This window comes from Microbacterium sp. EG9 (genome assembly GCF_059759475.1).
Map to the genome: position 1 here is coordinate 170,180 of NZ_CM186217.1, position 229,737 is coordinate 399,916.

Genomic DNA, 229,737 nt, shown 5'->3' on the forward strand with positions numbered 1-229,737 from the left:
CGAAGCTCCGATGGCTGCGCGACGCCGAACCCGACAACGCCGCGGCCGTCGCCGCCGTGGCGCTCCCGCACGACTGGCTGACGTGGCGGCTGCGCGGCTACGGCCCCGTCGCCGACGGCGCCCCGGCGTTCGACGAGCTGATCACCGATCGCTCCGACGCGTCGGGCACCGGCTACTGGGATCCGGCGACCGACGGCTACGACCGCGAGCTGCTCGTCGCCGCCCTCGGCCACGACGCCGCGCTGCCGCGGGTGCTCGGCCCGCTCGAGTCGGTCGCGGATGCCGACGGGCGCCGCGTCGGCGCGGGCGCGGGCGACAACGCGGCGGCTGCCTTCGGGGTCGGAGCCGGTGTCGGCGATGTCGTCGTGTCGATCGGGACCAGCGGCACGGTGTTCGCGGTCAGCGCGGAGCGGACGATCGACCCGACCGGCACCGTCGCGGGCTTCGCCGATGCCGACGGCCACTTCCTCCCGCTGGTGGCGACGCTCAACGCCGCGCGCGTGCTGGACGTGACCGCCCGGCTGCTCGCCGTCGACCACGACGGCCTCAGCGCGCTCGCGCTGGCCGCGGCATCCGGGGCCGGCGGGCTGCGGCTGCTGCCCTACTTCGAAGGCGAGCGCACACCGAACCTGCCCGACGCGACCGCGGAGCTGACCGGGATGACGCTCGCCTCCACGACGCGCGAGAACCTCGCCCGCGCCGCCGTCGAGGGGATGCTGCGCGGGCTCGCCGCCGGCCTCGACGCGATCCGCGGGCTCGGCGTGCCGATCGAGCGCGCGCTGCTCGTCGGCGGCGGGGCGCAGTCGGCGGCCGTCCGCCGCATCGCGCCCGACGTGCTGGGCGTGCCGGTCGAGGTGCCCGCACCGGGGGAGTACGTCGCGCTCGGCGCCGCCCGCCAAGCCGCCCGCCTCCTCCCCGCCTGACGGCATCCCCCTCGCCCGAGCCGGCATCCGGCAGCCGTCGAGAAACCATCCCCGACGCGAGACATCTCCTCTGCACGTCTCTCTCGCGCCGGGGCTGGTTTCTCGCGGGGATGCCGAGGGTGCATAGCAACTCCGCGCGCCCCCGTCCAGACCCACCGCCCGACACCCCGGTGCGAGGATCCGCCCCCTAGGCTGATCTCGTCACGGGGCGGTCTCGTCACGGTGTGGCAGCGATGTCACCGAGCGATGTCATCGAACAGGGAGTCGCACATGCAGTCATGGCCAGGATCCGCGTACCCGCTCGGGGCGACCTTCGACGGCAGCGGAACCAACTTCGCTCTCTTCAGCGAGGGCGCGGAGCGGGTCGAGCTCTGCCTGTTCGGTGACCGGGGCAAGGAGACGCGCATCGAGATGCGCGACGTCGACGCGTTCGTCTGGCACGTCTACCTGCCGACCGTGCAGCCGGGCCAGCGCTACGGCTACCGCGTCCACGGGCCGAACGACCCGGCGAACGGCCAGCGCTTCAACCCGAACAAGCTGCTGCTCGACCCCTACGCGAAGGCCGTCGAGGGTCAGGTGCAGTGGGGCCAGGAGGTGTTCGGCTACGACTTCGGCGACCCCGACTCCCGCAACGACGAGGATTCGGCGCACGCGATGATGAAGGGCGTCGTCGTCAACCCGTTCTTCGACTGGGCCGGCGACCGGCAGCCGAAGACGCCGTATGCCGAGACCGTCATCTACGAGGCCCACGTGAAGGGCCTCACCGAGCTGCACCCGGAGATCCCCGAGGAGATCCGCGGCACCTACAGCGCGATCGCGCACCCGGCGATCATCGAGCACCTCAAGCACATCGGCGTCACGGCCATCGAGCTCATGCCGGTGCACCAGTTCGTCAACGACTCCACGCTGCAGGAGAAGGGTCTCAGCAACTACTGGGGCTACAACACGATCGCCTTCCTCGCCCCGCAGAACACCTACGCCTCGACCGGCCAGCGCGGCCAGCAGGTGCAGGAGTTCAAGAGCATGGTGAAGGCGCTGCACGCCGCCGGCATCGAGGTCATCCTCGACGTGGTCTACAACCACACCGCGGAGGGCAACCACCTGGGCCCGACCCTCTCCATGCGCGGCATCGACAACGAGGCGTATTACCGCCTCGAGGCCGACGACAAGCGGTACTACACCGACTACACCGGCACCGGCAACAGCATGAACGTGGGCAACCCGCACACGCTGCAGCTGATCATGGACTCGCTGCGCTACTGGGTGCTCGAGATGCACGTCGACGGCTTCCGGTTCGACCTCGCCGCGACCCTCGCCCGCGAGTTCTACGAGGTCGACCGGCTCGCGGCCTTCTTCGAGATCGTGCAGCAGGATCCGGTGATCTCGCAGGTCAAGCTCATCGCCGAGCCGTGGGACATCGGCCCCGGCGGCTACCAGGTGGGCAACTTCCCGCCGCAGTGGACGGAGTGGAACGGCAAGTACCGCGACACCGTCCGCGACCTGTGGCGCGGCGAGCCGGCCACCCTCGGCGAGTTCGCGTCGCGCCTGACCGGCTCGGCGGACCTCTACGAGAACTCGGGGCGGCGACCCGTGGCATCCATCAACTTCGTCACCGCCCACGACGGCTTCACGCTCCGCGACCTCGTGTCGTACAACGAGAAGCACAACGAGGCCAACGGCGAGGACAACAACGACGGCGAATCGCACAACCGGTCCTGGAACTGCGGCGTCGAGGGCCCCACCGACGACCAGGGCGTTCTCACGCTGCGCGCCCGCCAGCAGCGCAACTTCCTCGCGACCCTGCTGCTGAGCCAGGGCGTGCCGATGATCTCGCACGGCGACGAGCTCGGACGCACGCAGGGCGGCAACAACAACGGCTACGCGCAGGACAACGAGATCACGTGGATCGACTGGAGCCACGTCGATCAGCCGCTGGTCGAGTTCACGGCGGCGCTCGCGCGCCTGCGCCGCGAGCACCCGACCTTCCGGCGCAGCCGCTTCTTCGACGGGCGCCCCGTCCGCCGCGAAGAGGGGGCTCCGCTGCCGGACATCGCGTGGCTGCGTCCCGACGGCACCGAGATGCAGCCGGAGGACTGGGAGTCGGGCTTCGGGCGCGCCGTCGGCGTGTTCCTCAACGGCGCCGGCATCCGTGAGCGCGACCGTCGCGGCGAGCAGATCGAGGACCGCCACTTCTTCATCCTGTTCAACGCGGGTGACGAAGGGCTCGAGTTCACGATCCCGCGCGCCGAGTTCAGCCCGAAGTGGGAGATCGTGGTCGACACGACCGGCCAGCTCACCGACACGTACCCGCGCAACGGCGGAGAGGCCATCGAGCTGGCGGGGCGCTCGCTGATCGTCCTGCGCGACTATCAGGAGGAGAAGCCCGACGTCGACCATTCGGTCGCCGCGTCGCTCGCGGCCCTCACGGTGCCGATCGACATCGTCCGCTCTCCCGCGCCGCAGGCCGAGCTGCCGCACTGATCATGTCGGATGCCACGGCGCCCCGCCCCGCCTCGACCTACCGCCTCCAGGTGCGGGCGTCGTTCGACCTGGATGCCGCGGCCACCGTCACCGGCTATCTGCGCGACCTTGGCGTCGAGTGGGCCTACCTGTCACCGATCCTGCAGGCGGCGGCCGGCTCCGACCACGGCTACGACGTCGTCGACCCCACGCGCGTGGACGCCGACCGCGGCGGTCCGGGCGGGCTGTCGCGTTTCGTCGCGGCGGCACGTGACGCCGGTCTCGGCATCCTCGTGGACATCGTGCCGAACCATCAGGGCGTCGCCGACCCGACCGAGAACCCGTGGTGGTGGGACGTGCTCACCCACGGGCGCCGCTCGGCGCACGCGGCCGCGTTCGACATCGACTGGGAGCACGGCGCCGAGCGCGTCGTGCTGCCGGTGCTCGGCGGGACGCTCGACGAGGTGCTGGGTCGCGGCGAGATCGAGGTGGCACCCCCGGCGGCCGACGACGACGGTTTCGGCACGGCGCGCTACTACGACCTCGTGCTGCCGCTGGCCCCCGGCACCGCGCCGCTGCACGCGACGACCGACCGCCTCGCGGTGCGCGACGTGCTGGAGCGGCAGCACTGGCGGGTGACGTCGTGGCGGCGGGATGCCGAGGAGCTGAACTACCGGCGCTTCTTCACCGTCACCTCGCTCGCGGGCGTGCGGGTGGAGCTGCCCGAGGTCTTCGCCGCGTCGCACGGGGAGATCCTGCGGTGGGTGCGCGAGGGGCTCGTCGACGGGCTGCGCATCGACCACCCCGACGGCCTCGCCGATCCGGGCGGCTACCTCGACGCGCTCGCCGCGGCGGTCGCGGACGCGCGGGAGGCGCGTTCCGATGCGCTGCGCGCGCTCGACGACCGGCACGTGGGCGCTTCCCGCTCGGCGGGGGAGGAGGATGCTTCCCGGTCGTTGAGCGAGGCGCGCAGCGCCGCGTCGAAACGAGCCTTCCCCGTCTACGTCGAGAAGATCCTCGAGCCGGGGGAGGAGCTGCCCGGCTGGTGGGCCACCGACGGCACCACCGGCTACGACGCCCTCGGCGAGATCGACCGGGTGCTCGTCGACCCCGCCGGTGCGCCGGCGCTGACCGCGCTCGACGAGCGCTTGCGCGGCGGGCCGGGGGACTGGCACGACATGATCGGCGGCACCAAACGCGAGATCGCCGACACGTCGCAGGCCGCCGAGGTCGGTCGCCTCATCCGCTGCCTGCCGGACGCCGTGCGCGCCGACCTCGGCGACGACCGTGCGCGTGACGCGTTCGCGGAGCTGCTCGCCGCCTTCCCCGTCTACCGCGCGTACCTCCCGGCCGGCCGCGAGCTGCTGGCGGATGCCGTGGCCACGGCATCCGCGCGCCGGCCCGACCTCGCCGATGCCCTCGTCGCGCTGGCGGAGGTCGTCGCCGATGCGGACGCCGAGCTGTCGCGGCGCTTCATGCAGACCACCGGCCCGGTGACCGCCAAGGGCGTGGAGGACCGCGCGTTCTACCGGTACACGCGGCTGACGTCGCTCACCGAGGTCGGCGGCGATCCGTCGCGGTTCGCGCTCGACGTCGCCGGACTCCACGCCGCGTTCGCGCGTCGCCAGGCCTCGTGGCCCCACACCCTGACGGCCCTGACGACGCACGACACGAAGCGCTCCGAGGACGTGCGGGCGCGTCTCTCGGTGCTCGCGGAGATCCCCGGTCGCTGGGCCGAGGCGCTGGACGCGCTCCGTGCGGCGGCGTCCACCGGCGACGGCCCCCTCGATGCGCTCCTGTGGCAGGCGGTGGTCGGCGCGTGGTCAGATGACCCCGCCCTGCCCGAGCGCCTGCACGGCTACGCCGAGAAGGCGGCCCGCGAGGGCGGCGTGGGTACGAGCTGGACAGACCCCGACGAGGCCTTCGAGGCGCGGGTCCACGGGCTCGTGGAGGCCGCGTTCGCGTCCGCGCGGCCGACGGTCGAGGCGCTCGTCGGCGAGGTGGTGGAGGCGGGCCGATCGAACTCCCTGTCGGCGAAGCTGCTGCAGCTGGCCGGACCCGGCGTGCCCGACGTCTACCAGGGCACGGAGCTGTGGGACCTCTCGCTCGTCGACCCCGACAACCGCCGCCCCGTCGACTTCGCCGGCCGCCGCGCGCTGCTCGCACGGCTCGACGACGGGTGGATGCCGCCGCTCGACGGCACCGGCGGCGCCAAGCTCCTCGTCGTGTCGCGGACCCTGCGGCTGCGCCGCGACCGGCCCGACCTGTTCACGCGGTACACGCCGCTGCCCGTCGTCGGCGCGGCATCCGCGCACGCCGTCGCGTTCGACCGGGGCGGTGCGATCGCGGTGGCGACGCGTCTGCCCGTCGGGCTCGCGGCGCGCGGCGGCTGGGGCGACGCCGCGGTGCTGCTGCCCGCGGGGCGCTGGCGCGATGCGTTCACGGGCCGCGAGCTCGCCGGCGGGGCCGCGCCCCTGGCCGCCGTGCTCGCCGACCTGCCGGTCGCGCTGCTGGTCGCGGCCGACTGACCGCTCGGCGCGGACGGGGCCGGGGCGTTTCGACTCGCGGCTGCGCCGCTCGCTCAACGACCGGGGGCTGAGGCGGGGCGCCGGTCGTCGAGCGAGCGCGGGGGGTCGCTCCCGCCGGTCGTCGAGCGAGCGCGGGGGGTTGCTCCCGTCGGTCGTCGAGCGAGCGCGGAGGGTCGCTCCCGCCGGTCGTCGAGCGAGCGCGGGGGGTCGCTCCCCGCCGGTCGTTGAGCGAGCGCAGCGAGTCGAAACGCAGCGCTCCCCGCCGGTCGTTGAGCGAGCGCAGCGAGTCGAAACGCAGCGCGTATGACGTTTCGTGACGAACGCTTACGCCCCGTGACCGGCGACTGGCTCCGCCCTCGGGTCGCATGGTGGGCTGGATCATCCCGAACACCGCAGCGCCATCCGGCGCATCCCAGGAGACCACCATGTCCCGATTCACCCGCACGGCCCTCGCGGCGGCATCCACCGTCGCCGTGGTCGCCCTCCTCGCCGGCTGCGCCTCCGGCGCCTCCGCTCCGTCCGCCTCGGACGGCAGCGGCGAGCCGAAGACCGGCGGCACCCTGACCTACCTCGAGCCGCAGACCTGGACGACGCTGTATCCGCCGTCCGCGGGCTTCTACCCCAACGGCGGCATCGTCAACAACATCACCGACCGTCTGCTCTACCAGAACCCCGAGACGCTCGAGCTCGAGCCGTGGATCGCGACCGACTACAAGGTCAACGACGACGCGACCGAGTACACGTTCGATCTGCGCACCGACGTCACCTACTCCGACGGCACGCCGCTGACCGCGGCCAACGTCGTCAAGAACATCGACCTCTACGGCAAGGGCGACAAGGGTCGCGCCCTGACCGTGTCCGAGGCGATCAACAACTACGACCACGGTGAGGTCACCGGCGAGCACACGGTCGTCTTCCACTTCACGGCACCGTCGCCCGGCTTCGCCCAGGCCGTCTCGACCATCAACTCGGGGCTGCTCTCCGACGCGACGCTCGACCGCACGAGCGAGCAGTTCGGCCCCGGCAACGCCACCAAGATCATCGGCAGCGGCCCGTTCGTCATCTCCGACGAGCAGATCGGCACGCAGACCAGCGTGACCGCGCGCAAGGACTACAACTGGGCGCCGCCGTCGCTGAAGCACCAGGGCGCCGCCTACCTCGACGGCATCGACTACGTCGTCGCCGCCGAGAACAGCGTCCGCGTCGGCACGGTCGTCGCCGGCCAGGCCGACATCGCCCGCAACATCCCCGCACCCGACGAGGCCCAGTTCGCGGCCGGCGGCCTGTCGCTGCACGCCGCCGCGACCAACGGCGTCAACAACGGCCTGAGCTTCCGCTTCCGCGAGCCGCGTCTGGCCGACGTGCGGGTGCGCCAGGCGATCATCGCCGGCATCGACCGTCAGAAGATCGTCGACACCCTGTTCACGAAGAACTACCCCCTCGCCACCGGTGCGCTCGCCACGACCGCCCTCGGCTACGTCGACACCTCGTCGTACTACACGTACGACCCGGAGAAGGCGGCCGCCCTGCTCGACGAGGCCGGCTGGACGCTGGGCTCCGACGGCATCCGCGCGAAGGACGGCGAGAAGCTGACGCTCTCCTTCAACGAGGCGCTGCCGCAGCCGCGCTCCAAGGAGGTCGTGACCCTCATCCAGGAGCAGCTGGGCAAGCTCGGCATCCAGGTGTCGCTGTTCGCGGGCGACATGGCCGCGCAGACCAAGGCGTCGACCGATCAGAGCACGATCCAGGTGTACCACTCGATGGTCGGCCGCGCGGACTTCGATGTGCTGAAGTCCCAGTACTTCTCCAAGAACCGCAACACGCTGCTCAACCTCAACCCGGCCGACGGCACCGTCGGCGACCCGGAGCTCGACACGCTGCTGCAGGCGATCGCGTCCGAGCCCACGACGGCCGAGCGTCAGGCGGCGTCCGAGGCGGCGCAGAAGTACCTCGCCGAGAACGCGTACATCCTGCCGATCTTCGAGGAGCCGCAGGTGTTCGGCCTGACCGCCAAGGTGCAGGGCTTCGAGACGGAGTCGGTCGGTCGCCCGACGTTCTACTCGACCTGGCTCGCAGGCTGAGAACCCGGTTCCCGGACCGGTTCACGGAGAATCCATGTCGTACGTCCTTCGTCGTGTGGGCCAGGCGGTGCTCGTCCTCGCTCTGGCCTACACGGCGGCCTATCTGCTGCTGGCGGCCCTCCCGGGCGATGCCGTCATCGCCCGGTACGGGAGCCCCGAGCTGGGGCTCACCCCCGAGCAGATCGAGGCGATCCGCCAGTCGCTGGGTGCCGATCAGCCGCTCATCGTCCAGTACTTCCGCTCGATCGCGGGCTTCCTGACGGGAGACTTCGGCTATTCGGTGGCCAGCGGCGCCGCCGTCTCCGACCTGATCGCGACCGCGTTGCCGCCGACGCTCACGCTGGCCGTGCTCGGCCTCGCGCTCGCGGTCTTCCTGGCGGTGACGATCGCGTTCACCGCGACGTACGGCGCCGGGCGGGCGCTGCGGCGCGTCTTCCGCAGCATCCCCCCGCTGTTCGTCTCGCTGCCGGTCTTCTGGATCGGCATCATCCTGATCCAGGTCTTCTCGTTCCGCCTCGGGCTCGTCCCGGTGATCGGGGCCGACCCGGTGCAGGCGCTCATCCTGCCCGTGATCACGCTCGCGATCCCGATCGCCGCTCCGCTGGCGCAGGTGCTCATGCGCTCGATCGACGAGGTGCGCGAGCAGCCGTTCGTCGCGGTCGTCCGCGCCCGCGGCGCGAGCACGCCGTGGTTGCTGTGGCGCAACGTCGCCCGCAACGCCCTCCTGCCGACGCTCACGATGGCGGGTCTGCTGTTCGGCGAGCTCGTCGGCGGCGCCGTCGTCACCGAGACGGTGTTCGCGCGGGCCGGCATCGGCCAGCTCACCGCCCAGGCCGTCGCGAACCGCGACACCCCGGTGCTGCTGGCCGTGGTCGTGATCTCCACCGTCGCCTTCGTCGTCATCAACCTGATCGTCGATCTGCTCTACCCCGTGCTCGACGCGCGGCTGCGCACCGCCGGCCGCACCCGCGGCGGCGCGAGCGCGGCCGATGAGACGGATGCCGCGGAGCGCGCCGTCGACGAGCGCCTGGATGCCGAGGTCGGCGACCCCGTCGGCGCCGCAACCCGAGGAGAGACCCGATGACCGCGCTCGCCACCACCGCCGGCCTCGCCGGCGACACGGCACCCGGCGGCTCCGGCCCCGGCGCTCCCGCCGCCGATCGCCGCCTCCGCTGGCGGAGCCTCCTCTCGCGCGCCGGCTTCGTCGTCCCGGCCCTCGTGATCGTCGTGGCCCTGCTGTGGGCGCTGTTCCCGAGCCTGTTCACGAGCCAGAACCCGACGGAGACCGTCGCGCCCGCGCTGCAGGCGCCGAGCGCCGAGCACTGGTTCGGCACCGACGCCACGGGCCGCGACCTCTACGCCCGCGTCGTCTACGGCGCGTCGCAGTCGATCATCGGCGCGCTCGTCGCCGTGCTCGTCGGACTCATTGTGGGAACGGCCATCGGACTGGCGGCCGGCGCCCTCGGCGGGCCCGTCGACGAGGTGCTCATGCGCGTGGTCGACGTGCTCCTCGCGATCCCGGCCCTGCTGCTGTCGCTGAGCGTGGTCATCCTGCTCGGCTTCGGCACCACCAGCGCCGCGGTGGCGGTCGGTGTGACGTCGATCGCCGTGTTCGCGCGTCTCGCGCGCTCCCGCGTGGTCAGCGTGCGCGTCACCGATTTCGTCGAGGCCGCCTACGGCTCCGGCGGCACCTTCTTCGGCGTGCTCTGGCGGCACATCCTCCCCAACTCGCTGACCCCGGTGATCGCCCTGGCCGCTCTGCAGTTCGGCTCGGCGATCCTGCAGATCTCCACCCTCGGCTTCCTCGGCTACGGCGCTCCGCCGCCCACGCCCGAGTGGGGTCTGCTCATCGCCGAGGGGCGCAACTACGTCGCGACGGCCTGGTGGCTGACCGTGCTTCCCGGTCTCATCGTCGTGTTCGTCGTGCTGGCCACCAACCGCCTCAGCCAGGCCCTCAGAGGAGGCGATGCCGCGTGAGCGCGCAGCCGCTGCTGTCCATCCGCGACCTGGCCGTGCAGTACCGCACCCGCCGGGGCCCCGTCGACGCCGTGCGCGGCGTCTCGTTCGATGTCGAGGCGGGGTCGGTCACGGCGCTCGTCGGCGAGTCGGGCTCGGGCAAGACCACCGTGGCGCAGGCGGTCATCGGCCTCCTGGCCGGCAACGGCCGCGTGGCCGGCGGCAGCATCCGCCTGTCCGAGCGCACGGACGGACCCACCGAGCTCGTGGGACTGTCGGAGCGGCGCTGGCGGCACCTGCGCGGACGCTGCATCGCGCTCATCCCGCAGGACCCGGGCAACTCGCTGAACCCGGCCGCGACGATCGGATGGAGCGTCGCGGAGGCGCTGCGCATCCACGGCTGGAAGGACCGCGCCAAGATCCAGACGCGCGTCATCGACCTGCTCGAGCGCGTCGGCATCGACGACCCCGAGACCCGCGCGCGCCAGTACCCGCACGAGCTGTCGGGCGGGATGCGCCAGCGCGTCCTCATCGCGGCGGCTCTCGCGCTGCAGCCCGAGCTGATCATCGCCGACGAGCCCACCAGTGCGCTCGACGTGACGGTGCAGCGGACGGTCCTCGACCTGCTCGATGAGCTCCGGGCCGAGACGGGCACCGGCATCCTCTTCATCACGCACGACCTCGCCGTCGCGGCCGATCGTTCGGATGCGCTCGTGGTGATGCGCGCCGGTCAGGTGCAGGAGGCCGGAGCGACGGCCGCGGTCCTCGCGGCGCCCGCATCCGCGTACACCCGCACCCTCCTCGCCGATGCGCCGTCGCTCGCGCGCGTCGTCGACCGGGTCGCCCCGGATGCCGCGGCCGGCGCGGACACGCTCGTGGAGGTCTCCGCGCTCACGCAGGAGTTCCGCCGCGCGGGACGCTCGCCGCTGCGGGCGGTCGACGACGTGTCGTTCACCGTCGCCCGCGGCACGACCCACGCGCTCGTCGGGGAGTCGGGCTCGGGCAAAACCACCACGGGGCGCTCGATCGCGGGCTTCAACAGCCCGACGCGCGGGACCATCCGCGTCGGCGGCACGGAGGTCACGGCGCTGTCGGGCGGGCGCGCGCGGCGCGCGTTCCACCGCACCACCCAGCTCGTGTACCAGAACCCGTACGCGTCGCTCGATCCGCGCCAGAGCATCGCCGACATCCTCGCCGAGCCCCTGCGCAACTTCGGCATCGGCTCCCGCGCCGACCGCGCCGACCGCGTGGCGCACCACCTCGAGCTGGTCGCGCTCGCGCCCGAGATCGGGGCGCGGCATCCGCGGGAGCTCTCCGGAGGGCAGCGCCAGCGCGTCGCGATCGCCCGGGCGCTGATCGTCGAACCCGAGCTGGTCGTGCTCGACGAGGCGGTCTCGGCGCTCGACGTGACGGTGCAGGCGCAGATCCTGCGGCTGCTCGCGCGGCTGCAGAGCGAGCTCGGCCTCACCTACGTGTTCATCTCGCACGACCTCGCCGTCGTCCGCCAGATCGCCGACACCGTCTCGGTGCTGCGCCGCGGCCGCCAGGTCGAGCACGGCGCCGCCGCGACCGTCTTCGACCGTCCGCAGCACGAGTACACCCGCGAGCTGCTCGCCGCGATCCCGGGCGCATCGCTGCGCGAGGAGACGGCGACGCCCCCCGACCCGACCGCCCCCCGCAAGGAAGAGGTACCCGCATGAGCGGCCCCCGTCTCGGCTTCTTCAGCCGCGTGCTCGAAGAGGCGTCCGCCGCCGACCGCTACCGGTTCGCGATCGAGCAGATCGCCCAGGCCGAGCGCAGCGGCTTCGCGTCGGCCTGGGTCGCGCAGCACCACTTCGGCGAGCACGAGGGCGGGCTGCCCTCGCCGTTCGTGCTGCTGGCCGCCGCGGCGGAGCGCACGAGCCGCATCGCGCTGGCGACCGGTGTCGTCACGCTGCCCCTCGACGACCCGCTGCGGGTCGCGGAGGACGCCACCGTGCTCGATCAGCTGAGCGGCGGGCGCGTGCAGCTGGGTCTGGCCACCGGCGGCACGCCGTCGTCGTTCGCGGCGTTCGGGCGGGAGTCCGACCGGCGGCGGGAGATCTTCGCCGACCACCTCGACGTGCTCCTCGACGCACTCGAGGGCCGCGGCGTCCGCGGCACCGACTCGCACATCTACCCCGCCGCGGGCGACCTGTCGGCGCGCATCTGGCAGGCGACCTTCTCGGTCGACGGCGGACGCCGCGCGGGCGAGCGGGGCGACGGCCTGCTGCTGTCGCGCACGCAGCCGCGCACGCCGGAAGCTCCCGACGCGCCGCTGCACGAGCTGCAGCTGCCGATCATCGAGGCGTACCGCGCCGCCCTGCCCGAGGGTGCGCCCGTGCGCATCCTCGCGTCGCGGACCGCGCTCGTCGTCGATCCCGAGGACCGCACGCGCGCCCTCGAACTGGCCGGCGACGGCCTGCGCCACCTCGCCCGCACGATGTTCGGCATCGACACCGAGGGGGTCTCGCTCGACGAGCTCGTCCGGATCACCGACACCCATGTGGGCACGGTCGACGAGGTCGTGGCGTCGCTGTCGGCCGACCAGACGCTGCCGGCGGCCAGCGACGTGTCGTTCCAGGTGCACTCGATCGCGGCGACCCACGAGCTCACGCTCCGCTCGCTGCAGCTGCTCGCCGACGAGGTCGCTCCGCGCCTCGGCTTCACCGTCGGCCCCGACGCCGCCGCCGACCTCCATCGCGCGCACCGGCCGCTCGCCTTCGCCGGCACCCCCACGGAAGGAATCGCATGAGCACGCCCACCGCCGACATCATCGACCTGCTGGCCGGCATCGCGCCGGGCGACGCGCTCGCCGCCGTGCGCGATCAGCGCGCGCAGGCGCGGGAGAACGCGCAGCGCAGCTTCGAGGCGCTCCTCGAGCCCACCGACCCGGGCACCTTCCCGCTCGCCGAGCGGTACGCGGTGGCCTCCTTCGTCTCGCAGCTGCACGGGTTCGCCGAGGCGACGGCGTTCTACGGCGACCTCCTCGGCGACGAGGCCCCCGCGCTGACCTCCGTCGTCGCGGCGGCCGCGGCCTCCGCCGCCGCGACCGGGCCGTTCGGCGCCTACCGCGAGCCGCGTCTGCAGGGGGAGTCCACCGACGGCGCGCGCTGGACACCCGACGCGGCGACCGCGGAGGCGCTCCAGACGCGACTGGCGGCCGCCTTCACGCACACGCACCTGCTCGTCTTTCGTCCGCGCGAGGCCCGCGCCGAGGCGATCCAGGCCCTTGTGGATGCCGGATGGAGCCCCGACGACATCGTGTCGCTGTCGCAGCTCGTCGCGTTCCTCACGTTCCAGTTGCGGGTCGCGTGGGGGCTGCGCACGCTCGCCGCGGCCTCCGTCGCCGTTCCCGCCGCCGCCGTGTCCGAAGGAGCCTGACATGACCGACACCGTCACCACGTACACCGACCTCGCCCGCCCCGACGCCTTCACGCAGCAGGGGCTCGGCTGGGTGCCGTGGCTGCTGCCGGTGGCCGAGGACGAGCTGACCGACGTGCAGCGCGACGCGCTCATCGAGCCCGCGCGCGCGAAGATGCCGTACTTCCGACTGCTCGCACGCGACCCCGAGGCGCTGCGCGCCCGCACGCTCACCGACCTCGACATCTTCTACAACGTCTCGGGCGGCATCGGGCGCGCCGAGCGGGAGCTGGCCGCCGCGGCCACCTCCCGTCACAACGGCTGCGTCTTCTGCGCCTCCGTGCACGCCGCCTCCGCCACCCGCGAGTCCGGTCGCGAGGCCGACGTGCAGCGCCTGCTCGACGAGGGCGTGGAGGCCGACCTCGGCGACGAGACGTGGAACGCGGTGGTCGCGGCATCCGTGGCGCTCGCCGACACCCCGCTCGCGTTCGGCGAGGCCGACATCGCGCGCCTGCGGGATGCGGGCCTCGACGACGCCGAGATCGTCGACGTCATCGGCGGCGCCGCGTTCTTCAACTGGGCGAACCGCCTCATGCTGTCGCTCGGCGAGCCCGAAGTGCCCGCGCGACGCGCCGCGACCCGATAGACGTTCCACCCCGATAGCGAGGACATCCATGAGCATCCCCACCCTTCTCGACCACGTCGTGATCGCCGGCCCCGACCTGGCCGCCCTGGTCGACTGGTTCGCCGAGCGCACCGGTGTCGTCGCCGCGCCCGGCGGCGCGCACCCGACCGGCACCGCCAACGCGCTCGTCGCGCTCACCGTCGACGGCAGCCGCGGCCCGCAGTACATCGAGCTGATCGGCCCGAACCCGGCGCGTCCCGAGCCGGAACTGCCGGAGACCTTCGGCATCGCCACCCTCGCCGCGCCCCGCGTGCAGGCCTACGCGGTGCACCCGTCCGACATCGAGGCGACGGTCGCCACCGCCCGCGCCGGTGGCTACGACCCGGGTGACGTCAGCGACCTCTCGCGGCGCACGCCCGACGGAACGCTGCTGGAGTGGCGGCTCACCCGCGGGGAGAACCGTCGCATCGACGTGCCGTTCCTCATCGACTGGGGCACGACCCCGCAGCCGGGCCTCAGCGACATCCCCACCATCGAGCTGGTCTCGCTCGTGCGCACCGAGCCCGACCCGGCGCCGCTGCAGGCGATCCTGGGCGCGTACGGCCTGGGCGACGGCGTCGCGGAGGTCGTGGCGGGTGAGGAGTCGGGATTCCGGCTCACGTTGCGCCGCGCCGACGGCGAGCTCGTCGAGCTGTGAGCGCCGACGCGGAGATCGCGGACGCCGTCGAGCGGCTCCGCCCCGAGCTCGAGCGGCTCGCGCGCGAGCTCTACGACGAGCCCGAGATCGGCTTCGAGGAGCACGCGTCGGTCGCCCGCATCGCGTCGCTGCTGGCGGCACACGGTGTGGATGTCGAGGTCGGCGCCTTCGGCCTCGACACCGCCCTGCGCGCGAGCACGGCCGCGGCGGGCGCGGCATCCGGCCCGCACTTCGCGATCATCGCCGAGTACGACGCCCTGCCGGGCATCGGCCACGCCTGCGGGCACAACGTGATCGCGGCCGTCGCCGTGGGCGCGTACCTCGCGGCGGCGCCGGTGGTCGCCGGCCTCGGCGGGCGGTTGTCGCTCATCGGCACCCCCGCCGAGGAGAACGGCGGCGGCAAGGAGCTCATCATCCGCGCCGGCGGCTTCGACGACGTCGATGCCGCGGGCATGGTGCACCCCTCGAGCGGATCGGGCACCAGCTCGGTGCTCGGCCAGCGCACCACCGGGGTGCGGCGAGTCGCCGTGACCTATCACGGCCGCGCCGCGCACGCCGCGGGGGCACCGTGGCTCGGCCGCAACGCGCTCGACGGCGTCGTGACGGCGTACCAGAGCATCGCGCAACTGCGCCAGCACATCCTGCCGACCGACCGCCTCCACGGCATCATCACCGACGGCGGCGCCGCGCCCAACATCGTGCCCGAACGCGCCTCGGCGCTGTTCTACGTGCGGTCGGCCGACGTCGCCGCGCTCCGCGAGCTGACCGACCGCGTCGTCGCGGTGCTGGAGGGTGCTGCGCTCGCCACGGGAACGCGCGCCGAGATCGACGTCGACCCGGTCCCGCCGTACCTGCCGCTGCAGACGAACACCGCCCTCACCTCGCGCTGGGTGGATGCGTTCGCCGCACGCGGGCACGAGGTCCCGCCGCCGGCCGAGCCGCCGCAGGGCGGACCGTCGACCGACATGGGAAACGTCAGCCGGCTCGTGCCGTCGATCCACCCGTCGCTCGGCCTCGGCGGACCCGACGACGTCTTCCCGCACAACGCGGCCTTCGCCGATCTCACGGTGCTGCCGGCCGCGACCGACGCGCTCGTGGATGCCGCGGCCGCCCTCGCCGCGACGGCCGTCGCCTACGCGGCCGACCCCGAGCTGCGCGCCGCGGCGGCGGCGGAGTTCGCGGCATCCGGCGGCCCCTCCCGCTGGGCGGACTGAGCGCGCTGCGCGGACGCGGACAGGCGAAGCGACGACACCGGACCCCGCGGTGCGGGGCCCGGTGTCGGAGTCAGGAGGTCGCGGAGCTGGTCCGGAACGGCGCGAGCAGGGCGCTCCAGCCCGCGGTCAGCTGGGCGTACTCCTCCGGACACCCGGCGGCGCGGTCGCCGTCGAGGACGCCGTCGGTGACGAGGTAGTCGTAGCGGTCCGGGGCGGCCCCGTAGACGTAGCAGAGGAAGTTCGCCGACCTCTGCGCGTCGAGTCCGTGCGTGTCGGAGAACGGGAGCTCGTCGATGGTCGTGACCGCCTGCGCCCGCAGGTAGTAGAGCTTCGCCACCGTGATCAGCGAGTCGGTGTCGGCCTCGGTGCCGGTGAGCGCGTAGACGGAGAACTGGTCGGCCACGTCCTCCTCCCGGCCCGTGAATGCGAGGTCCAGCTCGGCCAGCAGGGCGTGGCCGCCCTCGTGGAAGAGGACCTCGCGAGCGCTCTCGAGCAGCTGCGTGTCGATGTCCGCGTCGGCGGTGCCGTCGGCGCGCAGTGAGACGCGCTCGCTCGCGGGTAGTTCGTAGCACACGGTGATCGTCGAGTCCTGCGCCGTGTAGAACGCGTTGGCGTCCTGGCACTCCTTCGCGACGAGGGTGATGTCCTTCGGCAGGCGCACCGTCTCCTCCATCCACGCGGCGAAGGCTTCGAGGAGCCCGGCGTCCTGCAAGAGGCGTCGTTCGGTCTCGTTCTCCGGTGTCGTCGTCGCCGCGTAGTCGACGACGACGTGGCCGGCGGACGATGCCCCGCTCGCCGCGGCGTCGGGGTCCGGCGCCGTGCATCCGGCCAGCAGGGCCGTCGCGGCGGCGAGGACACTCACGATGCGGGCGCGGCGGGAGAGGAGGCGAGGGCGCATGGGGAGCATCCTCGCAGAGGACCGCTCGTGGGGCGAGGTCAAGGGGTCACGGCGATCTCGTCGCGACCGGCAGGATGGTCGCATGACGATCGAGGTGTGGGCGCCGCGCGCGGCGCGGGTGCGACTGCGGCGACCGGGGCTCGACGACGTCGAGCTGACCGCGGGGGAGGCCGGCTGGTGGACGGCTCCGCTGACGCTGGCGTCCGGCGACGAGTACGGTTTCGTGCTCGACGACGGCGCCGTGCGCCCCGACCCGCGCTCGCGGCGTCAGCCGCGGGGCGTGCACGAGCTCTCGGCCTGGGACGACCCGGCATCCTTCGCCTGGACCGATGCGGCCTGGACCGGGCGTCAGCTCGCCGGGGGACTCGTCTACGAGCTGCACGTCGGCACCTTCACGCACGAGGGCACGCTGGATGCCGCGATCGGGCGCCTGCCGCACCTCGTCGACCTGGGCGTCACGCACGTCGAGCTGCTGCCGGTGAACGGCTTCAACGGCACGCACAACTGGGGCTACGACGGCGTGCTCTGGTACACGGTGCAGGAGGACTACGGCGGGCCGGAGGCGTACCGCCGCTTCGTCGACGCGGCGCACGCGGCGGGCCTCGCGGTCGTGCAGGACGTCGTCTACAACCACCTCGGCCCCTCGGGAAACTACCTGCCCGAGTTCGGGCCGTACCTGCGTGACGGGCAGAGCACGACGTGGGGATCGAGCGTCGATCTCGATCAGCGCGCGGTGCGCGACCACATCATCGACAACGCGCTGATGTGGCTCGGGGACATGCACGTCGACGGTCTGCGCCTGGACGCCGTGCACGCCCTGCACGAGTCGGCCGCAAGCCCCGTGCACATCCTGCGGGAGATCGCCGAGCGGGTCGACGCGCTGTCGGCCCACCTCGGCCGGCCGCTGACGCTCATCGCAGAGAGCGACCTCAACGACCCGGTGATGATCCTTCCGCGCGAGGCCGGCGGCTACGGGCTCACCGCGCAGTGGGTCGATGACTGGCATCACGCGGTGCACGTCGCCCTCACCGGGGAGACGGAGGGGTACTACGCCGACTTCGCCGACCCGCAGGCGCTGCCGAAGACGTGGACCGGCGGCTTCTACCACGACGGCACGTTCTCCTCGTTCCGGGATCGCGACTGGGGGGCGCCGATCCCCGCCGCGGTGCCGTCATGGCGCCTGGTGACCTTCGCGCAGGATCACGACCAGATCGGCAACCGCGCCGCCGGCGACCGGCTCAGCCAGTCGCTGTCGGCGGAGCGCCTCGAGGTGGCGGCGGTGCTGACGATGACCGCCCCCGGCACGCCGATGCTGTTCATGGGGGAGGAGTGGGGGGCCTCGACGCCCTGGCAGTTCTTCACCTCGCATCCCGAGCCCGAGCTCGCCGCCGCGACCCGCGAGGGCCGCACGGCGGAGTTCGCGCGGATGGGCTGGGACGAGGCGCTCGTGCCCGACCCGAACGATCCCGCGACGTTCGAGCGGTCGAAGCTGGACTGGGCGGAGCCCGGCGCCGGCGTGCACGCGCGACTGCTGGAGCTGTACCGGGCGCTGTCGCGGCTGCGGCGAGCCCGCCCCGAGCTGACCGACCCGGATCGCCGCGGGCACGAGGCCGAGAGCGCCGGTCCCGGACGGTGGGTGCTCCGCCGCGACGCCGCGGCCGTCTACGTCAACCTCTCGCCCGAGCCGTGGAGCATCGACCTCGACGGGCGCGAGGTGTGGCTCGCCACGTCCGGCGCCCCCGCGGGCGCTGCGGACGCCGGCGCCCTCGCGCTCCCGGCGGACACCGCCGCGATCGTCGGCCCTGTGTCTCGCTGACCACCGGTGTCTCGCTGACCGCCGGTGCGCCGGGAGCCGTCGCGGTGCCTGTCAAGGGCCTGGCGCACGGCGGCATCCCTGCATACCGTGAGAGGCATGGACACTTCTCGCGGCACGCAGAGCCCCACGGGCGCGGACCTCGCGCGTCAGATCGTCGTCATCTCCGCGGTGGTCTTCATGATCATCGCCGCGATGGTGGGGACCGGACTGTTCGGCGGCACGAACGTCCGCGACCTGCAGGGCGGCGCACTGGATGCCGATGCGACCGTGCTCGCGCCGGCGACGCCGGCGTTCTCGATCTGGTCCGTCGTCTACGTCCTCATGGTCGCCTACGCCGTCTGGCAGGCCCTGCCCGCACAGCGTGGGCGGGAGCGCCAGCGGCGCGCGGGGTGGTGGATCGCGATCACCGCCGTCCTCAACGGCGGCTGGCTCCTCGCGGCGCAGTTCCTCACGCTGCCGGCCACGGTGATCGCGATCATCGTGCTCTTGGTCGCCCTGGGCGCGACGCTGCGGGCTCTCGTGCGGACGCCTCCGGAGACGTGGGCCGATCGACTGCTCATGGACGGCACCGTCGGCATCCACCTCGGCTGGGTGAGCCTCGCGACGGTCGCCAACATCACGGCCTGGCTGGCCGCGGACGTCGTGCCCGCGATGGATGCCGACAGTCAGCAGCTGTGGGGCGTGATCGTCCTGGTGGTCGTCGCCCTCGTCGGTGTCGCGGTCGCGTTCGGATCGGGCGGACGCATCGCCCCGGCGCTCGCGATGTCGTGGGGCCTCGTGTGGATCGGGATCGCGCGCACGAGCGGCGAGCCGCACGCCCCCGCCGTCGCGACCGCGGCCTTCGTCGTGGCCGTCGTCGTGCTGGTCTCGGCGATCGCGGCGGCAGGTCGCCGACGCGCGGTCGCCGCGACCATCGGGGACTGACGAGGGTCGCGCGTCAGAACGTCTGCGAGAAGGCGCGGAGGATGCGCATCGGCTCGGTGAGCGTGGCGGCGAGCACCAGCCCGGCGATGCGGTCGTAGTCGTGGGCCGCGAAGTAGCCGTCGTCGCGGTAGACCGCCATGCGCTCCGTGAAGGCGCGACCGGTGGGCTCGGGGTGGAACTGGGTCGCGTAGAGCGTGTCGCCCAGGCGATAGGCCTGCACGGGGCAGGCCTCGTTGGTCGCGAGCAGCACCGCACCCTCCGGCATCCGCCCCGTTCCCTCCTTGTGCGCGGTGAGCGCCGAGAAGGTGGGCGCGAGGGCGCCGAACAGGCCGTCGCGGCGGGCCTCGTCCGTCAGGTTCACGACCGTCGGTCCGGTGTCTTCGGGGTAGGCGCGCGTGACCTCCCCGCCGAGCGTGCGGGTCGCGACGCCGATGCCGTAACACGTGAAGAGGGCCGCGGTCTCCCCGGCCGCCGCCGCCTCCGCCAGGCGCGCCAGGTCGGCTTCGAGACGTCGCTGCGCCGCGGTCTTCGCCGACTCGGGGTCGGTCACGTTGAACGGGCTTCCCCCGACGACGGCGCCGCGCCACCGGACGGCGGCATCGGCCGGCCACGGGTCGCGGACGAGGTCCCACCGTTGCAGATCGCCTTCGTCGAGGTGCATGGCGAGACGGAACGATTCGTACTCGGCGGCCGCCGCGCCCTGCTGGGGGCGCGCGCACACGTAGACGAGCGGAGCCATGCGGAGAGTCTAGGCGGCGATGCCGCGACGCGGCCGCGTGTGACGTCAGCGCGACGAGTTGGCGGTGCGCCCGCGCACGATCCCGATGAACGCGTCGACGAGCGGTCCGTTGTCGCCGTCGGCCGACACGGGCCACGCGAGGGCCACGGTCGACACCGGTCCGCCGACGAGGGGGCGGAAGGTGGCGTCCTTGCGGTGGTGTAGCCGCGCGAGCGACATCGGCACGATCACGACGCCGACCCCCGACGCGGCGATCGCGATCGCCTCGCCGACGCTCTCGGGTGCCGCGAACCGGGGAACGAGCGCTCCGGGCACCGCGATCTCGACGGGCGGATGCTGCGGCGCGATGACGACCTCGCCGTCGAGGTCGTCGAGCGTGAGCTCGTCGGCCGCCGTCAGATGCGAGTCGGCGGCGCAGACCACCACCGGCACCTCGTCGTACAGCTCGATGACGTGCAGCCCCGCGCGATCCAGCGGGAGGCGGACGAGGGCAGCGTCGACGGATGCCGAGGCGACTGCCTCACGCTGATCGGCAATGCCCAGGGGTACCAGGTCGACCGCGACACGCGGCATCCGCTCACGCCAGCGGTCGATCCAGGTGCCCGGCGTCGCGCCCTCGATCGCGCCGAGTCGGAACGTGCCGTGCGGCTCGACGGGCGGCGGTGCGGGCCTCTTCTGCGGCGGCTTCTTGGCCGCGCCCGCGGGCGCTCCGGACGTGCGCCCCGAACCCGGGCGGGCGGGTCTGCCCCCGCGCCGGTTCGCGCGTCCCGCACCACTGCCTGCCATGCAGGCCAGCGTAGCCGGGTGGGCCGGCGGACGACGCGGGACGGGCGGGCGTCAGGCGGCCAGGCGCAATCCGCGGCGGTCGGTCGCGACGCGCTCGCCGTCGGCGATCTGCTCGTCGTCGCCGATGAGCGATCCGCCCGCGACGCGCGCGTGCGCGCCGACGACGGTGCGGACACCGATCTTCGCGCGCGGGCCGATGGCCGCGCCGGATCCGATGTGCGCGTGCGGGGCGATCTCCGCGTCGGGGCCGATGACCGCGTCGGGCTCGATCCAGACGCCGCGGCCGATGTGGGCGCCCGCGGCGATCTGCGCGCCCGGTTCGACATACGCGCCCGCTTCGACGAGCGCGGAGGCGTGCACCTTCGCGCCGTTCGCGACCAGCCCGCGGCCGTTGACGTGCTTTCGATAGCGGAGCGTCTGCCCGCGATCGTCTTCGATGTCGATGTAGTTCTTACCCACGAATCCCTCCTGGTGATCGCAACCGCGTCGGGGCGGGAATCATTCCCGGCCGGGCGTCGGGGCGAACACGACCGTCCGCTGCACGCCGTAGCTGACCACGAAGAGGGTCGTCTCGGTCGCGATCTTCGCCAGCAGGACGGGGATGCCGGCGTCCGTCAGGGCGCTGAGGATGCCGTAGTTCGCCGCCAGCAGCAACCCCGCGAGCGAGAAGTAGCGCAGCGCCGTCGTGCGCGTGGGAAGCGACCGGGCGCGACCGAACACGAACGAGCGGTTGACGGCGAAATTCACGCTGGCGCTCAACAGACGTGCGAAGACCACCGAGAAGAGCAGCCACCCGGTCAACGCGTCCAGCACGAGCAGCGCGGCGGTGTCGATGGCGAAGGCGAGCAGCGCCGAGGCCGTGAACCTCAGCAGCGGGCCGTACACGCGCACCGAGTCCGCCACCGGCCGGAAGTGGCTGGAGCGGTTGCCGTCGAGGTAGACGGTCTCGATCGGCACCTCCGCGAGCGCGATCCCGGCGCCGCGGGCGCGCAGCAGCATCGCCAGCTCGTACTCGAACCGGTCGCCGGGAACCTGTTGCAGCCACGGCAGCGTCGCGGCCGGATACCCCCGCAGTCCCGTCTGGGTGTCGCGCAGCCGCTGCCCGGTCGCCAGGCGGAAGGCCCAGCGGGTGGTGCCGTTGCCGACGCGGCTGCGCAGCGGCACCTCCCCGGAGAAGGCGCGGGCCCCGAGCACGATCGTGCGTGCGCGGGCCGCGTCGTCCGCCGTCGGTGTCGTCGCCGTCGGCGTCGCTGCGGGGGTGCCGGCCCGCGGGCCGGAGGCGGAGCCGGCGGACTGGCCGACGAGTTCCCGCGGACGCCGCGCGCCGTCGGGATCGACCGCCTCGGCGACGCGGCGGATGTCCGCCGGGGTGTGCTGGCCGTCGGCATCCGCCGTCACCACCGCCGCGCCCGGCCATGCCCGCGCGGCGTGAGCGAACCCGGTGCGCAGCGCCGCGCCCTTTCCGCGGTTGCGTCCGTGCCGGAGCACGACGGCGCCCGCCGCCGCGGCGGCCGCGAACACCGGGGCGAACCGCTCACCCGAGCCGTCGTCGACGACCAGGACGGGCGTCTCGGGCGCCGCGGCGGTGAGGGCGGCGATCACGTCGACGAGACGGCCGTCGGGCTCGTACGCGGGGATCAGGACGATGTGCATCGCGATCACCCCGCCGCGATGTAGAGGATGTCGCTCGTCGCTCGCTCGCCCCCGTTGGAGGGCTTGTTGACGACCGTGCCGTTGAACCACATCTCGCTCGACCCGCCCCCGTCGAGGTTGTACGCCGTGGTGGCGCCCAGCGAGACCATGATGTCGGCGAGTCCGCTCATCGTGACGCCCGCGCTGTAGCCCGGACTGCGCCCGTCGACCACCACAATCACGATGTGGTTCTCGTCGATGACGCCGATCGCCGTGCGGGGCTGCTCGCCCTGGATCGAATGGTTGCCGATGTTGGTGTCGATCTCGACGTCGTCGATGCCGGAGACGACCGCGCCGTCCTCCACCAGCGCGGGACCGAAGCTCAACGTGTTCCACGCCCCGTCGGCGAGCAGCTCCGCGGCCGAGGTCTGCGTCTCGTCGTACACCGCCGCCGTGCCGTCCTTGTAGAAGACGAGGCCCTCGCGTGCGCCGTCGTCGCGGAAGACGACGCCGTTGCGGATGACGATCCCCGAGTCGCGGAAGCCGTAGTAGTCGCCGTTGACGGCGAACACCGCCCCGTTGGCGGTCGCCGTGTCGCTCACGAGGGCCGTGATGTTCTCGCCGAACTGGTTGTTCGCGAAGGCGCTGCGCAGCGCGGTCGCGTCGCTCAGCGTGATGTCGGCGACGTAGTACGTGACCGTGGCGTCCCCGGTGCCCTGGGTGTGCGTGCTGATCGAGATCGCCGCGTCGTCGGAGGTGTAGGTGGTGGCGGTGACGACGGGCGTCGAGGCCGTGCTCGTCGCGTCGGCGGACGCCGATGCCGTGGGGGATGCCGAGGCCGTGCCGTTCTGCGCCGCCTCGTAGGCGGCGACGTCCGAGACGACGACGTGGGGGACGACGAACCGGTCGAGTGCCCAGGCCGTCCCGCCCCCCGCGGCGAGCAGGACCGCGACCCCACCGGCGATGAGGGAGTGCTTGACACGCTTTTTCATGAGGACCACCCTCGGCGGTCGCGGTAGGCGCCCCCTTGGCGGCGGCTACGCGGCGGCTATGAACGTCGCGCCCCGCGGATGTTGCGAAGATGGATGCCGTGACCGCTCCCGCAGATGACGACCCGACCACCGGTCCGACGCTCGTCTTCGACACCAAGGCGCAGGATCACTCGGTCGGCGAAGACATCCTCGGCCTGCTCACCGGGACCTTCCTCGTCTCCTCGGGACTGCACCTGCTGCACGCCACACAGGCGGTGACCGGCGGCACGGCCGGCCTCTCGCTGCTCCTCGGTTACGCGACCGGCTGGCCGTTCTGGGTGCTCTTCGCCGCGGTCAACCTGCCCTTCGCCCTGCTGGCGGTCTGGCGTCGGGGCTGGGACTTCACGATCCGCACGGTGATCTCCATCGCGCTCGTGTCGGCGTTCGCGCCGCTGCACGACGCCCTCTTCCCCATCGAGGGGTTGCAGCCGCTCTACGGCACCCTCGCCGGCAACCTGCTGGCGGGCGTGGGGGTGCTCATCCTCTTCCGCCATCGCGCGAGCGTCGGCGGCATCAACATCATCGGGCTGGAGATCCAGGACCGCACGGGCTTCCGGGCGGGCTGGACGATGATGATCTTCGACGTGCTGATCGTCGCGCTCGCGCTGCTGGTCGTCCCCTGGCAGAACGTGCTGATGAGCGCCGCCGGCGCGGTGCTCCTCAACCTGGTGCTGGCCCTGAACCACCGTCCCGGCCGCTACCTCGGTCGCTGACCCGCGCGCCGGCGTTTTGCTGTCGCCGCGTGGCTGCAGCAGATGCGGAGAGTGGTCGCGGATGCGGAGGGTGGGGGCCGTGGCATCCGATTCTGTGACCGTGGTCCGATTCTGGTGGTGGCGCGGGGTGCGCTCGCGCGCGGCTGCAGTAGATGCGGAGGGTGGTCGCGGATGCGGAGGGTGGGGGCCGTGGCATCCGATTCTGTGGCCGTGGTCCGATTCTGGTGGTGGCGCGGGGCGTGCTGGCGCGTGGCTGCAGTAGATGCGGAGGGTGGTCGCGGATGCGGAGGGTGGGGGCCGTGGCATCCGATTCTGTGATCGTGGTCCGATTCTGGTGGTGGCGCGGGGCGTGCTCGCGCGCGGCCGCAGCGGATGCGGAGGGTGATCACGGATGCGGTCGGGGGATGCCGCGGCATCCGAATGCGGTGCGACGCTCCGATTCTGCGGCGTCCTCGGTGGACGCCGCGGTCACGTCTGGCAGACGGGGCACCAGAAGACGATGCGCTCGCTCGTCTCGGTCGCGCCCAGCTCGGTGCGGCGGATGGGCGTGCCGCACCGCCGGCAGGGCTTGCGCTCGCGCCGATAGACCCAGTTCTGCCGACCCGGTCGGGTGTCACCGGTGAAGGTCCGCGATGGTCGGTCCCGGTTGGCGGTGATCATCCGCGCGGCGGTGTCCACCAGACCCGCGACATCCACGTCGGCGGCCGGCGTCGTCGGCAGGATGCCGCGGACGAACAGCAGCTCGTTGGCGTACTCGTTGCCGAGCCCGGCGAGATTTCGCTGATCGAGGACCGCCACGTGCACGGGCCTCCCATCGGCGGAGAGGCGGCGCGCCGCTTCGGCCGGGTCCCAGTCGGGGCCGAGCAGGTCGGGACCGAGGTGGCCGACGAGGGCGTCCTCCTCGCTGGTGGGGACGAGGTCGACCATCGCGATCTCGAAGCCCACGGCATCCACCTGCGCGGTGCCGACGATGGCGCGCGCCTGGAAGGCGGGGGAGCGCCACCGCTCGCCGCGGCGGAACACGAGCCAGCGGCCCTCCATCTTGAGGTGCGAGTGCAGGGTGAAGCCGCCGATGCGCATCAGCAGGTGCTTGCCCCGCGGCACGACCTCGTGCACGAGCTCACCCGTCAAGTCGGCCGTGGCGTACCGCGGCACGCGCAGGTCGAAGCGGGTCACCTCGGCGCCCGAGAGCGCCTCGTGCAGCCGTCGGGCGGTGCGGAACACGGTGTCGCCCTCAGGCATGCGCCCCTCCGTAGATCGCGCGGCCGCCTCCGGCGCCCCCGCGGGTCACCGCTGCCGCCGCAGGGTCAGCCCACGGCTGGACTCGACGAAGCCCGCCGTCTGCAGCGCCCGTCCGGCGGGCGTGCCGTAGACGAATGCGCCCGACACCTGCTCGACGGTCAGGGTGTCGAGGTGCCGGCGTCGCGCCGTGTCGACGAGGCTGGCGGCAGCGGCGGCGAGCACGTCGTCGTCATCGCTGAACACGAGCGCAGAACGTCCGCCGCGTTCGAGATAGAGCACGAGGGCGCCGTCGACGAGCGTCACGAGTCCTCCCGCCTTGCGTCCCGGCCGGTGCGCGACCGCCTCCAGCGCCGGCCACGCGAGCGCGGCGCCGTAGGGGTTGGCGGGATCGGTCGCGGCGAGCGTCACCGCCCGCAGCGGCGCGGGATCGGGCAGCGCGGCGTACTCGCGTAGGCGGTCGACGGTGGCGGATGCCGCGAACTGAGCCGCCCCGAGCTTCTCGATGAAGTATCCGCGACGGCAGTGGCCCGCATCCTCGAAACCCGCCAGCACACGGTAGGTCTGCGCGAAGCCGCCGGGCACCCCCTCCGCCTGCACCGCCCCGCGCGTGACCACGCCGTAGCGCTCCAGCAGCAGGCTCGCGGATGCCGCAGCGCGAAGCGCGGCGTCGGCGGACTGCTGCGGCAGCAGCGACCACCGGCCGCCCACGAGGGGAGGGCGCGGGGGTGCCGCCCGCGGTGCCGTGACGGTCGCTGCGATCGAGGTGCCCCGGAACATCCGCGCCCGCGGCGTGCGCCGCGTCGTGCGATGCGCCTGCGATCCGCCGGCGAGCAGGCCGCGCACCGGCGCGAAGGTGTCGTTCGTCACCCGTCCGGTCCAGGTCAGGTTCCACAGCGCCTCGACGACCGCCTGCTCGCTGAGGGCGGACGTCATACCGGCGAGCTGGCCGGCGAAGAAGGCGCCGCCCGCGCCGAGCGCGTCGAGGATCCGCTGCTCCAGTTCCGTGGGCGGCTCGGGGTCGTCGGGCAGGGCGAGGGTGAGCGGCACGGCGTCGATCGGGTGCAACGCGATCCACCCGTCGCGCCCCGGCAGCGAGCCGTGCCCCGACCAGACGACCTCGCCCGTCGAGGTGAGCTCGTCGAGCATCGCGGGCGTGTAGTCGCTGACCCGCGCGGGCAGCACGAGCGACTCCCACGCGCTCGCCGGGAGGGGGACGCCCGCGAGCTGCTCGATCGCGGCGAGCACTCCGTCGACGCCCTCCATCGGACGGCCGCCGGCCGACCCGGCCACGTGCTGCCAGGCGGGCAGGAACCGTGCGTACGACTCCGGGGCGACGGGCTCGACCGTGCCGCGGATGGCCGCCAAGGACCGCAGCCGCAGGCGCCTCAGCACCTCGCTGTCGCACCACTCCAGGTCGTCCACGGGGGTGCGTCCGTCGGTGGTGGCGGCGTCGGGCAGGAAGAAGCCCGCCGACACGCGCCCCTGCGACTCCAGGCGTTGCAGCGTCTGCCGTGCGACCGCCGTGCCGACGCCGAGGCGCGTGGCGACGTCCGCCGTCCGGAACGGGCCATGGGTGCGGGCGTGGCGGGCGACGAGGTCGGCGAGCGGGTCGGCGACGGGCTCGAGGAAGGCGAGGGGGATGCCGACGGGAAGCGCCGCTCCGAGAGCGTCGCGGAGCCGGCCCGCATCCTCGATGGCGGCGACGCGCTCGACGCCGCCGACCGTGACGCGGATCGCGCGACGCGCGTCGATCAGCTCCCCGAGCAGGGACGCCGCCACGGCCTGTGCCGCAGCCGGATCCGCGGCCGTCGCAGCAGCGTCCGCGGCCGGATCCGTCTCGTCCCCGGCGGGGGCCGGCGTGACGTCGGGGGCCTCGAGGCGGGCCGCGACCTCCGCGGCATCCAGGGGCCCGAGCAGGCGCAGCAGGTCGGCCACCCCTTCCACGCCGCGCACGCGGCGCGACGGATCGAGCCGCTGCGCCTCGCGCTCGAACTGCGCGATCACGGCGGGGTCGAGGAGCTCCCGCATCTCGACCTTGCCGAGCAGTTCGCCGAGCAGTGCGGGATCCACCGAGAGCGCGGCGGCCCGGCGCTCGGCCAGCGGCGAGTCGCCCTCGTACATGAACGCGCCGACATATCCGAAGAGCAGATCGCGTGCGAACGGCGACGGCTGGCTGGTCGTGGTCTCCACGAGGCGGATGCGCCGGTCGCCGATCGACCGCGCGATGCGCAGCAGGGCGGGCAGGTCATAGACGTCCTGGAGCACCTCGCGCAGCGTCTCCAGGATGATCGGGAAGGTGGGGTGGTTCTTGGCGACCTCCAGCAGCTGCGCGGACTTCTGCCGCTGCTGCCACAGTGGCGAGCGCTTGTTGGGGTTGAGGCGGGGCAGCAGCAGGGCGCGGGCGGCGCACTCGCGGAAGCGCGAGGCGAACAGCGCCGAGCCGCCCACCTCGTCGGTCACGAGCCGTTCCAGCTCGTCGGGTTCGAAGACGAACAGGTCGGCTCCCGGCGGCTCGCTCTCGGCATCCGGCACGCGCGCGATGATGCCGTCGTCGCTCGCGACCGCCGACCCCTCCACGCCGAGCCGCTCGCGGATGCGCGCGTTGACGGCGAGAGCCCAGGGCGCGTGGACGTGCATGCCGTACGGGGAATGCAGGATGATGCGCCAGTCGCCGACCTCGTCGCGGGAACGCTCGACCGTCAGGGTGCGGTCGGTGGGGAGGCTGCCCGTCGCCTCCTTCTGCTCGTCGAGATAGGCCAGCAGGTTGCCGATGGCGTTGTCGTCGAGCCCCGAGTCGCGAAGACGCGCGGTGGCCTTCTCGGAGCCCGCGGCGGCGACCTCGCGGGAGAAACGCCCCAGCGCCTCGCCCAGCTCGGCGGGCCGTCCGAGGCCGTCGCCGTGCCAGAACGGCAGCTTGCCCGGCTGGCCGAACGCGGGCAGCACGTTGACGCGATCATGGGTGATCTCGACGATCCGCCAGCTCGTGGTGCCGAGGGTGAACACGTCGCCCACCCGCGACTCGTAGACCATCTCCTCGTCGAGCTCGCCGACGCGTGCGTTGCGGGTCTCGCCGGCGACGAACACCCCGAACAGGCCCCGGTCGGGGATGGTGCCACCGCTCGTCACGGCGACGCGTTGCGCACCGGGGCGCGCCGTCAGGGTGCCGTGATCGCGGTCCCAGACGACGCGCGGGCGCAGCTCCGCGAACTCGTCGGAGGGGTACTTGCCCGCGAGCAGGTCGAGTGTCGCCTCGTACGCCGAGCGCGGGAGGGTCCGAAACGGTGCCGAGCGGCGCACGGTCTCGAACCAGCCCTCGACGTCGACCACGCCGACGGCGCAGGCCGCGATCGTCTGCTGGGCGAGGATGTCGAGCGGGTTCTGCGGCACGGCGATGGCCTCGATCTGCCCCGCCAGCATCCGCTCGGTGACCACCGCGGTGTGGAGGACGTCGCCGCGGTGCTTCGGGAACAGCGCGGCGCGGCTCACCTCGCCCACCTGGTGTCCGGCGCGGCCGACGCGCTGCAGTCCGGACGCCGCCGACGGCGGTGCCTCCACCTGGATGACGAGGTCGACCTCGCCCATGTCGATGCCGAGCTCGAGCGAGCTCGTCGCGACCACGCAGCGCAGGATGCCGCGCTTCAGCTCGTCTTCGACCTGCGCGCGCTGCTCCTTCGACACCGAGCCGTGGTGGGCCTTCGCGAGCTCCGGAGGGGCGCCGGCGCTCGCGCCCGCCTGCGCCATCGTTTGAGCGGGGACCGTCGCATCGGGCAGCTCGAGGCCGAGGCGTTCCGCGTAGATCTCGTTGAGGCGCCCGGTCAGTCGTTCCGCGAGCCGCCGCGAGTTCGCGAACACGATCGTCGAGCGGTGCGCGAGCACCCGGTCGACGATCGCCTCCTCCACATGGGGCCACACCGATCCGGTGATCTCCGTGGGCGGCGACGGCGCGAACCAGTCGCCGTCACCCTCGGCATCCGCCGTCTCGCCCTCGGCGGCGGCATCCGGGCGGTGCTCCGGCGGGGGCGGGGGGTTGAGCATGTCCGACATCGGCACGACGACGCGCAGATCGAACGCCTTCGTGGCGCGCGGAGCGACGATCTCGACCGGGACGGAGCCGCCCAGGAAGCGCGCCACCTCGTCGATCGGGCGCACCGTCGCCGACAGTCCCACCCGCTGCGCGGCAGGACGATCCGGATCGTCGCCGCGGCGCAGGGCGTCGAGCCGTTCGAGGCTCACCGCCAGGTGGGCGCCCCGCTTGGTGGCCGCGACGGCGTGCACCTCGTCGACGATCACGGTGTGCACGTCGCGCAGGGTCTCGGCCGCCTGGGAGGTGAGCATCAGATAGAGCGACTCGGGTGTCGTGATGAGGATGTCGGGCGGGTCGGTGACGAGCTTGCGGCGGTCGGCGGCGGGTGTGTCGCCCGAGCGCACGCCGACGGTCACCTCCGGCAACGGGATGCCGAGACGGCGCGCGGCCTGGCCGATGCCCACCAGCGGCGAGCGGAGATTGCGCTCCACATCGACGCCGAGGGCCTTCAGCGGCGAGATGTAGAGGATGCGCGTGCCCGCGGCATCCTTCTTCGGCGGCCTCTTTCTGGCCGCCCCGGCGGGCGCGGCGTCGACGGGGACCGCGCCGTCGGCCGGGGCAGTGGCCTTCTCCCGGAACACCCGGTCGATGGCCCACAGGAACGCCGACAGGGTCTTGCCCGAGCCGGTGGGGGCGACCACGAGGGCGTGCTTGCCGGCCGAGATCGCCTCCCATGCCCCGGTCTGCGCGGTCGTCGGCTGGGCGAAGGCGCCACGGAACCAGTCCTGGGTCGCAGGACCGAACCGCTCCAGCACATCGGCCATCGATCCATCATCCCGCGGACCGCCGACACGCGGGGTGCGGCGCGTGTTCCGTATTCAGTCTCCGCGGCGTCATCGGGCGGTGGCGGGCCCGGAATCATGCGGTCCGGCGCCGCTGCGGCACCCGGGGAGACTGAATACGGACGGCCGGGCCGGCTCGGCCGGTCGGCCGGGCCGGCCCGACCAGCCGTGCCACCCGGGCGGCCCCAGCTCACCCGCTCAGCCCACCACAGACTCGGCGAGCCGGCCGTCGCGCAGTTCGAGGACGAGGTCGGGCTCGATGCGGCGCAGGAAGCCGTCGTCGTGGCTGACGACCAGCACGGCGCCGCGGAACGCTGCCAGTGCCGCGACGAGCTGATCGACGGTGTCGAGGTCGAGGTTGTTCGTCGGTTCGTCGAGCACCAGCAGCTGGGGCGGCGGGTCGGCCATCACCAGGCAGGCCAGCGCCAGCCGGAACCGTTCGCCGCCCGACAGCGCCGACACGGGCCGCAGCACCGTGTCGCCGCGCAGGAGGAACCGTGCGAGGCGGTTGCGCAGCTCGACGTCGCCGACCCCGGGCGCCGCGCGCCGCAGGTTCACCAGCGGCGACGCCTCGTCGTCCAGGCCGTCGACGCGCTGCGAGAGGTAGCCGATCCGGTCGGTGTGGGCCACGGCATCCACATCGGTCGGGGTGCCACGACCGTCGCCGACGAGGCGCTCCAGCAGCGTCGTCTTGCCGGCGCCGTTCGGACCGACCAGGGCCACCCGCTCCGGCCCCTGCACCGTCCACGACCGCTCCGCATCGCGGATCGTCGCGATGCGGCGGCCGGCGGCCACCCGCGGGTCGGGCAGGTCGATGTGCACGGACTCGTCGTCGCGGACGCGACGTTCCGCGACGTCGAGCGCGGCGCGGGCCTCCTCCTCCTTCCCCCGCGCCTCCACGCGGAGGCGGCCGGCCGAGACCTGGGCGGCACGCTTCTTCCCACCCATGACGATCTTCGGCGCGCGCTTGTCCATCGACGCCTTCCTGCCGACCGCGGCCCGCGTCGCGAGCACCTGTTCCTGATGGATGCGGTCGCGCTTCTCGCGCCGCACGTGCTGACGCGCCGCCGCCTCGGCCTCCCGCGCCGCCGCCTGCTCCGCCTCGTGCGCATCGCGCCAGTGCGAGTAGGGTCCACCGAACGTCGTCAGCTCGCTGTCGTAGAGCTCCGCCGTGTCGTCCATGAGATCCAGCAGCGCGGTGTCGTGGCTGACCACGATGAGTGTCCCGCGCCAGCCCCGCACCAGCTCGTGGACGCGGGCGCGGGCGTCGCGGTCGAGGTTGTTGGTGGGCTCGTCGAGCAGGGCGATCGGGGCGCCGCGCAGTCGGATGCCGACGATCGCCGCGAGCATCGCCTCGCCGCCGGAGAGCTCTCCCACGCGACGATCCAGCGCGTCGGGCGGCAGGCCGGCCTCGGCGAGGGCGGCCACGGCGCGCGCCTCGACATCCCAGTCGTCGCCGACCGTGTCGAAGTGACGCTGATCGACGTCGCCGGCGCCGATCGCGCGGACGGCGTCGAGGGCGCCGGCCACGCCGAGCACGTCCGCGACGCGCGTCCGGGGGTCGAGCCGCTGGGCCAGCATCTCGACGGCGCCGGTGCGGACGACGGCGCCGGATGCCGGGACGAGCCGTCCCGCGATGAGTGCGAGCAGGGTGGACTTGCCGGTGCCGTTTCGCCCGATGAGCCCGGTGCGGCCGGTGCCGAACGCGCCGGAGACGTCGTCCACGGCGATCGTGCCGTCGGGCCAGGCGAAGGTGAGGCGGTCGAGGACGACCGCGGGTGAGGGGTGGGGCATGGGAGCCTCCTGTCGATGTCGTGAACGATGTCGGGGCGCAGGCGCGCACGACACCGTTCCCGGGACGACGGGAGGGTCGACGGCCGGCGCGGAAGGATGCGCCGACGCGTCGGAGAACCCGGTGTCCGAGGAGGGACGGAGGGTCGACGGCTCAGCGCGGGATCACAGCGCGGCGTCGAAACCCTTCAACGGTCTTCCTCACACTCGGGACAGGAACCCGGACAGCCTACCTCAGCCCGCGGCGCCCTCGCCAGGGCGGCCGGCGGCGACGTCGTCGAGGCGCTTCTGCAGGAACACGCGGACGTCGTCGAGCTCCTCCTGCGACACGCTGTGGGTGAGTCCCGCGTAGACCCGACCGCTGAGCTCGACGTGCTCGGGGAGCCACTGGACGGTGTGGGCGACGGCGGCGGGCGGGATCACCTCATCGCGGGCGCCGCGTCCCCAGAAGACCGGGGGGCGCCGCTCGGCCAGCCGTGCGTCGGCGGGCAGCGGCGACGGGTCGACGTATCCCGCGAGATTGACGGCGAACGCGAACCGCTCGGGCCGCAGCCGGAGGGCTTGCAGGGCGACGGCCGCACCCTGCGAGAAGCCGAGGATGCCGATGGTCTCGGCATCCGTCGCCGCCTCCACCCACGCGATCAGCGCCTCGGCGGCGTCGGTCACCGCCCCGCTCGAGCGGCCGTCGAGACCTTCGATGGGGTACCAGGACCAGCCCGGCGCGGGAAACGGCGGAGACAGCGGTGCGCGCACGGCCGCGAACACATACGCAGCGGGCAGGAACGGGACCAGGCCGAACAGGTCGCGCTCGTCGGAGCCGTACCCGTGCAGGAGCAGCAGCAGCGGTCGGCCCGCGCGCTCGGCGGCGGGCGCCGACCACAGGACGGCGTCGTCGTCGATCGCGATCGCGCTCATACCGACATCCTCTCAGCCTCCGCCGACACCGCGGCCGTGCTCGCGGGGGCACCCGACCGCCGGCGTCGACGGGCGTCGCGGACACGGGGCGACCGGAGGTGCGGGTATACATGAGGCATGGCCGTTCGAACCCCCGACCCCGATCCGAACGAACGCGACGACGACGGGACCCCCCGCGATCCGCTCCGCGGCTTCGGCGGCGGGCGTCCGGGCCACCCGATGGGCGACGGCTCGTTCGGCTCGCCCACGCCGGGCAGCGCCGCCAACCCGGGGTGGCTGACCGACATCGAGCTGGCCGAGGCGCGTCGGCGACTGCCGATCCTGTACGTGGAGGCCGTTCCGGTGCGCACCGACGGCGTCGGTGCGGTCACGCAGGTGGGCGTGCTGCTGCGCGCGACGCCGCTGGGGGAGATCACCCGCTCGATCGTCTCGGGGCGCGTCCGCTACGGCGAGACGGTGCGCGACGCCCTGTTCCGCCACCTCGAGAACGACCTCGGCCCCATGGCGTTCCCGCAGCTTCCGCCGCAGCCCGTGCCGTTCACGGTGGCGGAGTACTTCCCGCTGCCGGGCGTCAGCGCCTTCCACGACGATCGCCAGCATGCGGTCTCCCTCGCCTTCGTCATCCCCGTGACGGGCACCTGCGAGCCGCGTCAGGACGCGCTGGAGGTCACCTGGATGACCCCGGAAGAGGCGTCGTCGGAGTCGTTGGCGGCCGAGATGGAGGGCGGCCGCTCGACCCTCATCCGTCTGGCGCTGGCGAGCGTCGGCGCTCTGCGCTGACGCACCGCCCGTCTCACCCTCACCCCGCCCCCGCCCCGATTCAGAGGTGATCACCGTGCCCCGCAGCGAGATGCTGGTCGACTTCGCCGGCGCCCTCCCGCTCGCGCTGCTGCTCTCCTTCGTCATCGCGTGGGTGCTCCGCCGCATCTTCGGCGCCCGCCTCTCCCTGCCGCTGTCGGTCATGACGATCGTCTCCCTGCTCGGGGTGAGCCTGGGGCTGTTCCTCGCGGGCTGGTTCTTCTTCGGGCTGCGACTGTGGATGCCGACGTCGCTGCTGCTGGCCGCGGGAACGAGCCTGGGACTGTCCTTCGTCGTCGCCGGCATCGCCGCGATCGTGCGCCGCGACGGTGCCATCGACGTCGCCGCGCTGCTCGAGAAGGGCGAGAGCGAGCAGGTCGAGTTCAAGGAGACGGCGCGCTGGAACGTCCGTGACGACAAGAAGGACGCCCGCATGGAACAGGTCGTGGCCAAGACCGTCGCCGCGTTCCTGAACAGTGCCGGCGGCACCCTCGTGATCGGCGTCGACGACGACGGCCGCGTCCACGGCCTCGACCGCGACTTCGCGACGCTGCGCACCCCCGACGCCGACCGCTTCGAGCTGTGGTTGCGCGACATGCTGGCGGCGAGCCTCGGCAAGAACGCCGCCGCCATGCCCCGCATCCGCTTCGCCGAGGTCGAGGGGCGCACGGTCTGCGCCGTGCGGTGTCCGCGCGCCGCCGAGCCCGTCTTCGTGACCCAGGGCGCCGCGAAGGAGCTCTGGGTGCGGGTCGGCAACTCGACGCGCGCCTTCGGTGTGGACGAGGCGCTCACCTACGTCGCCCGGCATTTCCGCCCGACCGTGGCCGACACCCTGTTCGGGCGCCGCTGAACCGACCGTCGTAGCCGTCGAGCCCTCGGTGCGCCAACGGCGCGCCGTCGTAGGCTCGGAGCATGACCGCGATCGAGCCCCTCGCCTTCCCGACCGACGCCCCGGGCTGGAGCGCCTTCGCGTCCGCCCGCCCGGCCGCCGCCGTCGCCCTCGTCGCCGACCTCGACGCACGCCTCGCCGCGGCGGACGACGACCTCGACGCCGCGACACGCCTGGAGCTGTGGAACGACGCCGACCTCGCCCTGCGGCAGGCCACGAGCGAGGCGTATCTGCTCAGCGAGGCGCATCCGGATGCCGCGGTGCGCGCCGCCGCGGAGGAGCAGGTGCAGGCGCTGGAGGCCCTGTCGGCCGCGCGACTGCTCGACGACCGCCTCTTCGCCGCGTTCGCGGACCTGCCGGACGACGGTCTCGACGCCGATCAGCGCCGGCTGCTCGACCACCTGCGACGCGACTTCCGGCGCGGCGGCGTCGCCCTTCCCGACGCGGAGCGGGAGCGCGTGCGGGAGCTCACCGACCGCGACACGCAGCTCAGCCTGGAGTTCTCGCGCAACGTGCGCGACGGACGGCGCGAGATCCGGGTGCCGCCCGCGGGGCTCGCCGGCCTGCCGCAGGACTTCATCGACGACCACCCCGTCGGCGACGACGGCCTCGTCGTGCTCACCACCGAGTACACCGACCTCATGCCCGTACGGGAATACGCGACGGACCGGGCCACGCGCACCGCGCTCGTCGAGGCCTACAACGACCTCGCCTGGCCCGAGAACGACGCCGTCCTCGCGGAGCTGCTCGCCGTGCGGGCGGAGCGGGCGCAGCTGCTCGGGTATGGCGACTGGGCGGACTTCGAGACCGAGACGCGGATGATCGGCGCCGGTCGCCCGGACGGCGGCAGCGCGGCCATCGCGGAGTTCCTCGCGCGCCTCGACGAGGCCTCGGCGGCGGCCGCCGCGGCGGAGTATCCCGTGCTCCTCGCGCGGCTCCAGCGCGACGACCCCGCCGCCACCGAGGTGACCATCGCCGACTTCTTCTACCTGCTGAGTGCCCTGCGCCGCGAGCGGCACGACGTCGATGCGCAGCTCGTGCGCTCGTACTTCTCGTTCGACCGCGTGCTGCCGGGCGTCCTGGCGACCACGTCGCGGCTGCTCGACGTCGAGTACGTGCCGGTCGACGTGCCCACCTGGCACCCCGACGTCCGCTCCTACGACGTCGTGCGTGCCGGGGCGCGGCTCGGCCGCATCCACCTCGACCTGCATCCGCGCGACGGCAAGTACAACCACGCCGCGTGCTTCCCGCTCGCCCCGGGGGTGACCGGACGGGTGCTCCCCGAGGCCGTGCTGCTGTGCAACTTCTCGCGCGGGCTGATGACGCACGACGAGGTCGTCACCTTCTTCCACGAGTTCGGCCACCTCGTGCACGACATCCTCGGCGGCGATCAGCGTTTCGTCCGCTTCTCCGGCGTCGCGACCGAGTGGGACTTCGTCGAGGCACCCAGCCAGCTCCTCGAGGAATGGGCCTGGGATGCCGAGGTCCTCGCCTCTTTCACCGCCGACGCCCACGGGCAGCCCATTCCGGCCGATCTGGTCGCCAAGATGCGCGTCGCCGACGGCTTCGGCCGTGCGCTGGAGGTGCGGCGCCAGCTCGGTCACGCCAACGTGTCGTACCACCTGCACGTCGATCGACCGGCCGATCTGCAGGCCGCGACGGAGCACTGGTACGCCTCGACGAGTCCCGTCCAGCCGCTGCGGGGCCGGCATCCGTACGCCGGTTTCGGCCATCTGACGGGATACGGCGCCTGCTACTACACGTACCAGTGGAGCCTCGTGATCGCCCGCGACCTGCTCTCGGGGTTCGGGGGCGATCTGATGGATGCCGAGGCCGCGACCCGCTATCGGCGCGAGATCCTCGAGCCCGGGGGACGCCGCGACGCGACCGCGCTCGTCGAGGCCTTCCTCGGGCGCCCGTACGCGTTCGATGCGTACCGGGAGTGGCTCGCCGGGGCGTGACCGCTCCGCGGATGCGGCGGTGAGAGCCCGGCCGCGCCGGGATCAGGTGAGGCGCGCGAGCTCCGCGACGAACGCGTCGACGTCGTCCTCCGACGTGTCGAACGAGCACATCCAGCGGACCTCGTTCTTCGCGGCATCCTCCCCACCGGCACTCGACGGATCGCCGTCGCGCTCCGTCGAGCCTCCGCCGGCGGGGCCCCAGTCGTAGAAGCGGAAGCTCTCGCGCAGCGCATCGGCGATGCCGTTGGGCAGGGTCGCGAAGACCCCGTTGGCCTGCGTCGGCTGGCTGAAGCCCACCCCGGTGATCGACCCGTCCGCGATGCCCGCCTCGACGCCGGCGCGCAGGCGCTGGGCCATCGCGTTGGCGTGCCGGGCGTTGCGCAGGTACAGGTCGCCCTCCAGCAGCGCGAGCAGCTGCGCGGAGATGAAGCGCATCTTCGAGGCGAGCTGCATGTTGAGCTTGCGCAGGAAGAGCAGGCCCTCCGCGGCATCCGGGTTCAGGACGACGACCGCCTCGCCGCCGAGCGCGCCGTTCTTCGTGCCGCCGAAGCTCAGCACGTCCACGCCGGCGTCGGTCGTGAAGGCGCGCAGCGGGACGTCGAGGGCGGCGGCGGCGTTGGAGATCCGGGCGCCGTCGAGGTGCAGGCGCATGCCGTGGGCGTGGGCGTGGTCGGCGAGGGCGCGGATCTCGTCGGGGGTGTAGAGCGTGCCGAGCTCGGTCGACTGGGTGATGGAGACCACCAGCGGCTGGGCGCGGTGCTCGTCGCCCCACCCCCAGGCCTCGCGGTCGACGAGCTCGGGGGTGAGCTTGCCGTCGCGGGTGGGGACGTTCAGGATCTTGATCCCGGCCACCCGCTCGGGCGCGCCGCCCTCGTCGACGTTGATGTGTGCGGTGGATGCCGCGATCACGGCGCCCCAGCGGGGGAGCATGGACTGCAGGCCCACCACGTTGGCCCCGGTGCCGTTGAAGACGGGGAACGCCTCGGCGGATTCGCCGAAGTGGCGGCGGAAGACCTCCTGCAGACGGATCGTGTAGGCGTCTTCGCCGTAGGCGATCTGGTGGCCGTGGTTCGCGGCGGCGATCGCCTCGAGGATCTCGGGGTGGACGCCGGAGTAGTTGTCGCTGGCGAAGCCGCGGGCGGTCGTGTCATGCAGAGTGGTCACGGGTATCCAATCTAGTTCGGGGGCGCGAGTCCGCGGCGTCGCAGACCGCGGCCCGCCGCCCCCTGGCCCGAACTCCTCCATCGAGGCGGGCGTATGGGGCGACGGGGCCGCGTCCGGCGGCCAGGGGCGTGCGATGGAGGAGTTCAGCCCGGGCCGAGGGTGATGACGGCGTCGTTGACCTCGTCCGCTCCCCGGTCCCAGAGGCCGAGGAACGCCGCCGCGAGCTCCTCCTCCAGACCCTCGAGCGCGCGCACCCGGAAGATCGTGGATGCCGCCGCCGGCGCGCGGTGCGCGCCGCGGGCATCCGCGGCGAACCCCTGGGCCATCGCCCGCGCCCACGCCTCCTCCGCCGCCTTGACGGCGGCGTAGTTGGCGCCCCCCGCCAGCGGGCGCGCGACCGCGGTCGAGGAGACGATCGCAACCCGCGCGGCATCCGAGGCGATCAGGTCGCCCCAGAAGGCGCGGGTGACGTGCCGCTGGGCGGTCAGTCCGGCCTCGAGCGCGCGGTAATCGGCGTCGCTCTGGCCCGGCAGCCCGCCGCCGCCGCGCCATCCGCCGACGAGGTGCAGGATGCCGTCCACCGGCGTCCCGTCGGCGCGGAGCGCCGCCGCGAACGCGCCCACCTCGGCCTCGTCGGTCAGATCGCACACCGCGGTCCGCGCGCCGAGATCGCGCAGCCCGCCGAGCTTCGCGTCGTCGCGGCCCACGGCGATCGCGACCGCCCCGGCGCCCCGGAGCGCGCGCACCGCCGCGCGCCCGCTCGCACTCGTGGCACCCGCGATCACGACCGTGCGCCCGCGGACCCCGTCACCCATCGCGACCCGTGATGCCCGCCGTCGAGGCGATGACGCCCTGCATCTTCTTGTCGAGCGCCTCGAAGAACATCGAGAGCGGGAACTCGTCGTCGAGCACCGCGTCGGTGTACCCCTTCGGCGCGCCGGCGAGCACGTCGTCGGGCAGGCCGCGCGCCCAGGCCGAGGCCGGATGCGGGGTCACGACGCTGCGCACGAGGTCGTAGGCCGCGAGCCAGTGGGCGACCTTGGGGCGGTCGATCGACTCCCAGTACAGGCGGTCGATCGCGTCGCTGAGGGCGATGACGGCGTCCGGCACCCCGTCGCAGTCGAAGGCGAGCGCGGTGTCGGTCCAGTGCAGCACCCCGCGCCGGTGCAGCCACGCGAACAGCAGCTGGCCGCCGAGGCCGTCGTAGTTGCGCACGCGCGAGCCGGTGATCGCGAACCGGAAGATCCGATCGAAGATCACGGCGTACTGCACCAGGCGCGCGTGGTCGAGCATGGCCGTCTCGGCATCCGTCAGCGGGTGACCGTCCGCCGCGCGTGCCGACAGTCGCGCGGCGATGCCCACGCATTCCCGGTACGCCGTGAGGTCGCAGCGCAGCTCCTCGAGCGTGTAGAGGAAGTAGGGCATGCGCTGCTTGATCATGAACGGGTCGAACGGCAGGTCGCCGCGCATGTGGCTGCGGTCGTGGATGAGGTCCCACATGACGAACGTCCGCTCGGTGAGGCCCTGATCGGCGAGCATCCGGGCGACGCCGTCCGGCACGTCGAGCTTGGTGATCTCGGATGCCGCGGCCACCACCCGCCGGAAGCGTGCGGCCTCGCGGTCCTGGAAGATCGCCCCCCACGTGAACGAGGGGATCTCGCGCATCGCCACCGTCTCGGGGAAGAGCACGGCGGAGTTGGTGTCGTAGCCCGAGGTGAAGTCGATCAGCCGCAGCGAGACGAACAGGCCGTTGGTGTAGGTCTGCTCCAGCTCGCCGATGAACTCCGGCCAGATCACCTCGCAGAGCACGGCCTCGAGGTGCCGGTCGCGCGACCCGTTCTGCGTGTACATCGGGAACACGACGAGGTGGCGGAGGCCATCCACACGGGCGCGCTGGGGCTGGAAGGCGACCAGCGAGTCGAGGAAGTCCGGCACGGGGAAGTCGGCGTCCGCCCACCGGCGGAGGTCGACGACGCAGGTCGAGAGGTAGTCGGCGTCGTGCGGGAACAGCGGTGCGAGGGTGCGGATGCCGGCGGCGATGGTGTCGATGAGGTCGGCGGCGACGGCGCGGTCGGCGTCGCCGGGAACCGAGCCGTCCTGCGCCTGCAGCGGTTGCAGCCGGCCGACGGCATCCTTCAGCGCCTGCCAGGCGGGCTGCTGCTCGAGCGGCACCATCGGTCGGTCGTCTTCGACGACCTCGGGCTCTCCGATGACGGACTTCGTGGGCGTGTAAAGGGACATGGTGGGCACCTCCGCTCGTCGAGACAGGAATATTTACGGCAAGACTGCCTCTCATCGGATATTCTTCCATGCATGGAAGATGATGTCGACCGTCGGATCGTGGCCGAGGTTTCGAGAGACGGCCGGATGACGCTCGCCGACCTGTCGGCCGCGGTCGGGCTCTCGATCTCCGCCGTCCAGGCCCGCCTCAAGCGGCTGGAGTCGCGTGGCGTCGTCACCGGCTACCGCGCGCTCGTCGACGCCGAGGCGGTCGGGCGCCCGCTGGCCGCCTTCATCGAGATCACTCCGCTCGACCCGGCTCAGCCCGACAACGCCCCCGAGCTCCTCGAGCACCTCGACGCGATCGAGGCCTGCCACTCCATCGCCGGTGACGCCAGCTACATGCTCTTCGCCCGTGTAGCGTCGCCGCGCGCCCTCGAAGACCTCGTGCGTGAGATCCGGCTCGCCGCCGCGGTCCGCACCCGCACGACCGTCGTGCTGCAGACCTTCTACGAGCACCGACCGCTGGTGCCGCAGTCGGGCTGACGGCGCGGACCGCGCGAACCAGGCGGTCCGATCCGGCCCGGCGCGCGCCGACGGCGATACATCGCTCGATGGATGCCGCCGCGCGCGGCGGTCGCGTAGCGTCGTAGCGTGTTTCGGACGCTGACCCGCATGCAGCTGACCGTCGACATCGTCGCGGCCGGCCTGTTCGCGCTGTTCGCACTGTTCGCGACGCTCGTGCCGTCCGACGGGATCGGGTCGGCGATGGTCCCCTCGCGGGTCGCGCTGATCGTCGCGCTCGCGCTCACCCTCGTCTTCTCCGGGGCCGCCGCGGTCCGCCGCCTGGCACCCGAGCTCGCCCTCGCGGTCTGCTGGGCCGCCGCGGTCCTCCAGATGGCCACCGGCCTGCCGCCGCTGCCGGCGAACATCGCCATCTTCGGGGTGCTCTACACGACCGCGGCCTACGGCGCGCGGCGCACCTTCTGGTTCGGGTTCGCGTCGTCGCTGCTGGGGGCGGTGGCCATCGCGATCTACATCATCGTCATGCCGCTCGTGCTCGGCCAGTGGACCACCAGCGGCATCGGCACCTACGTCTTCGCCACCGCGGCGACCTTCGCCTCCGCCGCCTTCGCCCTCCTGCTCGCCTGGACCGCCGGCGCCCTGGTCAGAACGAGCCTGCGCGCCCGCGAGAACCGTCGCGCGCAGGAGCTCGCCGAGGCCACCGCCGTCGCCGAGGCGGAGCGCACCCGCATCGCGCGAGACATGCACGACGTCGTCGCCCACTCTCTGGCCGTCGTCATCGCCCAGGCCGACGGGGCGCGGTACGCCGCGGCATCCGACCCCGCCGTCGCCGCCGTGACGCTCGGCACCATCTCCACGACGGCCCGCGCCGCGCTCTCCGACGTCCGGATGCTGCTGACCCAGCTGCGCCACACGCAGGCGGAGGGCCCGCAGCCGACCCTCGCCGACCTCGAGCAGCTCTACGCGCAGGTGCGTGCGGCGGGTGTGACGCTCCGGGTCGACGTCGATCCGGCACCGGTCGGGGAGGTGCCCGCGGCCGTGCAGCTCGCGGTGTTCCGCATTCTGCAGGAGGCGCTCACGAACGCGCTCCGCCACGGCGCCGATGCGGCCGTGGGCGTCGATCTCGCGTGGCACGCTGGGGGAGTGGAACTGACCGTGCGCAATCCCGTCGCCCCTGTCGAGACCGCGGGCGGCTCCGTCGCCGGCGACCGATCCGCCGAGGAGTACCGCGGGCACGGCCTGATCGGCATGCGCGAGCGTGCGCAGCTGGTCGGAGGCCAGCTCGACGCGAGCCGGCAGGGCGCCCTGTTCGTCGTGCGGGCGCGGCTGCCGATCGCGCCGTCCGCCGCCGGGGGACAGGCATGAGCGCCCCGATCAGGGTCGTCCTCGTCGACGACCAGGCCCTCTTCCGTGCGGGGATCCGCATGGTGATCGATTCGCAGTCCGACCTCGCGGTCGTCGGCGAGGCGGGCGACGGCGCCGAGGGCGTGCGCGTCGTGCGCCAGACCCGGCCCGACGTCGTGCTGATGGACATCCGGATGCCGGTGATGGACGGCCTCGCCGCGACGGCCGAGCTCCTCGCCGATCCGACGCTGGCCGCCGACCCGCCCCGCATCGTCATGCTCACCACGTTCGACCTCGACGAGGCGGCCGCGCGGGCGATCCGGCAGGGGGCCAGCGGCTTCCTCCTCAAGGACGCCGACCCGGAGTTCCTGCTCGCCGCGATCCGGACGGTGCAGTCGGGATCGGCGGTCATCGCCGCCTCGGCGACCCGCGAGCTGTTCGCGCAGTTCTCCGAGCCGTCGCGCACCATCCCCGAGACCTTCACCGAGCTGACGGATCGCGAGCGCGAGATCTTCGCCCTCGCCGCCCGAGGACTGTCCAACGCCGAGATCGCGCAACGGGAGTTCCTCTCCGAGGCGACCGTGAAGACGCACATCAGCCGCATCCTCGGCAAGCTCTCCCTCCGCGACCGGGTGCAGCTCGTCGTGTTCGCCTTCGAGCACGGGCTGGCCTGACCCTCGGATGACCCGCCGGTCGGCGGCGGGGCCGCCCCCGACCGTCCGGGTGCGTCATCCTCGCGATGTACGCGTTCGCGACCGCAGGCCGACGCGGTGCCCGTGGTCGCGTCCGTAGCGTGAGGGGCATGGAGATCACGACCACCGAGCTGGGCCTCGCCGCCCGGGTGCAGAGCGTCACGAAGACCTACGGAGCCGGCGAGACGGGGGTGCGCGCACTCGACGGCGTGACCGTCGGCATCCGTCGCGGGGAGTTCACCGCGATCATGGGGCCCTCCGGGTCGGGCAAGTCCACGCTCATGCACATCATGGCCGGACTGGATGCCGCCACGACGGGCCGTGCCTGGATCGGCGACACCGAGATCACGGGGCTGTCCGACCTCGAGCTCACCCTGCTGCGGCGCCGGCGCATCGGCTTCGTCTTCCAGTCCTTCAACCTCGTGCCGACCCTCGACGCGCTGAGCAACATCCTGCTGCCGTTCGACCTCGACGGGCGCCGGCCCACGGCGCTGGAGCGCGCCCGCATCGAGAGCCTCATCGACTCCCTCGGCGTGCGCGATCGACTGCGGCACCGCCCCCACGAGCTGTCGGGCGGGCAGCAACAGCGCGTGGCGATCGCGCGCGCCCTCGCCACCGCACCCGACCTGGTGTTCGCCGACGAGCCGACCGGCAACCTCGACTCGCGCTCCAGCCGTGAGGTGCTCGCGCTGCTGCGGACCGCGAGCCGCGAGCACGGGCAGTCGATCGCGATGGTCACCCACGATCCGATCGCGGCCGCCCACGCCGATCGCGTCCTCTTCCTCGGGGACGGGCGGGTCGTCGCCGACAAGCCCCGGCAGAGCGCGGAGCAGGTCTCGGCGTTCATGCTCGCGTCCGAGGTGGCGGTGTGAGCGCCGCCGTGGCCGATCCGGTCTCGCTCGGCGCGCCGGCGGCGATCACGTCCCGCGCGTCGCGGCTCGCGTGGGTGCGCGAGCGGGGGATGGGCGCGACCGTGCTCGTCGCCGCCATCTCCGCGGCTTTCGGTGTGCTGCTGCTCACCGCGACGGGCTACATCGCGGCATGGGCGCGCTCCGACCCGTATCTCGGCAACAGCGAGACGGTCGCGATCGTGCTCGGCATCCTCAGCGTCCTGCTCGTCGGCGTCGCCGTGTACGTCGCCGCGATCGTGACGGCGAACACCTTCGCGACGATCGTCGCCGGGCGCACCCGTCACATCGCCATGATGCGCCTCATCGGCGCGTCCGCCCGTGCCCAGCGCCAGGAGGTCGGCCGACAGGGTCTCGGCGTCGGGATCATCGGTGCCGTGGTCGGTCTGGCGGTGGGCACCGCGGCCGCCGCCGTCCTGGTGCGGCTCGCCGACGCGCTGCTGGGCATCACCGCCGGCTACGCCGTCGCGCAGCCGGTGCTGCTTCTGCCCGCCGCCGTCGTCGCGCTGACCACGTGGGCGGGTGCATGGAGCGGATCGCGGCGGGTGCTGACCGTCACCCCGTTGCAGGCGCTCGCCGGATCGGCCCCACGCACGCACGAGCAGACCCGCTCGCCGGCGCGCGATGTCGCGGCCGTCATCCTGTCTTTCGCCGGGGCGGCGCTGTTGGCCGGAGGCGTCGTCGTCGGGCTCGTGTCGCCGCTCGGCGTCATCGTCGCCTTCTTCGGCGGCATCCTCTCCTTCACCGGCCTGACCCTCGGCGCCGTCATCGTCATGCCGCCGCTGCTGCGCCTCACCGGACGCCTGTTCGGCCGGTCGGCGCCGGCGCGACTCGCGGCCGAGAACGCCCTGCGTTACCCCGAGCGGGCGAGCCGCATGGCGATCGGGGTGGTCATGGGCGTGACGCTCGTCGTGATGTTCGCGGTCGCCGGCGCATCGGTCAAAGCCGTGATGGCGTCGTCGTCGGGGGGAACGCCGCCCGCGGAGCTCGATCGCGTGCTCGACACCTTCGCCGCCATCATGATGGGACTGGTCGCCGTCTCGGCCGTGATCGCCGCCGTCGGCCTCGTCAACCTGCTGACGATCGGCGTCGTCCAGCGACGTCGCGAGCTCGGACTGCTGCGGGCCCTCGGCCTCTCCTCCCGCCAGGTGCGACGGGTCGTGCTGCTCGAGGCCGTGCACGTCACCATCACGGCGCTCACCTTCGGGCTCGTGCTGGGCGTCGCCTACGGGTGGGTGGCCGCGCAGTCGCTGCTCGGCTCGGTGGCCGTGCCGCCCGCGCTCTCCGCGCCGACGCTGGTGGTCCCGGCCGTGCCGTGGATGCCGGTGCTCGTCGTGGTGCTGGCCACTGCGCTCCTCACCGTCGTCGCGACGGTCGTCCCGACGCGGTTGGCGACGCGGGTGACGGCCGTGGAGGCGCTCGCCGAGTGAGGACCCGGATGCCTGGGGGTGTCCGGTGCCGGCTGTCGCGGTCAGGCTTCGACCGCGACAGTCGGCGATTCGTCGCGGTGGGCGTCGGGGTCGAAGGCCCAGGTCGGCGCGAGCGCGGCGAGGCGGGCGCCGCGCCACTGCCACGTCGCCCAGAGCACCGGCCAGAGCGCGGGCGCGGCGGCCCCGCCGATCACGAGCCGGTCGCGCCACAGCGTCTTCGACGGGTCGCCCGGCGCCGGCGCCACCGCCATCTGGTGGTCCCACACGTCGAGGGCGGCCAGCGGTCCCGTCAGCGGGATGCCGCTGTCGCGGAAGATCCGCACGGGGCCGTGGGCATCGACCGTGTGCCGCTCGCTGACGTGGATCAGCTGCGATCCGAGCGGGACGACGCCGGCGACGCCCATCGCCACCGGGACGTCGGCGCCCGGCACGAGTCTGGTCGGCAGGCCTTCGGCGGCGAGCGGCGCGAGGTCGAGGAACGGACCGTAGAGGTCGGCGACCGCCCGCGGTGAGTGCAGGGCGCGCCACGCGGCATCCGCATCGCAGTCGAGGACGAGCTTGAGCATGATCCGCATACCGCCAGTCTCGCACCGGTGCCCCCGTAGCCTGGAGACATGGCCTCCCCGTTCGATCAGTCCCGGTACCAGGTGCGCCTCGAATGGGGTGCCGACGGCCTCGATCGCGTCGCGGCGTCCGACGTCGTGGTCGTCGTCGACGTCCTGCGGTTCTCCAGCACGGTCGCCCGCCGCGTCGCGACCGGAGACGCGGTGGCGCTGGACGACGCCGCGCACGCCGCGTCGGTGAACGGTGCCGCGATCGCGGCGCGTGCGGGCGCGACCGGCGCCGTCGTGCTGCTCGGTGCGCTCGTGAATGCGGCCGCCGTGGCCGACGCGATCCTCGCGGAGCAGCGCCGCCGCGGCGCGCGCACGAGCATCCTCGTGCTCGCCGCCGGTGAGCTCTCCGGCCGCGAGTCCGATGCGCGGCTGCGGTTCGCCGTCGAGGACCTGCTCGGCGCGGGAGCCGTCATCGACGCCCTGGGTGCGCGCGGCATCGACCACACGTCGCCCGAAGCCGCCGCCGCGGGCGAGGCCTTCCGCGGGCTGCGGCCCGCCGTCCGCCACCTCCTCACGGCGAGCGGCTCGGGACAGGAGCTCATCGGACGCGACGCGCGTGACGAGGTGCTCGCGGCCGCAGAGGTGGATGCCGCGGCATCCGTGCCCGTCCTGCGCGCGGGCGTGTTCGTGGCCTACGCCTGACCCGGCGCTTCGGGGTGCTTCCGCTCGGCTCGGGGCGTTTCGACTCGCTGCGCTCGCTCAACGACCGGGCCCCCGCCACCCCCCCCGGTCGTTGAGCGAGGAGCGCAGCGACGAGTCGAAACGCGGCGCCCGCCCGCCCTCCGGTCGTTGAGCGAGGAGCGCAGCGACGAGTCGAAACGCCTGCCCTCCCGCCGGTCGTTGAGCGAGGAGCGCAGGGAAGAGTCGAAACGCCCGACCGCACTCCCCGGTCGTTGAGCGAGGAGCGCAGCGACGAGTCGAAACGCGGCGCCCGGCAGCGGCGCCGTCAGCGCCCGGCGCCGACGGTCTCGCGCGGTGTCATCGCCGCGCGCCGCGTGGCCGAGGAGATCTCACGCCGGGTCCAGGTGAACAGGAACCGGTCGTCGAACGAGCGCGAGCACCGGGCGCACGAGGTGGGGCGCGTCGCGCGGCGGTGCCGATAGGCGACGTGACCCGCGGGGCACACGCCGACCCAGGGGGCGAGCTCGGTGGCCGTCTCGCCGTGGTGGGTGGTTCCGCCCGTGTAGCCGAGTGCGCGCGCCGTGCGTTTCCACGCCGCCCCGTGGCCGGTGCGCGGTCCGGCGAGGGCGTGGGCGATCTCGTGCAGGAGCGTCTGCCGGTTGGTCTCGTCGTCGTAGCGGGCGGCGAGGTAGCGCGACACGGTGATACGCCGGCGGGTGTAGTCGCAGGCGCCGGCCCGTCGCTTCGCGTTGTCGAACGCGAACGTCCAGGAGGTGTCGAGATGCGCGTGGATCAGCTCTTCGGCCTCGCGCCGGACGACGTCCAGATCGGTCATGCGGTCACGCTAGAGAGGGGCTGCGACATTCAGCTGGCGACAGCCGTGCGACGACGATCGGCGGCCTCGATGGCGAGCAGCGTCGACTCGAGCTGCTCCTCGGGAGCACCCGCCTGCTGACGCAGGAACAGGGCGCGCTTGAAGTCGGCGCGCGCGTCGGCGAAGTCCTCGGCCTCGTAGCTCACCTTCCCGCGGTGCTGGAAGGCGAACGCGGCCAGGGCGGCCCACCCTTGGCCCTCCGCCTCCTCGGCGCAGGTCGTCAGCTCCTGGTGCGCTGCCGCGAACGCCCCGCGGAACTGCAGCACGCTCGCGTGCAGGATCCGTGCGCGCAGCAGGTCTTTGCGCGTGCCGCCCATGCGGGCGACCCGCACCGACTGCTCGGACACGACGAGCGACTCGTCGAGGCGATCGAGCACCTTCAGCAGCCAGACCCGCTCGAGGAGCGCGGGGAGGCTCCGCTGGTCTCCCAGTTCGTCGAGGCGTTCCCGGCAGTCGACGGGGTCGACGATCTCCCGCAGGGTCTGCGGGTCGTATCCCTTGATGTAGCTCATCGGCAGCCCCCTCCTCCGTCCGGATCGCGCGGGCGTGCGGCGCGCCCGTCCAGTCTCACCCGACCGCCGCGGCGAGCCCGTGCGCACACGCCGCGCCGCCGGATTCTCAACGCTCGAAGACCGATGCGGCGGGCTTGGGGGATGCGGTGGCGTCGGCATCCGTCGCGACCTGCGCGCCCCGGGCGAACTCGTCGAGCTCGGCGCCCTGGGCCACCTTCGCCGGGTGGGGGCCCGCGGCCATCAGGCGCGGGAGCCACTCGACCGGAAGGGGCGACGGCGAGGCCGCGATGACGAGGTTTCCGAAGCGGCGCCCCTTGAGGGTCTGCACCTCCGCGAGGACGATCACCTCCGACAGCACCGCCCGCACCGTCGCGACCTCGCGGCGCGCGAAGGCGAGGCCGGCGCCGTCGGCCACGTTGACGAGCAGCACGCCGTCGGGAGCGAGCAGGCCCGCGAGGATGCGGAAGTACTCCACCGTCGTCAGGTGCGCGGGAGTCTGCGCCCCGGCGAAGACGTCGGACACGACGAGGTCGGCGGCGCCCTGCAGCCCGGCCGGCAGTCGGGCCGCGACGTCGCGGGCGTCGCCGATCCGCACCCGTATCTGCGCGCCGCGGGGGAGCGGCAGCTGCGCGCGGACGAGGTCGACGAGCGGCTGCTCCAGCTCGATCACCTGCTGGCGCGAGCCCGGCCGCGTGTGCTCGACGTAGCGGGGGAGGGTGAGGGCGCCCGCGCCGAGGTGGACGGCGGTGAGGGGCTGCCCCGGCATCCGGAGACGGTCGATGACCGCGCCCATCCGTGCCACGTACTCGAAGTGGAGGTGGCTGGGGTCGTCCAGGTCGACGTGCGACTGCGGCGTGCCGTCCACGTCGAGCTCGTACCCGCCCGCGAACCGGCTCGGCACGACGCGCGCGAGCGTGCCGTCGGACAGGCGCGCCTGCGGTCCGTCGTCCTCCACGCGTGCCCGGGCCATGCCCCCACGCTACCGGGCGTGCCGGGTCGGGAGCAGCGTGCACAACTCCGCCTCGACCTGCCCCATCACCTGCGAGAGCCTCGCCTTGCGACAAGGAGGAGGAGTTGTGCACGTCGGCCATGTGCGCCGCGCCGAGGACCCCGCGGGTACGCTCGGAGCGTGGCGGTCATCGATCTCAACGCCGATCTGGGCGAGACGGTCGACGGGGTGCCCACCGGCGACGACGACGCGATGTTCGCGGTGATCTCGAGCGCCTCGATCGCCTGCGGCGGCCACGCCGGCGACGCCGCCGCGATGCGCGCGGCGGTCGAACGCTCCACGGCGACGGAGGTCGCGATCGGCGCGCACCCGTCCTATCCCGACCGGGCCGGCTTCGGGCGGGCGCGGATCGCGATCGGCCCGGCCGACCTGCGGGCGAGCCTCGACGCGCAGCTGTCCGCCCTCGACGCCGCGGGCGCCGACATCCGCTACGTCAAGCCGCACGGCGCGCTCTATCACGCGGTCCGCGACGACGCTGCCCACGCCGCGGCGGTCGTCGGCGCCGTCGCCGCGCTGTCCGCCCGGCTCGGGCGCGCCGTCCCGATCCTCGGCCTCGACGGCCTCATCGCCGCCGAGGCGGCGCGCGCCGGGCTGCCCTTCCGCCGCGAGGCGTTCCTCGATCGCGGCTATCTGCCCGACGGCGCGCTCGTCCCGCGCGGAGCGCCCGGCGCCCTCCTCCGCGACCCGGGTCAGGTCGCCGACCGCGCCGTGCGGCTCGCGCGCGACGGCGTGGTCGAGGCCGTCGACGGCACCCTGCTCGACACCGGCGCGGTGTCGCTGTGCGTGCACGGCGACTCCCCGGGCGCGGTCGAGATGGCCCGCGCCGTACGGCGCGCCCTGGATGCCGCGGGCATCGCGGTCGCTGCGCCGTGGTGACCGACGCCGTCTCCGTCCGCCCGTTCGGCGACCGCGGCCTGCTCGTCGAGACGGATGGGCTCGAGCGCGTGCTCGCCCTCCACGCGCGGCTGTCGTCCGGGCGCATCGACGGGGTCGTCGACCTCGTCCCGGCCGCGCGGACGGTGCTGGTGGTCGTCGACCCCGCCGTGCTGCCGCTGACGGCGGCGCGAGCGTGGATCGCCGCGGCCGTCGCCGACGGGACGCCCGCGCCGGCGCGCACGCCCCGCACGGTCGAGATCCCGGTGGTCTACGACGGCGACGACCTCGCGGAGGCGGCATCCCTGCTCGCGATCCGCCCCGCCGAGCTGGTGCGCCGGCACGCCGCGGCGCGCTGGACGGTCGCCTTCACGGGCTTCGCGCCGGGTTTCGGCTATCTCGTGAGCCCCGACTGGCGGTTCGACGTGCCGCGACGTGCACGTCCGCGCCCCCGTGTTCCGGCCGGCGCGGTCGGCCTCGCCGGCGCGTTCTCCGGCGCGTACCCCCGCGCGACGCCCGGCGGGTGGCAGCTGATCGGCACGACCTCGGCGCCGCTGTTCGATCCGGATGCCGCGACACCCGCGCTCCTCCAGCCCGGCGATCTCGTCCGCTTCGTGCCCCTCCCCGCCGCCTCGGCGACGCCCGCCGTGTCCGCGAGACCGCGATTGCGCACCGAGACATCGCATGCCGAGCGTGGTCTCGGTGCGCCGATGGTTTCTCACGGGCGCGCGGCGGCGCCCGCGGGCGGACGAGCGGATGCGGCCGCGATCCGCGTCCTCGCGCCGGGGCTGCTCGCCACCGTGCAGGACCAGGGGCGGCCGGGCGCGCTCGCGGCGGGCGTCGCGGTCTCCGGAGCCGCCGACCGGGCGGCACTGCGGACGGCGAACCGGCTCGTCGGCACCGACGAGAACGCCGCCGGCATCGAGATCACGATGGGCGGGTTCCGCGCCGTACGCGAGGCCGCGGCATCCGACGACGTCTGGTTCGCGGTCGCCGGGGCGTGGGGTCCGGTCCTCCTGGACGGTCGCCCGGTCGACCCGTATGCTGCCCATCGCTGGCCGCCGGGCACGGAGCTGCGCGTCGACTGGTTCGATCACGGCGCGCGCGGCTACCTCGCCCTGCGCGGCGGCGTCGAGGCCCCGCGGCTGTGGGGCTCGCGCGCGACCGACACCCTCGCCGGTCTCGGGCCGTCGCCGCTGTCGGCGGACACGGCGCTCGTCGTCGGCGACGCCGTGGCGGGGCCCCTCCCCGCCGACGACCTGCGGCCGTGGAGCCCGCCCGGCGCCGACCTCGAGGTCGCGCTCGCCCCCGGCCCGCGCGCACACCTGGTCCGCACGCTCGCACCGCTCTACGACGCCGTGTGGACCGTGTCCGCACAGGCCGACCGCGTCGGCATCCGTCTGGACGGACCGGGGCTCGAGCGCACCGACACCGCCGAGATCCCGAGCGAGGGGATGCTCCCGGGGGCGATCCAGGTGCCCCCGGACGGGCGCCCCGTCATCCTCGGGCCCGACGGTCCGGTGACGGGCGGCTATCCCGTCGTCGCGGTCGTCACGGACGCCGACCGCGACGCGCTCGGCCAGGCGCGACCGGGCACCCGCATCCGCTTCCGCCACGCACGGACGGTCCTCTGAGGGGCTCCGCACGGTGCCGGGCGGACGCCGCGTCGCGCGTTTATACCGCAGCATCCGGCACGCGTCAAGAATCGACTGGACATGGCGCGTCGCCCGGACTATAGTGGGTAGTTGCGCTCCCTTCCCCCATGCCCTCATATGGTGGTCGGCTTGTGCCTGTGCGCCCCCGACATGTCGGGGTGTGTTGCGCAGGAGTGGAACGGAGCACTCCACCTGACGACAAGGAAACCAGCCCCTGCCCGGGCTCATGGAGGTAATCCCCTTGGCTGCTGCGCGCAACGCAACCAATTCCACCACCACCCCCAAGAACGGCCGCGGCGCATCGCGCCTGTCGTTCGCCAAGATCTCCGACACGCTGACGGTCCCCGACCTTCTCGCGCTGCAGACGGAGTCCTTCGACTGGCTCGTCGGCAACGACGCCTGGAAGGCTCGCGTCGCAGAGGCGAAGGAGACCGGTCGCACCGACGTGCCCGAGACCAGCGGCCTCGAGGAGATCTTCGAGGAGATCTCGCCGATCGAGGACCTCGGCGAGACGATGCAGCTGAGCTTCACGAACCCGTACCTGGAGCCGGAGAAGTACTCGATCGAGGAGTGCAAGGAGCGCGGCAAGACGTACGCCGCGCCGCTGTACGTCGAGGCCGAGTTCATGAACCACCTCACCGGTGAGATCAAGACCCAGACGGTCTTCATGGGCGACTTCCCCCTGCAGACCGGCAAGGGCACGTTCATCATCAACGGCACCGAGCGTGTCGTCGTCTCCCAGCTGGTCCGCAGCCCGGGCGTCTACTTCGACAAGACCCCCGACAAGACCAGCGACAAGGACATCGTCTCGGCGCGCGTCATCCCCAGCCGTGGCGCATGGCTCGAGTTCGAGATCGACAAGCGCGACCAGGTGGGCGTGCGCATCGACCGCAAGCGCAAGCAGTCCGTCACCGTCTTCCTCAAGGCCCTCGGCCTGTCGAGCGAGGACATCCTCGCCGAGTTCGCCGGCTACGAGTCGATCGCCGACACGCTGAGCAAGGACACGATCCTCACCAAGGAGGACGCGCTCCGCGACATCTACCGCAAGCTCCGTCCGGGCGAGCAGGTCGCCGCCGAGGCCGCGCGCGCGCTGCTGGACAACTTCTACTTCAACCCGAAGCGCTACGACCTGGCCAAGGTGGGTCGCTACAAGATCAACCAGAAGCTCGGCCTCGACAAGCCGCTGAGCGACTCGGTGCTCACCGTCGACGACATCGTCGCGACGATCAAGTACCTCGTCGCCCTCCACAACGGCGACACGACGATCCCGGGTGTCCGGGGCGGTCAGGCCGCGGAGATCCGTCTCGACGTCGACGACATCGACAACTTCGGCAACCGTCGCATCCGCGCCGTCGGCGAGCTCATCCAGAACCAGGTCCGCACGGGTCTGTCCCGCATGGAGCGCGTCGTCCGCGAGCGCATGACCACGCAGGACATCGAGGCCATCACGCCGCAGACCCTGATCAACGTGCGCCCCGTCGTCGCCGCGATCAAGGAGTTCTTCGGAACCTCGCAGCTGTCGCAGTTCATGGACCAGAACAACCCGCTCGCGGGTCTGACCCACAAGCGCCGCCTGTCGGCCCTGGGCCCCGGCGGTCTGTCGCGTGAGCGCGCCGGCGTCGAGGTCCGCGACGTCCACCCGTCGCACTACGGCCGCATGTGCCCGATCGAGACGCCGGAAGGCCCGAACATCGGTCTGATCGGCTCGCTCGCCTCGTTCGCCCGCATCAACGCGTTCGGCTTCATCGAGACGCCGTACCGCCGCGTGGTCGAGGGCAAGGTCACCGACCAGATCGACTACCTCACGGCATCCGAGGAGAACGACTACATCGTCGCGCAGGCGGGCGCCGAGCTCGCCGCCGACGGCTCGTTCGCCACCGAGCGCGTCCTCGCCCGCCGCGGCAAGGGCGGCGAGGTCGACCTGTTCCACGCCGACGAGATCGGCTACATGGACGTCTCGCCGCGCCAGATGGTGTCGGTCGGCACCTCGCTCATCCCGTTCCTCGAGCACGACGACGCCAACCGCGCCCTCATGGGTGCGAACATGCAGCGTCAGGCCGTGCCGCTGCTGCGCAGCGACTCGCCGTTCGTCGGGACCGGTATGGAGGGCTACGCCGCGATCGACGCCGGTGACGTCATCACCGCCGACAAGGCCGGTGTCGTCATGGAGGTCTCCGCCGACGTCGTCACCGTGCAGCTCGACGAGGGCGGCACGAAGGACTACTTCCTGCGCAAGTTCGACCGCTCCAACCAGGGCAACTCCTACAACCAGCGCGTCATCGTCTCGGCGGGCGACCGGGTCGAGGTCGGCGAGGTCATCGCCGACGGCCCCGCCACCGAGAACGGTGAGCTGGCGATCGGGAAGAACCTGCTCGTCGCGTTCATGACGTGGGAGGGTCACAACTTCGAGGACGCCATCATCCTCAGCCAGGACCTCGTCAAGAACGACACCCTCTCCTCGATCCACATCGAGGAGTACGAGGTGGATGCCCGCGACACCAAGCTCGGCAAGGAGGAGATCACCCGTGACCTCCCCAACGTCAGCCCCGACCTGCTGAAGGACCTCGACGAGCGCGGCATCGTCCGCATCGGCGCCGAGGTGCGTCCCGGCGACATCCTCGTCGGCAAGGTCACGCCCAAGGGCGAGACCGAGCTGAGCGCCGAGGAGCGCCTGCTGCGCGCGATCTTCAACGAGAAGAGCCGCGAAGTCCGTGACACCTCGCTGAAGGTGCCCCACGGCGAGCAGGGCACGATCATCGCCGTCAAGGAGTTCAACGCCGAGGACGGCGACGACGAGCTGGGCTCGGGCGTCAACCGTCGCGTCGTGGTCTACATCGCCCAGAAGCGCAAGATCACCGAGGGTGACAAGCTCGCCGGCCGTCACGGCAACAAGGGCGTCATCGCGAAGATCCTCCCCGTCGAGGACATGCCGTTCCTCGCGGACGGCACGCCGGTCGACGTCGTGCTCAACCCGCTCGGCATCCCGGGTCGAATGAACTTCGGCCAGGTGCTGGAGACCCACCTCGGGTGGATCGCCAAGCAGGGCTGGAAGGTCGAGGGCACCCCGGAGTGGGCCGTGCACCTGCCCGAGGAGGCCCGCGAGGCCGCTCCCGGCACGAAGGTCGCGACCCCGGTGTTCGACGGCGCGCACGAGGCGGAGATCGCGGGTCTGCTCGACTCGACGCTGCCCAACCGCGACGGCGAGCGTCTCATCGACAGCTCGGGCAAGACGACGCTGTTCGACGGCCGCTCCGGCGAGCCGTTCCCGGCGCCCATCTCGGTCGGCTACATGTACATCCTGAAGCTGCACCACCTCGTGGACGACAAGATCCACGCGCGTTCGACCGGCCCCTACTCGATGATCACCCAGCAGCCGCTCGGTGGTAAGGCGCAGTTCGGCGGTCAGCGCTTCGGTGAGATGGAGGTGTGGGCCCTCGAGGCCTACGGCGCCGCGTACGCGCTCCAGGAGCTCCTGACGATCAAGTCGGACGACATCGTCGGCCGCGTGAAGGTCTACGAGGCCATCGTCAAGGGCGAGAACATCCAGGAGCCCGGCATCCCCGAGTCGTTCAAGGTGCTCATGAAGGAGATGCAGTCGCTCTGCCTGAACGTCGAGGTCCTCTCGGCCGACGGCACCGCGGTGAACCTCCGTGACACGGATGACGAGGCCTTCCGCGCCGCGGAGGAGCTCGGCATCAACATCTCCAGCCGTTTCGAGTCCTCGTCCATCGACGAGATCTGACCCGGCCGTTACGAAACTTTCTGAGACACAGGAGAACCAGTGCTCGAGTCCACCACTTTCGATCAGCTTCGCATCGGCCTGGCCACCGCCGACGACATCCGTCGTTGGTCGTACGGCGAGGTCAAGAAGCCCGAGACCATCAACTACCGCACCCTGAAGCCCGAGAAGGACGGTCTGTTCGGCGAGCAGATCTTCGGACCTTCCCGCGACTGGGAGTGCGCCTGCGGCAAGTACAAGCGCGTCCGCTTCAAGGGCATCGTCTGCGAGCGCTGCGGCGTCGAGGTCACCAAGAGCTCGGTCCGCCGTGAGCGCATGGGCCACATCGAGCTCGCCGCCCCCGTCACCCACATCTGGTACTTCAAGGGCGTGCCCTCGCGCCTCGGATACCTGCTGGACATGGCGCCGAAGGACCTCGAGAAGGTCATCTACTTCGCCGCGTACATGGTGATCTCGGTCGACGAGGACGCCCGCCACCGCGACATGCCCACGCACGAGGCGAACCTCCGCCTCGAGATCAAGAACCTCGGCGACCGCCGCGACGCCCGTGTGGCGACGCGTCTGGCCAAGCTGGAGGAGGAGCTCGCGGCACTCGAGGCCGAGGGCGCCAAGGCCGACCAGAAGAAGAAGGTCAAGGACGCCGCCGAGAAGGAGATGGCGTCCATCCGCAAGAACGCGGACGACCAGGTCGCCAAGCTCGAGCGCATGTGGGACGAGTTCCGCGGCCTCGAGGTCGGCCAGCTCAAGCAGGAGGACGACGTCTTCCACGAGCTGCAGGACCGCTTCGGCCAGTACTTCGAGGCCTACATGGGCGCGGAGTCGATCCAGCGTCGCCTCCAGGCGTTCGACCTGGCCGCCGAGGCCGAGTCGCTGCACCTGCAGATCTCCGAGGGCAAGGGCCAGCGCAAGATCCGCGCGATCAAGCGCCTCAAGGTCGTCAACTCGTTCCTGCAGACCGGCATGAGCCCGGCCTCCATGGTGCTCGACGTCGTCCCGGTGATCCCGCCGGAGCTGCGTCCGATGGTCCAGCTCGACGGTGGCCGCTTCGCCACCAGCGACCTGAACGACCTGTACCGCCGCGTGATCAACCGCAACAACCGTCTCCGTCGCCTGATCGACCTCGGTGCCCCCGAGATCATCGTCAACAACGAGAAGCGGATGCTGCAGGAGGCCGTCGACGCGCTGTTCGACAACGGCCGCCGCGGTCGCCCCGTCACCGGCACCGGCAACCGTGCGCTGAAGTCGCTGTCCGACATGCTCAAGGGCAAGCAGGGCCGCTTCCGTCAGAACCTGCTCGGCAAGCGCGTGGACTACTCGGGCCGTTCGGTCATCATCGTCGGCCCGCAGCTCAAGCTCCACCAGTGCGGCCTGCCCAAGCAGATGGCGCTGGAGCTGTTCAAGCCGTTCGTGATCAAGCGCCTGATCGACCTCGGTCACTCGCAGAACATCAAGGCGGCCAAGCGTGCCGTCGAGCGCACGCGTCCCGAGGTCTGGGACGTGCTCGAGGAGATCATCCGCGAGCGTCCCGTGCTGCTCAACCGTGCGCCCACGCTGCACCGTCTCGGCATCCAGGCCTTCGAGCCTCAGCTCGTCGAGGGTAAGGCCATCCAGCTGCACCCGCTCGTCTGCGCCGCCTTCAACGCGGACTTCGACGGCGACCAGATGGCCGTGCACCTGCCGCTGTCGGTCGAGGCCCAGGCCGAGGCCCGCGTGCTGATGCTCGCGTCGAACAACATCCTCAAGCCGTCGGACGGCCGTCCGGTCACCCTGCCTTCGCAGGACATGATCATCGGCCTCCACCACCTGACCACGGTCAAGGAGGGCGCCGCGGGCGAGGGTCGCGTGTTCGGCTCGGTCGGCGAGGCGATCCTGGCGAAGGACGAGGGCACCCTCGACCTGCAGGCCAAGGTGCGCATCCGCATCCCCGGTCTGACCTTCCTCGAGGGCGAAGCCCCCGAGGGCTACGAGCGCCACGGTCTCGTGGACGCCTCGCTCGGTCAGGCGATCTTCAACGACACGCTCCCCAAGGGCTACCCGTTCGTGCGCGAGCAGGCCGACAAGGGCAAGCTGTCGCAGATCGTCAACAAGCTGGCCGAGGAGTACCCCAAGGTCGAGGTCGCGGCATCCCTGGACCGCATCAAGGACGCCGGCTTCTACTGGGCCACGCGCTCGGGTGTCACCGTCGCGCTCAGCGACATCCTGACCCCGCCGAACAAGGGCGAGATCATCGCCAAGTACGAGAAGCAGGCGCAGAAGGTCCAGGGCCAGTTCGAGAAGGGTCTCGTGACCGACGCCGAGCGTCGTCAGGAGCAGATCAAGATCTGGACCGAGGCGACCGACGAGGTGCAGGCGGCCATGAAGGCCAACTTCCCGGCCGACAACACCATCAACCGCATGGTGAGCTCGGGCGCCCGTGGTAACTGGCTGCAGATCCGTAACATCGCCGGTATCCGAGGCCTGGTCAACAACACCAAGGGTGAGATCATGCCCCGCCCGATCATCTCCTCGTACCGCGAGGGGCTGTCGGTCGCGGAGTACTTCACCGCGACGCACGGTGCCCGTAAGGGTCTGGCCGACACGGCGCTCCGTACGGCCGACTCGGGTTACCTGACGCGTCGTCTCGTGGACGTCTCGCAGGACGTCATCATCCGTGAGGACGACTGCGGCACCTCCAAGGGCCTCGAGTTCACGATCGCCGCTCCGGGTTCCGACGGCACGCTGGTGCGCGACGCGAACGTCGAGAACTCGGTGTTCGCCCGTACCCTCGCCGCCGACGTGGTCGCGCCCTCGGGCGAGATCGTCGCGGAGGCCGGGGACGACGTGGGCGACGTGCTCATCGACAAGCTCGTGGCCGCCGGCGTCGAGACCATCAAGGTCCGCTCGGTGCTCACGTGCGACTCGGCCGTCGGTGTCTGCGCGAAGTGCTACGGCCGTTCGCTCGCGACCGGCAAGCTCGTCGACATCGGTGAGGCCGTGGGCATCATCGCGGCGCAGTCGATCGGTGAGCCCGGCACGCAGCTGACGATGCGTACCTTCCACACCGGTGGTTCCGCGTCGGCCGACGACATCACGCAGGGTCTGCCCCGTGTGCAGGAGCTGTTCGAGGCGCGTACCCCCAAGGGTGCGTCCCCGATCGCCGAGGCCGACGGTGTCATCAAGATCGATGAGACCGACAAGGCCAAGAAGGTCATCCTGACGCCCGACAACGGCGACGAGCCGCACGTCTACCCCGTCCTGAAGCGCGCGACGCTTCTCGTCGAGGAGGGCCAGCGCGTCACGGTCGGTCAGCCGATCCTCGTCGGAACGCTCGACCCCAAGGAGGTCATGCGCGTGCAGGGTGCCCGCGAGGTGCAGAAGTACCTCGTCGGCGGCGTGCAGGGCGTGTACCGCTCGCAGGGTGTGCCGATCCACGACAAGCACATCGAGGTCATCGTGCGCCAGATGCTGCGGAAGGTCACCGTGGTCGACCACGGCGACACGACGCTGCTTCCGGGTGAGCTGGTCGACTTCAAGCGCTACCAGCAGATCAACCGCGAGGCCGTGGCCGAGGGCAAGCGCCCCGCGTCGGGCCGTCCGGAGCTGATGGGTATCACGAAGGCGTCGCTCGCGACGGAGTCGTGGCTGTCGGCGGCATCGTTCCAGGAGACCACCCGCGTCCTGACGCAGGCGGCCATGGAGGGCAAGAGCGACCCGCTCGTCGGCCTCAAGGAGAACGTCATCATCGGAAAGCTCATCCCCGCCGGCACCGGCCTTGCGAAGTACCGCAACGTCGTGGTCGAGGCGACGGAGGAGGCCAAGAGCGAGCGGTACCCCAACCGCATCTTCGCCTCGGACGGCGCGTACAGCGACGCCGACCTGAGCTATGTCGACTTCGACAGCTTCTCGACGGACGACTTCACGCCCGGCACCTACAACTGATCGCGAGCGAAGGGCCCCAGGACGCGTTCCTGGGGCCCTTCGCCGTTCCCGCGAGCCGCCACACCCCGGCCGAGCCGCCATCCCCCGGTACGTCCGGGCGATGGCGGCTCGCACGGATGTTGGCGGCTCGCGCACGGCGCGGCGGGTGACCCCCGCGCGGCGGGCTAGCCTGAGCACATGGCCCGGATCGGCGGCAGGAACGCCCTCTTCGCGTGGGTCGTCGGCATCGGATGCGCGGCGACCGTGGGTGCCTTGGCGTACCTCGCGATCCCGATGATCCCGGCATCCGTCTCGTGGGTCGGCGGCGCCGTCCAGGGGCCGGCCACCTCGAAACCGGTCGCGGCCGCCGACGACGAGGCGGCGGGCGTCCCCACCGACTGCGCCGGACTGTACGACGAGGCCCTCTGGGCCGCACTGCGCTTCACCCGGGGTGCGGTGCTCACCCCCTCGACCGACGCGCCGACCACGACGGCCGGCCAGCTCGTCACGGCGCTGCAGCCGCAGGTCACGTTCACCTGCTTCTGGCACGCCGACGCCGGCAGCGTCTCCACGACGCTCGCGACGGTGCCGACGGATGCCGGACCTCTCGTGGCCGCCGCGCTCCCCGCTGCGGGGTTCTCCTGCACGACGGAGAAGGAGCGCACCCGCTGCAGCCGGACCGACGGCGACCTCACCGAGACGATCGAGGCCGGCGGCGGGCTGTGGCTGTCCACGAGCGAGAACGCGTGGCATCCGTCGGACTACGTGACCCGCACCGCCAAGCGCGTCTGGGGATGACCGCCACCGCGTCGGCGTCGGGCTCGGCGTCCGGCTCGGCGTCGCTATGCTGAGCGGAAATGTCAGCGCGATAAAGGGCGAGGATCTCGGATGGGATTGGTGTTCGATCTCGCCGAGGCATTGAATCTCGGGTGGGGGGCGGCCACCGGCGAGGCCGCGACCTCGATCCGTGAGGCCCTCGCCGATCGCGCTTTCCGCCGTGCCGTCGTCGCGGACGTGGAGCGGTCGGCGGGGACCTCCTCCGCGGTGCTCACGACGAAAGTCGCGAAGCACCCCTCTTTCCTGGCGTGGCTCGGCGCCGGCGCGGCATCGCCCCTCGATGAGTATCTCGACGACGACACGCTGCGCGCGCTCGGGGTCCGCGATGCGGCCGACGCGAGTGTGATCGGCGCGGCGCTTCGTGAGAGTCTGCGCGCGAGTGCGATCCGTTTCGCCTCGTGGACCGAACGTCAGCTGCTCGCCGACGCGGCGGCGATGCAATCGTCGCTCGGTGTCATTCAGGAGCTGCTGACCGCGCACCTGCTCGCCTCCACGTCTCGCGCGTTCGCCAGTCACGGTCGATACACCGCACTGCTGCAGCGTCGCAGCGGCGGCCAGGTCGCCGGCGCCCACGAGTACATCGACCCCGCACCGGATCATCCGGCGCACCGCGAGAACATCTGGCGTCGACTCTCCTCGGAGGACGGCTGCGCCCTGCTCCTCAAAGGAGTGGGGGGCGCGGGAAAGACCCGGTTGCTGCTCGAGATCGCCGCTCGGGCGCATCGCACCGGCTGGCATGTCATCCATCTCCTGCACACGCCGTCGAGCACCGTCAGCGACCTCGAGGCCGTGGTCCTGGCCAGCACCGCGCCCGTACTCGTCCTGATCGACTATCCCAATGAGCTCGACGGGTTCGCGCTGCACGAGCTACGCGACCAGCTCCTGCCCGAGGCGCGCGATCACGGCATCCAGGTGTCGTTCCTCGCCGCGGCGCGCCCCGGCTGGCTCGCGACATCGCCCGACCTCGGCCCCTTCGAGATCGTGGCCATCGACAACAGCGAGCAGCATCAGCAACGTGTCTCCCACGCCATCGCGTTGTCCGTCGCCCCCACCGCGGCCGTTCAGCTGGGGGATGAAGAGTTCCGACGGCTCGTCGGGTCGCGTCCCATGATCGCGACCCTCATCGCCCGCCAGCTCGAGGCGCTAGCGCGGGACGCTCCTCTGCGCGCCAGCGAGACGTCCGCGATTCGCAGCGGTGATCTCGGTGACTGGCTGCGCCGGAGGTTCGCCGACGACGGCTACGCGGGCACACGGACCGCGCGACTGGCGGAGCGCAGAGAGTTGCCGCCCGCTCTCTGCGTCGCGGTGGCCCTCGTCGCCGCCACCCCCGCCTCGACGGATGTCGCGCTGCGCGGCGCGAGCGGGGTCTGCGAGGCCGTGGGCGAGCACGATCCGGATCTCTTCGCCCGACGCACGCTGGATCATCTGGTGACGGCGGGGTGGGTCGCCGTCGCCGACGGCCAAGTGGCCTCGATCCACGACACCGTGGTGGATCACCTGATGTCGGAGGTCGTCGAGAGCGACATCCAGAACGGGCGCCGCGAGTATGCGGGCGTGGTCTTCACCTCGGTGGCCGCTCACCTCCCCTCCGCGGCGAGCCTGCTCCTGCACCTCCAGCGCTACGCGACGGATGCCGCCACCTCCGGGCGTGCGACCCCGCAAGAGCGCTCCCTCTATCTGCGGGGCTGGGCGGAGGCGGCCTTTCCGGTCCTGCGGGCCGCCGTCCTCCAGACGAACGACGGCGAGCTTGCGGCCGTCATGCGCCTCCTTCTCGATCCTCGCTTGAGGACGGAGGATACCGCCGCGCTGGTCGGCGACTGCTGGCGCGAGTGGTGCCGGCTCCACGGCTCCGAAGAGACGGCGCAGAATGTGCTCGCGTCGCTCATCGGCAACGTCGAGTTCAGTCGACTCGAGTGGGTTCGGTCGGCTGTCGAGGAATGGCTCGCTCTCTACGGCACCCGGCCGTCGGCCCTCATGCTCATCGCCAGGATCGCCGGCACCGCGACGAGGCAGGACAGCGAGTGGGTCAGCTCTGTGATCGTCCCGTGGCTCAGCGCGAACGAGGCGGCTCCGCAGGCGCGTCGCGTCCTCGTGACGCTCGTCCAGTCCCCCGCGGCGGCTGGGATGCCCACCGTGCGCCAGAGCACCGCCAGGTGGCTCGAGGTCAACGGCGACGACGTCGATGCGCGTACGGTCCTGGCCGAGATCGTCGGTCACGCGCCGTTGTATCCCGCGGATGAACTTCAAGGGTGGGTCTCCTCCTGGCTGGCGCTCCACGGGCGCACACCGGAGGCTCGCGGCGTTCTCTCGAGACTGGTCGGTCAGAGTCTGCTCTGCACCGAAGAGTGGGTACGCGTCGCGGTCGAGTCGTGGTTGGAGGTCTGGGGCACGTCGAGAGAAGCCCGCAGCATCCTGGGCAATGTCATCGCGCAGAACCAGCTCCGCACGCAGCCGTGGGCACAGGCAGCCGTGTCCCGCTGGCTCGACGCCTACGGCGATTCCGCGGAGGCGCGCGTGATCATCACCCGCCTCATCGAGCAGCCCGACCTGCGCGAGAGGCAGTGGGTGCAGACCGCGCTGCGCACCTGGATCGACGCGCACGGCGACGACGCCGACACGCTCGACGTCCTGGCGCGAGTGATCGAGCAGGACGACTTCGCGTCCGCCGACTGGGTGCATTCCGATGCCCACCGGTGGCTTGACGCCCACGGAACGGAGAAGGGCGCCCGCGGCATCCTGCTTCGTCTGCTCGAGAACGACGACCTTCATGTCGTGCCCTGGGTCCACGACGCCATCCGACGGTGGCTCGACCACCACGGTGCGTCCGCCGATGCGCGCCCGCTGCTCGCTCGTGCCTGCCAACGGGAGGCGCTGCGCACCGCGCCGTGGGTCGAAGACGCCGTGCGCAGGTGGCTTCAGGACCACACGATGGATGCCGGCGCTCGAGAGCTCCTCGGAGCCCTGCTCTACGACGCCGACTACCGGCGCGCCGCCTGGGTGCTCGACCCCGTGCGGTCGTGGTTGCGGGTGCACGGGACTCGCCCGGAGGCCCGGTCGCTCTTGAAGCACCTGCTGTACTTCCCCGCACTGGGGGCGACGGACTGGGTCCAGGGCGCCGTGGACACGTGGATCGCCCACAACCCCCGCGACCGGGCGGCCACCGTGCTGATGCGGGAGGCGCGACGAAACCGTCACCGGGACGATCGGTGGGGCGCGCTCAGCGCGTGGGAGGGATGACGGCTACCGCGTCGGCGTCGGGCTCGGCGTCGGGGCGCTCGTCCGCGGCGGAGATCCCGCCGGCGGCCACAGCGCGTCGATGACCGCGTCGGTGTAGCCGGCGGGAGCGAGGTTGGAGTACTGCGTGTCGACGATGACGCCGTCGCGGTAGAACAGGGTGCGTCCCTCCTCCACGGCGAGCGTCGGCGACTGCCAGGTCTTCTCGCAGCGGATGCCGCCGTGCGGCTCGTAGCACGTGTAGCCGTCGTTGCCGAGGGCGTAGAGGGCGTCGCGTGCCTCACGATCGGGCGAGTAGCCGATGAGGGTCACGAGCCGCGTGGCGACCGCCCCGGGCTCACCCCAGACGCACACCCGGGTGCTGTCGGAGCGGATGCCGCCGCCCATCCCGTCCGCGTTCAGCGGTACTCCCTCGAGCTCCTTCAGCACCGTCGCCGTGAGGATGTCGCGGCATCCCTGCGGGAGGTCGGCGGGCAGCGCGGTCGTGGACGTCGAGGCGCCCATGGGGAACGCGGCGAGGGTCAGCGCGGGAGAGGGGGTCGCGGGGGCCGCGCTGGCCGTCGCGCCCGAGGTCGTGGCGCCGCCGTCCGGCACGCCGGCGCAGGCGCTGAGACCCGTGACCGCGAGCAGCGTGAGGCCGAGGGCGGCGAGGCGAGGGCGAACGGTCATGCGCTCACGATAGGCGGCCCACGGGCGCCGGGGGTCGAGACACGTCGGCATGGCTCCGCTCCGGCGCGCGGGGTGCGGGTTACGCTCGCTGTGCGGCGGCACACGTCCCGCGTGAGGAGCACACGCCATGAGCGACCCCAAGTACGGCGAACCGATCGAGGAGCCGACCCCGGTCGAGACCACGTCGGTGGACGACGCCGTCGCGAGCGCCCATGCCGGCCTCGCCGACGCGGAGGCCGCCTCTCGGGAGGCCGCGGTCGACGAGCCCGTCGTGGCGGCTGAGCCCGCGGACGCCGAGGTTCCCGCCGCGCCTGCCGCCCCGGTCGCGGACGCTCCCCGCGACGCCCCCGAGACCGTCGCCGCGGCCGAGACGGCGCCCGCCGCCCCGGTCTACGGCTCCTCGTACGCCGACGACCCGGTCGATGAGGCCTATGTGCCCGGTGCGTACTCCGGCGCCGCGGCGGAGACCGTCGTCGTCGCCGAGCCCGTCGCTCCCGTCGTGGCGCCGGCGCCGCAGCCGATCTTCGTCCAGGCCCCCGAGCCGCCGCGTCTGCGCGGCAACCGCGGTGCGGCCGGTGCGATCGGCCTCCTCGCCGCCGTCTCCTTCGGGGTGCTGTACCTCGGCGCGGCCCTCGGTCTGAAGGCCATCACGGGCGACGTCACGGGAGCCAACATCGGCACGGCGGCGCTCGCGGCCGTGCAGTCGTGGTGGCTGTGGGTGCCGGTGGTCGTCTTCTTCCTCGGGTTCTGGCTGCTGGGCGCGATCATCAACCGCGGCCGCTGGGGTCACTGGGTGGTCTTCGGTCTGCTCGTGGGCGTCGTGGCGTATGCCGGCCACCTGCTGGGGCAGCTGTTCCAGGCTCCGTTCTGGACGCTGACGGCGCGACAGGGTGCGGATCTCGTCCAGGGCCAGCTGCTGGCGCCGCTCGCGATCGTCGCCTTCGTGCTCGGCCGCGAGCTCACGATCTGGTTCGGCGCCTGGGTCGCCGCGCGCGGCAAGCGCGTGACGGAGCTGAACGACGAGGCGCAGCGCGAGTACGAGCGCACGCTCGAGGCGGGCCCGCGACTGCACCAGAGCTGATGTCGGGGTGGCGCGATCCCCGCGCCGGAGACGGCGGCGGCGTCGCGCCCCCGATCGCGACGGCGTTCGCCGTCGTGGGCTTCTTCGCGCTGCTGATCGCCGGGTTCGGCATGCTGAGCCTGTTCAGCGGCGCCGAGGTGCTCCCGGTGACAGGGCTCGGGCAGCTGCCCGGCGTGGGCGGTGCGGTGCTGGCGCTCGCGGCGTTCGCGTCGACGACGTGGCTCGCCGTCCGGCCGGCCCGACCGCGGTACGTCGCCGTCCTCACGGTCGTCGTCGCGACGTTCCTCGCGTATCTTCTCGGCGTGCTGGTCGGGGCGGTGCTCGGGGGCACGGATGCCGCGCGCACCGCGGCTGCGATCGGCGGGTTCGCGACCTCGTGGTTCGCCGTGGTCCTGGCATCCGCCGCCCTCGTGGCGGGCTGGGTCGCCGTCGCCCTCGTGCGCACCGGTGCCGATCGTCCGCGCTGGCCGTGGGAGGGCGACGAGGACTGAGCCCCGCGCGGCCGGCGACGCCGCGGGCACACCCTCGCGGCGTCCTCCGAGCGGGATCCGACAGCGCGTGCGGCGGATGCCGCGACGCAAATCCGCCGGGAACGGCCCGGAACCGCGACAATGGACCCGTGGAGCGGTCGATCGAGACCCAGGTCAGCCAGGCGGTGGACGCGTGGCTGCGCTGGCTGCCGCGCTGGGAGCCCTCCACGCACCGCGGCCGCGTCGCGCCGTGCCGGCGCTGTTTCGGATCGCCGGTGCTGTCGGCGGCGGGTCTCGGCGCCGACGTCCCGCACGGTGTGCAGCATGGGCTGTCGACCCGCATCAAGACCATCGTCGACCACGCGGTCGCGGATTACACGTCCCGCAACCTCCCGATGCTGCAGGCCGAGCTCGACCAGCAGGCGGCGCGCAACCGCGCCCGCAGCTACCGTCCCGCGGAGGGCTTGGACCCCGAGTTCGAGGGCCTGCCGATGGATCCCGATCCCGTTCCCGGGGCGCCCTTCCTGTTCACCATCGGCGGTCTCGCCGAGGAGGCGGACGCCGACATCCCCGCCCTTCCGCCCCTGAGCGACGAGGCGAAGGCCGCCCTGCGCCAGGAGGTGGGTCTCGCCGACGACTACGCCAACATGGTCGGTCGCGAGGTGTGCGCCGTGCTGCTGCACCACCGGCTGCGCATCCAGGCCGCGATCGCCGAATACGTCGAGCCGCAGATCACGGCGATGCTGGAGGAGCTCACGCGTTCGCTGGATGCCCCGTTCGACCCGCACGCCGACCCCGGCCTGCCCGACCTGTAGCTCCCCCCCGCCCCCCCGCGAGCCGCTATCCGTTCGCCGAACCGCTACCGCGCGGCCCGTCCGGAGCGTGGCGGCTCGGCCGAGACATGGCGGCTCGGCGGAGGGGCTATCCGGGGGTTTTGTTAGCATGGCCGGGTCGTCGACGTCGTCGGGGACCGGGTCCGTGAGATGACTGAGGGGTGCCATGACGCGCAGGCTCCCGTCTGCGCCGCCGCAGCTGCCGGGGCTGGACTATGTGCGTCCACTGGGGTCCGGCGGTTTCGCCGACGTCTTCCTGTATCAGCAGGACATGCCCCGGCGCGCCGTCGCGGTGAAGGTGCTGCCGGCGGGGGAGCGCGATCCCGATCTGCTGCGCATGTTCAACGCCGAGGCCGACGTGCTCGCGCATCTGTCCGCGCATCCCGCCATCGTGACCGTCTACCAGGCGGGCATCTCGGCCGACGGGCGCCCGTACATCGTCATGGAGTACTGCCCCGGCTCGCTCGCCCAGCGCTACCGCATCGAGCGGATGCCGGTCGACGAGGTGATGGCGGTCGCCGTGCGCCTGGCGGGAGCGCTGGAGTCCGCGCACCGGGCGGGGCTCATCCACCGCGACATCAAGCCGAGCAACATCCTCGTCACCAGCTTCGGGTCGGCGGTCCTGGCCGACTTCGGCATCTCGTCGTCGCTGCAGCGCAGCGCGGCCTCCGATGTGCTCGCGATGTCGATCCCGTGGAGCGCGCCCGAGGTCGTCGCCGAGCACAGCGGCGGCACGATCGCGAGCGAGGTGTGGAGCCTCGGCGCGACCGTGTACTCCCTGCTCGCCGGGCACAGCCCGTTCGAGCGTCGCGAGAAGGAGCAGAACACCCGCGAGCTCATGCGGCGCCGCATCGCCCGCGCGACCTTCGTCCCGATCCCGCGCCCCGACGTCCCCGACGCGCTGCAGCAGGTGCTCGCGACGGCCATGACCCGTGATCCCGACCGTCGCTACGCGTCGGCGAGCGCGTTCGGTGAAGCCATCCGCGACGTGCAGCGGTCGGTCGGACTCGCGCCGACGCCGCTGGAGGTGCCGACCCAGGAGTGGATGCCGGCATCCGACGCCGTCGACTTCACCGACGTGTCCGCGCGCGGCCCGGCCCGCAGCCGCGTGGCAGAGGGCCGGCGCCGCGTTCCGACGGATGCCGTCGCGCGCCGCACCCCCAGCGCCGAGGACGACGCGACCGGGCTCAGCGCCTCGGAGCCGCGCAGGTTGTGGTCCCCGCGCGTGATCGTGCTCTCCGTGGTCGGCGCGATCGTCGCGGTGGGCGGGCTCCTCGCCGCCGGGGCCGCACTGTGGACGGTGATCGGCCCATGAAACGCGGGACGGTCGTGGGCCTCGCCGCCGCGGGCGCGGCGCTGGCGCTCATCGCCGGCGTGAGCGTGGTGTGGCCGGGCCTGGACGCCCAGCGCACGCCGCCGCGTCAGACCACGGCGTGGGTGCTGCAGGCCGACTCCCTGCGCTATGCCCGCGTGAACACCGCGATCGGCGAGATCGACACGGTGCGCGCCGTCAGCAACCCGAGCCGGATCGTCGGCGCCGCCGACGCCGCCTACATGTTCACCGACAGCGACGCGAAGGTCGTGCGGATCGACGACGCCGCGCCGGTCGATCTCGATGCGGACGGCCTGCGTTCGGCGACGGCGGCGCCGGCGGGGACCGCCGACATGGACGCCTCGGGCGACATCGTCGCCTACCGCACCGACGCGGGGACGGTGTTCGTGGGCAGGCTGTCGGCGGGACCGGCGGCGGCGGTCGACGTGGCGGCCTCGGTGGCGGTGGCCGCCGAATCGGGCGGCACGGTCTTCAGCTACTCCGCGAGTGCCGGCACGGTGGCACGCATCGACGCCGCCACCGGGAGCGTCCTGGCCACCGACACCGTCGCGGCCACGGTGGAGCGGCCCGTGCTCACGGGCGCCGGCGACGACTGGGTGCTCGTGGAGACGGGCGGGGCGGACGCGGGGCGGTTCTGGACGCGCGGCGGGAGCGGACGCGTGCCGATCGCCGGAGCGACGGCGGTGGGGCGTGCGTCGGCCGACGGCGACGCGGTGTACGTCGCCGACGAGTCCGGGCTCGTGCGCATCCCGGTGTCGGGCGACGGCGCGGAGCGGGTGTTCGGTGACAGCACGACCTCGCGCGGCACGCCGGCGCGCCCCGTCGTCCGCGAGGGCGTCGTGAGCGCGGCGTGGCTCGGCGAGGGCACGCGTGGCGGCACGCTGTGGACCTCGACCGGCGCGGACGTGCCGCTGGACTACGCCGGGCAGGGGCTCGGATCGCAGCGCCGACCGGTGTTCGTGGATGCCGGCGACGGCGTCGTCCTCAACGACGCCCGATCCGGGTGGGTGTGGTCGGTGCCCGACGGGCGGCTCCTTCCGTCGAGTCAGAACTGGGACATCGAGGACGACGTCCAGACCGCCCCGAAGACGAACGACCAGAAGCCGCCGCCGGTCATCGACCCGCGTCCGCCGGTGGCCCAGGACGATGCCTTCGGGGTGCGCCCCGGGGCTCTCGTGAGCCTGCCGGTGCTGCTGAACGACCACGATCCCAACGACGACGTGCTCGCCGTCGATCCGGCATCCGTCACGGGGCTGGACCCTGCCTTCGGAACGGTGACGACCACCGACGACCGCCAGCGCCTGGCGGTGCGGGTCGCGCCGGGGGCGTCGGGGACCGCCGCCTTCTCCTACGCCGTCACCGACGGGACCACCGCCGACGGGCTGCTGTCGCCGCCGGCGACCGTGACGCTGCGGGCGGTCTCCGACGAGGACAACTCCGCCCCGGTCTGGTGCGGCGTGGAGGCGTGCCGGCAGGACTGGCCGAGCCCGGAGGTGGCCCCCGGCGGAACCGTCAGCGTGCCCGTCCTCGGCGACTGGGTGGATCCCGAGGGCGATCCCGTGCTCCTGCTGTCGGCGACCGATGACTCCGGGCTCGGGCAGGTCGCCACGACGCCGGAGGGCGATGTCGTCTTCCAGCACCACGACACGGGCGTCGAGGGCGAGCAGGCCGCGTCGGTCACGGTGACCGTGGCCGACGTCCGCGGCGCCACGGCGACGCGGCAGCTCGTGATCCGCATCCGCGACGACGCGCAGCCGGTCGTGCAGTCGTTCGCCGTCGTTGACGTGGCCGGCTCGCGCGTGTCGGTGGACGTCGCGCCGCACGTGACCGGCACGGCGGGTGACCTCACCCTCACGGCGGCGCGCGTGCTCGACGACGCCGCCGCGACGGCGACGGTCGTCGGCGGCTCGACGACGTTCGACTTCGCCGCGGCATCCCCGGGCGCCTACCGCGTGGCCGTCACCGTCTCGGCGGGTGGACGCGAGGCGACCGGCACGGTGCGCCTCACACTCCTGGATGCCGCGGGTGCCGCGAACCTGTCGACCGCGCCGGTCGTCGCCTTCGTCCGGCCGCAGGCGGATGCGACGGTGGACGTGCTGGCCGCGGTGACCAACCCGACGCGGCGCGTGCTGCTGCTGAGCGATCCGGTCATCCGTCCGGCGACCGGAGCGTCGCTGTCCGCCGACATCGTGGCCCAGAGTCAGCTGCGGGTGTCGGGGACGACGCCCTCGGGCGAGTCGGGGCTGCTCGGCACCGTCTCGTACCGCGTCGGCGACGGGACGACCGACGACGGCTCGTCGGTGATCGGCGAGGCCACCGTGTACCTGCTGCCCCCCGCCGACGAGCAGGCGCCGATCGCGGTCGATGACCGTGTGGTCGTCCGCGCCGGCTCGCAGATCGACATCCCGGTGCTCGACAACGACGTCGCCGCCGTCGGGACCCGGCCGCGGCTGGACCCCGAGTCGATCGTCTCGTCGAGCCCCGACGCCCTCGCCTTCGCGGCCGGGGACGTGCTGCGCTACCTGGCGCCGACGACGCCGGGCGATTACACCGTGGAGTACCGCGCGTTCACGACCGGGGCCCCGGCCCTCGGTGACATCGCGACGGTCCGGATCCGCGTCGCGGGCGACGAGAGCAACCGCGATCCGCTGCCGCGCACCCTGTCCGGCCGTGTGCTCAGCGGCCTGTCGACGACCATCCCGTTCAGCGGCTTCGGCATGGATCCCGACGGCGACGTCGTGCGGCTGGACCGCATCGTCGACCAGCCGGCGCACGGCTCCGCCGTGATCTCCGCGGACGGGGCGTCGATCGTCTACTCGAGCGTCGCCGGCAGTTCCGGGCAGGACTCCTTCACCTATCGCGTCGTCGACCCGTCGGGTCGGAGCGCCATCGGCACCGTGCGGGTGGGAGTGCTCGACGGCGAAGCCAGCCCCGCCCCCGTCACCTACACCGACTACGTGCAGGTGCAGGCCGGTGACGGCAACGTCATCCGCGTGCATCCGCTCGCGAACGACATCGATCCCCTGCAGGGTCGTCTCACGCTGGAGCGCGTGCGCCCCGACGTGCCCGAGTTCGCGCTCGACGGCACGCCGACCGCCGAGTTCGCGCGGCTGCAGGATCGGATCGTCGCGCAGAGCGAGGACGCGCTGACGATCGCCGCCGGCGCCTCGCCGGGGACGATGTCGTTCCTGTACGACGTCGTCTCCTCGTCGGGCAACACCGCCCGCGGCCTCATCGTCGTGAAGGTGGTCGCCCAGCGCGTCGCCGACTTCCCGGTCGTCTCCGACACCGTGCTCAGCGCCGACGGGCGCGACGACCTGGCCCGCGGCATCGACGTGCTCGCCGGCAAGGCGGTGTGGTCCGGCGGCGACACCGCCGAGCTCACGGTCGGGCTGTGGGGCGCCCCGGCCGGGATCACCGTCGACGGCACCCGCCTGCGCGGCAGCGTGGACGACGGCGCGCACCTCATCGCGTTCTCGGTCACCGGCCCCACCGCGGCCGGACCGGTGACCACCTACGCGTTCCTGCGGATCCCCGCCGTCGCCGACGCCCCGCTCACCCTCCGGCCGGGGTCGCCGCCGTTGACGGTGGGGGAGAACGCGCAGGCCGACGTCGACGTCAGCACGCTCGTCGCGGTGCCGCGCGGGCGCACGCTCGAGATGTCCGACGAGGTGCGCGCCTCCGGTGCGCGTGCGGCCGCGACGTGCACGGTGGTGTCGGGCACGACGCTGCGCTACACCGCGGGCGCGGACGCCCCCTGGACAGACGCCTGCCTCGTGCCGGTCCGGCTGTCCGGCCAGTCGACGTGGACCGTGCTGTCGATCGCGGTCGTCGTCACCCCGCTCGACCCCCAGCCGCGGCTGTCGCCGGCGGCCCTCGAGGTCGCCCCCGGCGACACCCAGGTGTTCGACCTCGGCGCGATGACGACCTGGCAGGGCCGTCCCGAGGCGATCGTCTACCGGATCGACGGCACACCGGCATCCTTCGACGTGTCGTTGCAGGGCGCCCAGCTCACCGTCCGCGGGCGCGACGCCGCCGTTCCCGGAACCGTCGAGGGCGTCGTGGTGCAGGTCGCCTCGCACCCGGGCGTCGCCCCCGCCCGCATCTCGCTCCGCGTCGGCGCCGCGCCCTCGACCCTCCCGCAGGGCGGCGCGGTGCAGCAGCAGTGCAGCCAGGCGGCCGGCAGCTCGTGCACGATCGACGTCATCGGGGCCAACGGCGAGGTCAACCCGCTGCCGAGCACGCCGTTGCAGGTGGTCGCCGTGGCGCCGGCGGCGGCGTGCACGGGGGTCACGTTCGCGGTGGTCTCGCCGACGAGCGTCGTCGCCAGCTGGACCGACGACGCGCCGGGTGCGGCCTGCGCGGCGAGCTTCACGGTCCGCGACGCGCAGGGGCGCCAGAGCGCGAGTGCGCGCGACGGGCGCATCCTCCTCGACCTGCAGGGCTTCCCCCGCGCGCCGGCCAGCGTCGCGCAGTCCGCGTATGCGGACGGCAGCCTCACGCTGCGGGTGGACCCCGGACCGGCGCAGGCCGCCTATCCGGCTCTCACCGGCTTCGAGGTGCGTCAGGGCGGGCAGCGGGTCGCGGTGTGCACGCCCCAGGGCATCTGCCCGCCGATCAGCGCGCCCAACGGCGAGCAGCGCTCCTACGAGGCGGTGGCCGTCAACGCCGTCGGCGCCTCGCTGACGTCGGTGCGCACCACCGCGTGGGCCTACGATCCGCCCGCCGCTCCGACGGGCGGGAGCGCCGTCCCCGTCGTGGCGGGCGCGGACGGCGGCGTCGCGGCGCTGACGCTCACCGGTGTGGATGCCGCCGACACCGGCGCACTGCAGATCTCGAGCCCCTCCGGCGAGACGCGCACGATCGCCGTCGCCGCCGATCAGACCCAGGTGTCCGTCCCGACGTTCCGCGTCGGCGCGAACACCGCGACGCCCGTCACGGTGACCCCGGTCTCCCGCTACGCCGTCCCCCCGGGCCTTCCCGGCCCCGCGATCGGGAGCATGACGGTGCAGGCCTACGGCATCGGCGCGCCCACCGGGGCGGCGCTGAGCCTGACGGCGGTGAACGTCGGCGGCGGCCGGGTCGACATCACCGCCGTCGGCACGGCGTCGCCGGGCGGCGACAACGCGCGCGTGCGCTACGGCATCGTGCGCGTGGACGGCCCGCCCGCCGCCGACGGTCCGGTCTCGGCGGACAGCTGTCGCACGAGCGAGGACGGCGCGCGGCGGGTCTTCGGCGACCTTCCGGACGGGCGGCTGTACACCTTCGTGCTCTGCGTCGAGTCCTGGTACGACGGGACGTCGTTCGGGCGGGCGACCGTCACGCAGCAGGTGCGCGCCACGCAGAGCGGCGCCGCGCCCACCGGCTACACCTTCGTGGTCGGGCCGACGGCCCACGTCAGCGGCAGCGGGAACGACGCCGGCCGGGCGACCTGGACGATCGATCAGACGCCGACCTCCCCCGAGACGCCGCCGAACGAGAACGACGTCGTCTTCCGGGGACTGCCGAGCAGCGTGTTCGACAAAGACCCCGGGATCGAGGTGCGCTACGAGCACAAGGACGGCTGGTGGCAGTCCGCCTGGGGGTCGGTGACCCCGGCGCCGGGCAGCGCCCCGTACCAGGTGCAGGCCTCGTGGACGCTCGGATCCTGCACGGGCGGAGCGACGCTCGAGCCCTCGGGCAGCTCGAGCGGCTCGCGCGCCGACATCGCCTTCGACGCCGCCGCCATCCGCTACTACGACCGCAACGACGCGCTCATCGCCCCCGGCGCCGACCCGTGGACGGTGCCGGCGGATGCCGCGCGCGTCGCCGGCATCCGGGTCGTCGTCGACTGGTCCGGCCAGGGCTGGAACCTGTCGCCGGCCACCGCAGAACTGTCCACCCGCTGCACGCCCTCCACCGCGCCCGACCCGGCCGGCTGACCCCCACGGAGTCCCCCATGACGATCACCACCGAGCAGGCGACCTGGTTCGCGCAGACGTTCGCGCAGCTCGCCGACAACGTCGAGCGCGCCGTCCTCGGCAAGCGCCACGTCGTCGAGCTCGTGCTCACGGCGATGCTGAGCGAGGGGCACGTGCTCATCGAGGACGTCCCGGGCACGGGCAAGACGTCGCTCGCGCGCGCGGTCGCGCAGTCGGTCCAGGGCACGACGACACGCATCCAGTTCACGCCCGACCTCCTCCCGGGCGACATCACCGGTATCACCGTGTACGACCAGAAGACGGGGGCCTTCGACTTCCACGCCGGTCCGATCTTCGCCAACATCGTGCTCGCCGACGAGATCAACCGGGCGAGCCCCAAGACGCAGGCCGCCCTGCTGGAGGTCATGGAGGAGGGGCGCGTCACCATCGACGGCGTCTCGCGCACGGTCGGCGCGCCGTTCCTCGTGCTCGCCACGCAGAACCCCGTCGAGCAGGCCGGAACGTACCGGCTGCCCGAGGCGCAGCTCGACCGCTTCCTGCTGCGGACGGCGCTCGGCTACCCCGACCACGCGGCGACGGTGCGCATCCTCGACCGCGCCGCGGTGCCGATCGCGGACCTGCCCGCCGTGATCACCCCCGGCGCGCTGGTCGGGATGACGGAGCTCGCCGCCGACGTCTACGTCGACGCGCTCGTCCTGGACTACATCGCCCGGATGGTCGACGCGACGCGCGCCGCGGACGAGGTGCGCCTCGGGGTGAGCATCCGCGGCGCCCTCGCGCTCACGCGCGCGGCGCGGGCCAGCGCCGCCTCGCACGGCCGCACCTACGTCACCCCGGACGACGTGAAGCGTCTGGCGGTGCCGGTCCTCGCCCACCGCCTCATCCTGCACGCGGAGGCCGAGTTCGACGGGGTCACGCCCGAGGCCGTGGTCGGGCAGGTGCTGCTCGACGTCGCGCCGCCCACCCGCCGGGAGCCGGTGTGACGCTCGGCGACAGCCGCGCCCTGCCGGCCGAATCGCGGCTCACCCGGACGTCGGCCGGGGGCCTCACCGGGGAGCGCACGGAGGTCACCGCGCGCCGCGGCCGTCGCCTCGTCGGCGCGGCGCTGCGGGCGTCGCGCGCGTGGACGACCGTGCGCGCCGGCGCGCACGTCGTGGTCCAGTGGGCGCGCGCGACCGTTCGTCCCGCGGGCGCGCTGGTGATCCTCGCCGCCACGGCGGGACTCGCCGCGGGCATCGGCTTCGGCTGGGTCGAGGCGATCGTCGCGGGTGTCGCGGCCCTGACGCTCCTGATCCTCGGCATCCCGTTCCTGCTGAACGCACGGGCGTACGAGGTGGGGCTCGTGCTCGACCGGCTGCGGGTCGTGGCCGGAACCCCCGCCCGGGCGACGGTCGAGGTGCGCAACGTCGGGTCGCGCACGGCCCTTCCGGGGCGCATCGACGTGCCGATCGGGGCGGGCCTGGTCGAGTTCGGCGTCCCGCTGCTCGCTCCCGGGGCGGTGTCGCGGCATGCCCTGGAGCTGCCCCCTCAGCGCCGCGGCGTCGTGCGCATCGGCCCCGCGACCACGATCCGCTCGGATCCCCTCGGCCTGCTGCGCCGGGAGCACGCGTTCGAGGAGGTGCAGGAGCTGTTCGTGCACCCCCGCACGGTCGCCGTCCCCTCGTCGAGCGCGGGCCTCATCCGCGACCTCGACGGCAGTGCCACGCGGCGGCTCGTCGACGCCGACATGTCCTTCCACGCCATCCGCGAGTATGCGCCCGGAGACGCCCGCCGCCAGATCCACTGGAAGTCGACCGCCAAGACCGGCCGGCTCATGGTGCGCCAGTACGAGGAGTCCCGGCGGTCGCGGATGGCGGTCGTGCTGGGCCTCGCCGCGGGCGAGTACGCCTCGGACGACGAGTTCGAGCTGGCCGTCAGCGCCGCTGGCTCCCTGGCCCTGCGCGCCGTGCACGACGCGCGCGACCTCGACATCGTCGTCGGTGCCGAGATCCCGCGCGTCGTCCGCGGCCGCCTCCGCGCGATCCGGCACATCCCCGCCGGCTCGCCGCGCGTGGTCCTGGACGGCTTCAGCGGCGTCGAGCGCCTCACCGAGACGATGTCCTTCCCCGAGGTCTGCCGCCTCACCGCGGAGGCGAACGAGCGGCTGTCCGTCGTCGTCCTCGTGGCGGGCTCCGGAGTGGGGCTGGCGACGCTGCGTCTGGCGGCCCTGGCCTTCCCCGCGGATACCGTGGTGATCGCGGTCGTCTGCGACGAGCGCGCGCATCCGCGCACGCAGGCGGCCGGTCCGCTGACCGTGCTCACGATCGGCACGATCGAGGACCTCGCCGGGCTGCTGCTGAGAGGCGCACGCTCATGAGGATCGTCGCCGGCGGGATCTACGCGCTCGTGGCGGTGGTGCTCGCCGCGGTGGCGGCCTGGCCCCTCTACCGCTCGCCGGCCTTCCTGCTGCTCGTCGCCGTCGCCGCGGTGCTCGCGGCGGCCGTCGCGGCCCTCGTGGCGTGGCGGCGCTGGAGCGGGTGGGCCGCCGCGGGACTGCTCGCCGCGACGATCCTGATCGTGGGTGTACCGCTGGCCGTGCCGGCTCGCACCGGCTCCGCGGAGGACGTCGTGCACGGACTCGGCGAGCTGGGCGCCGGTGTGCTGTGGGGGTGGAAGGACCTGCTGACCGTGGAGCTGCCCGTCGGCTCCTACCGCAACCTCCTCGTCCCCGCGCTCGTCGTCTTCCTCGTCGGCACCGCCAGCGTGCTGCTGCTCGCCTGGCGCACGGATGCGCTCGCGGTCCTCGCCGTGCCGGTCGCCATCGCGATGGCGGCGTTCGGACTGCTGTTCGGGCGCGCCGAGGTGAGCGCGCCGCTCGTCATCGGCGCGGTGACGCTCCGCGCACCGGTCGAGACGGCCGTGGGTGCGGGGGTCCTGCTCAGCGGCGTGCTGTGGCTGGCGTGGCGCACGCGCGACGAGCGGCGGCGTGCCCTGCGGCGTGCGGCCGACGACGCGGGCGCGCGCCTCGGTGCGGCGACAACCCGCGGGCGAGGGCCCGCGCTGCGGCGTGCGGCGCTGGGGGCCGGCATGGTCGCGATCGCCACGTTCGTGGCGCTCGCCGTCCCCGCAGTCGCCGCCCCCGAACAGCGCGACGTGCTGCGCGGCGTGACCGGCCCGCGGGAGGAGATCTCGCGCGCGGTCAGCCCCCTGAGCTCGTACCGCGCCCTGTTCGCGGACGCGCGCATCGACGAGGAGCTCTTCCGCGTGTCCGGCGAGGCCGTCCCCGATCGGGTGCGGCTGGCGGTCCTCGACGCCTACGACGGCGCCGTCTTCCGCACCGACGCCGCTGGCGATCCGTTCGTGCGCCTCGCGTCGGCGCGCCCGATGGCGGCCGGCGCCCCCGTGGACGCCGTCTTCTCGATCGGGGCGCTGGACGGGCTCTGGATGCCGTCGGCGGGCGTCGTGGCATCCGTCTCGTTCACGGGCCCGCGCGCCGGCGTGCTCGCCGACGGGTTCTACGTGAGCGACGCGCGCGACGCCGCTGTCGAGACGGCCCCCTGGCAGGACGGCGACGAGTACCGTCTGCGCGCCGCGGTGCCGCCGGCGCCGGCGCTGGCCTCGGTGTCGGCGCCGGGCGGGCAGTCCGCCGCGAGCGGAGCGTCGGATGCCGCGGGCGGCGCGCCGGCGGCTCCGGCGAGCCTGCGCACGTGGGTGCAGCAGCACGCGACCGGCACGGGAGGCGCGGCCCTGGAGGGGCTCGTCGCCCTGCTGCGGGAGCGCGGCTACCTCAGCCATGCCCTCACGGGCCAGGACGGCGGCGCCGCCTGGATGCGCGAGCTGTCCGCCGCGGGCGGGTACCGCTTCGCCCCGAGCGCGTCGGGCCATTCGCTCGCCCGCATCGACGACATGTTCACGGCGCTGCTGGCCCGTGAGCCCGACCCGGCCGCCGCGGCATCCGATGACCTCGTGGCCGCCGTCGGCGACGACGAGCAGTTCTCCGTGGCCGTCGCGCTCATCGCCCGCGAGCTCGGCTTCCCGGCGCGGATCGTCGTGGGCACGCGTCTGTCGTCGACCGATCCGGATGCCGCCGCGTGCACGGACGGGGTGTGCCGCGCCGGCGACGTGTCGGCCTGGGTCGAGGTGCGCGCGTCGACGGGGGAGTGGATCCCCATCGACGTGACCCCGCAGCACACCCGCCCCCCGCAGCGCGAGGTGACGGAGCAGCCCGACCCGCAGATCGCGACCTCCGTGCGTCCCGACGGCGTCGACGAGGTGCAGCCGCAGCGTCCCGCGCAGGAGGACACCGCCGCCCCCGCCGACCGCTCCGACGCTCTGGATCTGCGCGGACTGTGGACCGCGCTGGGCGTCGCCGGCGGTGTGCTCGCGGTCCTGCTGGTGCTGGCGGGCCCCTTCCTCGCGATCGTGATCGCCAAGGCCGCGCGCCGTCGCCGCCGCCGCCGGCAGGAGGCTCCGGCCGCGCGCATCGCGGGCGGATGGGACGAGTACCTGGATGCCGCGACCGACGCGCGCCGTCCGCTGCCGGCCGCCGCGACGCGCACCGAGATCGCCGCCGCGCTGTCGCGCCCGTCCGCCGGCGGCCTCGCGCGCGCCGCGGACGAAGCGGTGTTCTCGGCGCGCGTGATCGACGCGGACGAGGCCGATGCGTTCTGGCGGATCGTCGACGAGGAACGCACCGCGCTCGCACCGACCCGGTGGCGCCGGCTCCGTGCGGCCGTATCGTTGAGATCGTTCGTCCCGCGATCGTTCCGGTCACACTTCGAGAGGGGGAGTCGCGCGGCATCCCGCCCGCGGCGCACCGCATGAACGCACCCATCGGCGACTCCGTCGGCGCCCTGCTGGGCCTGGTCGCCGTCGGCGTCGGGCTCGCCCTGTACGTCTGGACGGCCCTGGCGCTCGCGGCCATGTTCCGGAAGATGGGCGACGAGGCCTGGAAGGGCTGGGTGCCGTTCTTCAATCAGGCGACGGTGCTGGCGTGGGGCGGCTTCAGTCCCTGGCTGATCCTGCTCCTGCTCGTCCCGGTCCTCGGCCCCGTCGCGGTCTGGGTGCTGCTGATCGTCGCCGCGCACCGCATCAACCCCGGATTCGGGTACGGCGCCGGCATGACCGTGGTCTCCGCCGTGCTGTTCGTGGTCTGGGCGAGCATCCTCGGCTTCGGTCCGGCCCGCTGGCTGGGTGCCCGCGCCGGGGGATCGCGTTCCGAGGGCGCGTCGCGCGCCGCCACCCTCGGCGGCGTCTTCGCCGCCGAACCCGCATCGCCCGCGCCGGTCGTGGTCTCCGTGCTGCCGTCGGGGCCGTTCGTCCCGGAGCCGCCGTTGGCCGCGCCCACGGATGCCGCGGCCCCGGATGCCGACCCCGCGCGCGGCCGCGCGGACGCCGACGTGGACGAGGCCGACGACGACCTGGTCCGCCTGTTCGCGCCGCCGCCCTCCGCGCCGGCCGCGCAGTGGACCCCGCCCGACACGACGACCGCGCCGCCGGAGTCGGCGGCGTCCGTCCTCGACGACCGCCCGGCGGATGCCCCTCTCGTCCCCGATGCGTCCGCCGCGGATGCCCCGGCGGCGTCCCTCGAGCCCGCCGCCGCGGAGGGCCCGTCGCCCGCCGCCTCCCCGCCGACGGCGGCCACGCGCCCCGCGGCGCCCGCGCCCGTGTCCGCCGCGGCCGTCGTCGCCTCGTCCGCCGAGGCCGGCCCTCCCTCCGACGACGACGCATGGCCGTCGGAGATCGACGACGTCTCGGCGATCGCGCCGTCGCCGTTCCCGCCGAGCTCGGGCGCCGGGTGGCGCCACGCGATGCCGCCGGTGACCGAGGACGCCCCCATCGACTTCGTGCCGGGCCGGCGCAGCACGGCGCTGCCGTCGCCGTCGGAGCAGGCGGCCGCGCCGGCGGACGCGCCCGTCCAGCGCGTCTCGGCGGCGGAGGCGGCGGCCCGTGCCGCCGTGCCCGAGCCCGCGCCCGCCCGCCGTGGGGAGCCCGAGGCCGCGACGGATGCCGCCCCGCCGGCCGCCGCCCGGCCGTCCGCGGAGGCGCCGGAACCCGAGCTGCGCCGCGCCCGCCCGTGGCCGGCGTTCGCGGTCGCCCCGAACGAGCCCGACGGGTTCCCGGAGCTGTCGGGAGAGGTCTCCGCGGTCATCGGCTCGCCCGCCGCCGGGTCGCCCCGTTCGGCCGCGGGCGCCGTCGCCGCCCAGCACCGCCGCGGGGACGCCGGCGACGACGACCTCGATCAGACGATCATCACGCGCCGGGCCCGCAAGCCCACCTGGCAGCTGGTCCCGGTCTCGGGCGCCCCCGTGCCGATCACCTCGGACATCGTCATCCTGGGGCGCCGACCCTCCGGCGACGCCGCCTTCCCGCGCGCGCAGCTGGTCGCGGTGCCGGGGGAGGCGCTCACCGTCTCGAAGACGCATGCGCGCCTCGAACGCCACGACGACGTGTGGACCATCACCGATCTGGCCTCGACCAACGGCGTGCTCGTGCGCACGCTGATGGGCGAGGAGGTCGAGGTCGAACCCGGATCGAAGATCGACGCCGGCGAGCGCTTCTTCCTGGGCGACGAAGAGTTCCATCTGCAGCGTCTCGATCACTGAGCGGGCGCCCGCGCGACGGCATCCGTGGGCCGTGCGGCGACTCACCGGGCGCGTTTGCCCGAGTTCGTCATACGGCGTAGTATTGACCGGGTGTGCGCGTATGCGCGCCATCCGCCGTGCCACGGCCTGCGGAAGGGGCGGGTGCACACAGCGGGACCGGTCTGCGAACAGGCCGCCCCCACGGCATATCCACCACACACGCTCGGCACACCGCCGCGCCGGTGGATCTGTGGTGAAACCACCATCGCTGTCACCGTGCAGCACCCGTGCGGACGAGAAGACCGCACGGACTTACAAGGAGAGAACGTGCCAACCATTCAGCAGTTGGTTCGCAAGGGTCGCTCGCCGAAGGTCACCAAGACCAAGGCTCCCGCCCTGAAGTCGAACCCCCAGCAGGCGGGTGTCTGCACCCGCGTCTACACGACCACGCCCAAGAAGCCGAACTCGGCCATGCGCAAGGTCGCCCGTGTGAAGCTCCGCAACGGCACCGAGGTCACGGCCTACATCCCGGGTGAGGGCCACAACCTGCAGGAGCACTCGCTCGTGCTCGTCCGTGGAGGCCGTGTCAAGGACCTCCCCGGTGTCCGCTACAAGATCGTTCGCGGCGCCCTGGACACCCAGGCCGTCAAGAACCGCAAGCAGGCCCGTAGCCGCTACGGCGCCAAGAAGGGCTGAGTCCGATGCCTCGCAAGGGACCCGCACCTCGCCGCGTCGTCGTCAACGACCCGGTCTACGGTGCTCCGATCGTCACCCAGCTGGTGAACAAGATCCTCGTCGACGGCAAGAAGTCGCTCGCCGAGTCGATCGTCTACAACGCCCTCAAGGGCGTCGAGGCCAAGAACGGCCAGGATGCCGTCGCCACGCTCAAGAAGGCGCTCGACAACGTCCGCCCCACCCTCGAGGTCAAGAGCCGCCGCGTCGGTGGCTCGACCTACCAGGTGCCGGTCGAGGTCAAGCCGCACCGCGCGAACACCCTCGCGCTGCGCTGGCTCGTCAGCTACGCGAAGGGTCGTCGTGAGAAGACGATGACCGAGCGTCTGCAGAACGAGATCCTCGACGCCTCGAACGGCCTCGGTGCCGCGGTCAAGCGCCGCGAGGACACCCACAAGATGGCCGAGTCGAACCGCGCCTTCGCGCACTACCGCTGGTAACGCGTTTCGACTCGCTGCGCTCGCTCAACGACCGGCGGGGCCCACCCCCCCCGGTCGTTGAGCGAGGCTCGCAGAGCCGAGTCGAAACGTCCGCAACCCGAAACCACACGTAAGGACACCCCGTGGCACAAGAAGTGCTCACCGACCTCAACAAGGTCCGCAACATCGGCATCATGGCGCACATCGATGCCGGCAAGACGACGACGACCGAGCGCATCCTGTTCTACACGGGTGTCAACCACAAGCTGGGCGAGACCCACGACGGCGCCTCGACCACCGACTGGATGGAGCAGGAGAAGGAGCGCGGCATCACGATCACGTCGGCCGCCGTCACCTGCTTCTGGAACAAGCACCAGATCAACATCATCGACACCCCGGGCCACGTGGACTTCACGGTCGAGGTGGAGCGCTCGCTCCGCGTCCTCGACGGCGCGGTCGCCGTCTTCGACGGCAAGGAGGGCGTCGAGCCCCAGTCCGAGACCGTCTGGCGTCAGGCCGACAAGTACGACGTGCCCCGCATCTGCTTCGTCAACAAGATGGACAAGCTGGGCGCCGACTTCTACTTCACCGTCGACACCATCGTGAACCGCCTGGGTGCCAAGCCGCTCGTGCTGCAGCTGCCGATCGGTGCCGAGAACGACTTCGTCGGCGTCATCGACCTCGTCGAGATGCGTGCCCTGGTGTGGCCCGGCGACGCCAAGGGTGATGTCACCATGGGCGCCAAGTACGAGGTCCAGGAGATCCCGGCCGACCTGGCCGACCGCGCGGCCGAGTACCGCGAGAAGCTGCTCGAGACGGTCGCCGAGACCGACGAGGCGCTGCTCGAGAAGTACTTCGGCGGCGAGGAGCTCACGCTCGCCGAGATCAAGGGCGCGATCCGCAAGCTCACCGTCGGCGGCGAGCTGTACCCCGTGCTCTGCGGCTCGGCGTTCAAGAACCGCGGTGTCCAGCCGATGCTGGACGCGGTCGTCGACTACCTGCCGTCGCCCCTGGACGTGCCCGCCATCGAGGCGCACGACCCCAAGGACGAGGAGAAGGTCATCGAGCGTCACCCCGACGCCAACGACCCGTTCGCCGCGCTCGCGTTCAAGGTGGCGGTGCACCCGTTCTTCGGTCGCCTCACCTACATCCGCGTGTACTCCGGTCACCTCGACTCCGGCGCCCAGGTCATCAACTCGACCAAGGGCAAGAAGGAGCGCATCGGGAAGATCTTCCAGATGCACGCCAACAAGGAGAACCCGGTTGACTCGGTCACCGCGGGCAACATCTACGCCGTGATCGGCCTCAAGGACACCACCACCGGTGACACCCTGGCCGACCCCGCCGAGCCCGTCGTCCTCGAGTCGATGACCTTCCCCGAGCCCGTCATCGAGGTCGCCATCGAGCCGAAGACCAAGGCCGACCAGGAGAAGCTGGGCACCGCGATCCAGAAGCTGGCCGAAGAGGACCCGACCTTCCGCACCGAGCTCAACCCCGAGACCGGTCAGACGGTCATCAAGGGCATGGGCGAGCTGCACCTCGACATCCTCGTGGACCGCATGAAGCGCGAGTTCAAGGTCGAGGCCAACGTCGGCAAGCCCCAGGTGGCCTACCGCGAGACGATCAAGAAGGCCGTCGAGCGCCACGACTACACCCACAAGAAGCAGACCGGTGGGTCGGGCCAGTTCGCGAAGATCCAGTTCGCGCTCGAGCCCCTCGAGGTCACGGCCGACAAGACGTACGAGTTCGAGAACAAGGTCACCGGTGGCCGTATCCCGCGCGAGTACATCGAGCCGACCAACCAGGGCTTCCAGGACGCGATGAACGTCGGCGTGCTCGCCGGCTACCCCATCGTGGGCGTCAAGGCGATCCTGCTCGACGGTGCATCGCACGATGTCGACTCGTCCGAGATGGCGTTCAAGATCGCCGGCTCGATGGGCTTCAAGGAGGCCGTCCGCAAGGCCGCCCCTGCCATCCTCGAGCCGCTGATGGCCGTCGAGGTGCGCACGCCCGAGGAGTACATGGGCGACGTCATCGGCGACCTGAACTCGCGTCGTGGCCAGATCCAGTCGATGGAGGACGGCTCGGGCATCAAGATCGTCCGCGCGCTCGTCCCGCTGTCGGAGATGTTCGGCTACATCGGCGACCTGCGCTCGAAGACCTCGGGCCGGGCCGTGTACTCGATGGAGTTCGACTCGTACGCCGAGGTCCCCAAGGCCGTCGCCGACGAGATCGTCCAGAAGAACAAGGGCGAGTAACGCTCTGGATGCCGTGCGCAGGGCCGTCTGCGCAGACGGCCCCGCGCACAGCATCCGCACAAACTGAATACAGACCCAGTCGTCTAGACTGACACCCATCCCCGTAGAGCACCGGTCGCAATCCAGCGCCCGGAACCTCTACACGAATGTCCTGAGGAGGACCCAGTGGCCAAGGCCAAGTTCGAGCGGACCAAGCCGCACGTCAACATCGGAACGATCGGTCACGTCGACCACGGCAAGACCACGCTCACCGCTGCCATCTCGAAGGTGCTCGCCGACAAGTACCCGTCGGCGACCAACGTGCAGCGTGACTTCGCGTCGATCGACTCGGCTCCCGAAGAGCGTCAGCGTGGTATCACGATCAACATCTCGCACGTCGAGTACGAGACCCCGAAGCGCCACTACGCGCACGTCGACGCGCCCGGCCACGCCGACTACATCAAGAACATGATCACCGGTGCCGCTCAGATGGACGGCGCGATCCTCGTGGTCGCCGCCACCGACGGCCCGATGGCGCAGACGCGTGAGCACGTCCTGCTCGCCAAGCAGGTCGGCGTGCCCTACCTGCTCGTCGCGCTCAACAAGAGCGACATGGTCGACGACGAGGAGATCCTGGAGCTCGTCGAGCTCGAGGTCCGTGAGCTCCTCAGCTCGCAGGACTTCGACGGCGACAACGCCCCCGTCGTGCGCGTCTCGGGCCTGAAGGCTCTCGAGGGCGACGAGAAGTGGGTCGAGTCGATCGTCGAGCTGATGAACGCCGTCGACGAGTCCATCCCGGACCCGGTGCGCGACAAGGACAAGCCGTTCCTCATGCCCATCGAGGACGTCTTCACGATCACCGGCCGTGGCACGGTCGTCACGGGCCGCGCCGAGCGTGGCACGCTGGCGATCAACTCCGAGGTCGAGATCGTCGGCATCCGCCCGACGCAGAAGACGATCGTCACCGGTATCGAGATGTTCCACAAGCAGCTCGACGAGGCCTGGGCCGGCGAGAACTGTGGTCTGCTCCTGCGCGGCACCAAGCGTGACGACGTCGAGCGTGGTCAGGTCGTCGTCAAGCCGGGTTCGGTCACGCCGCACACCGACTTCGAGGGCACCGCGTACATCCTCTCCAAGGAGGAGGGTGGCCGTCACAACCCGTTCTTCACGAACTACCGCCCGCAGTTCTACTTCCGCACCACCGACGTCACCGGCGTCATCACGCTGCCCGAGGGCACCGAGATGGTCATGCCCGGCGACACCACGGAGATGTCGGTCGAGCTGATCCAGCCGATCGCCATGGAAGAGGGCCTCGGCTTCGCGATCCGTGAGGGTGGCCGCACCGTCGGTGCCGGTACCGTCACCAAGATCCTGAAGTAAGCACTTCGCACCGACGACGCCTCCGGGAGCCTCGCGCTCCCGGAGGCGCCGTCGTTTCCGGGGGTCCGCCCCCTATTGCTCGACGTCGTCTGCGGCCAGAATGGCAGCGAGCGCGCCCGCGCCGCATCGATCGACGAAGAGGGGACGGCCATGGGGCTGGATGACATCGTGAATCAGGGGAAGCAGTTCCTCGAGCAGAACAAGGACAAGATCGACGAGGTGATCCACTCCGACAAGGCGGAGGAGGTCAGCGACAGCGTCCTCGACGCCGCGGCCGACTTCGTCAAGAAGGTCGCCCCGGACCAGTTCGACGCGAAGGTCGACGAGGTGCGCGACCAGGTCGACGGCGCCATCGGCAACTGAGTTCGAGAAGGGTCGGATGCCGCGGCATCCGACCCTTCGTCGTGCCGTGTCGAAAACGAGATCAAAACCGACTTGACGCCGGGACCCGGACCGCTTAGCGTCGACCTTGGTCAGTACGACGCCGGGGGGCTGAGACCGACTGGACGAACTGTGGGGGTTCGTTCCGCCGCACCACGCAGAGAATGCGTGTGTGCACGGTGACAGGTTGTGGGGGCATGAGCGCTGCTCGTGGATTTATGGGGGACGTTCGGGGGACCCGAGCACACTCGCCGCGGTACGGGATCTCCGGCCGCGCGCCTCTCGCTCCTGCCGGCGATGGACGAATCGCCGTCGACGTGGATGCCGGGGGGCTTCCGCGTCGACGCCGTCCGCGCCGTGGCGTCGTCCTCGATGCCGCGCGTCCGCGTCGGGGGGACGCGGCGCGCTGAGACCCGGGACGCGTGATCGGGGGGTCGCGCGTCCCGCGGAGACCGGGAGGGGTGGGCTTTCCCCAAGGGCCCACCCCTCCCCTTTTTGTGCCGTGAACCGGCGCCCGCGGACGGATGCCGAGGCCGCGCGCCGTCCGCGACACGCCCGGGTTTGCGACACGCCCGGGAGGCACGTAGACTAGACCAGTTCCACATTCCTGCGTGCGCGAAAGCGCGGCGCGGGATCACTGCCAGGGCAGTGCATAGGCGGCGCATCCTCTCCACGAGAACGCGCAGTGACCTAGGCCGCGGGCAGCAGAACACGACAATCCGACTCCACCCGGAAACGGGATCCGTGCGCGTGCGCGCGGCGGTCGGGACTGACATCAGAACAGTGGTGCGCAAGTGCCCGGCACAACCCTGTGCCCTGTGCGTCCAATGCCCCCGAGGTACGACGCGAGAAAGAGAGTGAGCAGACAATGGCGGGACAGAAGATCCGCATTCGCCTGAAGTCGTATGACCACGAGGTCATCGACACGTCGGCGCGCAAGATCGTCGACACGGTGACCCGCGCAGGCGCCACCGTCGTGGGCCCCGTGCCCCTTCCGACCGAGAAGAACGTCGTGTGCGTCATCCGGTCGCCCCACAAGTACAAGGACAGCCGCGAGCACTTCGAGATGCGCACCCACAAGCGCCTGATCGACATCATCGACCCGACGCCCAAGGCCGTCGACTCGCTGATGCGCCTCGACCTCCCGGCCGACGTCAACATCGAGATCAAGCTCTGAGGTCCCGGTCATGGCACACATCAACGAAAAGGTTTCCAAGGGCCTGCTCGGCACGAAGCTCGGCATGACCCAGGTCTGGGACGAGAACGGCAAGCTCGTTCCCGTCACCGTCATCGAGGTGGCCCCCAACGTGGTCACCCAGGTGCGCACGCCGGAGCGCGACGGCTACAACGCCGTCCAGATCGCCTACGGCCAGATCGACCCGCGCAAGGTCAACCAGCCCCTGACGGCCCACTTCGAGGCCGCCGGCGTGACCCCTCGCCGCCACCTCACCGAGGTGCGCACCGCGGATGCCGCTGACTACTCACTCGGTCAGGAGCTCACCGTGGACGCCACCTTCGAGGCCGGCCAGCTGGTCGACGTCGTCGGCACCAGCAAGGGCAAGGGCACCGCGGGTGTCATGAAGCGCCACAACTTCAAGGGCGTCTCCGCCTCGCACGGTGCGCACCGCAACCACCGCAAGCCCGGCTCGATCGGCGCCTCGTCGACGCCGAGCCGCGTCTTCAAGGGCATGCGCATGGCCGGCCGTATGGGTGGCGAGCGCGTGACCGTCCTCAACCTCACGGTGCACGCCGTCGACGCCGAGAAGGGTCTGCTGCTCGTCAAGGGCGCCGTCCCCGGTGCGCGCGGCCGCATCGTCTACGTCCGCAACGCAGTGAAGGGTGCCTGATCATGGCTGACTCGACTCTCGCGCTCGACGTCCACAGCCCCAACGGCAAGAAGGCCGGCTCGGTCGAGCTGCCCGCCGCGCTGTTCGACGTCAAGACGAACATCCCCCTCATCCACCAGGTCGTCGTGGCTCAGCTCGCCGCGGCTCGCCAGGGCACGCACTCGACCAAGCGTCGTGGCGAGGTCTCGGGTGCCGGCCGCAAGCCCTTCAAGCAGAAGGGCACGGGTAACGCCCGTCAGGGCTCGATCCGCGCGCCGCACATGACCGGTGGTGGCATCGTCCACGGCCCGAAGCCGCGCGACTACGCCCAGCGCACCCCCAAGAAGATGATCGCCGCCGCCCTGCTGGGCGCGCTGAGCGACCGTGCTCGCGGTGGCCGCCTCCACGTCGTCGACTCGTTCGGCATCGAGGGCGCCCCGTCGACCAAGGCCGCTGCGGCCGTCCTCGCCGAGCTCGCGCCGACCAAGAACGTCCTGGTCGTCATCGAGCGCGGCGACGAGCTGAGCGTCAAGAGCGTGCGCAACCTCGCGTACGTCCACGTGCTCACGTTCGACCAGCTGAACGCCTACGACGTTCTCGTCTCCGACGACATCGTCTTCACCAAGGCCGCCTACGACGCGTTCGTCGCGTCGAAGAGCGCCACCACCGAGGAGGTCTCGGCATGAACGTCTCCGTCAACAAGGACCCGCGCGACATCATCCTGAAGCCGGTCGTCTCGGAGAAGAGCTACGGGCTCATCGACGAGGGCAAGTACACCTTCCTGGTGGACCCGCGCGCCTCGAAGACCGAGATCAAGCTCGCGATCGAGAAGATCTTCGGCGTCAAGGTCGCCGCGGTCAACACGCTCAACCGCACGGGCAAGGCCCGCCGCACCCGCTTCGGCACCGGCAAGCGCAAGGACACCAAGCGCGCCATCGTCACGCTGAAGTCGGGCACCATCGACATCTTCACGGCCGTCGGCTGACAGCTGGGATAGAGGACAACCAACATGGCTATTCGCAAGTACAAGCCCACGACCCCGGGTCGCCGCGGTTCGTCGGTGGCAGACTTCGCCGAGATCACGCGATCGACGCCTGAGAAGTCGCTGCTGCGCCCGCTGTCGAAGACCGGTGGCCGCAACAACCAGGGCCGCATCACCACCCGCCACATCGGTGGCGGCCACAAGCGCCAGTACCGTGTCATCGACTTCCGTCGCAACGACAAGGACGGCGTCGACGCCAAGGTCGCTCACATCGAGTACGACCCCAACCGCACCGCGCGCATCGCGCTGCTGCACTACGTGGACGGCGAGAAGCGTTACATCCTCGCGCCGAACAAGCTGCAGCAGGGCGACGTCGTCGAGTCCGGTCCGGGCGCCGACATCAAGCCGGGCAACAACCTGCCGCTGAAGAACATCCCCACCGGTACGGTCATCCACGCCATCGAGCTCCGCCCCGGCGGCGGCGCGAAGATGGCGCGCTCGGCCGGCGCCTCGGTGCGTCTGGTCGCCAAGGACGGCCCCTACGCGCAGCTCCGTCTGCCGTCGGGCGAGATCCGCAACGTCGACGCGCGCTGCCGCGCCACGATCGGCGAGGTCGGCAACGCCGAGCAGTCCAACATCAACTGGGGCAAGGCCGGCCGCAAGCGCTGGAAGGGCGTGCGCCCGACCGTCCGTGGTGTCGCGATGAACCCGGTCGACCACCCGCACGGTGGTGGTGAGGGCAAGACGTCCGGTGGACGTCACCCCGTCTCTCCTTGGGGCCAGGCTGAGGGTCGCACCCGCCACGCCAACAAGGAAAGCGACAAGTACATCGTCCGCCGTCGCAACGCCGGCAAGAAGCGCAAGTAGGAGTAGAGGAAGATGCCTCGCAGCCTGAAGAAGGGCCCCTTCGTCGACGAGCACCTGCTTCGCAAGGTCGTCTCGCAGAACGATGCCGGCACCAAGAACGTCATCAAGACCTGGTCGCGCCGTTCGATGATCATCCCCGCCATGCTGGGACACACCATCGCCGTGCACGACGGACGCAAGCACATCCCCGTGTTCGTGTCCGAGACCATGGTCGGTCACAAGCTGGGCGAGTTCGCGCCCACCCGCACCTTCCGCGGCCACGAGAAGGACGACAAGAAGGGTCGCCGCCGCTGACGCGGTGGCGTTCCAGAGAGGACTAGAGGAGGAGAGAAATGGTGGAATCCATCGCACGCGTCAAGCACATCCGCGTGACCCCTCAGAAGGCTCGTCGTGTCGTCGCGCTGATCAAGGGCAAGCAGGCTCAGGAGGCCCTGGCCATCCTGAAGTTCGCCCCGCAGGCTGCCAGTGAGCCGATCTACAAGCTCGTGGAGTCGGCGATCGCCAACGCCCGGGTGAAGGCCGACAAGGACAGCGAGTTCCTGGACGAGCAGGACCTGTACGTGGCCAACGCGTACGTGGACGAGGGGTCGACGCTCAAGCGCTTCCGCCCCCGCGCCCAGGGTCGCGCCTTCCAGATCAAGAAGCGCACGAGCCACATCACCATCCAGCTCGCGACCCCCGAGGTTGCCGAGACCAGCAAGAAGGCGAGCAAGTAATGGGACAGAAGGTCAACCCCTACGGCTTCCGCCTCGGCATCACCACGGACCACGTGTCGCGTTGGTTCTCCGACTCCACGAAGCCGGGACAGCGTTACGCCGACTACGTGGCCGAGGACATCAAGATCCGCAAGCTCCTGCAGACGCAGCTGGACCGCGCCGGCGTGAGCGGCATCGAGATCGAGCGCACGCGTGACCGCGTCCGCGTCGACATCCACACCGCCCGCCCGGGCATCGTGATCGGTCGCCGCGGCGCCGAGGCCGAGCGCATCCGCGCCGACCTCGAGAAGCTCACCGGCAAGCAGATCCAGCTGAACATCCTCGAGGTCAAGAACCCCGAGGCCGACGCCCAGCTGGTCGCCCAGGGCATCGCCGAGCAGCTCTCCGCCCGCGTGGCGTTCCGCCGCGCGATGCGCAAGGGCCTGCAGGGCGCGCAGCGCGCCGGTGCCAAGGGCATCCGCATCCAGGTCTCCGGCCGCCTCGGCGGCGCGGAGATGAGCCGCTCGGAGTTCTACCGCGAGGGTCGTGTGCCGCTGCACACGCTGCGCGCGAACATCGACTACGGCTTCTACGAGGCCAAGACCACCTTCGGCCGCATCGGCGTGAAGGTCTGGATCTACAAGGGCGACCTCACCAACAAGGAGCTCGCGCGCGAGCAGGCGAACGCGCCGAAGGCCCCCCGCGGTCGTGACGACCGTGGTGGCGACCGTCGTCGCGCGCCCCGCAACGAGGCGCCCGTCGCAGAAGGAGCATCGGCATAATGCTTATTCCCCGTAAGGTCAAGTACCGCAAGCAGCACCACCCGGGCCGCGCGGGCCAGGCCACCGGCGGCACGAAGGTCTCCTTCGGCGAGTTCGGCATCCAGGCCCTCACCCCCGCGTACGTGACGAACCGTCAGATCGAGTCCGCTCGTATCGCGATGACCCGTCACATCAAGCGCGGTGGCAAGGTGTGGATCAACATCTACCCCGACCGTCCGCTCACCAAGAAGCCGGCCGAAACCCGCATGGGTTCCGGTAAGGGTTCGCCGGAGTGGTGGGTCGCCAACGTCAAGCCGGGTCGCGTCCTCTTCGAGGTCGCGGGCGTCAACGAGCAGCTCGCTCGTGAGGCCCTCACCCGTGCAATCCACAAGCTGCCCCTGAAGGCACGCATCATCAAGCGCGAGGAGGGCGACGCGTAATGGCCGTCGGAACCAAGACGCTCGCTCCCAGCGAGCTGGACACGTTCGAGGACCAGCGCCTCGTCGAGGAGCTGCGCAAGGCCAAGGAAGAGCTGTTCAATCTGCGCTTCCAGTCGGCCACGGGCCAGCTCGAGAGCCACGGCCGCATCCGCGCCGTCAAGCGCGACATCGCGCGGCTCTACACCGTGATCCGCGAGCGCGAGCTGGGCATCCGTGCCACGCCCGCGCCCGTCGAGGTCGCGACCAAGGCGAAGAAGACCAAGGCCAAGAAGGCGGATGACGCTGCCGAGGCCACGAAGGAAGAGGCCGAGTGATGGCTGAGACCACCGAGAAGAAGGCCGCCAAGAAGGCGCCGGCCGCCGAGGCCGTCGTCGAGGCGCCCGTCGCCGGTCACGAGTCGGCTGCGCACGACGTGCGCGACGCCGACGCCCGTGGCTACCGCAAGTCGCGTCGTGGCTACGTCGTGAGCGACAAGATGGACAAGACGATCGTCGTCGAGGTCGAGGACCGCGTGAAGCACCCGCTCTACGGCAAGGTCATCCGCCGCACGTCGAAGGTCAAGGCCCACGACGAGCAGAACAGCGCCGGCATCGGCGACCTCGTGCTCATCAACGAGACCCGGCCGCTGAGCGCCACCAAGCGGTGGCGCCTGGTCGAGATCCTCGAGAAGGCGAAGTAAGAAATGATCCAGACTGAGTCCCGCCTCAAGGTCGCCGACAACACCGGCGCCAAGGAGCTGCTCACGATCCGCGTGCTCGGCGGCTCCAACCGCCGCTACGCCGGTCTCGGCGACATCATCGTCGCGACCGTCAAGGACGCGATCCCCGGCGGCAACGTCAAGAAGGGCGACGTGGTCAAGGCCGTCGTCGTCCGCACCGTCAAGCAGACCCGTCGTGCCGACGGTTCGTACATCAAGTTCGACGAGAACGCCGCCGTCATCCTGAAGAACGACGGGGAGCCCCGCGGCACCCGCATCTTCGGACCGGTCGGTCGTGAGCTTCGCGACAAGAAGTTCATGAAGATCGTCTCGCTCGCACCGGAGGTGATCTGACCCTCATGGCCAAGATCAAGAAGGGTGACCTCGTTCAGGTCATCACTGGCAAGAAGCAGGACAAGGGCGGCGACCGCGGCAAGCAGGGCAAGGTTCTCGACGTCATCGTCGAGCAGAACCGTGTCATCGTCGAGGGCGTCAACTACGTCACGAAGCACAACCGTGTGGGCCAGTCCCAGCGCGGCACCAAGACGGGCGGCATCGAGACGATGGAAGCCCCGATCCACATCTCCAACGTCGCCCTCGTCGACCCCTCGACCAAGAAGCCGACCAAGGTCGGTCACCGTGTCGAGGAGCAGACGAAGGACGGCGTGAAGCGCACCGTCCGTGTGCGCTACGCGAAGAAGAGCGGCAAGGACCTCTGAACATGAGCACCACCACTGCCGCGGCGGCTGGCAAGATCCAGCCCCGCCTGAAGCAGAAGTACCAGGGCGAGATCAAGAAGGCCCTGCAGGACGAGTTCGGCTACGCCAACGTCATGCAGATCCCCGGGATCGTCAAGGTCGTCGTGAACACCGGTGTCGGCGAGGCTGCTCGTGACTCCAAGGTGATCGATGGCGCCGTCGACGACCTCACCAAGATCACCGGCCAGAAGCCGGTCGTCACGAAGGCCCGCAAGTCCATCGCCCAGTTCAAGCTGCGCGAGGGCCAGGCCATCGGCGCGCACGTCACCCTCCGCGGTGACCGCGCGTGGGAGTTCCTGGACCGTCTCGTGAACCTGGCGCTGCCGCGCATCCGCGACTTCCGCGGTCTGTCCCCGAAGCAGTTCGACGGACACGGCAACTACACGTTCGGTCTGCAGGAGCAGTCGGTCTTCCACGAGATCAACCAGGACAAGATCGACCGCGTCCGCGGCTTCGACATCACGATCGTCACCACGGCGAAGACGGATGCCGAGGGCCGGTCGCTGCTGCGCCAGCTGGGCTTCCCGTTCAAGACGGACGAGAACCAGGCCTGACCCACCCCCGACCGCTCCGGTCGGACCATCAAGAAGGTCGGCTGTCGTGTAACGGCATCCGAAACCGCTGAACAAAGGACACCAAGAAATGACGATGACAGACCCGGTCGCTGACATGCTGACCCGTCTGCGCAACGCGAACTCGGCGCACCACGACTCCGTGTCGCTGCCGAGCTCCAAGCTCAAGACCCACATCGCCGAGATCCTCCAGCAGGAGGGCTACATCTCCGGCTGGGAGGTCTCCGACGCCCGTGTCGGCCAGACCCTCACCCTGACGCTCAAGTACGGCCCGAACCGCGAGCGGTCGATCGCCGGCATCAAGCGCGTCTCGAAGCCCGGTCTGCGCGTGTACGCACGCTCGACCGAGATCCCCAAGGTCCTCGGCGGCCTCGGCGTCGCGATCCTGTCCACCTCCTCCGGTCTTCTCACCGACCGTCAGGCAGAGCAGAAGGGCGTGGGTGGGGAAGTCCTCGCCTACGTGTGGTGATCTGACATGTCGCGTATCGGACGTCTTCCCATCGACATCCCCGCCGGCGTCACCGTTTCGGTGGACGGCCAGGACGTCACCGTCAAGGGCCCGAAGGGCGAGCTCGCGCTCTCCGTCGCCAAGCCCATCGAGGTCAAGGTCGAGGAGAACCAGGTCCTGGTCTCCCGCCCCGACGACGAGCGCGAGTCGCGTTCGCTGCACGGGCTGACCCGCACCCTGATCAACAACAACATCATCGGCGTGACCGAGGGCTACACCAAGGGCCTCGAGGTCGTCGGCACCGGTTACCGCGTCGCACAGAAGGGCACGGCGGTCGAGTTCGCGCTCGGCTTCTCGCACCCGGTGCTCGTCGAGGCGCCGGCCGGCATCACGCTGACCGTCGAGGGCAACAACAAGCTCACCGTCAGCGGTATCTCCAAGCAGGCCGTGGGTGAGGCCGCCGCGAACATCCGCAAGATCCGCAAGCCCGAGCCGTACAAGGGCAAGGGTGTGCGCTACGCGGGCGAGGTCGTTCGCCGCAAGGCCGGAAAGGCTGGTAAGTAATCATGGCTGTCAAGTCGAAGAGCGACGCGCGTTCGCGTCGTCACCTGCGCCTTCGCAAGAAGGTCGTGGGCACCGAGGCCCGTCCGCGCCTGGTCGTCACCCGTTCGGCCCGCCACGTCTTCGTCCAGCTCGTGGACGACAGCAAGGGCGTGACCGTCGCGTCGGCGTCGACCCTCGAGTCGGACCTGCGCACGTTCGACGGTGACAAGACCGCGAAGGCGCGCAAGGTCGGCGAGCTCGTCGCCGAGCGTGCGAAGGCGGCCGGCTTCTCGGACGTCGTGTTCGACCGCGGTGGCAACCGCTACGCGGGCCGTGTCGCAGCGATCGCCGAGGGCGCCCGCGAGGGAGGTCTGAACCTGTGAGCGATGCAACTACTCAGAATGTGGAGAACGAAGTGACCGAGCAGGCTGCGGCCACCGCTCCCGTCGAGCGCGAGGCCCGCGAGCCCCGCCGCGGCGGACGCGAGCGCAACCCCAACCGCGACCGCGGTTCGCGCGACGCCGAGAAGAGCCAGTTCCTCGAGCGCGTCGTGACGATCAACCGCGTGTCGAAGGTCGTCAAGGGCGGTCGTCGCTTCAGCTTCACGGCGCTCGTCGTCGTGGGTGACGGCAACGGTCTCGTCGGCGTCGGCTACGGCAAGGCGCGTGAGGTCCCCCTCGCCATCTCCAAGGGTGTCGAAGAGGCCAAGCGCAACTTCTTCCGCGTGCCCCGCACCGGCTCGTCGATCCCGCACCCGGTGCAGGGCGAGGCCGCTGCCGGTGTCGTGCTCCTGCGTCCGGCTGCCGCCGGTACCGGTGTCATCGCCGGTGGTCCGGTTCGCGCCGTGCTCGAGTGCGCCGGCATCCACGACGTGCTCTCCAAGTCCCTCGGCTCGTCGAACACGATCAACATCGTGCACGCGACCGTCGAGGCGCTGAAGCAGCTCGAGGAGCCCCGCGCGGTCGCCGCCCGTCGTGGTCTCGACTTCGACCAGGTGGCTCCCGCCCGTCTGATCCGTGCCGAGGCTGACGCCGCGGCCGCTGCAAAGGGAGGTGCCTGATGGCCGCGCGTCTCAAGGTGACCCAGATCAAGTCCAAGGTGAGCGAGAAGCAGAACCAGCGTGACACGCTGCGTTCGCTCGGCCTGAAGCGGATCGGCGACTCGGTCGTCCGTCCCGACGACGCGCAGACGCGCGGTTACGTCAAGACCGTCGCCCACCTCGTCAAGGTTGAGGAGATCGACTGATGGCCGACAAGGCTGAGAAGGCGACCGAAGAGGTCGTCGAGAAGAAGGCCGCCGCCAAGCCGGCTGCCAAGAAGACCGCCGAGAAGGCTCCCGCCAAGGCTGCGGCCAAGCCGGCCGCGAAGAAGGCTCCCGCCAAGAAGGCGGATGCCGAGGCGTCGCGTCCCGGTGTGCTGAAGGTGCACCACCTGCGTCCCGTCCCGGGCTCCAACACCGCGAAGACCCGTGTCGGTCGTGGTGAGGGCTCGAAGGGTAAGACCGCGGGCCGTGGCACCAAGGGCACCAAGGCCCGCTACCAGGTCAAGATCGGCTTCGAGGGCGGCCAGATGCCGCTGCACATGCGTACGCCGAAGCTGCGCGGGTTCAAGAACCCGTTCCGCGTCGAGTACCAGGTGGTCAACCTCGACAAGCTCGCCGAGCTGTACCCGGCCGGTGGCGACGTCACCGTGAGCGACCTGGTCGCGAAGGGCGCCGTGCGCAAGAACGAGAAGGTCAAGGTGCTCGGCACCGGAGACATCTCGGTCAAGCTCACCGTCGCGGTCGACAAGGTCTCGGGTTCGGCCGAGCAGAAGATCGTCGCCGCGGGCGGTTCGGTCAAGTAATTCCACGGCAGGGGCCGGAGGCGAGCCTCCGGCCCCTGTTGCCGTACTCTGGAAGCGGTGTCCTCGGACGCGTCTCGAGACACCGGTCAGCTCACTGGAGGAAATCCTTTTGTTCAGCGCCGTCAGCGCCATCGCGCGGGTCTTCCGCACCCCGGACCTCCGGCGGAAGATCGGCTTCACTCTCGCGATCATCGCCATCTACCGCCTCGGTGCGCACATTCCGGCGCCCTTCGTGAGCTTCCCGAACGTCCAGTCCTGCCTGCAGCAGACCGGATCGGCCAGTGAGGGCCTGCTCTCCCTGGTCAACCTCTTCTCCGGCGGCGCCCTCCTGCAGCTGTCGATCTTCGCCCTGGGGGTCATGCCCTACATCACGGCGACGATCATCGTGCAGCTGCTGCGCGTCGTCATCCCCCACTTCGAGGCGCTGTACAAGGAGGGGCAGTCCGGTCAGGCCCGCCTCACGCAGTACACCCGCTACCTCACGATCGCGCTCGCGCTGCTGCAGTCGACCACGCTGGTCACGGTGGCCCGCTCCGGTCAGCTGTTCGGCACGACGGGCATCGCGGAGTGCAACGCCCTGCTGACCAACGACGTGTGGTGGGCGCAGCTGCTGATGATCATCACGCTGACCGCCGGCACCGGCCTCATCATGTGGTTCGCCGAGCTCGTCACCGAGCGCGGCGTCGGCAACGGCATGTCGATCCTCATCTTCACCTCGATCGCGGCGCAGTTCCCGGCCGCGATGTGGGCCATCGCCACCTCGCGCGGCTTCGAGGTCTTCCTCCTGGTGCTCGCGGTCGGCATCGTCGTCGTGGCCCTCGTGGTGTTCGTCGAGCAGTCGCAGCGGCGCATCCCGGTGCAGTACGCGAAGCGGATGGTCGGTCGGCGCACGCTCGGTGGGACGAACACGTATATCCCGATCAAGGTGAACATGGCGGGCGTCGTCCCGGTCATCTTCGCCTCGTCGCTGCTGTACATCCCCGCGCTGATCGCCCAGTTCAACCAGACGCCCGACGCGAACGGCAACATCCCGGGCTGGGTGACCTGGATCCAGCAGTACCTCACCAAGGGCGATCACCCGCTCTACATGCTGCTGTACTTCCTGCTCATCGTCGGCTTCACCTACTTCTACGTCGCGATCACCTTCAACCCCGTCGAGGTCGCCGACAACATGAAGAAGTACGGCGGCTTCATCCCCGGCATCCGGGCCGGTCGCCCCACGGCGGAGTACCTCGACTACGTCCTGACGCGCATCACGCTGCCGGGCTCGATCTACCTCGGTCTCATCGCGTTGCTGCCGCTCGTGGCGCTTGCCACCGTCAGCGCCAACCAGAACTTCCCGTTCGGCGGCGCGTCGATCCTCATCATCGTCGGTGTGGGTCTGGAGACGGTCAAGCAGATCGACGCGCAGCTGCAGCAGCGCCACTACGAAGGGCTGCTGCGATGACCGCTGCGCGACTGCTCATCATCGGCCCGCAGGGCTCCGGCAAGGGCACGCAGGGCGTGCGGGTGGCCGAGGCCCTCGGCATCCCCGCCGTCTCGACGGGCGACGTCTTCCGCGCCAACGTGAAGGACGGCACCGAGCTGGGTCTGAAGGTGAAGGCCATCATCGACGCCGGCGACCTCGTGCCCGACGAGCTGACGGGCGAGATCGTCCGCGACCGGCTCGCGCAGCCGGATGCCGCGGCGGGCTTCCTGCTCGACGGCTACCCGCGCAACCTCGGTCAGGTCGGCGACCTCGACGCGTTCCTCGACGCGCGCGACGAGCCGCTGACCGCGGTCATCGAGCTGGTCGTGCCGCGCGAGGAGTCGATCCGGCGTCTGTCGCTGCGCGCGACCGAGCAGGGCCGCGCGGACGACAACGAGGAGTCGATCGCCAAGCGCCTCGCGATCTACGAGTCCGAGACGGCCCCGATCCTCGACGTGTACCGCCAGCGCGGCATCGTCGACCAGATCGACGGCGTCGGCACGTTGGACGAGGTCTACGCACGCATCACCGCCGCGCTGACGGCGCGCGGCATCACGGCCGCCGCGCTCTGATGGGGCTGCGCCGCTCCCTGTACAAGACCCCTGCGCAGCTGCGCTCGATGGTCGAGCCGGGACTCATCACCGCGGCCGCGCTCGACGCGGTCCGTGCGCTGGTCGCCCCCGGTGTGACGACGGCAGAGCTGGATGCCGCGGCATCCGATGTCATCGTCGCCCGCGGTGCCGAGTCGAACTTCCAGCTGGTGCGCGGGTACCGGCACACGACCTGCATCTCCGTCAACGACCAGGTCGTCCACGGCATCCCCGGCGGGCGCGTGCTGGAGCCGGGTGACATCGTCTCGATCGACGCCGGCGCGCAGTTCAAGGGCTGGAACGGCGACTCGGCGATCACGGTCGTGGTGCCCGGGGGCGACCCGGGTGTGCGGGCCGCGCGCGAGCGCCTGTCGGCGGTCACGGAGGGCTCGCTCTGGGCGGGCGTCGCGGCGCTCGCGTCCGCGGCGCGGGTCGGCGAGATCGGCGACGCCGTCCAGGGCTACATCGAGCGCTCCGGCGAGGGCTACGGCATCCTGCGCGACTACGTCGGTCACGGCATCGGGCGCCGGATGCACGAGGGCCCGACCGTCTTCAACTACCGGGTCGACGACCTCGGCCCCGCCGTGCGGCCGGGCCTGTGCCTCGCGATCGAGCCCATGGTCACGGGGGGCTCGGACCAAACGTACGTCGAGGACGACGACTGGACCGTCACGACCGTCGACGGCAGCGACGGCTGTCACTGGGAGCACAGCGTCGCCGTGCACGAGGGCGGCATCTGGGTGCTGACCGCCGCCGACGGCGGCGCCGCATCCCTCGCCCCCTTCAACGTGACCCCCACCCCCATCCCCTAACTCCCCCCACCCGCACCCGCGAGCCGCTACGCCGCGGTCGAGCCGCCACGCGCCGGACCGCACGAACCGTGTCGGCTCGGCCGCCCAGTAGCGGCTCGGCGGAGGGGCGGGGTGTCCTCCACAGGCGGGAGGGCGAGGGGGATCGTGCACGGGGCGGGGGTGCGTGCGTCGGGGGAGAGGCGGCGCGCGGCAGGGTGGGCGGCATGCTCACGGAACACGCTCGAGCCGCGCTCCGATCGCGCGCGGAACTGGAGGCGGCGGGACTGACCACGCGGGACATCACCTCCCGGGTACGGGCGGGCACGCTGATCCGCGTCGACCAGGGGTGGTACGCGGATGCCGCGCACTGGCGGAGCGCCTACGCGGAAGGCCGTCAGCTGATGCGCGTCGTCGCGGCCGAGGAGCGCCGGCGCGGCGGCTCGTCCCTCGTGTACTCGCACACGGCGGCCGCCGTCCTGTGGGGACTGCCGCTCTTCCGGCTCGAGCCCGAGCGCGTCCACCTCAGCGGTCGGTCGGCGAGCGGGCACGTGAGGGCGTCGAATCCGCTCGTGGCGCGGCATGAGGTCGCCGTGCCCGACGACGACATCGTCGAACGCGACGCACTGCGCTGCACATCGCTGCCCCGCACCGTGGCGGACACGCTGCGCGGCGTGTCCGAGGAGTCCGGACTCGCCCTCGCCGATGCGGCGCTGCGGATCGAAGCCCACGATCCGGCGACGGGGCGCTACGACGAGGATGCCGCGGCATCCCTTCGGGCGCGCATCGCGTCGCGCGTGCCGCGGGGCGGCCGCGGCGTGCGCCGGGCGCGGCGGATCCTCGACCTCGCGGACGGCCGCGCGGCGTCGCCCGGGGAGAGTGTCAGTCGTCTGTATCTGCGGGAGCTCGGATTCGCCGCGCCGCGGCTGCAGGTACCGATCCCCGCTCCGAGGGGCGGCACGTACTACGCGGACTTCGGGCTCGACGATGCCGCAGCCTGGGGAGAGTACGACGGAGAGGGCAAGTACCTCGATCCGCGGCTGCGCGGCGACGGCGTCGACATCGCCCAGGCGGTTCTCGACGAGAAGATGCGGGAGGACTGGATCCGGGGGACGACGAACCGGCGGTTCGCGCGGTGGGGCAAGGCGCACACCACCTCGGCCGCCGCCCTCGGCCGGCGTCTGGCGGCGTTCTCGGTGTATCCACCCCGCTGACCCCGCGCCCCTCCGCGAGCCGCCACGCCGCGCGCGAACCGGCACGCGGTGTGCGGTCCGCGGGTGGCCGGGTCGGGCAGGGGATGGCGGCTCGCGAGGATAACGGAGTTCACGGGGAACGCATAGGGGGGAGTGGGGGAAGATAGAACGACGGCGGCGTGGGCCGCGGCAAGGAGAGGCATCGGGCTATGGCGCAGGCAGCGGCAGGCAGGAAGAACTGGTTCGCGATCTGGGTGAGCGTGGCGGTGGTCGTCATCGTCGCCCTCGTGGTCGCACTGGTCGTGTGGATGAACCGCGCGGCGACCGACCCGGGCACGGCTCCCTCCGGATCGGGCATCAACCAGGAGACCGGCGCCGTCGTGGTCGGCTCGGGCTCGCAGACGCTCGACACCTACATCGACTTCATGTGCCCCATCTGCAACCAGTTCGAGCAGACCTACGGCGACGAGATCCTCGATCTCGCCAACAACGGCACGATCACGCTCAACATCCACCCCATCTCGATCCTCGACCGCTACTCGCAGGGGACGAAGTACTCCACGCGAGCCGCGAACGCGATGTACTGCGTCGCCGAGGCCGATCCCGACAAGGCCATGACCTTCATGCAGGCCCTCTTCAAGGCGCAGCCGGAGGAGAACTCCACGGGTCTCACCGACCAGCAGATCCTCGATGTCGCCTCCAGCGTCGGGGTGACGGGCATCGACTCCTGCGTCTCCGACGGCACGTACACGAAGTTCGTGGCGGCCATGACTGAGAAGACGCCCGTGCAGCCCGGCTCCAGCGGCATCGGCACGCCGACGCTGGCCGTCAACGGCACCGTCATCGCCAACCAGACCATCCCCGCCAAGGGCCAGTTCGCGACGCTGTTCCAGTAAGCGCCGCGACGACGGGGAGGGGGCCGGACGGCAGTTTGCCGTCCGGCCCCCTATCACGTACACTGAATCTTTGGTGCCTTGCGCCTTCATTGGCGTGTCGCCGCACCACATCCCACTCACCGCAGACCGACCGGTCTGCTCAAGCGTCAGCGAGGCTATGGCTAAGAAAGACGGTGTCATCGAAATCGAGGGCGTCGTGTCCGAGGCGCTGCCCAACGCGATGTTCCGCGTTGAGCTCACGAACGGACACAAGGTTCTCGCCACGATCTCCGGCAAGATGCGGCAGAACTACATCCGCATCATCCCCGAAGACCGCGTCGTCGTGGAGCTCTCGCCCTACGACCTCACGCGCGGTCGCATCGTCTATCGCTACCGCTAGACCGGTCGAGAAGTAACGAGCGGGCGGATGCTGCGGCATCCGCGCGACTCGAAGACAGCGAACAGGAAACATCATGAAGGTCAACCCCTCCGTCAAGCCCATCTGCGACCACTGCAAGGTCATCCGTCGCCACGGTCGCGTCATGGTCATCTGCAAGTCGAACCCGCGTCACAAGCAGCGCCAGGGCTGAGTCGCTCGCGACTCAAGGGTGAGCGAGGCCCGCAGGGCCGATTCGACACCTCAGTACGAAGACACAACTCCATACCGCGAACGGCGCGTTTCGACTCGCTGCGCTCGCTCAACGACCGGATGGTCGGGGGCGGCGCGACGCTCGCACACCGACCGGCAACGGTCAGCACATTGCAGGGTCAGAACCTCTTCGGAGGGGACACCTCGGGCGGAGGCCCGGGCACCGATCCTGTTCCACACCTCCACTACTCCTAGGAGAACCCGCATGGCACGTCTTGCCGGCGTCGACATCCCGCGCGACAAGCGCGTGGTGATCGCCCTCACCTACATCTACGGCATCGGCCGTACGCGTTCGGTCGAGATCCTCAAGGCCACCGAGATCGACGAGTCGATCCGCGTCAAGGACCTCACCGACGACCAGCTGGTCGCCCTGCGCGACTACATCGAAGGCAACTACAAGGTGGAGGGTGACCTGCGCCGCGAGGTCGCCGCCGACATCCGCCGCAAGGTCGAGATCGGCTCGTACGAGGGTCTGCGCCACCGCCGCGGCCTTCCGGTGCGCGGTCAGCGCACCAAGACCAACGCGCGTACCCGCAAGGGCCCGAAGCGCACCGTCGCCGGCAAGAAGAAGGCCGGCCGCAAGTAAGCGCGGCCCCCGGTACAGGTTTAGGAGAACAGACACATGGCACAGGCCAAGACCGCTGCGCGCAAGCCGCGCCGCAAGGAAAAGAAGAACATCGCGCTGGGCCAGGCCCACATCAAGTCGACGTTCAACAACACGATCGTCTCGATCACCGACCCCTCGGGCGCCGTCATCAGCTGGGCGTCCTCGGGTGGGGTGGGCTTCAAGGGCTCGCGCAAGTCGACCCCGTACGCCGCCGGCATGGCTGCCGAGTCGGCCGCCCGCCAGGCCGCCGAGCACGGCGTCAAGAAGGTGGACGTCTTCGTGAAGGGCCCGGGTTCGGGCCGCGAGACCGCGATCCGCTCGCTGCAGGCCGCCGGCCTCGAGGTGGGGTCGATCTCCGACGTCACCCCGCAGGCGCACAACGGCTGCCGTCCGCCGAAGCGTCGCCGCGTCTGACTTCCGGGCCGGGTGCCCCCGCATCGCGGGCGGCACCCGGCATCCGTCGTCTTTGAAAACTCAACACCTCTTGCAATCGCACGTGTCATATAGCGGGCACGTGACGGAAAGGAACACATAGTGCTCATTGCACAGCGTCCCACTCTGACCGAGGAGAAGATCGGCGAGTTCCGCAGCCGCTTCGTCATCGAGCCGCTGGAGCCCGGCTTCGGCTACACGATCGGCAACGCGCTGCGCCGCAGCCTGCTGTCCTCGATCCCCGGTGCGGCTGTCACCAGCATCCGCATCGACGGCGTGCTGCACGAGTTCAGCACCATCCCGGGTGTGAAGGAGGATGTCACCGAGATCATCCTCAACATCAAGCAGCTCGTCGTCTCGTCCGAGCGCGACGAGCCGATCACGGCGTACCTGCGCAAGACCGGCGCCGGCGAGGTCACCGCCGCCGACATCTCCGCTCCGGCGGGTGTCGAGGTGCACAACCCCGAGCTGGTCATCGCGACGCTCAACGACTCGGCGAAGTTCGAGCTCGAGCTCACGATCGAGCGCGGCCGCGGCTACGTGTCGGCCACGCAGAACCGCAACGAGTACGCCGAGGCCGGTCAGATCCCGATCGACTCGATCTACTCGCCCGTGCTGAAGGTGTCGTACCGCGTCGACGCCACGCGTGCCGGTGAGCGCACCGACTTCGACAAGCTCGTCCTGGACGTCGAGGCCAAGCCGTCGATCTCGCCGCGCGACGCCGTCGCGTCGGCCGGTCGCACGCTCACCGAGCTGTTCGGTCTCGCCCGCGAGCTGAACGTCGAGGCCGAGGGCATCGAGATCGGCCCCGCGCCGGTCGCCGAGGTGCTCACCAACGAGCTGTCGATGCCGATCGAGGACCTCGATCTGTCGGTGCGTTCGTACAACTGCCTCAAGCGCGAGGGCATCAACACGGTGTCCGAGCTGGTCGCCCTCTCCGAGACGCAGCTGATGAACATCCGCAACTTCGGTCAGAAGTCGGTCGATGAGGTGCGCGACAAGCTCGTCTCGCTCGGCCTGTCGCTGAAGGACTCGGTCCCCGGGTTCGACGGCGCGCACTTCTACGGCGGCTACGACGACGAGGCCCTCTGAGCCTCCGCGCTCGCACCGGCAAGACCTTCTGCGCGCTCCGGCCCCGACCGGTTCGCTGACACTTTTCCTCTGGAGTAACTGATATGCCCAAGCCCACCAAGGGTCCCCGCCTCGGAGGCGGCCCCGCCCACGAGCGTCTGCTGCTGGCCAACCTGGCCGCCGCCCTGTTCACGCACAAGTCGATCACGACGACCGAGACCAAGGCCAAGCGCCTGCGTCCGCTCGCCGAGCGTCTCGTCACCTTCGCCAAGCGCGGCGACCTGCACGCTCGCCGTCGCGTGCTGTCGGTCATCGGCAACAAGGATGCGGTGCACGTGCTGTTCGCCGAGATCGCTCCGCTCGTCGCCGAGCGTGAGGGCGGCTACACCCGCATCACGAAGATCGGCAACCGCAAGGGCGACAACGCCCCCATGGCCGTGATCGAGCTCGTGCTCGAGCCCGTCAACCCGAAGCCGAAGTCGGCCAAGAAGTCGGCCGCCGCGGCTCCCGTCGCCGCCCCGGCGAAGGACGAGGACGCCGACGAGGAGGCCGCGACCGAGGCCGTCGCCGAGGCCGACGAGGCTCAGGACGCCGCTGACGAGGTCGCCACGGACGACGCCGCCGCTGCCGGCGCCGAGTCGCCCGAGGAGGGCGCGGCCGCGGAGGCCGCCGCCGAGGACGCCACCAAGTAAGGCGAACGCTGTCGCGAGGCCCGCACCCCGGAACGGGGGTGCGGGCCTCGCTGCGTGGGGCGGGAGCGCGGCGCGGCGCCGGCCCGCGAACCGTGCTGCGCCCCGCTACGGTGGTGTGGTGAGCGAGACGTCCCTGATCGAGCGCATCCACCGGTTGCAGCGCGAGGCCGGTGTCGACGCCGGTCCGCGGCCGCCGCGGCATCCCGAGGTCGCCGCCTGGCGGACCGCCACGGCGGACGACATCGACGCGCTTCACGCCGTCATGGTCGCGGCCGAGCGCATCGACCACCCGACGTGGACGACGCCCCGCCAGGAGGTCGCGGACACCTTCGACCTGCCGCACATCGACCACACCCGCGACACGGTGCTGGCGGTGGATGCCGCAGGAACGGTGATCGCCTACGGCAGCGCGTTCCTGCATCCGGCGCGCGATGGGGCCTTGACCGTGTCGCTGTCCGGCGCCGTGCTGCCCGAACGGTGGCGCCGAGGCATCGGGACGGCCGTGTTCGCGTGGCAGTACGCCCGCGCGCTCGAGCAGCTCGCCGAGGTCGCCCCGTCGCTCGCGCCGGTGGAGGCGGGGGAGTGGACCGCCGATCTCAAGGTCTACGCGGAGGAGAGCAACCTGGGCCATCGGCGGCTCGCGGAGGCGCGCGGCTTCGCCGCCGAGCGGTGGTTCGCCACGATGCTGCGCGACCTGGCCCGCCCGCTTCCCGACGTGGTGCTGTCGGCGGATGCCGCGGCCCGCGGACTGCGCGTCGTGGCCTACACCCACGACCGCGACGACGACGCGCGTCGCGCCCGCAACGACGCGTTCCGCGACCACTGGGGAAGCCTGCCGAGCCCGCCGGAGTCGTGGGCGAAGTTCGTGGGCGGCGAGTTCTTCCGCCCCGACCTGTCGCGCCTCGTCGTCGACGACGCGGGGGCCATCGCCGCCTTCTGCCTCGTGTCGGTCAACGAGGACGACTGGGAGATGCTCGGCGCCTCGCACGCGTACATCGACCTGATCGGCGTCGTCCGCGCCCATCGCCGGCAGGGGCTCGCGCCGGTCGTCGTCGCAGACGCGCTCCGCGCCATCGCCGCCGCCGGCCTGGAGAAGGCCGTCCTCGACGTCGACACGGCGAGCCCGACCGGGGCCAACACCCTCTACGAGGGGCTCGGTTTCGTCGCGGACGAGCGCGCGGTCGCGCTCGTCGCCCACGTCTGACCCGACTCGCCGCTGGTCCGGGCCGTCCGCCGCGGCGCGGGCGTCGCTCAGGGCTCGCTCAGGGCGTCGCGGTGGGGGCGAGCGCGCGCGTGGTGGCCCAGCGGATCAGCTGCACCTGGTAGCGCACCTGCGCGCGCTGGTTGGCCACGGCATACACCGCGGTCGTGACGGTGTCGGCGTAGACGCGCCCGCCCGCCTCGCCCGGGTGGATGTCGTCGCCCGCCAGCAGATCGGTGCGCGGCGCGATGGCCTGTGACCAGTCGGCGACGATCACCCCCGGGTGGGTGGCCGCGAACGCCGCGAGGTCGCGGTTGACGCCGTCGATCCAGTCGCGCGGGGCGAACGCGTTGACGAGCACGAGCGTGCGGTCCCGTCCGACCTTGTCGTAGATGTCCTGGAGCGCCTCGCCGTCGACGGGCCCGTTGGTGCCGAGGCCGACGACGACGTAGTCGCGCAGCGCGCCCTGCGCGGCGAGCCGGTCGACGATCTCGCTGCCGACCCACATCGATCGCGACACCTCGGCGTCGATCTGGATGCCGGGAAGCTCCTCGAGCAGTCCGCCGGCGGACGCCAGCATGACCGAGTCACCGACCGCCGTGACGCGATCGCCGGGCACCGCCACCGGGGGCGGGGGCAAGGGCTCGCCGTCGGGGCCCACCGTCGGCGTGGGGCGGGGCGTGGTCGCGCCGGGATCGCCGGACGGCGGCGGCGACGGCGGAGGGGTCGGCGACGCGGATGCCGCATCCAGCGCGCGCTGCCCGGCTTCGACGACGGCTTGGCCCGAGCTGACGGCGGGCACGGCGGCCACGGCCGCGGCGGTGCCCGCGACCACCAGCGCGGTCACGCCGAGCGACGCGACGGCGCCGAAGCGCCGCGCGGGCGTCGAGCGCAGGCGGCGGCCGAACGCGGACGCGGCGCCGCGGAAGCCGAGCCGGCGGATCGGCTGTTCGAGCAGCCGGTACGAGGCCGCCGACAGCACGAGGGTCGTCACGGCGGCCGCGACCCCCACGGGGACGGGCACGGTCTCCTCGACGAACGTGCCCGTCACCGCGACGGTGAGGAGCACGACGACCGGCCAATGCCACAGATAGATGCCGTAGGAGCGCTCGCCGATCCACCGCAGCGGCGCGACGTCGAGCGCGGGACCGAACCACGAGCCGGTGAGCGTCGCCGCGGCGATCGCGACCGCCGTCAGGGCGCTCGCCGCCAACGGCACGATCGGGTAGGCCGTCGCGCCGTCGGCGATCGTGCCGATGACCACGATCCCCCCGACGCTGACCGCGCCCACCACGGCGGTCCACGCGGGGCCGACGCCGCCGATCGACGGGCGAGCCGCGGCGCTCCAGGCCGTGCGCCCCGCCAGGGCGAACGCGAGGGCGACGCCGATGAGCAGCCCGAAGGCGTGGGTGTCGGTGCCGTAGTAGGCGCGGGTCAGGCCCGCGAGCCCCGGGCCGGCGCCGACGACCTGCACGGCCCAGGCGATGGAGGCCGCAGCCAGCACGGCGGCGACAGCCGTCCGCATCCACCGGCGCGGCAGCAGCAGGAACAGCGGCAGCAGCAGCGGCCACAGCACGTAGAACTGCTCCTCGACCGCGAGCGACCAGAGGTTGCGCAGCAGCTCCGGCTGTGTGGCGCCGAAGTAGGAGGCGCCGGCGGAGATCGACGTCCAGTTGTACGAGAACGTGACCGCGCCGATCACCTGACGGCCGAGTCCGAGCAGCACGTCGCCGCCGACGAGGCCCGCGACGCTCGCGCTCGTGGCCACCACGACGGCCAGCGCCGGCAGCAGGCGCCGCGCGCGCCGCATCCAGAAGGCGCGCAGCGCGATACGGCCGGTGGATCCCCGTTCGCGCAGCAGCAGCGAGGTGATCAGGAAGCCGGAGATCACGAAGAACACGTCGACGCCGATGAACCCGCTGCGCAGCATCCCGGCGGGGAACAGGTGGTAGACGACCACGAGCAGCACGGCGAGGGCGCGCAGGCCGTCGAGGCCCGCGTAGCGCGGGGCGGAAGGTGTGGTCATGGCGGGGAGGGCTGTTTCCGGAGGGGAGAGCGCGGGCGCGGCGGGGCCGGACGGGGCGGGCTCGCGCAGGTTCTCCAGTGTACGTTCCGGCGCGCGGCGACACGCCAGGCACGCGTCGCGGAGGCACGGCCGTCCGGTGACGCGCGGGTCGCGGAGGTCCTGCCAGACTGGGGGCATGGAAGCGGATGTGCTGGTGATCGGCGAGGCCCTGATCGACATCGTGGAGACGACGGACGGCGACCGTGAGCTGGTGGGCGGCAGCCCCGCCAACGTCGCGGTGGGCGTGGCCCGTCAGGGGCACCGCGTGCGCCTGCTCACCCGTCTCGGACGGGATGCGCGCGGCGAGCGGATCGCCGCCCAGATCACCGCGTCGGGAGCGGTCGTCGACGAGGCGTCGTGGACGGATGCCGCGACCTCTACGGCGCGCGCCCGGTTGCGCGCCGACGGTTCCGCGGAGTACGAGTTCGCCATCGACTGGGCCGTGCCGGCGCTCGCCGCCGACGACGTCCGCATCGTGCACACGGGCTCGATCGCGCTGTTCCTGGAGCCCGGGGGAAGCGCCGTGCTGGAGGTGCTGCGCCGCGCCGCCGACAGCGGGACGTCGCTCGTGACGCTCGACCCGAACATCCGTCCCGCCCTCGTGGGCGGTCACGAGGTGGCACGCGCGCGGTTCGCGCAGGCCGCGGCATCCGCGGACCTCGTCAAGCTCAGCGACGAAGACGCCGCGTGGCTCTACCCGGGCCTGGACGCCGAGGCCGTCCTGCACCAGATCGCCGCGCACGGCCCGCGCATCGTCGTCATGACCCGCGGGGGATCCGGCGCCATCGGACTCGGGCCCGGCGGCGTCGCCGCGGTCGACGCACTCCCGGTCACGGTCGCCGACACGATCGGCGCGGGGGACGCCTACATGGCGAGCCTCGTCTCGAGCGCCCTCGACGACCCCGCCCTGTTCGAGGACGCCGCCGTGTTCCGGGCGGCGCTGCGCCGCGCCGCCGTCACCGCCGGCATCACGGTCTCGCGTGCCGGAGCCAATCCGCCCGTCCGCGCCGAGGTCGACGCGGTTCTCGGCTGAGCGGATCGATCGGTGACCGACGACGACACGGCCCCCATACGGCTGCGCCTCGACCTCGCCTATGACGGCACCGCCTTCCGCGGCTGGGCGCGTCAGCCGGGCCTGCGCACCGTGCAGGGCACCCTCGAGGCCGCGATCGCGCGCGTGCTCGGCGGCGACCCCCAACTGGTCGTCGCGGGGCGGACGGATGCCGGCGTCCACGCCTCCGGACAGGTGGCGCATCTGGACCTCACGCCGGCCCAGCAGGAGCGCCTCGCGAAGAGCCGGGCGGCGACGGCCGAGGCGCTCGCCGCCCGCGTGAACGGCGTGCTGGGGCCGTACCCCGACGTCGCGCTGCGGCGCACCGCGCGCGCCGCCGACGGCTTCGACGCGCGATTCTCCGCCGTGTGGCGTCGCTACGAGTACCGCATCGCCGACCGGGAATCCGGATACGACCCCCTGGAGAGGGTGCGGACGACGACCGTCAAGGCCGCTCTCGACGTGGCGGCCATGGATGCCGCGGCCCGCTCCCTCATCGGCCTCCACGACTTCGCGGCCTACTGCAAGTGGCGCGAGGGCGCCACGACGATCCGCACGCTGCTCGACTTCGGATGGCACCGCGATGACCGCGGCATCCTGGTCGCGCGGGTGCGGGCCGACGCCTTCTGCCACAGCATGGTGCGCGCTCTCGTCGGCGCGTGCGCCGCCGTCGGCGAGGGACGCCTGGAGGTCGCCGAGGTCGCCGCGATCCGCGACGAGGGCGTGCGCACGAGCGAGGTGAAGGTGCTGGCGGCCCGCGGCCTCACCCTGACGGAGGTGGGCTACCCCGCCGACGATCAGCTCGCGGCCCGTGCCGAGCAGACGCGCGCCCACCGCCGCCTCGACGCCGACTGACGGCCTGCCCGCGTTGTCAAGACGGAGCGGATTCTTAAGAGGCGCGCCTAGGCTGATGGCGACGGAAGGCGGGGGATGAAGGTCATCTCGTACAACCTCAACAAGCACAAGGCGATCGGCGAGCTCGACGCGCTCGTGGAGTCGACGGGCGCCGACATCCTGTGCCTGCAGGAGGCGGTCTCGGGCGACCTTCCGGTGGAGATCGGCGATCTCCACCTCGCCGAGGCGACGGCGCGCAACCGTCTGGGGCTTGCCCTCTACTACCGCCGCAACAGCTTCGCCGCCCGCGAGGTGCGCTCGCTCGCGCTGAAGAAGTCGCTCCATGACCGCGTGCTCAAGCCTGCGGAGGAGCGGATGCTGGCGGTGCGCCTGCACGACATCGATCTCGGTCGCGAGCTGATCGTCGCGAGCTTCCACGCCGCACCCCTGACCGCGCTGAACTCGCTGCGGCGCAAGCAGATCCAGGCGGCGCTCGAGGAGCTCACGAGCCTGGGGCCCGACCTGCCGATCCTCATGGTCGGCGACTACAACTACCCGGTGTTCAAGGAGAACCTGGGCCAGCACGTCCGCGAGTCGGGATACGAGCTGACCCTGAGCGATGCGCGCACCTACACGCGGTACAAGTTCTTCCGCGGACACTACGACTTCGCGACGAGTGTCGGCTTCCACATCGACACGATCACGACGCTGCCGCAGGGACGCAGCGACCACCTGCCGATCCTCATCACGGCCGAGCCGACCGCGTTGCCGACCGCGTCGTCCTGAGGGTTAGTCACGGCCCGCGCCCGCGCGGGTCTCGTGCCGTCCGGCGTAGGGTTCTGCTACGCCGATCCCGACGGAGGGATGAGATCATGGTCGACTCGATCGTTGTAGCCGTGACGGGTGCGCCCGTCGCCGTTCGCGCGGTGCGCTGGGCAGTGCAGCGGGCGCAGGCAGCGCCTCCGGGAAGTCAGCGGATCGAGCTCCTCTCGGTGGTCGGCGGCGTGCTCGGCACCGTCGGTGAAGCGGCGGTGCTCGAGCAGGCCGTCGCGGCGACGGAGACGTTGCTGGAGCGCCTCGCCGAGCCGGTGCGGGATGCCGGGATCCCGGTGGTCTGCCGCGCGGAGGCCGGCGACCCCGTCTCGCGGCTGATCGACGCCAGCGCGGAGGCGGCGCTTCTCGTGATCGGCAGCGATTACCGCGGGCCGGGCGCGGGTCCGGCGCGGGGAGCCCACGGCATCCGCATCGCCGCCGGTGCCGCGTGCCCGGTCGTCGTCGTCCCCGACGTGGAGCTGGTGGGGCGCTCGGGCGTCGTGGTCGGCATCGACGGCTCGCCCGTCTCCGAGCACGCGCTGCGCTTCGCGGCCCGCGAGGCCGACCGGCTGGGCGAGTCGCTGACGGCGGTGAGTGTGTGGACGCCGCTGGAGGCCCCGCGCAACGGACTCGCGGTGTACCCCGAGATGTACCTCGCCAACATGCAGGCCGCGACCGAGGAGATGCAGGCGGTCGCCCTCGCCGGTCTCGCCGTCGACTTCCCCGACCTCGTCGTGGAGCGGGTGGTCGAGCGGGGGTATCCCTCGCGGGCCATCGGATCGCGCGCGATGACCGCGCGCCTCGCCGTCGTGGGCACGCACGGGCGCGGTGCGCTCGCCCGCTTCCTGCTCGGCTCGATCAGCCAGGAGGTGCTGTCGCGGCTCACGAGCGTCACCGCCGTCGTGCGCTGAGCGCGTTGCGGATGCCGCGCCACGGGCGTCCCGACAACGAGAGAGCCTCCCCGGCCGTGACCGGGGAGGCTCTCTCGTTGCGTGGTGCGTGTCAGGCGCTGGTCTCCTGGCGGCCGCGGCGGACCGTGGCGGCCACGGCGATCGTCGCGCCGGCGAGGACGAGTGCCCCGCCACCGACCCAGATGCCGAGCAGCGACTCGCTGTCGCCACCGGTGGACGGCAGCGTGCCGCTCCCACCCGCGCTCGCGGGCGTCAGAGCACCGGTGGCCGACAGGGTGTAGCTGCCGCTGGCCTCGGCGGGGAGCGTGACGGTGACCGCCGCGACGCCCGACGAGCTGGCCGTCTTCGTCGTGGAGGTCGACGACACGGCGAACTTGGCGATCGCGAGGGAGCCCGCGGCCGCGTTCTCGCCGGTCAGGGTGAACGTGACGGTGGCGCCCGCCTCGAATCCCGAGAACGTGTAGGTGTCTCCCGACACCGTGAAGGGCGCGTCCGAGACGACGTCGACGGTGCCGCCCGGCGTGTAGGCCTGAGCCATGGCGGGCGCCGCGAAGACGAGCGCTGCGGCGACGGCGGCCGAGGCCACCGCCTTGGTGAATCGATGCTTCATGAGAGCCTGCTTTCGAATCCGGTCTGGGGGTACCTGATGATCCGCTCGTTCCGTATATCCGGTCTTGTTGCAGATGGGGGGGATGAGAATGAAGCGGTATGGTGTAGCTGATGCTCTCCCGAGTATTGCCTAGGGGTCTGTCGGATTGCAAACTCTCGCGGTTTCCGATATGTAAATGTTTCGCGACGTGAAGGGGACCTGACGGATGGGACGAGCCGGGAGGGGCGCCGCCCGCACATCAGTGTCGGCGCGTCATCGCATGCTCCGCCTCGCCGCCCTCGGGATCGTCGCGGTCGCGCTGCCGCTGTCGGGCTGCGGACCCGCGCCGTGGGCCACGGGAACCACACCCGCCGCCCCGCCGGCGACCTCGGCCGCGCCCGTCGCGCCGCCCGTCTCGAACGACCTGTCCGGAGGTTCGACGCAGCGCACCCTGACCGCGGGGGCCGTCTCGGCCACCGTGAACTACTGGTCGACGCTGCGCATGGACCGCTGGACCGCCACGGCCGTCAAGCCGATCAGCCTCTCGATGGTCACGACGATCACCCCGAACGACGGGCAGAAGGTCTACCTCCAGCGCGCGTCGATGACGGCGATCCCCGCGAACGCGACGGAGACCTTCGCGCCGCTGGACGCGCAGGTCGACCAGTCGACCGTGTCGCCCGGCTATCTCGTGCTCTCGCCCTACAGCTACTCGAACACCTTCAACGTCGGCGCTGTCCCCGCCGAGGCGACCTACGTGACGATCCAGTTCGACTACGACTTCCTCGTGCAGACCACGCCCACGTCGACGGAGTTCGCGAAGCAGACCGCCAGCGACACGCTCACGATCGCCATCGCGGCCCAGACCGGCGGCTGACCGCCCCTTCCTCAAGATCGGGTAAAGACCGCGTCGAGGTTTCCCCAGTTCCGCGGGCGGGGGAGCGCCCAGAAGATAACGTGTCGATCATGCCTCCCGCCCCCCTCCGCCCCGCCCGGCTCCGCGCCGTCGGCACCGTCGCGGCCGGACTCGTCGTGCTGACCTCGCTGACCGGTTGCACTCAGATCGCGAGCGCCTTCAACGGTCTCCAGCAGAACGTCGTCGCCACGCCCGAACCGCGCCCGTCGGCGTCGGCCGCGGTCTCGATGCCGTTCGACTCCGCCTTCACCTACGACGGGTCGGTGTCGCTGTCCACCGACGTCGCCGACGGCCTCGAGGTGCGCCTCGACGTGTGGGCGGCCGACCCCAAGCGCACGCAGGAGTGGGCGCCCGACAACGACAAGACCTTCGGGTTCGCCGTCAACGTGTACGACCACCGCGTCGACGAGAAGGCCGTGCTCACGCAGAAGCGCCGGGTCTACCTGTCGATGATCAGCATCACCTCGCAGGTGTCGCAGTCCACGATCGGACAGCAGCAGATGATGTCGCCGTTCCAGTTCTCGGCCGACCCGCGCACGCTCGTGCCGACCGACACGCTGCGCTCCGACCGCGGTCTGCTGCTCAACAGCTACCAGGGTGGGCTGCTCGTGCCCACCACCACGATCCATCAGCTTCCCGCGGACACCTACGGGATCACGCTGCAGTTCGCGCTCCAGGTGTGGGTGGAAGGCACCGCCAACACCGACTCGAGCTTCGCGCAGCAGACCGTCTATCAGGTTCTGCCGGTCGCCATCTTCTCTCCGACCGCTTCCACTCAATAGTCTGTTCAGCACAGCAGACACGAGGTATCTATCGTGAGCACGCCCTTTGACACCGGACGGCAGGCAGCCGAACCGCAGTTCACCGCTGCGCCGTTCGCCACGCCGCCGGCGCCCCCGGCGAACCCGTTCGCGTTCCCGGCGCCGGACGCGTCGGCGCATCCGGCCGATCTCGCGATCCCCGACCTCGACGACTTCGCCTCGGTCCTCGAGCACACGACGGTCCACCGCTCGACGATCGGGTGCGTCGTGCCCGCGTACAACGAGGAGGAGTCGATCGCGGACGTGATCCGTTCCCTCCTCGGACAGAGTCGCGTTCCCGACGTCATCCACGTCGTCGTCAACAACACCTCCGACGCCACCGTCAAGATCGCGTCGGAGTTCAGCGGACCGCACGAGATCTCGACCGAACTCGGGGAGCAGTTCACCGAGGTGTTCGTGCACGACATCGGCAAGAACCCCGACAAGAAGGTCGGGGCGCTCAACTACGGCTATGCGCTCGTCGAGGGCTACGACTACCTCCTCGGTGTCGACGGCGACACGATCGCGGACCGTCGCGCGGTCGAGTTCCTCGAGAGCGAGGCGGTCTCGGACTCGCGTATCGGCGGCATCTCGGCGATCTACTCGATCGACGACAAGCCCATCCAGGGGCTGGTCGCCAAGTTCCTGATCGCCGGCCAGCGCACGCAGTTCGCCGCCTTCAACCTCCAGAACCTCCTGCGCGGGCGCAACATGGCCGTGCTGGGCGGGCAGTTCTCGATCTTCTCGACGACGGCGCTGCGCGACGTGATGAAGGCGAACCACCAGAACTCGCCCTGGGTCAAGGACAGCGAGGTCGAGGACTCGCTCCTGTCGCTGCAGATCAAGAGCGCCGGCTACCTCACCAAGATCAGCCCGTTCGCCCGCGCGGATGTCGGCGGCATGACGACGCTGAAGGGCTACGACGCCCAGCAGGTGAAGTGGACGTACGGCGCGATCGAGCTCATGTGGCCCGGTCAGCGCGGCGACACGAAGGGGCAGCCGTTCCACCCGAACCTGCGCCTGCGGTGGTTCGAGAACTTCTCGATGCTCACCAACCTGTTCGTGCGCGTCGCCTTCCTGACCCTGCTGATCGCCTCGCTGTCGATCAACGCCTTCGTCTTCTCGCCGTGGTGGCTCATCCCGCCCGTGATCGCGACCATGCTGAACCTGCGCGTCGCGCGCACGATGGAGGCATGCGATTCGCGAGACCTCATGTTCGCCGGGCTCATCGTCCCGGCCGAGGTGTTCATGTGGATCCGCATCAGCCACTTCCTGCGCTCGTGGACGCGGTTCCTCTCGCGCAAGAAGGTCGACAACTGGGCGATGCAGGCGCGTGCGGAGCGCGGCGGCGGCAGCATCGGGCACTGGGTGCCGTTCATCATGCTCGCGATCGTCGCGATCGCCGTCGCGGTCATTTGGAACATGCTCGACCCGGTGGCGCAGTCCGCCATCCTGTGGGTGGGCTGGCCGATCGTCGGTGTCGTCACGGTCATCCAGACCGTGCTCATGTCGTTCAAGCTGTTCCGCCGGCACCAGGGCTTCAAGGTCTGACGACCGGCGCCGCGCCGGGCCGGATCAGGCGGCGTGCTCCGAGGTGAGCCGGTAGCCGACGCCGCGGACGGTCTCGATGTAACGCGGGTTCGCCGGGTTGTCGCCGAGCTTGCGGCGGAGGTTCGTCATGTGGGCTTCGATGGCGCGCTTGTCGGCTTCGCCGACGAAGTAGCTCGTCACGTACGACTCGCCGCGCAGCACGAGAGTGAGGTCCGCCTTGCTGCGCACCCGACGCTTGGACTCCATCAGGGTCGCCAGCAGGTCGAACTCCGTCCGCGTCAGGACGAGCTCCTGACCGTTGATCGCCGCGACGCGCTGTTCCGGGTTGACGGCGAGATCGCGGTGCGCGACCCAGCCGGGTCCCGTGAACGCGACGACCGCGCCGGGGCCGCCCGGCGCGGCGAGCTCGGTGCCGGGCACCTGCGGCCCCACGGTGGAGGGGACGACGATCGGCTGCGCCGGCGTGGGCGGTGCCGCCGGCGCGGATGCCGCGGGCTGGCCCGCCGCCGCGGGAGCCCCCGTGTGGCGGACCTCGTCGAAGCTGTAGGGCGGGTCGGCGACCGGCTCGACGGTGGGCCATGGCCCCGGCTGGGCGTCGGGAGCGCCGGTCGGCGACGCGACCCCGGGCCATCCCGCGGGCGCCGCTTGGCCGGGATAGCCGTAGCCGGCGGCGGGAGCCGACGGCATCCCGTAGTCGGGCACGCGCTGACCGGGACGTGCGCCGGGGAAGGACGGGCCGGCGACCTCCTGGCGCGGCGCCGTCTGCTGCGGGGCGTTCGTCATCGTCGCACGCGGTCGGCGCAGCAGGGAGTCGATGCGGGCGCGCAGCTCGCGCGGGCGGAAGGGCTTGACGATGTAGTCATCGGCCCCCGACCCGAGCCCCACGACGACGTCGGCTTCCTCTTCCAGGCCCGTGATCATGATGATGAAGGTGTCGCTCTGCGCCCGGATGCGTCGCGCCGCCTCGAATCCGTCGATGCCGGGCATGTTGACGTCCAGCGTCGTGACGAGCGGCTGGTAGGAGAGCACGGCGCGCACGCCGTCGATGCCGTTGCCGACCGAGACGGTCGAGAAGCCCGCCGCTTCCAGCACCTCGACGATGAGGTGGCGGATGTCGGGATCATCTTCGATGATCACGGCGGTCTTCATCGGCAACGAGGGATCGGTCATGGGCCCGAGGTTCTCCATTAGGGGGGTGTGGAGCAGGGTGGTGAGCCACAGTCTAGCCACGGCGAAGCGCCGCGGGACCGCGGCCCGCTCAGCGGACGTCGCGCGTGAGCTCCTCCGCTGCCTGCGGCCACCACCGCCCGGCGTCCGGGCCACCGTTGCAGGTACCGTCGCTCTCGCCCGGGGGCTTGATCCACAGGTTGGTGTCGACGACGTCGTCGCCGAAGGTGCCGCCGGGGTCGCCGACCCGCTGCCCGGAAGGGTTGCACCAGGTGGCCCCCGCGGTCGCGAGGCCGTTGCGGGAGGTGTCGATCACCGCATGCGTGCCGCCGAGCCGTGCGGACAGGGCGTGGGCGTAGGCGAACTCGTCGTAGGTCGACTGATAGTTCGACACGTTGGTCGCGACGCCGCGGACCCGGTCGATGATGCCCATCTGGCCGATGAGGTCGGCCATCTCGTCGGCGCTGTGCCAGGCGCTGTGGCCGCCGTCGATGTAGATCCAGGTGCCGGTCGAGCTCAGTGCGTCGACGGCGTCGGAGAGGTACTTCGCCCGCGTCGGGATGTCGCCGCACTCACTGGTCAGAGCGATGCTGTCGGGCTCGAGCACCACGATCTTCTGTTCGTCGGGCGCCGTCTTCAGCGCCTTGCCGATCTCGCGCACCCAGCGCGGGTAATCCTCGGGCGACAGGCCGCCGGCGGAGTGGTTGCCGCAGTCGCGGTCGGGCAGCCCGTAGACGACCATCGCGGTCGCACGGCCCTGGTCGCGGCCCTGAGCGATGAGGCTGAGCACCGTGCCGCCGACCGTGCCGATCGGATCCTGCTCGGGCGTGAGCCAGTAGGCCGTCGGCTGGGCGGCGAGATACTGCGTGGCGGCGGCGGCGTCGGCCGCCATGTCGATGTGGTCCAGCGCGACGCGCGCCTTCGACTGCTCGGGCGCGATGACGGTCGTGCCGACGGCGGGCGGCTGTGCGAGCACCGCGTGCACCCCCTGGGTGATGAAGACCCCGACGACGGCGATCGCACCGAGCACGAGGACGGCTCCCGCTGAGATCGCGGTGATGACGATCGCGCGGCGGGAGATGCGCCTGCGGGGGGAGGAGGACACTCCTGAACTGTAGCGGGTGCCGGTCCGTCAGTGATCGTCGCGGTCGCGCCGCCGCCGCGCGGCGAGGGCGATCAGCACGGTGGCGCCCGCGAGGACGAGCGCGCCGCCGCCCACCCAGACGCCGACCAGCTGGCCGCTGTCGCCGCCGGTGCTCGGCAGCCCGTCCGCCCCCGTGATGGAGGTGCTCGCCGTGCCGCCCGCGGAACTGCGGGAGATCGCCGCGATGTTGTAGACCCCGCTCGCGTTCTGAGGGAGGGTGATGCCCACGGCGGGCAGGGCGCCGGTGGCGTCGGAGGTGCGCGTGACGCTGCCCGTGCTGATCGCGAAGCGCACGATGCCGAACGCGACGTCGCGACCGTTCTCGCCGGTGACGGTGATCGTCACGGGCTCGTTCGCGGCGAAGGTGCCGGACGCGCAGACGAACGACAGCGTGCCGCCCGCGGGCACGCTCGCCGGGGAGCTCGTGCAGGAGTCGACCGGCGGGTAGATCGTCGACGCCTGGGCGGCGACCGGGGACAGCGCCAGCGCGGCGCCCAGCAGGCTCGCCCCCGCGACGCGTGCGACGCGGAGCCGGTCGGTGGAGCGGTGCGAGCGGGTCATGGAGCTTCTCCCTGCGATCTGCGGTGCGGCCTCGGTGGAGCTCGGCGGTTGTCGCGGTTGCAGGGAGTCTAACCGACCCCGCACGTCGCCACGACGACGGGGCTGCGACGGGCATCCGCCGTCGGGGTCACGAGCGCCTGGGCATCGGCGACGGGCGTCGTCGCGCGGACGATGACGGTCAGCCCTGTCGATGCTCCGGGATCGAGATCGATGTCGAACGTCAGAACGCGCCGCCCCTCGTGCATGCCGCCGGCGAACCCGGCACCGTTGGTCGCCTCGGCGGAGACCAGCTCGAACCCCTCGGGCAGGTAGAGGTTGCCGACGACCTCCGTCGTTCCCGCGGGCGTGCCGAAGTTGCCGCCGCCCGTGACGTAGGACGGAAGGGAGGTGGCGGCATCCGCCGGTGCGCGACTGGTGAGCGTCAGTTGGAGCGTGAGCTGCCTCGACGCCACCGTTCCGGCGGGGAGGCAGGAAGCCCAGGCGAGCGAGACGTCGGGCTCGGTGTAGTAGCTCATCTTGGAGCCGGTGCCGTCGTTGAGGTAGACGCCGAAACGCGCGGTGCGGGCGTCGGTGACGGGGAGCTGACCCGCGACGACGGTGCCGTCGATGAGCTTCTGCTCGTCGGCATCGGCGCTCCAGGCGAGGAGGCGGTGTTCCTCACCCGCGCGCGTGAGGGCTTCGATGAGCCCGGATGCCGAGCCGCGCCCGTCCGCGAGAGCCTGGAAGACCGCTCCGGCGGCGCCGGCGAAGAAGGCGTCTTGTTCAGCCGGGTTCGTGTAGCGCAGGTACACCTCGTTCAGGAGCAGAGGGACCGCGTTCTCGGCGGTCAGGGTGTCGCCGGTGGGCAGCGAGACGGGGCCGGTGGTCTTCAACAGGTACGACAGCACGACCGGGTCGACCGCGAGCACGCCGTCGACGTCGCTGCCGGTTTTCAGCCGGTACATCGCGCGCGCGATCGGGCCGTCCACCGAGAAGTCGGGGATCTGGGTGAGGTTCTGGAAGTAGCGGGCGGGCTTGGTGTCGAAGATGCCGACCACCTCCTCCGAGAGCGGAGCGACCGGCTCGTCGTAGCCGCGGGGGAAGTCGCGCGAGGAGAGCGTGCCCGACAGGGACAGCGCGCCGCCTTCGGTGTGCACCACGATGGCCGCGCCGGCGATCCCGCCCAGTGAGCGCCACTCGGCGTTGTTCTGCACGAGCACGAGATAGTTGCGGGGACCGTTCTGGCCGAGCATGTCGGGCAGCAGCTGCGCGGTGCGCGACACGGTGTCCACGGCGGTCGCGACCCGCGTGAACAGGTCGTCGGCGCGGTCGACGGCCGTGCCGACCACGCCGACCAGGGGCGTGCGATCGATCTCCTGAACCGCCTCCGCCGCCGAGGTCGCTTTCGTCGCGGCATCCTGCGCCGGTGCGGCGATACCGGTGAGCACGCTCGTGTCGATGCGCCCGCCGACAGGGCGCAGCGCGTCGACCGATATGCCCTGCGCGGCGGTGGCGAGCGGCAGGAGGCTCTCGCGGAGCAGCTCGTCGGAGGCGGCCGCGACCGTGCCGAACGCCGCGAGCTGCGGGCCGATCCACGGTGTGTGCGCGGCGAGGGCCCAGATCGGGTCGGACGTGAGCTCGTGCGCGGCCGCCGCATCCGTCGCAAGCCGCGCGAGGGTCGGGGCGGCCGCTGCCGGGTCGTCCGCGAGGGCGGCCGTGCTGTCGTCCGCTCCGGTCTGTATGCGGGTGAGGTGCTGGTAGGCCATCGCGCCGCGCACACCGATCCACACGGCGGCGAAGAGGCCGAGCACCAGGGCGCCGGCCAGAATCCAGGCGAAGGCGCGGCCCGCGGTGCGCGCCGGACGGGGGAGTGGGCTCACGCCACTGATCCTAAGGGGGACCGCCTACGCGACGATGCTCGCGCGCTCCCAGCGGTCGCCGCCGGACAGCTGGGCCTCGTCGGCCGCGGCCGCGGCGGCGGCGATGAGGTCGTCGAGGTCGTACCCGATGAGCGAGACGCTCGCCCATCCGATGCTGGCCGACAGTCGCACATCGATGGACTGGTCGCTCGACACCGTCGACACACGCTCCAGCAGCGAACGCAGCATCGGTCGGACCGCGGCCTCGTGCCGCGGCAGGAGCACGAGCATGCGGTTCGGCTCGACGCGGTCGAGGTCGGCTTCGGCGGGGAAAACGGCCGACACGTCCGCGGCGAAGCGGTCGAGCACGCGGGTGTAGGCGAGCGCGCTGGAGGCTTCGCGCAGTGCGAGGGGATCGTCGAGGCGCACGTCGAGCAGCGACCACCACGCGTCGTCGAAGCGCTCGGCGCGGACGAGGCGATCGACGGCGACGGCGCGGAACCCGGTGGGCGCGTCCTCGTCGGCGACGGGCGCCTCGGTGCGTACGAGCAGGAGCAGCGACACCAGGGCGGTGACCAGCGTGACCACCGCGACGGCGGGGGCATACTGCTGCGCCATGAGGAGCGTGCCGATGCTGTCCTCCGCAGGACGGACGAGGCCCGACACGAACCAGATGAGGGCGAAGACGCTGATGAGCCCCGCGGCGATGGTGAGCGGGATGGTCGCGGCGCGCTGTGCGGAGCGCACCGCGAACAGCTCGATGGCGATGGCGGCCGACACGGCGGCGACGAGCACGAGCCCGACGGCGAGGACGAGCGGCTGCGCGTCGGTGTCGGCGCTCACCGCGAGCGCGACCCCCACCAGCGCCGACACGAGCAGCGTCGGCACGAGCAGCACGTGGCGTCGTCCGATGCGCACCCGGATGCCGACCCAGACCAGGCCGAGCGCCGCGACGTTGAGGGCCTCCGCGAGGGCGCGCGGCCAGGCGCCGCCGAGGGTCTCGGACGCCGCATCGAAATAGGTCGCGACCATCGCGGCGACGAAGGCGCTCGCCCAGATCGCGGACTCGCGGGAGGGATGCGGCAGGAAGCCCAGGCCGATCATGATGGCCGTGCAGACCGTCGACAGGGTGATGAGCAGCGGTTCGATCTCGGTCACGCCTGGTCCCCGCTCTCGTCGTCTCGTCCGTGCGTCAGAGGGAGGCGGACCGTGACGGTCGTTCCCGATCCCAGCGCGCTGTCCAGGGCGATGGTGCCACCGTTCTCCTCCACGATCGTGCGCGCGATCGACATCCCGAGGCCGGTGCCGGCGATGCCGCTCGCGGTGGCGCTGCGGGCGCGGAAGTACGGTACGAACACACTATCCAGATCGGACGGCGCGATGCCGATGCCGGAGTCCGCGACGCGCAGCACGGCTTCGTCCCCCTCGCGGGTCGTCCACACACGGACCGTCCCGGCGCGCGGCGTGTACTTGATGGCGTTGCTGATGACGTTGTCGACCACCTGACGCATCCGGAATCCGTCCCCCGAGACCGGGAGCGGCTCGTCGCCGTCGCGGGTGAGATCGATGTCGGCGGAGGCGGCGGCCGGCGCGAAGGCGTCGACCGTGGCGATCGAGAGCCCGCGCAGATCGAATCCGTCGGCGTGATCGGTCGTGCGGTGGGTGTCGAGCAAGGATGCCGTGAGCGTGATCATCCGCTCGGCCGCGCCCTCGATGAGGGCGGCGTGCTCTCGCTGCGCGGGCGTGAGCTCGTCGCTGTCGAGCAGCAGGTCGGCGTGCCCGAGGATCACCGTCAGGGGGTTGCGCAGCTCGTGGGAGACGGCGCTGGTCGCCGCGCGCTGCTGTCGACGCTCGAACTCGTGCGCGGTCACGTCGTCGAGCTGGATGATCGAGACCTCCGCGTCGGGCGCCGACTCCTGCATCACGGTGCGACCCCGGATCGACAGCGACAGCGCGCGCCAGTTGCCGCTCGCGTCGTAGAGCCACAGCAGCTCGTTCTCGGTGCGCTCGCCGCGTCCGGCGCGCGCGATGGAGGTCGATTCGCGCGGCAGCGCCGTGCCGCGATAGCCGTCGTACTCGACGGCGCGCGGGGGATGCCGGTAGTCGTCGTTGTCGTAGGCATAGAGGTGCCGGTACGCGGCGTTCGCGAGATCGAGCTGGCCGCGGTCGTCGACACGGGCGAGCGCGGTGCTGATCGTGTCGAACAGTCCGTTGGCGCGGTCCTCGTGGACGGTCATCCGCGCGACCGAGCGGTCGAGCTGCCGGGACTGGCGGCGGATGAGGAGGCGGAACGCCCGTGTTCGTCGCGCGCCCTGGTTCATCGCGACGCCGAGGAAGCCCAGCGCCAGCAGGACGATGACGATCTCGAGCGGCGAGGCGGCGGCGCTGCCCGGAACGGCCCAGCGGCACAGCTGGAGGGCCAGCACGACCACCAGCGCGGCGGTGACGGCCGCCATCGAGTAGTAGGTCGCGACCCACGCGATGGGAATGACCCAGAGGTAGCCGAGCGCTTCGTCGGACATCGCGAGCAACCCGATGGCGGCGGCGTCGAACAGGGGCAGCGCGACCACGGCGTCGCGGTGGCGCGCCCAGGGGATCACGATCGCGGCGATCGTGGCGCCCGCGATGGCGGTGAGGCCGGCGAGGAAGGCGATGTCGCCGAAGAGGTGCGGATCGAGCAGCGCGATGCCCACGGCGACCGCGACCGTGCTGAAGGCGACCACCAGCTGCCACTGCCACACGGACCTGACGACGGTGCCGATCAGCTGGCTGTCGGCCCATCGACTCTCGACGCGGGGGGTGGTCATCGGTTCCTCACACGGCAGTCTATTGAGCGTCCTCCGCGCTCTCATCCAGGTCGTCCGCGCCACCGACGCGAGGAAGGAGCAGCGTGGCCTTCGTGCCGTGACCGGGGAGGGACACGAGCATGACCTCGCCCCCGTTGCGCCGCGCGAGCATACGCGCGATCGGCAGTCCCAGTCCCGTGCCGGGCATGGCGCGCACCTCGGACTGCTCTCCGCGGTAGAAGGGATCGAAGACCTGGCCCAGCGCGTCGGGACCGATGCCGGGACCGGTGTCGCTGACGGTGATCATGACGTCGCCGGCGACGTCGGTCGCCTCGATGTGGACGCGACCGCCGTCCGGCGTGAACTTCACGGCGTTGGAGACCAGGTTGCCGAGGGCGCGGATGGCGTCGTCGCGATCGGCGATGACGCCGAGATCGCCGATCGCCCCCACCGTGACGGCGAGATCTCGCGCGGCGGCGACCTCGACGTGCCGGCTCACGACGGTGGTCACCAGATCGGTGGCGGCGATGTCGGTGGGCCGTGGACGCTCGGCCTGCGTGCGGCTGAAGGAGAGGAGGTCGTCGAGCATACCGGCGAGGCGTCCGGTGTTGCGGTGGATCGCGTCCACCCACGGCCTCGCCTCACTCGGCAGATCGATCTCGCCGAGAAGCTCGGTGTAGCCCGCGATGATCGTGACGGGCGTGCGTAGCTCGTGGCTGGTGGTGGAGAGGAAGTCTTGACGCTGGCGCTCCAGGTCGTAGCGCACCTGCAGCGTCGCGGCGGTCGCCCGCGCCGCTTCGGCGGCCGTTTCGGCGGCATCCAAGGCCGTGCGCGCGTTGACGAGGGACTCGTTGCGCTCGGTGGTGGTCGACACCGCGAAGATCGCGATCGCCGAGAGGAAGATCGTCACCGTGATCGACAGCTCGGTCGTGTCGATGGTCGAGGTGGCGAACACGCCGACGCTCACCCTGCTGTACACGACCGTGACGACCGCGATGGCGAGCGCCTGCAGGTGTGCGAGCAGCGGCGGGAAACGCAGTGTCGCCCACGCGAGCGGAACGAAGACGAGGAACGCGAGGGGAAGCCGTGTCAGGGGGCCGAGTCCCGCCGCGAGCACGACGACCATGAGGATGAACTGGCCCACCAGCTCGCTGGCGGCCGGCGGCGACTGGGGCTGCGGGTCGAAGAGCGCGAGCGGCACGATCAGCAGCACGGCGGAGAAGTGCGACGCGCCCGTCGCGAGCGCGGCGGGCAGCGCGTCGGCGCTTCCGAGCACCGCGTTGATCAGCGCGATCGTGAGCGCGAACACCAACGCCGCCACGGCCGCCCAGGCGACGAAGCGCACGGCGTCGTTCGTGGTGCGCAGACGTGCGTCCTCCCGGCCGCGCAGGAGCAGCCAGGCCAGCAGTGCCACCTCGACCGCGTTCGCCGCGCCGTACAGGGCGCTGACTCCCACCGGCCGACCGGCGAAGAGGTTACCGAGAGTGGTGACCACGAGCACGATCGCGACCGCCGACGGCCGGTGCGCCGCCCGGGCACGCAGCACCAGCACGGCCGAGACCCCCGCAGCGGGCCACCACAATGCCACGACCATCCCCGGGAGTGCGAAGGCGACGGCCAGGAAGGAGAGGCCGAAGATGAGCGCGCTGCCGCCCACCCAGAACGCGACCGCGCGCCATTGCTGCGCGCGGCGCTGCGGGGGGCGACGACGGAGAGCCGCGGGTCGGTGTGCGACGGAGTATTCCACCCCGGGGGCTCTCATACGAGTACGCTAATGGCAATCGGGGTGGAAACTAGGTACACGAGGGGCAGACTCGGTGGAGGCCACACCCATGGCGCATGTGCTCGTGGTCGACGATGACGCCGACGTCGCCGAACTCGTGCGCACCGTGCTGACGATCGCCGGCCATTCGGTCGATGTCGCGGGCGACGGCCAGCGCGGCCTCGCGGCGGCATCCGCGCAGCGTCCCGACCTGATCGTGCTCGACTGGATGATGCCGGGGATGACGGGCATCGAGGTGTGCCGCACGCTGCGCCAGGACCACGCCTTCGACGAGACGCGCATCATCATGCTGACGGCGAAGTCGGCGCAGAGCGACATCGACGCGGCCCGCGGGGCCGGCGCCGACGACTACGTCGTGAAGCCGTTCGCGCCGCGCGAGCTGCGCCGCCGCGTCGCCGACCTCCTCGCGTCCTGAGCCCGGCTCGGCCGGGAGCCTTCAGTTCGCGACGGCGATGATGCGCGTTCCGGCCCAGAGGGCGAGGCTGGTGCCCGAGCCCGTCGCCGTCGCGTCGAGGGCGACCGGGCCGGCCGCCTCCGCCGCGTCCATCTCGACACAGCCGAGGTCGATCGCCGACGAGCCGGTGGGATGGCCGGTGACGCGGATGCCGGCGGTGGTCGTGGTCGTGGTCGTGGTGGCGGTGGCGGTGGTGGTGCAGGCGGCATCCGTCTGGGCGACGTAGACGCCGCCGGAGGTCACGGCGACGGCGCGCGCGCCGCCCGAGAGGGCGGTCCAGGCCTGGCCGTCGAGCCGATAGGCGGTGCCGTCGCACACGAGCGCGGCCACCCCGCCCGTCGAACGCAGACCCCAGGGGGTGGCGCACGGCGCGGCGATCTTCGCGCCGTCGACGACGACCGCGCGCTCGCCGGGGAGGGCGTAGGTGTCGACGGTGAAGATCTCGGGGTAGGGCTCCCAGAACTGACCATCGGTGTAGGTGCGCAGGGTGGTCTTGGCGCACGCGGCGCCCAGATCGGCGACGGCCGTCGCGTTGCGGCCGCCGAAGGAGGTGAGGCTCTGCAGCTGCGCGATGCCTTTCGCGGTGGGCGTGACGTTCTGCCAGGTGGTGCCCTCGTCGCCGGAGCGCTCGATCAGTGGGGCCGCTCCTCCGCACGCACCGGCGGTGCCGCGCCACATGGCGTCCGCACCGACGGACAGGAACCGCTCATCGGAGCCCGGGGCCGTGACGGCGGACGCCGTCGGGGTGGGGGTGGCGACGGCGGAGGCCGTCGGTGTCCGCTGGACGTAGGTGAAGGTCGGCGCCGGGCCGGCGGTCGTCTCGGGCTCGGCGGGACCACGCCCCTGACGGAGTGCGGCGATGCTCAGGGCGGCGACCGCGACAGCGAGCACGGTGAGCCCGATCGCGATGACGGTGACACCGCCCCGCGTCGCGGTGAAGCGGCGCTGGCGGGGCACGTGTCAGCTCTCCCTGTCGGCCTCGCGCGCCTCGCGGCGGGAGTCGAACCCGAGCTCGTCCAGCGTCGGCGCTGCGGGGACGGTGGCCAGCGGCGTCGACCGTCCGCGGCGCTTCTCCGCCTTGCGGCCGGCCTTGTCGCTCTTCGCGGGGGCCTCGCGGTACCCGTACCCGTAGCCGTATCCGTACCCGTAGGCGGAGTAATAGGAGTCCGGACCGCGTGTGGGCACCATCGACATGACGAACCCGGCGAGCTTGGCGCCCACCGTGTTGAGCGCTTCGGTCGCCCCGGTGAGCTGGTGGCGGGTGGTCTTGCCGGCGGAGACGATCAGCAGCGCGCCGCTCGTGGCGCGCGCGAGGATCGCGGCATCCGTCACGGGGAGCAGGGGCGGCGCGTCGCACAGGACGACGTCGAAGTCCTGCTCGAGCATGTCGAGGAGCATGCTCATCTGGTGCGAGCCGAGCAGCTCGCTCGGGTTCGGCGGCACTTTGCCGGCGGGGAGCACAAAGAGGCTGCGGCCACCCCACGGGAGCATGACCTCGCTGACCTTCGCGCGTCCGATGAGAACGTCGGTGAGTCCCGCTCCGCCCTCCAGGCCGAGGTACTCGGCGACCTTGGGCTTGCGGAGGTCGGTGTCGAGCAGAGCGACGCGCTTTCCGGCGTCGGCCAGGGCGATGGCGAGGTTGATCGTCGTGGTCGACTTGCCCTCGCTCGGGATGGAGCTGGTGATCACGAAACTCGACCGACCGCCCATGTCGAGGAACTGCAGGTTGGTGCGCAGTGCCCGGAACGACTCGGCTCGCGGGCTGAGGGGGTCGGCGTGCACGATGAGCGGGCGTTCCTTCGCCTTCGCGTCGTACGCGATCGCGCCGATGCCGGGGGCGCCGGTGATCTGCTCGGCGTCGCGCGGCGTGCGCACGCGGTTGTCGAGCGTCGTGCGCAGGACGGCGACACCGATGCCGAGCGCGAGACCGATGAGCGTTCCGAGCGCGAGGTTCAGCGGGACGTTGGGGCTCGACGGCTTCAGCGCCGGCTGCGCGTCGCTGACGCGGCTCAGTCGGACGGGGCTCCCGCCCGCCGCGGTCTCGGGCTCGAGCTGCGGCACCGCCGACGCGAGGCTGGCCGCGATCGCGTTCGCCAGCTTCGCCGACTGGACCGCGTCGGGGTCCGACACGCTGATGGTGATCAGGGTCGAGTTCAGCGTGGCCGACGCCTTCACGCGCCCCGCCAGCGACTCCGCCGTCACGGCGAGACCGAGGTCGGCGATCACCGGGTTGAGGACCACGGGCGTGCTCACGAGACCGACGTACGTGTTGATGCGGGCCTGAGTGAAGTTGGAGCCCTGCTGAAGCTCCGCAGCCGTGCCCGCCGTCTGGGTCGAGACGAAGACCGTGCTCGACGATTCGTAGATCGGCGTGCGCGTGAGCGAGTACCCCGCGGCCGCCCCGAGCCCGAGGAGGGTCAGGACAACGATCACGAGCCAGTTCTTGCGGAGGATGCGGATGTAGTCGCTGAGCTCCATGGTGCCTCTCGAAGATGCGCTGCCGGCCAAGAGGGGGGTGGAGGCCGGACGATCGGACTCAGTCTGCCATAGGCCATGTTTCGTGCCGGTGTCCAGGTGGCAACAGCACGATGCCGCGCGGGTGGGTCGTTCGCACCCGGACTCACCCCCGCAGTGCATACCGCGCGTTCCCGCCGAGCCGTGGTGTGCGGTCCGCATCGATCCAGGGCGGCGGCACGAACCAGACGCCCGCCGCCGTGCCGCGGCCGTCGATGCGGATCTCCCAACCGTCGTCGTGCACGCGATGGTGGCATCCGGTGCACAGCAGCACGCCGTTGTCGATGTCGGTCGGTCCGCTATCTCGATCCCACCAGGAGAGGTGATGACCGTGCGTCCACGGCGGGGGCGCCCCGCAGAAGGCGCAGCCCCCGTCCCGTTCGGCGAGAGCCAGCTTCTGCGCCGGGGAGAACAGTCGCCGCGCACGTCCCCAGTCGAGGATCTCGCTGGCGCCGCCGAGCACGCACGGAATGACCTGCAGATCCGCCGCCAGCCGCCGCACCTCGGCCGCGGGCAGTGCGGCATCGAACCCGTCGATGCTCGCCAGTCCTCGCCCCGACTCGAGCTCGTCGAGGGTCATCCGCACCACGACGGTCGTCGTCGCCGCAGTCGGCACCCGATCGCATCCGAGAGCGTGCGCGCACAGCTCGTGGAGAGCGTCGGCGCGCATCTGTGGCAGCGTGCGCTCGTCTCGCGCCGCGTCGTCGCGATGCTCGTTCTGCTGGAGAACCCGCGTCACCATCGCATCGAGCGCGGTCTTGATGGGCGCACCGCTGGCCAGGTCGAACACACCGGTCAGATGCAGCATCCCGTCGCGCTCCTGGACGCGCAAGGCACGCTGCGACCGGTGCTCCTCGTGTGCGGCGGCGATGCCGTCGGGATCGAGCTGCGCCTCGGCCCGCGCGAGCAGCCGCGACAGCTCGTCGGCGCGGAGCCCCGGTGCCCGTTCGCACAAGTCCTGCTCGGCCGCGTCTCGACGGTCTGCGTCGACCCGCTGTGCCAGCCGATCGAGCAGCCCGATGATCGCGGATGCCGCCGTCATACCCAGCGTGCCCGCCGCGACCGCTACCGCCACATGCGGATGCGCCGCCGGCCGCTCGTCGCCGCCGAACGTCGCCCGCGACGCCGTCGCCTCGCCGACCTGCACCAGCCTGGTCGCCTCGCAGACGCTCGTGCCGGTGGTCGCCTGGATCAGCGCGACCGGAGACCGGAAGCCTTGCCGCTTCGCGAGGGAGTCGCCGCCCAGCTGCGGTCGCGACTGCCGGGCGATCTCCGCGGCGACGGGAGCGAACGCGGCATCCACCTGTCGCATGAGCTGACCGAAGATGCGGTTCACCTCGATGAGCTCGCCCGGTGAGAGCGCCTCCGGAGCCCGGCCACCACCGGCGGCCGTCAGCGCGTCGAGCGCTGCGGCGATGCCATTGAGTCGGTTCTCCATGCCTTCGACATTAGAACATAGATACGACACTGGAGTGAGTTATCCACAGGCGTTTCGACTCGCTGCGCTCGCTCAACGACCGGATGGGTGGGGGTGGGTGTTTCGACTCGCTGCGCTCGCTCAACGACCGGGGGTGGGTGGGTGTTTCGGCTTGCTGCGCTCGCTCAACGACCGGATGGGGGTGGGTGGTTCGACTCGCTGCGCTCGCTCAACGACCGGGGGTGGGGTGGGCGTTTCGACTCGCTGCGCGCGGTCAACGACCGGTGGGTGGGCGTTTCGACTCGCTTCGCTCGCTCAACGACCGGGGGTGGGTGGGTGGTTCGACTCGCTGCGCTCGCTCAACGACCGGTCAGCGCGATCCGCACCACGCGCTCGACGGCGGCGAGTCCGGGCTCGAGCTCCGCCGCGGAGCGTTCGTACGTCGCCGCGGAGCGTCCGTACGGGTCGACGACGTCGTCCTCATCGGGGGATGCCGGGGGCAGGGTGATCCCGCGACGGCCGGCGATCACGGCGAGCGCCGCCGCGAACCGCTCCCGCGGACCGGCCGCATCGCCCGCGCCGGCCGCGGCCGTCCGCAGCTCCTCGTCGGTGACGTCGCCCGCGAGCCGCGCGAACTCGCGTGCGGTGAAGGCGCTGCGCGTGCGCGACGGATCGAGTTCGACGATCTCGCGGCGGTGGTCGCGCGCCATCGCCAGCACGAGATCGGCGCCGTGCACGTGAGCCGGCGTGAGGTAGCGGGCGCCGTGCGCCGCGGTGAGCGCGGGGCCGACGCCGCGGGCGGCGGCGAGATCGGCGGCCTCCGGTGTCATCGGCATCCCCTCGCGTGCGCGCGTGCCCGCGCTGGTGACGGACACGTCCAGGTCGGCGAGGCGGAGGGCCAGCAGCTGCGCGGCCAGAGGGGAGCGGCAGATGTTGCCGGTGCACACGGTGAGGATCTCGAGCACGGTGACTTCCGGTGTCGGGAGGAGCGGGGGGAGTGTGTGGCTCGCTGCGCGACCGGTAGTTTGGCCACGTGCCCGATCAGCTTAGCGACCCCGCTTCGCCTTCCCCCCGGCCGAGGGGGGAGTCCGGCGCGCCGGAACATCCCGCTCCCGCCGACGCGTCCCGGTCGCCGAGCGAGCGCAGCGAGGCGGAACGGGCCACGCCCGCGTCGACCCCGGATGCCGCCCATCGGCCGCGCCGGCGCCGCAAGCGCACCGACTGGCGCGAGGGCGGCCGTGCCGTGCGGCGGTGGGACCTGACGGTGCTGTCGGCGGCGCTGATCGGCGTCGGGATCGGGGTGGTCGGCGGAGGGGCGGTCAGTCGCATCGCGGCGCCGTGGGCACCACTCGCGTCGACCGTCGTGCTGTGGGCGGGACTCGGTGCTGCGATCGCCTTCGCCTTCCTGCGCGGCCGGCCTGCCGGGCTCCTGCGCTTCCGGCCGACCGATCTGCTGTGGGGCCTCGGGCTGGGGATCGCACTGCGCATGATGCAGGGATGGGTGAGCGGCGCGGATGCCGCGTCCTTCCCCTCCGCCGTGAGTCTCGACGGATCCCTGCCGTCCGGGTGGTGGCTCACCGACGCCCTCCCCGCGGGGGTGATCGCGCCCGTGGTGGAGGAGTTCTTCTTCCGGACGGTCGTGCTCGTGGCGGTCTACCAGCTGCTGCGACGCGGCGTGGGCGGTGTCGCCGCCGGAATGACGGCGCTGCTGGTGTCGGCGGGCGGGTTCGTGCTGCTGCATGCGACCGCCGGCGTCTTGACGCTGAGTGACGGCATCCAACTCTTCGCCGTCGGTGCCACGTGCGCGCTCGTCGTGCTCCTGACGGGCCGTATCTGGGGTGCGGTGCTCACCCACGTCGTCTACAACGTGACGTATCTCGCCCTCGTGGTCGTCGGTACCGCTCTCATCTGAGTCACCTGAGTCACCAAGTTTTCACCAAAAGGATGATGAGCCGGCCTCCCTTGGCCCCTACGCTCAGGTGTCACCGGGAGTAACCGAGCTGGCAGGCGTCACACGCCTGACACATTCGGCTGATAATCTCCCGAGAGCCGGGGGGCCCAGGACCAGAGGAACAGAAGGAGGACGCCGAAGTGTCGACCGGCTTTCAGGTCGATGCGACGCCGGAGTCGCCTCACGACTCGACAGGACCCACCGCTCAGGGCGCGGCAAGCGCCCCGGATCGCGTGGCACCGTCGGTTCAGGCCGCCATCCCCATGCCCCCTGCTCCTGCTCCACTCGACGACTGGCGTCGGCGTTTTCAACGTCGGCTCGTCCTCAGCGACTTCCTCGTCCTGATGTGGGTCGTCTTCGGTACCCAGATCGCGTGGTTCGGCTTCGGCAACGCCCAAGTCGCCATTCGTGACGATGCGCGCATCACCGACGTCTCCTATTGGGTGTTCTCGATCCTGCTCGTCCTCCTCTGGATGGGCGCGCTGTCGTGGAACGATTCGCGCAGCATCCGGGTGTTGGGCTCGGGCTCGACCGAATACCTCCGCATCGTCGATGCGAGTCTGCGGCTGTTCGGCGCGATCGCGATCATCGCCTTCCTGACGCGCATCGACATCGCGCGCGGGTTCCTCCTGCTGAGCCTGCCGTTCGGGGTCTTCGTGCTTCTGTGGACGCGCTGGCTGTGGCGCCAGTGGCTCATCATGAAGCGGCGTACCGGTGCCTACTCGGCGCGCGTCCTTCTCGTCGGCTCCGAAGAGTCCGTCGCGCAGATCGCCCGCGAACTCCTGCGGACGCCGAGCGCCGGTTACCACGTCGTCGGCGCCTGCACGCCGACCGGGAAGGTCGCGGACTTCGTCCCCGGAACCGCGATCCCGATGATGGGCAGCGTAGACGCGATCGAGCGGGCGATGGAACGCACGGCGGCTGACACCGTCGCCGTCACCAGCACGGACGAGCTTCCCCCCGACAAGGTCAAGCAGATCTCGTGGAACCTTCAAGCCGGACGCCAGCACCTCGTTCTCGCCCCCAGCATCGTGGACATCGCGGGACCACGTCTTCATACCCGTCCGGTCGCCGGGCTGCCGCTGATCCACGTGGAGACACCCCGCTTCAGCAAGGGGCAGCTGTTCTTGAAGCGTGCGGTGGACATCGTCGCGAGCGTCGTCGGCGTCGTCGTGCTCAGCCCGCTCCTGGCATTCCTGGCGATGAGCGTGCGGCTCTCCTCGGAGGGGCCCGTCTTGTTCCGGCAGGTCCGCGTCGGCCGCGGTGGCACCGAGTTCACGATGCTGAAGTTCCGCTCCATGGTCACCAATGCAGAGGACATGCTCGAACAGCTTTGGCGCGAGCGTCGAGAGCAGGGCGTGGACTCGGGCAACGAGGTCATGTTCAAGATGAAGAACGATCCGCGTGTGACTCCGATCGGCAGGATCATGCGGAAGTTCAGCCTCGACGAGCTTCCTCAGCTCTTCAACGTCATCGGCGGATCGATGTCACTCGTCGGTCCTCGCCCTCCCCTTCCCAGCGAAGTCGCGCAGTACGCCACGCATGTCCATCGGCGGTTCCTCGTCAAGCCGGGCGTCACCGGCCTGTGGCAGGTCAGCGGCCGGTCGACGCTGTCGTGGGAGGACACCGTGCGGCTCGATCTCTCCTACGTCGAGAACTGGTCGCTCGTCGGCGACCTCGCCATTCTCGCGAAGACCGCCCGCGCGGCCGTCGCGCCGGGCGACTCCGCGTCCTAGTCAACGAACCGAAAGGGCATGGTCATGAGTTCCCCCCAGACCCAGCCGACCCTCAGCTCCGTGGGTGCCCGCAAGCTCCTCCTCGTCGCATCGACGGGAGGCCATCTCGCGCAACTGTCCCGATTCGCCGAATCGCTGGGCGCGAGCGAGGACTCGCTGTGGATCACCTTCGACACCGCTCAGAGCAAGTCGCTGCTCGCCGACAAGCGGGTCTTCTACGTGCCCTACGTCGAACCTCGTGACTGGAAGGGCGCTCTCCGGGCGCGGCGTCTGATCGCCGAACATCTGAGGAACGAGAACGACTTCGACGCGGCGTACAGCACGGGCGCGGCGCTGGCGGTGTCGGCGCTGCCGCTCGCGCGACGCTTCGGCATCCCCTGCACGTACATCGAGAGCGTCTCACGCGTCTCCGGCCCGTCGATGTCCGGACGGATGCTCGCGGCGATGCGCCGATTCGAGACCTTCACGCAGCACCCGCAGTGGGCGTCAGGACGGTGGAAGCCTCACCGCAGCGTGCTCGCGGAGTTCACGACCGAGGTGGGACAGCCGGTCGATCGGCCGCGTCTGTTCGTCACGCTGGGCACCATCAAGAAGTACCGGTTCGATTCGGCCATCGACGCCGTGCTCGCGACGGGCTTGGCGGATGACCGCACGATCTGGCAGGTCGGTGAGACGACCGGCCGGACGGATCTCCCCGGGCACGTGTTCGAGCACATCCGGGCGGATGAGTTCTCGGAGTACGCGCGTAACGCTGATGTCGTGATCAGCCACGCCGGCGTCGGGTCGCTCCTCGAGCTTCTGGAGCTCGGTGTTCATCCCGTTCTCGCCGTGCGGAAGAGCCAGAGAGGCGAGCACGTCGATGATCACCAAGCCCAGATCGCGGAGCTGGTCAATGAGTTGGGCATCGCCACCGCTGTCGACCCCTACGAGATGACCGCCGACCTGCTGGTCGAAGCGAGCAGCAAGCGCGTCCGTCCCATCTCCCCCGGAGAAGCCACACAGTGAGTTCTGCACGTCACATCTTCGTCCCCGGTGTCGGGCAGCACGACAACATCGGTGACATCATCCTCCGGCGCGAGCTGATCGAGTGGCTGCGTCCGTTCGGAAAGCTCCACGTCTATGTCGGTGCGGCTCCGGAGGGCTACGCGGACGCGTTGGATGCGGGCCCGGATTCCACGATCTACTACAGCTTCACGGCGTGGTACCGGGCGCTGCTGCGAAGCGCTGCGCGAGGCGATGCCGCCTACGTCTTCAAGCCGGGCGAGATCCAGCTGACGCTGAAAGGCATGAAGGAGCATCTCGGGATGCTGCCGGCGGTGGCTCTGGTGCGGTTGAGACGGGGCCCCGTCGCGAGGGTCGGTGCGGGAAGTCGAGACTTCGCCCCCCTTCCCCGTATGCTGATGAAGCCATCGATCGGCCTCTCGCACGTGACACTGTGGCGCGACACGCGAACCGCGGAGTACTTCCGCGGTCGCCTCATGCCGGATCTGGCGTTCGGTCAGGCGGAGCGCCTGCCCGCCGCGGCGAGCGCGGAGCGCCCGACGCGGTCGAAGATGGTCGTGTCGATGCGAAGCGATCGCGATCTGCCCTCGGACGCATGGTTCGACGCCGTGCGGCGGACGGCGGACGAACACGACCTCGCCATCGTGTGCGTCGTGCAGGTGCTGCGCGACCGTGAACGGTCCGCGGTGCTCGCCCAGCGCTTGGAAGGTGCGTTGCACGATTGGGACGGTTCCCGTCCCCTCGAGCACGAGGAGGCTCTGCGCGACCTCTACCGGGAATCGCTCCTCGCCGTGAGCGATCGCCTTCACGTGCTGATCGCGGCCACAACGGAGGGCGTGGCCCCGGCGGCGCTGCTCACGGACGGGTCGGACAAGATCGATCGCCATTTCAGGGCGGCCGGCATCGACGGCGTCTCCGTCTCCGCCGCCGGCGCCGATGCTCAGCTTCTGCAGGACCACCTGGCCGCCGCGATCGAACGCGTCGAGGAGACTCAGGCAGCGGCGCGAGCCGCGCGCGCGGAACTGGCCGAGGTCCGCGCCGAGATCGCCACGCTGTTCGACGGCGACGGCGACTCTCCGCAGCGGGTCTGGCACGTGGGACGGTCGGGCGAGGTGGCGGGCGGCATGACGCAGGTCGTCAACTCCTATCTGAACTGGTCGTTCGATCAGAGCACATCCCACGTCATCGTCTCGCGGGACGGGACGCGCGGTCTGCGCGGCACCTGGCTCTTCCTCTCGGCCGCCGCCAAGATACTCACCAAGAGGAGGGACCGTCGCGACGTCATCGTCGTGCATCTGTCCCAGGGGGGATCCTTCTGGCGGGAGGGGATGCTGCTCCGGCTCGCCGACATCCGTGGTTTTGCGACCGTCGCTCATCTGCACGGCAGCGAGTTCGTGTCCTTCGCCACGGAGCGGCCGAAGCTCGTGAGACGAGTGCTGGCCGCCGCGGACACCGTGGTCGTCCTCTCCGAGGAGACGGCGGACGCCGTCTCGCACCTCCTCCCCGACAGCGACGTGAAGCTGATCCCGAATGCCGTTCAGGAGGCCGCATCCTCGGCAAAGCGACCCACCGTCGTGTTCGGCGGTGCGGTGTCGCGAAGGAAGGGTGTCGGCCCGCTGCTGGAGGCGTGGTCGCGAGTGTCTGCAACGCGTCCGGACTGGAACCTGCGCATCGTGGGGCCGATCGTGGATTCGAGTTTCGCCGGGCTCTCCATCCCGAACGCCGAGTTCACGGGTTCCCAGCCGCATGATGAGCTGATGGCGGATCTGGCCGGCGCCGAGATCGCCGTCCTGCCGTCGTTCGATGAAGCGATGCCGATGTTCCTCATCGAAGCCATGGCCAACGGCTGTGCGGTGGTGGCGACGAGCGTCGGCGGCATCGAGAAGCTCCTCGATGAGGGTGCGGGGCTCATCGTGCCCCCGGGAGACGTCGATGAGCTCGCCGCCGCACTGGGCACCCTCATGGACGATGCCGCCAAGCGCCGTGACGTCGCGTCGCGCGGGCTGCAGCGCTTCGAGGAGAACTACTCGATGAAGGCCGTGGCGCCCGTCCTCGAGCGGGCATGGACCGAGGCGCGGGATGCGCGTTACGGCAGCGATCGCGCAGCAGTAGAGGAGATCGCTCGATGAGGATCATGTTCGTCGTGCCGGCGCTGCGCGGAGGCGGCGCAGAGTTCGTGGCGCGCACATGGATGGGGGCGCTGGTCGAGCGCGGCCATCACGTCGTGACGGTTCTCACCGCAGGAGACGTCGACCCCGCGTACGCTCCGGCGGGTGTCGAGTTCCATTCGCTCAAGGGGCGCGGAGGGCAGGTCGCGAAGGTCCGGGCGATCGCCAAGGCCATGCAGCGGGAGAAGCCGGATGTCGTGCTGGCGCTGCAGGCGCATCCGAATCTCCTCGCACTCATCGCCTCACGCCTGATATCTCGGCAGGACCGCCCGGCGGTGCTCATCTCGGAGAGGAACCTCGTCTCTCTGGGGCTGAGGTCCGCGTCGCTGTCCCACCGGGTGAAGATCCGCATCGCGAAGCTGGTCTATCCCTGGGCAGATCACGTCGTCGCGATCTCGCATCCGGTCGCCGCCGAACTCGTGGCGGGATTCGGTGTGCTCAGTGAGCGCTGCACCGTCATCCCCAACCCGGCGACGGCCAAGACGAGCCGAGCCGCGGCTGCGGACGGCACGCGTCAGCCGAGCGACACGATCTCCATCGTGCTGCCCTCGCGACTGGTTTCGCAGAAGCGACCGGAACTCGCCGTCGCGACCGCCGCCGAACTCGCGCGCCGCGGCGTGTCGGTCAGGGTGGTGAGTTTCGGCGACGGGCCGTTGAAGGCGAGCGTCGAGCTCGCGGCGCGGCGAGCCGGCGTGGACATCGAGTTCAAGGGATGGGTCGAGGACTGGTTCACGCAGTTCCCCGCCGATGCCGTCGTGCTGCTCCCCTCGGATCGTGAAGGATTCGGAAACGTCCTGGTCGAAGCGGCGGCGGCGGGGTTCCCGTCGGTCGCCCTCTCCGCAGCGCTCGGTGTCGCGGACGCCATCGTCCCCGGCATCACGGGTGAGCTCGCCGTCTCGGATCGGCCCTCGGACATCGCGGACGCCGTGCAGCGCGCGTCGGCACTGACGATGACGGACACGAGCAGGTGGCTGCACCGGTTCTCGCCCGAGAACAGTGTCTCGCTCCTCGAGGCTCTGCTCGATCGAACGAGGCGTGACGTCTCCGGATGAGGGTCCTCGTCTCCGCTCTGGGGCAACGTGACAATCTTGGAGACACAGCCCTCCGCCGAGCGTTCTTCGATGTCCTCCGCGGCTTCGGCCCGCTCACGGTCTTCGTCGGGGGTCAATCGGCCGGGTACATCTCCGGACTGGGTGTGCGTGACGATGACATCCTCGTTCGAGACCGCGCGGAGTGGCGCAGAGCACTTCTGGCGGGGGCGATGGGAGGGATGCTCTACGCTCACAACGCCGGCGAGTCGGGCGCGGCCGGGCGCCATGCCCTTCGCTACGGGCGGCTCGCTCCGATTCTCCTTCTGAACCGCCTCCGCGGCGGCACGAACGTGCACGTGGGAGTGGGCATCCGGGCGCCCGGCCGCGGGCGCATCGTGGTCGCGTGCGTACTTCGACTGATGCACATCGTGCAATGGCGTGATCAGTGGAGCGCCCAGTACATCGGTGTAGGAGGCGTCGCCCCCGACTGGGCGTTGCGGCTGGGCGATCCCGAAGAGGGTGAGGGCTCCGGCATCCGTGACGTCCTTGCCGTCTCCCTGCGCTATGACGGCGCGGCGCCGAGCCCCGGTCTCGTCAACGCCATCCGTCAGGCGGCGCGGCAGCTCGATCTGCGAGTTCTGGTGGTCGCCCAGATCCGACGCGACGAACAGATGGCGCGCAAGCTCGCAGCGCTCGTCGGCGGCGAGCACGTCCGTTGGGATGACGACGACATGATGCGCCAAGAGCGGCGGATCCGTCTTGTCTATCGAGCCTCTCGGATCGTTCTCAGCGATCGACTGCACGCGCTCGCCATCGGCGTGACCGAGGGGGCGCTGCCGGTCGCGCTGGTCTCGAACCGTCGCGAGAAGGCGTGGCGCACGCTCGACTCGGCCGGTCTCGATGTCGGAGCATTCGACCGCGACCTGGTCACCCCGGATGATCTCATCGGGGCGGCGGCGGACATCGAGCCGCGGCAGAATGCCTTGCGCGAGAGTCTGGGTCGCGCGAGAGCGTCGATCGAGTCCACCGTCCTCACGATGTCGAAAGTGGTGAACCAGTGACTACTCGTCCGCGCGTGTCCGCGGTGGCGGCGATCTTCAACGCGTCCGCATACCTCGAAGAATCCCTCCCGAAGCTCATCGCGGAAGTCGCGGAGGTGGACGGTGAGCTCATCCTGGTCGACGATGGCTCGTCGGATGACTCGCTCCGTGTGATCGAGCGTGTCGTCGGCGACGATGCTCGCGTCGTGCTCGTGCGTCTCGAGGTGAATCAAGGTGTGGCGCGGGCACGTCGGGCGGGGCTGGCTCGCGCGAGCGGCGACTTCGTGTGGTTCGTCGACATCGACGACGATTGGGACGCCACGCTGCTCAGCTCGATGGTGGGGCTCGCCGAGTCGGCGGCAGCCGACGTAGTGATCTGCGACGCCGACTATGTCTACCCGTCGGGACTCGTCCGGCCGGTGCATCCCACTGCCCAGACCTCTCGCATGGATGGTCGCGAAGCCGTCGAACGTCTCTTGTCCGGCGTGCTGAAGGGGCACCTGTGGAACAAGCTCTTCTCGCGCGCGCTCATCGAGAGCATCGAGGTTCCCCCCTCGGAGGTGCACTCGGACCTCACCATGACGTCCTCGTATCTCGCCGCCGCGACGACGGTCATCTTCACGGACCAGGTGAAGTACCGCTACCTCGTGCGTCCCGGATCGATCATCCAATCCGGTCGACGGCGTGCGCAGTCCCTTGCCATCGTCGAAGGAGCTGTCCGTACCGCCACGCAGCGGGTCGGGATCGATCTTCCGCTGGTGGAGGATTTCGTCCACCGCTTCTTCCTCTTGTCCGCGATCAAGGACTCGTACAATCCTCGCTACTCACCGCAGGAGGCGCGCGAAGCGCGTCGGCGGGCCCGAGCGAGGATCTCGGTCGCGACGGTCGTGACCCGGACTGTTCGCGTCGATCGACGACGGGCGGTGGCGCTCCTCCTTCTCAAGTTCGCACCGTTCGCCACGCCGGTCATCGTGCGGAAGATGTAGTCCTCGTCACTGTCGACGTTCGGCGCGATGCCGGGAGTGCGCTGCCTGGCGTGTAGGCGAAGGCCAACGCCCCCACCAGAGGCCACCAGATAGAGGGGACTCCCTGATTCGTGAAGTAGGCGTTGATGGAAGACGCGATGAGCAGGGACGCGAAGGTCACCGTGAGGACTGAGCGCGCGCGCACATCGATGCTCCCGCCGCCCCGCCGGATGACGGTCAGCCAGCCGATGAAGACGAGGACCTGTGCGGACAGCTCTGCGATCCCGCCGGTGATCAGCGTCTTGATGTACTCGGATTCCGGGAACGGCCACACGATCGTCTTCGGGTAGACCGGCCAGGTGCCCACGCCCGCGAACACGCTGTGTCCCCAACCGAGCCACGGCTCGATGCTGATGGCGGGGAGGGTCTGAGTCGTCCACAGGTAGATCCGCACGGCCAGCGTGGAGGGGACCCAGGCGAACTCCGGCGGAAGATATGTCGTCGGCAGGTCTTGGAGGTTGAAGCGCGATTGCAAGGAGTCTCCGAAGACGACGCTCGCGGCGACGAACAGCAGGGTGAGCGCGAGCAGGCCGCGCACCTTGTACCCGAGGACGGCCATCGTCGCGATCAGAATCGCGAGCGCGGCGAGGATCGCGGCGAATGTGAACGTGGCGAGCACCCCCACCATGCTCGCAGCGAACACGAGCAGCTGAGTTCGCGACACCCGACGCCCCTCCGCCCGATCGAGAACCAGGCACACGGCCGCGATGGCGGCCGCGCAGCACAGGTACCCGCCGAGGGCGGACCAGTGGCCGATGAGACTCGATGCGCGCGTGAGCCGTCCGTCCGTGAGCCGGTTGATCACCGCGTCGCTCTGCGTGAAGTTGACGACGAAACTCGTGACGGCGCTCACGCCGAGCACTTGGAGCACGCCGATCGCGCTCACCGCGATGGAGGGCAGCGCCAAAGCGCCGAGAAAGGCGCGGAGCTCGTCCCGATTGCTGACCGTCAGCCGCGCGCAGTAGTACGCCGTGATGTAGTACGCGGCGTTCACGGCCACCGGATATGCCGGCGAGTGGTCCAGCCGGTCGGCGTTGATGGCTTCGGTCAACACACGCACGAGGAAATAGGCCACGATCGCGAAGTCGATCCACGTTATCCGCAGATGACGCAACCGTTGCGGTGCGAAGCACAGGAGCGTCGCGACCAGGCCGATCAAGAAGACCGCGGTCGGAAACGCCAGCCCGCCGCCGACGCTGATCCTGACCCCGATCGTCCCGGCGTAGATGCCGAACAGCAGGCCGATCATCCTGGCGTTGCGCGTGTCACGCGCGGCGCGCTGGACGGCCGCCGGGGACGGCGTCGTGAGCAGCGGCGGAACAGTGGCGCTCATTCCCGGCCCGTCGTCAGCGCGTCCCAGGGAAACGCGTCGAGCAGCGGTCGGGCATCCCAGTTCTCGAGGGGATCCGACACCGACGCGGCGCCGGCAGCCAGATCCAACGCGGAGTCGAGATCCGGCGCGAACTCCGGTCGTGCGCGTCCCGTCCCTTCGTAGTAGTCGTCGTACTTGAAGATGTGCTCCCGCGTCGCGCGGAAGGGAACGACCTTCGCTCCCGCGAGCTCGCCCAGGATGATGCCGTGCAGGGAGGAGGCGACGACCACCTCGCTCCGGGCGATCCGTTCGAGGCAGTCATCGACGCGTCCCCGAGGATCGAGGACGTCGGCCGTCCGGCCCAGCGTCGACAGGTCGTTGAGGTTGGGGACGATCGTGATCTTGTGGCGCTTGTCCAGCGACCATCCCGCGAAATCCTGATCGAGGTCCCGCAACAGCAACGCAGGGTCGCCGTACACCTCCGGTACTGCAATGCCCTTGTCTCGCAGGATCGCTGCCGTGCGCGGTCCTCGCACTGCGCGCACATCGAGGCGTTCGAAGCCCAGGCTACTTTGCGATACCTTCCCGTTGACGCCCGAGCCCCAGACGATGTCGTCATCCGCAGCGAAGTGGAGCACCGATCCGACGCTGAAGAGCCGCCGCGGCGCCTCGAGCCCGAGATCGACCGCCCCGCGCTGCTGCATCAGGAGCCGGACGATCCGCGGACCGAGGAGGTCTCCGAAGTTGTTGACTCTTCTTCGCAGGGGGATCAGCCGGCCGAGCCGTCCCGGGAAGACAGGCTTGCGGGGATTCCAGTGGAAGATCCACGGGGGCACGTCGTCGCGAACGGTCATCGGTTCCTTATCAGGCGAGCGGTGGCGGTCAGCAGTCTGAGGTCTTGGCGCACTCTCGGGATCGTCAGCCAGACGGCCACGAGATAGACGATAGCGATACCCGACAGCGCTCCGAGCAGTCCCCAGCTTCCGAGGGCGTCGTTCCAGAGATAGGACAGGGGCAGCAGGGCAGCGACGAGGGGCAGATACACCAGGATCGGGACGATCGCCTGTGCCGCGAGAGACTTCGCGTCGATGCCCGCCTTCGGGATCGCGAAGATGGTCAGGATGATCCAGTTGAGTGCCAGGCCGGTGCTCGCGCCCGCGGCGACGCCGATCGGACCGAAGGGGAGTCCGGCGACCATCAGCGCGATCATCAGGAGTCGGCTGATGATCGCGTACCGGAGCTGAAGCCCCGTCAACGCCTTGGCCAAGAACACCCAGTAGTAGACGTACCCGATGCCCTGGAAGACACCGCCGGCCGCGAGGACCGCGAAGATCGGCGCACTCGCTGTCCACTGCGATCCCAGCACGATGGAGACGATGGGGAGCGCGAACGCCGTCGCAAGCATGAATGCGCCGCCGAGCACATACGTGAGCAGCAGCTGCGCCCGCTCGACGTAGGCGTTGAACCGCGACTGATCCTCGATCTTCGACAGGATCGGAAGCGCGACGCGGGTCATGGGCGCCGCGACCTGCTGCATGGGCAGTCGGAACAGTTGATACGCCCTGCTGTACATGCCGAGCGCGTCCGCCCCGTAGACCTTGCCGACCAGGATGTTGTCGACGTTGGAGCTGAGGTAGTTCACGAACTGCACCCCGAGCGTGTTCAGTCCGAACGTGTAGAGCGCGCCCATCCCCTGGGCGCGGCGGGGGAGCGTGGGCGCCCAACGTGCAGCGATGACGAGCACGATGAGCCGCACGAGCGAGATGCCGACCTGCTGCACGACGAGCGCCCAGAACCCGCCGCCGCTCAGCGCGACGATGACAGCGGCTGCAAGACCCGCAGTTTGACTGATGATGTCTGCGGCCGCCATCCACTTGAACCGCAGGTTCCGGGAACATTCGGCCCGGAACTGCGAGGCGCAGTTCTCCAGGAGGAACATCGGGGAGATCCCCATGGCGACGAGCGCGACCTCCGGTTGTCCGTAGAACGCTGCCATGGGATAGGCCAGTCCGAAGACGATCCCCGATATCGCGAGGCCCACGCCCAGATTGATCCAGAAGATGTTGCTTCGTTGCTGATGGGTGATCGTCTGGGACTGAATCGATGCGAGCGACAGACCGAAGTCGCCCAACAGCAACGCCAGCCCGGACACCGCGGTCGCCATCGCCACGAGGCCGTAGTCCTGGGGCGTGAGCAGCCGCGCCAGGACGATGACGGACAGGGTCTGCACCACGAAACGGATCCACTGACCCCCGAGGGTGGTCATCGCGCCACGCGCCGCAGCCTTCGACAAGCTCACGTCCGTCATCGTCTCATGGCCGCGGATTCGCGTCGGTCACGGCGAGGTTACCTTCATGCTAAGAAGTGCCGTCGCGTGAGGTTCCTGCGCGAGAGACTGCCTAGGCTGATTGCCGTGACAGCTGCGCGCGATCGAGTTCGGGTCCTCATGTCGTTCGGGGATCCCTCGCGAGCGAGGAATCCCTATACTCGCCTGCTCGCCGAATCGTTGCCGCTCGATGAGATCTCGCCTTCGTACTTCACCTGGCGCCACGCGTTCCTCGGGCGTTACGACATGTTTCACGTGCACTGGCCGCACTCGCTCGCGGGCCCGACGAAGGGCGGCACGGGTGTCCGGAACGCCGTCCTGTTCATCACGCTGCTCGGGTGGCTGGCCGTCCGGCGCCGACCGATCGTCTGGACGGTGCACAACCGCACGCCTCACGAGCGGCTGCCCTGGCTCTCCCGCGTCGCTCTTCGGCTGTTCGAGTCGCGTGTGGCGTTTCGGATCCTGCTGCTCGGTCGCGAGGACGGCGTAGAAGGGGTGGACTGGGAGAAGATTCCCCATGGTCACTACCGCGACGCCTACGGGCTCGTCCTCGATCAGCCCCTGCCGGAGATCCCCCGTGTACTCCATTTCGGGCTTCTTCGTCCCTACAAGAACAGCGATCAGCTCGTAGAGGCGTTCGTGGGAGCCCGCGACGCCGGCGCTGAACTGCTCGTCGCGGGCAAACCCGTGCCGCCGTCCTACGGTGTCCAGCTCGCCGAGATCGCCGGGGAGGACCCGCGGGTCGACTTGCGGCTCGAGTTCGTCCCCGACGAGCAGGTTCCCGAACTCCTCGCGACGTCGACACTCGTCGCCCTGCCGTATGCCGAGATGTACAACTCTGGTGCGGCGTTGCTCGCCCTCTCATCGAACCGCCCCGTTCTCATGCCGGACTGCGAGGCGACGCGGGAGCTCGTCGACGAGTTCGGCGACCGGTGGGTGCTGACGTTCGCCGCGCCTCTCACGCCGAGCGATCTCGAACGAGCCATCGCCCTTGCGCGCACCTGCGATGGCGACAGCGTCGACATGGCTGCGCGCGAATGGCCGCTCATCGGACGGAGACACGCAGAGGTGTATCGCCGGCTGGTCCGATGAGCCCCACGGACCACCCGAAGGGTCGTGGCCGGCGGGGATCGCGCGCCCACCGCTCCGCGTCGCCCCACCGACGTCGATCGATGGTCATCCTCGCCGTGCTCGCCTGCGCTGTCGTGGTGCTCCCGGGATGCGTTCCCATATCGTCGCGCCCTTTCGAGCGCGGCGTGAACGTCTACACGCTCCTGATGCACCGCGGTTCGGATGCGCCGGTGTCTGATTGGGGAGAGCCGCAGTCGAGCTACGACTTCCTCGCCTCGCGCGGAATGTCAATCGTGAGGCTCGCCATCTCGTGGGGCACCCTTCAGCCGGCTCTGACGGACACGGCGGCTGACCGGGCCGCCGCTTTGAGTGCTCCCGTCGACCCGAAAGCGCTGACGATGCTCCACGAGCAGGTGGACCGGATCGAACGCGCGGGGATGCGTGTCGTCCTCGATCTGCACAATGGGTGCACCTTCCCCACGGGACCGGGCGCCACATCGGAGAACTCCCTGATCTGCGGCCGCGATCTCTCGCTCGACGCCCAGACGAGCATTTGGAGGACGCTCTCCCGCGAGTTCAAAGACGATCCGGCGATCTACGCCTATGACATCTTCAACGAACCCCGCAGCGACTTGATCAGCTTCGCGACCTATCGAGCCGCGACCCAGGCGGTCGTCGACGCGATTCGCGACGAGGGCGATACGTCCCGGATCTGGGTCGAGGCGATGGTCGGGAACTGGACCTTCGCGAGAGACGCCGTCAAGGGGCCCTGGGTCACGGACGGGCACGGCGAGGTGGACAAGAGCATCGTGTACTCCCAGCATTTCTACCCGCGCGGCACGGCGACCACTCAGGTCCGCTACGACTATTGGCGGGGGTACGAAGCCTTCCAGACGTCGATCGTCGACTTCGGTGAGTGGTGCGAGCGCTGGGGTGTGACATGTTCGATCGGCGAGATCGGATGGCCGGGGACCGGATCTCCAGAGGTCGATCCGAATGACATCGCCGCGTGGAATGCGGTCGGGGATCGCGCGTACGCCACCGCCGACCGGTACGGGATGGACGTCACGTACTTCGCGGCCATGGGGGGAGCAGACAGCCGCTTGCTCGCGTACGACTCCACCTCGCCGACCTTCCCGGTGACCGCGGGGATCGATCAGGCGCGGTCGCAGGCCGGCGTCATCGAGCAGTTCCTCTCGCGCGACAAGCGCTAGAACGGCCTTGCCCTCGACGGCCGCGGAACTGGCGGACGGCGCTCTGATCTGCATACAATCTTCTCGACCAGAGCCGGGGGGCAATGTGGTTACTTACGAGCAAGCCAAGAAATACTGGGACCAGCGGCGTGAGTCGCGGTCCAGACTCGCGTCGATTCTCGACGGCGACCCATTCGTGACCGACGAATTGCGCCGCGTCGTCAAGAGGATGAAGCGGCGAGAATCCGCTTTTCGTGCTCGACTCGGGGGTGCGCAGGATCCCTATTCTCAGCGATACCCCGAGGTGGCGAACCGCTCCCGCCTCGAGGAACTGGCTCAGATTCAGGCGGGCATCCGTATCGGGGGGTGAGAGCTGACGGCTCCCGCCTTGAGCTGCCTTCACCGCGAGTAACGATCGGGTAGCGCCGACCGGTTCGGTAGTCTGCTCGGAGGTTCGATTGCTGCCGATGTCGAGAGACATCGTGCATGATCATGCCCCCCACGATCCAGATAGGCAGAGTCCCTTGACCAAGCGCGCACTCATCACCGGCATCACGGGCCAGGACGGTTCCTACCTGGCCGAACTCCTGCTCGCGAAAGGGTACGAGGTGCACGGTCTGATCCGCCGCGCCTCCACTTTCAACACTCACCGCATCGACCACCTCTACGTCGACCCGCACGACCCCGACGCGAAGCTCTTCCTGCACTACGGCGACCTCTCGGACGGCGCGCGGATGGTCACGCTGCTCAGCGAGATCAACCCCGACGAGGTCTACAACCTCGCCGCCCAGTCGCACGTGCGGGTCTCGTTCGATGAGCCGGAGCACACGGCCGACACGACGGGAACCGGGACGGTCCGACTCCTCGAAGCGGTGCGGCTGTCCGGGATCGACACCAAGTTCTATCAGGCCTCGACGTCCGAGCTCTACGGCGCGACGCCGCCGCCGCAGAACGAGAACACGCCGTTCTACCCGCGTTCGCCCTACGGTGTCGCCAAGCTCTACAGCTACTGGATCACCAAGAACTACCGCGAGGCCTACGACCTGTTCGCCGTCAACGGCATCCTCTTCAACCACGAGTCGCCGCGACGCGGCGAGACCTTCGTCACCCGCAAGATCACGCGCGCCGTCGCCCGCATCAAGGCCGGCACGCAGAAGGACATCTACCTCGGGAACCTCGAGTCGATCCGTGACTGGGGCTACGCCGCCGAGTATGTCGAGGGGATGTGGCGGATGCTGCAGGCCGACGAGCCGGAGGACTTCGTGCTGGCGACCGGTGTCGGCTACACGATCAAGGATTTCCTCGAGACGGCGTTCGGCCACGTGGGCCTCGACTGGCAGGAGTTCGTCAAGTTCGACGAGCGCTACCTGCGTCCCACCGAGGTCGATGCACTCATCGGCGACCCGGCCAAGGCGGCCGACAAGCTGGGCTGGGTGCCGACGATCGACGGGAAGGAATTGGCCAAGCTCATGGTTGACGCCGACGTGGAAGCTCTGGAGAAGGGTGCCGACTGGATCGACACCGTCAAGCTCGCGTCGTGGGGGACCCTGTGAGCGGGAGGCGTTTCGACTCGCTGCGCTCGCTCAACGACCGGGGAGCGCGCTCGCTCAACGACCGGGGAGTGAGCTGACGTGGTGACGGCCGTTGACGGCGTGGAGTACACGCCGGGTGAGCTCGACCGTGACGCGACCTTCTACGTCGCGGGTCACCGTGGTCTGGTCGGATCGGCGATCGTGCGGAAGCTCGAGGCCTCGGGGTTCGAGAACATCGTCGGCAAGCCGTCGGCCGAGCTCGACCTCAAAGACCGCGACGCGGTGTTCGCCTACATGGGCGAGGTCAAGCCGAAGTACGTCGTGCTGGCGGCCGCGAAAGTCGGCGGCATCCTCGCGAACTCGACCTATCCGGTCGATTTCCTCAGCGACAACATGCGCATCCAGGTCAACGTGCTCGACGCGGCGCTCGCGAATGATGTCGAGCGCGTGCTGTTCCTCGGGTCGTCGTGCATCTACCCGAAGTTCGCCGAGCAGCCGATCCGTGAGGACTCTCTGCTCACCGGGCACCTGGAGCCCACGAACGACGCCTACGCGATCGCCAAGATCGCCGGCATCCTGCAGACGCAGGCCGTGCGGCGCCAGTACGGCCTGCCGTGGATCAGCGCGATGCCGACGAACCTCTACGGGCCGAACGACAACTTCTCGCCGAATGGCTCGCACGTGCTGCCGGCGCTCATCCGCCGCTATGACGATGCGGCGAAGTCCGGAGCGCCGTCGGTCACCAACTGGGGAACCGGGACGCCGCGGCGCGAGTTCCTGCACGCCGACGACATGGCCGATGCCTGTCTCCACCTGTTGGAGCACTACGACGGCCCGGATCAGGTCAACGTCGGGACCGGCAGCGACGTGACCATCCGCGAGATCGCCGAGACGATCGCCGGGGTCACGGGCTTCACGGGTGAGACCGCGTGGGACACGTCGAAGCCCGACGGCACTCCGCAGAAGCTGCTCGACGTCTCCAAGCTCGCCGAGGCGGGCTGGACGGCCAAGATCACGCTCGAAGAGGGCATGGAGCGCACGGTCGCCTGGTACCGCGATCACGTCGACAGCATCCGCGAGTAACGGCGTGTTCCGTCACATCGTGCTCTTCCGCGTGCACGACGACGTGAGCGACCAGCGAGTGGCCGCCGCTCTGGATGAGCTGCGTTCGCTCTCCGTCCTGACCGGGGTGAGGCACTGGCGCGTCGAGCTGTCTCTGGACGCGCGCAAGGGCCGCGTGATCGTGGAGGACGCGACCTTCGTCGACGAGCCCGCGTTCGAGGCGTTCCGGCGCGATCCGCGACACGTCGCGGTGGCCGAGGCGATGTCGGCGATCGCCGACTGGTGGAACGGCGACTACGCGGCGTGAGGGTAGGCCGGGGCGGTCGCAGACACCGCGGCTCGCACCTCACGGCCCGTCACCGGCAGCGGCGCGGCGGCCCCTGTCCATCCGGCGTCGTCGTGGTCGCGCAACTCGTGCTCCACGGAGCAGTACGCCTCGCGTCCGCTCCAGATGGCCTTCGCCGGCGACACGGCCACACCGCATTCGGCGCACGTCGCCGAAGCGGTGCCCCAGATCAGCACGTTCATGCGCTTCTTGACACGTTCGAGCATCATCCCCCCAGAGTGCTCACACAACCATTCCCCCCGGAATGGCGGGACAACTACGTCCGGGCATGAAACTACGCCCAACGGCGCCAAAGATCAATCGGGCCGGCCGGCGAGACCCAGCCGCACGAACAACTCCCGGCATCCCGGCCAGAGGTTCGCGGGCAGCGCGTCCGGAGCGAAGTAGACGAAATCGCGGGCCTCGTTCCGCGCGGTGGGGGGAGCGTCGACGCTGACCACGAAGGACAGCCCGATGGCGTGCTTGCGCGGGTCGTCGCCCCACACCGTGCCGTCCGTCGGGGCGATGTCGGGCGGGAACCACTGATAAACGTCGTCCGGCTGGGGGTTGAGGGGGAGCAGCGGCTCGACGCCGATCGTGTCGCGGCTGTGGCGCCGGATCGCGTCGGCGATCGTCTCTCCACGCAGGATGCGCCCGCCGAGGTGGCACCAGACCTCGCCGTGGGGCGAGTCGCGGAGGATCAGCCCCAGCTCTCGGATGCCGCCGCGCTCGCGCACCACGACGAAGTCGACGCAGGCGATCGGCATCGAGCGCTCGACGAGTCTGTATGTGTCGGCGGGGAGAAATGTCATGCGTCCTCGTTTACATGCCGGATACGCGTCTCTGGTAGGAACAGTCTTGCGTGTTCCTTCTCCTCGCACGCACCGTCCCCCCAACAGGAGCTCCTATGAAGCTGTCCGTCATCGGTTGTGGTTATCTCGGCGCGGTGCATGCTGCCGCCATGGCATCCATCGGTCACGAGGTCGTCGGCATCGACGTCGACGAGCGCAAGATCGCCGCCCTGTCGAAGGGGGAGGCGCCGTTCTTCGAGCCCGGTCTGCAGGAGATCCTCACCGCCGGGATCGCGTCGGGCAACCTCAGGTTCACCACCGACATGGCCGACGCGGCCGGCGCGAAGGTGCACTTCGTGGGCGTCGGCACGCCGCAGCAGAAGGACAGCTACGCCGCCGACCTCACGTATGTGAACGCGGCGTTCGATGCTCTGCTGCCCTACCTCGCACCCGGCGACATCGTCGCGGGCAAGTCGACCGTCCCGGTCGGAACGGCCGCGAGCCTCGCGCCGCGGGTGTCGGCGACCGGGGCGACGCTGGTCTGGAACCCGGAGTTCCTCCGTGAGGGCTATGCCGTCCAGGACACCGTCGACCCCGACCGCCTCGTCGCGGGCGTCCCCGCCGGTGACGAGGGAGAGGTCGCGGCATCCGTGCTGCGCGAGGTCTACCACCCCTCCGTCGCCAAGGGCACGCCGTTCATCGTCACCGACTACGCGACCGCCGAACTCGTCAAGGTGTCGGCGAACGCCTTCCTCGCGACCAAGATCAGCTTCATCAACGCCATGGCCGAGATCGCCGAGGTGACCGGAGCCGACGTGACCCAGCTCGCCGACGCGATCGGCCACGACGCCCGCATCGGCCGGCGCTTCCTCGGCGCCGGCATCGGCTTCGGCGGCGGGTGTCTGCCGAAGGACATCCGCGCCTTCTCCGCGCGAGCCGAGGAGCTCGGCCGGGGCGAGTCGGTGGCGTTCCTGCGACAGGTCGACGAGATCAACCTGCGACGCCGCGACCGCGCCGTGCAGCTCGTCGTGGATGGTCTCGGCGGCTCGGTCTACGAGAAGAACGTGACGGTGCTCGGCGCGGCGTTCAAGCCGCACTCCGATGACATCCGCGACTCGCCCGCACTCGACGTCGCCGTGCGCCTGCACGGCCTCGGTGCGAACGTGACCGTGACCGACCCGGCCGCGATCGAGAACGCGCGGCGCATCCACCCTCAGCTGACCTACGTCGACGACCGCGACGACGCCATCCGCGATGCGGATGCGCTCGTCCTCGTGACCGAGTGGGACGAGTACCGCCGCGAGCTGCCGCCGGAGCACGCGTCGTCGCTCACCGCGGGGCGCGTGGTCGTCGACGGGCGCAACGGGCTCGACGCCGCCGCCTGGCGCGCCGCGGGCTGGACGTACTACGGGATGGGGCGCCCGTAAGCCGCATGCCGTGACGGAGGAGTCCCGACGGCGTCGCTCCCGTGGAACGGCGGAGGTCTCCGGAAGGACCTTCGTCGCGTTCCTCGTCGTCGCCCTCGTCGTCGGCGTCGCGGTGGCGATCGCGACCCACGCGCTCGCCACGTCTGCCACGGCCTCCACGGCGTGCGCGTGCGCGGAGGAGTCCGTCGCCGCGACGTGGTGGCGGGAGTGGTGGGATGCGGTCTCGGCCGGCGCGCTGGCCGCCGTGTCGGTGATCCTTGCCGTCACCATCTGGGCGAAGCCTCTGCCCGACGCGTCACCGGCGGCGCGAAGGCGGACCCTGGGTGCGCTGACAGCGGTGACCGTCGTCGTCGCGTCGTTTCCCGTCGTCACTCTGCTCACGCGGGTGAGCCCGCTCACGATGGCCGGGCTGTGGATGCTGGCGATCGGTGCGGGCGGACTGAGCGTCGTGTTCCTCTGCATCGCCCTGCCGATAGGACTGGGGCAGCGAGTCCCGCCGGCGCCTCCGCGACGAACGGCTTCGGTATCGCCTCCGCCGGGGTCGGGGTCTCCGCATCCGCAGGGGACGCCGCCGCCTTCTCCTGAACCGCCGCCTCACCGGATCCCGATGGTGTCGGCCGCCGAGCCTGCGCTGGACGCGCGCGACGACGGTGTCGTCAGTTCCGGCCCTCACCCGGAGGGCGAGCCTCCGCCGGTTCGGCGACCCCGCGGGGCTCCCTCGCGGGTGATGGTCTCCACCCTGGCCGCGGGGGGAGCGGCGCTGATCGCGATCGTGGCGTTCATGCTCGGTCGGCGGTCGCGTCGGTAGCGTCGCCGCCCCGCGCCGCGACCGGCGTGCTCGTCCGGACATTCGAACGAATGTCCGAGGGTCGCGGCATAATGGACGCATGACGGAGTTCACGCCGGGGGGCGTCTTCCAGGCTGATGCGGGCGGCGGGTACGTGACCGCGCTCGCCGGCCTCGTATCCGACGCCGAGGGGGTGGCGGCAGCGTTGACGCAGGCGCAGGTCGCCGAGGTCCGGATGCTGGCGCGCGCCGGTCGACTCGCGGAGCGTGAGGCGGCCGGCCGGCGCGGATCGGTGCGGGAGCACGACATGGTGCTGCGCTCGATCGCCGCGGAGCTCGGCGGGGTGCTGCGGGTGACCGACCGCACGGTGCAGCAGCGCATCGGTGAGGCGCGCGAGCTCGTCGAGGGCTTTCCGGCGACGCTCGACGCCTGGGAAGGGGGAAGGATCACGCGCGGCCATGTCCGCGTGATCGTCGACGCGGGCGCGGTGGTTCCCGTCGATCGGCGGCCTGACTTCGAGGCCGAAGCGATCCGGCGCTGCGAGGGCGACACTCCCAACCGGGTCCGCGCCGCCGTCGAGATCCTCGCCGAACGCGCGGCGGAACGTACCTTCACCGACCGGCACCGTGACGCGAGCGCCGGCCGACGGGTTCGCGTCGTTCCCGGCGCGCACGGGATGTCCGACGTCGTCGCCACCGTGCCGACGGTGATCGCCGACGGCATCCTCGATCGGCTGACCCGGCAGGTGACCGTGATCGTCGATGCCCGCGAGCCGGGCGACGACGACCCGCGTTCGGTGGACCAGATCCGCGCCGACGTGCTCAGCGACCTGCTCCTGACCGCCACGCCCGCCCTCGACCCCACCGCCCACGGCGACGGCCCCGGCGTGCTGGGCGGCATTCGTGCGCAGGTACAGGTGGTGGTGCCGGTCCTCGCGCTCCTCGGAGCGGACGAGGGCCCGGTCGACCTCGTCGGACGTACCCCGGTGGATGCCGAGACGGCGCGGTTTCTCGCGGCCAATGCCCCCAGCCTCTCGCGCGTGCTCACCGACCCGATCGACGGCACGGTCGTCGCGGTCGACCGCTACCGGACGCCCTGGCCGCAGCGGCGGTTCCTGCGGGCGCGCGATCAGCACTGCCGGTTCCCCGGATGCCGGCGGGCGGCGATCCGCTGCGAGGTCGACCACACCGTCGATGCGGCTCGAGGCGGACCCACCGCGCTCTGGAACCTCGCGCACCTCTGTCAACGACATCATTCGATGAAGCAGTTCACCCCCTGGGCGGTGCGACAGCGCGGGAGGGGAGTGCTCGAATGGACCTCGCCGACGGGGCGGGTCTACCGAGAAGATGCGCCGACTCCGCTCGTCGCCTTCGTGGCCGATGCCGTCGCGCCGCCCGCGAGGACGTCCCCGCCGGGCCGCAACGCGACCGCCGTCGGGGCGGCACCGTTCTGAGCGTCGACGTCGGGTCGTGAGTGGGATGGATGCCGCGTGGTCCCGAGTGGGCCGCCGTCGCGCGCGTCCGCGACGGCCTCAGGCGCGGCGTTCCTGTCCCGCTGACGGCGCCACCCCGGGCACGTCCTCGAGGGCGTAGTACACCGGGAGGCCCCTCGCCTCGGCGATCGCGACGTCCTGGTCGGCTCCCCGGGATGCGCCGGGGAGGCGCAGCACCGCATCGCACCGCTGCAGCAGACGCTCCGCCGTCGGATACATGACCTGCGCGGCGAGCGGATCGGTCGGTCCCGACGCGCCGGCGCTCTCCAGCACCGGCAATGCGACCCACTCGCCGATCATCGGCACGTGCCCCGCCTGGAACAGCGGCCAGGCCGCCGTCTCCAGGCGTTTCAGGTTCTGCGCCATCCGGGCGGGGTCGCCGTCGGTGCCCGATGCGTACGGGCCGGCGATGAGGATCATGAGAGATGCGGTCATGTCGGCTACAATACGACAATAACGTGCAAAAACAAGAAGGAACGTGAATGCTCGCTGCCGCCCGTAGGGACCTGCTGCTCGATCGCCTCCGCCGCGACGGTCGCATCGTCGCCAAGGAGATCGCCGCGGAGCTCGGCCTGTCCGAAGACAGCATCCGCCGCGACCTGCGCGACCTGGACGCCGCGGGTCTCGCCGTCCGCGTGTACGGCGGCGCCCTGCCGGCATCCCCGGCCGTCGTCGACTACGCCGCCCGCACCAGCGTCGCCCCCGACAGCAAGCGGCGGGTCGGGGCGGCCGCGGCAGCCCTCATCGAACCGGGCGCGACGGCCATCCTCGACGGCGGCACCACGAGCCTCGCCCTCGTCGCCGCACTCCCGCGCAGCCAGCCGGGCACGATCATCACCCACAGCCCGACGATCGCGGCGGCGCTGCTCGACCACGCGGTCGACGTCTTCCTCATCGGCGGCCAGCTCTTCAAGCACTCGGCGGTCGCGTGCGGCGCCGCCGCTGTCGAAGCGGCGAACCGCATCAGCGCCGACCTCTTCTTCCTGGGAGTGACCGGCATCCATCCCACCGCGGGACTCACGACCGGTGACGCCGACGAGGCCGCCATGAAGCGCACCCTCGCCGCGCGCGCCGCCGACACCTACGTGCTCGGCAGCGACGAGAAGATCGGCACCGCCTCGCGCTACGGCGTGCTCGGCCTCGACGCCGTCACGGCGATCATCGCCGACATCCCCGACACCGACCCCGGCGCTCGTGAGCTCGTGGAGGCCGGGGTCGCCCTCATCCACACGCGGTGAGGCGCGGCGCACGAACCCCCGCCGCCTCCCCGCCCGCAGGGCCTCACACCGCGATCATCACGAGACTCGCGATCGTCCCCACCGGGTGGTCGGGTCGCACCGACAGCGTCGCCTGATTGGCGCGCACGACGTTGCGCCGGACGGTGCCCGGGGCCGCCTCCTCCGGCGCCGGCCCGCCCGTCAGCTGCGCCAGCTCGCGGCGACGCTGATCGTGGCTCGTGTGGAGTCCGTCGTCGCTCACCGAGACGGTCGTGCGGTGGTGGTCCCGGTGCGCCCGCACCACCACCTTCCCCGCCGTGGCGCAATGGCCGATCGCGTGCGAGAGGAGATCGGCGAGCACCTGACGCAGCTCCGCCTGCTCGAACCGCACCCGCCCGCATCCCTCGTCGATCACCTGGAGCGTGACGCCCCGCGCCGCCGCGACGGCCAGGAAGACGGAGCACACGTCGGCCAGGGCCGAGGAGAGGTCGGCCGGCGGAATCGATCGGGCGATGTCTTCGCGGGCCGTGCGGAAGAGGTCGTCCACCGTGTCGACGAGCTGACCGGTCACCCGCGTCAACCGCTCGCCGATCTCCCCCAGATGGGCATCCGTCTCCAGCAGCTCGGCGTAGCCGGCCACCGTCGTCAGGTGTCCGCGCAGGCGGTGTGCCGCGTCACGGAGGAAGTCGTCGCGGATGCGGGCCGCCTCGAACATCACCGTCATGTCGCGTGCGACGATGACCGCCCCGCGGCGGGTGCCGCGCGCGTCCGCGTAGGGCCGGGCCGTGATCGACATCGCCCGCTGGTCATCGCCCTCTCCCACCCACGTCGTATAGGGGATGCGGGAACCGGCGTGCGTGACGTGGTGCAGCAGGGGAGGGCCGACGGTGATCGGGGTCACGCGGTCGGCATGGAAGAACCGCAGATCGCGGTACTCCGCGTCGGCGCGGATCCGCTCCGGCAGGCCCGCCCGGGCGAAGGCCTCGCGGGCCGCAGCGTTGAGGCGCACCGGGATGCCGCGCTCGTCGGTCACGACGACGGCATCACTGACCGCATCGCTGACCGTCGCGAGGACGGACGCGTCGCTCGCGGCGGCGTGACGTGTCCGCCGACCCCGAGAAGAGGCCGGCTGGTTCGCGCTCCTGCTCGCCAGATTCATGGGTCCCATCCCGTGCTCGCCACGGACTTCCTCCCTCCCCGGTTCTAGCAGAGCGTCGGCGCGGACCTCGCTCTGCGCCGCCCGCCCCTAGGTGGAATCACCGAGCGAATCTGCGCTTCTCCGCCCGAGGACGCCGTGTTCTGCCGACTTTTCGACCGGCGCGTCGAAGCGGATGCGTGACAATGGTGCGCGGCGGGGGAGACGTCGACAGGAGACCTCACATGCGACAAGCGCGCCCCCGACTCTCGTGCCCGCGGCATCCGCGCACCTCGGGCACCTCCACTCTGGTTCCGCGTCCCGCCTCCGTGCCGCGGCCGTGAACGGGCGCCTGCCGACCCTCGACGTGATGGTCGTCGAGGACCAGCCGCTGTTCCGCGAGATGCTCGCGGTGCTCCTGGGCGAGCAGAAGGGTCTGCGCGTGGCGGCGGTCGCGCGCAGCGCCGAAGGCACCCGCGTCGTCGACGTCCGCAGCCTCGACGTCGCCCTCCTCGACCTCCGACTGCCGGACGGCGACGGGATCAGCCTCGGCCGCGAGCTCCGCCGCCGTCGTCCCGGTCTCGGGGTGCTGATCCTCTCGGCCTCCGACTCGATCAGCACCCTCCTGGAGGTGCCGGGCGCCGAAGCGGCGGGCTGGGGCTTCCTCTCGAAGAACTCCTCGCTCTCGGCATCCGCGCTCGTGTACGCCATCCGCGCGGTCGCGGCCGGGCGCGCGGTGCTCGACCCCGCGATCCGCGCGCAGCGCGAAGTGCGGCGGAACAGCCCGCTGTCGCGCCTCAGCGCCCGGCAGTACGAGGTGGTCGCCCTGGTGGCCGAGGGGCTCACCAACGCCGCGATCGCCGACCGTCTCGGCATCTCACCGCGGTCGGTCGACGCGCACCTCAACGTCGCGTACGCGGTGCTCGGACTTCCCGCCAGCCGCGAGCGCAACCCGCGCGTCGAGGCGGTGCGCAGCTATCTGGAGCACACCGCGTCGCCCTGGACAGCCGGAGGATGAGCGGCGCGTCGCAGTCGCGCCATCCCTCGTCGGATGCCGCGACGGACCATCGCATCGCGCTGGTCGCGACCGCCGCGGCCACCGTCGCCATCACGCTGTACACCAGCCTGCAGTCGGTGCTGCTGCGCACCTGGGGCAGCGATGTCGGGGTCGCCGCGCCGGCCACGGCGGCCGTCGTCGCGCCGATCGCCATGCTGGCCGCCGTCCACGTGCTGCGCCCCGAGCGCTATGGGCTCCTCGTGCGCTGCGGACTCGTCCTCGTGCTGGCCCTCGGCGCCGCCCTCACCCTGGCGGGGGTCCGCGTCGTCATCTCCCTGCTCGCCGCCGACGACGCGGGCACCTCGGTCGGGGCGGGCGAGTTCGCGAGCGCGACCCTCGCCGCAGCTTGCGCGATCGGATTGGGTCTCGTGCAGGTCGACATGGCCCGCCGCATCCGCCATGCCGAGCGCGGGCAATCCGTCGCGCAGGCCCGGGCGGCGGGGCTCGTCGCCGAGCTGCAGGAGGAGGAGCTGCGTCTCCGGTACGAACTGGCCGAGACCATCCACGGCAGCGTGCAGGGCACGTTCGTCGTGATCGAGACGAGGCTGCGCCACCTCGCCGCGGGTGTGCGGCCGCGCGACGAGGACGGTGCGGCCGAGCTCACCGCCATCGCGGGGCAGCTCGAACGTCTGCGGGAGAAAGAGCTGCGGGCGCTCAGCGCTCGGCTCTACCCGGTCGACCTCGAGCGCGGACTAGCGCCCGCCGTGCGCGCCCTCGTCGTGCGCCTGCCGCCCTCGGTGGCCGTGCGGGCGCCCGCCGCCGATGTGCTCGCGACGGTCGAGCACCGGCTGTCGCACGAGGCGAGGGTGCTCGTCATCCGCGTCATCGAGGACGCCCTCTCCAACGCGCTGCGTCACGGCGGCGCCGACGAGATCACGATCGACGCGCGGGCCGATGCCGATCACCTCCGGGTCGCCGTCCGCAACAACGGCGCTCCGCCCCGTCCCGATGCGCCGTGGTCCGGGCTCGCGCGGCTGCGCCGCCGGGCGGAGGTGCTCGGCGGCGAGCTGACCCTGGTCGCGGGAGCCGGCGCGCGCCCGTCGCCGGGTGCGCGCCTGACGCTCCGGCTCCCGTTGGAAGACCCGCCGCGCTGACGGTCGCGCCGTGGTCGACGCGACCACGCGTCCGGGCGCGCCGCGGGATGCTGCCGCCGACGGTCCGTGGGAGCGCTCACGGATCGACGCGCCCGCCGCGCCCGCCCGCAGCGCTAGGTGATTTCACGTAAAACTCTCGTGAAATCGCGGCGTTCGGTCGGATGCGTGTTTCGGCCTGCGCCACAATGATCCTGCGCGAGGTCATGGGGCCCCGCGTGACCCCTCCGTCCTTGGGAACGGAGCACTCGCGACGCCGCGCAACCCGCTCGATCGGGGTGCGCGCGTGTGCCCGTGGCGGGTCGTGCCTTGGGGAAAGAGGACCAACGATGAGCCGAGCAGGCGGCGCCCGTATCGTCGAGATCTACGTCGACGCGCACTGGCAGACGGCGCCGGCCCGCCGCTACCTCGACCCTCCCACCGCGCGTCAGCTGCGCCTGGAGGGGATCACGATGGTTCGGGTCGTGCCGAGCCTGTGGAGTCGGGTCACCGGTCGCTCGGCGGGCCTGGTCGGACGGGACATCTCGGTCGCCCGCTACCTCGCCACCACGACGCATCGTGGCGACGACGCCTCCCCACCCGCGTGACGGAGGGTCGGCGACCGCTGCGGGTGCTCGTGGTCGAGGGTCAGCCCCTGTTCCGCGATCTTCTCGCGGGTCTCGTCGACCAGCAGCACGACATGCGCACGGTGCGCGCCTGCGCCTCGATGGAGGACGCGCTCGCCGCGACCGACCGTGCGATCGATGTCGCTCTGCTCGGGCCGCGCCTGCCCGACGGCGACGGGATCTCGCTCGGGCACGCGCTGCGCGCGCGCTCGCCGCGGCTCGGCATCATCGTGCTGTCGGCGCCGGACGTGCACGACCAGCTGTGGGAGGTGCACTGCTCCGAGACCGCCGGATGGGGCGTGCTGTCCAAGAACCTGTCGCTGACGGCATCCGCGCTCGTCTACGCCATCCGCTCCGTGGCGGAGGGGCGCAGCGTGCTCGACCCCGCCATCCGCGCCGAGCGCGCGACGCGTCGCAACAACCCGCTGAGCCGCCTCAGCGCGCGCCAGCGCGAGGTCCTCGCTCTCGTCGCCGACGGGTTGAGCAACGCCGCCATCGCGCGGCGGCTCGCGATCTCGCCGCGTTCGGTCGAAGCGCACCTGCGGACGTCCTACGCCCTGCTCGGCGTCGGGTCCGACCCCGAGCGCAACGCCCGCGTCGAGGCCGCGCGCCGGTACCTCGCGCACGCGGGAGTGACGCCGTTGCCCGGTGCAGGTGAGATTCCTCTCATCTAGCCCCACAACGGGTCCCGCATCGTCGATGATGAGCATGCCCCATCCCCACCAGCGATGTGACCCCACACATCGCCCGGGAAGACGGTCGCCCTGCCCCTGCCGGGGGGCTGCGGCGGGGCGACCGTATCCACTCCGCTCGCCTGCGGCGCACGCGCCGCCTCCCGAGCGTCGGAGAACCCCCTCCGGGCAGGGCGCGGACCCGCGCGCCCGGGATGTCATACTCGTGCGCATGCGAACACGAGCCGCCGCGGCTGTCGCCGCGCTCGGCGTCCTCGCCGCCGCGCTCGCGGGATGCGCTCCGGACGCTCCGGGCTCCGCGGCCGGCGCGGCGGTCGGTGCCTGCGGACCGCAGGCGCGGGCCGTCGATCCCTCGGCCGACGCCCTCCAGCGGGCACTGGACGACGCGCGACCCGGCGACGTGCTCGCGCTCGCCGCGGCCACCTATCGCGGCCCGTTCACGATCACGACCTCCGGCGCCGACGAGCCCATCACACTGTGCGGCACGAGCGCGTCGGTGCTCGACGGGGGATCGGTCGACAGCGGCTACGCGTTGCACCTCGACCACGTCGCCGACTGGGTGCTCACCGGTTTCCGGGTGACCGGCGGGCAGAAGGGGATCGTGCTGGACGGCGTCGCCACGACGACCCTCACCGGTCTGGAGGTGTCCGGCGCCGGCCAGGAGGCGGTCCACCTCCGCGCGGGCAGCAGCGACAACGTGATCGACGGACTGGTCATCCACGACACCGGCCGCTCCACGCCGGAGTTCGGCGAAGGCGTCTACATCGGCACCGCCGCATCGAACTGGTGCACCGTCACCGCGTGCGAACCCGACCGCAGCGACCGCAACCGGGTGACCGGCACCACCGTCTTCGACGTTACCGCCGAGGCCATCGACGTCAAGGAGGGCACGTCGGACGGCGTGATCAGCGGCAACACGCTCTCCATCGCGGATGCCGCCGCCGTCGACTCGGTGGTCGACCTCAAGGGCACCGGCTGGCTCGTGGCGGACAATCGCCTCACCGTCGCGGCAGGCGACGGCATCCAGATCCACAGCATCTCGACTCCGGTCGAGGTCCGCAGCGGTGCGTCGAACACCGTGTCGCGGAACACCTTCGACCTCTCGGCATCTGCCGTCGCCGTCACCGTCGTCGGCGCCGCGCGGCGGGCGGGCAACACGGTCACGTGCGACAACGTGTCCGGCGGCGCCTCGACCCCGCCGCCGATGTCGCCGTCCTGCCGCTGATTCCTGCCTGCGCGCGTGCGTGCGTGTGCGAACACGCCGTAGATATGCTGTGCACGATGTGGGGACCCCCCGAAGCCCCGGAGGATCGATGGAACTGCTGACTCAGCATGCGCTCTGGATGCTGCCCTTCGGCGTGCTCGGGTTGATCTCCTGGTCGTTCTGGATCCTTCGCAAGGTGCTCGCGATGATGACGCGACCGGTCGTCAACGACTATCGCACCACTGTCACCGTCGTCGTGCCGTCGTACCACGAAGACCCCGACGTCCTCATCCGCTGCCTGCACACCTGGCATCGCCAGGGGCCCTCGCGGATCATCATCGTGCTCGACGTCGCCGATCTGGAAGCGAAGGCCAGGATCGACGCCCTGGCCCTCCGCGGCGTCGAGGCGGTGCTGTTCCACCACCACGGCAAGAGATCGGCCCTCGGTCACGGGATGCGGATGGTCGACACCGAGCTCGTCATCTTCGTCGACAGCGACACGGCGTGGGAGGAGGGGATGCTGGACGCGATCCAGATGCCCTTCATCGACCCCGCGGTCGGCGCCGTCAGCACGCGGCAGAACGTCTACCGCCCGCGATCGAGCGTGTGGCGGCGGGTCGCCGACTGGATCATCGACCTCCGCTACTACGACTACGTTCCGGCCATGGCGCGCTACGGGGGCGTGATCTGCGCGTCCGGCCGCACGGCGGCGTATCGCGCGGCCGTGATCGTCCCACAGGTCGAGCAGCTCGAGCACGAGGTCTTCTTCGGCCGCGAGTGCGTCGCCGGCGACGACGGGCGGATGACCTGGCTGGTGCTCTCACAGGGGTTCCGCGTCACACACCAGGACAATGCGCGCGCCCTCTCGATGTTCCCCTCCACCTTCCGCGCCTTCGTGAAGCAGCGGGTGCGGTGGAGCAGGAACTCCTACCGCTGCTACCTCACGGCCATCGGGAAGGGGTGGGTGTTCCGCACGCCCTTCATCTCTCAGCTGACGATGATGCAGATCCTGATGACGCCGTTCACGATGGGAGTGGCGGTCGCCTACATCATCCTCTCGATCCGCTCGCCCCAACCCGCCCTCGCCCTCCTCCTGGCGTTCGTGTGGGTCGTCATCGGTCGCGGCATCCGCGGCGTCTCGCACCTCTGGCGTCGTCCCGAGGACATCGTGGTCCTGCCGCTCGTGGCCGCCGTCACGATCCTCATCGCCCTGCCGATCAAGGTCTATGCCCTGTTCACGATGAACAAGCAGGGCTGGCTCACCCGCTCCGCCACGCAGCAGGGCGGCGAGGGGCAGTCCGAGGCGAGTCTGGACGGCCCTCCGGCGGCGACGGCCGCGTCATGAGCGCGCCCGACGGCTTCACCCGCGAAGAGCGCGGCGACACCACGCTCACGCGCCACGTGCTCGGGCGGGTGGTGGTGGTGTCGGCGATCGCCGTCTTCGTCCTCCTCATCGTTTTCGTCGGCCCCCTCATCCACCAGAAGGGGTACCCGTGGGATCAGGCGTCGCCGACCGCCGCGCCCGTGCCGACGCTTCCTCCGGGAACCGCCGCCGCCGTGGCGACGGCGATGAGCGGCCTCGCCGCGCAGGTCACCGCCGGCACGTACGCGCCGCCCGTCGCCCCCGATCCCGCCGTCGCCGTCGCCCGCGAGGACGGACGCCTCGCGGGGCTGAGCCGCGTCGCGCCGGGCGACCCGGCGGCGCTCTCGACGTTCGGCACCGTCGTGCTCGCTGCCCGCGACGCGCCCTACGGACTGAGCGACCTCGTGGATGCCGGCGCCGCCGCCCCCGACGGCGAGAACACGTGGGCCCTCACGCGCAACGTCGTCGTCCGTGCCGGTGCCACCCTCTCCCTCGTGCAGCCGGGTGCGACGCTGCGGTTGCACAGCGGGTCGGACGGCTTCGTCAGCATCGTCGCCTGGGGCGGGTCGCTCGACCTGCACGGGGGCGCCGATGCGCCGCTCACGATCACGGGGTGGGATGCCGAGGCCGGCGCCCCCGACGACGCCACCGACGATGGGCGCGCCTACCTCCGCGTGCGCGACGGGGTGCTGACGATGTCCGACGTGCACGTGGACCACCTCGGGTTCTGGAGCGGACGCACCGGCGGGCTGGCCGTCACCGGCAGCGACACCGGATCGGCGCGGGCCGACCTCGCGCGGGTGTCCAGCGAGGACTCGCACTACGGGCTCTTCCTCTCGGGCGTCGTCGACACCACGGTGACCTCCTTCTCGTCGATCGCCGCCGAGGTCTCCGGCGTGGCCGTCACCGGCCAGTCGCAGCGCGTCGCGCTCTCGAGCGTGGACGTCGACGCGTCCGGCGACGACGGCATCCAGGTGGGCGGCGGCTCCTCGACCGTCGGCATCGGCGACGCGACCGTGCGCGATTCGGGCGAGTACGGCCTGCGCCTGAGCGGACGGGCGCTCGCGACGGGGCCGACGGCCGCCGGCTACGGCACCGACCGCAGCAGCGGGTTCGCCGTCAAGGGAGGAACGTTCGCGGACAACGCCCGCGGCGGACTGCTCCTCGAGGAGGCGGACGGCACGATCCTCACCGGCGTCACGGCCCGCGAGACCGCCGCCGCCGTGCGGGCCAACGGCCCCGCGAAACGCCTCGAGATCGTCGGCTGCGATCTCACCTCCTCGGCGGAGCCCGCCGTCGTCATCGCCGACGGCGTCGTGCCGGCCGTCGTCACCGGCAACGTCCTCCACGGGCAGGGGGCGGCGCTGCGCGTCGCGGCCTCGGTCGCCGACGTGGAGCACAACGACATCACCGTCGGGCTCGGGAACGCGGTCGCCGTCGTGGGGGAGGGCCGCGTCACCGTCGCGAAGAACGTCCTCGGCGGCATCGGTCAGGATGCCGTCGCGACCTCGGACGGTGCCGCCCCGACCGTCCAGGGCAACGACACGCGCACGTGGGAGTTCCGTTCCGACTTCGTCACGTGGCTCAACGCCCACCCCATGGCGTGGATGTGGCTGTCGGTGCTCGTCATCCCCCTGGTCGGCGTGCCGCTGCTGTGGCGTCGGCGTGTGCGGCACCGGCAGCTCCGACGCCTGCTGGAGCAGGCGATCGTGCAGTACGGCCAGCAGCGGATCGCGGCCTACGGCGTCGATGAGACGGTGACATCGACGGAGGAGCTCGCAGCCGCGCCGGCGACGGCGCCGGCATCGGCATCGGCCGAGCCCGCGGTCACCCCCGAGGCGCCGGCCGAGCCCGCGCCTGCGCCCTCGCCTGCCGAGCCCGCTCTGCAAGGACCTCGGACGCCGCCGCCCGCGCGGCCGCACCCGGCGCGACCGGCCACGAGCGCGCGCGCCGCGGCCGCCGCCTCCGCCGCAGCATCCGCACCGTCACCGGGCATCGCGACGGACGCCGGCGCCGCATCCGGCGCGCCGGTATCGCGTCCCCGCTCGCTCGCCGATCTGCGCACCGGCGCGCTCGCCGACCGCGACTTCGACTCGATGCGACAGTTCGCCGTGGCCGCCGTGCTCGAGGCGGGCTATCCGCTGTCGACCATCTCGCGGATGTTCCGCGTCCCCGCGTGGCGCCTGCAGACGTGGCTCGAGGAAGCGGTCGAGGAGGCCTCGCGCCCTCCGGAGCCCGGCGTCCGCCCGCGTCGCTAGCCGCGCCGCGGCGGCTCGGGAGCGTCCGCGGGCGGTCGCGTGCGTGCACGCGCGAGCCGCTCGGCGAGGGCGGCCAGCAGCATCCCCGCGCACGCACCCGCGGTGTTCGCCACGATGTCGAGCACGCTCGGCGTGCGGGCGGCGAGCGCGACCGCCTGGCCGGTCTCGATGACGACCGTCGTGAGGAACGCGATCGGCAGCACCATCCAGCGCCGGCGTCGCAGGATCACGGTCAGCAGGAACCCCAGCGGGACGAACATGACGATGTTCGCCACGAACTCGATCCGTGCGGAGGTCAGCGCGGGAAACAGCGCCGTCACCGCCCGCAGGAAGGGCCGCGCGCCGGAGTCGACGGGCACAGGCCAGAACGCGACGAGCGCCAGGGCGACCGCGTAGACCGACAGCCAGGCGCGGGGATCCGTCACGCGCGCCGCCCACCGGGTGCGGGGGTGTGCCGGAGCGGGCTCGTCCGTCATGTCAGGCTCCTCGAATCGGGGCCGCTCCGGTGCGACGGAATAGACGCTGGATTATAAGGAATTTCCTCTCCCCATCATGTAGACGAATGGCTACACTGACTACTACTTGGGGGTAGGAATGTTGGGGTGCACCTGATGGCCCGCGGTGGGTCGCGCACGATCAACGTCGTGTCAGCGTACTGGGATGCGGCGGGAAGCGGTCGTTTCTTCACGCGCTGGAGCGCCATCGTGTCGCTGCCGATCGCGACGCTCCTGCTCGTCCCGGTCGTCGACGGCCGTCCGGACGGTTACGGCCAGGGCGTCGCGGCCGCCGCGATGGCATGGACCCTGCTGGCACTGCCCGTCCTCGCCGTCGCCGCAGCCGAACGCCGCATGCGCGATCACCGTGCGCGCGGCATCCTCGTCACGACGACCCTCGTCGCCGTCGCCCTCGTCCGTCCGGTCCTGAACGAGATGCTCGTGGGCATCGTCTTCCACGGCCACTCGAACGGCGTGTGGCTCGCCCGCACCGGCACCAACCTCGTCGTCGCGTTCGGCCTCTTCTCCCTGATCGCGATCATCACGACCGAGTACTCCCAGACGCGGGCCACGGTCGACCGGCTCGCGCACGCCCTCGGTCGACTGGATGCCGCGAGCCAGCAGGTCCTGAACGACGAGCGGGATGCGCGACTGGTCGTGCGCGGCATGGTCGCCGAGCTGCGCACCGAACGCGACGCGATGCTCGCCGGCACCGTCGACTTCGACGCCGTCCGCGACTTCTCCGAGCGGGTGCGCACCGCCAGCCACCGCCTCGAGGAGCTGGCTGCGGCCAGCCCTCCGGTGCCTGCGCTGTGGACGCCGCGGCCGCTGTCGGCCGCGCGCCGCCGTGGCGTGGAGCGGCTGCAGCCCACGCCGCTGCTGTGGGTCGGCGTCCTCTACCTCTTCATGTGCGCGCCGTTCCTGGTCACCCTGCCCGACGTCGTGGGTGTGCTCGCCGCGGCCGTCGCGGTCGTGCTCGTCGACCTCGCCGCCGGCGCCGTGCTGCGCGCGCTGCCGACGGCTGCGCCGCGCACCCGCGGCATCGCCTTCCTGCTGGTCTGGATCCTCGCCGGCGCCGCCACGACCGCCGTCGGACACCTGCTGCTGCCCGACACCGGCGCCATCATGCTGATCCCGCTGGTCGCGATGCCGCTCGCCGCGACCGTCCTGGCGCTCGCCATCGACACGCGCCGGCGCGCACGCGAGGAGGCGGCGCGCTCCACCGTCGAGCTCGCCCGCGCCGCGGGGGAGTTCGCCGACCGCACGCGCCGCGCGCAGCTGCCGCTGCTCCAGGCGGCATCCACCCTGCACGGACGGGTGCAGGGGCGGTGCGTGATCTTCGCGGCACACGTCGACGAGAACTCCCCGACGGCGCGGGAGATCGCGCGCTTCCGCTCCGAGACGGATCGCGCCCTCGACGAGGTCATCGCCCCGGTGCGCGCCGCCGAGATCGAGTCGGGCGGCGAGCTGCGACGCATGCTGGCGGGCTGGGAGCCCATCATGCATCTCGACACCCGCATCGACGACGCCGCCGTCGCTGCCGTCGAACGCTCCGAGGCGGCACCGATCGTCACCGAGGTCGTCAACGAGGCCCTCGTCAACGCGGTCAAGCACTCCGGCGCGCGCGCGGCGCGCATCGAGATCACGACAGGCGCCGACGGCGTGCTGCACGTGCGCGTCGCGTCCTCCGGCGCGCTGCCGCGCGCCGTCATGCCGATGCGCCCGTTCGCGGGTCGCACGCTCCTGTATCAGGAGGGCGACGACGTCGTGCTCGAGTCGATGATCCCGGCTCCGGCGCTCGCGGCCCACGCCTGAGTCCGCGCCCGTCGGCCACGTCCGCGCTCGTCATCGAGTCGTCGCATCCCCGTCACAGACGATGTGACGTCGTTCGCTATGCTCGCGATACGCGCGCGTCCCCGGACGCCTCGGAGCACACCCCCCTACGCCCCGCAGGAGATCGCATGTCCCCCCGTTACAAAGCCGTCATCCCCGCCGCCGGTCTCGGCACGAGGTTCCTTCCCGCCACCAAGGCGATGCCGAAGGAGATGCTCCCCGTCGTCGACAAGCCGGCCATCCAGTACGTCGTCGAGGAGGCGGTCGCCGCCGGCATCCGCGACGTGCTGATCATCGTCGGCCGCAACAAGAACAACATCGCCAACCACTTCGATTCGGTTCCCGAGCTCGAGACGGCGCTGACGACGAAGGGCGACACGGCCAAGCTCGGCAAGGTCGCCCACTCCTCGCAGCTCGCCGACATCCACATCACGCGCCAGGGCGAGCCGCGCGGCCTCGGGCACGCCGTCTCCCGCGCCGCCTCGTACGTCGGCGACTGCTCCTTCGTCGTCATGCTCGGCGACGACCTCATCGACGAGCGCGACCCGCTGCTGCCGACCATGCTCGCGGTGCACGAGCGCACCGGCGGTGCGGTCGTCGCCCTGATGGAGGTCGACCCCGAACAGGTGCACCTCTACGGCGTGGCCACCGTCGGCGATCGCGACCCCGACGGCTCGTACCGGGTGCTCGATCTGGTCGAGAAGCCGTCCCGCGAGGAGGCGCCGTCGAACCTCGCGGTGATCGGCCGGTACGTGCTCGGCCCCGAGGTCTTCGGCGTGCTCGCGCACACCGCTCCCGGCAAGGGCGGCGAGATCCAGCTCACCGACGCCCTCCGCGAGCTCGCGGCCGACCCCGAGGGCCCCGGCGTCTACGGCGTCGTCTTCAGCGGTCGCCGCTACGACACCGGCGACCGGGTCGACTACATCAAGGCGATCCTGCAGCTGGCCGTGGACCGCGACGACCTCGGACCCGAGCTGCGACCCTGGATCAAGCAGTTCGCGGCGGGCCTCGCGGCGACGGATGTTTCTCCGGCCGGGGCTACGGTGCAGAGCCCCTCCGCCCGGTAGGCTGGTTACCGATAAACGCGGCGCCGTCACCGGCGTCCGCTGAAGATCCCTCAGCCCCCGGTAGTGTCCCCACACGACCGGTTGGCGGTCGCCGACCCCCCGCGTGCGGCCGCCGCGACCGAGGGGCCCGGAGTATCCCTTCGGCCCCTCGGTCGCCCTTTTTCTCACGGCGCCCGTCGCACGTCCGGTTTTGCCGCGGCATCCGCATGGCGTAGACTCTCCCTTTGGTGCTCGCGCTGCCTGCGGCCGGCACCGCGAACGTGAGCCCTCCACTGGCGTGTTCCCCTGCATCGTGCACCGTCACCGCGCAGCGAACCACCCCGGAGCGGGATTCACGAACCTCTCCGTTCGAATCAAGAAAGCAGCACTACTGTGACGCGCACCTACACCCCCAAGGCCGGTGAAGTGACCCGTGAGTGGGTCGTCATCGACGCGACCGACGTCGTCCTCGGACGCCTCGCCTCGCACGCCGCCGCCATCCTCCGCGGCAAGCACAAGCCCACCTTCGCGAACCACATCGACACCGGTGACTTCGTCATCGTCGTCAACGCCGAGAAGGTCGCCCTCACGGGTCAGAAGCTCCAGAAGAAGATGGCCTACCGCCACTCGGGCTACCCGGGCGGCCTCACGGCCACCTCGTACGCGGAGCTCCTCGAGAAGAACCCGGTCCGCGCCGTCGAGAAGGCGATCCGCGGCATGCTCCCCAAGAACAGCCTGGGCCGCCAGCAGCTGTCGAAGCTGAAGGTCTACGTGGGCGCCGAGCACCCGCACGCGGCCCAGCAGCCCACCCCGTACACCTTCGGCCAGGTCGCCCAGTAAGCGCGCCGAGAGACATAAGGACAACTCATGGCGAAGATCGCTGACTCCATCGAAGAGAACACCCTCGACAACGCGGAGAGCTACACCACCGAGAGCGCCCCGGTCGAGGCCGCTGCCGCGCCCCGCCCGGTGCTGTCGGTTCCCGGTGCCGCCGTCGGCCGCCGCAAGCAGGCCATCGCGCGCGTCCGCCTCATCCCGGGCTCCGGCACCATCACGGTGAACGGTCGCACCCTCGAGGACTACTTCCCCAACAAGCTGCACCAGCAGCTCATCAACGACCCGTTCACGGTCCTCGACCTCGCCGGTGGCTACGACGTCATCGCGCGCATCTCCGGTGGTGGCCCCTCGGGCCAGGCCGGCGCGCTGCGCCTGGGCATCGCCCGTGCGCTCAACGAGATCGACGCCGAGAACAACCGCCCGACCCTGAAGAAGGCCGGCTTCCTCTCGCGCGACGCTCGCGTCAAGGAGCGCAAGAAGGCCGGTCTCAAGAAGGCCCGCAAGGCTCCGCAGTACTCGAAGCGCTAAAGCTTCATGGCGCTGTTCGGGACGGACGGTGTGCGGGGCCTGGCCAATGGCCCCCTCACCGCCGACCTCGCGCTCACCCTGGCCCAGGCGACTGCCGTCGTCCTGGGCCAGGGCCGTATCGCCGAGGCGCGCAAGGCCGCGGGAAAGCGGCTCACCGCCGTCATCGCGCGTGATCCCCGCGTGTCGGGCCAGTTCCTGTCTGCGGCGGTCGAGGCCGGTCTCGCCTCCTCCGGCGTCGACGTGCTCGATGCGGGAACGCTGCCCACGCCGGCCGCCGCCTACCTCATCGGCGACATCGACGCCGATTTCGGGGTCATGATCTCGGCATCGCACAATCCGGCGCCCGACAACGGCATCAAGATCTTCGCGCGCGGCGGCGTCAAGCTCCCCGATCAGGTCGAGCGGCGCATCGAAGAGGCGATGTCGGGCGAGAAGCTGCGCCCGACCGGCGGCGACGTCGGTCGTGTGGTGCGCTTCTCGGATGCCGAGGACCGCTACGCGATCCACCTGCTCGCCTCCCTTCCCCACCGCCTCGACGGCCTGCACGTCGTGCTCGACTGCGCGCACGGCGCGGCATCCGGGGTCTCGCCCGAGACGTTCCGCAACGCCGGAGCGAAGGTCACCGTCATCGGCGCAGACCCCGACGGCATCAACATCAACGACGGCTACGGCTCGACGCACATGGAGCGTCTCGCCGCGGAGGTCGTGCGCACCGGCGCCGACGTCGGTATCGCCCACGACGGCGACGCCGACCGCTGCCTCGCGGTGGATGCCGACGGCACCCTGGTGGACGGCGACCAGATCATGGCGATCCTCGCCGTGGCGATGAAGCGCGACGGGCGGCTGAAGAACGACACGCTCGTCGCGACCGTCATGAGCAACCTCGGACTGCACCGCGCGATGGCCGCACAGGGCATCGCCGTCGAGCAGACGGCGGTCGGTGACCGCTACGTGCTCGAGCGCATGAACGAGGGCGGCTACTCGCTCGGCGGCGAGCAGAGCGGGCACGTCATCATGAGCCGCTACGCGACCACCGGCGACGGGGTGCTGACGGGGCTGCACCTGTGCGCCGAGATGGCCCGCACGGGCCGGTCTCTGGCCGAGCTCGCCGCGGTGATGACCGTGTTCCCGCAGGTGCTGATCAACGTGCGCGGTGTGGAGCGCTCGCGCGCGACCGATGCGGACGTCCTGGCGGGCGTGCAGGTCGCCGAAGCGGCCCTGGGCGACAGCGGACGGGTGCTGATCCGCCCCTCCGGCACCGAGCAGATGGTGCGGGTGATGGTCGAAGCGGCCTCGCAGGAGGACGCCCAGCGCATCGCCGACGAGCTCGCGGACATCGTCCGCGGCTGAACGCCGTGGGCGCCGCACGTTAAGCGTCTGTTAAACGTCGCCCCAGCAGTGGCGCCGCGATCGGCGGCGACTCTACCCTGGGCGTGCACTCACATGCCCATTCCCCGCGCCCTGACCCGACAGGGACGGGGTGCGACGGGTTTGACGACTGGGGTGCGCGACCCCTCCGTCGATGTCCCCCCGCATCCCCCAGACGGAGGGGTCGCTCCCCCTCCTGACCCGGGGATGCCGCGCGCGGACGGCCGGGGAAGCTCCCGACCGGTCGGTGCGCGGCGTCAGGCCGGTTCCTGCCAGCTCAGCGACTCGATGTACCGCAGCAGCACGCCCTCACGCAGGGCCCACGGGCTCACCTCGAGCTCGTCGACGTCCAGTGCGGTCATCGCGGTGTGCAGCACGACGGCCGCCGCGACGATCTGGAACGTGCGATCGGCGGTGATGCCGGGCAGCTCCTGCCGAGCGGATGCCGGGATGCGCGCGAGCCGCGGGATCCACGAGCCCAGCGCGCCGCGCGGCAGCAGCATCCGTTCGCTGCCGCTCCAGCCGGGGGCGGGATAGCCCGCGAGCTTGGCGAGGGAGCGGATCGCCTTGGACGATCCGACCACGTGATTCGGCCGCGGCTGGCCGGACATGAGGTCGGCGACGGGCGCCAGGACGCCGCGCGCGTGGTCGCGCAGCACCTCGACGGCATCCTCCCCGGGCGGGTCGTGCGGCAGGAACTCCACCGTCGACCGGCCGGCTCCCAGCGGGACGGAGGCGGCGACGTCCGGCAGTTCGTCGGCGCCCGAGGCCACCTCGAGCGATCCGCCGCCGATGTCGAAGAGCAGGATCTGGCCGGCCGACCAGCCGAACCAGCGACGCACGGCGAGGAAGGTGAAACGGGCCTCGGACTCGCCGCCGAGCACCTGCAGCTCCTGTCCGAGCGCCGCCTCGATCCGGGCGATCACGTCGGCGCCGTTGGCGGCCTCGCGCACGGCGCTCGTCGCGGTGGCGAGCAGCTCGACGACGTTCTCGGCCTGGGCGACCGCGCGCGCCTGGGTGACGGCATCCACCAGCGCCGTCACGCCCGTCTCGCTGATCGATCCGTCGGGCTCGAGGTAGCGCATCAGGCGCAGCACCGTGCGTTGGCTCGTGGTGGCCTGGGGGCGTCCTCCGGGGTGGACATCGGCGACGAGCAGGTGGACGGTGTTCGAGCCGATGTCGAGGACTCCGAGACGCATGCGTTCAGCGTATCCACAGATGGGTTCCGCGCCGTCACAGCCGGCGCGGGCCCGGCATCCCCTCGCGGGGCGGAGCCGCCGCATGGATAGAGTAGGCCCGATGTCCACCGAAGACGAGACGACTGCCATCGACTCGCTGTACCGCGAGATCGACCGTTCCGAGTGGGCCCGGCTGGCGGCCGGCATCCCCACCCCCCTCAGTGAGACCGAGGTCGTGCAGTTGCGCGGCATCGGCGACCGGTTGGACCTCGCCGAGGTGCGCGAGGTGTACCTCCCGCTCAGCCGACTGCTGAGCACCTACGCCGAGAACACCAAGCGGCTGGGCGCCGAGACCGCGGCGTTCCTGGGCGAGCCCGACTCCACGACGCCGTTCGTGGTCGCCGTCGCCGGCTCGGTGGCCGTGGGCAAGTCGACCATCGCGCGGCTGCTGCGCGAGCTGATGAGCCGCTGGCCCGGCACGCCGCGCGTCGAGCTGGTCACGACGGACGGGTTCCTCTACTCCAACGCCGAGCTCGAGCGGCGCGGGCTGATGGCCCGCAAGGGCTTCCCCGAGTCGTACGACCGGCGCGCCCTCGTCAGCTTCCTCACCGAGGTCAAGTCGGGTGCGGCGGAGGTGCGGGCGCCGTTCTACTCCCACGTGCGGTACGACATCGTCCCGGACGCCCACGTCACCGTCCGCCGCCCGGACGTCGTGATCGTCGAGGGGCTGAACGTGCTCTCGCCGCCCCCGACGCCGAACGACGTCGCCGTCAGCGACCTGTTCGACTTCTCGATCTACGTGGATGCCGACGAGGCCGACATCGCGCAGTGGTACGTCGACCGGTTCCTCGCCCTGCGGCGCGGCGCCTTCAGCAACCCCCACTCGTTCTTCAAGGTGTTCGCGGAGCTCTCCGACGAGGAGGCCGTGACCACGGCGCTCGGCTACTGGAACGACATCAACCTGCCGAACCTCCGCGAGAACGTCGCGCCCACGCGGCATCGGGCGACCCTCGTGCTGAAGAAGGCGGCGGCGCACGCCGTCGAGTCGGTGCGGCTGCGCAAACTCTGAGCACAATCTCACGGCGTTTGTGAGGGATCCGCGCAAATACCCGGACCTAGCATGGACCCCATGTGTGGAATCGTCGGATACGTGGGCCCGCGCGACAGCCAGGCCATCCTCCTGTCCGGGCTCGCCCGCCTCGAGTACCGCGGCTACGACTCCGCCGGCATCGCCGTGATCGACGGTCAGGGCGATCTCGACATGCGCAAGCGCGCCGGCAAGCTCCAGGTGCTGCGCGACGACCTCGCCGCCCACCCCATGCCCGACGGCACCACCGGCATCGGCCACACCCGCTGGGCGACCCACGGCGGCCCGACCGACGCGAACGCGCATCCGCACCTGGCCGACGACGACAAGCTCGCCGTCATCCACAACGGCATCATCGAGAACTTCTCCGAGCTCAAGGCCGAGCTGCTCAGCGAGGGCTTCACGTTCCGCTCCGAGACCGACACCGAGGTCGCGGCGGTCCTCCTCGGCCGCGAGTACCAGGCCTCGGGCGACCTCGTCGCCGCGTTCCGCACGGTCGTCGCGCGCCTGGAGGGGGCGTTCACCCTGCTCGCGATGCACCGCGACCAGCCGGGACTCGTCGTCGGCGCCCGCCGCAACTCGCCGCTGGTCATCGGCCTCGGCGACGGGGAGAACTTCCTCGGATCCGACGTCGCGGCCTTCGTGGAGCACACCCGCAACGCCCTCGCGATCGGGCAGGACGAGATCGTCGCGATCACCCCCGCCGGCGTCGAGGTGACCGACTTCGCCGGCGCGCCCGTCGAGGTGGAGCCCTTCGAGGTCGTCTGGGACGCCTCCGCTGCGGAGAAGGGCGGCTGGTCGTCGTTCATGGCCAAGGAGGTCTCCGAGGAGCCCGAGGCCGTCGCGAACACCATCCGCGGGCGCCTCCACGACGCCGCCGTGACCATCCCCGAGCTGGACGGCATGGACGAGCTGTTCACCGGCATCCGTCGCATCGTCGTCATCGCGTGCGGCACCGCCGCGTACGCGGGCCAGACCGGCAAGTACGCGCTCGAGCAGTGGACGCGCATCCCCGTCGACGTCGAGCTCGCGCACGAGTTCCGCTACCGCGATCCGGTGATCGGCGAGGACACCCTCGTCGTCTCGATCAGCCAGTCCGGCGAGACGATGGACACGCTCATGGCGGTCAAGTACGCGCGCGAGCACGGCGCGAAGACGCTGTCGATCTGCAACACGCAGGGCGCGACGATTCCGCGCGAGTCGGATGCCGTGATCTACACGCACGCCGGACCCGAGGTGGCCGTGGCATCCACCAAGGCCTTCGTCGCCCAGATCACCGCGCTGTACCTGCTCGCGCTGCACGTCGCGCGCGTGCGCGGCACCATCTCGCACGCCGAGCAGGCGCTGCACGTGCGCGAGCTGGAGGCCGTCCCCGGCAAGATCCAGCGCGTGCTCGACGAGGAGCAGGCGCACATCGAGCAGTTCTCGCGCTGGATGGCCGACACGCAGTCGGTGCTCTTCCTCGGCCGTCACGTCGGTTACCCGATCGCCCTCGAGGGTGCGCTGAAGCTCAAGGAGATCAGCTACATCCACGCCGAGGGCTTCGCCGCCGGCGAGCTCAAGCACGGCCCGATCGCGCTCATCGAGCCCGGCCAGCCCGTGTTCGTCATCGTGCCGTCGCCGCGCGAGTCGGCCGAGCTGCACAAGAAGGTGGTCTCCAACATCCAGGAGATCCGCGCTCGCGGCGCCCGCGTGATCGTCGTCGCCGAAGAGGGGGATGCCGCGGTGCTCCCGTTCGCCGACGAGGTGCTGCGCATCCCGCTCGCCGGGCCCCTGTTCGAGCCGCTGCTGGCCGTCGTGCCGCTGCACGTGTTCGCGATGGGTCTCGCCACGGCGAAGGGCCTGGACGTCGACCAGCCGCGCAACCTCGCGAAGTCCGTCACGGTCGAGTAACCCGCGCGGCTCGCGCCGCCTCGCGAGACGCATCTTGCGTGCCGAGAAACCACTCCGTGGCGGGTTTCTCGGCGCGGGAGTGGTTTTTCGGGAGCGCGAGCGCGGGCAGGCTGGCCGCGGCGATCAGGATGCGGCGCCAGTAGGCTGGCGGGGGCGCGGGCGACGCGGCGTCGACCACGACGCCGCCGAGCAGAGCAGGTCGACCACAACGCCGTCGAGCAGAACAGGGGGATGCCGTGATCATCGGAATCGGCGTCGACCTCGTCGACATCCCGCGTTTCGAGCGGTCGCTGGAGCGCACGCCGCGACTGCGCGAGCGCCTCTTCGCGCCCGCGGAGCGTCGCCTGAAGCCGCACTCGCTCGCCGCGCGCTACGCGGCGAAGGAGGCGCTGATCAAGGCGCTCGGCGGCTCTGACGGCGTGCACTGGACCGACATCGAGGTCGCGAGCGAGCCCTCGGGGCGCCCCGTCTTCGCGCTCAGCGGCGACACCGCCGCGACGGTCGCCGCCCGCGGCATCGGCATGATCCACCTCTCGCTCAGCCATGACGCCGGACTGGCCGCGGCCTACGTCGTCGCCGAGTCCGCGGCGGGCGGCGGGCCGATCATCCGCGACATCGAGGGGGACGCGTGAGCCGACTTCCGGAGGGCGTGCTGCGCGAAGCGCTCATCGACACGTCCGCGATCAGCGCGAACGTGCGTCATCTGCGACAGCTGACGGCATCCGAGGTCATCGCCGTCGTCAAGGCCGACGGGTACGGGCACGGCGCGGTCCGCTCGGCCCGCGCGGCCCTCGACGGCGGCGCGCGGCGGATCGGCGTCTCGGACATCGACGAGGCGCTCGCGCTGCGACGCGCCGGCATCGACGCCCCGATCCTGGCGTGGCTGCACGCCCCCGGCGCCCGTTTCGCCGAGGCCGCCGGCCGCGGTATCGAGCTGGGCGTGTCGAGCCTCGACCAGCTGCAGGCCGCGGCGGCCGCGGCATCCGGCGACCGTCCCGTCGGCGTACACCTCAAGCTCGAGACGGGCCTCGGCCGCAACGGACTGGCTCCGGCCGCCTACGCCACCGCCTTCGCGGAGGCCGCACGGCTCGAGCGCATCGGGCGGCTGCGCGTCATCGGGATCTTCAGCCACCTCTCCAACGCGTCGGCCGACGACGACCGTGCCGCGATCGGGCGGTTCACCGACGCGCTCGCGCTCGCGGCATCCCACGGCCTCGCCCCACAGCTGCGACACATCGCCGCCTCGCACGCGGCGATCGCCCTTCCGCAGTCGCGCTTCGGCTGTGTGCGGCTCGGCGTGTCGATCTACGGGCTGTCGCCGTTCCCCGAACGCACATCGGCAGACCTGGGCCTTCGTCCCGCGATGACGCTGCGCGCGGCCGTCGCCGCCGTCCGCCGGGTGCCGGCCGGGCAGGGCGTCTCGTACGGATACCGTCACCGCACCGCGCAGGAGTCCACGCTGGCGCTCGTGCCGGCGGGGTACGCCGACGGGGTCCCGCGCGCCGCCTCGGGCGGGGCGGCCGTGCGCATCGGCGGCGAGGTGTTCCCGGTCGCGGGCCGGATCGCGATGGACCAGTTCGTCGTCGACGTCGGCGATCATCCGGTCGCCGTCGGCGATGAGGTGGTGCTGTTCGGCGATCCGACCCTCGGTGCCCCGCCGGTGGAGGCGTGGGCGGATGCCGCGGGCACCATCAACTACGAGATCGTGACGCGCATCGGCCCGCGCGTGCCGCGGCGGGAGGGGAGCGCATGAGCGGACTGGATGGATTCCTCGGCGAGCGCGAGGTCGCATCGCCCGCGGACATGGAGGACCTCGGACGCTCCTTCGGAGCGGCCCTGCGCGCGGGAGACCTGGTCGTGCTGACGGGGCCGCTGGGGGCGGGCAAGACCACCCTCACCCGCGGCATCGCCGAGTCCCTCGGGGTGCGCGGACGCGTGCAGAGTCCGACGTTCGTCATCGCGCGGACCCATCCGTCGCTGGGCGACGGCCCCGCCCTCGTCCACGTGGACGCGTATCGTCTCGGCACCGACGGCGAGCTCGACGACCTCGACATCGACTTCGAGAACGCCGTGGTCATCGCCGAGTGGGCGGCGCCCTTCGCGGATGCCGTGGCGGATCGCTGGTGGGAGGTCGAGATCGACCGTGGCTGGAGCGGCACCGGGGTGGACAACGCCTGCGGCACGGCCGGCCCCCACGCGGCCGCGATGGAGGACGCCGCTCCGCGCCTCGTCCGCATCACCCGCCACGGCTGAGCCGTCCTGCCCGCCGGCGCGCGCACCCCGACTACCCTGGAACGGTGATCCTCGGCATCGACACCTCGCTCGGCACCGCCGTCGGCATCGTCGATCCCGACGGGGCCGTGCGGGCGGAGAGCGCGAGCGCGAACCCGCTCGGCCATGCCGAGGTCATCGGCGACCTGCTGCGGCAGGCGCTCGTCGAGGCCGAACGCGGTCCGCTCGGTCAGACCGGCGTGAGCGAGCCGGTCATGCTCACCCACGTCGCGGTGGGCATGGGTCCGGGACCCTTCACGGGGCTGCGGGTCGGCATCGCCGCGGCGCGGGCCTTCGCCCTGGCCCGGCAGCTGCCGGTGGTCGCCGTGCCCAGCCACGACGCCGCCGCTCTCGAGATCCTTCTGGCCACCGCCCTGGTCGACCCGTTCGCCGAGCCGGAGCGGTTCGCCGTCGTCACGGATGCCCGCCGGCGCGAGGTCGCGTACTCGGTGTACGAGGGGGTGGATGCCGACGGCATCCCGATCTGCACCGACGGCCCCGCCCTCAGCCCCCGCGCCGACATCGACGACCTCCTCGCCCGCACCGGCGCCGTGCGACGCGACGTCGCGGCGGTCAGCGCGGCCGTGCTCGCCGTGCTCGCGGCGCGCGCGGTGGCCGCCGGGCGGACCCTCGCCGGTCCCGAGCCGCTGTATCTGCGCGCTCCCGACGTCACCCTCCCGCGCAGCGCCGCCGCCCGTCCGCCGGGGGCGGCCGGATGAGCCTGCGACCCGCGGCGGCCGACGACCTTCCCGCCATCATGGAGCTGGAGCGCGCCTCGTTCCCGACCGACGCGTGGAGCGCGGCGATGATGCGCGAGGAGCTCGCGTCGCCGCACGCGCGCTACCTCGTCGACGTCGAGGGCGGCCGGCTCGTCGGCTACGGCGGGGTGCGCGCCGTCGCGCGCGCGGCCGACGCCGACATCCAGACGATCGCGATCGCCGCGGCATCCCGTGGACGGGGCCGGGGACGCCTGCTGCTGCGCGCCCTGCTCGACGCGGCGCGCGAGCGCGGCGCCCGCGAGGTGTTCCTCGAGGTGCGCGCCGACAACCCGACGGCGTCCGCGCTGTACCTCTCCGAGGGCTTCATCGAGATCGCCCGCCGTCCCCGCTACTACCAGCCCGACGACGTGGACGCCGTCGTCATGAAGCTCGACCTCGCGGGGTGGGCCGCCGCCCGCACCGCGGCGGCGGGCGCCACCTCGACGGATGCGGGAGCGTGCTCGTGACGGCCACCGAACCCCTCGTGCTCGGCATCGAGACGAGCTGCGACGAGACCGGCATCGGCATCGTGCGCGGCCGCACCCTGTTGAGCAACACGATCGCGAGCTCCATGGACGAGCACGCCCGCTACGGCGGCGTCGTGCCGGAAGTCGCCGCCCGCGCCCACCTGGAGGCGCTGCAGCCCGCGATCGACGCCGCGGTCGCGGAGGCGGGGATCGCCCTGTCCGACCTCGACGCGGTCGCCGTCACGAGCGGACCGGGCCTGGCCGGCGCGCTCATGGTCGGCATCGGCGCGGCGAAGGCGCTCGCCGTCGGGCTGGACAAGCCCCTGTACGCCGTCAACCACCTCGTGGGCCACATCGCCGCCGACCTGTTGACCGGCGACGACGTGGAGTACCCGACGATCGCGCTCCTCGTCAGCGGCGGTCACACCTCTCTGCTGCTCGTGCGCGACCTCGTGTCGGACGTCGAGCTGCTCGGCGAGACGCTGGACGACGCGGCGGGGGAGGCCTTCGACAAGATCGCGCGCATCCTCGGGCTGCCCTATCCCGGCGGCCCGGAGATCGATCGCGCCGCGGCCACCGGAGACCCGGCGGCGATCCGGTTCCCGCGAGGGCTGTCGCGTGCGTCGGACATGGCGGCGCACCGCTACGACTTCTCGTTCTCCGGGTTGAAGACGGCCGTCGCGCGATGGGTCGAACAGGCCGAGGCCGACGGGCGGGCACCCGACGTATCCGACGTCGCCGCCTCGTTCCGCGAAGCGGTCGTCGACGTGCTCGTCACGAAGGCGCTCGACGCGTGCGCGCGTCACGACGTGCCGCGGCTGCTCCTCGGCGGCGGGGTCATCGCGAACCGACGCCTGCGCGAGGTCGCGCTGACGCGCGCGGCGGAGGCCGGCGTCGCGGTGCGCATCCCGCCGCTCAGCCTGTGCACCGACAACGGAGCGATGATCGCCGCGCTGGCTGCAGAGCTCATCGCTCACGGACGCCCGGCCTCGCACCTCGGCTTCGGCGCGGACTCGACCCTGCCCGTGACCGAGATCCAGGTGGCCGGATGAGCGACGAGCGTACCCCCGCACCTCCGCCCGAGCCGCGCGTCGAGGCGCCCTCCGACGACGTGGCGCCCGCGGCGACCGCGGCGCTCCCCGGCGAGCACCGGGGCGGCTTCCAGCGCGAGTTCACCCAACCCGTGCCGCTGGCGACGCCCGTGGTCGCGGGGGAGGGGGAGTCGAGCTGGATGCCCGAGCCCGAGGTGCGCTGGGCACCGCCGCCCGAGGTCCTGCCGCGCAGCGCCCCGTGGGCGCTCACCTTCGCCGTGCTGGGGCTCATCGTCTCGATGCTCGTGGGGTGGGGCTTCCTCATCGGCCTCGTCGGCGCGGTGCTGGCGATCGTGGCGATTCGCCGGCCGTGGGAGAGTCGCGCCGTCGCGGTGTGGGCGCTCTGTCTGAGCCTGCTCTCGCTCGCCTACAGTGCGGGATGGCTGTGGTGGGCTTCCACCCAGGGGCCTCTGTTCGGCTGACGGCGCTGACGTGGGGTCACACCCGGTCGGCCAGCACCGCCACCCGTGACGTCCCCGCGCGGGTGAGGATGAGGGTGGCCGTGCCGGGGCCGCGCAGCTTCAGCTTCGTGCGGAGTGCGGCCGGATCGACGTCGACGCCCCGCTTCTTGATCTCGAGCGTGCCGATCTCGCGCTCGCGCAGTGCGCGGGCGAGCGCCTTGACATCGGTCGGCAGCTGCTCGCGGACGCGGAAGGTCTGCACGAAGGGGCTCGTGGCCTCGGCATCCGAGGTGAGGTAGGCGATGCCCGGGGCGAGCATGCCGGCGTCGAGCCGGCGCGCGACCTCCCCGATGAGCCGGGCACGGATGACGGCGCCCTCGGGCTCGTGGATGAATCTGCCGAGCGGGCGCACTTCGGCGTCGGGCGCGTCCGCGTCGGCCGTCAGCTCGGAGGCGGCGCCCGCGCGGAGGACGAGGGCGGCCCGCCGCACCCCCGGGCGGGCGAGCGCGCCCGTCCAGAGGACGAGCTCGATCGTCGACCCGTCGACGCTGATCCACTGGGCCTCCACTCCGGCGGGATCGTCCGGGATGAGGGCGCGGCCGAAGGCGGGCCCGAGTTTGATGCCCGCGGGCATCCGCGCGGCCAGCGGGAACACCCAGTCCAGCGACGGCGACCAGTCGGCCGCGCCGAGCCGGGCGGTCTCGGCGTGTCCCGCCGTGCGCCGAGCGGGATCGAGCCAGACGGCGTCGATGCCGTCGAGCGGCACCTCCTCGGCGCGGGCGTGGCGCACCGTCGCCGCGTCGCCGAACGGTGCCAGGTTGTAGGCGGCGAGGGCGGCGGTGGTCTCGTCGGCGTCGACGGCCAGCACCTCCAGCCCGATGCCGGCCAGGGCGAGCGCGTCGCCGCCGATGCCGCATCCGAGGTCTGCCACGCGCCGTACGCCCGCATCGCGGAAGCGGCCGGCGTGACGGGCGGCGATCGACAGCCGCGTCGCCTGCTCCAGCCCCGCCCTCGTGAACAGCATGCGGTCGGCGAACTCGCCGAACTTGGCGCGGGCGCGGGTACGCAGCCGCGCCTGGCCGACGGCGGCCGAGACCAGCTCGGGCGACAGCCCCGCGGCGCGCAGCCGTGAGACCGTGCGGGCGACGTCGTCGGCGGAATCGATCGCGCCGAGCTCATCGACCAGCCGCAGACCGTCGGCGGTCAGCAGGGCGGTGAGCTCGGCGCGTTCCATCCGGCCAGCCTATGCGGGTCGGCTCAGCAGCCGGCCACCTTGGTCCACCGCGTCGCCGACACCTGCTGCAGGCTCGTCACGGTCGCATCCCCCTGTCCCAGGTAGTTGAGGCTCCCGACCGCGTAGTACGGGTTGTAGGGGTTGGTGCCGTAGCTCGTGGCGCGGCCCGCCGCCTTGTGGTCCGCGTTGGACGCGGTCACACAGCCCGCCGGCGCGGTCGGCGTCGGCGTCGGCGTGGAGGTGGGGGTGGGCGTCGGAGTGGAGGTAGGGGTCGGGGTGGGCGTGGGCGTCGGCGTGCCCGAGCGGTCGACGCGTCGGTTGTTCTGGAAGAAGAAGCCCGTGACGTAGGCCGGGTAGTCGATGCTGTTCGTCGACACGTACGATCCGCCCGGGCCGCCGCCCGCGGGCCAGTTGTGTCCGAGCCCGGTGTTCTGGATCAGCGAGACACGGGGACCCGCGGCATCCGCGTAGAGCGTGCCCGAGCCCGCGGTGTTCGTTCCGGCGAGACCGGTGAGCGCGAACGTCGAGGTCGACCCGGCGCCGTAGATGCCCGCCATGATCTGCGCGTTCAGCGTGTTGTAGCCGGGAGCCACCGTCGTGTCGTTCGACCCGTAGACCACCGAGGTCAGTTGCGTCGCGAAGGCTCCGGATGCCGAGCCGGCGAACGTCGTGCAGGTGTTCCGGCCCTGGGTCTGCGACACGGCGACGCTGCCGATCTGACCGGACGTGGTGCCGACGGTGGGCCCGGCGTTGATGCCGATGCCCGCGAACACGTCGGGGGCCAGGCAGCCCATCACCATGGTCTCGCCGCCGCCCGACGACAGTCCCGACAGGTACACCTGCGCCGCGTCGATGCCCAGGGTGCCGCGTGCGGTGAGGGCGGAGACGAGGGCGAGGAGGTTGTCGTCGTGGCGGGCGGGGGAGGTGCGCGAGTGGTTCGCGTCGTAGTAGTCCCAGCAGCCCAGCACGACGCCGCCGTTGGGGGCGTCGGGCAGGGCGACGACCATGCCGTACCTCTCGGCGGTCGCCGCCCAGTTGCCGGCCGTCTGCAGGGTGGAGGCCGTCTGGACGCAGCCGTGCAGACTCACCATGAGGGCGCGACCGGCGCCGAGCGTCGGCGCGCTCGCCGGCGTGTAGAGGCGCACGTTCATGCCGGCGATCGACTCGGTGGTCCACGACCCGGTCGCCGCCGTGGCGGGTGTCGCCAGTGGCCCGGCGAGCAGTCCGGCGGCCGCGAGTGCGGCGGCCGTCAGCATCGCCGCCACGGCGCGGCGTCGGGGGATGCGGGGGGATGTCATCGGTCTGCTCCGATCCGGCTCCCGCCTTCGACCGGGCACCATTGCCCGGCGGTCCCGGCTCAGGGGAGCCCAGAGCCGATGCTAGGTGAAACATGATTCATGTAACAGGGGGGTTCCGTGTCGCACGGTTGGCACTCGCGTTGCACGAGTGCCAACTCCGCCCTAGACTTCTGTTAGCACTCCACCCCTGTGGGTGCTAACGAGTCTTGAAGCATCACGCCCAGCAAGAAAGAGGTAGACCGTGTCGGTTTCCATCAAGCCGCTCGAGGACCGCATCGTCATCAAGCAGGTCGAGGCTGAGCAGGTCACGTCCAGTGGCCTCGTCATCCCCGACACCGCCAAGGAGAAGCCCCAGGAGGGCGAGGTCGTGGCCGTGGGCCCCGGCCGCATCGACGACAACGGCAACCGCGTCCCGCTCGACGTCGCCGTCGGCGACCGCGTCATCTACAGCAAGTACGGCGGCACCGAGGTGAAGTTCGGCGGCGACGAGTTCCTCGTCCTGTCCGCTCGCGACGTGCTGGCGGTCGTCGTCCGCTGACGATTCGCACAGAAGGGCCCGGATGCCTCGGCATCCGGGCCCTTCTGCATCCCCTCGCGAGCCGCTACACCCCGGTCGAGCCGCCACGGCCCGTCCCGTCCGAAATGTGGCGGCTCGCACAGAACATGGCGGTTCGCGCACGCTGAACGGCAGGATGCCGCGGCATCCGAGTGTCAGGACCGTCGTAGGCTTTGTCTCATGACACCCGCCGACACCGCACGCGAAGAGCGGCTCGGCGGGATCTATGCCTTCGCGGCCTACTTCCTGTGGGGCTTCATGCCCCTCTATTTCCTGACGCTCGCCCCGATCGGGCCGTGGGAGATCGTCGTCTGGCGCATCCTCTTCTCGCTGCTGTTCTGCGCGGTGCTGCTGACGGTCACGCGCACCTGGGGCAAGCTGTTCGCGATCCTGCGCGACCGCCGTCTCGTGTTCTGGACCATCGTGGCGGGTCTGCTGATCTACGTGAACTGGCAGGTCTTCCTCATCGGCATCCTGACCGGGCACGTCATCGAGGGCAGCCTGGGCTACTTCATCAACCCGATCGTGACCGTCCTGCTGGGTGTCATCGTGCTGAAGGAGCGCCTGCGCACCGCGCAGTGGGTCGCCATCGGTTTCGCCGGCCTCGCGGTGATCGTCATCATCGTCGCGTACGGCTCCTTCCCCTGGATCGCCCTCACCCTCGCCGCCAGCTTCGGCGCGTACGGGCTCGTCAAGAAGCAGATCGGTCCGCGCGTCGACGCGATCAGCGGTCTCACGCTCGAGTCCCTCTGGCTCACCCCGATCGCGCTCATCCAGCTCGTCGTCGTCGCGAGCACGACCGGTCTCGTCTTCGGCACCCAGGGAGCCGGCCACACCGTGCTGGTCACCCTCGCCGGCGTCGTGACAGCCGTGCCGCTGCTGCTGTTCGCCAGCGGCGCCCGCCGTGCCCCGCTCACCGTCATCGGCCTGCTCCAGTTCGTCGCGCCGATCCTGCAGTTCATCACCGGCGCGTGGATCCTCCAGGAGCCGATGCCGCTGGAGCGGTGGATCGGGTTCGGACTCGTCTGGGTGGCGCTCATCGTCCTCAGCGCCGACTCGCTGATCGCTGGGCGGCGCGCCCGTGGCGCGGCCGACGTCGTCGATCTGGTCTGAGCCCACCGCGCGGCCCACCGCGAGACCCGCCGCGCGGCCCGCCGCGACCGTTATCGCACCGTGACCGTTCCGTTTCACACCGTTAACGCATCGCAACAATCCGGACGCGACCAGGCCGTTAGGTTTGACCCACTGGGGAGGCTCCCGAGCTCGCCCCGTGTCAACCAGATCAAGGAGCAACATGAGCGTCTTCACACGTTCGCGGGCTGGCAAGGTGCTCGGCGGTATCGCCGTGGCCGCCGTCAGCGCCGTTCTGCTCGCCGGCTGTGCCGGCGGCGGCTCGTCTACGCCCAGCGAAAGCAGCGGCCCGGCCGAGGACCTGACCCTCAAGATCGGCAGCGTGCTGCCGCAGACGGGTAGCCTCGCCTTCCTCGGCCCGCCCGAGGAGGCCGGCGTCCTGCTCGCCGTCGACGAGGTGAACAAGGCGGCCAAGGGCATCACGGTCGACTTCACCCCCGGCGACTCCGGCGACGCCGACAACAAGGCCTTCGAGACCACGGTGCCCAAGCTGCAGAGCGCCGGCGTCTCGGCCATGATCGGTGCGGCGGCATCGGGTGTCACGAAGCTGTTCCTCGACTCCAACGTCGCGGCCGGCATCATCACCTTCTCGCCCGCCAACACCTCGCCCGACTTCACCAACTGGGACGACAAGGGCCTGTACTGGCGCACCGCCCCCAGCGACCTGCTGCAGGGTGAGGTGCTCGGCAACCTGATCGCCGAGGACGGCCACAAGAACATCGGCATCATCTACCAGAACGACGCCTACGGCACCGGTCTGTTCGGTGTCGTCAAGGATGTCTTCGAGTCCACCGGCGGCAAGGTCGTGGCCGAGGCGTCCTACAACGACGGCGACAGCTCGTTCGACGCCCAGGTGGCGACGATCGCGGCCGCCAAGCCGGACGCGGTCGTGCTCGTCACGTTCGACCAGTTCGCGACGATCGCTCCGCTCCTGGTCAACGCGGGTCTGCCGGCGAGCAACTTCTACCTCGTCGACGGCAACCTCAAGCAGTGGGGCGACAAGGTCTCCGTGTCGCTCGAAGGCGCCAAGGGCACCACGCCCGGACCGGTGCTCGAGGACGACTTCAAGGAGCGTCTGAACACCACGTGGACCGCCGCCGGCAACGCCGCGCTCGAGGACTACTCGTACGCGGCCGAGTCCTACGACGCGGTCGTGCTGCTGGCCCTCTCCGCCCTCGCGGCGAAGTCGACCACCGGCGCCGACATGGCGGGCAAGCTGCAGGAGGTCTCCGGCGGCTCGGGCGATGGCAAGAAGTGCACCTCGTTCTCCGAGTGCGCCGACATCATCCTCGGCGGCGGCGTGGCCGACTACGACGGCTACTCCGGCCCGATCACGTTCGACGAGCACGGCGACCCGACGCAGGCGTCCATCGGCATCTTCCAGTTCGGTGCCGACAACATGCACACCCGCATCGACACGCGCTGACACTCGACGCGTAGAGAGGGCCCCGGAGCGATCCGGGGCCCTTTCCCGTGCGTGCGGCGCGGGCCGCCGTGCGCGGCGCGGCCCGCCGCCCGCGGCGCCGCTGGGGATGCCACGGCATCCCCGTACGCGAAGAGGCCCCCTCGCGGCGGGAGGGGGCCTCTTCGGTCGTGCCGGACGGGGTGCTCAGTGCTCCTCGTCCGTGCCCAGCGTACCCAGGTAGAGACCGATGACCTGCGGGTCGTTCAGCAGGTCGCGCCCCGTGCCCTCGTGCGCGTCGCGGCCCTGGTCGAGGACGTAGCCGCGGTCGCAGATCTGCAGGCAGCGGCGCGCGTTCTGCTCGACCATGATCGTCGTCACGCCCGCCTTGTTGATGTCGGAGACGCGGATGAAGGCGTCGTCCTGACGCACGGGCGACAGCCCGGCGCTCGGCTCGTCGAGCAGCAGCACCGACGGGTCCATCATGAGGGCGCGGCTCATCGCCACCATCTGCCGTTCGCCGCCGGACAGCGAGCCGGCGCGCTGCTTGAGGCGCTTGCCGAGCTCGGCGAAGATGCCGGTCACGAACTCGAGGCGGGCGGCGTAGATCTTGGGGTTCTGGTAGAGCCCCATCTGCAGGTTCTCCTCGATCGACAGCGACGGGAAGACGTTGTTCGTCTGCGGGACGAACGCCACCCCGCGCTGGACGAGCTTGTCGGCCTTGAGGCCGACGATCGACTCGCCGTTCACCGTGATGTCGCCGCCGCGCACCTTCACGAGCCCGAAGATCGACTTCAGCAGCGTGGACTTGCCGGCGCCGTTGGGACCGATGATGCCGATCAGCTCGCCCTTGCGGGCGACGAGGTTCGCGCCGTTGATGATGTTGATGCCCGGCAGGTAGCCGGCGGTGAGATCGGAGACCTCGACGACGATCTCGTCGGATGCCGCGGGTGCGGCCTGTGCGACGGCTCCCGGGCCCGTGGATGCACTCACTTCTTCTCCTCCTCGGCCTCGGCGATGCTCGCGGCCTCGACGTCCTCGATCTCCTCGAGCAGCTCCTTGGCGGACTCGTCGAGCTCTCCCGGGATGCGGCCCGTGACGACCCCGAGGTCGACGTCCTGGTGGCTGCCGAGGTACGCGTCGATGACGGCTTTGTCCTGCATGACCGAGTCCGGCGGGCCCTCCGCGACGACGCGGCCCTCGGCCATGACGACCACCCAGTCCGCGATGTGGCGCACCATGTGCATGTCGTGTTCGACGAACAGCACGGTCACGCCCAGATCCTTCAGATCCAGGATGTGATCCAGCAGCGACTGCGTGAGCGCGGGGTTCACGCCCGCCATCGGCTCGTCCAGCATGACCAGCTGCGGATCGCTCATGAGCGCCCGCGCCATCTCCAGGAGCTTGCGCTGGCCGCCCGACAGCGATGCGGCGAAGTCCTTCTCCTTGGTGTCGAGCTTGAAGCGCTGCAGCAGGCCGCGGGCCTTCTCCTCGTTCGCCGTCTCCTGCCCGCGCCAGATGCCCGGGATGAAGGCGGACCAGAAACGTTCGCCCTTCTGCTTGGGCGCGCCGAGCTTCATGTTCTCGAGCACCGTCAGCAGCGACAGGGCCTTGGTCAGCTGGAACGTGCGCACCTGCCCCATCCGGGCCACCTTGAAGGCGGGGATGCCGGCGAGGTTCTTCCCGTCGTACGACCATGTGCCCGAGTTGGGCTTGTCGAAGCCGCACAGCAGGTTGAACAGGGTCGTCTTGCCGGCGCCGTTGGGGCCGATGAGCGCCGTGATGGCGTGCCGCGGGATCTCGAGGTGGTCGACGTCGACGGCGGTGAGGCCGCCGAAGCGTCGCGTGACGTCGTCGATCACCATGATCGGGTCGACCTTCGCCACCCCCGGGACGGCGGCGCCCGTGGCGAGACCGGTCTTCTTCGGGCGGCGGATGCTGCCCGTCGCGGTCGTCACCGGCGCGGTCGCGTCGGGGACGCCCTGGGGGTTCTGATCACTTGACAAAGGTCATCTCCTTCTTGTCGCCGAGGATGCCCTGCGGCCGGAAGATCACGATGAGCATGAGGGCGACGCCCACGAGGATGAAGCGCAGCGTGCCCGCCTGGATGTCGCTCATGGGCAGCCAGCCGGCCTTCGCCATCTCGGGCAGGAGGTTGCCGAGCAGGGCCATCACCATCCAGAACAGGACGGCACCGAGCGACGGGCCGAAGATGGTCGACGCGCCGCCGAGCAGGAGGATCGTCCACAGGAAGAAGGTGAGCGCCGTCGTGTAGCTCGACGGGATCACCGCGGACGGCAGCACGTAGACGATGCCGCCGAGCGCGCCGATCACGCCACCGACGACGAGCGCCTGCATCTTGTAGGCGAAGACGTTCTTGCCCAGGGAGCGTACGGCGTCCTCGTCTTCGCGGATGCCCTTGAGCACGCGTCCCCACGGGCTGCGCATGAGCGCCCAGACCACGAAGATCGATACCGCGAGCAGCACCAGACCGAACACGACGACCCAGAGCTGCTGCGCCGTGAACTGCCAGGGACCCCAGCCGTAGCGCGCGCCGCCGGGCAGCGACGGGAACGGGTTGGCCGACTGGAAGCTCCCGTTGTAGTTGCCGAGGCCGTCGGCGGAGTTCGTCCACTCGTCGAACACCTGCGTGGTGAACAGCAGGCGCACGATCTCCGCGGCCGCGATCGTGACGATCGCGAGGTAGTCCGCGCGCAGCCGCAGGGTCGGGATGCCGAGGATGACCGCGAAGACGGCGGCCAGCAGCAGGCCGACGATCATCGCGAGGTACCACGGGAGCCCGAAGGTGAGGATCGAGATCGCGTAGCCGTAGGCACCGAGGGCCATGAACCCGGCCATGCCGAAGTTCAGGAGGCCCGCGTAGCCGAAGTGCACCGCGAGGCCCGTCGCGGCCAGCGCGTACGCGATCGTGACGGGGCTCAGCAGATAGCCGAGCGTGTTGCCGATGATGGCGCCCCAATCCATGGCCGTCACCCGAGCCTTTCTCTGCGACCCAGCAGACCTTGAGGCCTGACCAGCAGGATGATGATGAGCACGACGAGGGCTCCCGCGTACTTGAGATCCGACGGGATCCAGAGCGTCGAGGTCTCCACGACGATGCCGACGATGAGCGCGCCGAGCAGTGCGCCGAATGCCGTGCCGAGCCCACCGAGCGTGATGGCGGCGAAGATCAGCAGCAGCATCTGCGTTCCCATGTCCCAGCGCACGCCCGGTCGGAAGTACGCCCACAGCACGCCGGAGATGGCCGCCAGCGCTCCCGCGAGGACCCACACGATGCGCACCACGCGGTCGACGTTGATGCCGGATGCGGCGGCGAGCTGCGGGTTGTCGGAGATCGCGCGCGTCGCCTTGCCGATGCGGGTGCGCAGCAGGAAGTAGGCGACGCCGAGGATGACGATGACGCTCACCCCCATGCTGATGAGGTCGATGTACGACAGCGAGATCGGGCCGAACTCGATCGGCGCCGGGCTCGACCCCGGCAGCTGGCTCGTCGCGCCGCCCACGAAGTACTGATAGGTGTAGCGCAGCGCCAGCGACAGGCCGATGCTCACGATCATCAGCTGGACGACACCGAGCCCGCGACGGCGCAGCGGCCGCCACAGGCCGGCATCCAGGACCAGGCCCAGGGCGCCGCCGCCGAGAACCGCCGCCGTCACCCCCAGCCACAGCGGAAGCTGCCAGGTCGTGCTGAACAGCAGGGCGAGCAGCGCGCCCCACGTGACCATCTCGCCGTGGGCGAAGTTCGACAGGCCGGTCGTGCCGAAGATGAGCGCCGCGCCCATCGCGGCGAGGGCCAGCAGCAGTCCGAAGTTCAGACCGTTGACCAGCCGCACCGCGAGCTGGTCGACGAACGACTGCGTGACGCGCTCGCCCTGGCCGAGGAACAGGTTGACGATCTTCGTCTTCGTGAGCCCGAACTCGACCTCGAAGGATCCCGTCGTGCCCTGGATGGGCTGGAGTCCCTCGGGCAGGTTCGACGCGTCGACGATGACGCCTTCCGGGAGCGTGGTCTCATCGACGACGAGCGTGTAGGTGTCCTTGTCGGGAACGTACAGTCGCCACTTGCCCTGGGCGTCGGTGACGGTCTTCGCCTCGAAGCCGCCGCCCTTCACCGACATCCCCACATCGGCGACGGGTTTGTCCTCGAACGTGATCACCCCGCCGAAGTAGTAGTCGGTCTTCTCCTGATCCCCGCCGGGCGTATCGGGGGCGCCGGCGGCGTGCGCGGCGCTCGCAGCCCCGCCGACGATCAGGAGTGACGCTGCGAGCAGCGCTCCGAGGATGAGCACGAGCCACCTCTGGGGCGTTCGTGCGGTGGCGGTCATGGGACGCAAAGGTTCCTCCAGTCCGGCACACCATGGCAGGTGGTGCGGTCGCCTCGACATTGATCAACGACGGTACGAGCGTAATGTGTCGCCATTGTTTCGCCTACCCGCCTCATGTTTCCGGGGGAGCGGAAGTCCGCCGCGGGAACGGGCCGCGGAATGCGCGCCGCCGCCCGCGACTTACAATCGGTACACACCCGAATTCGCGCGCGCGAGATAACAGGAGAGCACGTGGAGCACAACGACCCGTTCGGTTTCGTCGGACTGACCTATGACGACGTGCTGCTCCTGCCGGGGCACACCGACGTCATCCCCTCCGAGGCCGACACGTCGTCGCGCGTCACCCGCCGGATCACCGTGGCGACGCCGCTGCTGTCGGCGGCGATGGACACCGTCAGCGAGGCGCGGATGGCGATCGCGATGGCCCGCGAGGGCGGTCTCGGCATCCTGCACCGCAACCTCGCCATCGCCGAGCAGGCCGCCATGGTCGACCAGGTCAAGCGGAGCGAGTCGGGCATGATCACCGATCCGATCACGACCACCCCCGATGCCACCATCGACGAGGTCGACAAGCTGTGCGGCCAGTACCGCATCTCCGGGCTCCCCGTGGTGGACGAGGACGGGCAGCTGCTGGGCATCATCACGAACCGCGACATGCGCTTCGTGTCGGGCTTCGAGCGCCAGACCACCAAGGTGCGCGACGTCATGACCAGCGAGGGCCTGGTCACCGGGCGCGTCGGCATCGGCGCCAACGAGGTCATCGCGCTGTTCGCGCAGCACCGCGTCGAGAAGCTCCCGCTCATCGACGACGACGGCAAGCTCGCGGGCCTCATCACGATCAAGGACTTCGACAAGAGCGAGAAGTACCCGCTCGCGACGAAGGACGACCAGGGGCGCCTGCGCGTCGGAGCGGCGATCGGCTTCTTCGGCGACGCGTGGGAGCGCGCCGAGGCCCTCCGTGACGCGGGTGTCGACGTCATCGTCGTCGACACGGCCAACGGCCAGTCGCAGGGCGTCATCGACATGGTCCGCCGCCTGAAGGCCGACGAGTCGTTCGCCCACATCGACGTCATCGGCGGCAACGTCGCGACGCGCGAGGGCGCGCAGGCGCTCATCGATGCGGGCGTGGATGCCGTCAAGGTCGGCGTCGGCCCGGGCTCGATCTGCACGACGCGCATCGTCGCGGGCGTGGGCGTACCCCAGGTGACCGCGATCTGGGAGGCCTACCAGGCCGCGCGCGAGGCCGGCATCCCCGTCATCGCCGACGGCGGCCTGCAGTACTCCGGCGACATCGCCAAGGCTCTCGTCGCCGGCGCCGACACCGTCATGCTCGGATCGCTCCTCGCGGGCACCGACGAGTCGCCGGGCGAGATCGTCTTCCAGGGCGGGAAGCAGTTCAAGCTCTACCGCGGCATGGGCTCGCTCGGTGCGATGCAGACGCGCGGCAAGAAGACGTCCTACTCGAAGGACCGCTACTTCCAGGCCGACATCCCGAGCGACGACAAGCTCATCCCCGAGGGCATCGAGGGTCAGGTCGCGTACCGCGGTCCGGTCTCTGCGGTGGCCTACCAGCTCGTCGGCGGCCTCCGTCAGTCGATGTTCTACGTCGGCGCCCGCACCATCGAGGAGCTCAAGGCCCGGGGCAAGTTCGTCCGCATCACGGCGGCCGGGCTCAAGGAGAGCCACCCCCACGACGTGCAGATCGTCGTGGAGGCGCCCAACTACAAGAAGTAGCGGTCGCCGGCCGTCGCCGGTCGTCAGGACGGCAGGCGGAACGGCGCGGCGGCCCGCGCCGACGGGTCCAGGGCGAGCGCGGCGAGGGTCGCGCCCACGCCCGGCGCGAACTTGAAGCCGTGGCCGGAGAAGCCCGCCCCGACCACGACCGGTCCCACGCGGTCGAGCACGAACGCGGCATCCGGAGTGGACGTGTACGTGCACGAGATCGGCGCCGCGCTGTCGGTGTCCAGGCCCGGGAACCACTCCCGCACGTACTCCCGCAGCTCCCGCTGGAGCGTCGGCCGGTGCGGCCGGGCGTCGGGATCGACCTCGTCTCCGACGGCGTGGAACCCCACCTTGACGCCCTCACCGGGTGTCGGCATGCCGTAGACCCCTCCCGGACGCTCGCCCGGGACGCCGATGTGGTTGAACGACGGCCAGGGACCGGGACCGACGGCGGCGAAATGCGCCGGGCTCTCCTCGGTGACCCGCAGGGGAGGCAGACGGAGGTCCGGGTCGGCGCCCGCCAGCAGCCGATCGGTCCACGCCCCCGCGGTCACGACCGCGACATCCGCCCGCAGCGTCTCGCCGTCGAGCACGACGTCGACGCCGTCCGCATCGGGACGCACCGCGTGGACCGGGGTCTGCCACCGCACCGCGGCGCCGGCGGCGACGATCCGCCGCTCCCATTCGCGCAGCGCCGCGTCGGCGCGGACGACCCCGCCCTCGGGGGAGTGGAGCACGACGTCCTCGAACCGCATCCCGGGCCAGCGGCGATGCGCCTGCGCGGCGTCGAGCAGTTCGGCGCGGATGCCGCGCTCCTGCAGGCGGCGGGCGATCTCGGCCACCGGCACGGGGGCGTCGCGAAGGCCCGCGCCGTGCGTCACCAGGCCGTGCAGACGCAGCAGCGGCTCGCCCTCGACGATGCCGAGCCCGTCCCATCCCTCCCGGGCGCGCGCCAGCAGATCGAGGTAGTGCTCCTCGCCGTACGCGTTGTTGAAGTTGCGTGTCGCCCCGTGCGACGCGCCCTGGCGGTGGCCCCGCGCGAAGCGGTCGAGCACGATCGGCCGTTCTCCGCGCAGCGTCAGCTGCCAGGCCGTCGCCAGGCCCATGACCCCGCCGCCGATCACGACGATGCGCTGCGCCACGCCGTCTCCTCTCGTTCCGGCATCCATCCTGGGCCACCGCGCCCGCGGAGGGCGCGTTCGTGACGCCGCGGGTCGGCGGCCCGCGGGCGCCGCGCCGGTCGCGCGACGGCTCGCGCCGGTCGCGCGACGGCTCGCGCGGGTCGCTCGGAGACTCGCGCTGGTCGCTCGGAGGACAACGCGCTAGGCTGGTCGGCTCTGCGCCCGCGACGCGGCGAGGGCGGAAGGACCCGTCATGGGCTACATCGACATCGCCGCCGTCTCGTTCACGCTGCCGGACGGGCGCCCGCTGCTGGACGAGGTGACGTTCCGGGTCGCCGACGGCAGGACCACCGCGCTGATCGGCCAGAACGGCGCGGGCAAGACCACGCTGCTGCGCATCATCCGCGGCGAGCTCGCGCCGCGTTCGGGGGTCGTCACCATCGACGGAGGACTCGGCGTCATGGACCAGTTCGTCGGCCACGGCGAGGCGGGCCAGACGATCCACGACCTGCTCATCTCCGTCGCCCCGGCACGCGTCCGCTCCGCCGCGCGCGAGCTCGAGGATGCCGAGTCGGCCATCATCGACCGCGACGACCTCGACACGCAGATGCGCTACGCGGCCGCGCTCGCCGACTACGCCGAAGCGGGCGGCTACGAGTACGAGACCGTGTGGGACACGTGCACGACCGCGGCCCTGGGCGTGCCGTTCGCGCGCGCCCGGTCCCGCGCGCTGACGACGCTGTCGGGCGGCGAGCAGAAGCGGCTCGCCCTCGAGGCGCTGCTGCGCGGTCCCGACCAGGTGCTCCTGCTGGACGAGCCCGACAACTACCTCGACGTCCCCGGCAAGCGCTGGCTCGAGCAGCGGCTGCGCGAGACGGCGAAGACCGTCCTGCTCGTCTCGCACGACCGCGAGCTGCTCGCTCGCGCCGCCGACCGCATCGTGACCCTCGAAGCCGGCGGGGCGGGCAGCACGGCCTGGGTGCACGGCGGCGGGTTCGACGGGTATCACGCCGCCCGCGAAGACCGGATGGCGCGCCTCGACGAGTTGCGCCGGCGCTGGGACGAGCAGCACGCGAAGCTCATCCGCTTCGTCGCGGACATGAAGGCGAAGGCGGCGGCCAGCGACGAATTCGCCTCCCGATACCGGGCGGCGCAGACGCGGCTGCGCCGCTTCGAGGAGGCCGGGCCGCCCGAGGAGCGCCCGCCGGCGCAGACACTGGACGTGCGCCTCCGCGGCGCGCGGACGGGCAAACGCGCCGTCGTCGCCGAGGGGCTCGAGCTGACCGGCCTCATGACGGCGTTCGACCTCGAGGTCTGGTTCGGCGACCGCATCGCGGTGCTCGGCTCCAACGGGTCGGGCAAGTCCCACTTCCTGCGCCTCCTGGCGCGCGGGGGAACCGACCCCGACCGGCTGCAGGGCCATGTCACCGAGGTGGGAGCCGGGCTCGACCCGGTGGCGCACACGGGTCGTGCGGTGCTCGGCGCCCGCGTCACTCCCGGTTGGTTCGCGCAGACCCACCGGCATCCGGAGTTCTCCGGCCGGTCGCTGCTCGACATCCTGCACCGCGGCGACGACCGGCGACCCGGCCTGCCGCGCGACGCGGCCAGCTCGGCCCTCGACCGGTACGGACTGGTCCGTCAGGCCGAGCAGACGTTCGACAGCCTCTCGGGTGGGCAGCAGGCCCGGTTCCAGGTCCTGCTGCTGGAGCTGTCGGGCGCGACGCTGCTGCTGCTGGACGAGCCCACCGACAACCTCGATCTCGTCTCGGCGGAGGCGCTGGAAGACGCGCTGCAGCGGTTCGAGGGGACCGTGATGGCCGTGACCCACGATCGGTGGTTCGCGCGCTCGTTCGATCGCTTCCTCGTCTTCGGCGCCGACGGCCGCGTCGTGGAGACCGCCGAGCCGGTCTGGGACGAGGCGCGCGTCGCGCGGCCGCGCTAGCCTGAGCGCGTGAGCGAGACGACGCGGCCGCACCGCCGAGGCGCGGGCTCCGGTGGCACCTCCCGCGTCGAGGCGTACTCCGACGCCGTCTTCGCGATCGCCGCGACGCTGCTCGTGCTCGATCTGACGACCGCCTCGTTCGGCGAGATCGGTTCGGATGCCGACATGTGGGCGGCCCTCGCGGGACTGTGGCCGAACGTGTCCTCGTTCGCGGTGAGCTTCGCGCTGCTGAGCGGCATGTGGATGATCCACCTGCGGCAGTTCCGTGACATCGCCGACGTCGACACGACGCTGCTGTGGCTGAACAACGCCCGGCTGCTCTTCGTCGTCCTCATCCCGTTCACGACGGCGCTGACCTCGCAGTACTCGGACTTCCTCGCGGGGCGCGTCCTGCTGCCCGTCGACTTCTTCCTCGTGGCGCTGTTCGGTCACCTCTCCTGGAGGTGGGCCGCCGCCCGCGGCAGGCAGCTGTTGCGCCCGGAGGCCGTCGAGAACGTCCGCGCGGCGAGCGCCGGCGGCATCTCGGCGGTCACGTGCGCCGCTGTCGCCGTGGCGCTGTCGCCGTGGATCGGGTCGTACGCCTTCCTCGCCTTCCTGCTCAACGGCGTGCTCGCCGCGCTCATCCTCCGCCTCACGCGGCCGCATCCCGCAGGGGATGCCGCGGGTGCGGATACCGCGGGGGCGGACGGAGAGCGCGGGTAGGCTGGGGATGTGACCATGGAGATCGAGCTCGGCCGCGCCAAGCGCGCCCGCCGCGCCTATGCGTTCGACGACATCGCGGTCGTGCCTTCGCGGCGCACCCGCAACCCCGAGGACGTCTCGACCGCCTGGTCGATCGATGCCTTCGGTTTCGAGATCCCCGTCCTCGGCGCCCCGATGGACTCGGTCATGAGCCCGCGCACGGCCGTGATGCTCGGCCAGCTCGGCGGCCTCGGCGTGCTCGACCTCGAGGGCGTGTGGACGCGGTACGACGACCCGGAGCCCCTGCTCGAGGAGATCGGGTCGCTGCCGGCATCCGAGGCGACCCGTCGCATGCAGGAGCTGTACGCCGAGCCGATCAAGCCCGAGCTCGTCCGCGACCGCCTCGCCGAGATCCGCGATGCCGGCGTCACGGTCGCCGGCGCCCTGACCCCTCAGCGCACCCAGGAGCTGTACGAGACGGTCGTCGCGGCCGGCGTCGACCTCTTCGTCATCCGCGGCACGACCGTCTCCGCCGAGCACGTCTCCAGCGTCGACGCCCCCCTGAACCTCAAGAAGTTCATCTACGACCTCGACGTCCCCGTGATCGTCGGCGGCGCCTCCACGTACACGGCGGCGCTGCACCTCATGCGCACGGGAGCCGCGGGCGTGCTGGTGGGCTTCGGCGGCGGAGCGGCCTCGACCACCCGCGCCACCCTCGGCATCCACGCCCCGATGGCGACCGCCGTCGCCGACGTGGCCGGGGCCCGCCGCGACTACCTCGACGAGTCGGGCGGCCGCTACGTGCACGTCATCGCCGACGGCGGCGTCGGCACCTCGGGCGACATCGTGAAGGCCCTCGCGATGGGCGCGGATGCCGTCATGCTCGGCGTCGCCCTCGCGCGCGCGACCGACGCGCCCGGCCGCGGACACCACTGGGGTCCCGAGGCCCACCACCCGAAGCTCCCGCGCGGCAAGCGCGTCGAGGTCGGGCAGGTCGCGCCGCTCGAGGAGATCCTGTACGGGCCGGCCCCGGTCGCCGACGGCACCGCGAACCTCATCGGCGCGCTCAAGAAGTCGATGGCCACCACGGGCTACTCCGACCTCAAGGAGTTCCAGCGCGTCGAGGTCGTCGTCGCGCCCTACATGGCAGGTCGATGACCACGGAGCCGTTCCCGCCCACGCTGCGCGAGGTCATGCTGCGCCCCTGGTGGCTCGGCATGCTCGTGTTCGCGCTCGTCGTCGCGGCCGTCTTCGCCTGGCTCGGCCAGTGGCAGCTCGGCCGCGCGATCGACACGTCGCCGCCCGCTCCCGGGGCCACCGAGCAGGTGCGCCCGATCGCGGAGATCACCGAGCCCGGTGCGTATCTGCCCGAGCCGCTGGTCGGTCAGCGCGTCGAGGTCTCGGGCTCCTTCGTCGCCGATGACTTCCTCGTCGTCTCGTCCCGGTTCAACGACGGGCGACAGGGCTACTGGGTGACCGGGCAGTTCCGCACCGACGCCGCGACCCCGACCTCGCTCGCGGTCGCCGTCGGCTGGACGGATGACCGCGCGGTCGCGGATGCCGCGGCATCCGCCCTCAACGCCGACCCCGGCGGCGCGCTCACGCTCACCGGTCGGCTCATCGCCGACGAGGGCCCCATGGCGCCGCCGCGCGGCGGCGCGCCCACCGAGATGACCCGGATGTCGCCGGCGGCCCTGCTGAGCTGGTGGCATGACACGGACGAGCTCTCGGTGTACCGCCCGTACCTGGTCGCCGATGCCGGCGAGCCGCTCGTGGGCGGGCTCGTCGCGATCGATTCGCCGGCTCCCGCCGAGGGCTCCGCCATCAACTGGCTGAACATCTTCTACGCCGTCGAGTGGGCCATCTTCGCGGGCTTCGCGTTCTACATGTGGTACCGGCTGGCCCGCGACGCGTGGGAGAAAGAGGTCGAGGCGCTCGAGGAGGAGCAGGCCGCGCGAGCGCGGGAGACCGTGTGATGCGCGGGGCGCCGGTCGCCGCCGTCACCGCATCCGCGGCGGCCGAACCGGCGGGCGTCGCCGACTAGACTTGACGGCATGCCTCAGCCCAAACTCGCCAGTTTTCCGGCGATCCGCGGGGCGCTCAGGTTCTACCAGATCGCCTCGGTGATCACGGGTGTCATGCTCCTGTCGCTGTGCGCCGAGATGATCGTCAAGTACGCCTTCGGCTACGAGCTGTTCGCCGGCGGCGCCGGGGGAGCGCTCTGGCTGCACCCGGTCACGCTGGACGGCGGCGGCGACCTCACCGGCGGCGCGATCAACCTGTCCACCGGCATCCTCATCGCGCACGGCTGGTTCTACGTCGTGTACCTCTTCGCGTGCTTCCGCGTGTGGAGCCTGATGCGCTGGGGCTTCGTGCGGTTCATCGTGCTCGCGCTCGGCGGCATCGTCCCGCTCCTGTCGTTCTTCATGGAGGCGCGCGTCGCCCGCGAGGTGCGGGCCTACCTCGCGCAGCGCGAGGCCGACGAATCCTCCGCCCCGATCCCCGCCACGGAAGGCAGCCGGTGACCACCCAGACCGAGACCGCTCAGCGTCCCGTCCTCGTCGTCGACTTCGGAGCCCAGTACGCGCAGCTCATCGCGCGACGGGTGCGCGAGGCCGGTGTCTACAGCGAGCTGGTGCCGCACACCGTCACCGCCGCCGACGTCGAGGCGAAGAACCCGGTGGCCATCATCCTCTCCGGCGGTCCGTCCTCCGTGTACGAGCCCGGTGCCCCGACGCTCGACCCGGCCGTGCTGCAGCTCGGCGTGCCGACGCTCGGCATCTGCTACGGGTTCCAGGTGATGGCGCAGCAGCTGGGCGGCCAGGTCGCCAACACCGGCCTGCGCGAGTACGGCGCGACGGATGCCGTGGTCGCGAATGACGGCGGTGTGCTGCTCGGCGGTCAGCCCGTCGAGCAGAACGTCTGGATGAGCCACGGCGACCAGGTCGCGGCGGCCCCCGAGGGCTTCGAGGTGCTCGCCTCGACCGCGGCGACGCCGGTCGCCGCCTTCGGCAACGCCGAGAAGTGCTTCTACGGCGTCCAGTGGCATCCCGAGGTCAAGCACTCCGACTACGGCCAGGACGTCATCGTCAACTTCCTCCACAAGGCGGCGGGATTGGCCGCCGACTGGAACAGCGGCAACGTCATCGCCGAGCAGGTCGAGCGCATCCGCGCGCAGGTCGGCAGCGGACGCGTGCTGTCGGCGCTGTCCGGCGGCGTCGACTCCGCGGTGTCGACGGCGCTCGTGCACAAGGCCGTCGGCGACCAGCTCGTCGCCGTCTTCGTCGACCACGGCCTGCTGCGCAAGGGCGAGCGCGAGCAGGTCGAGAACGACTACGTGGCATCCACCGGCGTGCGCCTGATCACGGTCGACGCCCGCGAGACCTTCCTCACCGCCCTCGCCGGCGTGAGCGACCCGGAGCAGAAGCGCAAGATCATCGGCCGCGAGTTCATCCGCGCCTTCGAGAAGGTGCAGGCCGACCTCGTCGCCGAGGCGGCCGCCGAGGGCGAGCCGATCCGGTTCCTCGTGCAGGGGACGCTGTACCCCGATGTCGTCGAGTCCGGCGGCGGTGCGGGGACCGCGAACATCAAGAGCCACCACAACGTCGGCGGGCTCCCGGAGGATCTGCAGTTCGAGCTCGTCGAGCCGCTGCGCACCCTCTTCAAGGACGAGGTGCGCGCGATCGGTCGTGAGCTGGGGCTTCCCGAGGCGATCGTCGGCCGCCAGCCGTTTCCGGGGCCCGGCCTCGGCATCCGCATCGTGGGTGAGGTCACCGCTGACCGCCTCGAGATCCTGCGTGACGCCGACGCCATCGCCCGCGAGGAGCTGACGAAGGCGGGCCTGGACGGCGAGATCTGGCAGTGCCCGGTGGTGCTCCTGGCCGACGTCCGGTCGGTGGGCGTGCAGGGCGACGGCCGCACGTACGGCCACCCGATCGTGCTGCGTCCCGTCTCGAGCGAGGACGCGATGACCGCCGACTGGACGCGCCTGCCGTACGACGTGCTGTCGAAGATCAGCAACCGCATCACGAACGAGGTCCGCGAGGTCAACCGGGTCGTGCTCGACGTCACGTCGAAGCCCCCGGGGACCATCGAGTGGGAGTGATCTGACCGGATGCCGGGATCGCGGGGACTGCCCCGGGTCCCGGCATCCGTCGTTGCCCGGTCATCGTGCGGGCCGGGTCGGGTTTCGTCTTCCGTCTGGATGGCGTGATCAGGGATGCCGTGCCGCGTGCGGGCTGTGCCGGGAAAGCCGAAGGCCCGCCCGGGGAGCCGGACGGGCCTTCGTGCGCGCGGGGCGCGGGGCGACTAGTTGTTGCCGCGCGCGATCGCGATCAGGCGCAGGATCTCGATGTACAGCCACACGACCGTCACCATGATGCCGAAGCCGCCGACCCAGCCGTACTCGCGGGGCGCGCCGTTGCGCACACCCTGCTGGATCTGGTCGAAGTCGAGCACGAGCGAGTACGCGGCCATGATGACCACGAGCACACCGATGATCAGGCCGAGGGGGATGCCGGCGATCTTGATGTTGCTGTACAGACCGAAGGCGCCGCCCTCGCCCGCCGCGCCGAACATCATCAGCACGACGTTCAGCAGGCCGAAGACGAGGTAGCCGATCATCGCGATCATGAAGATCTTCGTGGCGCGGGCGCTCGCGCGGACCTTGCCGCTGGCGAAGAGGGCCAGGGTGACACCGACGACCGACAGGGTCGCCAGCGTGGCCTGCATGACGATGCCGGGCCAGATGAACTCGAAGTACGCCGAGATGCCGCCGACGAAGAGGCCCTCGAACGCCGCGTAGGCGAAGATCAGCGCGGGGCGGACCTTCTTGCGCGACGTGAACGAGATCACCATCGCCAGCACGAACCCGCCGAGCATGCCGATGATCCAGGGCACGATCGTCACCTGCGAGGTGGTGGTGAGCTGCTCCGGCGAGAACGCGCCGCCCAGGGTCCACACCCAGCCGACGACGGCCGTGACGAGGAGGATCGCGAACAGGCCGACGGTCTTCGCGACGGTGTCCTCGACGGTCATCCGGCCGGTCTGGTGCGACGCGGCGGCGGGCGCGGCGAAGGCGCCCTCGAGCTGGGCGTTCACCGCGGCGTCCGTCACCTGGTGCGACGTCGCGGCGTAGGCGGTCTGGGCGCCGGGCTGCGGCGCGGCCGGCGGCGTGAGGCCGGGACGCTGCTCTTGGAACGCCGGGTTGTTGAATGCGAAGTTGCCGGAGGCCATGGTCTCTTTCCACTCCCTAGGGGTGCACCGGACGGGTGCACAGCGAGGTGCTGTGACACCAGGCTATCGGACGGGTGTCGCGCGGCGTCAGGGCCCGGCTGTGTCGCTGCTGTGAAGGCGCTCGGAGAGGTCATAGCCGCTCTCGTTAGCCTGAGAGGCATGCCTGCCGCCCGGCCCCTGATCATCGGTCATCGTGGCGCCCCGGGGTATCGGCCCGAGCACACCCGTTCGTCGTACGCGCTCGCCCTCGCACTGGGCGTGGACGCGGTCGAGCCGGATGTCGTCGTCACCGCCGACGGGGTGCTGGTCGTGCGTCACGAGAACGAGATCGGCGGGACGACCGACGTCGCCGAGCACCCCGAGTTCGCCGCGCGGCGCACCACGAAGACCATCGACGGGGTGGAGCACACGGGGTGGTTCACGGAGGACTTCACGTGGGACGAGCTGGCGACGCTGCGCTGCCGCGAGCGGCTGCCCCAGCTGCGCCCGTCCAGTGCCGCGTTCGACGGGGCGGAGCCGCCGCTGCGCCTCCGCGACGTGCTGGACCTCGTGCGGGCGGCGTCCCGTGACCAGGGGCGAGAGATCGGCGTCGTGCTGGAGATCAAGCACGCGACGTACTTCGCCGGCCTCGGCGTCGACCTCGACGCCCTCGTCGCCGCGGAGCTCCGGCGTGCGGGGTGGGCCGACGGCGAACTGCCGCTGTACCTCGAGTCCTTCGAGCAGGACGTGCTGATGCGGCTGCGCGCCCGCGGCATCCGGGGCACGTACGTGTACCTGCTCGAGGCGAGCGGCACCGCCTACGACCTCCTCTCCGCCGCCGGGAGCACGCCACCGACGTACCGCGAGCAGGCGACGCCGGCGGGTCTGGACCGCCTCGCCGGCGAGGTCGACGCGATCAGCGTCGACAAACGCATGATCCTCGCCCCCGATCGGCTGGGCCGTGCCACGGGTCCGGCCCGCGTCGTCGCCGACGCGCACGAGCGCGGGCTCCGGGTGTTCACGTGGACCTGCCGTCCCGAGAACGCCTTCCTCCTGGCGGCGTACCGGCGGGGCCGGTCGAAGGCCGCGTTCGGCGACTACGCGGGGGAGTGGGGGGTGATCGCGCATGCCGGGGTGGACGGCGTCTTCGTGGATCACGCCGACCTCGGGGTCGCGTTCTTCCGCTGACGCAGCGGCCGGCGGCGCGGCGGTGTCCTTCCACAGCGACCGCATAGGGTGAGGGCATGAGCCCTTCCGGCATCGTCGTCACCGGGGTGCGCCGCTCGTTCGGCGCCGTCCACGCGGTGCGCGACGTCTCCTTCGACGCCCGCGCCGGCGCCGTGACGGGTCTCGTGGGCCCCAACGGCTCCGGCAAGACCACCCTGATGCTGATGCTGGCGTCGCTGCTGGCGCCGGATGCCGGCACCATCCGCATCGGCGGGATCGACCCGGTCGCCGACCCGGCGTCGGCCCGCGCGGTGCTCGGGTGGATGCCGGACGCGCTCGGCGCCTGGCCGTCGCTGACGGCCCGGGAGACGCTGACGATGACCGCGCGCCTGTACGGCATCGAACCCGACCCGGCGCGCGAGGGTGCCGCCCGCCTGCTCGCCGAGGTGGGGCTGTCCGCGCTCGCCGACGCCCCCGCACGGGTGCTGTCGCGGGGCCAGAAGCAGCGGCTGGGGCTCGCGCGGGCGCTCGTGCACGACCCGCAGGTGCTGCTCCTGGACGAACCGGCGTCGGGTCTGGACCCACAGGCGCGTATCGATCTGCGCGTGCTGCTGCGCCGGCTCGCGGCCGACGGGCGCACCATCCTCCTCTCCAGCCACATCCTCTCGGAGCTGGAGGAGGTGGTCGACGACGCCGTGTTCCTCGTCGAGGGATCCACGGTCGCCGGCGACCGCGTCGCCGCGGCGGCGACGCGTCAGCGCTCCTGGCGCATCCGGCTGGCCGACCGCGACGCGACGGCGGCGGTGCTCCCGGTGGCGCAGACCCTGGGACTCGACGCCGCGCTCGTGCCGATCGACCGCCGCGATCTGCTCGTCGCGTTCGCGAGCGACGCGGACGCGGCATCCGCCCTCGCCGCCCTCGTCGGAGCGGGCCTGCCGGTGGCGGAGTTCGCCGCCGCGACGGGGATGCTGGAACACACCTTCCTCGACCTCGAAGGAGACCGCTCATGAGCGCCGCGCGGCTGTGGACGATCGCCCGTCTCGAGCTGCTGCAACGCGTGCGCACCGTGTCGTGGTACGTGCTGCTCGGAGTCTTCGCCCTCGTCCTCATCGGTGTGACCGCCCTCGCGTTCCTCGCCTACGGCGGGTGGGGTCAGAGCGGGCCGGGGGTCTTCTCCGTCGTCGTCTACGTCACCCTGCTGCTCGTGCTCCTCGTCTCGCCCACCCTCAGCGGCAACAGCATCAACGGCGACCGGGATGCCGCGACCCTCGCGCCCGTGCAGGTCACGCTGGTCACGGCCGGCGAGATCCTGCTCGGCAAGTTCCTCGCGGGGTGGATCACGGGGCTCGCGTTCGCCGCGGTCGCGGCGCCGTTCCTCGTGATCTCGACGTTCGCGGGCGGGGTGAACGCACTGACGGTCGTCGTGTCGCTCGCCGTGCTCGTCCTGGAGACCGGCGTGATCGCCGCGATCGGTGTCGCGCTGTCGGGCGTGCTGGCCCGTCCGCTGTTCTCCGTGGCGACGACCTATCTCGTCGTCGCCGCGCTCGCCGTGGGCACACCGCTCGGGTTCGGGCTCATCGGCTCCGCCGTCGCCAGCGAGGGCACCTCGCTGACGCGGTCGTACGAGATCGGGCCCGACGGCCTGCCCCTGTGCCGCGACGGCGGCGACGACTGCGGGAACGATCCGGGTCGGATCGTGTGCGGTGAGTGGACGACCAGCACCTACCGGGTGCCGCGCTTCGACTACGTCTGGTGGATGCTGTCGGCCAACCCCTTCGTCATCCTCGGCGATGCGACGCCGACGACGTACAACGAGTACGGGTACCCGGACGACCTGTTCGGCTCGCTCAAGCTCTCCGTCCGCTCGGCTCAGGTGCCGCCGTCCCTCGAGCAGACCTGGGACGACTGCGACCCCCGCATGTACGTCGACGACGGCGACCGGCGCTCGCCCCAGCAGGTCATCGACGGCACGGTGCCGAGCTGGTTCGTCGGACTGGCGGTGCAGATCGCGCTCGCCGCACTGCTGCTGTGGTGGGCCTGGGCCCGCACGCGCACCCCCGCGCGGAAGCTGCCTCCGGGCACGCGCATCGCCTGACGGCGGCAGGAGCGCCAGTGGATGAGGATCCTCTCATCCTCCTTTCGCCGCATGCAGGGGGTGCATAGCCTCCATACAGCCGCGTCACACCCCGATGTGGCACCTCCCCCTGCACGAAAGGCGGTCCCCCCTTTGCGACGACGCATTCTGGCTGCAGCCGGCGCGCTAGCGCTGCTCCTGCCCTCCGCAGCCGCGTACGCGGCCACTCCCGACGGCAGCGATCCCTCGTCACGGTTCCTGCCCGCGGCATCCGCCGGGAAGGTCTCGACCTCGTTCACGTCGGCCGCGATCGGGGCCGACGGCCTCGTGACGGTGGTCGTGGAGATGACCGGCGACCCCGTGGCGGTCGTCGAGGCCGAGCAGGGCCGGGAGCTGAGCGACGGTGAGCGCGGCGACGTCAAGAGTCGGCTCAAGGACGCCCAGGAGCCCGTCAGCGCGGCGATCGAGGACAAGGGCGGGTCGGTCCAGGCCGAGATGCAGTCGGCGTACAACGGCCTGCAGGCGAAGGTGCCCGCGGCCGAGCTCGACGCCATCGCGTCGATGCCGAACGTCGTCGCCGTGCACCCCGTGCGCACCTACTCGGTCGACAACGCGGTGTCGGTGCCGTTCCTCGGCGTCCCGCAGGTATGGGAGAGCACGGGCTACACGGGCCAGAACGTCAAGGTCGCCATCATCGACACGGGCATCGACTACACGCACGCCACCTTCGGCGGGCCCGGCACCGTCGAGGCGTTCCAGGCGGCCGCCGCGACGTCGGCGCAGCCGGCCGACCCCGCGCTCTACGGCCCCGACGCGCCGCGCGTCAAGGGCGGCATCGACCTCGTCGGCGACGACTACAACGCCGACCCGACCAGCGCGTCGTACCAGCCCGTGCCGCACCCCGACGACAACCCGCTCGACTGCAACGGCCACGGCTCGCACGTCGCCGGCACCACGGGCGGCTCCGGCGTCCTCGCCGACGGCACGACCTATCGGGGCCCCTACGACACGACGACCCCGTCGAACACCTTCCGCGTCGGCCCCGGCGTCGCGCCGCAGGTCGACCTCTACGCGGTGCGCGTCTTCGGCTGCGAGGGATCGACCGACGTCGTCGTGCCCGCCCTGGACTGGGCGGTCGACAACGGCATGGACGTCGTGAACATGTCGCTCGGCTCGTCCTTCGGCCGGGGCGACGACCCCGACGCCGTCGCCGCGGCCAACGCGGTGGGCGCCGGTGTGGTCGTCGTGGCCTCGTCCGGCAACGCCGGACACAACCCCTACCTCACCGGCTCTCCCGGCACGGGCGACGGCGTCATCTCGGTGTCCGCCGTGGACAGCGCCGAGGGCTTCCCGGGCGCAACGGTCACGGTCGACGGCGCCCCCGTCGAGGCGATCAACGCCAACGGGGCCTCGCTGGACGGCCTCGGCGATCTCTCGGTCGTGCGTCTGACGGGCGACAACGTGCTGGGCTGCTCCGCCGCCGCCTTCACGGCCGCCGGCATCGTGCCGGGCGGCAAGCAGCTCGCGGTCGTCGACCGCGGCTCCTGCGCCCGCGTCGCGAAGGCGATCTACGGCCAGCAGGCCGGTGCCGCGGCCGTCGTCATGGTCAACACGACCGACGATCTGCCGCCGTACGAAGGTGCCGTCACCGCGAACCCCGACACCGGCGAGGCGTTCGATCTGACGATCCCGTTCCTCGGCGTGCGGTCCTCGAACGGCCCGGTCTTCGTCTCCGGCGCCACGGCGAGCCTCGTGGCCACCCAGATCGCGAACCCCGGCTTCCGCGGCTACGCGTCGTTCAGCTCGTCCGGTCCGCGGTCCGGCGACAGCGCCATCAGCCCCGACGTCGCCGCCCCCGGTGTGTCGATCTCGTCGGCCGCGGTCGGCTCGGGCAACGGCGCCGCCATCCTGTCGGGCACCTCGATGGCCGCCCCGCACGTGGCCGGCGTCGCCGCGCTCTCGGCCGAGGCGCACCCGTCCTGGACGGCTCCGCAGATCGCGGCATCCGTCGTGTCGACGGCAGACCCCGACAAGGTCGCCGGCCAGAGCCTGAGTCTCGGCGGCGTGGGCCTGGTCGACGCGGCGCAGGCGGTCGCCACCACGGTGACCGCGACGGGAGACGCCTTCCGCACGGAGAGCGGCTGGGCCCGCGAGTCGGCGCTGAGCTTCGGCTTCCAGGAGTCGCCGCTCGGCTTCGGCGGGGTCAAGACGGTCACCGTGCGCAACGACGGCCCGACCGCCGTGCGCTACGACGTCTCGACGGCGCCCTCGGCGCAGTCGAAGAAGGCGCGGATCATCCTCTCGAACCGGTCGATCACGGTGCCGGCGGGGGGAACGGCGAAGCTGCTGCTCATCGTCGCCGCGGCCGCGAAGGACGTGCCGAGCTCCGTGGGGGCGTCCGATCAGTTCGCGTTCTCGGAGATCTCCGGCGACATCGTGCTGAGTGCGGCCGACTCGACTCTGCGCGTTCCGTATCTGCTCGTCCCCCGTGCGGACAGCACGGTGAAGGCGACCGCGAACGGTCCGTGGTTCGGGGGCAAGCAGAAGGTCGCCGACGGCACCAAGAAGCTGACGCTGCGCAACCTCGCCGGGGCTCTTCCGGCCGGTGCCGACGTCTACACCTGGGGGCTGTCGGACCCGAAGGATGCCGCGGCGTCGCTGCCCGACACGGGGTATGACATCCGTGCCGTCGGTGTGCAGTCGTTCGCCGAGGGAGACGATCATCTGATGGTCTTCGCGATGAACATGCATCACCGGTGGTCCAACGCCGCCGCCAACGAGTACGACATCGTGATCGACACCGATCGCGACGGCCAGGCCGACTGGATCGTCCTGTCGGCGGACTCGGGCGCCGTGCGCAACGGAGACACGAACGGCCTCTCGGAGGTGTTCATCGTCAACGCGAAGACGAAGGAGCTGGCGGCGGCCGGGTTCCTCACCCAGGCGCCCACCGACAGCAGCACGCTGCTGCTGCCGGTCCGCGCCAGCGACCTCGGCATCACCGGTGCCTTCTCGTACACGGCCGAGACCTTCGCGTCCAACAACGCGTCGGATGCCGTGGACGGGTGGGCGACCTACGACCCGACCGCTCCGGCGATCAGCAACGGGCAGTACGTCACCGTCCCGCAGCGCGGCTCGGCGAGCGTCGACGTGAGCTTCAACGCGAAGCAGATCGAGGCGCAGAAGCCGCTCGGCTCGATGGTGGTCGTGATGGACAACCAGTCCGGCGCCGATGAGGCGCTGCTGCTGCCGCTCAAGAAGTAGGCCCACCACGACGGAGGGGACGGACGCCGCGGCATCCGTCCCCTCCGTCGTGCGCCCGGTCAGGGATCAGGCGGTGCAGAGCTTCGGCTCGGCGCCCTGGCCGAACCGGTAGTCGTAGGTCGTGCCGTCGACGCTGACGATGATGCGCAGGCCGTCGATCTGCGCCTGCGTGTAGCTCTGGCCGGGCGTCGCGCACCCGAGAGAGCCGTCGTTGAACGTCACGGCCTGGGAGGACACGAGCTGCGGGGTGCCTTTCACCCCGCGTGCGGTCAGATCGGCGACGATCGCATCCCAGCGGCTCTGCGGCACCTCCACGGCAGCGCCCGTCGGCCCGACGGGCCCCGGCGTGGCCGTCTGCAGGGGAGGTCGGCTCGACGCCGACGCGGCGGGCGACTCCGCGGCCGGGTCGGTGGTCCCCGACCCGCACGACGTGAGGGCGAGCGCCGCCAGGGCGATCACGGCCAGGATCGGTATTCTGCGCATGAGAGCCTCCTCGGGCCGGCGATGCGGATGCCGGATGAAGCGAGGGTAGGCCCTGCGCCTGCGAATGCGCGGGGAGGACCACGCTCGCGTGAGGCGAAGCCCTACGCGATCCGCGGTTCGAGGATCGGGGGAGTTGGACGCGACGGCGGGAGTCGAACCCGCAACGCGACCGGGTATGAACCGGTGCCCGGGTCCGCCCGGATCGCCGCGATGCCCCGAGGTGGGGACGCCATCACGCTAACCCGCCACGCCCGTCGTGCCTAGGTGTGTGACCTGTGTTTGCGTTATGTGTCCGCGCGTGACGGGCTTCCGGCCGCCGCATCACAGCGTGCGGTCGAACGCGCCCTGGCGGGTCGACACGATGTCCTTGCCGAGCGGCATGAGCGAGATCGGGATCATCTTGAAGTCGGCGATCGCCATCGGGATGCCGATGATGGTGATGCAGAGCGCGATGCCGCTGACGAGGTGCCCGATCGCAAGCCACCAGCCCGCGAGGATCACCCAGACGACGTTGCCGAGGAAGGACCCCACGCCCGCGGTGGGCTTCGGGACGATCGTGCGTCCGAACGGCCAGATGACGTAGCCGGCGGTGCGGAACGAGGCGATCGCCCACGGGATCGTGATGATCGGGATGCACAGCACCACCCCGGCGATCACGTAGCCGACGAACAGCCAGAAGCCGGCGAAGATGATCCAGACGATGTTGAGGATCGTGCGCATGGGTCCATTGTCGCCGCAACCGGGCGGGGCTACACGCGCCGCCGGGCCGCCGCGCCCTGCGCGTGACGGAGCAGTCCTACGAGTCCGCAGATCAGGGCGAGCGCGCCGAGCGCCATGAGCGTGCCGGCGACGAGCGTGGCGGCGTCCAACTGCGGCACGATCGTCGCGAGATCGTCGAGCGCGCCGGGTGCCCATGTCAGTGCGGCACCGACCATGGCGACCGCCACGAACACGAGGCCCCAGACGATGCCCGCCCAGCGGATGCGAGGCTGCGGAATCGCGTCGAGAGTCGTGTTCTCTTCGTCGGCGGTGGATGCGGCGGTCAGATCGGTCACGGTGTCGCACTCGGTCATCGGGAACCTCCGGTGGTGGGCGTGGGGAGGAAGACGGTGACGAACCCGCCGTCCTGTTCGAGGACGATCCTCTGATGGGTACGGGAGACGGGGTCGCCGAACGCAGCCGTGTAGCGGACCCGGCCGTCCGGGAGTCGAGCGGACGTGACGCCCGGGATGTCGTCGAGTCGCGAGAAGGAATACTCACCGGAACTGCTCACGCTGACGCCGTCGACGGCGGCGTCGCGTGTCGTGATCTCTATGTCGATCCGGGCAGAGTCATCGGGAGGCTCGGGAAGAACGCGGGTGTTCCCCGACTTCTTCTCGACGAAGGTGGCGCCATCGAGGCCGGTGTCCTGTGTCGCGATGACGAGGTCGCCCCACGTCTGCACGAACGGGTCCGATGCCGAGGTGCCCGGCTGCGAAGCATCGCCCACAGCGATCCAGTAGCTTCCGATATGAAGCGTCTGCGCAATCGGCACCGCCGTCGCTGCGCCCGCGCCGAGCAGCGTCACGACGGTCACGAACGCGAGGAAGCCGCTGCGGCGGCGCAGCGCACCGGCCATCACCATCGACATGCCGAGCACGACGCCCGCGACGAACAGCCCGCGTGCGGCGCCCAGGGCATCGCGCTGAGCGATGGCGGTGGCGGTACCCGCGATCACGGCGACTCCGACGGCGACGCCGACGAACGCGAGCGGCGTGCGGGGAGAGTTCAGACGCCGCAGTCGACGGCGCTCGGCGGCTTCGGCAGCGAACGCGGCGGCGCGCTCCTGCCGCTCGCGGCGCGCCTGCTCGCGGACGGCACGATCGGCATCCTGCTGCTGCCGGCGCCAGGCGTCGTCCTGCACTTTCCACGCGGCGTGCTGCTCGCGCCACGCGGCGTAGGCGTCGTCGCCGGGTGCAGGGCGTTTCGACTCGGCCGTGCCGGCCCCGCTCGACGACCGGAGGTCGGGGGCGGCGTCGCTCGAGGAGTCGGGGGCGGTGCCCGGGGACGGGAAGGCAGGGGAGGATGCCGCGAAGCCGGCGGCATCCGTCCCCTGCGGGTCCGCGGAGGCGACCGGACCCGAACCGGTGGCCACGGCGGACGCGTCCGGCGATGCATCCGCAGCGGAAGCCCTCTGCTGCGGCGGTGCCGGGGACACGGAGCGCGCGGAGTGACGCGCCGCGCGCACGATGATGAACAGGAGCGCGACGGCGAGAACCAGACCGACGGTCACCATCAGCGCGGACAGCGCAGACCATCCGCCGAGCCCGGGGCTCAGCATCCACTGCGGGATGCCGCCGACGAAGACGGCTCCCGGTCCGAGCGGGATGAGCCCGAGGATCAGCAGACCGAGAATCCCGATCTGAGCCGGCTCGAACCGACGACGCAGGGCGTCGCGCAGCAGAATCCGACCATCGAGGTCGGGCAGGAGCGCCCAGGCGAGCGCGTAGAGGAAGATCACCGGGAACCCGAAGAGGCCGACCACGACCAGGATGCCGCGGACGATCAGCGGATCGATCCGCAGGCGCGCCGCGATTCCCGCCGCGACCCCGCCGATCCACCCGTCGCCGCGGATCAGCCCGAGTCCCCCGGTCCACGAGAAGAAGCGGTCGCCGGCGTTGCGGCCACCGGTGTCGGTGTCGGGAGGAGGAGGTTGTGTCGACACGGTCGTCTGCGGCGGCTCCACGGGTGGGGTGGTCATGCATCGATCTTCGCGGCGCGGCGGCCGCGCCGACCATCGGGGGAACCCCTGAGACGGCCCTGATCTCTGCAGCTGCGGCGATGACGGCCGCGCTCGCGGATGGTTTGATGGGCCGTATGACGCCCGCCGCCGCCCCGGATGCCGCGCGCACCGCGCCCGCGCCGCGTCCTGTGCCGCCGGCCCGGCCGCCGCTCGTGCGTCCTCGTGAGTGCGTCGTCGCCGGCGTCGCCGAGGGCCTCGCCCACCACCTCGGTGCTCCCGTGAGCGCGGTGCGCGCGTTGTTGGTCGTCCTCGCGCTGTGCGGAGGTGCCGGCATCCTCTTCTACGCCTGGTGCTGGGCCTTCGCGCCCCGCGCCGCCGGAGACGCGCCGACCACGAGCTCGGCGCCGATCGCCTGGATTCTGACGTGCGGCGCCGCGATCATCCTGCTGCCGCTGACTGCGCTCGCCGTCGTCGGCTCGCGTGCGAGCTCTGACCTCGCCGCCGTCGTCGGCGCCGCATCGGCGGCGGCCGCGGCCGCGGGAGCATGGGCGACGCTGGTCGACCGCCGTGACCCTCTCCGCGGACCGGGGCACGCGGTGATCGTCCGAACCACGGCCGTGATCATCCTCCTCGCCGTGTTCGGAGTGACCATCCTCGCCCTCCGCGACGGCGTGGCGGCGGATGCTCTCCTGATCGTGGTGCCGCTGATCGCGCTCGCCGCGGTGCTGTCGTCGACTCTCGTCGAGAAGTGGCGCGAGCTCACGGGTGAGCGCGACCGGCGCATCCGCGAGGAGCAGCGCGCCGAGATGGCCGCTCACCTGCACGATTCTGTCCTGCAGACGCTCGCCCTGATCCAGAACCGGGGCGGCGCATCGAGCGACGTCGCGCGGCTCGCCCGGGCACAGGAGCGAGAGCTGCGGGCCTGGCTGTACGACGGCGATCAGCCGGCCGACAGCGACCTCGCCACCGACCTTCGCGACTACGCCGCCGCGCTCGAGCTCGACTACCCGGTGCGGATCGACGTGGTCGCCGCGGGGATCTCGAATGAGCGCGCGAGCGGCGAGATCGCGGCGGCGGCACGGGAAGCGATGCTGAATGCGGCGCGCCACGCCGGCGGCGACGTCTCCGTCTACATCGAAGGGCGCGCCGACGGCGTCGACGTCTTCGTCCGCGACCGGGGGCCGGGTTTCGTTCTCGACGACGTGGCGGACGACCGGCTCGGCGTTCGCCAGTCGGTGATCGGACGCATGCGGCGCCTCGGCGGCACCGCGACGGTGACGTCGGGACCGGAGGGCACCGAGGTACAGCTGCGGGCGACGACGGCAGAGGGCAACGCTCGTGGCTGACGGCATCCGCGTGGTCATCGTCGACGACCACTCGATCTTCCGCTCGGGTCTGCGCAGCGATCTCGACGACGACGTCGCGGTGGTCGGGGAGGCGGCGGACGTGCCGACGGCGATCGCCGTCGTCGCCGAGACACAGCCGGACGTCGTGCTGCTCGATGTGCACCTGCCCGGGGGACGCGGCGACGACGCGACGGGCGGCGAGGACGTCATTCGCGGCTCTGCCGGGGTGTCGACCCGCTTTCTGGCGCTGAGCGTTTCCGACGCGGCCGAGGACGTCGTGCGCGTGATCCGCGCCGGAGCGCGCGGCTACATCACGAAAGGGTCGTCGGGCGCCGAAGTGAGCCGTGCCGCCCGCGCCGTCGCCGACGGTGACGCCGTGTTCTCGCCGCGGCTCGCGGGGTTCGTGCTCGACGCGTTCGGAGCCGTCGCCGGCGAGACCGCCGCCGTCGACGACGAGCTCGACCGGCTGTCGGCCCGCGAGCAGGAGGTGATGCGCCTCATCGCCCGCGGCTACGCGTACAAGGAGGTCGCGAGCGCACTGTTCATCTCGATCAAGACGGTCGAGACGCACGTCTCGGCGGTGCTGCGGAAGCTGCAGCTGTCGTCGCGGCACGAGCTGACGGTGTGGGCCTCTCAGCGGCGCCTGCTGTGACGCGCGGCGCCTGCGGTGTCGGAGCCGCGACCTAGACTTGTCGGGATATGAGCGACCCGATCAAGCCCGTCATCGTCGGCATGCCCACGGATGCCGCGCGCGGCACGGGGGCGCGCGTCGACGACGACCTCCTGGCCGGGCTCAACCCCCCGCAGCGCGAAGCGGTCACCTATCGCGGACAGGCGCTCCTCATCGTCGCCGGCGCCGGATCGGGCAAGACCAGCGTGCTCACGCGCCGCATCGCCTCGCTGCTGCGCGGCCGCGAGGCGTGGCCGAGTCAGATCCTCGCGATCACCTTCACCAACAAGGCCGCCGGCGAGATGCGCGAGCGCGTGCGGCAGCTCATCGGCGACACCGCGCAGGGGATGTGGATCTCGACGTTCCACTCCGCGTGCGTGCGTATCCTCCGCCGCGAGGCCGACCAGTTCGGCTTCACCAGGAGCTTCACCATCTACGACTCGGGCGACTCTCGGGCGCTCGTCAAACGTCTCGTCAAGCAGTACGAGGCCGACGCGTTCGGCCTGACCCCGGCATCCGTGCAGAGCCGCATCTCGAAGCTCAAGAACGAGCTCGCGGATGCCGAGTCCTTCGCCCGCACGGCCAACATGAGCGACCCCGCCGAGCGTCTGTTCGCGGAGATCTTCGCCGACTATCAGCGCTCGCTGCAGCGCGCCAACGCCTTCGACTTCGACGACCTCATCGCGCAGACGGTGTATCTGTTCCGCGCCTTCCCGCACGTCGCCGACACCTACCGGCGCCGGTTCCGGCACATCCTGGTCGACGAGTACCAGGACACGAACCACGCGCAGTACGCGCTCATCCACGAGCTCACCCGGCCCATCGAAGACGTCGGGGCGCTGCTCGACGAGACCGACGGCGCCTCGCTGACCGTGGTCGGCGACTCCGACCAGTCGATCTACGCCTTCCGCGGCGCCGACATCCGCAACATCACCGAGTTCGAACGCGACTATCCGGGTGCGAAGGTCGTGCTCCTCGAGCAGAACTACCGGTCGACCCAGAACATCCTCACCGCCGCCAACGCCGTCATCAGCAACAACTTCGACCGCAAAGACAAGAAGCTGTGGACCGACGTCGGCGCGGGGGAGAAGATCGTCGGCTTCACCGGCTACTCCCAGCACGACGAGGCGCAGTTCGTCGCCGACGAGGTCGAGGCCCTGCACCGCGCGGGACTCGCGTACGGCGAGATGGCCGTCTTCTACCGCACCAACTCGCAGTCCCGCGCGCTGGAGGAGATCTTCATCCGCGCGGCGGTGCCGTACAAGATCATGGGCGGCACGAAGTTCTACGAGCGCGCCGAGATCAAGGACGCGCTCGCGTATCTGATCGCGGTCGCCAACCCGGCCGACGAGCTGAGCGTCCGCCGCATCCTCAACAAGCCCCGCCGCGGCATCGGCGACGTCACCGAGACGGCCATCGCCCGCTACGCCGCGGACGAGGGCATCACCTTCCGCGATGCACTGGCCAATGCGTCCGCCCTCGGCGTCGGGCCGAAGATCCAGGCCGCCATCGCCCAGCTCGACGCCGTGCTCGCCGAAGCGACCGCCATCCTCTTGCCCGCCTCGGGCGAGGCGCCGCCCCCCACCTCCGTCACCGACGGACTGAACCTGCTGCTCGGCAAGAGCGGCTACCTCGACGCCCTGCGGATGTCGAAGGACCCGCAGGACGAGGCGCGCGTCGAGAACCTCGACGAGCTCGTCGCGGTGACGCGCGAGTTCGCGCGCAACAATCCCGACGGGACGATCCTCGACTTCCTCACGGAGGTCGCGCTCGTCTCGGATGCCGACGACCTCGCCGACGCGTCGGGCTCGGTGTCGCTCATGACGATGCACACGGCGAAGGGGCTGGAGTACGACGCCGTGTTCGTCACGGGCGTCGAGGAGGATCTGATCCCGCACCGGATCTCGGCCGGCGAGCCGGGCGGCCCGCAGGAGGAGCGGCGCCTGTTCTACGTCGCCCTGACCCGTGCCCGCAAGCGGCTGCACCTGTCGCTCGCGATGACGCGCGCCCAGTTCGGCGAGGTCTCGGTCGCGATGCCCAGCCGGTTCCTGCAGGAGATCCCGCACGAGCTCATCGACTGGCGGCAGTCGCCCGGAGACATCAACTCCCGCGGCGGCGGCCCCTCGCGCGCGCTCAACGCGCGGCGTCCGGGCGGCGGTTTCGGCGGATCGGGCGGATCGCGCTACGGCGACGATCTCGTCCCCCTGCCGCGACGCGAGAAGCCGGCGGGCGACCTGACCAAGTTCACGAACCGCATTCCGGCGAAGGTGCGCGACAACGGCGACATGGAGCTCGCCCCCGGCGACCGCATCCGCCACGAGGACTTCGGCGAGGGGCGCGTCGACCAGATCACGGGCGAGGGCGCCAAGCGCGTCGCGCACGTGCGGTTCGATCGGGCCGGCCAGAAGAAGCTGCTGATCAAGATCGCGCCGATCGAGAAGCTGTAGCGCAGCGCTCCGCGCCCGCGGAGGCAGAGTCGGGGCGTCGCGGCTAGGCTCGAACGCATGGCACTGTTCTCGCGTCGCGGCCGATCCGACACCACCGAGGATGCGGCGACGCCCGCGGTCGATCCGGCCGAGTCCGCCGCCGACGCGTCCGCGCCGACCGAGGCCGCGGCCGAAGCGGTGCCCGAGGTGCGCATCTCCGTCTCGACGTTCGGCACCGACCCCGCGGTCGCCTCCGCCCCGCCCGCGGCGGCGACCCGCCCCGCCGCGACCGCGCCCGAGGCTCAAGAGATCGTGCCGGGCCTGATCGACAACGGGCTGCTGCAGGCGGCTCTCGCCGCGCTGTCGGACGAACCGCAGAACACCGAGATCATGAACGTCATGCGCCAGGCGCTGCAGGGGCAGCTGTTCCTCCGCGCGCAGGGCGACGTGCAGGCGCTGCTCGCCGCGGGAGAACAGATCAACCTCGCGATCGCATCGCTCGAGGGCAAGCGCTTCCTCCTCGCCTTCAGCGGCGGTGCCGCGCTGCAGGCCAGCGTCGAGTCCGAGGGGGGTGCGTCGACCTCGGTCATCGGCCAGCCCGCGCTCGAGGTGCTGCGCAACGCCGTTGCCGGCGGGTACGACGGCATCTACCTCGACCACGCCACGCCGGGTGCCCGGGTGATCCTTCCCGCGCCGCTGCTCAGCCGCGCCATCGAGGAGAGCGAGCCCACCTTCGAGATCAAGGCGCTCCTGTCCGGACCGCGCGATGAGAGCACGCCCGCCCGCGTCGCCGACGCCCTGTCGCGCCTTCCCGTCTGGGTCGCCGGCGGCACGGACGCCGAGGGGCGGATGGGGCTCGCCGAGGCGCGGACCCCCGAGGGACTGCGACGCATCGAGGTGTTCTCGCATCCGCTGGAGGTCGTCGCCCTCGGTCGCGGCGATCGGCCCCTTCCCGTGCAGCCCGTGCAGCTCGGGCGGGCACTGGCATCCGAGCCGGGTCTGACCGGCGTCGTCGTCGACCCCGGCGGTCCCTGGATCGAGCTGGACCTCGCCGCCCTCGCCGGCGTGATCGCCCTCGCCGACGACTGACACCCCCGGGCGCTCGCGGAACCGGGGGCGCGACGCAGATGCGGATGCCGCGCGCCGCGCCGTCCGCATCCGGTTGAGTGATCCGAATCCGCTGCCGTCGCGGAGACCCCTGTCGCCGTCGCCGGGCGCCCCCTAGGGTCGAGGCATGGCATCGGAGCGCATCACGATCGAGGTCGGCGACCGGGAGGTGTCGCTGTCGAGCCCGAACCGCGTGATCTGGCCGGAGCCGGGCATCACCAAGCGCGAGCTCGCCGAGTATTTCCTCGCCGTCGCGGAGCCGTTCCTGCGCGCCAACGGCCACCGGCCGGTCTCGCTCGAGCGGTTTCCCGACACGGTCGACGGTGAGCGCTTCTTCTCGAAGAACCCGCCGCGCGGCGCGCCCGACTACGTGCACGAGGTCATGTGCACGTACAACAGCGGTCGCCGCCACCCGCAGGTCGTGCTCGACGAGGCGGCGGCGATCGTGTGGGCCGTGCAGATGAACACGGTCGTCTTCCATCCGTGGGCCTCGCTCGCGAACGACACCGACAACCCCGTCGAGCTGCGGATCGACCTCGACCCCCAGCCGGGCACCGACTTCGCGGATGCCGCGGCGGTCGCGCCCGCGCTGCGCGAGGTGCTGCGCGAGGCCGGGCTCGAGCCGTGGCTGAAGACGAGCGGCAATCGCGGCATCCACGTGTTCTGCCCGATCGAGCCGACCCATGAGTTCCTGGACGTGCGGCACGCCGTCATCGCCGCCGGGCGCGAGCTCGCCCGACGGCTGCCGGATGCCGTCACGATGGACTGGTGGAAGGAGGAGCGCGGCGCGCGCATCTTCGTCGACTTCAACCAGGCCAACCGCGATCGCACGATGGCCGGCGCCTACAGTCCGCGCGCTCTCCCGTCCGCGACGGTCGCGACGCCGATCACGTGGGACGAGCTGGCGGACGGCGTCGATCCCACGGCGTTCACGGTGCGCACCGTCCCGGAGCGTCTCGCCGCGATCGGCGACCCCTGGGAGGGGCTGCAGCGCTCCCCGGGCCGCATCGACACGCTGCTCCAGTGGTGGCAGCGCGACCTCGAGGCGGGGCTCGGCGAGCTGCCGTTCCCGCCGGAGTTCCCCAAGATGCCCGGCGAGCCCCCGCGGGTGCAGCCGAGTCGGGCGAAGAAGGACTGAGCGGGTTCACCGCCGCGTCGCCCACCGGCATCCGCGGCGACACCCGGGCCGCTTATCGTGGCGCGCGAGCGCTGCGGCGCGGAAGGGGGCGGGAATGGGTGCGAGGGATGCCGCGACGCGCTGTCTCGCCGCACTAGCTGCCACGATCGCCCTGCTCGCCGGGCCGACCTCTGTCGCGTACGCGGCCGACGACGGCGCGAGCGCGGACGGGGGCGGCTCGACCATGGTCATCGCGGTCGTCGTTCCTCCCCACGATCGCCCCGCGCCGCCCGTGACCCCGCCCGCGGACGCATCGGGCGGCTCCGACGCCGGGGGCCTCGCGTCGACCGGCGACCAGGTGGCCGGCGCGCTCGCGTTCGCCGCGGTGGGGGCGGCGCTGCTCGCCGCCGGGGCAGCGCTGCGTGCCCGCGCCGCGCGTCGATCCTGACGACCGCCGGGTCGTCAGTCCGCGCCGGACGCGCGGGTCCCGGCCGCGCTCGGCCCGTGCGCGACGGTGTCCGCGGCATCCTCCGCCCCGACCGTGCCCTGGGCCTCCGCGAGGGCGTCGGCGACGGCGCGGGCGACGCGCTCGTCCTCGCGCCGTCGCCGCGTCGCGGCGGCGCGGCGGCGCAACCAGACGGCGCCGAGCGCGATCGCGGCGGCGAGCAGCACGAGGATCAGCAGCAGCCACGGGACGGCGAGACCCATCGTCTGGGTCGCGACGGGCTCCAGCGCGCTCGTCGAACCGGACGCGTCCACGACGATCGGTGTGACCGTCGCGGAGGCCACGAGGGCGAGCATGCCGGCGATGCCCGGCACGGTGATCTGCACGTCGCGGGTCTCGCCGGGGAGGATCTGGACCTCGGGCGCGACGTCGCCGGCATCCGTCGGGAACCAGCCGAAGGGGCCCGCGATCGAGGCCGCCTGCTGGGCCCCCATCGTCGTGTTGCCGGTGTTGTGGAGCGTGTAGGTGAGGGTGGCCGCGCCGTTGCCGAGTCCCCACGTGCCTCCCCAGCTCACCTGCGGGTTCTCGATCGTCAGCGCGGGGGCGAGCGCCCCCGAGACGCGCAGCCCGATGCGGATGCCGAGGCGGCGGTCGACGGAGATGCCCTGATCGGCCGACGATGCGAGCGAGGTGACGATGCCGCCGACGTAGTCGCCGGGGGTCGCGGTCGCGGGCACCGACACCTCGAACGGCACGGTCGCCGACTCGTCCGGCGCCACCGTGACGGTGGTCGCGGCGGCACGCGTCCAGGCGCCGATGCCGACGGAGGTCTCCGCGGGCGTCAGCAGGTCGAGCTGCCCGCCCGCGCCCGTGTAGCCGTCGGCGGCGTACACCGCCAGCTGCAGCGGCGCACTGCCGTGGTTGCTCACGACGAGGGCGTCGCTGACGCTCTGGCCCGGATCGACCGCGTACGTGTACGAGGTGCGCTCGGCGCCGAAGCCGTTCGAGGCGGTGCGCACCGTCCAGGTGACGTCGTCCGCGGAGTCGGCGGCGGCATCCGTGACCGCGTGAGCGGAGGCGGCCGGCACCGCGACGCCGCCGAGGAGGACGGCCGCGGCCAGCAGGGGAGCGGCCAGCGCCGTGGGGAGAGAGCGGCGGGAGCGGAACATGGGGTCCTCCGGCGTGGGGTGGGAACGGGTGCGTCCCGAGGCGGATCGGCGGCGATGAGCGCCGATCCGCCCCGGGGCGCGGGGTGGGGTGGAGATCAGTTGCTGATCGCCGTGAGGGTGAGCGTGCCGCGGTAGCTGCCCTTGTCGACGTCGACAGGGATCTTCAGATCCAGGTCGGAGCCGAGGGTCGCGGTGCCGCGCTCGTGGCCCTGCGCGGCCGAGCCGAGCACACGCGAGTCGGACAGACCCGTGCCGCCGTCGTAGCCGGAGCCGACGGTCGCGCCCGCGACGGCGCCGCCGCCGGCGGTCACCAGCTTCGGGGTCCAGCCGAGGTACGAGCCCGAGAACGACTTGTCACCGTCGGTGAAGTCGCCGACCTTCGCCGCGATCGACCAGGGGGCGACGGCGCGGCGGGTGTCGGTGACGGTGATCGGGTTGATCTGACCGGTGGCCTCGAAGTAGCTGTTGCTCTTCTCGGTGGCGGTGCCGAGGTCGACGAGACCGTTGTGTCCGTCGATGGTCCAGCCGAACTCGCCAGGCGCGGCGTCGGGCACGTCGACCTGGATGTCCTGACCGTCGCCGTGGTTGGGGTGGATGGTCACCTCGTCCTGCACCGAGCCGACGGGCTGCGCCGCCTGCGTGCCGTTCGCGGGGCCGCACCACAGCACCTTGCGCAGCTCGACGGCCGCGTTCGGCGCGTCGCACGTGCCGGAGCGCACGTTCTGCACGACGAGGGCGTCCTTCTGCACCTGCACCTTGACGAAGGTGCGCACGTGCTCCTGGTTCTCGACCGAGTTGTACCAGTAGTTCGACGGGTTCTGCGGGTCGGCGCCGTTGCCCGCGCCGGAGGTGGCGTCACCGGCGACGGGCGCGGTGAGGTCGTAGTACTTCGAGCCGGAGGCCGAGTTCGCCGTCACGTAGACGACGCCGCCGGGGCCCTCGAAGACCTCGTTCTGACCGGGCTTCTCGTCGGCGTTCGCCTTCTGGCCGTTCTTGATCTCGTACGAGCGCGAGTAGCTGTGGTCGTGGCCCTGGAGCACCAGGTCGACCCCGAGCTGGGAGAACGTGGTCGGGAAGTCGACGCGGCGCACCTTGTTGTCGGCATCCTGCGCGTGGTCGGCGGGGGAGTAGATCGCGTGGTGGTAGACGAGCACGGTGTACTTCGCCTGTGCGCCGTGAGCGTTGATGACGTCGGTGACGTACTGGATGTGAGCCGCGTCGCCGCCGCCGCCCGACGAGGAGGTGTAGCTGTTCGAGTTCAGGTCGATGAACAGCACGTCCTTGTGGATGAACCAGTAGTCGCCGCCCGACGTGTTGGAGGTCGGGTCGCCGTTGACGTAGTACTGGCTCGATCGGTCGGTGTTGGGGGTGTAGAAGTGCTGCTCGTACGCCTTGCCGCCGACGTCGTGGTTGCCGATCGTGGCGACCCACGGGTAGCTGCGAAGCTGCGCGGGGGCGAGGAAGCCGTCCCACTGCGCCTCCGTGTTGGCCTTGTCGACCTGGTCGCCGCCCGAGACGAGCAGCTCCGCGTTCGGGTTCGACTGCAGCGAGACGTTGACCGTGTCGACCCACCCGGCGGTGTCCTTCGCGACATCGCCCGACGAGCCGATCTGCGGGTCGCCGTAGAAGAGGAAGTCGAAGTCGCCCTCGAAGGAGTGCGTCTGGAAGGTCGTGGTCGTCGACCACGCGCCCTCGGCACCGACGCGGTAGGAGTACTGCGTGTTCTCCTGCAGGCCGGTGATGGTCGCGTGGCGGTTGTAGCCGCCGCTGGTCGCGATGTTGGCGCCGCCGGTCGCGGCGAACGTCACGGCGGATGCCGGGAAGGCGCCGCCCACGAGCGCGGCCGTAGGCGCGACCTGCACGACCTGGGCCGTGTCGGCGGAGGTGTACCAGCTCACGATGCGCTGGGTCTCGTCGGCGCCGACGCCGAGGATGACGCCGGTCTGCGTCGTCGGGGTGTCGGCGAGGGCGGGAGTCGCGACGACTCCCGCGAAGGCCGTCGCGCACAGCGTGGCGGCGGTGATCCAGGCGATCGACCGGCGCGGGAGGCGCGGCGCTCGCAGTTCGGCGGAGTGCGGCATGGTCTGTCCGTTCATGGGTGAGGGATGCGTGGCGAAGGCCCGACGCAGGCGCCGCGAGGGGCGTCATCTGGACGATCCGCCTCGGGGATGACACCGCGGTGAACATCTCGCCCCGGAGCGGTGACGTCGCGGCGAAACTCTGAGGGTTCGCCCAGAGCGGGCTCAGTCCCAGCCGAAGACGCGCTGCACGAACCAGATGAGGCCCGCGAGGGTGACGGCCACCGCGAGGGCGCCGGTGGCCCACATCGCGAGACGGGGAGTGCGTCGCCGCAGCAGCACGAGCACCGGGAACACGAGCGCGATGAGGCCGATCTGCACGGCTTCGATGCCGAGGTTGAACACGAGCAGCGACCACAGCAGCGTCCACGACCACGGCTCGTCGATGCCGAGGGCGGAGGCGAAGCCGAGGCCGTGGATCAGGCCGAAGCAGAAGACCACGAGGAGCCGCAGCCAGCCGGCGCGGTCGAGCCCGAGTGGACCCGAGTCACGGGTCAGCTCGGTCGCGGCCTCACCCTCGCGCCACAGGCGGAACAGATACCAGGCGGCCACGATCGCGATGGACAGGGCGATGGTGGGCTCGATGATGATGCTCGGCAGGCTCACCACCTTGGTCGCGGCGAGGATGAAGGTCACCGAGTGGGCGATCGTGAACACCGTCGCGGCCAGGACGATCTCCCGGAGCTTTCGCGAGCCGGCGATGAGCGCGAGCAGGAAGAGGATGTGGTCGATGCCGGTCAGCAGGTGCTCGGCGCCCAGGCGGAAGAACTCCCAGAAGCGTTCCCACGTGCTCTGCGCGGTCGAGAACTCCGGTGTCGAGGCGTCCAGGGCGGCCGACCCGGCGTGCAGGTCGATGTCGTAGGTCAGGATCGTCTTCGTGCCCGTGACGTAGCCCTCCTCGTCGGGGAACAGGGTGCTGCTCACGACGTGCGCCTCTCCCGGCGGGCAGTCCACCGCGAGCGGGACGACCACGTAGGGCACCCCCTCCTGCACGGTCATCGTCACGGTATCGAGTGCGCCGAGCGTGCACGTGCCGGCGTCGCCGCCGGTCGTGCGGACCGTGAAGCGCTCGTCGAGGTAGCGCGAGACGGTGTCGCGATGATCCCTGACCGCCGCGGCCATCGCCGCGTCGTCGCGTGCATCGAAAGCGGCCGTGCCCGCCCGGAAGAAGTCGTCGTCCTGCTGGGTGTCGGCTGCCGAGACCACCAGCAGGTCGTACTCGAGCTGCAGCGTCGCGACCGTTCGTCCGTCCTCGTCGTGCGACAGGTCGGCGAAGACGACCGAGCTGAAGCCGTGCGCCAGGGCGGCGGATGCCGACACGAGTGCGGGGGCCACCGCCAGCACGGCCGTGAACGCGACGAGGAGGGCGGTGGGGAGGCGGCGAACGGTCACGGCGTGAGCGTGCGCGTGCTCGGTGAACGGAGGTTGACCCGTGTGACAACCTTGGACGAACGACGTGCCGCCGGTAGCGGTGCCCGCCGCATCGACGGCGATGCTGGAGGGGTGCGACCCGCTCGGCTCCGTCCCCTGCCCGCGCGTCCGCGCTCCGTGGCCGCGGGAATGGCGATCGCCGTGGTCGCGGCATCCCTCGTCGGATGCGCGGCGGACTGGAGCTCGCCGCATCCCGCTCCGACGCTCGTCGCCGCGGCGCAGCCCGGGTTCCTGCCCGCCACGCCGCTCGCGCCCGCCGCGACCATGACGCCGAGCCCGGGATCGTGGCTCGGAGCCCACCCCTCGCGGGGGTACCGCGTGGTGCTGCTGACGATGGGCGACGAGGCGGGCACTGCCACGATGGCCGAGGCCGTGCGCACGTGGGCGCGGGAGGTCGGGGCGGACCTTCGCGAGGTGCGGGCGGGAACCGATCCGATCCCCGCGATCTCCGAGGCGATCGGGATGCATCCCGATGTCGTCATGTCGGCGGGCGACGCGCTGGTCGACCCGCTCGCGATCGTGACGGCCAGCCACCTCGATCAGCCGTTCCTCGTGCTCGGCGGCGAGCTGGCGGAGCCGACGGAGAACGTGCTCGCCGTGGACTGGGCGGGTGCGGGCTTCCGGGGAGAGGACCTCGGTCAGGCCGCGCATCACGACCCGGCCAGCTTCACCCCCGAACGCTGCCGCGACGCGGTCGACGCGGGTGTCGCGGCGCTGCTGAGCGGCCAGAACGGCGTCGTCGTCTGGATCCCCTGAGCGCGGGACGGACCGGCGCGGGACGGACCGGCGTCAGCGCGCCGCTTCGGCGGCCCTCGCCTCTCCGCGGTGCGGACGCGCCCAGCGCGCGGGCGTGTGCGGCCCGTCCCACACCTGCACGATGCCCCACGCGACCGCGGTGAGCGGCACCGCGAGGACGGCGCCGACGATGCCGCCGAGCACGGTGCCGGCGGTCAACGCGACCAGGATCACGAACGCGTGCAGGTGCATCGACCGCCCCATCAGCACGGGTTGCAGCAGGTTGCCCTCCAGCTGGTTGACGAGGACGACCACGCCGACGACCAGGAGCGCGACGAGCCAGCCGTTCGCGACGAGCGCGACGAGGGCCGCCAGGATGCCCGCGAGCGTCGCCCCGACGATCGGGATGAACGCGAGCAGGAAGACCAGCACGGCCAGCGGCAGCGCGAGCGGTACCTGGAGGATGAGCAGGCCGATGAGGATGCCGATGGCATCCACCGCCGCCACGGTCGCCGTGCCGCGCACGTAGGAGCCGAGCACCGTGACCGTCTTGTCCCCGACGCGCAGCGCGCGCTCGTAGGACTCGCCGCGGAACGGACGCAGCAGGAACGCCCACATCTGCGGGCCGTCCTTGAGGAAGAAGAACAGCATCACGACCATGAGCACGAGTCCCGTGATGAAGTTGGCGACCGCGCTGACGCCCGCCAGCGCCCCGCTGCCGAACTGCGCGCTCGTGACGAAATCGGTGAGCGTCGCGATCCACTCGTCGATCTGGGCGCGGTCGATCTGGAAGGGCAGCGTGTTCGCCCACGCCAAGAGGTCGGAGAACCCGCCCTGTGCCTGCGTGGCCAGCTCGTCCCACTGATCACGGACGGCCCAGACGATCAGCCAGCCGACGGCCGTCAGCACGACGACGATCGCGAGCAGCGTCAGCAGCGTCGCCACGACGGAAGGGACGCCGCGCCGGCGCAGCCAGCTCATGAGCGGGGCGAAGGCCGACGCGAGGATCAGGGCGATCACGAGGGGGATGGTCACGACCGTCAGCTGGCGGATGCCCCAGATCACCCCCGCGGCGAGGGCGACGACGACCAGGATCTGGGCGGCGCGGATCGCGAGCGCCCCGAACGCGTCGGCCCACAGGCTCCACGGCTTGCCGGCCGGGCGCACGGTCACCGCATCGGCGCCGCGCTGGTCGATGCGGACGGTGCGGGAGGTGTCGCGGAACAGGCCCATGCCTCGACCGTAGACGACGGCGGGCGCGCGCACGACGTCACCGTGCCGGCAGCGACCACTCCCGTTCGGTCAGCACGCGGGCGACCGTGAGGCCGATGGCGAGCGCGACCACCACGAACACCGCGGTGGTCGCGTTCTGGATCGCCGCGACCGTGTCGCCGCCGATGACGCCCGCGATGGAGCGGTACGCGGCCGCGCCCGGCACCATGATCAGCACGGCCGGCACGGTGAGGGTCACCCGGGCGGCACGCAGGCGCTCGCCGAACAGATAGGCCCCCAGGCCCACCGCGAGGGCTGCGGCCGCCGCCGCGACGGCCGGGTTCACGTGCGCATCGACGAGCGCCAGCCGTCCGACGTTCGCGACGGCGCCGAGGCTGGCCGCGACCAATGCGATCGCCCACGGCGTCGAGAAGAGCAGCGCGAAGCCGAGGACGCCGACGAAGCCCGCCGCGAGGCGCACGAGCGAGAGGAGCGGCTCGGCGAACTCGGGAGTCGCCACCTGGGTCACCGTCGCATCGAACAGCGTCGCGACGCCCCACACCGCCGTTCCGGTGGCGAGGAGGATCAGTACGGCGTACGTGACGCGGGCGATGCCGGCGTTGAGGTCCAGGCGGGCAAGATCCAGGGCGCCGGTGACGAGCGGGAAGCCCGGCACGAGGTAGAGCACCGCGCTGGTCAGGGCCGCGTCGTGCTGACCGCCCGGCACGCCCGCGGCCACGAAGACCTGTGCGACGGCCAGATAGACGAGCAGGGCCGTCATCGCCGAGGCGAACACCAGCAGGAACTCATTGGTGCGCAGGCGGTGTATGAGCATGCGCACCCACTGACCGGCGGCGGCGGCGATGCCCACCGCGACGAACTCCTGCCAGCCGCCGTTGTTGAGCAGGGCGAACGCGGCGCAGGCGAACGCGGCCGCGAGCACGCGGGTGAGCTCCGCGTAGCGTCGCGGCATCCGTTCGATCCGGCGCAGCTCGTCCTGCAGACCGGACGGGGTGGTGCCGGGCGTCAGCCGCGCCGTCAGCTGCTTGAGGGCGGTCATGCGGTCGGCGTCGACCGCGGGACGCGGCACCTCGGCGACCCGGGTGCGGAAGAGCTGGCCGCGGCCGGTGGTGAGCACGATGTCGGTCATGCCGACGCGGCAGTGCACGTCGTCGATCCCGAGCGCCGCCGCCGCGCGCACCATGCTGTCGCGCACGCGGGCCGACGATGCGCCCGCACCCAGCATGAGGGTGCCCAGGCGCAGCACCGCGTCGGTGCGCGCGATGAACTGCACCGGTTCGAGCGCCAGCTCCTGCGTCGGCGTCGGCTCCGGCGCGGGCGCGGGCGCGTCCGGCTCGTCGGAAGGGGCGGGGACCATGGTCCGATCCTCGCATCGTCGCGGTGCCGCGGCGAGGGGGACGGGCCGGGAGAACGGGCCGCGATTTTCACGGTCGCCGACGGATGGGCGCGGGCGCGAGCGCGCGTATCGTCGGCATCACGGAGGAGGGGAGAGCGTCCCTCACCAGCCGCACCATCGGATCGCATGTCCGGCCGCCGGGACCCGGCGCCGATGCGGGCGACGTGCGGAAGAGCCGGATCCGGCCCGTGCGGTGCTGCGCGGGCCGGATCCGAGCGCCGCCGTCCGCGCGTCCTCAGGCGAGGACGTCGGCGAGGTCGTACGCGCTCACCTGCTCCAGTTGCGCGAAGGTGCACGATCGCGGGTCGCGGTCGGGTCGCCACCGATCGAACTGCACCGTGTGCCGGAAGCGCGCCCCCTCCAGCTGGTCGTAGCGCACCTCGAGCACGCGTTCGGGGCGCAGCCGCACGAAGGAGGTGTCCTTCGCCGCCGAGAAGCGCGAGCGCTCGGTCTCTCCGGTCACCGCCGCGCCCTCGGCATCCGTGACGACGAGCGGCGCCAGCTCGTCGACGAGCTCGCGGCGCCGAGCGTCGCTGAACGCGGACGCGCCGCCCACGTTGCGCAGGGTGCCGGTCTCGTCGTACAGCCCCAGCAGCAGCGAGCCCACGCCCTCGCCGCTCTTGTGGATGCGGTAGCCCACGAGCACGACGTCGGCGGTGCGGGCGTGCTTGATCTTGAACATCGTCCGCTTGCCGGGTGCATACGCACCGGCGAGCGGCTTGGCCACCACGCCGTCCAGGCCCGCACCCTCGAAGCGGGCGAGCCACTGCGTCGCGAGGTCGTGATCGGCCGTGGTCCGGGTGAGGTGCAGGGGCGCGGGAACGCCGGCCAGCAGGTGTTCCAGCTCCGCGCGACGCGTCGAGAACGGCTCGTCCCGCAGATCGCGGTCGCCGCGCGCGAGCAGGTCGAAGGCGATGAACATCGCGGGAGTCTCGGCGCTCAGCAGCGCGACGCGCGAGGCGGCCGGGTGGATGCGCTGCGACAGTGCGTCCCACGACAGGCGGCGCGACCCGTCGGATGCGGTGAGGGCGACGACGATCTCGCCGTCGACCAGGCACGGCTCGGGAAGCAGTTCGGCGCAGGCGGCGACGAGCTCGGGGAAGTAGCGCGTGAGCGGCTTCGCGCCGCGCGAGCCGATCTCGACCTCGGTGCCGTCCCAGGAGATGAGGGCGCGGAAGCCGTCCCATTTCGGCTCGAACGCCAGGCCACCGGGCGTCTTGGTCGGGTCGGGGACGGCCGCGACGGCCTTCGCCAGCATCGGGGCGGGGATCTCGTAGGGCATGGTCCCCATCCTGTCCCTCGGCGCGCGCGGACGACAGAGGCCTCGCGATGACACTCAGTATCACCTAATATGGTTCGCAGTCTCACTGAGTATCGCCCGAACCGAGGAGCCCCCATGGCCGCCGACTACCAGGCCCCCACCGCCGACTACGCCTTCCTGTTCGGTGAGGCGTTCGGCGTCGACATCGTCGCGCGCGCCACCGGCGGGGAGCTGACCGCGGAGGACGGCGCCGACATCGTGGCGGGCGCCGGGGAGTTCGCGGCATCCGTGCTCGCCCCGCTGCAGACGGTCGGCGACCGCGAGGGCGCACGCCTCGTCGACGGCCAGGTCCGGCTGCCCGACGGCTTCGCCCAGGCCTACGCCGCGTTCGTCGAGGCGGGATGGGTCAGCGCGGAGGCGCCGGCCTCGGCGGGGGGCGACGGGCTCCCGGGAGCGGTGCGCGCGGGCCTCGGCGAGATCTGGAACGCGTCGAACGCGGCCTTCGCGCTCTGCTGGCTGCTGACCGCGGGGCAGATCCACGCCCTGGATGCCGCGGCGTCCGACGAGCTGCGCGAGACGTACCTGACCAAGCTGGTGTCGGGGCAGTGGACCGGCACGATGAACCTCACCGAGCCGGCCGCCGGCACCGACCTGGGGGCGATCCGCACGACGGCGACCCCGCGCGGCGACGGCACGTATGCGATCCGCGGGCAGAAGATCTTCATCACCTGGGGCGACCACGACGTGGCCGAGAACATCGTGCACCTCGTGCTGGCGCGCACCCCCGGCGCTCCGGAGGGCGCGAAGGGACTGTCGCTGTTCGTCGCCCCCAAGTACCTCGTCGACGCCGACGGATCGCTCGGTGCCCGCAACGCCGTCACGACCGTCGCGGTCGAGCACAAGCTCGGCATCCACGGCAGCCCGACGTGCGTGCTCTCCTACGAGGACGCCACCGGCTACCTCGTCGGCGAGGTCGGCGGCGGGCTCGCGGGCATGTTCGTCATGATGAACTCCGCACGCATCGCCATGGGGTTCCAGGCGACGGGGATCGCGGACCGCGCCCTGCAGCAGGCGCGCGCATATGCCGCAGACCGCATACAGGGGCGCGTGCTGGGACGCGACGGGGCCGCGCCCATCGCCGAGCACCCCGACGTGCGGCGGCTGCTGCTGTCGATGCGCAGTCAGGTGTTCGCGATGCGCGCCCTCGGCGTGTACGTCGCCGACCTGTTCGACCGCGCCGAGCAGACCGAGGATGCCGACGTGCTCGCGATGGCCGAGTTCTTCGTGCCGATCCTGAAGGGCTGGTCGACCGAGGATGCCGTGGCCCTCACCAGCGACGCGATCCAGGTGCACGGCGGCATGGGCTTCATCGAGGAGACGGGCGTCGCGCAGCACTACCGCGATGCCCGGATCATGCCGATCTACGAGGGCACGACCGCGATCCAGTCGAACGACCTCATCGGCCGCAAGGTCATCCGCAACCAGGGCGCCACGGCGGCCGCGCTGTTCGCCGACATCGAGCGGACGGTCGACGCCCTGCGCGCCGCCGGCGGCGACGTCGCGGCGCGCACGGCCGACCGTCTCGAGCGGGCCGTGGATGCCGCCCGTCGCGCCACCGCGGCGATGGTCGCGTTCGGCTCCTCGCCGCGGGACGCCCACGCCGTCAGCGTGCCGTACCTGATGCTCCTCGGCGTGCTGGCCGGCGGGTGGATGCACGCGCTGGCCGTCGTGGCCGTCGCGGCGCACGAGGGGGCCGACGAGGCGGCGGACGAGGCGGATGCCGCCCGGCTGACGGCCGCCGACTTCTACGGCGCCCACCACCTTCCGCGCGTGCACGCGTTCGCCGAGACGGTCGCCTCCGGCGAGACCGCCTGACCCGCCGCCCGCCCGCCACGCCCCCGGCCGGTCGTTGAGCGAGCGCAGCGAGTCGAAACGCGCCGCGCGTGCGGCATCCCACGCCGGCGTCCCGCGCCGCAACTGCAAGGCCTTCCGTGCGACACGCCGCTCGGGGTGCCACGATCACGGCGCGCCGCGCGGGAGCCCTTGCAGTTCGGGCGGGCGGCTGCGCGCCCCTCGGTCGTTGAGCGAGCGCAGCGAGTCGAAACGCCCCGCGCCCGCGGCATCCCGCCACCCCGCGCCACCGCCCCCGGCGCCGCAACTGCAAGGCCTGCCGGGCGACACGGCGCTCAGGATGCCGCGATCACGGCGCGCCGTCCGCGAGCCCTTGCAGTTCGGGCGGGCCGCCGCGCGCCACCCCGGTCGTTGAGCGAGCGCAGCGAGTCGAAACGCCCCGCGCGTGCCGCATCCCGCGCCCGCACCACCACCCCGGGCATCCCGCGCCCCGTCATCCCGCGCCGCCAAAGCGCCCGCGCCGCAACTGCAAGGCCTGCCGCGAGACTCGCCGCTCGGGATGTCGCGATCACGGCGCGCCGTGCGCGTGCCCTTGCAGTTCGGGCGGGCCGCCGCGTGCACCCCCGGCCGTTGAGCGAGCGCAGCGAGTCGAAACGCCCCGCACGTGCCGCATCCCGAGCCGGCGCATCCCGCATCCCGCCACCCCGCGCCACCACCCCCGGCATCCCGCGCCCGAACCCACCCCGGTATCCGCGCCGCAACTGCAAGGTCTGCCGTGCGACACGCCGCTCAGGATGCCACGATCTCGGCGCGCCGTCCGCGAGCCCTTGCAGTTCGGGCGGGCCGCCGCGTGCACCCCCCCGGTCGTTGAGCGAGCGCAGCGAGTCGAAACGCCCCGCACGCGCCGCATCCCGAGCCGGCGCATCCCGCATCCCGCGCCACCACCCCCGGCATCCCGCGCCCGAACCCACCCCGGCATCCGCGCCGCAACTGCAAGGTCTGCCGTGCGACACGCCGCTCGGGAGGCCGCGATCACGGCGCGCCGCGCGCGAGCCCTTGCAGTTCGGGCGGGCCGCTGAGCCACCGCCCGGTCGTTGAGCGAGCGCAGCGAGTCGAAACGCCCCGCGCGTGCCGCATCCCGCGCCCGCACCACCACCCCGGGCATCCCGCGCCCCGTCACCCCGCGCCGCCAAAGCGCCCGCGCCGCAACTGCAAGGCCTGCCGCGCGACACGCCGCTCGGGATGCCGCGATCACGGCGCGCCGCGCGCGAGCCCTTGCAGTTCGGGCGGGCGGGCGGGCAGGCAGCGCGGGCAGGCAGCGCAGGCGGGCAGGCAGCGCGGGCGGGCAGGCAGGCGGGCAGGCAGTGCGGGCAGGCAGCGCGGGCGGGCAGCGCGCGCGGTCAGAGCTCGTCGCGCAGGCGCCGGACGACCTCGGCCATCGGCATCCGGCGGGGGAACGTCGCGACGACCACGTCGTCGCTCTGCGCCCGCTCGCCGTCGGGATGCACGCCGAAGCGGTGCATGAGCTCGTCGTAGGCGTCGGTGAGGACCGACTCGGGGATGTCTTCGGTGCCGCGCAGGAGCCGGCGCAGTACGTGGTTGTGGACCGCCGTGACGGCCGCCGAGAACGCGACCGCGTCGATCGGGTCGAGGCCGGGCAGGGCCGAGCGCAGGTAGTCGTCGAACAGTCGCTCGTACTGGAAGACGGTTACGATCTCCCGATCGCGCAGCGCCGGCACCTGGCGGACGACCGCGTAGCGGCGGCGCGCGAGCTCCGGCTCGGCCGCGAAGTGGCGGAACACCTCGACCGAGGCGGCGCACGCGGCGGCCCACGGGTTCGTGCCGGCGCCGTGCGTGCCGGTCGCGAGCGACGCGCGCAGGTGCGCGAGGAGGACGTCGTGGTCGCTGAAGACGACGTCGTCCTTGCCTCCGAACTGGCGGAAGAACGTCGAGCGGGAGACCCCCGCGGCCTGCGCGATCTGCTCCACCGACGTCGCCTCGAACCCCTGCGCGACGAAGAGGTCCAGCGCAGCGGCGACGACGGCGTTGCGAGCGGAGGTGGGACTTGCGTCGGTCATGCCCGTGAGCCTAACGCGCCCCCGCCGCTCGCACGTGCGCTGTCAAGCGGGTTGCCCGCGGGCGTCGCGGAGGATTGCGTGGGCACCATGGAATCGCTGTGGCGTCGTGACGCCGACCCCGTCCCCACGACCGCGGGTGCGCCCCGCGCCGCCGACGTCGTGATCGTCGGGGCGGGGTTGACCGGCCTCGTGACCGCCCTGCTGCTGCGCCGAGCCGGGCGCAGCGTGACGGTGGTGGATGCCGCCGGACCCGGCGCCCTGGCCAGCGGGGGCAACACCGGCAAGCTGTCGCTGCTGCAGGGGAGCGTGCTGTCCCGCCTGCGCGCCCACCATCCGGTCGGTCTGGCACGCGCGTACGTCGACGCGAACCGCGAGGGCGCCGCGTGGATCATCGCGTTCGCCGACGCCGAAGGCGTCCCATATACGCGTCGCACGGCGTACTCCTACGCGCAGGGACGCGCCGGCGCGGCGATCGTCGCCGACGAGGCCGCCGCGGCCAGCGCCGCCGGGCTCGCCGTGCGGCGGGGACGTCCGCCCGCGGGGGAGGCGGTGCCGTTTCCGCTGGTGGATGCCGTCGCTCTCGACGACCAGGTCGCGATCGATCCGTATGCGCTCGTGCGCGCGCTGACGGTGCGCCTGCTCGCGGAGGGCGGGGCGGTGCACACCGGCATCCGTGCCACTGGGGTGCGTGTGTTCCCGCGGGTGCGGGTGCTGACGGATGCCGGTGACATCGCGGCCGGGCACATCGTGCTGGCCACGGGCACGCCGATCGTCGACCGCGGCCTCACGTTCGCCAAGACCCGCGGGCTGCGCAGCTACGCCGTCGCGTTCGCGGTGCCCGGCGAGGTCCCCGACGGCCTGTACCTGTCGGTCGACGGGCCGACCCGCTCGCTCCGATCGGTGACCGCCTCCGACGGTCCCGCCGGTGCGCGGCTGGTGGTGGGCGGCGAGGGGCACCCGGTCGGGCGGGAGCCGTCGGAGAGCGCGGCCGTCGGCGAGCTGGTCTCGTGGACCCGCGCGCACTTCCCCGGCGCGGAGCCCGTCACGTGGTGGTCGGCCCAGGACTACGAGTCCCACAATCTGATCCCCTTCATCGGGCATCTGCCCCGCGGGGGCGGTCGCGTCTCGTTCGCGACCGGCTACGGCAAATGGGGGCTCGCGCTCGCGCCGGCCGCCGCGCTGCGGCTCGCCGCGGAGATCACGGACGTCCCGTGGCGGGAGCGCTCGCCCTGGATGCGGACCTTCGGCACGCGGCTGACGGTGCCCGCCGACCTCGCCCGCGGCGGACGGGAGAACGCCGAGGTCGCGCGACTCGCGGCATCCGGCTGGATCGACGCCGAACGACGCTCCGCGCCGGTGCCGCGCCCGCCCGAGGGCCAGGGCGTCGTCACTTCCCGCGGCGGCGTTCCCGTCGGTGTCTCGACGGTGCGCGGCCGCACCCGCGCGGTGCGCGCGGTCTGTCCCCACCTCGGCGGCGTCCTGACGTGGAACGACGCGGACTGCACGTGGGACTGCCCGCTGCACGCCTCGCGCTTCACCCCCGACGGCACGCGGATCGAGGGGCCGGCCGTGACCGATCTGCCGACCGAACCGCGCCGGTCGCGACGCCGCGCCGACGGCGATCGCGGGCACCTGCGAGAGGAGTGACGTGGGCTCCGCGCGGTCG

The 229,737-nt window shown here is 71.5% G+C and carries 203 protein-coding genes and 1 tRNA gene (1 of these 204 running past the window's edge); 144 read left to right on the top strand and 60 right to left on the bottom strand.

Going from position 1 to position 229,737, the window contains the following annotated elements; translation table 11 throughout:
* From AC6CQV_RS00735 to AC6CQV_RS00790, 12 genes are all read left to right on the top strand, one after another.
* Positions 1-923 carry the 3' portion of an FGGY family carbohydrate kinase gene (locus tag AC6CQV_RS00735; protein WP_498259996.1) on the top strand. Its footprint begins 376 nt before the window's first position, so 923 of the gene's 1,299 nt are visible here — the last part of the coding sequence; the start codon falls outside the window, past its left edge; the stop codon is at positions 921-923.
* A 270-nt stretch (positions 924-1,193) separates the two neighbouring features.
* Positions 1,194-3,404, top strand: a complete 2,211-nt coding sequence (glgX, locus tag AC6CQV_RS00740) for a glycogen debranching protein GlgX (RefSeq protein ID WP_101306927.1) — start codon at positions 1,194-1,196, stop codon at positions 3,402-3,404.
* A 2-nt stretch (positions 3,405-3,406) separates the two neighbouring features.
* A complete protein-coding gene (gene treY, locus AC6CQV_RS00745) occupies positions 3,407-5,911 on the top strand; it encodes a malto-oligosyltrehalose synthase (protein WP_498259997.1) in 2,505 nt (834 codons plus the stop codon).
* A gap of 425 nt (positions 5,912-6,336) precedes the next feature.
* Complete coding sequence (locus AC6CQV_RS00750; RefSeq protein ID WP_498259998.1) at positions 6,337-7,992, top strand: TIGR04028 family ABC transporter substrate-binding protein; 1,656 nt, start codon at positions 6,337-6,339, stop codon at positions 7,990-7,992.
* A gap of 34 nt (positions 7,993-8,026) precedes the next feature.
* Positions 8,027-9,076, top strand: a complete 1,050-nt coding sequence (locus AC6CQV_RS00755) for an ABC transporter permease (RefSeq protein WP_498259999.1) — start codon at positions 8,027-8,029, stop codon at positions 9,074-9,076.
* Positions 9,073-9,969: an ABC transporter permease gene (locus tag AC6CQV_RS00760; protein ID WP_061782447.1), complete on the top strand. Its 897-nt coding sequence runs from the start codon at positions 9,073-9,075 to the stop codon at positions 9,967-9,969. Before AC6CQV_RS00755 ends, AC6CQV_RS00760 begins: the two co-directional genes overlap by 4 nt.
* Positions 9,966-11,648 carry a dipeptide ABC transporter ATP-binding protein gene (locus AC6CQV_RS00765; RefSeq protein ID WP_498260000.1) on the top strand — a complete coding sequence of 561 codons (1,683 nt, stop codon included), beginning with the start codon at positions 9,966-9,968 and terminating at the stop codon, positions 11,646-11,648. Before AC6CQV_RS00760 ends, AC6CQV_RS00765 begins: the two co-directional genes overlap by 4 nt.
* Entirely contained in the window at positions 11,645-12,721 is a 1,077-nt protein-coding gene (locus tag AC6CQV_RS00770) for a putative FMN-dependent luciferase-like monooxygenase (protein WP_498260001.1), read from the top strand. The genes AC6CQV_RS00765 and AC6CQV_RS00770 overlap by 4 nt, the downstream gene beginning before the upstream one ends.
* Positions 12,718-13,350, top strand: coding sequence for a CMD domain protein (locus tag AC6CQV_RS00775; protein WP_498260002.1), 633 nt, complete (start codon positions 12,718-12,720; stop codon positions 13,348-13,350). The genes AC6CQV_RS00770 and AC6CQV_RS00775 overlap by 4 nt, the downstream gene beginning before the upstream one ends.
* Before the next feature lies 1 nt (position 13,351).
* Positions 13,352-13,975: an alkylhydroperoxidase domain protein gene (locus AC6CQV_RS00780; RefSeq protein ID WP_498260003.1), complete on the top strand. Its 624-nt coding sequence runs from the start codon at positions 13,352-13,354 to the stop codon at positions 13,973-13,975.
* A gap of 28 nt (positions 13,976-14,003) precedes the next feature.
* A complete protein-coding gene (locus AC6CQV_RS00785) occupies positions 14,004-14,651 on the top strand; it encodes a VOC family protein (protein ID WP_060958363.1) in 648 nt (215 codons plus the stop codon).
* The gene (locus tag AC6CQV_RS00790; protein WP_061782442.1) at positions 14,648-15,865 is read left to right on the top strand and encodes an amidohydrolase; all 1,218 of its coding nucleotides are present in this window, start codon (positions 14,648-14,650) and stop codon (positions 15,863-15,865) included. The genes AC6CQV_RS00785 and AC6CQV_RS00790 overlap by 4 nt, the downstream gene beginning before the upstream one ends.
* Positions 15,866-15,935: 70 nt before the next feature.
* On the opposite strand, the gene AC6CQV_RS00795 is transcribed toward AC6CQV_RS00790, so the two are convergent.
* Positions 15,936-16,763, bottom strand: a complete 828-nt coding sequence (locus AC6CQV_RS00795) for a DUF4344 domain-containing metallopeptidase (protein ID WP_498260004.1) — start codon at positions 16,761-16,763, stop codon at positions 15,936-15,938.
* Positions 16,764-16,845: 82 nt separating this feature from the next.
* Here AC6CQV_RS00795 and treZ point away from each other — a divergent pair, with 82 nt between their 5' ends.
* Both treZ and AC6CQV_RS00805 read left to right on the top strand, forming a co-directional pair.
* A complete protein-coding gene (treZ, locus tag AC6CQV_RS00800) occupies positions 16,846-18,579 on the top strand; it encodes a malto-oligosyltrehalose trehalohydrolase (protein WP_498260005.1) in 1,734 nt (577 codons plus the stop codon).
* Between the two features lie 96 nt (positions 18,580-18,675).
* On the top strand, positions 18,676-19,503 hold the full coding sequence (locus tag AC6CQV_RS00805) for a TspO/MBR family protein (protein WP_498260006.1): 828 nt from the start codon (positions 18,676-18,678) through the stop codon (positions 19,501-19,503).
* 13 nt (positions 19,504-19,516) lie between these two features.
* Here the strand turns inward: AC6CQV_RS00805 and AC6CQV_RS00810 are convergent, their stop codons facing one another.
* The 5 genes from AC6CQV_RS00810 to AC6CQV_RS00830 are packed head-to-tail and all read right to left on the bottom strand — an operon-like array spanning position 19,517 to position 23,652.
* Positions 19,517-20,242, bottom strand: a complete 726-nt coding sequence (locus AC6CQV_RS00810; RefSeq protein WP_101306917.1) for a glutamine amidotransferase-related protein — start codon at positions 20,240-20,242, stop codon at positions 19,517-19,519.
* A gap of 45 nt (positions 20,243-20,287) precedes the next feature.
* Positions 20,288-21,028, bottom strand: a complete 741-nt coding sequence (locus tag AC6CQV_RS00815; RefSeq protein WP_498260007.1) for a LysR substrate-binding domain-containing protein — start codon at positions 21,026-21,028, stop codon at positions 20,288-20,290.
* Between the two features lie 51 nt (positions 21,029-21,079).
* Positions 21,080-21,487 carry a transferase gene (locus AC6CQV_RS00820; protein ID WP_061782438.1) on the bottom strand — a complete coding sequence of 136 codons (408 nt, stop codon included), beginning with the start codon at positions 21,485-21,487 and terminating at the stop codon, positions 21,080-21,082.
* A 39-nt stretch (positions 21,488-21,526) separates the two neighbouring features.
* Complete coding sequence (locus AC6CQV_RS00825) at positions 21,527-22,681, bottom strand: bifunctional glycosyltransferase family 2/GtrA family protein (protein ID WP_191009101.1); 1,155 nt, start codon at positions 22,679-22,681, stop codon at positions 21,527-21,529.
* 5 nt (positions 22,682-22,686) lie between these two features.
* A complete protein-coding gene (locus AC6CQV_RS00830; RefSeq protein WP_498260008.1) occupies positions 22,687-23,652 on the bottom strand; it encodes a phosphodiester glycosidase family protein in 966 nt (321 codons plus the stop codon).
* An 89-nt stretch (positions 23,653-23,741) separates the two neighbouring features.
* On the opposite strand from AC6CQV_RS00830, the gene AC6CQV_RS00835 reads away from it, so the two are divergent.
* Positions 23,742-24,404: a YitT family protein gene (locus AC6CQV_RS00835; RefSeq protein WP_498260009.1), complete on the top strand. Its 663-nt coding sequence runs from the start codon at positions 23,742-23,744 to the stop codon at positions 24,402-24,404.
* A gap of 468 nt (positions 24,405-24,872) precedes the next feature.
* Here the strand turns inward: AC6CQV_RS00835 and AC6CQV_RS00840 are convergent, their stop codons facing one another.
* From AC6CQV_RS00840 to AC6CQV_RS00855, 4 genes are all read right to left on the bottom strand, one after another.
* Positions 24,873-25,646, bottom strand: coding sequence for a DNA-formamidopyrimidine glycosylase family protein (locus AC6CQV_RS00840; RefSeq protein WP_498260010.1), 774 nt, complete (start codon positions 25,644-25,646; stop codon positions 24,873-24,875).
* 45 nt (positions 25,647-25,691) lie between these two features.
* The gene (locus tag AC6CQV_RS00845) at positions 25,692-30,494 is read right to left on the bottom strand and encodes an Lhr family ATP-dependent helicase (protein WP_498260011.1); all 4,803 of its coding nucleotides are present in this window, start codon (positions 30,492-30,494) and stop codon (positions 25,692-25,694) included.
* Positions 30,495-30,710: 216 nt separating this feature from the next.
* A complete protein-coding gene (locus AC6CQV_RS00850) occupies positions 30,711-32,306 on the bottom strand; it encodes an ABC-F family ATP-binding cassette domain-containing protein (protein WP_498260012.1) in 1,596 nt (531 codons plus the stop codon).
* A 231-nt stretch (positions 32,307-32,537) separates the two neighbouring features.
* Complete coding sequence (locus AC6CQV_RS00855) at positions 32,538-33,218, bottom strand: alpha/beta hydrolase (RefSeq protein WP_498260013.1); 681 nt, start codon at positions 33,216-33,218, stop codon at positions 32,538-32,540.
* 117 nt (positions 33,219-33,335) lie between these two features.
* On the opposite strand from AC6CQV_RS00855, the gene AC6CQV_RS00860 reads away from it, so the two are divergent.
* The 3 genes from AC6CQV_RS00860 (at position 33,336) to AC6CQV_RS00870 (ending at position 36,866) form a co-directional block, all read left to right on the top strand.
* Positions 33,336-33,998 carry an NUDIX hydrolase family protein gene (locus tag AC6CQV_RS00860; protein WP_060958379.1) on the top strand — a complete coding sequence of 221 codons (663 nt, stop codon included), beginning with the start codon at positions 33,336-33,338 and terminating at the stop codon, positions 33,996-33,998.
* 55 nt (positions 33,999-34,053) lie between these two features.
* A complete protein-coding gene (locus AC6CQV_RS00865) occupies positions 34,054-34,866 on the top strand; it encodes an AlbA family DNA-binding domain-containing protein (RefSeq protein ID WP_232783938.1) in 813 nt (270 codons plus the stop codon).
* 62 nt (positions 34,867-34,928) lie between these two features.
* Positions 34,929-36,866: a M3 family metallopeptidase gene (locus AC6CQV_RS00870; protein ID WP_498260014.1), complete on the top strand. Its 1,938-nt coding sequence runs from the start codon at positions 34,929-34,931 to the stop codon at positions 36,864-36,866.
* A gap of 42 nt (positions 36,867-36,908) precedes the next feature.
* Here the strand turns inward: AC6CQV_RS00870 and AC6CQV_RS00875 are convergent, their stop codons facing one another.
* The 3 genes from AC6CQV_RS00875 to AC6CQV_RS00885 all read right to left on the bottom strand — a co-directional run bounded on the left by AC6CQV_RS00875 (position 36,909) and on the right by AC6CQV_RS00885 (position 40,271).
* Complete coding sequence (locus AC6CQV_RS00875; RefSeq protein WP_498260015.1) at positions 36,909-38,030, bottom strand: threonine aldolase family protein; 1,122 nt, start codon at positions 38,028-38,030, stop codon at positions 36,909-36,911.
* 143 nt (positions 38,031-38,173) lie between these two features.
* On the bottom strand, positions 38,174-38,845 hold the full coding sequence (locus AC6CQV_RS00880; protein ID WP_498260016.1) for an SDR family oxidoreductase: 672 nt from the start codon (positions 38,843-38,845) through the stop codon (positions 38,174-38,176).
* Positions 38,838-40,271 (bottom strand): DUF6421 family protein, encoded by a 1,434-nt coding sequence (locus tag AC6CQV_RS00885; protein ID WP_498260017.1) that lies wholly within the window; start codon positions 40,269-40,271, stop codon positions 38,838-38,840. Before AC6CQV_RS00885 ends, AC6CQV_RS00880 begins: the two co-directional genes overlap by 8 nt.
* 72 nt (positions 40,272-40,343) lie before the next feature.
* Here AC6CQV_RS00885 and AC6CQV_RS00890 point away from each other — a divergent pair, with 72 nt between their 5' ends.
* The 5 genes from AC6CQV_RS00890 to AC6CQV_RS00910 all read left to right on the top strand — a co-directional run bounded on the left by AC6CQV_RS00890 (position 40,344) and on the right by AC6CQV_RS00910 (position 45,149).
* Positions 40,344-40,796, top strand: a complete 453-nt coding sequence (locus AC6CQV_RS00890; RefSeq protein WP_101306908.1) for an Lrp/AsnC family transcriptional regulator — start codon at positions 40,344-40,346, stop codon at positions 40,794-40,796.
* Positions 40,797-40,904: 108 nt separating this feature from the next.
* Positions 40,905-42,140, top strand: coding sequence for a sensor histidine kinase (locus AC6CQV_RS00895; RefSeq protein ID WP_205283490.1), 1,236 nt, complete (start codon positions 40,905-40,907; stop codon positions 42,138-42,140).
* Positions 42,137-42,793, top strand: a complete 657-nt coding sequence (locus AC6CQV_RS00900) for a response regulator (protein WP_060958385.1) — start codon at positions 42,137-42,139, stop codon at positions 42,791-42,793. The genes AC6CQV_RS00895 and AC6CQV_RS00900 overlap by 4 nt, the downstream gene beginning before the upstream one ends.
* 128 nt (positions 42,794-42,921) lie before the next feature.
* On the top strand, positions 42,922-43,683 hold the full coding sequence (locus AC6CQV_RS00905; protein WP_101306906.1) for an ABC transporter ATP-binding protein: 762 nt from the start codon (positions 42,922-42,924) through the stop codon (positions 43,681-43,683).
* A complete protein-coding gene (locus tag AC6CQV_RS00910; RefSeq protein WP_498260018.1) occupies positions 43,680-45,149 on the top strand; it encodes an ABC transporter permease in 1,470 nt (489 codons plus the stop codon). Before AC6CQV_RS00905 ends, AC6CQV_RS00910 begins: the two co-directional genes overlap by 4 nt.
* A 41-nt stretch (positions 45,150-45,190) precedes the next feature.
* On the opposite strand, the gene AC6CQV_RS00915 is transcribed toward AC6CQV_RS00910, so the two are convergent.
* Entirely contained in the window at positions 45,191-45,724 is a 534-nt protein-coding gene (locus tag AC6CQV_RS00915) for a hypothetical protein (protein ID WP_498260019.1), read from the bottom strand.
* A gap of 39 nt (positions 45,725-45,763) precedes the next feature.
* On the opposite strand from AC6CQV_RS00915, the gene AC6CQV_RS00920 reads away from it, so the two are divergent.
* Entirely contained in the window at positions 45,764-46,405 is a 642-nt protein-coding gene (locus tag AC6CQV_RS00920) for a 2-phosphosulfolactate phosphatase (RefSeq protein WP_191009089.1), read from the top strand.
* A gap of 304 nt (positions 46,406-46,709) precedes the next feature.
* Here the strand turns inward: AC6CQV_RS00920 and AC6CQV_RS00925 are convergent, their stop codons facing one another.
* The 3 genes from AC6CQV_RS00925 to AC6CQV_RS00935 form a co-directional block, all read right to left on the bottom strand.
* Positions 46,710-47,219 (bottom strand): SprT-like domain-containing protein, encoded by a 510-nt coding sequence (locus AC6CQV_RS00925; RefSeq protein WP_498260020.1) that lies wholly within the window; start codon positions 47,217-47,219, stop codon positions 46,710-46,712.
* Between the two features lie 29 nt (positions 47,220-47,248).
* Complete coding sequence (locus AC6CQV_RS00930) at positions 47,249-47,770, bottom strand: hypothetical protein (RefSeq protein ID WP_060958389.1); 522 nt, start codon at positions 47,768-47,770, stop codon at positions 47,249-47,251.
* A 106-nt stretch (positions 47,771-47,876) separates the two neighbouring features.
* A complete protein-coding gene (locus AC6CQV_RS00935) occupies positions 47,877-48,740 on the bottom strand; it encodes a spermidine synthase (RefSeq protein ID WP_191009087.1) in 864 nt (287 codons plus the stop codon).
* Positions 48,741-48,899: 159 nt separating this feature from the next.
* Here AC6CQV_RS00935 and pxpA point away from each other — a divergent pair, with 159 nt between their 5' ends.
* The 6 genes from pxpA to AC6CQV_RS00965 all read left to right on the top strand — a co-directional run bounded on the left by pxpA (position 48,900) and on the right by AC6CQV_RS00965 (position 63,017).
* Complete coding sequence (gene pxpA / locus AC6CQV_RS00940; protein ID WP_498260021.1) at positions 48,900-49,655, top strand: 5-oxoprolinase subunit PxpA; 756 nt, start codon at positions 48,900-48,902, stop codon at positions 49,653-49,655.
* A complete protein-coding gene (locus tag AC6CQV_RS00945) occupies positions 49,649-51,286 on the top strand; it encodes a 5-oxoprolinase subunit B/C family protein (protein ID WP_498260022.1) in 1,638 nt (545 codons plus the stop codon). Before pxpA ends, AC6CQV_RS00945 begins: the two co-directional genes overlap by 7 nt.
* A gap of 262 nt (positions 51,287-51,548) precedes the next feature.
* Positions 51,549-55,049: a DNA-directed RNA polymerase subunit beta gene (gene rpoB / locus AC6CQV_RS00950; RefSeq protein WP_101306901.1), complete on the top strand. Its 3,501-nt coding sequence runs from the start codon at positions 51,549-51,551 to the stop codon at positions 55,047-55,049.
* A gap of 39 nt (positions 55,050-55,088) precedes the next feature.
* Positions 55,089-58,964: a DNA-directed RNA polymerase subunit beta' gene (gene rpoC, locus AC6CQV_RS00955; protein WP_498260023.1), complete on the top strand. Its 3,876-nt coding sequence runs from the start codon at positions 55,089-55,091 to the stop codon at positions 58,962-58,964.
* 177 nt (positions 58,965-59,141) lie between these two features.
* Positions 59,142-59,741 (top strand): hypothetical protein, encoded by a 600-nt coding sequence (locus AC6CQV_RS00960; protein WP_498260024.1) that lies wholly within the window; start codon positions 59,142-59,144, stop codon positions 59,739-59,741.
* A gap of 90 nt (positions 59,742-59,831) precedes the next feature.
* Positions 59,832-63,017: a hypothetical protein gene (locus AC6CQV_RS00965; RefSeq protein ID WP_498260025.1), complete on the top strand. Its 3,186-nt coding sequence runs from the start codon at positions 59,832-59,834 to the stop codon at positions 63,015-63,017.
* 3 nt (positions 63,018-63,020) lie between these two features.
* Here the strand turns inward: AC6CQV_RS00965 and AC6CQV_RS00970 are convergent, their stop codons facing one another.
* On the bottom strand, positions 63,021-63,683 hold the full coding sequence (locus tag AC6CQV_RS00970; RefSeq protein WP_060958396.1) for a hypothetical protein: 663 nt from the start codon (positions 63,681-63,683) through the stop codon (positions 63,021-63,023).
* 127 nt (positions 63,684-63,810) lie between these two features.
* Here AC6CQV_RS00970 and AC6CQV_RS00975 point away from each other — a divergent pair, with 127 nt between their 5' ends.
* The 46 genes from AC6CQV_RS00975 (at position 63,811) to AC6CQV_RS01200 (ending at position 105,035) form a co-directional block, all read left to right on the top strand.
* A complete protein-coding gene (locus AC6CQV_RS00975) occupies positions 63,811-64,764 on the top strand; it encodes an ABC transporter (RefSeq protein WP_498260026.1) in 954 nt (317 codons plus the stop codon).
* Positions 64,764-65,255 carry a DUF6121 family protein gene (locus tag AC6CQV_RS00980; RefSeq protein ID WP_498260027.1) on the top strand — a complete coding sequence of 164 codons (492 nt, stop codon included), beginning with the start codon at positions 64,764-64,766 and terminating at the stop codon, positions 65,253-65,255. Before AC6CQV_RS00975 ends, AC6CQV_RS00980 begins: the two co-directional genes overlap by 1 nt.
* Before the next feature lie 128 nt (positions 65,256-65,383).
* A complete protein-coding gene (locus AC6CQV_RS00985; protein WP_498260028.1) occupies positions 65,384-66,049 on the top strand; it encodes a spermidine/putrescine ABC transporter substrate-binding protein in 666 nt (221 codons plus the stop codon).
* Between the two features lie 184 nt (positions 66,050-66,233).
* Entirely contained in the window at positions 66,234-67,382 is a 1,149-nt protein-coding gene (locus AC6CQV_RS00990; RefSeq protein ID WP_060958400.1) for a serine/threonine-protein kinase, read from the top strand.
* Positions 67,379-73,321 (top strand): Ig-like domain-containing protein, encoded by a 5,943-nt coding sequence (locus AC6CQV_RS00995; RefSeq protein WP_498260029.1) that lies wholly within the window; start codon positions 67,379-67,381, stop codon positions 73,319-73,321. The genes AC6CQV_RS00990 and AC6CQV_RS00995 overlap by 4 nt, the downstream gene beginning before the upstream one ends.
* A 17-nt stretch (positions 73,322-73,338) precedes the next feature.
* On the top strand, positions 73,339-74,304 hold the full coding sequence (locus tag AC6CQV_RS01000; RefSeq protein ID WP_061781886.1) for an AAA family ATPase: 966 nt from the start codon (positions 73,339-73,341) through the stop codon (positions 74,302-74,304).
* Positions 74,301-75,677: a DUF58 domain-containing protein gene (locus AC6CQV_RS01005; protein WP_498260030.1), complete on the top strand. Its 1,377-nt coding sequence runs from the start codon at positions 74,301-74,303 to the stop codon at positions 75,675-75,677. The genes AC6CQV_RS01000 and AC6CQV_RS01005 overlap by 4 nt, the downstream gene beginning before the upstream one ends.
* Complete coding sequence (locus AC6CQV_RS01010) at positions 75,674-78,124, top strand: transglutaminase domain-containing protein (RefSeq protein ID WP_498260031.1); 2,451 nt, start codon at positions 75,674-75,676, stop codon at positions 78,122-78,124. The genes AC6CQV_RS01005 and AC6CQV_RS01010 overlap by 4 nt, the downstream gene beginning before the upstream one ends.
* The gene (locus AC6CQV_RS01015) at positions 78,121-79,905 is read left to right on the top strand and encodes a DUF5684 domain-containing protein (RefSeq protein WP_498260032.1); all 1,785 of its coding nucleotides are present in this window, start codon (positions 78,121-78,123) and stop codon (positions 79,903-79,905) included. The genes AC6CQV_RS01010 and AC6CQV_RS01015 overlap by 4 nt, the downstream gene beginning before the upstream one ends.
* A 306-nt stretch (positions 79,906-80,211) precedes the next feature.
* A complete protein-coding gene (gene rpsL / locus AC6CQV_RS01020) occupies positions 80,212-80,580 on the top strand; it encodes a 30S ribosomal protein S12 (protein WP_017201609.1) in 369 nt (122 codons plus the stop codon).
* 5 nt (positions 80,581-80,585) lie between these two features.
* Positions 80,586-81,056 (top strand): 30S ribosomal protein S7, encoded by a 471-nt coding sequence (rpsG, locus tag AC6CQV_RS01025; RefSeq protein WP_005050524.1) that lies wholly within the window; start codon positions 80,586-80,588, stop codon positions 81,054-81,056.
* Between the two features lie 122 nt (positions 81,057-81,178).
* Positions 81,179-83,293, top strand: a complete 2,115-nt coding sequence (gene fusA / locus AC6CQV_RS01030; protein WP_060960248.1) for an elongation factor G — start codon at positions 81,179-81,181, stop codon at positions 83,291-83,293.
* A 165-nt stretch (positions 83,294-83,458) separates the two neighbouring features.
* Complete coding sequence (gene tuf / locus AC6CQV_RS01035; RefSeq protein ID WP_060960249.1) at positions 83,459-84,652, top strand: elongation factor Tu; 1,194 nt, start codon at positions 83,459-83,461, stop codon at positions 84,650-84,652.
* 150 nt (positions 84,653-84,802) lie between these two features.
* Complete coding sequence (locus AC6CQV_RS01040; RefSeq protein ID WP_060960346.1) at positions 84,803-85,015, top strand: Rv0909 family putative TA system antitoxin; 213 nt, start codon at positions 84,803-84,805, stop codon at positions 85,013-85,015.
* A gap of 886 nt (positions 85,016-85,901) precedes the next feature.
* Positions 85,902-86,210 (top strand): 30S ribosomal protein S10, encoded by a 309-nt coding sequence (rpsJ, locus tag AC6CQV_RS01045; RefSeq protein WP_005050520.1) that lies wholly within the window; start codon positions 85,902-85,904, stop codon positions 86,208-86,210.
* Between the two features lie 10 nt (positions 86,211-86,220).
* Positions 86,221-86,880 (top strand): 50S ribosomal protein L3, encoded by a 660-nt coding sequence (gene rplC, locus AC6CQV_RS01050; protein WP_060960250.1) that lies wholly within the window; start codon positions 86,221-86,223, stop codon positions 86,878-86,880.
* A gap of 2 nt (positions 86,881-86,882) precedes the next feature.
* Positions 86,883-87,545 carry a 50S ribosomal protein L4 gene (gene rplD / locus AC6CQV_RS01055; protein ID WP_060960251.1) on the top strand — a complete coding sequence of 221 codons (663 nt, stop codon included), beginning with the start codon at positions 86,883-86,885 and terminating at the stop codon, positions 87,543-87,545.
* Positions 87,542-87,844, top strand: a complete 303-nt coding sequence (gene rplW, locus AC6CQV_RS01060; RefSeq protein WP_060960252.1) for a 50S ribosomal protein L23 — start codon at positions 87,542-87,544, stop codon at positions 87,842-87,844. Before rplD ends, rplW begins: the two co-directional genes overlap by 4 nt.
* Positions 87,845-87,868: 24 nt before the next feature.
* Positions 87,869-88,708: a 50S ribosomal protein L2 gene (gene rplB, locus AC6CQV_RS01065; RefSeq protein ID WP_060960253.1), complete on the top strand. Its 840-nt coding sequence runs from the start codon at positions 87,869-87,871 to the stop codon at positions 88,706-88,708.
* Between the two features lie 12 nt (positions 88,709-88,720).
* Positions 88,721-89,002, top strand: a complete 282-nt coding sequence (gene rpsS, locus AC6CQV_RS01070; protein WP_005050512.1) for a 30S ribosomal protein S19 — start codon at positions 88,721-88,723, stop codon at positions 89,000-89,002.
* Between the two features lie 38 nt (positions 89,003-89,040).
* Complete coding sequence (gene rplV / locus AC6CQV_RS01075) at positions 89,041-89,424, top strand: 50S ribosomal protein L22 (RefSeq protein ID WP_005050511.1); 384 nt, start codon at positions 89,041-89,043, stop codon at positions 89,422-89,424.
* Entirely contained in the window at positions 89,424-90,185 is a 762-nt protein-coding gene (gene rpsC, locus AC6CQV_RS01080; protein ID WP_005050510.1) for a 30S ribosomal protein S3, read from the top strand. The genes rplV and rpsC overlap by 1 nt, the downstream gene beginning before the upstream one ends.
* Entirely contained in the window at positions 90,185-90,604 is a 420-nt protein-coding gene (rplP, locus tag AC6CQV_RS01085; protein WP_016463572.1) for a 50S ribosomal protein L16, read from the top strand. The genes rpsC and rplP overlap by 1 nt, the downstream gene beginning before the upstream one ends.
* Positions 90,604-90,918, top strand: a complete 315-nt coding sequence (gene rpmC / locus AC6CQV_RS01090) for a 50S ribosomal protein L29 (protein WP_060960254.1) — start codon at positions 90,604-90,606, stop codon at positions 90,916-90,918. Before rplP ends, rpmC begins: the two co-directional genes overlap by 1 nt.
* Positions 90,918-91,283: a 30S ribosomal protein S17 gene (gene rpsQ / locus AC6CQV_RS01095; RefSeq protein ID WP_060960255.1), complete on the top strand. Its 366-nt coding sequence runs from the start codon at positions 90,918-90,920 to the stop codon at positions 91,281-91,283. The genes rpmC and rpsQ overlap by 1 nt, the downstream gene beginning before the upstream one ends.
* 3 nt (positions 91,284-91,286) lie before the next feature.
* Positions 91,287-91,655 carry a 50S ribosomal protein L14 gene (gene rplN / locus AC6CQV_RS01100; protein WP_018171454.1) on the top strand — a complete coding sequence of 123 codons (369 nt, stop codon included), beginning with the start codon at positions 91,287-91,289 and terminating at the stop codon, positions 91,653-91,655.
* A gap of 5 nt (positions 91,656-91,660) precedes the next feature.
* Positions 91,661-92,020 carry a 50S ribosomal protein L24 gene (gene rplX, locus AC6CQV_RS01105; RefSeq protein WP_060960256.1) on the top strand — a complete coding sequence of 120 codons (360 nt, stop codon included), beginning with the start codon at positions 91,661-91,663 and terminating at the stop codon, positions 92,018-92,020.
* Positions 92,021-92,022: 2 nt separating this feature from the next.
* Positions 92,023-92,613 carry a 50S ribosomal protein L5 gene (gene rplE, locus AC6CQV_RS01110; protein WP_060960257.1) on the top strand — a complete coding sequence of 197 codons (591 nt, stop codon included), beginning with the start codon at positions 92,023-92,025 and terminating at the stop codon, positions 92,611-92,613.
* Between the two features lie 88 nt (positions 92,614-92,701).
* The gene (gene rpsH, locus AC6CQV_RS01115; RefSeq protein WP_005050503.1) at positions 92,702-93,100 is read left to right on the top strand and encodes a 30S ribosomal protein S8; all 399 of its coding nucleotides are present in this window, start codon (positions 92,702-92,704) and stop codon (positions 93,098-93,100) included.
* 6 nt (positions 93,101-93,106) lie between these two features.
* On the top strand, positions 93,107-93,643 hold the full coding sequence (rplF, locus tag AC6CQV_RS01120) for a 50S ribosomal protein L6 (RefSeq protein ID WP_101306891.1): 537 nt from the start codon (positions 93,107-93,109) through the stop codon (positions 93,641-93,643).
* Between the two features lie 2 nt (positions 93,644-93,645).
* The gene (gene rplR / locus AC6CQV_RS01125) at positions 93,646-94,005 is read left to right on the top strand and encodes a 50S ribosomal protein L18 (RefSeq protein WP_005050501.1); all 360 of its coding nucleotides are present in this window, start codon (positions 93,646-93,648) and stop codon (positions 94,003-94,005) included.
* A gap of 32 nt (positions 94,006-94,037) precedes the next feature.
* The gene (rpsE, locus tag AC6CQV_RS01130) at positions 94,038-94,682 is read left to right on the top strand and encodes a 30S ribosomal protein S5 (RefSeq protein ID WP_223848740.1); all 645 of its coding nucleotides are present in this window, start codon (positions 94,038-94,040) and stop codon (positions 94,680-94,682) included.
* Positions 94,682-94,867, top strand: a complete 186-nt coding sequence (gene rpmD, locus AC6CQV_RS01135; RefSeq protein ID WP_060960260.1) for a 50S ribosomal protein L30 — start codon at positions 94,682-94,684, stop codon at positions 94,865-94,867. The genes rpsE and rpmD overlap by 1 nt, the downstream gene beginning before the upstream one ends.
* Positions 94,867-95,466 carry a 50S ribosomal protein L15 gene (gene rplO, locus AC6CQV_RS01140; protein ID WP_101306890.1) on the top strand — a complete coding sequence of 200 codons (600 nt, stop codon included), beginning with the start codon at positions 94,867-94,869 and terminating at the stop codon, positions 95,464-95,466. The genes rpmD and rplO overlap by 1 nt, the downstream gene beginning before the upstream one ends.
* Positions 95,467-95,575: 109 nt before the next feature.
* Positions 95,576-96,913 carry a preprotein translocase subunit SecY gene (gene secY / locus AC6CQV_RS01145; protein ID WP_060960262.1) on the top strand — a complete coding sequence of 446 codons (1,338 nt, stop codon included), beginning with the start codon at positions 95,576-95,578 and terminating at the stop codon, positions 96,911-96,913.
* On the top strand, positions 96,910-97,506 hold the full coding sequence (locus AC6CQV_RS01150) for an adenylate kinase (protein WP_498260033.1): 597 nt from the start codon (positions 96,910-96,912) through the stop codon (positions 97,504-97,506). The genes secY and AC6CQV_RS01150 overlap by 4 nt, the downstream gene beginning before the upstream one ends.
* Positions 97,506-98,336 (top strand): type I methionyl aminopeptidase, encoded by an 831-nt coding sequence (gene map / locus AC6CQV_RS01155; protein WP_060960264.1) that lies wholly within the window; start codon positions 97,506-97,508, stop codon positions 98,334-98,336. The genes AC6CQV_RS01150 and map overlap by 1 nt, the downstream gene beginning before the upstream one ends.
* Before the next feature lie 203 nt (positions 98,337-98,539).
* A complete protein-coding gene (locus AC6CQV_RS01160) occupies positions 98,540-99,526 on the top strand; it encodes a hypothetical protein (protein ID WP_498260034.1) in 987 nt (328 codons plus the stop codon).
* Between the two features lie 188 nt (positions 99,527-99,714).
* Positions 99,715-100,401, top strand: a complete 687-nt coding sequence (locus tag AC6CQV_RS01165) for a DsbA family protein (RefSeq protein WP_498260035.1) — start codon at positions 99,715-99,717, stop codon at positions 100,399-100,401.
* A 157-nt stretch (positions 100,402-100,558) separates the two neighbouring features.
* Positions 100,559-100,780 (top strand): translation initiation factor IF-1, encoded by a 222-nt coding sequence (gene infA, locus AC6CQV_RS01170; RefSeq protein WP_005050493.1) that lies wholly within the window; start codon positions 100,559-100,561, stop codon positions 100,778-100,780.
* Between the two features lie 73 nt (positions 100,781-100,853).
* The gene (gene rpmJ, locus AC6CQV_RS01175) at positions 100,854-100,970 is read left to right on the top strand and encodes a 50S ribosomal protein L36 (RefSeq protein WP_005050492.1); all 117 of its coding nucleotides are present in this window, start codon (positions 100,854-100,856) and stop codon (positions 100,968-100,970) included.
* Positions 100,971-101,234: 264 nt separating this feature from the next.
* Complete coding sequence (gene rpsM, locus AC6CQV_RS01180; protein WP_060960267.1) at positions 101,235-101,615, top strand: 30S ribosomal protein S13; 381 nt, start codon at positions 101,235-101,237, stop codon at positions 101,613-101,615.
* A gap of 36 nt (positions 101,616-101,651) precedes the next feature.
* Positions 101,652-102,050, top strand: a complete 399-nt coding sequence (rpsK, locus tag AC6CQV_RS01185; protein WP_005050490.1) for a 30S ribosomal protein S11 — start codon at positions 101,652-101,654, stop codon at positions 102,048-102,050.
* 120 nt (positions 102,051-102,170) lie between these two features.
* Positions 102,171-103,160, top strand: coding sequence for a DNA-directed RNA polymerase subunit alpha (locus AC6CQV_RS01190; RefSeq protein ID WP_005050489.1), 990 nt, complete (start codon positions 102,171-102,173; stop codon positions 103,158-103,160).
* Positions 103,161-103,243: 83 nt separating this feature from the next.
* Positions 103,244-103,831 carry a 50S ribosomal protein L17 gene (gene rplQ, locus AC6CQV_RS01195; RefSeq protein WP_498260036.1) on the top strand — a complete coding sequence of 196 codons (588 nt, stop codon included), beginning with the start codon at positions 103,244-103,246 and terminating at the stop codon, positions 103,829-103,831.
* A gap of 118 nt (positions 103,832-103,949) precedes the next feature.
* Positions 103,950-105,035 carry a GNAT family N-acetyltransferase gene (locus tag AC6CQV_RS01200; RefSeq protein ID WP_498260037.1) on the top strand — a complete coding sequence of 362 codons (1,086 nt, stop codon included), beginning with the start codon at positions 103,950-103,952 and terminating at the stop codon, positions 105,033-105,035.
* 58 nt (positions 105,036-105,093) lie between these two features.
* Here the strand turns inward: AC6CQV_RS01200 and AC6CQV_RS01205 are convergent, their stop codons facing one another.
* Positions 105,094-107,058, bottom strand: coding sequence for an acyltransferase family protein (locus tag AC6CQV_RS01205; RefSeq protein WP_498260038.1), 1,965 nt, complete (start codon positions 107,056-107,058; stop codon positions 105,094-105,096).
* A gap of 175 nt (positions 107,059-107,233) precedes the next feature.
* Here AC6CQV_RS01205 and AC6CQV_RS01210 point away from each other — a divergent pair, with 175 nt between their 5' ends.
* From AC6CQV_RS01210 to AC6CQV_RS01225, 4 genes are all read left to right on the top strand, one after another.
* Positions 107,234-108,130 (top strand): carbohydrate kinase family protein, encoded by an 897-nt coding sequence (locus tag AC6CQV_RS01210; RefSeq protein ID WP_498260039.1) that lies wholly within the window; start codon positions 107,234-107,236, stop codon positions 108,128-108,130.
* A 36-nt stretch (positions 108,131-108,166) separates the two neighbouring features.
* The gene (gene truA / locus AC6CQV_RS01215; protein ID WP_498260704.1) at positions 108,167-109,003 is read left to right on the top strand and encodes a tRNA pseudouridine(38-40) synthase TruA; all 837 of its coding nucleotides are present in this window, start codon (positions 108,167-108,169) and stop codon (positions 109,001-109,003) included.
* A gap of 75 nt (positions 109,004-109,078) precedes the next feature.
* Positions 109,079-109,768: an endonuclease/exonuclease/phosphatase family protein gene (locus AC6CQV_RS01220; protein WP_498260040.1), complete on the top strand. Its 690-nt coding sequence runs from the start codon at positions 109,079-109,081 to the stop codon at positions 109,766-109,768.
* An 86-nt stretch (positions 109,769-109,854) separates the two neighbouring features.
* Positions 109,855-110,706 carry a universal stress protein gene (locus tag AC6CQV_RS01225; protein WP_498260041.1) on the top strand — a complete coding sequence of 284 codons (852 nt, stop codon included), beginning with the start codon at positions 109,855-109,857 and terminating at the stop codon, positions 110,704-110,706.
* A 91-nt stretch (positions 110,707-110,797) separates the two neighbouring features.
* On the opposite strand, the gene AC6CQV_RS01230 is transcribed toward AC6CQV_RS01225, so the two are convergent.
* Positions 110,798-111,316 (bottom strand): LPXTG cell wall anchor domain-containing protein, encoded by a 519-nt coding sequence (locus AC6CQV_RS01230; protein WP_060960274.1) that lies wholly within the window; start codon positions 111,314-111,316, stop codon positions 110,798-110,800.
* Positions 111,317-111,575: 259 nt separating this feature from the next.
* On the opposite strand from AC6CQV_RS01230, the gene AC6CQV_RS01235 reads away from it, so the two are divergent.
* From AC6CQV_RS01235 to AC6CQV_RS01245, 3 genes are all read left to right on the top strand, one after another.
* The gene (locus tag AC6CQV_RS01235; RefSeq protein WP_223848738.1) at positions 111,576-112,172 is read left to right on the top strand and encodes a hypothetical protein; all 597 of its coding nucleotides are present in this window, start codon (positions 111,576-111,578) and stop codon (positions 112,170-112,172) included.
* A gap of 89 nt (positions 112,173-112,261) precedes the next feature.
* Positions 112,262-112,993 carry a fructose 1,6-bisphosphatase gene (locus tag AC6CQV_RS01240; RefSeq protein WP_498260042.1) on the top strand — a complete coding sequence of 244 codons (732 nt, stop codon included), beginning with the start codon at positions 112,262-112,264 and terminating at the stop codon, positions 112,991-112,993.
* A 33-nt stretch (positions 112,994-113,026) separates the two neighbouring features.
* Positions 113,027-114,562, top strand: coding sequence for a glycosyltransferase family 2 protein (locus AC6CQV_RS01245; protein WP_060960276.1), 1,536 nt, complete (start codon positions 113,027-113,029; stop codon positions 114,560-114,562).
* 24 nt (positions 114,563-114,586) lie between these two features.
* On the opposite strand, the gene AC6CQV_RS01250 is transcribed toward AC6CQV_RS01245, so the two are convergent.
* The 7 genes from AC6CQV_RS01250 to AC6CQV_RS01280 form a co-directional block, all read right to left on the bottom strand.
* Positions 114,587-115,732, bottom strand: coding sequence for a response regulator transcription factor (locus AC6CQV_RS01250; RefSeq protein ID WP_498260043.1), 1,146 nt, complete (start codon positions 115,730-115,732; stop codon positions 114,587-114,589).
* Positions 115,733-115,820: 88 nt separating this feature from the next.
* Positions 115,821-116,834, bottom strand: a complete 1,014-nt coding sequence (locus AC6CQV_RS01255) for a glycoside hydrolase family 6 protein (RefSeq protein ID WP_498260044.1) — start codon at positions 116,832-116,834, stop codon at positions 115,821-115,823.
* Positions 116,835-116,861: 27 nt separating this feature from the next.
* Positions 116,862-117,434: a cell wall protein gene (locus AC6CQV_RS01260; RefSeq protein WP_498260045.1), complete on the bottom strand. Its 573-nt coding sequence runs from the start codon at positions 117,432-117,434 to the stop codon at positions 116,862-116,864.
* Between the two features lie 68 nt (positions 117,435-117,502).
* Positions 117,503-119,293 (bottom strand): DUF4012 domain-containing protein, encoded by a 1,791-nt coding sequence (locus tag AC6CQV_RS01265; RefSeq protein ID WP_498260046.1) that lies wholly within the window; start codon positions 119,291-119,293, stop codon positions 117,503-117,505.
* A gap of 24 nt (positions 119,294-119,317) precedes the next feature.
* Entirely contained in the window at positions 119,318-120,430 is a 1,113-nt protein-coding gene (locus tag AC6CQV_RS01270; protein WP_498260047.1) for a hypothetical protein, read from the bottom strand.
* Positions 120,427-122,079 (bottom strand): sensor histidine kinase, encoded by a 1,653-nt coding sequence (locus AC6CQV_RS01275; protein ID WP_498260048.1) that lies wholly within the window; start codon positions 122,077-122,079, stop codon positions 120,427-120,429. Before AC6CQV_RS01275 ends, AC6CQV_RS01270 begins: the two co-directional genes overlap by 4 nt.
* A 19-nt stretch (positions 122,080-122,098) precedes the next feature.
* Complete coding sequence (locus AC6CQV_RS01280) at positions 122,099-123,820, bottom strand: sensor histidine kinase (protein ID WP_498260049.1); 1,722 nt, start codon at positions 123,818-123,820, stop codon at positions 122,099-122,101.
* Between the two features lie 70 nt (positions 123,821-123,890).
* Between AC6CQV_RS01280 and AC6CQV_RS01285 the strand changes: the two genes are divergently transcribed.
* Positions 123,891-124,256, top strand: coding sequence for a response regulator transcription factor (locus tag AC6CQV_RS01285; protein WP_060960282.1), 366 nt, complete (start codon positions 123,891-123,893; stop codon positions 124,254-124,256).
* Between the two features lie 21 nt (positions 124,257-124,277).
* Here the strand turns inward: AC6CQV_RS01285 and AC6CQV_RS01290 are convergent, their stop codons facing one another.
* The 4 genes from AC6CQV_RS01290 to AC6CQV_RS01305 all read right to left on the bottom strand — a co-directional run bounded on the left by AC6CQV_RS01290 (position 124,278) and on the right by AC6CQV_RS01305 (position 129,191).
* A complete protein-coding gene (locus AC6CQV_RS01290) occupies positions 124,278-125,252 on the bottom strand; it encodes a hypothetical protein (protein ID WP_498260050.1) in 975 nt (324 codons plus the stop codon).
* Positions 125,253-125,255: 3 nt separating this feature from the next.
* Positions 125,256-126,773 carry a tyrosine-protein kinase domain-containing protein gene (locus AC6CQV_RS01295; RefSeq protein WP_060960284.1) on the bottom strand — a complete coding sequence of 506 codons (1,518 nt, stop codon included), beginning with the start codon at positions 126,771-126,773 and terminating at the stop codon, positions 125,256-125,258.
* 142 nt (positions 126,774-126,915) lie between these two features.
* Complete coding sequence (locus tag AC6CQV_RS01300) at positions 126,916-128,247, bottom strand: HNH endonuclease (protein ID WP_498260051.1); 1,332 nt, start codon at positions 128,245-128,247, stop codon at positions 126,916-126,918.
* Positions 128,248-128,585: 338 nt separating this feature from the next.
* Entirely contained in the window at positions 128,586-129,191 is a 606-nt protein-coding gene (locus tag AC6CQV_RS01305; protein WP_061781875.1) for an arsenate reductase/protein-tyrosine-phosphatase family protein, read from the bottom strand.
* 68 nt (positions 129,192-129,259) lie between these two features.
* Between AC6CQV_RS01305 and AC6CQV_RS01310 the strand changes: the two genes are divergently transcribed.
* From AC6CQV_RS01310 to AC6CQV_RS01340, 7 genes are all read left to right on the top strand, one after another.
* Positions 129,260-130,138, top strand: coding sequence for a CPBP family intramembrane glutamic endopeptidase (locus AC6CQV_RS01310; protein ID WP_498260052.1), 879 nt, complete (start codon positions 129,260-129,262; stop codon positions 130,136-130,138).
* A gap of 302 nt (positions 130,139-130,440) precedes the next feature.
* Positions 130,441-131,913, top strand: a complete 1,473-nt coding sequence (locus tag AC6CQV_RS01315) for a sugar transferase (protein ID WP_082734213.1) — start codon at positions 130,441-130,443, stop codon at positions 131,911-131,913.
* Between the two features lie 24 nt (positions 131,914-131,937).
* The gene (locus AC6CQV_RS01320; protein WP_498260053.1) at positions 131,938-132,918 is read left to right on the top strand and encodes a glycosyltransferase; all 981 of its coding nucleotides are present in this window, start codon (positions 131,938-131,940) and stop codon (positions 132,916-132,918) included.
* Positions 132,915-135,044, top strand: a complete 2,130-nt coding sequence (locus AC6CQV_RS01325; RefSeq protein WP_498260054.1) for a glycosyltransferase — start codon at positions 132,915-132,917, stop codon at positions 135,042-135,044. The genes AC6CQV_RS01320 and AC6CQV_RS01325 overlap by 4 nt, the downstream gene beginning before the upstream one ends.
* Positions 135,041-136,135 carry a glycosyltransferase gene (locus tag AC6CQV_RS01330; RefSeq protein WP_060960288.1) on the top strand — a complete coding sequence of 365 codons (1,095 nt, stop codon included), beginning with the start codon at positions 135,041-135,043 and terminating at the stop codon, positions 136,133-136,135. Before AC6CQV_RS01325 ends, AC6CQV_RS01330 begins: the two co-directional genes overlap by 4 nt.
* A complete protein-coding gene (locus tag AC6CQV_RS01335; protein ID WP_498260055.1) occupies positions 136,132-137,175 on the top strand; it encodes a hypothetical protein in 1,044 nt (347 codons plus the stop codon). The genes AC6CQV_RS01330 and AC6CQV_RS01335 overlap by 4 nt, the downstream gene beginning before the upstream one ends.
* Positions 137,172-138,140 (top strand): glycosyltransferase, encoded by a 969-nt coding sequence (locus AC6CQV_RS01340; RefSeq protein WP_498260056.1) that lies wholly within the window; start codon positions 137,172-137,174, stop codon positions 138,138-138,140. The genes AC6CQV_RS01335 and AC6CQV_RS01340 overlap by 4 nt, the downstream gene beginning before the upstream one ends.
* Here the strand turns inward: AC6CQV_RS01340 and AC6CQV_RS01345 are convergent.
* From AC6CQV_RS01345 to AC6CQV_RS01355, 3 genes are all read right to left on the bottom strand, one after another.
* Positions 138,121-139,512 (bottom strand): O-antigen ligase family protein, encoded by a 1,392-nt coding sequence (locus tag AC6CQV_RS01345; RefSeq protein WP_498260057.1) that lies wholly within the window; start codon positions 139,510-139,512, stop codon positions 138,121-138,123. The two genes, AC6CQV_RS01340 and AC6CQV_RS01345, sit on opposite strands and share 20 nt — an antisense overlap.
* Positions 139,509-140,195, bottom strand: coding sequence for a polysaccharide pyruvyl transferase family protein (locus tag AC6CQV_RS01350; protein WP_498260058.1), 687 nt, complete (start codon positions 140,193-140,195; stop codon positions 139,509-139,511). Before AC6CQV_RS01350 ends, AC6CQV_RS01345 begins: the two co-directional genes overlap by 4 nt.
* A 146-nt stretch (positions 140,196-140,341) precedes the next feature.
* Positions 140,342-141,790: a lipopolysaccharide biosynthesis protein gene (locus AC6CQV_RS01355; RefSeq protein ID WP_191009054.1), complete on the bottom strand. Its 1,449-nt coding sequence runs from the start codon at positions 141,788-141,790 to the stop codon at positions 140,342-140,344.
* A 114-nt stretch (positions 141,791-141,904) separates the two neighbouring features.
* Here AC6CQV_RS01355 and AC6CQV_RS01360 point away from each other — a divergent pair, with 114 nt between their 5' ends.
* From AC6CQV_RS01360 to AC6CQV_RS01380, 5 genes are all read left to right on the top strand, one after another.
* On the top strand, positions 141,905-142,909 hold the full coding sequence (locus AC6CQV_RS01360; protein ID WP_498260059.1) for a glycosyltransferase: 1,005 nt from the start codon (positions 141,905-141,907) through the stop codon (positions 142,907-142,909).
* An 80-nt stretch (positions 142,910-142,989) separates the two neighbouring features.
* Positions 142,990-144,102 carry a glycoside hydrolase family 5 protein gene (locus tag AC6CQV_RS01365; protein WP_498260060.1) on the top strand — a complete coding sequence of 371 codons (1,113 nt, stop codon included), beginning with the start codon at positions 142,990-142,992 and terminating at the stop codon, positions 144,100-144,102.
* 503 nt (positions 144,103-144,605) lie between these two features.
* Positions 144,606-145,634, top strand: a complete 1,029-nt coding sequence (gmd, locus tag AC6CQV_RS01370; protein WP_101306857.1) for a GDP-mannose 4,6-dehydratase — start codon at positions 144,606-144,608, stop codon at positions 145,632-145,634.
* 81 nt (positions 145,635-145,715) lie between these two features.
* Positions 145,716-146,696, top strand: a complete 981-nt coding sequence (locus AC6CQV_RS01375) for a GDP-L-fucose synthase family protein (RefSeq protein WP_498260705.1) — start codon at positions 145,716-145,718, stop codon at positions 146,694-146,696.
* 4 nt (positions 146,697-146,700) lie between these two features.
* On the top strand, positions 146,701-146,982 hold the full coding sequence (locus AC6CQV_RS01380; protein ID WP_101306856.1) for a Dabb family protein: 282 nt from the start codon (positions 146,701-146,703) through the stop codon (positions 146,980-146,982).
* On the opposite strand, the gene AC6CQV_RS01385 is transcribed toward AC6CQV_RS01380, so the two are convergent.
* Entirely contained in the window at positions 146,970-147,230 is a 261-nt protein-coding gene (locus AC6CQV_RS01385) for a hypothetical protein (RefSeq protein WP_101306855.1), read from the bottom strand. The genes AC6CQV_RS01380 and AC6CQV_RS01385 overlap by 13 nt on opposite strands.
* Positions 147,231-147,317: 87 nt before the next feature.
* The gene (locus AC6CQV_RS01390) at positions 147,318-147,812 is read right to left on the bottom strand and encodes a DUF4916 domain-containing protein (RefSeq protein WP_498260061.1); all 495 of its coding nucleotides are present in this window, start codon (positions 147,810-147,812) and stop codon (positions 147,318-147,320) included.
* Positions 147,813-147,907: 95 nt separating this feature from the next.
* On the opposite strand from AC6CQV_RS01390, the gene AC6CQV_RS01395 reads away from it, so the two are divergent.
* The 3 genes from AC6CQV_RS01395 to AC6CQV_RS01405 all read left to right on the top strand — a co-directional run bounded on the left by AC6CQV_RS01395 (position 147,908) and on the right by AC6CQV_RS01405 (position 151,458).
* Positions 147,908-149,218, top strand: a complete 1,311-nt coding sequence (locus AC6CQV_RS01395) for a UDP-glucose dehydrogenase family protein (RefSeq protein ID WP_205283446.1) — start codon at positions 147,908-147,910, stop codon at positions 149,216-149,218.
* 10 nt (positions 149,219-149,228) lie between these two features.
* Positions 149,229-150,026: a hypothetical protein gene (locus tag AC6CQV_RS01400; RefSeq protein WP_498260062.1), complete on the top strand. Its 798-nt coding sequence runs from the start codon at positions 149,229-149,231 to the stop codon at positions 150,024-150,026.
* A gap of 79 nt (positions 150,027-150,105) precedes the next feature.
* On the top strand, positions 150,106-151,458 hold the full coding sequence (locus tag AC6CQV_RS01405; protein ID WP_498260063.1) for an HNH endonuclease signature motif containing protein: 1,353 nt from the start codon (positions 150,106-150,108) through the stop codon (positions 151,456-151,458).
* 78 nt (positions 151,459-151,536) lie between these two features.
* Here AC6CQV_RS01405 and AC6CQV_RS01410 read toward each other — a convergent pair whose 3' ends face one another.
* Positions 151,537-151,932, bottom strand: coding sequence for a hypothetical protein (locus AC6CQV_RS01410; protein WP_060960298.1), 396 nt, complete (start codon positions 151,930-151,932; stop codon positions 151,537-151,539).
* 47 nt (positions 151,933-151,979) lie between these two features.
* Between AC6CQV_RS01410 and AC6CQV_RS01415 the strand changes: the two genes are divergently transcribed.
* Positions 151,980-152,735, top strand: coding sequence for a DeoR/GlpR family DNA-binding transcription regulator (locus tag AC6CQV_RS01415; RefSeq protein WP_498260064.1), 756 nt, complete (start codon positions 151,980-151,982; stop codon positions 152,733-152,735).
* A gap of 43 nt (positions 152,736-152,778) precedes the next feature.
* On the opposite strand, the gene AC6CQV_RS01420 is transcribed toward AC6CQV_RS01415, so the two are convergent.
* Positions 152,779-153,873: a sensor histidine kinase gene (locus AC6CQV_RS01420; RefSeq protein ID WP_498260065.1), complete on the bottom strand. Its 1,095-nt coding sequence runs from the start codon at positions 153,871-153,873 to the stop codon at positions 152,779-152,781.
* Positions 153,874-154,189: 316 nt separating this feature from the next.
* Between AC6CQV_RS01420 and AC6CQV_RS01425 the strand changes: the two genes are divergently transcribed.
* The 7 genes from AC6CQV_RS01425 to AC6CQV_RS01455 all read left to right on the top strand — a co-directional run bounded on the left by AC6CQV_RS01425 (position 154,190) and on the right by AC6CQV_RS01455 (position 162,119).
* Positions 154,190-154,867 (top strand): response regulator transcription factor, encoded by a 678-nt coding sequence (locus AC6CQV_RS01425; protein WP_231735150.1) that lies wholly within the window; start codon positions 154,190-154,192, stop codon positions 154,865-154,867.
* Complete coding sequence (locus AC6CQV_RS01430) at positions 154,864-156,000, top strand: sensor histidine kinase (RefSeq protein ID WP_498260066.1); 1,137 nt, start codon at positions 154,864-154,866, stop codon at positions 155,998-156,000. The genes AC6CQV_RS01425 and AC6CQV_RS01430 overlap by 4 nt, the downstream gene beginning before the upstream one ends.
* A gap of 326 nt (positions 156,001-156,326) precedes the next feature.
* Complete coding sequence (locus AC6CQV_RS01435; RefSeq protein WP_060960302.1) at positions 156,327-156,584, top strand: hypothetical protein; 258 nt, start codon at positions 156,327-156,329, stop codon at positions 156,582-156,584.
* A complete protein-coding gene (locus AC6CQV_RS01440; RefSeq protein ID WP_498260067.1) occupies positions 156,581-157,276 on the top strand; it encodes a LuxR C-terminal-related transcriptional regulator in 696 nt (231 codons plus the stop codon). Before AC6CQV_RS01435 ends, AC6CQV_RS01440 begins: the two co-directional genes overlap by 4 nt.
* Before the next feature lie 229 nt (positions 157,277-157,505).
* Positions 157,506-158,519: a right-handed parallel beta-helix repeat-containing protein gene (locus AC6CQV_RS01445; RefSeq protein ID WP_498260068.1), complete on the top strand. Its 1,014-nt coding sequence runs from the start codon at positions 157,506-157,508 to the stop codon at positions 158,517-158,519.
* Between the two features lie 88 nt (positions 158,520-158,607).
* Positions 158,608-159,843 carry a glycosyltransferase gene (locus AC6CQV_RS01450; protein WP_205283439.1) on the top strand — a complete coding sequence of 412 codons (1,236 nt, stop codon included), beginning with the start codon at positions 158,608-158,610 and terminating at the stop codon, positions 159,841-159,843.
* The gene (locus AC6CQV_RS01455) at positions 159,840-162,119 is read left to right on the top strand and encodes a right-handed parallel beta-helix repeat-containing protein (RefSeq protein ID WP_498260069.1); all 2,280 of its coding nucleotides are present in this window, start codon (positions 159,840-159,842) and stop codon (positions 162,117-162,119) included. Before AC6CQV_RS01450 ends, AC6CQV_RS01455 begins: the two co-directional genes overlap by 4 nt.
* On the opposite strand, the gene AC6CQV_RS01460 is transcribed toward AC6CQV_RS01455, so the two are convergent.
* Positions 162,116-162,595: a VanZ family protein gene (locus AC6CQV_RS01460; protein ID WP_498260070.1), complete on the bottom strand. Its 480-nt coding sequence runs from the start codon at positions 162,593-162,595 to the stop codon at positions 162,116-162,118. The two genes, AC6CQV_RS01455 and AC6CQV_RS01460, sit on opposite strands and share 4 nt — an antisense overlap.
* A gap of 135 nt (positions 162,596-162,730) precedes the next feature.
* Between AC6CQV_RS01460 and AC6CQV_RS01465 the strand changes: the two genes are divergently transcribed.
* The 5 genes from AC6CQV_RS01465 (at position 162,731) to glmM (ending at position 168,207) form a co-directional block, all read left to right on the top strand.
* Complete coding sequence (locus tag AC6CQV_RS01465) at positions 162,731-164,428, top strand: sensor histidine kinase (RefSeq protein ID WP_498260706.1); 1,698 nt, start codon at positions 162,731-162,733, stop codon at positions 164,426-164,428.
* A 146-nt stretch (positions 164,429-164,574) separates the two neighbouring features.
* Complete coding sequence (locus tag AC6CQV_RS01470; RefSeq protein WP_060960311.1) at positions 164,575-165,513, top strand: UTP--glucose-1-phosphate uridylyltransferase; 939 nt, start codon at positions 164,575-164,577, stop codon at positions 165,511-165,513.
* 372 nt (positions 165,514-165,885) lie between these two features.
* Positions 165,886-166,332: a 50S ribosomal protein L13 gene (gene rplM, locus AC6CQV_RS01475; protein WP_060960312.1), complete on the top strand. Its 447-nt coding sequence runs from the start codon at positions 165,886-165,888 to the stop codon at positions 166,330-166,332.
* 27 nt (positions 166,333-166,359) lie between these two features.
* Positions 166,360-166,857 carry a 30S ribosomal protein S9 gene (rpsI, locus tag AC6CQV_RS01480; RefSeq protein WP_005050408.1) on the top strand — a complete coding sequence of 166 codons (498 nt, stop codon included), beginning with the start codon at positions 166,360-166,362 and terminating at the stop codon, positions 166,855-166,857.
* A gap of 6 nt (positions 166,858-166,863) precedes the next feature.
* Entirely contained in the window at positions 166,864-168,207 is a 1,344-nt protein-coding gene (gene glmM / locus AC6CQV_RS01485) for a phosphoglucosamine mutase (protein WP_060960314.1), read from the top strand.
* A 275-nt stretch (positions 168,208-168,482) separates the two neighbouring features.
* Here glmM and AC6CQV_RS01490 read toward each other — a convergent pair whose 3' ends face one another.
* A complete protein-coding gene (locus AC6CQV_RS01490; protein WP_498260071.1) occupies positions 168,483-169,424 on the bottom strand; it encodes a Ppx/GppA phosphatase family protein in 942 nt (313 codons plus the stop codon).
* 100 nt (positions 169,425-169,524) lie between these two features.
* On the opposite strand from AC6CQV_RS01490, the gene coaA reads away from it, so the two are divergent.
* The 9 genes from coaA to AC6CQV_RS01535 all read left to right on the top strand — a co-directional run bounded on the left by coaA (position 169,525) and on the right by AC6CQV_RS01535 (position 177,392).
* Positions 169,525-170,472 carry a type I pantothenate kinase gene (gene coaA, locus AC6CQV_RS01495; RefSeq protein ID WP_060960316.1) on the top strand — a complete coding sequence of 316 codons (948 nt, stop codon included), beginning with the start codon at positions 169,525-169,527 and terminating at the stop codon, positions 170,470-170,472.
* A 60-nt stretch (positions 170,473-170,532) separates the two neighbouring features.
* On the top strand, positions 170,533-172,383 hold the full coding sequence (gene glmS / locus AC6CQV_RS01500) for a glutamine--fructose-6-phosphate transaminase (isomerizing) (protein ID WP_101307271.1): 1,851 nt from the start codon (positions 170,533-170,535) through the stop codon (positions 172,381-172,383).
* Positions 172,384-172,619: 236 nt separating this feature from the next.
* On the top strand, positions 172,620-173,015 hold the full coding sequence (locus AC6CQV_RS01505; protein WP_498260072.1) for a holo-ACP synthase: 396 nt from the start codon (positions 172,620-172,622) through the stop codon (positions 173,013-173,015).
* On the top strand, positions 173,012-174,136 hold the full coding sequence (alr, locus tag AC6CQV_RS01510; protein ID WP_191009039.1) for an alanine racemase: 1,125 nt from the start codon (positions 173,012-173,014) through the stop codon (positions 174,134-174,136). The genes AC6CQV_RS01505 and alr overlap by 4 nt, the downstream gene beginning before the upstream one ends.
* Positions 174,133-174,636 (top strand): tRNA (adenosine(37)-N6)-threonylcarbamoyltransferase complex ATPase subunit type 1 TsaE, encoded by a 504-nt coding sequence (tsaE, locus tag AC6CQV_RS01515; protein WP_101306841.1) that lies wholly within the window; start codon positions 174,133-174,135, stop codon positions 174,634-174,636. The genes alr and tsaE overlap by 4 nt, the downstream gene beginning before the upstream one ends.
* Before the next feature lie 44 nt (positions 174,637-174,680).
* Positions 174,681-175,373 carry a tRNA (adenosine(37)-N6)-threonylcarbamoyltransferase complex dimerization subunit type 1 TsaB gene (gene tsaB, locus AC6CQV_RS01520; RefSeq protein WP_498260073.1) on the top strand — a complete coding sequence of 231 codons (693 nt, stop codon included), beginning with the start codon at positions 174,681-174,683 and terminating at the stop codon, positions 175,371-175,373.
* Positions 175,370-175,879 (top strand): ribosomal protein S18-alanine N-acetyltransferase, encoded by a 510-nt coding sequence (gene rimI, locus AC6CQV_RS01525; RefSeq protein ID WP_191009038.1) that lies wholly within the window; start codon positions 175,370-175,372, stop codon positions 175,877-175,879. Before tsaB ends, rimI begins: the two co-directional genes overlap by 4 nt.
* Positions 175,876-176,931: a tRNA (adenosine(37)-N6)-threonylcarbamoyltransferase complex transferase subunit TsaD gene (tsaD, locus tag AC6CQV_RS01530; RefSeq protein WP_061781898.1), complete on the top strand. Its 1,056-nt coding sequence runs from the start codon at positions 175,876-175,878 to the stop codon at positions 176,929-176,931. Before rimI ends, tsaD begins: the two co-directional genes overlap by 4 nt.
* Complete coding sequence (locus AC6CQV_RS01535; protein WP_060960323.1) at positions 176,928-177,392, top strand: hypothetical protein; 465 nt, start codon at positions 176,928-176,930, stop codon at positions 177,390-177,392. Before tsaD ends, AC6CQV_RS01535 begins: the two co-directional genes overlap by 4 nt.
* Positions 177,393-177,408: 16 nt before the next feature.
* On the opposite strand, the gene AC6CQV_RS01540 is transcribed toward AC6CQV_RS01535, so the two are convergent.
* Together AC6CQV_RS01540 and AC6CQV_RS01545 are read right to left on the bottom strand one after the other, a co-directional pair.
* The gene (locus tag AC6CQV_RS01540; protein WP_498260074.1) at positions 177,409-178,605 is read right to left on the bottom strand and encodes a THUMP-like domain-containing protein; all 1,197 of its coding nucleotides are present in this window, start codon (positions 178,603-178,605) and stop codon (positions 177,409-177,411) included.
* A gap of 23 nt (positions 178,606-178,628) precedes the next feature.
* Positions 178,629-179,903: an extracellular catalytic domain type 1 short-chain-length polyhydroxyalkanoate depolymerase gene (locus tag AC6CQV_RS01545; protein ID WP_498260075.1), complete on the bottom strand. Its 1,275-nt coding sequence runs from the start codon at positions 179,901-179,903 to the stop codon at positions 178,629-178,631.
* A gap of 241 nt (positions 179,904-180,144) precedes the next feature.
* Between AC6CQV_RS01545 and groES the strand changes: the two genes are divergently transcribed.
* The 3 genes from groES to AC6CQV_RS01560 all read left to right on the top strand — a co-directional run bounded on the left by groES (position 180,145) and on the right by AC6CQV_RS01560 (position 183,016).
* Positions 180,145-180,441, top strand: coding sequence for a co-chaperone GroES (gene groES, locus AC6CQV_RS01550; protein ID WP_005050391.1), 297 nt, complete (start codon positions 180,145-180,147; stop codon positions 180,439-180,441).
* Positions 180,442-180,639: 198 nt separating this feature from the next.
* Complete coding sequence (gene rarD / locus AC6CQV_RS01555; RefSeq protein WP_060960325.1) at positions 180,640-181,572, top strand: EamA family transporter RarD; 933 nt, start codon at positions 180,640-180,642, stop codon at positions 181,570-181,572.
* Between the two features lie 181 nt (positions 181,573-181,753).
* Complete coding sequence (locus AC6CQV_RS01560) at positions 181,754-183,016, top strand: ABC transporter substrate-binding protein (RefSeq protein WP_060960326.1); 1,263 nt, start codon at positions 181,754-181,756, stop codon at positions 183,014-183,016.
* A 183-nt stretch (positions 183,017-183,199) separates the two neighbouring features.
* Here the strand turns inward: AC6CQV_RS01560 and AC6CQV_RS01565 are convergent, their stop codons facing one another.
* The 4 genes from AC6CQV_RS01565 to AC6CQV_RS01580 all read right to left on the bottom strand — a co-directional run bounded on the left by AC6CQV_RS01565 (position 183,200) and on the right by AC6CQV_RS01580 (position 187,338).
* Complete coding sequence (locus AC6CQV_RS01565) at positions 183,200-183,925, bottom strand: ABC transporter ATP-binding protein (RefSeq protein ID WP_101307269.1); 726 nt, start codon at positions 183,923-183,925, stop codon at positions 183,200-183,202.
* Between the two features lie 56 nt (positions 183,926-183,981).
* Complete coding sequence (locus AC6CQV_RS01570; protein WP_197425781.1) at positions 183,982-184,857, bottom strand: ABC transporter ATP-binding protein; 876 nt, start codon at positions 184,855-184,857, stop codon at positions 183,982-183,984.
* 130 nt (positions 184,858-184,987) lie between these two features.
* Positions 184,988-185,977 carry a branched-chain amino acid ABC transporter permease gene (locus tag AC6CQV_RS01575; RefSeq protein ID WP_060960328.1) on the bottom strand — a complete coding sequence of 330 codons (990 nt, stop codon included), beginning with the start codon at positions 185,975-185,977 and terminating at the stop codon, positions 184,988-184,990.
* A gap of 5 nt (positions 185,978-185,982) precedes the next feature.
* Complete coding sequence (locus AC6CQV_RS01580) at positions 185,983-187,338, bottom strand: branched-chain amino acid ABC transporter permease (RefSeq protein WP_060960329.1); 1,356 nt, start codon at positions 187,336-187,338, stop codon at positions 185,983-185,985.
* 231 nt (positions 187,339-187,569) lie between these two features.
* Here AC6CQV_RS01580 and guaB point away from each other — a divergent pair, with 231 nt between their 5' ends.
* The gene (guaB, locus tag AC6CQV_RS01585) at positions 187,570-189,072 is read left to right on the top strand and encodes an IMP dehydrogenase (protein WP_061781864.1); all 1,503 of its coding nucleotides are present in this window, start codon (positions 187,570-187,572) and stop codon (positions 189,070-189,072) included.
* A gap of 23 nt (positions 189,073-189,095) precedes the next feature.
* Here the strand turns inward: guaB and AC6CQV_RS01590 are convergent, their stop codons facing one another.
* Entirely contained in the window at positions 189,096-190,166 is a 1,071-nt protein-coding gene (locus AC6CQV_RS01590) for an FAD-dependent oxidoreductase (RefSeq protein ID WP_498260707.1), read from the bottom strand.
* Between the two features lie 268 nt (positions 190,167-190,434).
* Here AC6CQV_RS01590 and AC6CQV_RS01595 point away from each other — a divergent pair, with 268 nt between their 5' ends.
* The 6 genes from AC6CQV_RS01595 (at position 190,435) to guaA (ending at position 196,909) form a co-directional block, all read left to right on the top strand.
* Positions 190,435-192,123, top strand: a complete 1,689-nt coding sequence (locus tag AC6CQV_RS01595; RefSeq protein WP_498260076.1) for an ABC-F family ATP-binding cassette domain-containing protein — start codon at positions 190,435-190,437, stop codon at positions 192,121-192,123.
* Between the two features lie 9 nt (positions 192,124-192,132).
* Positions 192,133-192,825, top strand: coding sequence for a TMEM175 family protein (locus AC6CQV_RS01600; protein ID WP_498260077.1), 693 nt, complete (start codon positions 192,133-192,135; stop codon positions 192,823-192,825).
* Positions 192,826-192,840: 15 nt separating this feature from the next.
* Complete coding sequence (locus AC6CQV_RS01605) at positions 192,841-193,962, top strand: GuaB3 family IMP dehydrogenase-related protein (protein WP_060960333.1); 1,122 nt, start codon at positions 192,841-192,843, stop codon at positions 193,960-193,962.
* Positions 193,959-194,780, top strand: a complete 822-nt coding sequence (locus AC6CQV_RS01610) for an SURF1 family protein (protein WP_498260078.1) — start codon at positions 193,959-193,961, stop codon at positions 194,778-194,780. Before AC6CQV_RS01605 ends, AC6CQV_RS01610 begins: the two co-directional genes overlap by 4 nt.
* Before the next feature lie 78 nt (positions 194,781-194,858).
* Positions 194,859-195,329 carry a DUF3817 domain-containing protein gene (locus tag AC6CQV_RS01615; protein WP_060960335.1) on the top strand — a complete coding sequence of 157 codons (471 nt, stop codon included), beginning with the start codon at positions 194,859-194,861 and terminating at the stop codon, positions 195,327-195,329.
* A complete protein-coding gene (gene guaA, locus AC6CQV_RS01620; protein WP_060960336.1) occupies positions 195,326-196,909 on the top strand; it encodes a glutamine-hydrolyzing GMP synthase in 1,584 nt (527 codons plus the stop codon). Before AC6CQV_RS01615 ends, guaA begins: the two co-directional genes overlap by 4 nt.
* Positions 196,910-197,112: 203 nt before the next feature.
* On the opposite strand, the gene AC6CQV_RS01625 is transcribed toward guaA, so the two are convergent.
* Complete coding sequence (locus AC6CQV_RS01625; protein WP_492491298.1) at positions 197,113-198,039, bottom strand: Bax inhibitor-1/YccA family protein; 927 nt, start codon at positions 198,037-198,039, stop codon at positions 197,113-197,115.
* A gap of 159 nt (positions 198,040-198,198) precedes the next feature.
* Between AC6CQV_RS01625 and AC6CQV_RS01630 the strand changes: the two genes are divergently transcribed.
* The 4 genes from AC6CQV_RS01630 (at position 198,199) to AC6CQV_RS01645 (ending at position 204,523) form a co-directional block, all read left to right on the top strand.
* Positions 198,199-199,206: a glycerophosphodiester phosphodiesterase family protein gene (locus AC6CQV_RS01630; RefSeq protein WP_498260079.1), complete on the top strand. Its 1,008-nt coding sequence runs from the start codon at positions 198,199-198,201 to the stop codon at positions 199,204-199,206.
* A gap of 56 nt (positions 199,207-199,262) precedes the next feature.
* Positions 199,263-200,195: an ABC transporter ATP-binding protein gene (locus tag AC6CQV_RS01635; RefSeq protein WP_101306829.1), complete on the top strand. Its 933-nt coding sequence runs from the start codon at positions 199,263-199,265 to the stop codon at positions 200,193-200,195.
* Positions 200,192-201,280 (top strand): ABC transporter permease, encoded by a 1,089-nt coding sequence (locus tag AC6CQV_RS01640; protein ID WP_101306828.1) that lies wholly within the window; start codon positions 200,192-200,194, stop codon positions 201,278-201,280. Before AC6CQV_RS01635 ends, AC6CQV_RS01640 begins: the two co-directional genes overlap by 4 nt.
* A gap of 132 nt (positions 201,281-201,412) precedes the next feature.
* Entirely contained in the window at positions 201,413-204,523 is a 3,111-nt protein-coding gene (locus AC6CQV_RS01645; protein WP_498260080.1) for a S8 family peptidase, read from the top strand.
* Positions 204,524-204,589: 66 nt separating this feature from the next.
* Here AC6CQV_RS01645 and AC6CQV_RS01650 read toward each other — a convergent pair whose 3' ends face one another.
* The 5 genes from AC6CQV_RS01650 to AC6CQV_RS01670 form a co-directional block, all read right to left on the bottom strand.
* Positions 204,590-205,006 carry a DUF8738 domain-containing protein gene (locus AC6CQV_RS01650; protein ID WP_498260081.1) on the bottom strand — a complete coding sequence of 139 codons (417 nt, stop codon included), beginning with the start codon at positions 205,004-205,006 and terminating at the stop codon, positions 204,590-204,592.
* A 134-nt stretch (positions 205,007-205,140) separates the two neighbouring features.
* Positions 205,141-205,216, bottom strand: a tRNA-Met gene (locus tag AC6CQV_RS01655).
* A 111-nt stretch (positions 205,217-205,327) separates the two neighbouring features.
* Positions 205,328-205,726: a YccF domain-containing protein gene (locus tag AC6CQV_RS01660; RefSeq protein ID WP_060960343.1), complete on the bottom strand. Its 399-nt coding sequence runs from the start codon at positions 205,724-205,726 to the stop codon at positions 205,328-205,330.
* Positions 205,727-205,755: 29 nt separating this feature from the next.
* On the bottom strand, positions 205,756-206,079 hold the full coding sequence (locus AC6CQV_RS01665; RefSeq protein ID WP_498260082.1) for a hypothetical protein: 324 nt from the start codon (positions 206,077-206,079) through the stop codon (positions 205,756-205,758).
* Positions 206,076-207,746 (bottom strand): PspC domain-containing protein, encoded by a 1,671-nt coding sequence (locus AC6CQV_RS01670; protein ID WP_498260083.1) that lies wholly within the window; start codon positions 207,744-207,746, stop codon positions 206,076-206,078. The genes AC6CQV_RS01665 and AC6CQV_RS01670 overlap by 4 nt, the downstream gene beginning before the upstream one ends.
* Before the next feature lie 107 nt (positions 207,747-207,853).
* On the opposite strand from AC6CQV_RS01670, the gene AC6CQV_RS01675 reads away from it, so the two are divergent.
* The 6 genes from AC6CQV_RS01675 (at position 207,854) to AC6CQV_RS01700 (ending at position 214,842) form a co-directional block, all read left to right on the top strand.
* Positions 207,854-209,074, top strand: a complete 1,221-nt coding sequence (locus AC6CQV_RS01675) for an ATP-binding protein (RefSeq protein ID WP_498260084.1) — start codon at positions 207,854-207,856, stop codon at positions 209,072-209,074.
* Entirely contained in the window at positions 209,067-209,726 is a 660-nt protein-coding gene (locus AC6CQV_RS01680; RefSeq protein WP_498260085.1) for a LuxR C-terminal-related transcriptional regulator, read from the top strand. Before AC6CQV_RS01675 ends, AC6CQV_RS01680 begins: the two co-directional genes overlap by 8 nt.
* Before the next feature lie 47 nt (positions 209,727-209,773).
* Positions 209,774-212,191, top strand: a complete 2,418-nt coding sequence (locus tag AC6CQV_RS01685) for an ATP-dependent helicase (RefSeq protein WP_498260086.1) — start codon at positions 209,774-209,776, stop codon at positions 212,189-212,191.
* A 57-nt stretch (positions 212,192-212,248) separates the two neighbouring features.
* The gene (locus tag AC6CQV_RS01690; RefSeq protein ID WP_498260087.1) at positions 212,249-213,259 is read left to right on the top strand and encodes an SseB family protein; all 1,011 of its coding nucleotides are present in this window, start codon (positions 212,249-212,251) and stop codon (positions 213,257-213,259) included.
* A gap of 145 nt (positions 213,260-213,404) precedes the next feature.
* Positions 213,405-214,415 carry a non-homologous end-joining DNA ligase gene (ligD, locus tag AC6CQV_RS01695; RefSeq protein ID WP_498260088.1) on the top strand — a complete coding sequence of 337 codons (1,011 nt, stop codon included), beginning with the start codon at positions 213,405-213,407 and terminating at the stop codon, positions 214,413-214,415.
* Between the two features lie 94 nt (positions 214,416-214,509).
* The gene (locus tag AC6CQV_RS01700; RefSeq protein WP_101306816.1) at positions 214,510-214,842 is read left to right on the top strand and encodes a hypothetical protein; all 333 of its coding nucleotides are present in this window, start codon (positions 214,510-214,512) and stop codon (positions 214,840-214,842) included.
* A gap of 14 nt (positions 214,843-214,856) precedes the next feature.
* Here the strand turns inward: AC6CQV_RS01700 and AC6CQV_RS01705 are convergent, their stop codons facing one another.
* The 3 genes from AC6CQV_RS01705 to AC6CQV_RS01715 form a co-directional block, all read right to left on the bottom strand.
* Complete coding sequence (locus AC6CQV_RS01705) at positions 214,857-216,008, bottom strand: WxL protein peptidoglycan domain-containing protein (RefSeq protein WP_498260089.1); 1,152 nt, start codon at positions 216,006-216,008, stop codon at positions 214,857-214,859.
* Between the two features lie 95 nt (positions 216,009-216,103).
* Positions 216,104-218,104, bottom strand: a complete 2,001-nt coding sequence (locus AC6CQV_RS01710) for a purple acid phosphatase family protein (protein ID WP_223848730.1) — start codon at positions 218,102-218,104, stop codon at positions 216,104-216,106.
* Between the two features lie 147 nt (positions 218,105-218,251).
* The gene (locus tag AC6CQV_RS01715) at positions 218,252-219,478 is read right to left on the bottom strand and encodes a HupE/UreJ family protein (RefSeq protein WP_498260090.1); all 1,227 of its coding nucleotides are present in this window, start codon (positions 219,476-219,478) and stop codon (positions 218,252-218,254) included.
* Positions 219,479-219,589: 111 nt separating this feature from the next.
* Here AC6CQV_RS01715 and AC6CQV_RS01720 point away from each other — a divergent pair, with 111 nt between their 5' ends.
* On the top strand, positions 219,590-220,273 hold the full coding sequence (locus tag AC6CQV_RS01720; RefSeq protein ID WP_498260091.1) for a type 1 periplasmic-binding domain-containing protein: 684 nt from the start codon (positions 219,590-219,592) through the stop codon (positions 220,271-220,273).
* 33 nt (positions 220,274-220,306) lie between these two features.
* Here the strand turns inward: AC6CQV_RS01720 and AC6CQV_RS01725 are convergent, their stop codons facing one another.
* The 3 genes from AC6CQV_RS01725 to AC6CQV_RS01735 form a co-directional block, all read right to left on the bottom strand.
* Positions 220,307-221,485: an AI-2E family transporter gene (locus AC6CQV_RS01725; RefSeq protein ID WP_060959785.1), complete on the bottom strand. Its 1,179-nt coding sequence runs from the start codon at positions 221,483-221,485 to the stop codon at positions 220,307-220,309.
* Between the two features lie 37 nt (positions 221,486-221,522).
* On the bottom strand, positions 221,523-222,842 hold the full coding sequence (locus AC6CQV_RS01730; protein WP_061781858.1) for a threonine/serine exporter family protein: 1,320 nt from the start codon (positions 222,840-222,842) through the stop codon (positions 221,523-221,525).
* Positions 222,843-223,116: 274 nt separating this feature from the next.
* Complete coding sequence (locus AC6CQV_RS01735) at positions 223,117-224,163, bottom strand: ATP-dependent DNA ligase (protein WP_498260092.1); 1,047 nt, start codon at positions 224,161-224,163, stop codon at positions 223,117-223,119.
* A 114-nt stretch (positions 224,164-224,277) separates the two neighbouring features.
* Between AC6CQV_RS01735 and AC6CQV_RS01740 the strand changes: the two genes are divergently transcribed.
* Complete coding sequence (locus AC6CQV_RS01740; RefSeq protein ID WP_498260093.1) at positions 224,278-226,017, top strand: acyl-CoA dehydrogenase family protein; 1,740 nt, start codon at positions 224,278-224,280, stop codon at positions 226,015-226,017.
* Positions 226,018-227,393: 1,376 nt separating this feature from the next.
* Here AC6CQV_RS01740 and AC6CQV_RS01745 read toward each other — a convergent pair.
* Positions 227,394-228,071, bottom strand: coding sequence for a TetR/AcrR family transcriptional regulator (locus AC6CQV_RS01745; protein WP_061781856.1), 678 nt, complete (start codon positions 228,069-228,071; stop codon positions 227,394-227,396).
* Between the two features lie 87 nt (positions 228,072-228,158).
* Here AC6CQV_RS01745 and AC6CQV_RS01750 point away from each other — a divergent pair, with 87 nt between their 5' ends.
* Complete coding sequence (locus tag AC6CQV_RS01750; protein ID WP_498260708.1) at positions 228,159-229,718, top strand: FAD-dependent oxidoreductase; 1,560 nt, start codon at positions 228,159-228,161, stop codon at positions 229,716-229,718.
* Positions 229,719-229,737 lie beyond the last annotated feature (19 nt).

Coding starts and splice junctions, on each gene's coding strand:
- AC6CQV_RS01470 (WP_060960311.1), top strand. CDS start 164,575: ATGTCCCCCCGTTACAAAGCCGTCATCCCCGCCGCCGGTCTCGGCACG.
- AC6CQV_RS01730 (WP_061781858.1), bottom strand. CDS start 222,842: ATGGTCCCCGCCCCTTCCGACGAGCCGGACGCGCCCGCGCCCGCGCCG.
- AC6CQV_RS01280 (WP_498260049.1), bottom strand. CDS start 123,820: ATGAGAGCCCCCGGGGTGGAATACTCCGTCGCACACCGACCCGCGGCT.
- AC6CQV_RS00870 (WP_498260014.1), top strand. CDS start 34,929: ATGACCGCGATCGAGCCCCTCGCCTTCCCGACCGACGCCCCGGGCTGG.
- AC6CQV_RS01670 (WP_498260083.1), bottom strand. CDS start 207,746: ATGACCACCCCACCCGTGGAGCCGCCGCAGACGACCGTGTCGACACAA.
- AC6CQV_RS00750 (WP_498259998.1), top strand. CDS start 6,337: ATGTCCCGATTCACCCGCACGGCCCTCGCGGCGGCATCCACCGTCGCC.
- AC6CQV_RS00775 (WP_498260002.1), top strand. CDS start 12,718: ATGAGCACGCCCACCGCCGACATCATCGACCTGCTGGCCGGCATCGCG.
- AC6CQV_RS00980 (WP_498260027.1), top strand. CDS start 64,764: ATGTCGGGGTGGCGCGATCCCCGCGCCGGAGACGGCGGCGGCGTCGCG.
- rpsK (WP_005050490.1), top strand. CDS start 101,652: ATGGCACAGGCCAAGACCGCTGCGCGCAAGCCGCGCCGCAAGGAAAAG.
- AC6CQV_RS00885 (WP_498260017.1), bottom strand. CDS start 40,271: ATGTCCCTTTACACGCCCACGAAGTCCGTCATCGGAGAGCCCGAGGTC.
- AC6CQV_RS00795 (WP_498260004.1), bottom strand. CDS start 16,763: ATGCGCCCTCGCCTCCTCTCCCGCCGCGCCCGCATCGTGAGTGTCCTC.
- AC6CQV_RS01160 (WP_498260034.1), top strand. CDS start 98,540: ATGCTCACGGAACACGCTCGAGCCGCGCTCCGATCGCGCGCGGAACTG.
- rpsM (WP_060960267.1), top strand. CDS start 101,235: ATGGCACGTCTTGCCGGCGTCGACATCCCGCGCGACAAGCGCGTGGTG.
- AC6CQV_RS01540 (WP_498260074.1), bottom strand. CDS start 178,605: ATGGAACGCGCCGAGCTCACCGCCCTGCTGACCGCCGACGGTCTGCGG.
- treY (WP_498259997.1), top strand. CDS start 3,407: ATGTCGGATGCCACGGCGCCCCGCCCCGCCTCGACCTACCGCCTCCAG.
- AC6CQV_RS01545 (WP_498260075.1), bottom strand. CDS start 179,903: ATGACATCCCCCCGCATCCCCCGACGCCGCGCCGTGGCGGCGATGCTG.
- rplC (WP_060960250.1), top strand. CDS start 86,221: ATGGCACACATCAACGAAAAGGTTTCCAAGGGCCTGCTCGGCACGAAG.
- AC6CQV_RS01395 (WP_205283446.1), top strand. CDS start 147,908: ATGAAGCTGTCCGTCATCGGTTGTGGTTATCTCGGCGCGGTGCATGCT.
- AC6CQV_RS00845 (WP_498260011.1), bottom strand. CDS start 30,494: ATGGCCGATGTGCTGGAGCGGTTCGGTCCTGCGACCCAGGACTGGTTC.
- rplX (WP_060960256.1), top strand. CDS start 91,661: ATGGCCAAGATCAAGAAGGGTGACCTCGTTCAGGTCATCACTGGCAAG.
- AC6CQV_RS01630 (WP_498260079.1), top strand. CDS start 198,199: ATGCCTGCCGCCCGGCCCCTGATCATCGGTCATCGTGGCGCCCCGGGG.
- AC6CQV_RS00860 (WP_060958379.1), top strand. CDS start 33,336: ATGGCCGTTCGAACCCCCGACCCCGATCCGAACGAACGCGACGACGAC.
- AC6CQV_RS00965 (WP_498260025.1), top strand. CDS start 59,832: ATGGGATTGGTGTTCGATCTCGCCGAGGCATTGAATCTCGGGTGGGGG.
- AC6CQV_RS01430 (WP_498260066.1), top strand. CDS start 154,864: ATGAGCGGCGCGTCGCAGTCGCGCCATCCCTCGTCGGATGCCGCGACG.
- AC6CQV_RS00995 (WP_498260029.1), top strand. CDS start 67,379: ATGAAACGCGGGACGGTCGTGGGCCTCGCCGCCGCGGGCGCGGCGCTG.
- AC6CQV_RS01235 (WP_223848738.1), top strand. CDS start 111,576: ATGCTCCGCCTCGCCGCCCTCGGGATCGTCGCGGTCGCGCTGCCGCTG.
- AC6CQV_RS01320 (WP_498260053.1), top strand. CDS start 131,938: ATGAGTTCCCCCCAGACCCAGCCGACCCTCAGCTCCGTGGGTGCCCGC.
- AC6CQV_RS00830 (WP_498260008.1), bottom strand. CDS start 23,652: ATGAAAAAGCGTGTCAAGCACTCCCTCATCGCCGGTGGGGTCGCGGTC.
- AC6CQV_RS01580 (WP_060960329.1), bottom strand. CDS start 187,338: ATGACCGCCACCGCACGAACGCCCCAGAGGTGGCTCGTGCTCATCCTC.
- rimI (WP_191009038.1), top strand. CDS start 175,370: ATGAGCCTGCGACCCGCGGCGGCCGACGACCTTCCCGCCATCATGGAG.
- rplF (WP_101306891.1), top strand. CDS start 93,107: ATGTCGCGTATCGGACGTCTTCCCATCGACATCCCCGCCGGCGTCACC.
- AC6CQV_RS01675 (WP_498260084.1), top strand. CDS start 207,854: ATGGGCCGTATGACGCCCGCCGCCGCCCCGGATGCCGCGCGCACCGCG.
- coaA (WP_060960316.1), top strand. CDS start 169,525: ATGTCCACCGAAGACGAGACGACTGCCATCGACTCGCTGTACCGCGAG.
- AC6CQV_RS01295 (WP_060960284.1), bottom strand. CDS start 126,773: ATGGAGCTCAGCGACTACATCCGCATCCTCCGCAAGAACTGGCTCGTG.
- AC6CQV_RS00815 (WP_498260007.1), bottom strand. CDS start 21,028: ATGGCAGGCAGTGGTGCGGGACGCGCGAACCGGCGCGGGGGCAGACCC.
- AC6CQV_RS00915 (WP_498260019.1), bottom strand. CDS start 45,724: ATGCGGATCATGCTCAAGCTCGTCCTCGACTGCGATGCGGATGCCGCG.
- AC6CQV_RS01445 (WP_498260068.1), top strand. CDS start 157,506: ATGCGAACACGAGCCGCCGCGGCTGTCGCCGCGCTCGGCGTCCTCGCC.
- AC6CQV_RS01040 (WP_060960346.1), top strand. CDS start 84,803: ATGGGGCTGGATGACATCGTGAATCAGGGGAAGCAGTTCCTCGAGCAG.
- rplB (WP_060960253.1), top strand. CDS start 87,869: ATGGCTATTCGCAAGTACAAGCCCACGACCCCGGGTCGCCGCGGTTCG.
- rplD (WP_060960251.1), top strand. CDS start 86,883: ATGGCTGACTCGACTCTCGCGCTCGACGTCCACAGCCCCAACGGCAAG.
- AC6CQV_RS01150 (WP_498260033.1), top strand. CDS start 96,910: ATGACCGCTGCGCGACTGCTCATCATCGGCCCGCAGGGCTCCGGCAAG.
- rpmD (WP_060960260.1), top strand. CDS start 94,682: ATGGCCGCGCGTCTCAAGGTGACCCAGATCAAGTCCAAGGTGAGCGAG.
- rpsJ (WP_005050520.1), top strand. CDS start 85,902: ATGGCGGGACAGAAGATCCGCATTCGCCTGAAGTCGTATGACCACGAG.
- AC6CQV_RS00935 (WP_191009087.1), bottom strand. CDS start 48,740: ATGGCCCGGGCACGCGTGGAGGACGACGGACCGCAGGCGCGCCTGTCC.
- AC6CQV_RS01330 (WP_060960288.1), top strand. CDS start 135,041: ATGAGGATCATGTTCGTCGTGCCGGCGCTGCGCGGAGGCGGCGCAGAG.
- rplQ (WP_498260036.1), top strand. CDS start 103,244: ATGCCCAAGCCCACCAAGGGTCCCCGCCTCGGAGGCGGCCCCGCCCAC.
- AC6CQV_RS01590 (WP_498260707.1), bottom strand. CDS start 190,166: ATGGGCCTGGCGACGGCCTGGCAGCTGACGCTGCGCGGAGAACGGCCG.
- AC6CQV_RS01615 (WP_060960335.1), top strand. CDS start 194,859: ATGCCTCAGCCCAAACTCGCCAGTTTTCCGGCGATCCGCGGGGCGCTC.
- AC6CQV_RS00810 (WP_101306917.1), bottom strand. CDS start 20,242: ATGGCTCCGCTCGTCTACGTGTGCGCGCGCCCCCAGCAGGGCGCGGCG.
- AC6CQV_RS01365 (WP_498260060.1), top strand. CDS start 142,990: ATGGTCATCCTCGCCGTGCTCGCCTGCGCTGTCGTGGTGCTCCCGGGA.
- infA (WP_005050493.1), top strand. CDS start 100,559: ATGGCTAAGAAAGACGGTGTCATCGAAATCGAGGGCGTCGTGTCCGAG.
- AC6CQV_RS01250 (WP_498260043.1), bottom strand. CDS start 115,732: ATGACCGATCCCTCGTTGCCGATGAAGACCGCCGTGATCATCGAAGAT.
- glgX (WP_101306927.1), top strand. CDS start 1,194: ATGCAGTCATGGCCAGGATCCGCGTACCCGCTCGGGGCGACCTTCGAC.
- AC6CQV_RS01275 (WP_498260048.1), bottom strand. CDS start 122,079: ATGACCACCCCCCGCGTCGAGAGTCGATGGGCCGACAGCCAGCTGATC.
- AC6CQV_RS01205 (WP_498260038.1), bottom strand. CDS start 107,058: ATGACCACACCTTCCGCCCCGCGCTACGCGGGCCTCGACGGCCTGCGC.
- AC6CQV_RS01690 (WP_498260087.1), top strand. CDS start 212,249: ATGGCACTGTTCTCGCGTCGCGGCCGATCCGACACCACCGAGGATGCG.
- glmS (WP_101307271.1), top strand. CDS start 170,533: ATGTGTGGAATCGTCGGATACGTGGGCCCGCGCGACAGCCAGGCCATC.
- AC6CQV_RS01705 (WP_498260089.1), bottom strand. CDS start 216,008: ATGTTCCGCTCCCGCCGCTCTCTCCCCACGGCGCTGGCCGCTCCCCTG.
- AC6CQV_RS01700 (WP_101306816.1), top strand. CDS start 214,510: ATGGGTGCGAGGGATGCCGCGACGCGCTGTCTCGCCGCACTAGCTGCC.
- AC6CQV_RS01230 (WP_060960274.1), bottom strand. CDS start 111,316: ATGAAGCATCGATTCACCAAGGCGGTGGCCTCGGCCGCCGTCGCCGCA.
- glmM (WP_060960314.1), top strand. CDS start 166,864: ATGGCGCTGTTCGGGACGGACGGTGTGCGGGGCCTGGCCAATGGCCCC.
- AC6CQV_RS01575 (WP_060960328.1), bottom strand. CDS start 185,977: ATGGATTGGGGCGCCATCATCGGCAACACGCTCGGCTATCTGCTGAGC.
- rpsI (WP_005050408.1), top strand. CDS start 166,360: ATGGCGAAGATCGCTGACTCCATCGAAGAGAACACCCTCGACAACGCG.
- AC6CQV_RS01465 (WP_498260706.1), top strand. CDS start 162,731: ATGGCCCGCGGTGGGTCGCGCACGATCAACGTCGTGTCAGCGTACTGG.
- rpsG (WP_005050524.1), top strand. CDS start 80,586: ATGCCTCGCAAGGGACCCGCACCTCGCCGCGTCGTCGTCAACGACCCG.
- AC6CQV_RS01455 (WP_498260069.1), top strand. CDS start 159,840: ATGAGCGCGCCCGACGGCTTCACCCGCGAAGAGCGCGGCGACACCACG.
- AC6CQV_RS00850 (WP_498260012.1), bottom strand. CDS start 32,306: ATGCCCCACCCCTCACCCGCGGTCGTCCTCGACCGCCTCACCTTCGCC.
- AC6CQV_RS01460 (WP_498260070.1), bottom strand. CDS start 162,595: ATGACGGACGAGCCCGCTCCGGCACACCCCCGCACCCGGTGGGCGGCG.
- AC6CQV_RS01650 (WP_498260081.1), bottom strand. CDS start 205,006: ATGCGCAGAATACCGATCCTGGCCGTGATCGCCCTGGCGGCGCTCGCC.
- AC6CQV_RS00925 (WP_498260020.1), bottom strand. CDS start 47,219: ATGACCGATCTGGACGTCGTCCGGCGCGAGGCCGAAGAGCTGATCCAC.
- tsaE (WP_101306841.1), top strand. CDS start 174,133: ATGAGCGGACTGGATGGATTCCTCGGCGAGCGCGAGGTCGCATCGCCC.
- rpsH (WP_005050503.1), top strand. CDS start 92,702: ATGACGATGACAGACCCGGTCGCTGACATGCTGACCCGTCTGCGCAAC.
- AC6CQV_RS00805 (WP_498260006.1), top strand. CDS start 18,676: ATGGACACTTCTCGCGGCACGCAGAGCCCCACGGGCGCGGACCTCGCG.
- AC6CQV_RS00960 (WP_498260024.1), top strand. CDS start 59,142: ATGGCCCGGATCGGCGGCAGGAACGCCCTCTTCGCGTGGGTCGTCGGC.
- AC6CQV_RS01685 (WP_498260086.1), top strand. CDS start 209,774: ATGAGCGACCCGATCAAGCCCGTCATCGTCGGCATGCCCACGGATGCC.
- AC6CQV_RS01345 (WP_498260057.1), bottom strand. CDS start 139,512: ATGAGCGCCACTGTTCCGCCGCTGCTCACGACGCCGTCCCCGGCGGCC.
- AC6CQV_RS01385 (WP_101306855.1), bottom strand. CDS start 147,230: ATGATGCTCGAACGTGTCAAGAAGCGCATGAACGTGCTGATCTGGGGC.
- AC6CQV_RS01560 (WP_060960326.1), top strand. CDS start 181,754: ATGAGCGTCTTCACACGTTCGCGGGCTGGCAAGGTGCTCGGCGGTATC.
- AC6CQV_RS01000 (WP_061781886.1), top strand. CDS start 73,339: ATGACGATCACCACCGAGCAGGCGACCTGGTTCGCGCAGACGTTCGCG.
- rpmC (WP_060960254.1), top strand. CDS start 90,604: ATGGCCGTCGGAACCAAGACGCTCGCTCCCAGCGAGCTGGACACGTTC.
- rpsQ (WP_060960255.1), top strand. CDS start 90,918: ATGGCTGAGACCACCGAGAAGAAGGCCGCCAAGAAGGCGCCGGCCGCC.
- AC6CQV_RS01635 (WP_101306829.1), top strand. CDS start 199,263: ATGAGCCCTTCCGGCATCGTCGTCACCGGGGTGCGCCGCTCGTTCGGC.
- rpsS (WP_005050512.1), top strand. CDS start 88,721: ATGCCTCGCAGCCTGAAGAAGGGCCCCTTCGTCGACGAGCACCTGCTT.
- AC6CQV_RS01010 (WP_498260031.1), top strand. CDS start 75,674: ATGAGGATCGTCGCCGGCGGGATCTACGCGCTCGTGGCGGTGGTGCTC.
- AC6CQV_RS01350 (WP_498260058.1), bottom strand. CDS start 140,195: ATGCAGCAGCGCGGGGCGGTCGATCTCGGGCTCGAGGCGCCGCGGCGG.
- rpsC (WP_005050510.1), top strand. CDS start 89,424: ATGGGACAGAAGGTCAACCCCTACGGCTTCCGCCTCGGCATCACCACG.
- AC6CQV_RS00990 (WP_060958400.1), top strand. CDS start 66,234: ATGACGCGCAGGCTCCCGTCTGCGCCGCCGCAGCTGCCGGGGCTGGAC.
- map (WP_060960264.1), top strand. CDS start 97,506: ATGGGGCTGCGCCGCTCCCTGTACAAGACCCCTGCGCAGCTGCGCTCG.
- AC6CQV_RS01210 (WP_498260039.1), top strand. CDS start 107,234: ATGGAAGCGGATGTGCTGGTGATCGGCGAGGCCCTGATCGACATCGTG.
- AC6CQV_RS00840 (WP_498260010.1), bottom strand. CDS start 25,646: ATGCCTGAGGGCGACACCGTGTTCCGCACCGCCCGACGGCTGCACGAG.
- rplW (WP_060960252.1), top strand. CDS start 87,542: ATGAACGTCTCCGTCAACAAGGACCCGCGCGACATCATCCTGAAGCCG.
- AC6CQV_RS01165 (WP_498260035.1), top strand. CDS start 99,715: ATGGCGCAGGCAGCGGCAGGCAGGAAGAACTGGTTCGCGATCTGGGTG.
- AC6CQV_RS01570 (WP_197425781.1), bottom strand. CDS start 184,857: ATGGTGATCGACGACGTCACGCGACGCTTCGGCGGCCTCACCGCCGTC.
- AC6CQV_RS01535 (WP_060960323.1), top strand. CDS start 176,928: ATGAGCGACGAGCGTACCCCCGCACCTCCGCCCGAGCCGCGCGTCGAG.
- AC6CQV_RS00970 (WP_060958396.1), bottom strand. CDS start 63,683: ATGACCGTTCGCCCTCGCCTCGCCGCCCTCGGCCTCACGCTGCTCGCG.
- AC6CQV_RS00890 (WP_101306908.1), top strand. CDS start 40,344: ATGGAAGATGATGTCGACCGTCGGATCGTGGCCGAGGTTTCGAGAGAC.
- AC6CQV_RS01665 (WP_498260082.1), bottom strand. CDS start 206,079: ATGACCGAGTGCGACACCGTGACCGATCTGACCGCCGCATCCACCGCC.
- AC6CQV_RS01410 (WP_060960298.1), bottom strand. CDS start 151,932: ATGACCGCATCTCTCATGATCCTCATCGCCGGCCCGTACGCATCGGGC.
- AC6CQV_RS01605 (WP_060960333.1), top strand. CDS start 192,841: ATGGAGATCGAGCTCGGCCGCGCCAAGCGCGCCCGCCGCGCCTATGCG.
- AC6CQV_RS01625 (WP_492491298.1), bottom strand. CDS start 198,039: ATGGCCTCCGGCAACTTCGCATTCAACAACCCGGCGTTCCAAGAGCAG.
- AC6CQV_RS00780 (WP_498260003.1), top strand. CDS start 13,352: ATGACCGACACCGTCACCACGTACACCGACCTCGCCCGCCCCGACGCC.
- AC6CQV_RS01610 (WP_498260078.1), top strand. CDS start 193,959: ATGACCACGGAGCCGTTCCCGCCCACGCTGCGCGAGGTCATGCTGCGC.
- rplV (WP_005050511.1), top strand. CDS start 89,041: ATGGTGGAATCCATCGCACGCGTCAAGCACATCCGCGTGACCCCTCAG.
- AC6CQV_RS00755 (WP_498259999.1), top strand. CDS start 8,027: ATGTCGTACGTCCTTCGTCGTGTGGGCCAGGCGGTGCTCGTCCTCGCT.
- AC6CQV_RS01240 (WP_498260042.1), top strand. CDS start 112,262: ATGCCTCCCGCCCCCCTCCGCCCCGCCCGGCTCCGCGCCGTCGGCACC.
- AC6CQV_RS00900 (WP_060958385.1), top strand. CDS start 42,137: ATGAGCGCCCCGATCAGGGTCGTCCTCGTCGACGACCAGGCCCTCTTC.
- rarD (WP_060960325.1), top strand. CDS start 180,640: ATGACACCCGCCGACACCGCACGCGAAGAGCGGCTCGGCGGGATCTAT.
- AC6CQV_RS01220 (WP_498260040.1), top strand. CDS start 109,079: ATGAAGGTCATCTCGTACAACCTCAACAAGCACAAGGCGATCGGCGAG.
- AC6CQV_RS01725 (WP_060959785.1), bottom strand. CDS start 221,485: ATGGGCCTGTTCCGCGACACCTCCCGCACCGTCCGCATCGACCAGCGC.
- AC6CQV_RS00760 (WP_061782447.1), top strand. CDS start 9,073: ATGACCGCGCTCGCCACCACCGCCGGCCTCGCCGGCGACACGGCACCC.
- rplP (WP_016463572.1), top strand. CDS start 90,185: ATGCTTATTCCCCGTAAGGTCAAGTACCGCAAGCAGCACCACCCGGGC.
- AC6CQV_RS01405 (WP_498260063.1), top strand. CDS start 150,106: ATGACGGAGTTCACGCCGGGGGGCGTCTTCCAGGCTGATGCGGGCGGC.
- AC6CQV_RS00930 (WP_060958389.1), bottom strand. CDS start 47,770: ATGAGCTACATCAAGGGATACGACCCGCAGACCCTGCGGGAGATCGTC.
- AC6CQV_RS01225 (WP_498260041.1), top strand. CDS start 109,855: ATGGTCGACTCGATCGTTGTAGCCGTGACGGGTGCGCCCGTCGCCGTT.
- AC6CQV_RS00975 (WP_498260026.1), top strand. CDS start 63,811: ATGAGCGACCCCAAGTACGGCGAACCGATCGAGGAGCCGACCCCGGTC.
- rplR (WP_005050501.1), top strand. CDS start 93,646: ATGGCTGTCAAGTCGAAGAGCGACGCGCGTTCGCGTCGTCACCTGCGC.
- rpmJ (WP_005050492.1), top strand. CDS start 100,854: ATGAAGGTCAACCCCTCCGTCAAGCCCATCTGCGACCACTGCAAGGTC.
- AC6CQV_RS01300 (WP_498260051.1), bottom strand. CDS start 128,247: ATGGAGAACCGACTCAATGGCATCGCCGCAGCGCTCGACGCGCTGACG.
- AC6CQV_RS01435 (WP_060960302.1), top strand. CDS start 156,327: ATGAGCCGAGCAGGCGGCGCCCGTATCGTCGAGATCTACGTCGACGCG.
- AC6CQV_RS01710 (WP_223848730.1), bottom strand. CDS start 218,104: ATGAACGGACAGACCATGCCGCACTCCGCCGAACTGCGAGCGCCGCGC.
- AC6CQV_RS01415 (WP_498260064.1), top strand. CDS start 151,980: ATGCTCGCTGCCGCCCGTAGGGACCTGCTGCTCGATCGCCTCCGCCGC.
- AC6CQV_RS01750 (WP_498260708.1), top strand. CDS start 228,159: ATGGAATCGCTGTGGCGTCGTGACGCCGACCCCGTCCCCACGACCGCG.
- AC6CQV_RS01315 (WP_082734213.1), top strand. CDS start 130,441: ATGCCCCCTGCTCCTGCTCCACTCGACGACTGGCGTCGGCGTTTTCAA.
- AC6CQV_RS01450 (WP_205283439.1), top strand. CDS start 158,608: ATGGAACTGCTGACTCAGCATGCGCTCTGGATGCTGCCCTTCGGCGTG.
- AC6CQV_RS00785 (WP_060958363.1), top strand. CDS start 14,004: ATGAGCATCCCCACCCTTCTCGACCACGTCGTGATCGCCGGCCCCGAC.
- AC6CQV_RS00835 (WP_498260009.1), top strand. CDS start 23,742: ATGGATGCCGTGACCGCTCCCGCAGATGACGACCCGACCACCGGTCCG.
- AC6CQV_RS01745 (WP_061781856.1), bottom strand. CDS start 228,071: ATGACCGACGCAAGTCCCACCTCCGCTCGCAACGCCGTCGTCGCCGCT.
- rplO (WP_101306890.1), top strand. CDS start 94,867: ATGGCCGACAAGGCTGAGAAGGCGACCGAAGAGGTCGTCGAGAAGAAG.
- AC6CQV_RS01015 (WP_498260032.1), top strand. CDS start 78,121: ATGAACGCACCCATCGGCGACTCCGTCGGCGCCCTGCTGGGCCTGGTC.
- AC6CQV_RS01490 (WP_498260071.1), bottom strand. CDS start 169,424: ATGCGTCTCGGAGTCCTCGACATCGGCTCGAACACCGTCCACCTGCTC.
- rplN (WP_018171454.1), top strand. CDS start 91,287: ATGATCCAGACTGAGTCCCGCCTCAAGGTCGCCGACAACACCGGCGCC.
- AC6CQV_RS01595 (WP_498260076.1), top strand. CDS start 190,435: ATGGGCTACATCGACATCGCCGCCGTCTCGTTCACGCTGCCGGACGGG.
- AC6CQV_RS01660 (WP_060960343.1), bottom strand. CDS start 205,726: ATGCGCACGATCCTCAACATCGTCTGGATCATCTTCGCCGGCTTCTGG.
- AC6CQV_RS01735 (WP_498260092.1), bottom strand. CDS start 224,163: ATGCCCTACGAGATCCCCGCCCCGATGCTGGCGAAGGCCGTCGCGGCC.
- AC6CQV_RS01335 (WP_498260055.1), top strand. CDS start 136,132: ATGAGGGTCCTCGTCTCCGCTCTGGGGCAACGTGACAATCTTGGAGAC.
- AC6CQV_RS01640 (WP_101306828.1), top strand. CDS start 200,192: ATGAGCGCCGCGCGGCTGTGGACGATCGCCCGTCTCGAGCTGCTGCAA.
- AC6CQV_RS01260 (WP_498260045.1), bottom strand. CDS start 117,434: ATGACCCGCTCGCACCGCTCCACCGACCGGCTCCGCGTCGCACGCGTC.
- treZ (WP_498260005.1), top strand. CDS start 16,846: ATGACGATCGAGGTGTGGGCGCCGCGCGCGGCGCGGGTGCGACTGCGG.
- AC6CQV_RS00905 (WP_101306906.1), top strand. CDS start 42,922: ATGGAGATCACGACCACCGAGCTGGGCCTCGCCGCCCGGGTGCAGAGC.
- rplE (WP_060960257.1), top strand. CDS start 92,023: ATGAGCACCACCACTGCCGCGGCGGCTGGCAAGATCCAGCCCCGCCTG.
- AC6CQV_RS01285 (WP_060960282.1), top strand. CDS start 123,891: ATGGCGCATGTGCTCGTGGTCGACGATGACGCCGACGTCGCCGAACTC.
- ligD (WP_498260088.1), top strand. CDS start 213,405: ATGGCATCGGAGCGCATCACGATCGAGGTCGGCGACCGGGAGGTGTCG.
- AC6CQV_RS00880 (WP_498260016.1), bottom strand. CDS start 38,845: ATGGGTGACGGGGTCCGCGGGCGCACGGTCGTGATCGCGGGTGCCACG.
- AC6CQV_RS00855 (WP_498260013.1), bottom strand. CDS start 33,218: ATGAGCGCGATCGCGATCGACGACGACGCCGTCCTGTGGTCGGCGCCC.
- AC6CQV_RS00920 (WP_191009089.1), top strand. CDS start 45,764: ATGGCCTCCCCGTTCGATCAGTCCCGGTACCAGGTGCGCCTCGAATGG.
- AC6CQV_RS00825 (WP_191009101.1), bottom strand. CDS start 22,681: ATGCACATCGTCCTGATCCCCGCGTACGAGCCCGACGGCCGTCTCGTC.
- AC6CQV_RS01740 (WP_498260093.1), top strand. CDS start 224,278: ATGGCCGCCGACTACCAGGCCCCCACCGCCGACTACGCCTTCCTGTTC.
- AC6CQV_RS01420 (WP_498260065.1), bottom strand. CDS start 153,873: ATGAATCTGGCGAGCAGGAGCGCGAACCAGCCGGCCTCTTCTCGGGGT.
- AC6CQV_RS00770 (WP_498260001.1), top strand. CDS start 11,645: ATGAGCGGCCCCCGTCTCGGCTTCTTCAGCCGCGTGCTCGAAGAGGCG.
- AC6CQV_RS01390 (WP_498260061.1), bottom strand. CDS start 147,812: ATGACATTTCTCCCCGCCGACACATACAGACTCGTCGAGCGCTCGATG.